General features: G+C 65.2%; 219 protein-coding genes, 2 tRNA genes, 1 other RNA gene, 1 pseudogene and 1 riboswitch (2 of these 224 running past the window's edge). Of the genes and pseudogenes, 111 read left to right on the top strand and 112 right to left on the bottom strand.

Annotation, left to right across the window (positions count from 1 at the left end):
- A protein-coding gene (locus ASC68_RS20425; protein WP_055883271.1) for a thiamine diphosphokinase crosses the window boundary here: on the bottom strand, positions 1-141 show its beginning. The gene continues 510 nt to the left of window position 1, outside the view; 141 of the gene's 651 nt are visible here — the first part of the coding sequence; the start codon lies at positions 139-141; the stop codon falls past the left edge of the window.
- A gap of 74 nt (positions 142-215) precedes the next feature.
- Positions 216-313: riboswitch (TPP riboswitch) on the top strand.
- 65 nt (positions 314-378) lie between these two features.
- Between ASC68_RS20425 and thiB the strand changes: the two genes are divergently transcribed.
- From thiB to ASC68_RS29390, 4 genes are all read left to right on the top strand, one after another.
- Positions 379-1,371, top strand: coding sequence for a thiamine ABC transporter substrate binding subunit (gene thiB / locus ASC68_RS20420; RefSeq protein WP_055883269.1), 993 nt, complete (start codon positions 379-381; stop codon positions 1,369-1,371).
- Positions 1,346-2,962, top strand: coding sequence for a hypothetical protein (locus ASC68_RS20415; protein WP_055883267.1), 1,617 nt, complete (start codon positions 1,346-1,348; stop codon positions 2,960-2,962). The genes thiB and ASC68_RS20415 overlap by 26 nt, the downstream gene beginning before the upstream one ends.
- Positions 2,949-3,581, top strand: a complete 633-nt coding sequence (locus tag ASC68_RS20410; protein WP_055883265.1) for an ATP-binding cassette domain-containing protein — start codon at positions 2,949-2,951, stop codon at positions 3,579-3,581. Before ASC68_RS20415 ends, ASC68_RS20410 begins: the two co-directional genes overlap by 14 nt.
- A 238-nt stretch (positions 3,582-3,819) precedes the next feature.
- Entirely contained in the window at positions 3,820-4,356 is a 537-nt protein-coding gene (locus ASC68_RS29390) for a sugar O-acetyltransferase (RefSeq protein WP_055883263.1), read from the top strand.
- Positions 4,357-4,655: 299 nt separating this feature from the next.
- Here ASC68_RS29390 and ASC68_RS20400 read toward each other — a convergent pair whose 3' ends face one another.
- Together ASC68_RS20400 and ASC68_RS20395 are read right to left on the bottom strand one after the other, a co-directional pair.
- Positions 4,656-6,806, bottom strand: a complete 2,151-nt coding sequence (locus ASC68_RS20400; protein WP_055883261.1) for a hypothetical protein — start codon at positions 6,804-6,806, stop codon at positions 4,656-4,658.
- A 49-nt stretch (positions 6,807-6,855) separates the two neighbouring features.
- Entirely contained in the window at positions 6,856-8,145 is a 1,290-nt protein-coding gene (locus tag ASC68_RS20395) for an adenylosuccinate synthase (protein WP_055883259.1), read from the bottom strand.
- Between the two features lie 400 nt (positions 8,146-8,545).
- On the opposite strand from ASC68_RS20395, the gene ASC68_RS20390 reads away from it, so the two are divergent.
- The 4 genes from ASC68_RS20390 (at position 8,546) to ASC68_RS20375 (ending at position 13,004) form a co-directional block, all read left to right on the top strand.
- Positions 8,546-9,919, top strand: a complete 1,374-nt coding sequence (locus ASC68_RS20390) for an FAD-binding oxidoreductase (protein WP_055883258.1) — start codon at positions 8,546-8,548, stop codon at positions 9,917-9,919.
- 153 nt (positions 9,920-10,072) lie between these two features.
- Positions 10,073-11,458 (top strand): FAD-binding oxidoreductase, encoded by a 1,386-nt coding sequence (locus ASC68_RS20385; protein ID WP_156387390.1) that lies wholly within the window; start codon positions 10,073-10,075, stop codon positions 11,456-11,458.
- A 152-nt stretch (positions 11,459-11,610) separates the two neighbouring features.
- Positions 11,611-12,555, top strand: coding sequence for a DMT family transporter (locus ASC68_RS20380; RefSeq protein WP_055883256.1), 945 nt, complete (start codon positions 11,611-11,613; stop codon positions 12,553-12,555).
- A complete protein-coding gene (locus tag ASC68_RS20375) occupies positions 12,552-13,004 on the top strand; it encodes a GNAT family N-acetyltransferase (RefSeq protein WP_055883254.1) in 453 nt (150 codons plus the stop codon). Before ASC68_RS20380 ends, ASC68_RS20375 begins: the two co-directional genes overlap by 4 nt.
- Positions 13,005-13,063: 59 nt before the next feature.
- Here the strand turns inward: ASC68_RS20375 and ASC68_RS20370 are convergent, their stop codons facing one another.
- Positions 13,064-13,870: a helix-turn-helix transcriptional regulator gene (locus tag ASC68_RS20370; RefSeq protein WP_055883252.1), complete on the bottom strand. Its 807-nt coding sequence runs from the start codon at positions 13,868-13,870 to the stop codon at positions 13,064-13,066.
- Between the two features lie 118 nt (positions 13,871-13,988).
- Here ASC68_RS20370 and ASC68_RS20365 point away from each other — a divergent pair, with 118 nt between their 5' ends.
- On the top strand, positions 13,989-14,369 hold the full coding sequence (locus ASC68_RS20365; protein ID WP_055883250.1) for a hypothetical protein: 381 nt from the start codon (positions 13,989-13,991) through the stop codon (positions 14,367-14,369).
- A gap of 113 nt (positions 14,370-14,482) precedes the next feature.
- The gene (locus tag ASC68_RS20360; protein ID WP_055883248.1) at positions 14,483-15,730 is read left to right on the top strand and encodes an epoxide hydrolase family protein; all 1,248 of its coding nucleotides are present in this window, start codon (positions 14,483-14,485) and stop codon (positions 15,728-15,730) included.
- A gap of 223 nt (positions 15,731-15,953) precedes the next feature.
- Here the strand turns inward: ASC68_RS20360 and serA are convergent, their stop codons facing one another.
- The 3 genes from serA to ASC68_RS20345 form a co-directional block, all read right to left on the bottom strand.
- A complete protein-coding gene (gene serA, locus ASC68_RS20355) occupies positions 15,954-17,540 on the bottom strand; it encodes a phosphoglycerate dehydrogenase (RefSeq protein WP_055883342.1) in 1,587 nt (528 codons plus the stop codon).
- Between the two features lie 98 nt (positions 17,541-17,638).
- Positions 17,639-18,823 (bottom strand): phosphoserine transaminase, encoded by a 1,185-nt coding sequence (locus ASC68_RS20350; protein ID WP_055883247.1) that lies wholly within the window; start codon positions 18,821-18,823, stop codon positions 17,639-17,641.
- 180 nt (positions 18,824-19,003) lie between these two features.
- On the bottom strand, positions 19,004-20,104 hold the full coding sequence (locus ASC68_RS20345) for a hypothetical protein (RefSeq protein WP_156387389.1): 1,101 nt from the start codon (positions 20,102-20,104) through the stop codon (positions 19,004-19,006).
- A gap of 368 nt (positions 20,105-20,472) precedes the next feature.
- Between ASC68_RS20345 and ASC68_RS20340 the strand changes: the two genes are divergently transcribed.
- The 3 genes from ASC68_RS20340 to ASC68_RS20330 are packed head-to-tail and all read left to right on the top strand — an operon-like array spanning position 20,473 to position 22,827.
- Entirely contained in the window at positions 20,473-21,663 is a 1,191-nt protein-coding gene (locus tag ASC68_RS20340) for a CE1758 family FMN-dependent luciferase-like monooxygenase (protein WP_055883245.1), read from the top strand.
- Between the two features lie 3 nt (positions 21,664-21,666).
- Positions 21,667-22,119 carry a MarR family transcriptional regulator gene (locus ASC68_RS20335; RefSeq protein ID WP_055883243.1) on the top strand — a complete coding sequence of 151 codons (453 nt, stop codon included), beginning with the start codon at positions 21,667-21,669 and terminating at the stop codon, positions 22,117-22,119.
- Complete coding sequence (locus ASC68_RS20330; protein WP_055883241.1) at positions 22,120-22,827, top strand: CE1759 family FMN reductase; 708 nt, start codon at positions 22,120-22,122, stop codon at positions 22,825-22,827. It begins immediately after the preceding gene.
- A 12-nt stretch (positions 22,828-22,839) separates the two neighbouring features.
- Here ASC68_RS20330 and ASC68_RS20325 read toward each other — a convergent pair whose 3' ends face one another.
- The 3 genes from ASC68_RS20325 to ASC68_RS20315 are packed head-to-tail and all read right to left on the bottom strand — an operon-like array spanning position 22,840 to position 26,907.
- Positions 22,840-23,979, bottom strand: coding sequence for an SEL1-like repeat protein (locus ASC68_RS20325; protein ID WP_055883239.1), 1,140 nt, complete (start codon positions 23,977-23,979; stop codon positions 22,840-22,842).
- A gap of 11 nt (positions 23,980-23,990) precedes the next feature.
- Positions 23,991-25,586: a CRTAC1 family protein gene (locus ASC68_RS20320; RefSeq protein WP_055883237.1), complete on the bottom strand. Its 1,596-nt coding sequence runs from the start codon at positions 25,584-25,586 to the stop codon at positions 23,991-23,993.
- 4 nt (positions 25,587-25,590) lie between these two features.
- Entirely contained in the window at positions 25,591-26,907 is a 1,317-nt protein-coding gene (locus ASC68_RS20315; protein WP_055883340.1) for a vanadium-dependent haloperoxidase, read from the bottom strand.
- A 301-nt stretch (positions 26,908-27,208) separates the two neighbouring features.
- Between ASC68_RS20315 and ASC68_RS20310 the strand changes: the two genes are divergently transcribed.
- The 7 genes and pseudogenes from ASC68_RS20310 (at position 27,209) to ASC68_RS20285 (ending at position 32,703) form a co-directional block, all read left to right on the top strand.
- The gene (locus ASC68_RS20310) at positions 27,209-28,252 is read left to right on the top strand and encodes a substrate-binding domain-containing protein (protein WP_055883235.1); all 1,044 of its coding nucleotides are present in this window, start codon (positions 27,209-27,211) and stop codon (positions 28,250-28,252) included.
- A 152-nt stretch (positions 28,253-28,404) separates the two neighbouring features.
- A pseudogene (locus ASC68_RS20305) lies at positions 28,405-29,469 on the top strand (sugar ABC transporter permease); the annotation flags it as partial.
- A 112-nt stretch (positions 29,470-29,581) separates the two neighbouring features.
- On the top strand, positions 29,582-29,791 hold the full coding sequence (locus tag ASC68_RS29440) for a hypothetical protein (RefSeq protein WP_349236245.1): 210 nt from the start codon (positions 29,582-29,584) through the stop codon (positions 29,789-29,791).
- A gap of 10 nt (positions 29,792-29,801) precedes the next feature.
- The gene (locus tag ASC68_RS20300; protein WP_055883233.1) at positions 29,802-30,611 is read left to right on the top strand and encodes an ATP-binding cassette domain-containing protein; all 810 of its coding nucleotides are present in this window, start codon (positions 29,802-29,804) and stop codon (positions 30,609-30,611) included.
- 155 nt (positions 30,612-30,766) lie between these two features.
- The gene (locus ASC68_RS20295; RefSeq protein ID WP_055883231.1) at positions 30,767-31,429 is read left to right on the top strand and encodes a GntR family transcriptional regulator; all 663 of its coding nucleotides are present in this window, start codon (positions 30,767-30,769) and stop codon (positions 31,427-31,429) included.
- 267 nt (positions 31,430-31,696) lie between these two features.
- Positions 31,697-32,278, top strand: a complete 582-nt coding sequence (locus ASC68_RS20290; RefSeq protein WP_055883229.1) for a biotin transporter BioY — start codon at positions 31,697-31,699, stop codon at positions 32,276-32,278.
- Entirely contained in the window at positions 32,278-32,703 is a 426-nt protein-coding gene (locus ASC68_RS20285) for a DUF1284 domain-containing protein (RefSeq protein ID WP_055883228.1), read from the top strand. Before ASC68_RS20290 ends, ASC68_RS20285 begins: the two co-directional genes overlap by 1 nt.
- Positions 32,704-32,954: 251 nt before the next feature.
- Here ASC68_RS20285 and ASC68_RS20280 read toward each other — a convergent pair whose 3' ends face one another.
- Complete coding sequence (locus ASC68_RS20280) at positions 32,955-33,692, bottom strand: 3-hydroxybutyrate dehydrogenase (RefSeq protein WP_055883226.1); 738 nt, start codon at positions 33,690-33,692, stop codon at positions 32,955-32,957.
- Positions 33,692-34,282 (bottom strand): LuxR C-terminal-related transcriptional regulator, encoded by a 591-nt coding sequence (locus tag ASC68_RS20275; RefSeq protein WP_055883224.1) that lies wholly within the window; start codon positions 34,280-34,282, stop codon positions 33,692-33,694. The genes ASC68_RS20280 and ASC68_RS20275 overlap by 1 nt, the downstream gene beginning before the upstream one ends.
- Positions 34,283-34,349: 67 nt before the next feature.
- Between ASC68_RS20275 and ASC68_RS20270 the strand changes: the two genes are divergently transcribed.
- Positions 34,350-36,290, top strand: coding sequence for an acetoacetate--CoA ligase (locus tag ASC68_RS20270; protein WP_282569966.1), 1,941 nt, complete (start codon positions 34,350-34,352; stop codon positions 36,288-36,290).
- Positions 36,287-37,462, top strand: a complete 1,176-nt coding sequence (locus ASC68_RS20265) for an acetyl-CoA C-acetyltransferase (protein WP_055883220.1) — start codon at positions 36,287-36,289, stop codon at positions 37,460-37,462. The genes ASC68_RS20270 and ASC68_RS20265 overlap by 4 nt, the downstream gene beginning before the upstream one ends.
- A gap of 248 nt (positions 37,463-37,710) precedes the next feature.
- Here the strand turns inward: ASC68_RS20265 and ASC68_RS20260 are convergent, their stop codons facing one another.
- Entirely contained in the window at positions 37,711-38,166 is a 456-nt protein-coding gene (locus tag ASC68_RS20260) for a MucR family transcriptional regulator (protein ID WP_244488482.1), read from the bottom strand.
- A gap of 425 nt (positions 38,167-38,591) precedes the next feature.
- Between ASC68_RS20260 and ASC68_RS20255 the strand changes: the two genes are divergently transcribed.
- The 6 genes from ASC68_RS20255 (at position 38,592) to ASC68_RS20230 (ending at position 44,128) form a co-directional block, all read left to right on the top strand.
- Complete coding sequence (locus ASC68_RS20255) at positions 38,592-40,349, top strand: BTAD domain-containing putative transcriptional regulator (protein WP_055883217.1); 1,758 nt, start codon at positions 38,592-38,594, stop codon at positions 40,347-40,349.
- 20 nt (positions 40,350-40,369) lie between these two features.
- Complete coding sequence (locus ASC68_RS20250) at positions 40,370-40,588, top strand: hypothetical protein (protein ID WP_055883214.1); 219 nt, start codon at positions 40,370-40,372, stop codon at positions 40,586-40,588.
- A gap of 90 nt (positions 40,589-40,678) precedes the next feature.
- Entirely contained in the window at positions 40,679-41,797 is a 1,119-nt protein-coding gene (locus ASC68_RS20245; RefSeq protein WP_197421317.1) for a YcaO-like family protein, read from the top strand.
- Positions 41,794-42,489 carry a TfuA-like protein gene (locus tag ASC68_RS20240; RefSeq protein ID WP_055883210.1) on the top strand — a complete coding sequence of 232 codons (696 nt, stop codon included), beginning with the start codon at positions 41,794-41,796 and terminating at the stop codon, positions 42,487-42,489. Before ASC68_RS20245 ends, ASC68_RS20240 begins: the two co-directional genes overlap by 4 nt.
- Positions 42,490-42,543: 54 nt before the next feature.
- Entirely contained in the window at positions 42,544-43,677 is a 1,134-nt protein-coding gene (locus tag ASC68_RS20235) for a hypothetical protein (RefSeq protein WP_055883208.1), read from the top strand.
- A gap of 88 nt (positions 43,678-43,765) precedes the next feature.
- Positions 43,766-44,128 carry a hypothetical protein gene (locus tag ASC68_RS20230; protein WP_055883206.1) on the top strand — a complete coding sequence of 121 codons (363 nt, stop codon included), beginning with the start codon at positions 43,766-43,768 and terminating at the stop codon, positions 44,126-44,128.
- A 22-nt stretch (positions 44,129-44,150) separates the two neighbouring features.
- Here ASC68_RS20230 and ASC68_RS20225 read toward each other — a convergent pair whose 3' ends face one another.
- Positions 44,151-44,420: a protein usg gene (locus ASC68_RS20225; RefSeq protein ID WP_055883204.1), complete on the bottom strand. Its 270-nt coding sequence runs from the start codon at positions 44,418-44,420 to the stop codon at positions 44,151-44,153.
- Positions 44,421-44,588: 168 nt separating this feature from the next.
- On the opposite strand from ASC68_RS20225, the gene ASC68_RS20220 reads away from it, so the two are divergent.
- Both ASC68_RS20220 and ASC68_RS20215 read left to right on the top strand, forming a co-directional pair.
- Positions 44,589-44,963, top strand: coding sequence for a DUF1801 domain-containing protein (locus tag ASC68_RS20220; RefSeq protein WP_055883202.1), 375 nt, complete (start codon positions 44,589-44,591; stop codon positions 44,961-44,963).
- Positions 44,964-44,996: 33 nt separating this feature from the next.
- Positions 44,997-45,221: a hypothetical protein gene (locus ASC68_RS20215; RefSeq protein ID WP_055883201.1), complete on the top strand. Its 225-nt coding sequence runs from the start codon at positions 44,997-44,999 to the stop codon at positions 45,219-45,221.
- 53 nt (positions 45,222-45,274) lie between these two features.
- Here the strand turns inward: ASC68_RS20215 and ASC68_RS20210 are convergent, their stop codons facing one another.
- The 3 genes from ASC68_RS20210 to ASC68_RS20200 all read right to left on the bottom strand — a co-directional run bounded on the left by ASC68_RS20210 (position 45,275) and on the right by ASC68_RS20200 (position 47,719).
- Complete coding sequence (locus tag ASC68_RS20210; protein WP_055883199.1) at positions 45,275-46,045, bottom strand: nuclear transport factor 2 family protein; 771 nt, start codon at positions 46,043-46,045, stop codon at positions 45,275-45,277.
- A gap of 185 nt (positions 46,046-46,230) precedes the next feature.
- A complete protein-coding gene (locus tag ASC68_RS20205) occupies positions 46,231-46,656 on the bottom strand; it encodes an Rrf2 family transcriptional regulator (protein ID WP_055883197.1) in 426 nt (141 codons plus the stop codon).
- 61 nt (positions 46,657-46,717) lie between these two features.
- Positions 46,718-47,719, bottom strand: a complete 1,002-nt coding sequence (locus tag ASC68_RS20200; protein WP_248310574.1) for an AraC family transcriptional regulator — start codon at positions 47,717-47,719, stop codon at positions 46,718-46,720.
- Positions 47,720-47,871: 152 nt separating this feature from the next.
- Between ASC68_RS20200 and ASC68_RS20195 the strand changes: the two genes are divergently transcribed.
- From ASC68_RS20195 to ASC68_RS20180, 4 genes are all read left to right on the top strand, one after another.
- Entirely contained in the window at positions 47,872-48,621 is a 750-nt protein-coding gene (locus ASC68_RS20195) for an alpha/beta hydrolase (protein WP_055883192.1), read from the top strand.
- Positions 48,622-48,733: 112 nt separating this feature from the next.
- Positions 48,734-50,794 (top strand): ATP-dependent helicase, encoded by a 2,061-nt coding sequence (locus tag ASC68_RS20190; protein WP_055883191.1) that lies wholly within the window; start codon positions 48,734-48,736, stop codon positions 50,792-50,794.
- 44 nt (positions 50,795-50,838) lie between these two features.
- Positions 50,839-51,993 carry a crosslink repair DNA glycosylase YcaQ family protein gene (locus tag ASC68_RS20185; protein ID WP_055883189.1) on the top strand — a complete coding sequence of 385 codons (1,155 nt, stop codon included), beginning with the start codon at positions 50,839-50,841 and terminating at the stop codon, positions 51,991-51,993.
- A 55-nt stretch (positions 51,994-52,048) separates the two neighbouring features.
- Entirely contained in the window at positions 52,049-52,348 is a 300-nt protein-coding gene (locus tag ASC68_RS20180) for a hypothetical protein (protein ID WP_055883186.1), read from the top strand.
- A 25-nt stretch (positions 52,349-52,373) separates the two neighbouring features.
- Here ASC68_RS20180 and ASC68_RS20175 read toward each other — a convergent pair whose 3' ends face one another.
- The gene (locus tag ASC68_RS20175; protein WP_055883184.1) at positions 52,374-53,066 is read right to left on the bottom strand and encodes a pentapeptide repeat-containing protein; all 693 of its coding nucleotides are present in this window, start codon (positions 53,064-53,066) and stop codon (positions 52,374-52,376) included.
- Between the two features lie 144 nt (positions 53,067-53,210).
- Here ASC68_RS20175 and ASC68_RS20170 point away from each other — a divergent pair, with 144 nt between their 5' ends.
- Entirely contained in the window at positions 53,211-53,657 is a 447-nt protein-coding gene (locus ASC68_RS20170; RefSeq protein ID WP_055883182.1) for a porin, read from the top strand.
- Positions 53,658-53,696: 39 nt separating this feature from the next.
- Here the strand turns inward: ASC68_RS20170 and ASC68_RS20165 are convergent, their stop codons facing one another.
- The 12 genes from ASC68_RS20165 to tolQ all read right to left on the bottom strand — a co-directional run bounded on the left by ASC68_RS20165 (position 53,697) and on the right by tolQ (position 66,654).
- On the bottom strand, positions 53,697-53,969 hold the full coding sequence (locus tag ASC68_RS20165; protein ID WP_055883180.1) for a hypothetical protein: 273 nt from the start codon (positions 53,967-53,969) through the stop codon (positions 53,697-53,699).
- Between the two features lie 105 nt (positions 53,970-54,074).
- Complete coding sequence (locus ASC68_RS20160) at positions 54,075-54,818, bottom strand: hypothetical protein (protein WP_156387387.1); 744 nt, start codon at positions 54,816-54,818, stop codon at positions 54,075-54,077.
- A 500-nt stretch (positions 54,819-55,318) separates the two neighbouring features.
- Positions 55,319-56,662 carry a phosphoglucosamine mutase gene (gene glmM / locus ASC68_RS20155; RefSeq protein ID WP_055883176.1) on the bottom strand — a complete coding sequence of 448 codons (1,344 nt, stop codon included), beginning with the start codon at positions 56,660-56,662 and terminating at the stop codon, positions 55,319-55,321.
- Between the two features lie 147 nt (positions 56,663-56,809).
- Positions 56,810-57,661 (bottom strand): class I SAM-dependent methyltransferase, encoded by an 852-nt coding sequence (locus ASC68_RS20150; protein ID WP_055883174.1) that lies wholly within the window; start codon positions 57,659-57,661, stop codon positions 56,810-56,812.
- A gap of 180 nt (positions 57,662-57,841) precedes the next feature.
- On the bottom strand, positions 57,842-59,776 hold the full coding sequence (gene ftsH / locus ASC68_RS20145; RefSeq protein WP_055883172.1) for an ATP-dependent zinc metalloprotease FtsH: 1,935 nt from the start codon (positions 59,774-59,776) through the stop codon (positions 57,842-57,844).
- 144 nt (positions 59,777-59,920) lie between these two features.
- The gene (tilS, locus tag ASC68_RS20140; RefSeq protein WP_055883170.1) at positions 59,921-60,946 is read right to left on the bottom strand and encodes a tRNA lysidine(34) synthetase TilS; all 1,026 of its coding nucleotides are present in this window, start codon (positions 60,944-60,946) and stop codon (positions 59,921-59,923) included.
- A complete protein-coding gene (ybgF, locus tag ASC68_RS20135; protein ID WP_210170543.1) occupies positions 60,931-62,004 on the bottom strand; it encodes a tol-pal system protein YbgF in 1,074 nt (357 codons plus the stop codon). The genes tilS and ybgF overlap by 16 nt, the downstream gene beginning before the upstream one ends.
- Before the next feature lie 230 nt (positions 62,005-62,234).
- Complete coding sequence (gene pal, locus ASC68_RS20130; protein ID WP_055883166.1) at positions 62,235-62,726, bottom strand: peptidoglycan-associated lipoprotein Pal; 492 nt, start codon at positions 62,724-62,726, stop codon at positions 62,235-62,237.
- 329 nt (positions 62,727-63,055) lie between these two features.
- On the bottom strand, positions 63,056-64,363 hold the full coding sequence (gene tolB, locus ASC68_RS20125) for a Tol-Pal system beta propeller repeat protein TolB (RefSeq protein ID WP_055883164.1): 1,308 nt from the start codon (positions 64,361-64,363) through the stop codon (positions 63,056-63,058).
- Positions 64,364-64,398: 35 nt separating this feature from the next.
- Positions 64,399-65,481, bottom strand: a complete 1,083-nt coding sequence (locus tag ASC68_RS20120; RefSeq protein ID WP_055883162.1) for a hypothetical protein — start codon at positions 65,479-65,481, stop codon at positions 64,399-64,401.
- Positions 65,482-65,485: 4 nt separating this feature from the next.
- Positions 65,486-65,950, bottom strand: a complete 465-nt coding sequence (gene tolR, locus ASC68_RS20115; RefSeq protein ID WP_055883160.1) for a protein TolR — start codon at positions 65,948-65,950, stop codon at positions 65,486-65,488.
- Positions 65,950-66,654 carry a protein TolQ gene (tolQ, locus tag ASC68_RS20110; RefSeq protein WP_055883337.1) on the bottom strand — a complete coding sequence of 235 codons (705 nt, stop codon included), beginning with the start codon at positions 66,652-66,654 and terminating at the stop codon, positions 65,950-65,952. Before tolQ ends, tolR begins: the two co-directional genes overlap by 1 nt.
- A gap of 327 nt (positions 66,655-66,981) precedes the next feature.
- On the opposite strand from tolQ, the gene ASC68_RS20105 reads away from it, so the two are divergent.
- Positions 66,982-67,422: a CHRD domain-containing protein gene (locus ASC68_RS20105; RefSeq protein ID WP_055883158.1), complete on the top strand. Its 441-nt coding sequence runs from the start codon at positions 66,982-66,984 to the stop codon at positions 67,420-67,422.
- Between the two features lie 52 nt (positions 67,423-67,474).
- Here the strand turns inward: ASC68_RS20105 and ASC68_RS20100 are convergent, their stop codons facing one another.
- Genes ASC68_RS20100 through ruvC form a run of 9 tightly spaced genes read right to left on the bottom strand, consistent with a single transcriptional unit; the run spans position 67,475 to position 71,961 of the window.
- Positions 67,475-67,867: a YbgC/FadM family acyl-CoA thioesterase gene (locus ASC68_RS20100; RefSeq protein ID WP_055883155.1), complete on the bottom strand. Its 393-nt coding sequence runs from the start codon at positions 67,865-67,867 to the stop codon at positions 67,475-67,477.
- Positions 67,864-68,361, bottom strand: coding sequence for an NUDIX domain-containing protein (locus ASC68_RS20095; protein WP_082528316.1), 498 nt, complete (start codon positions 68,359-68,361; stop codon positions 67,864-67,866). The genes ASC68_RS20100 and ASC68_RS20095 overlap by 4 nt, the downstream gene beginning before the upstream one ends.
- On the bottom strand, positions 68,358-68,552 hold the full coding sequence (locus ASC68_RS20090; RefSeq protein ID WP_055883151.1) for a hypothetical protein: 195 nt from the start codon (positions 68,550-68,552) through the stop codon (positions 68,358-68,360). Before ASC68_RS20090 ends, ASC68_RS20095 begins: the two co-directional genes overlap by 4 nt.
- A gap of 21 nt (positions 68,553-68,573) precedes the next feature.
- On the bottom strand, positions 68,574-69,008 hold the full coding sequence (locus ASC68_RS20085) for a VOC family protein (RefSeq protein ID WP_055883150.1): 435 nt from the start codon (positions 69,006-69,008) through the stop codon (positions 68,574-68,576).
- On the bottom strand, positions 69,005-70,045 hold the full coding sequence (ruvB, locus tag ASC68_RS20080) for a Holliday junction branch migration DNA helicase RuvB (protein WP_055883148.1): 1,041 nt from the start codon (positions 70,043-70,045) through the stop codon (positions 69,005-69,007). The genes ASC68_RS20085 and ruvB overlap by 4 nt, the downstream gene beginning before the upstream one ends.
- Entirely contained in the window at positions 70,042-70,419 is a 378-nt protein-coding gene (locus tag ASC68_RS20075; RefSeq protein WP_055883146.1) for a hypothetical protein, read from the bottom strand. The genes ruvB and ASC68_RS20075 overlap by 4 nt, the downstream gene beginning before the upstream one ends.
- Complete coding sequence (locus tag ASC68_RS20070; RefSeq protein ID WP_055883144.1) at positions 70,416-70,850, bottom strand: hypothetical protein; 435 nt, start codon at positions 70,848-70,850, stop codon at positions 70,416-70,418. Before ASC68_RS20070 ends, ASC68_RS20075 begins: the two co-directional genes overlap by 4 nt.
- Positions 70,847-71,461 carry a Holliday junction branch migration protein RuvA gene (ruvA, locus tag ASC68_RS20065; RefSeq protein WP_055883142.1) on the bottom strand — a complete coding sequence of 205 codons (615 nt, stop codon included), beginning with the start codon at positions 71,459-71,461 and terminating at the stop codon, positions 70,847-70,849. The genes ASC68_RS20070 and ruvA overlap by 4 nt, the downstream gene beginning before the upstream one ends.
- A complete protein-coding gene (gene ruvC / locus ASC68_RS20060) occupies positions 71,458-71,961 on the bottom strand; it encodes a crossover junction endodeoxyribonuclease RuvC (protein ID WP_055883141.1) in 504 nt (167 codons plus the stop codon). Before ruvC ends, ruvA begins: the two co-directional genes overlap by 4 nt.
- 168 nt (positions 71,962-72,129) lie before the next feature.
- Between ruvC and ASC68_RS20055 the strand changes: the two genes are divergently transcribed.
- Entirely contained in the window at positions 72,130-72,906 is a 777-nt protein-coding gene (locus ASC68_RS20055) for a GGDEF domain-containing protein (RefSeq protein ID WP_055883139.1), read from the top strand.
- Between the two features lie 208 nt (positions 72,907-73,114).
- Entirely contained in the window at positions 73,115-73,804 is a 690-nt protein-coding gene (locus ASC68_RS20050; protein ID WP_197421315.1) for a GGDEF domain-containing protein, read from the top strand.
- Here ASC68_RS20050 and ASC68_RS20045 read toward each other — a convergent pair.
- Together ASC68_RS20045 and ASC68_RS20040 are read right to left on the bottom strand one after the other, a co-directional pair.
- Positions 73,774-74,172: a VOC family protein gene (locus ASC68_RS20045; protein ID WP_055883136.1), complete on the bottom strand. Its 399-nt coding sequence runs from the start codon at positions 74,170-74,172 to the stop codon at positions 73,774-73,776. The two genes, ASC68_RS20050 and ASC68_RS20045, sit on opposite strands and share 31 nt — an antisense overlap.
- A gap of 383 nt (positions 74,173-74,555) precedes the next feature.
- Positions 74,556-75,305 carry a YebC/PmpR family DNA-binding transcriptional regulator gene (locus ASC68_RS20040; RefSeq protein WP_055883134.1) on the bottom strand — a complete coding sequence of 250 codons (750 nt, stop codon included), beginning with the start codon at positions 75,303-75,305 and terminating at the stop codon, positions 74,556-74,558.
- Between the two features lie 259 nt (positions 75,306-75,564).
- Between ASC68_RS20040 and ASC68_RS20035 the strand changes: the two genes are divergently transcribed.
- On the top strand, positions 75,565-76,356 hold the full coding sequence (locus ASC68_RS20035) for a hypothetical protein (protein ID WP_156387386.1): 792 nt from the start codon (positions 75,565-75,567) through the stop codon (positions 76,354-76,356).
- Here ASC68_RS20035 and ASC68_RS20030 read toward each other — a convergent pair.
- Positions 76,353-76,583, bottom strand: coding sequence for a hypothetical protein (locus ASC68_RS20030; protein ID WP_055883130.1), 231 nt, complete (start codon positions 76,581-76,583; stop codon positions 76,353-76,355). The genes ASC68_RS20035 and ASC68_RS20030 overlap by 4 nt on opposite strands.
- A gap of 450 nt (positions 76,584-77,033) precedes the next feature.
- Between ASC68_RS20030 and ASC68_RS20025 the strand changes: the two genes are divergently transcribed.
- On the top strand, positions 77,034-77,597 hold the full coding sequence (locus ASC68_RS20025) for a hypothetical protein (protein ID WP_055883128.1): 564 nt from the start codon (positions 77,034-77,036) through the stop codon (positions 77,595-77,597).
- Between the two features lie 4 nt (positions 77,598-77,601).
- On the opposite strand, the gene ASC68_RS20020 is transcribed toward ASC68_RS20025, so the two are convergent.
- From ASC68_RS20020 to ssrS, 3 genes are all read right to left on the bottom strand, one after another.
- Positions 77,602-78,417: a TIGR00282 family metallophosphoesterase gene (locus ASC68_RS20020; RefSeq protein ID WP_055883127.1), complete on the bottom strand. Its 816-nt coding sequence runs from the start codon at positions 78,415-78,417 to the stop codon at positions 77,602-77,604.
- Entirely contained in the window at positions 78,414-79,010 is a 597-nt protein-coding gene (locus tag ASC68_RS20015) for a 5-formyltetrahydrofolate cyclo-ligase (RefSeq protein ID WP_055883125.1), read from the bottom strand. Before ASC68_RS20015 ends, ASC68_RS20020 begins: the two co-directional genes overlap by 4 nt.
- 20 nt (positions 79,011-79,030) lie before the next feature.
- Positions 79,031-79,187: non-coding RNA, 6S RNA (gene ssrS, locus ASC68_RS28425), on the bottom strand.
- 94 nt (positions 79,188-79,281) lie between these two features.
- Between ssrS and ASC68_RS20010 the strand changes: the two genes are divergently transcribed.
- A complete protein-coding gene (locus ASC68_RS20010; RefSeq protein ID WP_055883124.1) occupies positions 79,282-80,979 on the top strand; it encodes a cation:proton antiporter in 1,698 nt (565 codons plus the stop codon).
- Here ASC68_RS20010 and ASC68_RS20005 read toward each other — a convergent pair.
- Together ASC68_RS20005 and ASC68_RS20000 are read right to left on the bottom strand one after the other, a co-directional pair.
- Complete coding sequence (locus tag ASC68_RS20005) at positions 80,976-81,266, bottom strand: type II toxin-antitoxin system RelE/ParE family toxin (protein WP_055883122.1); 291 nt, start codon at positions 81,264-81,266, stop codon at positions 80,976-80,978. The two genes, ASC68_RS20010 and ASC68_RS20005, sit on opposite strands and share 4 nt — an antisense overlap.
- Entirely contained in the window at positions 81,253-81,519 is a 267-nt protein-coding gene (locus tag ASC68_RS20000) for a type II toxin-antitoxin system ParD family antitoxin (RefSeq protein WP_055883120.1), read from the bottom strand. Before ASC68_RS20000 ends, ASC68_RS20005 begins: the two co-directional genes overlap by 14 nt.
- A 97-nt stretch (positions 81,520-81,616) precedes the next feature.
- Between ASC68_RS20000 and ASC68_RS19995 the strand changes: the two genes are divergently transcribed.
- Positions 81,617-82,546 carry a lytic transglycosylase domain-containing protein gene (locus ASC68_RS19995; RefSeq protein WP_055883118.1) on the top strand — a complete coding sequence of 310 codons (930 nt, stop codon included), beginning with the start codon at positions 81,617-81,619 and terminating at the stop codon, positions 82,544-82,546.
- Here ASC68_RS19995 and zapA read toward each other — a convergent pair.
- Together zapA and ASC68_RS19985 are read right to left on the bottom strand one after the other, a co-directional pair.
- A complete protein-coding gene (zapA, locus tag ASC68_RS19990) occupies positions 82,543-82,920 on the bottom strand; it encodes a cell division protein ZapA (RefSeq protein WP_055883115.1) in 378 nt (125 codons plus the stop codon). The two genes, ASC68_RS19995 and zapA, sit on opposite strands and share 4 nt — an antisense overlap.
- A 12-nt stretch (positions 82,921-82,932) precedes the next feature.
- Positions 82,933-83,226 carry a DUF4164 family protein gene (locus tag ASC68_RS19985; RefSeq protein WP_055883113.1) on the bottom strand — a complete coding sequence of 98 codons (294 nt, stop codon included), beginning with the start codon at positions 83,224-83,226 and terminating at the stop codon, positions 82,933-82,935.
- Positions 83,227-83,419: 193 nt separating this feature from the next.
- Here ASC68_RS19985 and tkt point away from each other — a divergent pair, with 193 nt between their 5' ends.
- The 12 genes from tkt to ASC68_RS19925 all read left to right on the top strand — a co-directional run bounded on the left by tkt (position 83,420) and on the right by ASC68_RS19925 (position 95,925).
- On the top strand, positions 83,420-85,399 hold the full coding sequence (tkt, locus tag ASC68_RS19980) for a transketolase (protein WP_055883111.1): 1,980 nt from the start codon (positions 83,420-83,422) through the stop codon (positions 85,397-85,399).
- 49 nt (positions 85,400-85,448) lie between these two features.
- Positions 85,449-86,456: a type I glyceraldehyde-3-phosphate dehydrogenase gene (gene gap / locus ASC68_RS19975; protein ID WP_055883109.1), complete on the top strand. Its 1,008-nt coding sequence runs from the start codon at positions 85,449-85,451 to the stop codon at positions 86,454-86,456.
- A gap of 17 nt (positions 86,457-86,473) precedes the next feature.
- Positions 86,474-87,025, top strand: coding sequence for a putative glycolipid-binding domain-containing protein (locus tag ASC68_RS19970; RefSeq protein ID WP_055883108.1), 552 nt, complete (start codon positions 86,474-86,476; stop codon positions 87,023-87,025).
- 188 nt (positions 87,026-87,213) lie between these two features.
- Positions 87,214-88,092: an outer membrane beta-barrel protein gene (locus tag ASC68_RS19965; protein ID WP_055883104.1), complete on the top strand. Its 879-nt coding sequence runs from the start codon at positions 87,214-87,216 to the stop codon at positions 88,090-88,092.
- Between the two features lie 157 nt (positions 88,093-88,249).
- Complete coding sequence (locus ASC68_RS19960) at positions 88,250-88,537, top strand: hypothetical protein (protein ID WP_055883102.1); 288 nt, start codon at positions 88,250-88,252, stop codon at positions 88,535-88,537.
- A 70-nt stretch (positions 88,538-88,607) separates the two neighbouring features.
- The gene (locus tag ASC68_RS19955; RefSeq protein WP_055883100.1) at positions 88,608-89,807 is read left to right on the top strand and encodes a phosphoglycerate kinase; all 1,200 of its coding nucleotides are present in this window, start codon (positions 88,608-88,610) and stop codon (positions 89,805-89,807) included.
- A gap of 108 nt (positions 89,808-89,915) precedes the next feature.
- Positions 89,916-90,941 carry a class I fructose-bisphosphate aldolase gene (locus ASC68_RS19950; RefSeq protein ID WP_055883098.1) on the top strand — a complete coding sequence of 342 codons (1,026 nt, stop codon included), beginning with the start codon at positions 89,916-89,918 and terminating at the stop codon, positions 90,939-90,941.
- Between the two features lie 163 nt (positions 90,942-91,104).
- Entirely contained in the window at positions 91,105-91,659 is a 555-nt protein-coding gene (locus ASC68_RS19945; protein ID WP_055883095.1) for a thiamine phosphate synthase, read from the top strand.
- On the top strand, positions 91,659-92,765 hold the full coding sequence (locus ASC68_RS19940) for a tetratricopeptide repeat protein (RefSeq protein ID WP_055883094.1): 1,107 nt from the start codon (positions 91,659-91,661) through the stop codon (positions 92,763-92,765). Before ASC68_RS19945 ends, ASC68_RS19940 begins: the two co-directional genes overlap by 1 nt.
- Positions 92,766-92,829: 64 nt before the next feature.
- Positions 92,830-93,621, top strand: a complete 792-nt coding sequence (locus tag ASC68_RS19935) for an inositol monophosphatase family protein (RefSeq protein ID WP_055883092.1) — start codon at positions 92,830-92,832, stop codon at positions 93,619-93,621.
- A gap of 283 nt (positions 93,622-93,904) precedes the next feature.
- Positions 93,905-94,900, top strand: a complete 996-nt coding sequence (locus ASC68_RS19930) for a hypothetical protein (protein ID WP_055883090.1) — start codon at positions 93,905-93,907, stop codon at positions 94,898-94,900.
- Positions 94,900-95,925, top strand: coding sequence for a peptidoglycan -binding protein (locus tag ASC68_RS19925; protein WP_055883088.1), 1,026 nt, complete (start codon positions 94,900-94,902; stop codon positions 95,923-95,925). The genes ASC68_RS19930 and ASC68_RS19925 overlap by 1 nt, the downstream gene beginning before the upstream one ends.
- Here the strand turns inward: ASC68_RS19925 and ASC68_RS19920 are convergent.
- A complete protein-coding gene (locus ASC68_RS19920; protein WP_055883086.1) occupies positions 95,909-96,769 on the bottom strand; it encodes an NAD(P)H-binding protein in 861 nt (286 codons plus the stop codon). The genes ASC68_RS19925 and ASC68_RS19920 overlap by 17 nt on opposite strands.
- Before the next feature lie 59 nt (positions 96,770-96,828).
- Here ASC68_RS19920 and ASC68_RS19915 point away from each other — a divergent pair, with 59 nt between their 5' ends.
- Positions 96,829-97,821 (top strand): AraC family transcriptional regulator, encoded by a 993-nt coding sequence (locus tag ASC68_RS19915; protein WP_055883084.1) that lies wholly within the window; start codon positions 96,829-96,831, stop codon positions 97,819-97,821.
- A gap of 239 nt (positions 97,822-98,060) precedes the next feature.
- Here the strand turns inward: ASC68_RS19915 and ASC68_RS19910 are convergent, their stop codons facing one another.
- Positions 98,061-99,905, bottom strand: a complete 1,845-nt coding sequence (locus ASC68_RS19910; RefSeq protein ID WP_248310572.1) for an ABC transporter transmembrane domain-containing protein — start codon at positions 99,903-99,905, stop codon at positions 98,061-98,063.
- 170 nt (positions 99,906-100,075) lie between these two features.
- Between ASC68_RS19910 and rpmE the strand changes: the two genes are divergently transcribed.
- A complete protein-coding gene (rpmE, locus tag ASC68_RS19905) occupies positions 100,076-100,297 on the top strand; it encodes a 50S ribosomal protein L31 (protein ID WP_055046196.1) in 222 nt (73 codons plus the stop codon).
- Positions 100,298-100,600: 303 nt separating this feature from the next.
- Here rpmE and ASC68_RS19900 read toward each other — a convergent pair whose 3' ends face one another.
- The 3 genes from ASC68_RS19900 to ASC68_RS19890 all read right to left on the bottom strand — a co-directional run bounded on the left by ASC68_RS19900 (position 100,601) and on the right by ASC68_RS19890 (position 102,065).
- Positions 100,601-101,014: a GFA family protein gene (locus ASC68_RS19900; RefSeq protein WP_055883081.1), complete on the bottom strand. Its 414-nt coding sequence runs from the start codon at positions 101,012-101,014 to the stop codon at positions 100,601-100,603.
- A gap of 43 nt (positions 101,015-101,057) precedes the next feature.
- The gene (locus ASC68_RS19895; protein WP_082528312.1) at positions 101,058-101,582 is read right to left on the bottom strand and encodes a DUF1465 family protein; all 525 of its coding nucleotides are present in this window, start codon (positions 101,580-101,582) and stop codon (positions 101,058-101,060) included.
- A gap of 297 nt (positions 101,583-101,879) precedes the next feature.
- Positions 101,880-102,065, bottom strand: a complete 186-nt coding sequence (locus ASC68_RS19890) for a DUF1192 domain-containing protein (protein WP_055883079.1) — start codon at positions 102,063-102,065, stop codon at positions 101,880-101,882.
- Positions 102,066-102,270: 205 nt separating this feature from the next.
- Between ASC68_RS19890 and ASC68_RS19885 the strand changes: the two genes are divergently transcribed.
- The 5 genes from ASC68_RS19885 to ASC68_RS19865 all read left to right on the top strand — a co-directional run bounded on the left by ASC68_RS19885 (position 102,271) and on the right by ASC68_RS19865 (position 107,378).
- Positions 102,271-103,320, top strand: a complete 1,050-nt coding sequence (locus ASC68_RS19885) for an NAD(P)H-quinone oxidoreductase (protein WP_197421313.1) — start codon at positions 102,271-102,273, stop codon at positions 103,318-103,320.
- A 96-nt stretch (positions 103,321-103,416) separates the two neighbouring features.
- Positions 103,417-104,139: a cell cycle transcriptional regulator TrcR gene (locus ASC68_RS19880; protein WP_055883077.1), complete on the top strand. Its 723-nt coding sequence runs from the start codon at positions 103,417-103,419 to the stop codon at positions 104,137-104,139.
- 23 nt (positions 104,140-104,162) lie between these two features.
- Positions 104,163-106,052 carry a monovalent cation:proton antiporter-2 (CPA2) family protein gene (locus tag ASC68_RS19875; protein WP_055883075.1) on the top strand — a complete coding sequence of 630 codons (1,890 nt, stop codon included), beginning with the start codon at positions 104,163-104,165 and terminating at the stop codon, positions 106,050-106,052.
- 37 nt (positions 106,053-106,089) lie between these two features.
- On the top strand, positions 106,090-106,860 hold the full coding sequence (locus tag ASC68_RS19870) for a sulfite exporter TauE/SafE family protein (protein ID WP_055883073.1): 771 nt from the start codon (positions 106,090-106,092) through the stop codon (positions 106,858-106,860).
- Positions 106,861-106,991: 131 nt separating this feature from the next.
- Positions 106,992-107,378 carry a VOC family protein gene (locus tag ASC68_RS19865; RefSeq protein WP_055883071.1) on the top strand — a complete coding sequence of 129 codons (387 nt, stop codon included), beginning with the start codon at positions 106,992-106,994 and terminating at the stop codon, positions 107,376-107,378.
- Positions 107,379-107,643: 265 nt separating this feature from the next.
- On the opposite strand, the gene ASC68_RS28420 is transcribed toward ASC68_RS19865, so the two are convergent.
- A complete protein-coding gene (locus ASC68_RS28420; RefSeq protein WP_069909386.1) occupies positions 107,644-107,814 on the bottom strand; it encodes a YdcH family protein in 171 nt (56 codons plus the stop codon).
- 178 nt (positions 107,815-107,992) lie between these two features.
- On the opposite strand from ASC68_RS28420, the gene ASC68_RS19860 reads away from it, so the two are divergent.
- The 6 genes from ASC68_RS19860 (at position 107,993) to ASC68_RS19835 (ending at position 112,077) form a co-directional block, all read left to right on the top strand.
- Entirely contained in the window at positions 107,993-108,208 is a 216-nt protein-coding gene (locus ASC68_RS19860; RefSeq protein WP_055883069.1) for a DUF465 domain-containing protein, read from the top strand.
- Between the two features lie 173 nt (positions 108,209-108,381).
- Positions 108,382-109,098 carry a TetR/AcrR family transcriptional regulator gene (locus tag ASC68_RS19855; protein WP_082528311.1) on the top strand — a complete coding sequence of 239 codons (717 nt, stop codon included), beginning with the start codon at positions 108,382-108,384 and terminating at the stop codon, positions 109,096-109,098.
- Positions 109,099-109,390: 292 nt separating this feature from the next.
- A complete protein-coding gene (gene purE / locus ASC68_RS19850; protein WP_055883325.1) occupies positions 109,391-109,855 on the top strand; it encodes a 5-(carboxyamino)imidazole ribonucleotide mutase in 465 nt (154 codons plus the stop codon).
- Positions 109,848-110,936 carry a 5-(carboxyamino)imidazole ribonucleotide synthase gene (locus tag ASC68_RS19845; RefSeq protein ID WP_055883066.1) on the top strand — a complete coding sequence of 363 codons (1,089 nt, stop codon included), beginning with the start codon at positions 109,848-109,850 and terminating at the stop codon, positions 110,934-110,936. Before purE ends, ASC68_RS19845 begins: the two co-directional genes overlap by 8 nt.
- 142 nt (positions 110,937-111,078) lie before the next feature.
- Entirely contained in the window at positions 111,079-111,321 is a 243-nt protein-coding gene (rpsU, locus tag ASC68_RS19840) for a 30S ribosomal protein S21 (RefSeq protein WP_055046207.1), read from the top strand.
- Positions 111,322-111,612: 291 nt separating this feature from the next.
- A complete protein-coding gene (locus ASC68_RS19835; RefSeq protein WP_055883064.1) occupies positions 111,613-112,077 on the top strand; it encodes a DUF992 domain-containing protein in 465 nt (154 codons plus the stop codon).
- 79 nt (positions 112,078-112,156) lie between these two features.
- Here the strand turns inward: ASC68_RS19835 and ASC68_RS19830 are convergent, their stop codons facing one another.
- The 11 genes from ASC68_RS19830 to ASC68_RS19780 all read right to left on the bottom strand — a co-directional run bounded on the left by ASC68_RS19830 (position 112,157) and on the right by ASC68_RS19780 (position 122,957).
- Positions 112,157-112,975 (bottom strand): alpha/beta hydrolase, encoded by an 819-nt coding sequence (locus tag ASC68_RS19830; RefSeq protein ID WP_055883061.1) that lies wholly within the window; start codon positions 112,973-112,975, stop codon positions 112,157-112,159.
- A 48-nt stretch (positions 112,976-113,023) separates the two neighbouring features.
- The gene (locus ASC68_RS19825; RefSeq protein WP_055883059.1) at positions 113,024-113,683 is read right to left on the bottom strand and encodes a DsbA family oxidoreductase; all 660 of its coding nucleotides are present in this window, start codon (positions 113,681-113,683) and stop codon (positions 113,024-113,026) included.
- Between the two features lie 252 nt (positions 113,684-113,935).
- Positions 113,936-114,340, bottom strand: a complete 405-nt coding sequence (locus tag ASC68_RS19820; protein WP_055883057.1) for a hypothetical protein — start codon at positions 114,338-114,340, stop codon at positions 113,936-113,938.
- 138 nt (positions 114,341-114,478) lie between these two features.
- Entirely contained in the window at positions 114,479-115,117 is a 639-nt protein-coding gene (locus tag ASC68_RS19815; protein WP_055883055.1) for a LysE family translocator, read from the bottom strand.
- Between the two features lie 3 nt (positions 115,118-115,120).
- Entirely contained in the window at positions 115,121-116,737 is a 1,617-nt protein-coding gene (locus tag ASC68_RS19810) for a hypothetical protein (RefSeq protein WP_055883046.1), read from the bottom strand.
- A 110-nt stretch (positions 116,738-116,847) separates the two neighbouring features.
- A complete protein-coding gene (locus ASC68_RS19805; protein ID WP_055883324.1) occupies positions 116,848-118,251 on the bottom strand; it encodes an NAD(P)(+) transhydrogenase (Re/Si-specific) subunit beta in 1,404 nt (467 codons plus the stop codon).
- Positions 118,251-118,796, bottom strand: a complete 546-nt coding sequence (locus ASC68_RS19800; RefSeq protein ID WP_055883045.1) for a hypothetical protein — start codon at positions 118,794-118,796, stop codon at positions 118,251-118,253. Before ASC68_RS19800 ends, ASC68_RS19805 begins: the two co-directional genes overlap by 1 nt.
- Positions 118,796-119,185, bottom strand: coding sequence for an NAD(P) transhydrogenase subunit alpha (locus ASC68_RS19795; protein ID WP_055883043.1), 390 nt, complete (start codon positions 119,183-119,185; stop codon positions 118,796-118,798). The genes ASC68_RS19800 and ASC68_RS19795 overlap by 1 nt, the downstream gene beginning before the upstream one ends.
- Positions 119,186-120,631 (bottom strand): Re/Si-specific NAD(P)(+) transhydrogenase subunit alpha, encoded by a 1,446-nt coding sequence (locus tag ASC68_RS19790; RefSeq protein WP_055883041.1) that lies wholly within the window; start codon positions 120,629-120,631, stop codon positions 119,186-119,188. It lies immediately after the preceding gene.
- 60 nt (positions 120,632-120,691) lie between these two features.
- Complete coding sequence (locus ASC68_RS19785; RefSeq protein ID WP_055883038.1) at positions 120,692-120,937, bottom strand: aa3-type cytochrome c oxidase subunit IV; 246 nt, start codon at positions 120,935-120,937, stop codon at positions 120,692-120,694.
- Positions 120,938-121,124: 187 nt separating this feature from the next.
- Entirely contained in the window at positions 121,125-122,957 is a 1,833-nt protein-coding gene (locus ASC68_RS19780) for a M3 family oligoendopeptidase (protein ID WP_055883036.1), read from the bottom strand.
- A 114-nt stretch (positions 122,958-123,071) separates the two neighbouring features.
- Here ASC68_RS19780 and ASC68_RS19775 point away from each other — a divergent pair, with 114 nt between their 5' ends.
- From ASC68_RS19775 to ASC68_RS19710, 14 genes are all read left to right on the top strand, one after another.
- Complete coding sequence (locus ASC68_RS19775) at positions 123,072-123,356, top strand: ribbon-helix-helix protein, CopG family (protein ID WP_055883035.1); 285 nt, start codon at positions 123,072-123,074, stop codon at positions 123,354-123,356.
- A complete protein-coding gene (locus tag ASC68_RS19770; RefSeq protein WP_082528309.1) occupies positions 123,344-123,634 on the top strand; it encodes a type II toxin-antitoxin system RelE/ParE family toxin in 291 nt (96 codons plus the stop codon). The genes ASC68_RS19775 and ASC68_RS19770 overlap by 13 nt, the downstream gene beginning before the upstream one ends.
- 125 nt (positions 123,635-123,759) lie before the next feature.
- Positions 123,760-125,244 carry a sigma-54 dependent transcriptional regulator gene (locus tag ASC68_RS19765; protein ID WP_055883032.1) on the top strand — a complete coding sequence of 495 codons (1,485 nt, stop codon included), beginning with the start codon at positions 123,760-123,762 and terminating at the stop codon, positions 125,242-125,244.
- A gap of 160 nt (positions 125,245-125,404) precedes the next feature.
- The gene (locus tag ASC68_RS19760) at positions 125,405-127,093 is read left to right on the top strand and encodes a L,D-transpeptidase family protein (protein ID WP_055883030.1); all 1,689 of its coding nucleotides are present in this window, start codon (positions 125,405-125,407) and stop codon (positions 127,091-127,093) included.
- A 323-nt stretch (positions 127,094-127,416) separates the two neighbouring features.
- Positions 127,417-129,000, top strand: a complete 1,584-nt coding sequence (locus tag ASC68_RS19755) for a DUF882 domain-containing protein (protein ID WP_248310571.1) — start codon at positions 127,417-127,419, stop codon at positions 128,998-129,000.
- 91 nt (positions 129,001-129,091) lie between these two features.
- The gene (gene dxs, locus ASC68_RS19750) at positions 129,092-131,014 is read left to right on the top strand and encodes a 1-deoxy-D-xylulose-5-phosphate synthase (RefSeq protein ID WP_055883026.1); all 1,923 of its coding nucleotides are present in this window, start codon (positions 129,092-129,094) and stop codon (positions 131,012-131,014) included.
- 218 nt (positions 131,015-131,232) lie between these two features.
- Positions 131,233-132,726, top strand: a complete 1,494-nt coding sequence (locus ASC68_RS19745; protein ID WP_055883024.1) for an ATP-binding protein — start codon at positions 131,233-131,235, stop codon at positions 132,724-132,726.
- Between the two features lie 392 nt (positions 132,727-133,118).
- Positions 133,119-134,708, top strand: coding sequence for a TIGR04028 family ABC transporter substrate-binding protein (locus ASC68_RS19740; protein WP_055883322.1), 1,590 nt, complete (start codon positions 133,119-133,121; stop codon positions 134,706-134,708).
- Between the two features lie 57 nt (positions 134,709-134,765).
- Positions 134,766-135,710, top strand: a complete 945-nt coding sequence (locus ASC68_RS19735) for an ABC transporter permease (RefSeq protein ID WP_055883022.1) — start codon at positions 134,766-134,768, stop codon at positions 135,708-135,710.
- Positions 135,707-136,579, top strand: coding sequence for an ABC transporter permease (locus ASC68_RS19730; RefSeq protein WP_055883020.1), 873 nt, complete (start codon positions 135,707-135,709; stop codon positions 136,577-136,579). Before ASC68_RS19735 ends, ASC68_RS19730 begins: the two co-directional genes overlap by 4 nt.
- Complete coding sequence (locus tag ASC68_RS19725; RefSeq protein ID WP_055883019.1) at positions 136,576-138,201, top strand: ABC transporter ATP-binding protein; 1,626 nt, start codon at positions 136,576-136,578, stop codon at positions 138,199-138,201. Before ASC68_RS19730 ends, ASC68_RS19725 begins: the two co-directional genes overlap by 4 nt.
- Positions 138,194-139,240, top strand: coding sequence for a putative FMN-dependent luciferase-like monooxygenase (locus tag ASC68_RS19720; protein ID WP_055883017.1), 1,047 nt, complete (start codon positions 138,194-138,196; stop codon positions 139,238-139,240). Before ASC68_RS19725 ends, ASC68_RS19720 begins: the two co-directional genes overlap by 8 nt.
- A gap of 37 nt (positions 139,241-139,277) precedes the next feature.
- The gene (locus ASC68_RS19715; RefSeq protein WP_055883015.1) at positions 139,278-139,928 is read left to right on the top strand and encodes a CMD domain protein; all 651 of its coding nucleotides are present in this window, start codon (positions 139,278-139,280) and stop codon (positions 139,926-139,928) included.
- Between the two features lie 8 nt (positions 139,929-139,936).
- A complete protein-coding gene (locus tag ASC68_RS19710; protein WP_055883014.1) occupies positions 139,937-140,542 on the top strand; it encodes an alkylhydroperoxidase domain protein in 606 nt (201 codons plus the stop codon).
- A 207-nt stretch (positions 140,543-140,749) separates the two neighbouring features.
- Here the strand turns inward: ASC68_RS19710 and ASC68_RS19705 are convergent, their stop codons facing one another.
- Positions 140,750-140,986, bottom strand: a complete 237-nt coding sequence (locus ASC68_RS19705; protein WP_055883012.1) for a hypothetical protein — start codon at positions 140,984-140,986, stop codon at positions 140,750-140,752.
- A 301-nt stretch (positions 140,987-141,287) separates the two neighbouring features.
- On the opposite strand from ASC68_RS19705, the gene ASC68_RS19700 reads away from it, so the two are divergent.
- Positions 141,288-143,630 carry an EAL domain-containing protein gene (locus ASC68_RS19700; RefSeq protein WP_156387384.1) on the top strand — a complete coding sequence of 781 codons (2,343 nt, stop codon included), beginning with the start codon at positions 141,288-141,290 and terminating at the stop codon, positions 143,628-143,630.
- A gap of 89 nt (positions 143,631-143,719) precedes the next feature.
- Here ASC68_RS19700 and ASC68_RS19695 read toward each other — a convergent pair whose 3' ends face one another.
- A complete protein-coding gene (locus tag ASC68_RS19695; RefSeq protein WP_055883009.1) occupies positions 143,720-143,992 on the bottom strand; it encodes a DUF2312 domain-containing protein in 273 nt (90 codons plus the stop codon).
- Positions 143,993-144,197: 205 nt separating this feature from the next.
- Here ASC68_RS19695 and ASC68_RS28415 point away from each other — a divergent pair, with 205 nt between their 5' ends.
- The 3 genes from ASC68_RS28415 to ASC68_RS19680 all read left to right on the top strand — a co-directional run bounded on the left by ASC68_RS28415 (position 144,198) and on the right by ASC68_RS19680 (position 147,758).
- Positions 144,198-144,830, top strand: a complete 633-nt coding sequence (locus tag ASC68_RS28415) for a DUF1036 domain-containing protein (RefSeq protein ID WP_244488479.1) — start codon at positions 144,198-144,200, stop codon at positions 144,828-144,830.
- The gene (gene pyk, locus ASC68_RS19685; protein ID WP_055883008.1) at positions 144,827-146,263 is read left to right on the top strand and encodes a pyruvate kinase; all 1,437 of its coding nucleotides are present in this window, start codon (positions 144,827-144,829) and stop codon (positions 146,261-146,263) included. The genes ASC68_RS28415 and pyk overlap by 4 nt, the downstream gene beginning before the upstream one ends.
- 106 nt (positions 146,264-146,369) lie before the next feature.
- Positions 146,370-147,758, top strand: a complete 1,389-nt coding sequence (locus ASC68_RS19680; protein ID WP_055883006.1) for a M20/M25/M40 family metallo-hydrolase — start codon at positions 146,370-146,372, stop codon at positions 147,756-147,758.
- Between the two features lie 308 nt (positions 147,759-148,066).
- Here ASC68_RS19680 and ykgO read toward each other — a convergent pair whose 3' ends face one another.
- The gene (gene ykgO / locus ASC68_RS19675) at positions 148,067-148,192 is read right to left on the bottom strand and encodes a type B 50S ribosomal protein L36 (protein ID WP_055046235.1); all 126 of its coding nucleotides are present in this window, start codon (positions 148,190-148,192) and stop codon (positions 148,067-148,069) included.
- 155 nt (positions 148,193-148,347) lie between these two features.
- Here ykgO and ASC68_RS19670 point away from each other — a divergent pair, with 155 nt between their 5' ends.
- Positions 148,348-148,836, top strand: a complete 489-nt coding sequence (locus ASC68_RS19670) for a response regulator (RefSeq protein ID WP_055883005.1) — start codon at positions 148,348-148,350, stop codon at positions 148,834-148,836.
- A 32-nt stretch (positions 148,837-148,868) separates the two neighbouring features.
- Here ASC68_RS19670 and ASC68_RS19665 read toward each other — a convergent pair whose 3' ends face one another.
- The 8 genes from ASC68_RS19665 to ASC68_RS19630 form a co-directional block, all read right to left on the bottom strand.
- A complete protein-coding gene (locus ASC68_RS19665) occupies positions 148,869-149,876 on the bottom strand; it encodes a dipeptide ABC transporter ATP-binding protein (protein WP_055883004.1) in 1,008 nt (335 codons plus the stop codon).
- Positions 149,876-150,859, bottom strand: a complete 984-nt coding sequence (locus ASC68_RS19660) for an ABC transporter ATP-binding protein (RefSeq protein WP_055883002.1) — start codon at positions 150,857-150,859, stop codon at positions 149,876-149,878. Before ASC68_RS19660 ends, ASC68_RS19665 begins: the two co-directional genes overlap by 1 nt.
- A 2-nt stretch (positions 150,860-150,861) precedes the next feature.
- A complete protein-coding gene (locus ASC68_RS19655; protein ID WP_082528306.1) occupies positions 150,862-151,779 on the bottom strand; it encodes an ABC transporter permease subunit in 918 nt (305 codons plus the stop codon).
- A complete protein-coding gene (locus ASC68_RS19650) occupies positions 151,779-152,702 on the bottom strand; it encodes an ABC transporter permease subunit (RefSeq protein WP_055883000.1) in 924 nt (307 codons plus the stop codon). The genes ASC68_RS19655 and ASC68_RS19650 overlap by 1 nt, the downstream gene beginning before the upstream one ends.
- A gap of 105 nt (positions 152,703-152,807) precedes the next feature.
- The gene (locus ASC68_RS19645; RefSeq protein ID WP_244488478.1) at positions 152,808-154,424 is read right to left on the bottom strand and encodes a peptide ABC transporter substrate-binding protein; all 1,617 of its coding nucleotides are present in this window, start codon (positions 154,422-154,424) and stop codon (positions 152,808-152,810) included.
- Between the two features lie 200 nt (positions 154,425-154,624).
- Positions 154,625-155,908, bottom strand: a complete 1,284-nt coding sequence (locus tag ASC68_RS19640; RefSeq protein ID WP_055882998.1) for an acetyl-CoA C-acetyltransferase — start codon at positions 155,906-155,908, stop codon at positions 154,625-154,627.
- 1 nt (position 155,909) lies between these two features.
- On the bottom strand, positions 155,910-157,880 hold the full coding sequence (locus ASC68_RS19635) for a 3-hydroxyacyl-CoA dehydrogenase NAD-binding domain-containing protein (RefSeq protein ID WP_055882996.1): 1,971 nt from the start codon (positions 157,878-157,880) through the stop codon (positions 155,910-155,912).
- 73 nt (positions 157,881-157,953) lie between these two features.
- Positions 157,954-160,440, bottom strand: a complete 2,487-nt coding sequence (locus ASC68_RS19630; protein ID WP_055882994.1) for an acyl-CoA dehydrogenase — start codon at positions 160,438-160,440, stop codon at positions 157,954-157,956.
- Positions 160,441-160,828: 388 nt separating this feature from the next.
- On the opposite strand from ASC68_RS19630, the gene ASC68_RS19625 reads away from it, so the two are divergent.
- Both ASC68_RS19625 and ASC68_RS19620 read left to right on the top strand, forming a co-directional pair.
- Positions 160,829-162,544: a long-chain fatty acid--CoA ligase gene (locus ASC68_RS19625; RefSeq protein WP_082528305.1), complete on the top strand. Its 1,716-nt coding sequence runs from the start codon at positions 160,829-160,831 to the stop codon at positions 162,542-162,544.
- Positions 162,531-162,920 carry a MerR family transcriptional regulator gene (locus ASC68_RS19620; RefSeq protein ID WP_055882993.1) on the top strand — a complete coding sequence of 130 codons (390 nt, stop codon included), beginning with the start codon at positions 162,531-162,533 and terminating at the stop codon, positions 162,918-162,920. Before ASC68_RS19625 ends, ASC68_RS19620 begins: the two co-directional genes overlap by 14 nt.
- A gap of 216 nt (positions 162,921-163,136) precedes the next feature.
- Here the strand turns inward: ASC68_RS19620 and ASC68_RS19615 are convergent, their stop codons facing one another.
- Genes ASC68_RS19615 through ASC68_RS19605 form a run of 3 tightly spaced genes read right to left on the bottom strand, consistent with a single transcriptional unit; the run spans position 163,137 to position 165,999 of the window.
- Positions 163,137-163,391 (bottom strand): UvrB/UvrC motif-containing protein, encoded by a 255-nt coding sequence (locus ASC68_RS19615; protein WP_082528304.1) that lies wholly within the window; start codon positions 163,389-163,391, stop codon positions 163,137-163,139.
- An 8-nt stretch (positions 163,392-163,399) separates the two neighbouring features.
- Complete coding sequence (locus ASC68_RS19610) at positions 163,400-164,977, bottom strand: cisplatin damage response ATP-dependent DNA ligase (RefSeq protein WP_055882991.1); 1,578 nt, start codon at positions 164,975-164,977, stop codon at positions 163,400-163,402.
- Complete coding sequence (locus ASC68_RS19605; RefSeq protein WP_055882990.1) at positions 164,974-165,999, bottom strand: ligase-associated DNA damage response exonuclease; 1,026 nt, start codon at positions 165,997-165,999, stop codon at positions 164,974-164,976. The genes ASC68_RS19610 and ASC68_RS19605 overlap by 4 nt, the downstream gene beginning before the upstream one ends.
- A 111-nt stretch (positions 166,000-166,110) precedes the next feature.
- On the opposite strand from ASC68_RS19605, the gene ASC68_RS19600 reads away from it, so the two are divergent.
- Positions 166,111-166,620 carry a cyclic nucleotide-binding domain-containing protein gene (locus ASC68_RS19600; protein ID WP_055882988.1) on the top strand — a complete coding sequence of 170 codons (510 nt, stop codon included), beginning with the start codon at positions 166,111-166,113 and terminating at the stop codon, positions 166,618-166,620.
- A 151-nt stretch (positions 166,621-166,771) separates the two neighbouring features.
- Here ASC68_RS19600 and ASC68_RS19595 read toward each other — a convergent pair whose 3' ends face one another.
- From ASC68_RS19595 to ASC68_RS19540, 12 genes are all read right to left on the bottom strand, one after another.
- Entirely contained in the window at positions 166,772-169,690 is a 2,919-nt protein-coding gene (locus tag ASC68_RS19595; RefSeq protein WP_055882986.1) for an insulinase family protein, read from the bottom strand.
- Between the two features lie 255 nt (positions 169,691-169,945).
- Positions 169,946-170,926 carry an aldo/keto reductase gene (locus ASC68_RS19590; RefSeq protein ID WP_055883311.1) on the bottom strand — a complete coding sequence of 327 codons (981 nt, stop codon included), beginning with the start codon at positions 170,924-170,926 and terminating at the stop codon, positions 169,946-169,948.
- Between the two features lie 25 nt (positions 170,927-170,951).
- Positions 170,952-172,652 (bottom strand): ABC transporter ATP-binding protein, encoded by a 1,701-nt coding sequence (locus tag ASC68_RS19585; RefSeq protein ID WP_055882984.1) that lies wholly within the window; start codon positions 172,650-172,652, stop codon positions 170,952-170,954.
- 267 nt (positions 172,653-172,919) lie between these two features.
- Positions 172,920-174,515: a peptide chain release factor 3 gene (locus ASC68_RS19580; protein ID WP_055882982.1), complete on the bottom strand. Its 1,596-nt coding sequence runs from the start codon at positions 174,513-174,515 to the stop codon at positions 172,920-172,922.
- Positions 174,516-174,628: 113 nt separating this feature from the next.
- Positions 174,629-175,246: an outer membrane protein gene (locus ASC68_RS19575; RefSeq protein WP_055882981.1), complete on the bottom strand. Its 618-nt coding sequence runs from the start codon at positions 175,244-175,246 to the stop codon at positions 174,629-174,631.
- A 190-nt stretch (positions 175,247-175,436) separates the two neighbouring features.
- Positions 175,437-176,108, bottom strand: a complete 672-nt coding sequence (locus ASC68_RS19570; RefSeq protein WP_055882979.1) for an outer membrane beta-barrel protein — start codon at positions 176,106-176,108, stop codon at positions 175,437-175,439.
- Positions 176,109-176,877: 769 nt separating this feature from the next.
- A complete protein-coding gene (locus ASC68_RS19565; protein ID WP_055882977.1) occupies positions 176,878-177,555 on the bottom strand; it encodes an outer membrane protein in 678 nt (225 codons plus the stop codon).
- Between the two features lie 306 nt (positions 177,556-177,861).
- Positions 177,862-178,530: an outer membrane protein gene (locus ASC68_RS19560; protein WP_055882975.1), complete on the bottom strand. Its 669-nt coding sequence runs from the start codon at positions 178,528-178,530 to the stop codon at positions 177,862-177,864.
- A gap of 234 nt (positions 178,531-178,764) precedes the next feature.
- Entirely contained in the window at positions 178,765-179,460 is a 696-nt protein-coding gene (locus ASC68_RS19555) for an outer membrane protein (protein WP_055882973.1), read from the bottom strand.
- A 411-nt stretch (positions 179,461-179,871) separates the two neighbouring features.
- Positions 179,872-179,946, bottom strand: a tRNA-Val gene (locus ASC68_RS19550).
- Positions 179,947-180,059: 113 nt separating this feature from the next.
- A tRNA-Val gene (locus ASC68_RS19545) sits at positions 180,060-180,134 on the bottom strand.
- Between the two features lie 191 nt (positions 180,135-180,325).
- Positions 180,326-180,688, bottom strand: a complete 363-nt coding sequence (locus ASC68_RS19540; protein WP_211200049.1) for a cell cycle two-component system response regulator CpdR — start codon at positions 180,686-180,688, stop codon at positions 180,326-180,328.
- 190 nt (positions 180,689-180,878) lie between these two features.
- Between ASC68_RS19540 and ASC68_RS19535 the strand changes: the two genes are divergently transcribed.
- Both ASC68_RS19535 and hisN read left to right on the top strand, forming a co-directional pair.
- Complete coding sequence (locus ASC68_RS19535; RefSeq protein ID WP_248310570.1) at positions 180,879-181,775, top strand: N-formylglutamate amidohydrolase; 897 nt, start codon at positions 180,879-180,881, stop codon at positions 181,773-181,775.
- A 468-nt stretch (positions 181,776-182,243) separates the two neighbouring features.
- Entirely contained in the window at positions 182,244-183,071 is an 828-nt protein-coding gene (gene hisN, locus ASC68_RS19530; RefSeq protein WP_055882969.1) for a histidinol-phosphatase, read from the top strand.
- A 142-nt stretch (positions 183,072-183,213) separates the two neighbouring features.
- Here hisN and ASC68_RS19525 read toward each other — a convergent pair whose 3' ends face one another.
- The gene (locus ASC68_RS19525; protein ID WP_055882968.1) at positions 183,214-184,188 is read right to left on the bottom strand and encodes an alpha/beta hydrolase; all 975 of its coding nucleotides are present in this window, start codon (positions 184,186-184,188) and stop codon (positions 183,214-183,216) included.
- Between the two features lie 416 nt (positions 184,189-184,604).
- On the opposite strand from ASC68_RS19525, the gene ASC68_RS19520 reads away from it, so the two are divergent.
- The 3 genes from ASC68_RS19520 (at position 184,605) to dps (ending at position 186,207) form a co-directional block, all read left to right on the top strand.
- Positions 184,605-185,060, top strand: coding sequence for an Hsp20 family protein (locus tag ASC68_RS19520; RefSeq protein WP_055882966.1), 456 nt, complete (start codon positions 184,605-184,607; stop codon positions 185,058-185,060).
- A gap of 195 nt (positions 185,061-185,255) precedes the next feature.
- Positions 185,256-185,630, top strand: a complete 375-nt coding sequence (locus ASC68_RS19515) for a DUF4087 domain-containing protein (protein ID WP_082528326.1) — start codon at positions 185,256-185,258, stop codon at positions 185,628-185,630.
- Between the two features lie 103 nt (positions 185,631-185,733).
- Positions 185,734-186,207 carry a DNA starvation/stationary phase protection protein Dps gene (gene dps, locus ASC68_RS19510; RefSeq protein ID WP_055882962.1) on the top strand — a complete coding sequence of 158 codons (474 nt, stop codon included), beginning with the start codon at positions 185,734-185,736 and terminating at the stop codon, positions 186,205-186,207.
- 312 nt (positions 186,208-186,519) lie between these two features.
- Here dps and ASC68_RS29200 read toward each other — a convergent pair whose 3' ends face one another.
- Complete coding sequence (locus ASC68_RS29200) at positions 186,520-187,539, bottom strand: cupin domain-containing protein (protein WP_248310569.1); 1,020 nt, start codon at positions 187,537-187,539, stop codon at positions 186,520-186,522.
- Between the two features lie 679 nt (positions 187,540-188,218).
- Here ASC68_RS29200 and gltB point away from each other — a divergent pair.
- A complete protein-coding gene (gene gltB / locus ASC68_RS19495) occupies positions 188,219-192,859 on the top strand; it encodes a glutamate synthase large subunit (protein WP_248310573.1) in 4,641 nt (1,546 codons plus the stop codon).
- A 5-nt stretch (positions 192,860-192,864) separates the two neighbouring features.
- Positions 192,865-194,283 (top strand): glutamate synthase subunit beta, encoded by a 1,419-nt coding sequence (locus ASC68_RS19490; protein ID WP_055882961.1) that lies wholly within the window; start codon positions 192,865-192,867, stop codon positions 194,281-194,283.
- 179 nt (positions 194,284-194,462) lie between these two features.
- Here ASC68_RS19490 and ASC68_RS19485 read toward each other — a convergent pair whose 3' ends face one another.
- Positions 194,463-194,876, bottom strand: a complete 414-nt coding sequence (locus ASC68_RS19485; RefSeq protein ID WP_055882959.1) for an organic hydroperoxide resistance protein — start codon at positions 194,874-194,876, stop codon at positions 194,463-194,465.
- A gap of 157 nt (positions 194,877-195,033) precedes the next feature.
- Between ASC68_RS19485 and ASC68_RS19480 the strand changes: the two genes are divergently transcribed.
- Entirely contained in the window at positions 195,034-195,492 is a 459-nt protein-coding gene (locus ASC68_RS19480) for a MarR family transcriptional regulator (protein ID WP_055882957.1), read from the top strand.
- Between the two features lie 13 nt (positions 195,493-195,505).
- Here the strand turns inward: ASC68_RS19480 and ASC68_RS19475 are convergent, their stop codons facing one another.
- The 4 genes from ASC68_RS19475 to galE form a co-directional block, all read right to left on the bottom strand.
- The gene (locus ASC68_RS19475) at positions 195,506-196,159 is read right to left on the bottom strand and encodes an ankyrin repeat domain-containing protein (RefSeq protein WP_055882955.1); all 654 of its coding nucleotides are present in this window, start codon (positions 196,157-196,159) and stop codon (positions 195,506-195,508) included.
- Complete coding sequence (locus tag ASC68_RS19470) at positions 196,156-197,391, bottom strand: DUF459 domain-containing protein (protein ID WP_197421309.1); 1,236 nt, start codon at positions 197,389-197,391, stop codon at positions 196,156-196,158. The genes ASC68_RS19475 and ASC68_RS19470 overlap by 4 nt, the downstream gene beginning before the upstream one ends.
- 181 nt (positions 197,392-197,572) lie before the next feature.
- Positions 197,573-198,796 (bottom strand): lytic murein transglycosylase, encoded by a 1,224-nt coding sequence (locus ASC68_RS19465; RefSeq protein ID WP_055882952.1) that lies wholly within the window; start codon positions 198,794-198,796, stop codon positions 197,573-197,575.
- Positions 198,797-198,805: 9 nt separating this feature from the next.
- Complete coding sequence (gene galE, locus ASC68_RS19460) at positions 198,806-199,792, bottom strand: UDP-glucose 4-epimerase GalE (RefSeq protein WP_055882950.1); 987 nt, start codon at positions 199,790-199,792, stop codon at positions 198,806-198,808.
- Positions 199,793-199,905: 113 nt separating this feature from the next.
- On the opposite strand from galE, the gene galU reads away from it, so the two are divergent.
- Entirely contained in the window at positions 199,906-200,775 is an 870-nt protein-coding gene (gene galU, locus ASC68_RS19455) for a UTP--glucose-1-phosphate uridylyltransferase GalU (RefSeq protein WP_055882948.1), read from the top strand.
- Positions 200,776-201,007: 232 nt separating this feature from the next.
- Here galU and ASC68_RS19450 read toward each other — a convergent pair whose 3' ends face one another.
- The 3 genes from ASC68_RS19450 to ASC68_RS19440 all read right to left on the bottom strand — a co-directional run bounded on the left by ASC68_RS19450 (position 201,008) and on the right by ASC68_RS19440 (position 203,870).
- Positions 201,008-202,285, bottom strand: a complete 1,278-nt coding sequence (locus tag ASC68_RS19450; RefSeq protein ID WP_055882946.1) for an outer membrane beta-barrel protein — start codon at positions 202,283-202,285, stop codon at positions 201,008-201,010.
- A gap of 76 nt (positions 202,286-202,361) precedes the next feature.
- Entirely contained in the window at positions 202,362-202,808 is a 447-nt protein-coding gene (locus ASC68_RS19445) for an NfeD family protein (RefSeq protein WP_055882944.1), read from the bottom strand.
- Positions 202,809-202,892: 84 nt separating this feature from the next.
- On the bottom strand, positions 202,893-203,870 hold the full coding sequence (locus ASC68_RS19440; RefSeq protein WP_055883302.1) for an SPFH domain-containing protein: 978 nt from the start codon (positions 203,868-203,870) through the stop codon (positions 202,893-202,895).
- Between the two features lie 146 nt (positions 203,871-204,016).
- Here ASC68_RS19440 and ASC68_RS19435 point away from each other — a divergent pair, with 146 nt between their 5' ends.
- Together ASC68_RS19435 and ligD are read left to right on the top strand one after the other, a co-directional pair.
- Positions 204,017-204,883 carry a Ku protein gene (locus tag ASC68_RS19435; protein WP_055882943.1) on the top strand — a complete coding sequence of 289 codons (867 nt, stop codon included), beginning with the start codon at positions 204,017-204,019 and terminating at the stop codon, positions 204,881-204,883.
- A 1-nt stretch (position 204,884) separates the two neighbouring features.
- Positions 204,885-207,479 (top strand): DNA ligase D, encoded by a 2,595-nt coding sequence (gene ligD, locus ASC68_RS19430; RefSeq protein ID WP_055882941.1) that lies wholly within the window; start codon positions 204,885-204,887, stop codon positions 207,477-207,479.
- Between the two features lie 234 nt (positions 207,480-207,713).
- On the opposite strand, the gene hemH is transcribed toward ligD, so the two are convergent.
- The 3 genes from hemH to ASC68_RS19415 all read right to left on the bottom strand — a co-directional run bounded on the left by hemH (position 207,714) and on the right by ASC68_RS19415 (position 211,550).
- Positions 207,714-208,733: a ferrochelatase gene (hemH, locus tag ASC68_RS19425; RefSeq protein WP_055882939.1), complete on the bottom strand. Its 1,020-nt coding sequence runs from the start codon at positions 208,731-208,733 to the stop codon at positions 207,714-207,716.
- Positions 208,734-208,842: 109 nt separating this feature from the next.
- Positions 208,843-210,627: a DUF1007 family protein gene (locus tag ASC68_RS19420; RefSeq protein ID WP_082528302.1), complete on the bottom strand. Its 1,785-nt coding sequence runs from the start codon at positions 210,625-210,627 to the stop codon at positions 208,843-208,845.
- 23 nt (positions 210,628-210,650) lie between these two features.
- Entirely contained in the window at positions 210,651-211,550 is a 900-nt protein-coding gene (locus ASC68_RS19415; RefSeq protein ID WP_055882936.1) for a LysR family transcriptional regulator, read from the bottom strand.
- Between the two features lie 132 nt (positions 211,551-211,682).
- Between ASC68_RS19415 and ASC68_RS19410 the strand changes: the two genes are divergently transcribed.
- On the top strand, positions 211,683-212,150 hold the full coding sequence (locus ASC68_RS19410) for a MarR family winged helix-turn-helix transcriptional regulator (protein WP_055882934.1): 468 nt from the start codon (positions 211,683-211,685) through the stop codon (positions 212,148-212,150).
- 154 nt (positions 212,151-212,304) lie between these two features.
- Here the strand turns inward: ASC68_RS19410 and modB are convergent, their stop codons facing one another.
- The 3 genes from modB to ASC68_RS19395 form a co-directional block, all read right to left on the bottom strand.
- A complete protein-coding gene (gene modB / locus ASC68_RS19405) occupies positions 212,305-212,991 on the bottom strand; it encodes a molybdate ABC transporter permease subunit (RefSeq protein ID WP_055882933.1) in 687 nt (228 codons plus the stop codon).
- A gap of 7 nt (positions 212,992-212,998) precedes the next feature.
- Positions 212,999-213,751, bottom strand: a complete 753-nt coding sequence (gene modA / locus ASC68_RS19400; protein ID WP_055882931.1) for a molybdate ABC transporter substrate-binding protein — start codon at positions 213,749-213,751, stop codon at positions 212,999-213,001.
- A gap of 67 nt (positions 213,752-213,818) precedes the next feature.
- Entirely contained in the window at positions 213,819-214,187 is a 369-nt protein-coding gene (locus ASC68_RS19395) for a LysR family transcriptional regulator (RefSeq protein WP_055882930.1), read from the bottom strand.
- A gap of 100 nt (positions 214,188-214,287) precedes the next feature.
- Between ASC68_RS19395 and ASC68_RS19390 the strand changes: the two genes are divergently transcribed.
- The gene (locus tag ASC68_RS19390) at positions 214,288-214,689 is read left to right on the top strand and encodes an META domain-containing protein (protein WP_055882928.1); all 402 of its coding nucleotides are present in this window, start codon (positions 214,288-214,290) and stop codon (positions 214,687-214,689) included.
- Positions 214,690-214,695: 6 nt separating this feature from the next.
- Here the strand turns inward: ASC68_RS19390 and eda are convergent, their stop codons facing one another.
- Entirely contained in the window at positions 214,696-215,334 is a 639-nt protein-coding gene (eda, locus tag ASC68_RS19385; protein WP_055882927.1) for a bifunctional 4-hydroxy-2-oxoglutarate aldolase/2-dehydro-3-deoxy-phosphogluconate aldolase, read from the bottom strand.
- A 136-nt stretch (positions 215,335-215,470) separates the two neighbouring features.
- On the opposite strand from eda, the gene nadA reads away from it, so the two are divergent.
- The 5 genes from nadA to ASC68_RS28410 all read left to right on the top strand — a co-directional run bounded on the left by nadA (position 215,471) and on the right by ASC68_RS28410 (position 219,476).
- Positions 215,471-216,526 carry a quinolinate synthase NadA gene (nadA, locus tag ASC68_RS19380; protein WP_244488488.1) on the top strand — a complete coding sequence of 352 codons (1,056 nt, stop codon included), beginning with the start codon at positions 215,471-215,473 and terminating at the stop codon, positions 216,524-216,526.
- A 362-nt stretch (positions 216,527-216,888) separates the two neighbouring features.
- Positions 216,889-217,257, top strand: a complete 369-nt coding sequence (locus ASC68_RS19375) for a DUF1508 domain-containing protein (protein ID WP_055882923.1) — start codon at positions 216,889-216,891, stop codon at positions 217,255-217,257.
- Between the two features lie 27 nt (positions 217,258-217,284).
- Positions 217,285-218,874 (top strand): L-aspartate oxidase, encoded by a 1,590-nt coding sequence (locus ASC68_RS19370; RefSeq protein ID WP_055882921.1) that lies wholly within the window; start codon positions 217,285-217,287, stop codon positions 218,872-218,874.
- A gap of 49 nt (positions 218,875-218,923) precedes the next feature.
- Positions 218,924-219,190, top strand: coding sequence for a type II toxin-antitoxin system ParD family antitoxin (locus ASC68_RS19365; protein ID WP_055882920.1), 267 nt, complete (start codon positions 218,924-218,926; stop codon positions 219,188-219,190).
- Complete coding sequence (locus ASC68_RS28410) at positions 219,180-219,476, top strand: type II toxin-antitoxin system RelE/ParE family toxin (protein WP_082528300.1); 297 nt, start codon at positions 219,180-219,182, stop codon at positions 219,474-219,476. Before ASC68_RS19365 ends, ASC68_RS28410 begins: the two co-directional genes overlap by 11 nt.
- 4 nt (positions 219,477-219,480) lie before the next feature.
- On the opposite strand, the gene ASC68_RS19360 is transcribed toward ASC68_RS28410, so the two are convergent.
- Positions 219,481-220,362 carry a cytochrome c gene (locus ASC68_RS19360; RefSeq protein ID WP_156387382.1) on the bottom strand — a complete coding sequence of 294 codons (882 nt, stop codon included), beginning with the start codon at positions 220,360-220,362 and terminating at the stop codon, positions 219,481-219,483.
- A 165-nt stretch (positions 220,363-220,527) separates the two neighbouring features.
- On the opposite strand from ASC68_RS19360, the gene ASC68_RS19355 reads away from it, so the two are divergent.
- From ASC68_RS19355 to ASC68_RS19345, 3 genes are read left to right on the top strand one after another with little or no spacing between them, the layout of a single operon-like run.
- Entirely contained in the window at positions 220,528-221,529 is a 1,002-nt protein-coding gene (locus tag ASC68_RS19355; protein ID WP_055882916.1) for an ATP-binding cassette domain-containing protein, read from the top strand.
- The gene (locus ASC68_RS19350) at positions 221,526-222,320 is read left to right on the top strand and encodes an ABC-2 family transporter protein (RefSeq protein ID WP_055882914.1); all 795 of its coding nucleotides are present in this window, start codon (positions 221,526-221,528) and stop codon (positions 222,318-222,320) included. The genes ASC68_RS19355 and ASC68_RS19350 overlap by 4 nt, the downstream gene beginning before the upstream one ends.
- Before the next feature lies 1 nt (position 222,321).
- A complete protein-coding gene (locus ASC68_RS19345) occupies positions 222,322-223,122 on the top strand; it encodes an ABC-2 family transporter protein (RefSeq protein ID WP_055882912.1) in 801 nt (266 codons plus the stop codon).
- Positions 223,123-223,299: 177 nt separating this feature from the next.
- On the opposite strand, the gene ASC68_RS19340 is transcribed toward ASC68_RS19345, so the two are convergent.
- On the bottom strand, positions 223,300-224,295 hold the full coding sequence (locus ASC68_RS19340; protein WP_055882910.1) for a PfkB family carbohydrate kinase: 996 nt from the start codon (positions 224,293-224,295) through the stop codon (positions 223,300-223,302).
- 60 nt (positions 224,296-224,355) lie between these two features.
- The gene (locus tag ASC68_RS19335; RefSeq protein WP_055883301.1) at positions 224,356-225,240 is read right to left on the bottom strand and encodes a helix-turn-helix domain-containing protein; all 885 of its coding nucleotides are present in this window, start codon (positions 225,238-225,240) and stop codon (positions 224,356-224,358) included.
- 107 nt (positions 225,241-225,347) lie between these two features.
- Between ASC68_RS19335 and ASC68_RS19330 the strand changes: the two genes are divergently transcribed.
- Positions 225,348-225,682, top strand: partial view of an extracellular solute-binding protein gene (locus tag ASC68_RS19330; RefSeq protein ID WP_055882908.1) — the 5' end (the start) only. Its footprint extends 937 nt past the window's final position; only the first 335 of its 1,272 coding nucleotides appear in the window; its start codon is at positions 225,348-225,350; its stop codon lies off the right edge, out of view.

Raw genomic sequence — 225,682 nt, 5'->3', positions numbered from 1 at the left:
ATCGCCGATGATCAGCTCGGGCTTGAGGCCGGCCTCGACGATCTGGTCGGCTCCGCCATCGGCTCCGACCAGATGGCCGCCCGAAGCGTAGAGCTCGCGCAGGAGGTCGAAATCGACCGTCCCGCCGCCAACGATGACCATCAGGTCGTCAAAGACCGCAACGGAAGTCTGGGGGGCACGCGCTTGCACGGAGGGAAAACTCTGTCTATCTGTCAGCTGTCTCGCTGGGGTGTTCCGGGCCTTCCGGAGCTGAGAGTTACCCATTGAACCTGAACCAGGTCATGCTGGCGGAGGAAGTTCGAGATGGCAAGGGCGCGACAGCGTCCGATCCATTGACGTCCCCTTCATTCACATGGCCGCAACCGAAGGGAACGATTTATGCGCTCGTTCGCACACTTCGCGTTGGCGGCAGTCATCTGCGCCACCGCCCTGCCTGTCCTCGCCGAGGACAAGCCGATCCTCAACATCTACACCTATGATGGCTTCGCCGCCGAATGGGGGCCCGGCCCCGGCCTCAAGGCCGGCTTCGAGCAGACCTGCAACTGCACCATCGAGTGGACGACCTCCGAGGACGCTATCTCGAACCTCCGTAAGGTGCAGCTCGAGGGCACCGCGACCAAGGCCGATGTCGTGCTCGGCCTCGATACCGCGACCTCGGGCGAAGCTCGCGCCACCGGCCTGTTTGCCCCGCACGGCCTCGCTCCTGAGGGCCTGGTGCTGCCGTGGAACGACGCCGAGTTCGTGCCCTTCGATTACGGCTATTTCGCCTTTGTCTATGACAAGCAGAAGACGCCCAACCCGCCGACCTCGTTCGAGGAGCTCATCGCGCTGCCCGCGAGCTTCAAGATCGTCATCGAGGACCCGCGCTCGTCGACACCCGGCCTCGGCAATGTGCTGTGGGTCGAGGCCGCCTATGGCGACCGCGCGCCGGAGATCTGGAAGGGCCTGAAGCCGCACGTTCTCACCATGACCCGCGGCTGGTCGGAAGCCTATGGCCTGTTCCTCGACGGCCAGGCTGACATGGTGCTGAGCTACACCACCTCACCCGCCTATCACGCCATCGCCGAAGACAAGCACAACTACGCCTATGCCCCCTTCACCGAAGGCTATGTCGCGCAGGTCGAGGTGGCCGGCGTGCTGAAGAGCTCCGATCAACCGGAGCTCGCCAAGGCCTTCCTCGCTTACCTCACGACGCCGGAAGCGCAGAAGATCATCCCCACTACCAACTGGATGTATCCGGTGATCGACCTCGGCGCCGACCTGCCCGCCGAGTTCGGCAAGCCGCCGGCAAAAGTGCTGGCGATCGACGAAGCCGCGCTTGCCGCCAATGGCCGGGCCTGGGTCGATGCTGCTCTCGCCGCGCTCCAGTAACCTGGTGCTGCCGCACCGTCCGCTCCGGCTCATCGCCGGGGCGGGCATCGCAGCGGCCATCGCCACGCTGGTGGCGCTGGTGCTGCTGGCGATCCTCGCCACCGCGGCGGGCGAACCGTCACGCCAATCGAGCGTCGACGTCTGGCACCTGGTGTCGATGACCGCCATCCAGGCCGGGCTCACCACCGTACTGTCGCTGCTCGTCGGCACGGCGCTGGCCTGGGCGCTGAACCGGCTGCGTTTCCCCGGCCGCGACCTGATCGTCGGGCTGTTCGCCTCCGCCATCGTCACCCCCGGCCTGATCGTCGCCTTCGGCCTGCTCTCGGTCTGGGGCCGCGCCGGCTGGGTCAACCAGCTCTCGCTGGCCGTAACCGGCCACCCGCTCGAGGTGCCGCTGTTCGGCCTCGGCGGCATTCTCGCTGCCCATGTCATCCTCGATGCGTCGTTCGCCGCCCGTATCCTCCTCGCCCGGCTCGATGCCATTCCGGAAAAGCGCCTGAAGACCGGCCAGAGCCTCGGACTCGGCGCCTGGCAGCGCTTTGAGGTGATTGATTGGCCGATGCTGCGCACCACGCTGCCCGGCCTCGCCGCCATCATCTTCCTCCTCGCCTTCACCAGTTTCCCCATCGTCTTGCTGCTCGGCGGCGGCCCAGCCAACCAGACGCTGGAAGTGGCGATCTACGCCGCGGTGCGCCTTGATTTCGACCTCCGCGGTGCCGTCACCCTGGCGCTGGTGCAGATCGGCATCTGCTCGGCCATCATCATCGCCGCGTCTGCCTTTGCGCCCATATCGGCCAGCACCGGCGGCTCGACCCCGCCGCGCTGGCGTGACGGGACTGCCGCGCGCATCGCGCAATGGACCGTCCTCGTCTTCGGCATCGTCGGCTTCGCGCTGCCGTTGCTCGCCATCCTCATCGACGGCATTGGGCCCGGCATCATCGAGGTGGCGAGCCGCCTCAGCTTCTGGAAGGCGCTCGGCACCAGTCTCCTGCTCGGTTCCGGCTCGGCGCTGCTCACCCTGCTCTTGGCGCTCGGCATCGGCATGGGCCGCGCCGCCTCCGGCATCCCGCTGCTCCGCGTCGGCATCGGCGCCCCGGCCTATGCCTATCTGGCGGTGCCGGCCGTAGTGCTGTCGCTCGGCGCGTTCCTGTTGGTGCGCAATGCCGGGATGCTGCCCGAGGTTGCAGCCCCGGTGGTGGTACTGCTCGCCAACGCGCTGCTCTCCCTGCCCTTCGCGCTGGCGACGCTGGCGCCGCCGCTCGATGCCATTGCCGAACGGCGCGGCCGGCTGATCCGCTCGCTGGGTCTCAGCGGCTGGCGGCAGTTCGTCGCCGTCGAGTGGCCACTGCTCGGCCGTGAAGCCGGCGTCGTGCTGGCGCTGGCTTTCTGTTTCTCGCTCGGCGATCTCGGCGTCATCGCGCTGTTCGGCACCGAGGATTTCGCCACCCTGCCGCTGCTCATGTACCGGGCGCTCGGCGCCTATCGCAGCAACGACGCCGCCGCCATCGCAGCGCTGATGCTCGTGATTACCATCGCCGCCTTCGTGCTGCTGCCAAAACTGTTTGGAAAGCTCACCGATGCTCGAAGCTGACCACCTGCGCTTCACCCACCCCGGCGCGACACGCCACTTCGACTTGAGCTTTGTGGCGAAGCCCGGTGAGGTCACCGCCGTCAGTGGCCAGTCCGGCGCCGGCAAGTCGACCTTGCTCGACCTGATCGCCGGCTTCCTCGTACCCTCGGCCGGCCGGCTGACGCTCGCTGGACAGGATCTGCTGCCATTGCCGCCCGAGCAACGGCCGATCTCCATCCTGTTCCAGTCCGAAACCCTGTTCGAGCACCTCAGCGCCTACCAGAACCTCGAACTCGGCCTGCCCCGCGGCGTGACCGGCGGGCGGCAGAAGATCGAGGCAGCGCTCAACGAGGTCGGGCTGCCGGGCGTATTGAAGCAGCGCGCCGACACCCTGTCGGGCGGCGAGAAGCAGCGCGTGGCTCTGGCCCGCACTTTGCTGCGCGACCGACCGGTGCTGCTGCTCGACGAGCCGTTCTCCGCCCTCGACGACGACACCCGCGGCACTATCCGCACGCTGGTGAAGTCGCTGACCGAACGGCAGCAGTGGATCACGCTCCTGGTCAGCCACCATGTCGACGACGTCGAAGCGCTGGCAACGCGGCGCTACCAGCTGCGCGACGGTATGCTGTTCGAGGGGTAGAGGGCTGAGGGTCGCGTGGCACCCCATTGGCCGGTGCGGGCTGCCCCCCACCCCTGTCCCCTCCCCGCAAGGGGGAGGGCGACCCTCACACCAGCATCTCAGTCTGCGTCTCCCTCCCCCTTGCGGGGAGGGATCAAGGGTGGGGGTCAGGTTGCGCCGGTAGTAGCAGCGAGTCGCTGTCCAGCCCGCGCTGAACGCGCGCTACACTAACCCTCCGATTCTCCCCGGAAGCCCCGCCATGTCCGAAGCCAATCCTGCCCGTTCCCCCGAGGGGCGGCAGATGTTCGAGAACCTCAAACGCGCCGTGCGGCTGAGCGCCCGGCTGAGCGACATCGGCTTTGATGACCTCGAGAGGCTCTGCACCGCCTTCAGCGAGCTGATCGGCAAGCCGGTGGGCGAGCGCTTCATGATCATCCCGCCCTTCTCCACCGATTGCGGCCTCAACATCACCGTCGGCAACAACGTCTTCATCAACCAGGGCTGCCACTTCATGGACCTGGGCGGCATCAGCATCGGCGACGACGTGATGATCGGGCCGAAGGTGAACCTGGTTTCCGCCGGCCATCCGACCGATCCCCAGCAGCGCCGCAACGGCATCGTCAAAAAGCCCATCACCATCGGCAACAATGTCTGGATCGGCGCCGCCGCGACGATCCTGCCGGGGGTCAGCGTCGGCGACAACGCGGTGATTGCGGCTGGGGCGGTGGTGAGCCGGGATGTGCCGGCGAGCACGATCGCCGCCGGCGTTCCCGCGCGGGTGTTGAAGCGGCTGTAGTGCTGGTGGGGCTGAGCGAACGTCCCTTCTCCCCTCAGGGGTCGCGGGACGAGGGCGTAGCCCTCGCCCGGAGGTGGCCGAAGGCCGGTTGAGGGGTGAAGCGGCGAAATGCGCACTCGCTGAGAAGCTGAACCCCTCACCCGAGTTCCGCTACGGACCTGAAGGTCCTAGCTGCACTACCCTCTCCCCTGAGGGGAGAGGGGGAAGCCCGCTGGCTGTCATCCTAGGTGAAGTCCGATCCTCAAAACAAAACGCCCGGACCTCAGGTCCGGGCGTCTCGATGATTCTCTCTCAGCCGATCAGTTCGCGGCAGCCACCGACTTCGTCCACTCGCCCACCACTTCGGTGAACATCGTCTCGGCCGCGGCGTCCTTTTCGAGCGTGATGATCGCCCGCTTGCCGGTGGCATAGATCAGCGCCAGATCCATCCACTTGCGCGAGGTGAGCAAGCTGCTGTTGGCGGTGATGTCGGCGGGCGAGGCGCTGAGCGCGAACAGGAACGAGTTGCCGACGACGCGGGCCGAAGCGCCGACCAGAGGCGTTCCCTGCACCAGCTCTTCGTTTTTCAGCAGCACGCCCGGGAGGCCCGCGATCGAGCCGCCGATAAAGCTGTCGGTCACCCGGAAGTTCACTTCCATCAGGTGGCTGGCCGGGAGACTCGCATCGGAGTTCTTGCGGATCAGCACGTCGACGGCGAGGTTGCGCGCCGGGATGTTCGCCTTGCCGATCAGCGTCGGCAAGCCCATCTCGTCGGTGCCCTTGCTCCACTCCACCGTGCCTGAGAACGGCACGGCGCCGGTGGTGCCGCTGTCGGAGGCTTCGAGCAGCAGCGACTGGCTGCCGGCGAGGCTGGCCGGATCGACCGAGGCGGCTGCCTGCGTGGCATCGGTTGCCGCCGTCTGCTGGTCGGTACCGAGGCGCTCCTCAGGTGCCGCTGGCACCAACCGGCTCAGTTCCGCCGGCGCGGCGGCAGTCTCGGTGCCGAGGCGATCGTCCGTCGCGCCCAGCTCGGCGGTCGGCGTATCGCTCTCGGCTGGTGTCGCCGTATTGCCCGGGCCGGTGGCCGGGGTGTCGGTCGTGGTTTCGGCCGGCGTCGGAGCGGTGACCGCTGCCTGCTGCGTCGCCGGAGCGCCGCGCCCGAACATCTGGTCGAGGTCGATGAAACCTTCACGCCAGGCCCAGAAGCCGGCGCCACCGGCGCCGATCAGCAGCACGGCGAAGACGATCAGGAAGATGGTGACGGCTCCGAGGCCGCGACGTTCGTCCTCGGCCCGGGCGCGCGGGAAATTCGGCTCGGTATCGCGCTGCTTCTTGCCGCGCGGCTCACGGGCATCGCGGGCAAAGGCGCTGGCTTTGGCGGCCTTGCCTTCGCGCTGCGGGCGCGCATCGGCCTTGAGGATCGACGGCGCAAAGCCGTTCTGCCGGGCCGGCGGTTCGTCGGCCTCGTCGTCGAAGGCGCTGTAGCCACCGTTGATGACCGGCTCTTCGAACTCGGTATCGCCGCGCGCTTCGCGGTCGAGCGTCGCGATGGCGCGATCGATCGCGCCCTGCGGATCGGCAGGCGGGGCCTCCACCTCGACCTCGCGCACCGCCGACATGGCGGCGGCAATCGGCGGATCGTTGAACAGCGCCACCGGCTCGGACATCTGGCGGGCAGCGGCCTGGCCGTTGCGACCCGCGGGCTCCATACGGGGCGCCGGCAGTTCGCGGCGCGGCTCCAGCACCGGGCCACGGGCGGCGCCACCGATCGGGGCGCCGAACGCGGCATTGCCGGTACGGCTCTTGGCGGCTTCGGCCCGCGCCACGATCGAGGGCAGCGGCGAGCGGCCGGTCGGCGACCTGGCCGGAATCGGCGAGCGGACCGGCGACGAGCGCTGCTGCAGCTCCTCGCCGTCGTCCTCATCTTCGTCGGACGGCAAGGGAGCGGCGAGCTGCGGCTGCTGGCGCTGCGTCGAGGGCACCAGCTTGGGTACGGGCTTGCCCATCGGCTTGGCGTCGGGGCGCACGATCGAGCGCGACCGGTCCGATCCCTCGGTCTGCTCGGCATTGGCGGCTGCGATGATCTCTTCGATCGAACCGCCCGGCGGCAGCGGCCGTGGCGGCTCCTTGCCGTTCTGCGGCACGGGCTTGGCGACAGGTTTGGCGACAGCCGCCGGGGCCTTCTTGGCCGGCGGCTCGAAATAAACCGGCGGCGGCGGCGGATTGTCTTCCTTGCCCGAACCGAGGCCGGCGATCACCGCCTCGCTGGCTTCCTGCTCGACCTGGCGGATGCAATCCTCGAGCTGCAGGCGATGTGCGGTGATGTCGCGAGCAGCCAGCGGCGGATTGATGGCGCGCAGCTGCCCGACCAGCGCGGCACGCGCCTTCTCGTAGACCGCGCGTCGCGCGGCGCCGTTATTCTCCGGCAGAGCTTCTACCGCCCTACGTAACAGCTCTTTGTAGTCCGCCATTGGCTAAGCGACATCCGTAATTTAGGGGGCCAGTTCTACCGAAAAAAACTCAATCTTGGAACGGGTCCTGAACCAGTATGGTATCCAGCCTTTCCGGGCTGGTGGAGAGCATGGCGACCGGCGCCCCGATCAGCTCTTCGATGTACCTGACGTACTTCACCGCCTGGGCCGGGAGTTCAGACCAGCTTCTCGCCCCTGCCGTTGTTTCCGACCACCCCTCGAGGGTCTCGTAAATCGGCTTAACAGCAGCTTGTGCTCCCATTGAGGCAGGCAAGTAGTCAATTTTTTGACCATTGAGCTCATAGCCCACGCACACTTTGAGCTCTTTGAGGCCGTCAAGAACATCCAGTTTCGTCAGCGCGATGCCGTTTATCCCCGAAGTTCTCACCGTCTGACGCACCAGCACCGCGTCAAACCACCCACAACGGCGCGGCCGCCCGGTGTTGACGCCGACTTCGCGGCCGACGCTCGACAGGTGCCGGCCGATCTCGTCGTCGAGTTCGCACGGGAACGGCCCCTCGCCGACGCGGGTGGTATAGGCCTTGGTGATCCCCAGCACATAGCCGATCGCCGTCGGCCCGAGGCCCGAACCGGCTGCGGCCTGGCCCGCTACCGTGTTCGACGAAGTGACGAACGGATAGGTGCCATGGTCGTTATCGAGCAGCGCCCCCTGCGCGCCTTCGAACAGGATGCGCGCCCCGGCGCGGCGCTTCTCGTCGAGCAGCCGCCACACCTGGTCGACATAGGGCAGAATCTTGCCGGCCACTTCCATCAGCTCGTCGTAGAGCGACTGTGCCGAGAGCTCTGCCATGCCCATGCCGCGGCGCAGCGCATTGTGATGCGCCAGCAGCCGCTCGATCTTGGGCATCAGCGTCTCGGGCTCGCTGAGGTCGCAGACCCGGATGGCGCGACGGCCGACCTTGTCTTCATAGGCCGGGCCGATGCCGCGGCGGGTGGTGCCGATCTTCAAACCGGAATTGCCGCTCTCGCGCACCGCGTCGAGCTCACGATGGAGGCTGAGGATCAGCGGCGCATTGTCGGCGATCTTCAGCACTTCAGGCGTGACGTCGATACCCTGGGCGCCGATCTTTTCCACCTCGGCGACGAAGTGGTGCGGATCGACCACCACGCCGTTGCCGATGACACTCAGCTTGCCGCGCACCACGCCCGAGGGCAGCAGCGCCAGCTTGTAGCTGGTGCCGTCGATGACCAGCGTATGACCGGCATTGTGACCGCCCTGGTAGCGCACCACCACATCGGCGCGCTCCGACAGCCAGTCGACGATCTTGCCCTTGCCCTCGTCACCCCATTGGCTGCCGACGACGATCACGTTTGCCATGCGCTTATTGTCCCTCAGGAAGCGGCAGCCCGGCCGGGCGTGCTGCCGGCGGACCGCAAAGATCAGTTTCGTTTCGCTGCAAGCTGACCCGTGCGGCTTCCGCTGGGGAAGTCCGAGGTAGTTGCGGATGTCCTTTAGAGCAGTCCTTCTCAGATGACAAATCCCGTCACGTCGCACCCGCTGGAGGAGATCGGAAAATGTGGTGCAGCCCAGGGTTGGTCTCTCGACCAACCCAATGCAGGCGCGGCCCGGAAAAGTCGCAGACTTTTTCCGGTCGATCTCTCAGTCGGGGAGCGCAGACAGGATTCAACGATGCGATGTCTCGCTCTAGCAATCACGGATAGTCACACCCATGTTACCGCAACCCAGCGCGCCAACCCGAGAACCTGAGGACAAGGTTATGCCCCTCTCGACTGCCGCGAATGCCTTCCGCCTGCCCGCCGGCTCTGCCGGCCGGGTGATCACAGCAACCGATTCCGACTACGACAAGCTCCGCACCGTCATGTACGGCGGCTACGATAAGCGCCCCGCGCAGCTCGTCCGCGTCGCCGATGCCGCCGACACTGCCGCCGCCATTGCCTATGCCCGCGACAACCAGCTCGAACTCGCCGTCCGCAGCGGCGGCCACAGCGGCGCCGGTCATTCGACCACCCATGGCGGCCTCGTCATCGATGTCCGCGACCTCAACGAAATCAACATCGACGCCGCCAATCGCACGGTTTGGGTCGGCGCCGGCGTTACGGCTATCGCCCTCACCGAAGCCCTGGCCCCGCACCAGCTGATCGTCGGCTTCGGCGACGCCGGCACGGTCGGCATCAGCGGCATCACGTTGGGCGGTGGCGTGGGTTATCTGGCGAGGAAGCATGGCCTCTCCATCGACTCGTTGCTGGCGGTCGAGCTCGTCACTGCCGATGGCCAGCAACTGCTCGCCGATGCCGCCAATCACCCGGAACTGTTCTGGGCGCTGCGCGGTGGCGGCGGCAATTTCGGCGTCGTCACCCGGCTGAAGTTCCAGCTGCATCCGCTCCCCGCCTTCACCGGCGGCATGCTGGTACTGCCGGCCACCGCCAAGACCATCGTCGGCTTCGTTGCCGCCGCCAAGGCGGCGCCCGAAGAACTCTCGGGCATTGCCAACGTCATGCCCGCCCCGCCCATGCCGTTCCTGCCAGCCGAGCAGCACGGCAAGATGGTGATCCTCGCCATGCTCGCCTTCGCCGGCGAGCCGGACGCAGCCGACAAGGCGCTGGCGCCATTCCGGGCGCTCGGCACCCCGCTGGCCGATTTCGTCAAGCCCGGCCCCTATGCCAGCATGTATCCGCCCGAGGATCCGGACTACCACCCGACGGCGGCGGCGCTGAACCTCCTCGTCGACCGTATCGGCACCCCCGAGGCCGAGACTATCCTCGGCTACCTCGAGGAATCCGACGCGAGCCTCAGGGTCTGCCAGATCCGCGTGCTCGGCGGCGCGCTCGGCCGCGTTGCCCCCTCGGCCACCGCCTACGCCCACCGCAAGAGCCCGATCATGATCAACGTGGCGGCGTTCTACGATGGCGAGGCCGACAAGCCGAAGAAGGAGGCCTGGGCCGCCGACTTCGCCAAGGCGTTGAACCAGGGCGACGATGGCGTCTATGTCAACTTCGTCGCCGACGAGGGCCCTGCCCGCGTCCGCGCCGCCTATCCCGGTGACACCTGGGACCGGCTCAGACAGGTGAAGCGGGCCTACGACCCGGAGAACCTGTTCCGGCTCAACCAGAACATCCCGCCGGCCGCCTGAGGCCACCATACCGGGGTGTCAGCTCGACGCCCCGGTATCCCCGCACCTCAGCACATTCCTGATCCGGCGCTGAGCGGCACATTCATTTGCCGTTCAATCTGCCGCCCCTAGAGGCCGCGCTCTCCAAACGCAACCTCAGCGAGAATTCAGGGAATGGACAAACGCTTTCCGCTCGAAGACCAGATCGACATGCTGGCCTCGAGCCTGCGCGGCCGCGTCGTAACGCGCCGTGATGCGGCTTATGACGAGGTGCGCACCGTCGCCCTCGGCAATTTCGACCGGCGCCCGGCGGCGGTGATCCGTGTCGCCAATGTCTCGGACGTGGCGGCAGTGATCAACTTCGCCCGCGCCACCGATCTCGAACTGGCGGTCCGCAGCGGCGGCCACAGCGTCGGCGGCCATAGCGGCACCGAGGGTGGCCTGGTCATTGACCTGCGCGATCTCAACGGCATCGAGATCGACGGCGAGACCAGCACCGTTTGGGCCGGCACCGGCCTCAGCTCCGGCGAAGTCACCCGCGCCGTCGAGCAGCACGGGCTGATCGTCGGCTTCGGCGATTCCGGCACGGTCGGCATTGGCGGCCTGACGCTGGGCGGCGGCATCGGCTACATGGTGCGCCAGCACGGCCTCACCATCGACTCGCTGCTGGCGGCCGAACTGGTGACGGCGGCCGGCGACATCCTCGTCGCCGACGCCGACAACCACCCGGACCTGTTCTGGGCGCTGCGCGGTGGTGGCGGCAATTTCGGCGTGGTGACGCGCCTGAAGTTCAAGCTCAACCCGCTGCCCTCCTTCGTCGGCGGCCCGCTGGTGCTGCCGGCCACGGCCGAGAACATCGCAAAATTCGCTAGCCTCGCCGATGCAGCGCCGGACGCACTGTCGACCATCGCCATGGTCATGCCGATCCCGCCGGTGCCGTTCGTCCCGGCAGAGTTCCACGGCAGGCTCGCACTGATCGGCATGATGGCCTTCTCCGGCACGCCCGACGCCGCGACCCAGGCGCTCGCCCCGTTCCGCGCCATCGCCACGCCGATCGCCGATCTCGTCGGCCCGGCGCCCTACTCCGCCATGTACGCCATGGACCCGCCTCCCGAGATGCGCCCGGCCGTCTCGTGCCGTTCGCGCTTCGTCGACCGGTTCAGCGTCGAGGCCGCGGCAAAAATGCTGGCGGCACTCGAAGCCTGTCCCAGCCCGATGAAGATGGGGCAGATCCGCGTCCTGGGCGGCGCCTATTCGCGCGTCGCCACCGACGCCACGGCCTTCGCGCATCGCCAGGGCAAGATCATGGTGGCGTTCCTCGCCATGTATGAAGGCGGCGCCGACGTCATCGCCCATTTCGACCGTTGGGCCACCGAGGCGGTCACCAGCGTCAGTGAGAAAAACGCCGTCGCCTATGTCAACTTCCTCGGCATCGAGGGTGGCGAGGGCCTCCGCGCCGCCTATCCCGGCTCGACCTGGGACCGACTGCGCCAGGTCAAGGCCAAGTACGATCCGGAAAACCTGTTCCGGCTCAACCAGAACATCCCGCCGGCGGCCTGACGGGCTGGCGCGACGCGCCAAGCCTCACGTCTTGTTTGTCGCGCTTCCGAACCGGAAAAGTCTGCAACTTTTCCTGGAAGCACTCTATGTTCGCGCCTTCTTCGGCCGCCATCTTTCGAGGTGGCGGCCGATGCACGAACCATACGGCCCCGATGACGAACTCCTCTGCCGCGACCGGCAACCGCGCGTTCCACGCCCTGATGGATCGCCCCTATCTGATCCTGATCCTCACCACGCTGTTCTGGGGCGGCAATGTCGTCGCCGGCAAGCTCGCGGTCGGCCATATCGATGCGCATTCGCTGATGATCCTGCGCTGGACCGGCGCGCTGCTGCTAGTGCTGCCCTTCGCTATCGGGCCGCTGAAGCGCGATTGGCCGGTGATCCGGGCTAAATGGTGGCTCTATCTGTTCTACGGCGCCGTGGGCTTCGCCACCTTCAACGTCCTGGTCTATGTCGCCGCCTACTACACTTCCGGGGTCAACACCTCGCTCGAGCAGGTGGCGGTCAACATCTTCGTCATCATCCTCAACTTCGCGCTGTTCCGCACCCGGGTGCGCGGCCTGCAACTCTTGGGCGTACTGGTCACGATTCTCGGCGTCGCCATCATCGCGACGCATGGCGACCTGACCCGCATCCTGACGCTGGAAGTGAACCTCGGCGATCTGCTCGTCATCCTCGCCTGTTTCGCCTACGCCATCTATTCGATCGCGCTGCGCTGGCGCCCGCCGACCCACTGGACCAGCTTCCTCGCCGCCACCTGCAGCGGCGCCATCCTTGCCTCGTTGGGCTACCAGGCGACGCTCGGTAATGGCACCGCGAACCGCGACAACCTCGCCGCCATCGATCTGCAGGGCTGGCTGATCGCCGCCTATACGGTGATCTTCCCCTCGGTGATCTCGCAGATGCTCTATGTCCGCGGTGTCGAACTGATCGGCTCCAACCGCGCCAGCCTGTTCGTCAACCTGATCCCGCTGTTCGGCACGGTCGGCTCGGTGATCGTCCTTGGCGAAGCGCTGCAGCTGTTCCACATCGTCGCCGCAATCCTCGTCGCCGCCGGCCTGGTGCTGGCGGAATATTCGGCGCGGCGCGGCACATGAGCGGGATCGAACTCCGACCGGCGACTTCTGCCGACTACGATGCTATCGCCACTATCTGGCACCTGAGCGCCGGCCTGCCGGGCGTCGGCCCGGTGCAACTACCCAGCCTCGAGCGGCTGCGGCAGCGGGTCGACGTCGAGATGGAGGCTGGCTGGAAGGTGACGGTGGCTGAGGCCGGCCCGGAGATCATCGGCTTTATCGCCATCAAGCCGGAAGCCGCCATCCTCGACCAACTGTTCATGCATCCCGAAGCGCGTGGGCTAGGTCTCGGCCGGCTGCTGCTCGATGCCGCCAAGGCGCAGATGCCTGATGGTTTCACCCTGTTCACCCGCCCCGGCAATACGCCGGCGCGCCGCTTCTACGAGAAGCACGGGCTGGTTCACCTGCGCGACGAGCTTCACCCGATTTTTGGTGATCCGATCGTCTGGTATGGGTGGAAGCAGGGGTAGACCTCTCACGCTGGTGCGTGGGGGTGAGCCACAAGCTGGATGTCGCGGCGAATTACCCCTCACCCCACCACCGCCGCCAGCAAAGCTGCCGTCTCCGCATCCGCCGGCAAGAACGCCTCGATCACCAACTCGCTGAGCGTGATCTCGGTGGGCGTGCCGAACACCGTGGTGGTGGAAATGAAGCTCGCCACGGCGTCGCCGAAGCGCATCTTCATCGGCACGAATACCCCGCCATGCTCGTCGCGCCCTTCATAGCCGGGAGCGATGCCGGAGATGTCGCGCAGCTCTTCCAGGAGCTCGGCGATGGCGGGGTCGCCGCTCGCTTCAAGCTGCGCCGCCACCCGCCGCAGGATGTCTCGGGCCCATTCGTCGTAGTTGACGATCAGCCGCCCCAACCCCTCCTGGTGCAGGCTGAGCCGTAGCACGTTGATCGGCTCCTGCAGCAGCGCCTGGTCCCTGACCTGCGCCAGGAACGGCGCCGCCGCGGCATTTGCCGACACCAGGTTCCAGCCGCGATCGACGGCGATGGCCAGGTACGGCTCATAGGCCTTGAGCACCAGATCTACCGCGGCGCGGGCCGGCGCCAGATCCGGGTGGTCGAGCCGCCGCTCCGGATAGACCGGCGCGTACCCCGCCGCGAGCAGCATCAGGTTGCGGATCCGCAACGGCACGCCGAGGCCGGAGGCGATGCGCAGCACCACCTCGCGGCTTGGGACCGAGCGTCCGCTTTCGATGAAGCTCAGGTGCTTCTGGCTAAGCTCGATCTCCAGCGCCAGCGAGAGCTGGCTGAAGCGGCGGTGCTGGCGCCAGTCGCGGATGTAGTCGCCGATGGAACGGTCGGAGGCCGTGGCTTGTGCGTGGGTCATGGCGCCGACCCTACCCCGCCGCGGCGTCGGTTCAATTACCTCTGCGTTAGTTGAGACGAGGAAGCGGGAGGTAGAAATGTGTCGCCGTCAACAAACGAACCCCGACGGAGAAACCGAAATGAACCTCATCCGCTTTGCCCTCGTTGCCGATGCCGCCGCGACCGTGGCCACCGGCGCGCTGCTTGCCATCGGCGGCAGCCTGCTCGCCGACCTCACCGGCCTGCCGGCAACCGCCACCCAGCCGCTCGGCCTGTTCCTCATCGCTTTCGCCGCCTTCGTCGGCTGGGTCGGGATACAGCGTGAGACGCCGCGCGGCGCCGCGACGCTGATCGTCCTTGTCAACGCCGCCTGGGTCGTCGGCAGCCTCATTGTGCTCTTGGCCGGCACCTTCCCGCTGACGCTCCTCGGCGTTGCCTTCGTCATCGCCCAGGCCGTCGCGGTCGCGGCGCTCGCCGCCCTGCAATGGGTCGGCCTCGGCCGGGCTCGCGCCCTCGCCTGACCTCGCACATCACGGCGGACAACCGGCGCTGCTGACAGGCTCTGTCAGCAGCGCCGGCGCATGGTTCTGGGGCCGGCAGAGACCGGCGCCGAAACAGCGAGGATGACCCGGAAATGCCCCTGACCCGTCGATCCCTCATCAAGTCCGCCATCGCCGCAGCCCTGGTGCCGGCGTTCACGGCCATCGCCCATTCCGCAGCCCGAGGAGAGACCACCATGACCACCGCCAAGCCGTTCAAACTCGCCATCGCCGACGCCGATATCGCCGACCTGCAATATCGCCTGCGCAGCGCCCGCTGGCCGGTCGAGGTTGCCCCCGACACCTGGGAGCGCGGCATCCCCGGCGGTTACCTCCGGCAGCTGGCCGAGCGCTGGGCCGCCTTCGACTGGCGCGCCCAGGAGGCTGAACTCAACCGCTACGACCAGGTGATGCTCGAGTTCGAGGGCGAGCATGTGCACGCCTTCCACATCCGTTCCAGACACGCCGACGCCATGCCGCTGGTGCTCTGCCATGGCTGGCCGAGTTCGGGCATCGAATACCTGAAGCTGGTCGAGCCGCTGACCAACCCGGCGGACGGCAAAGACGCCTTCCACCTCATCATCCCGACCGCCCCCGGTTTCGGCCTCTCCCCTGCCCCGCGCCAGCCCGGCTGGACTGCCACGAAGACCGCGGCCGCCATCGCCGAGCTGCTCAACCAGTTCGGCTATGATCGTTTCGCCGTCCACGGCACCGATATGGGCTCCGACGTCGCGGCCCAGCTCGACGTGCTGACCAACGGCCGCGCCATTGGCCTCCATCTCGGCACCGACCTCGACAGCGTCATCGCCGTCGCCTCGTTCATGGGCGGCGACCTCTCCCAGAACCCGGCGCTCACCGCCGAGCAGAAAGAGCGCGCCGGCGCCCTGTTGGCCAAGGTCGCCGATCGCAACGGCTACATCGCCATCCAGTCGACCCGGCCCAAGACGCTGGGCTATGCGCTGAACGACTCGCCGATCGGCCAGCTGGCCTGGATCGCCGAGAAGTTCAAGGCCTGGACCAACCCGAACAAGGCGACGATCGAAGCGGCGGTCGATATCGACCAGTTCCTCACCAATGTGAGCCTCTACTGGTACGGCGGCGGCGGTTCGGCTTCGGCCAATGCGCTGTGGGAAGCCTTCAAGGCCATGGGCTGGGCCCCGCCCAGCGCCACCCCGCGCGGCGTCGCGGTGTTCAACGCCAGCGACCTGGTCCGCCCCCTGTTCGACCCGCAGCAGCAGATCGGCCACTGGAGCGAGTTCACCGCGGGCGGGCACTTCCCGGCGATGGAAGAACCAGCGCTGCTGGCCGGGGATCTAAAGACGTTCTTCCGTCCGCTGCGGTAGGCATTTGACGGTCAGTTGGCCACTAACTTGCCTCCTCCACCGGCTGTCATCCCAGCGAAAGCTGGGACCCAACTCACCCCCCGCGCCAGCCGATAGATGGGTCCCAGCTTTCGCTGGGATGACACCGAGTTGGTGGGGCGAGCGGTGCAAACCACCAACGATCCACACCAAACAAAAAGGCCGGGCAATGCCCGGCCTTTCCGTCTGAACCCAACCCTGCGGCTTAGTTGAACGCCACGGCCTTGGCCTGGCGCACGCCGGGGAGCCCGGCAATTTCCTTGAGCTGCTCCGCCGTCACCTCGCCGTCGATCGACAACAGCGCAATCGCGTCGCCGCCCACCTCGGCGCGGCCGAGGTTGAAGTTGGCGATGTTGATGCCGAGGTTGCCGAGCAGCGTGCCGAGCCGGCCGATGTGGCCCGGCTTGTCCTCGTTGGTGACGTAGAGCATCGACGGGGTCAGCTCGGCATCCATGTTGATGCCCTTGACCTGGATGATGCGCGACTTGCCATTGGCAAAGATGGTGCCGGCAATGCCGCGCTCCTGCCGCTCGGTGATCACCGTGAGGCGGATATAGCCTTCATAGGCCCCCTGCTGGTCGCGGGTGATGATCTCGACATTGATGCCACGATCCTTGGCGATCTGCGGCGCCGAAACCATGTTCACCTCGGCCACCTGCGGCTTCAACACGCCGTTGATCGCCGCGGCGGTCATCGGCTTGGTGTTGAGCGCCGCGACATTGCCCTCGTACTCGAGGCGGATGCCCTTGATCGAGGTCTCGGTCAGCTGGCCGGCGAACGAGCCGAGCGCCTCGGCGAGCTTCACCCACGGGGTCAGCCGCGGCGCTTCCTCGGCGGTGATCGAGGGGAAGTTCAGCGCATTGGTGATCTCGCCGGTATTGAGATAGGCCGAGATCTGCTCGGCCACCTGCAGCGCCACGTTCTCCTGCGCTTCGGTGGTCGAAGCGCCGAGGTGCGGGGTGGCGATGAAGTTGGCGAGCTCGAACAGCGGGTTGTTCTGCGCCGGCTCCTCGACGAACACGTCGAACGCCGCGCCCGCCACCTTCCCCGATTTCAGCGCCTCATAGAGCGCCGCTTCATCGACGAGGCCGCCACGGGCGCAGTTGATGATGCGCACGCCGTCCTTCATCTTGGCGATGGCCTCGGCATTGATGATGTTGCGGGTCGCGTCGATCAGCGGCGTGTGCAGCGTGATGAAATCGGCACGCTTCAGCAGCTCGTCGAGCTCGACCTTCTCGACCCCGATGGCCTGCGCGCGCTCCGGCGTCAGGAACGGATCGAACGCCACCACCTTCATCTTGAGGCCCTGCGCCCGGTCGGCAACGATCGAGCCGATATTGCCGGCGCCGATCAGGCCGAGCGTCTTGTTGGTGACCTCGACGCCCATGAAGCGGTTCTTTTCCCACTTCGATGCCTTGGTCGAAGCGTCGGCTTCGGGGATCTGCCGGGCCAGCGACAGCATCAGCGAGATGGCGTGCTCGGCGGTGGTGATCGAGTTGCCGAACGGGGTGTTCATCACGATGATACCGGCCTTGGTGGCGGCCGGGATATCGACATTGTCGACGCCGATGCCGGCGCGGCCGATCACCTTCAGGTTCTTGGCGGCGCTGAGGATCTTGTCGGTCACCTTGGTCGCCGAGCGGATGGCGAGGCCGTCATACTGGCCGATCACCTCGAACAGCTTGTCCTTGTCCTTGCCGAGATCGGGCAGGTAGTCGACGTCGATATTGTTGTCCTTGAAGATCTGGACCGCGGTCTTCGACAGCTTGTCCGAAACGAGAACCTTGGGCATGTCGCCCTCCATGCTGTTGCGGCTCCGGGCTTGACCTCAGACCGCGTGAAACTTGGGGAAGTGAGCCGCCCCGGTGGGGCGGCTGGAAGCAATGGTGCTTAGGCGGCAGCCTGTGCCAGCGCGGCCTTTTCGGCGGCGAAGGCGTAGTCGAGCCACGGGGTCAGCGCCGCAAGGTTCGCGGTCTCGACCGTCGAGCCGGCCCAGATGCGCAGCCCCGTCGGGGCATCGCGGTAGCCGCCGATATCATAGGCGACGCCGGCCTTGTCGAGCCGCGAGACGATCGCCTTGGCGAAAGCCGCCTGCGCGTCGTCGGAGAGCGCGGTGATCGCCGGGTCCTTGATCACGAGGCAGATCGAGGTGTTCGAGCGCTCGGCCTCGTTCTTGGCGAGGAAGGCCGCCCAGTCGGACTTGGCCACCCAATCGGCCAGCACCTTGGCATTGGCATCGGCGCGCGCCTGCATGCCCTTCAGCCCGCCGACGGTCTTGCCCCACTCCATCGCATCCACCGCGTCTTCGATGCACAGCATCGACACGGTGTTGATGGTAGCGCCCTCGAAGATATCGGCCATGAGCTTGCCGCCCTTGGTCATGCGGAAAATCTTGGGCAACGGCCAGGCCGGCTTGTAGGTCTCGAGCCGCTCGACAGCGCGCGGGCTGAGGATCAGCACGCCATGCGCCGCTTCACCACCCAGCGCCTTCTGCCAGGAGAAGGTGATGACATCGAGCTTCGAAAAATCGAGGTTCTGCGCAAATGCGGCAGAGGTCGCGTCGCAGATCGTCAGGCCCTTGCGATCGGCCGGGATCCAGTCGGCGTTCGGCACCCGGACGCCCGAGGTGGTGCCGTTCCAGGTGAACACCACGTCATTGTCGAAATTGACGGTCGAGAGGTCCGGCAGCTCGCCATAGGGGGCGGTCAGGGTGCGGACGTTCTGCAGCTTCAGCTGCTTCTGCACGTCGGTGACCCAGCCCTCGCCAAACGATTCCCAGGCCAGCATATCGACGCCGCGGGCGCCGAGCATCGACCACAACGCCATCTCCACGGCGCCGGTATCGGAAGCTGGGACAATGCCGATCAGGTAGTCCGCCGGGACCTCGAGCAGCTCACGCGTCAGCGCGATGGCCTTCTCGATGCGCTGCTTGGCCGGCTTGGCGCGATGCGAGCGGCCAACCAGCGCGTTGGCGAGCACGTCCACCGTCCAGCCAGGACGTTTGGCACAGGGGCCCGACGAAAAATTGGGGTTAGCCGGTTTCACTGCCGGCGCAGTCAGGGGCAAATCAGCCATGGCGACCCTCCCAGGTCGAAAGCCTTGCGTTAGGGCAAGGTGTCCTGAGACGGGCAGATACTCCTCATGACGTAAGCGCGTCAAGCGTCCAAAAGTCGGAGACGGAGCGAATTCCGCGACGACAATACCTGTGCCGGTCACCTGCCTCGCACAACGCCACGTCGACGTGACTGGGAGCGCCTATCGCACTTCAAACAGGCGCAGAGCGTAGGTCGCCACGGCAACCAGATTCCCGCCTGGAGCGACGTCGACGACGGACCCGCCCTCGGGTGAGGATTTCGTAATCCCCGTGACGATCAATTGACCGCCTTCGATTCCGCCCACCCATAGGAGTCCTTCTTCCGTGCTGCTGAAGAACATCGGACCGTCGGCTCCCGCAACCAGATCGGCGTCGAAGTTGAACACCTGGGATCGCGATAGGTCGAGGGCGAGATTCTCCGCGTCGCTAAGGACGGGTGTTCCGGAGGACAGGTCGAACAGCCAGAGGTTCTTGTCGGCGCTGCCCACGGCGCAGTTCACCACCAGAAGCCAATTGCCCAGAACCGAGATGTTGTTGATCCCGCGCTGCGCCTTCTCGTTATAGCGAACTCGGAACAGCTCGCTGCCATCCCGAACGCTGAGCCCCACCAGATCGCCATCTTCTGACCCGGTGACGACCGTGGTGTCGTTCCAGAGCGCGAGGCCCCTAACATTATGCAGCTGCCACGGATTGGACGGTGCATTGGGCGAGGCGACATTGATGTGCCTCAGGATCGAGAAACCGCCGTCAGGACCCTGCTGCCAGTAGATGACGGCACCACTTTCATGACCAGTAACCAGCAGCTTGGCGCCGTCGACTTCGGTGATGAGCCCGCTATTGGCGGGTCCGTAAGTCGGATCGTAAGGCAGGTTGGCGACAAGCTCGAAGTCTTGCTCTGCATCGGCTGCCCCGTCTCGGCGCCACACGGCGAGACTTTCTCGACCATCGGACGATACGATCGTCGAGCCATCAACTGCTGCCACCATTTCGACGCCCTGCCCCGAAGGCAGGGCCATCGCCTGGGTAACCATGGGTCCCCACTCTCCTGCCTTGGGCGTCCGGAATAACGACAGCGTTCCGTCCCACCGTCCGACAACGAAGTGTGTGGGGTCGAACCAGTCCATGGTCTGGGCGAAGAGTACAGTGGTGCCGGCAGGCTTGATTGTCTGCGCGGGAAGGTCGTCAGCCAGGGCCGCACTTGCAGCCGCGATCAGGATTGAGAGAACGCCGACAATTCTCTTGCCGATCTTATTGCCTGACATGATTTCCCTCATCCCCAATTCTGCCGACAATATCTCAGCTCCGATCAGAGATTGCCACAATTAACTATAGTCTCCACGCCTTTCGGGAGCGTATCTTGCAGCACATAGATCAGGCGGCACCGCACACTACTTGTCACTGGTCAGAACGATGTGTTGGCCTCGCGATATCCTCGATCTACTGGCTTGGCTGCATCTAGGCGCCACAGCAGGGCCGCTCGTCAGAAGTTTGTTTGAGCGTGCCAGGATGACGGTTAGGCATGTTGCGGCTGGGCGCTTGGTTGACTACGCCGCTCCAGATCAGTTGCCCACCTTGATAGATGCATGCGCATACATATATCTTCGGCAACCGCAGCCTTAGGAGGCATGTCATGCAGTTCGGAATCTTCTCGGTCAGCGACGTCACCCGCAACCCGCTCACCGGCAACACACCCAGCGAGGCGGAGCGGATCGATGCCATCGGCCGTATCGCGCAGCGCGCCGACGAGGTCGGCCTCGACGTATTCGCCATTGGCGAGCATCACAACCCGCCCTTCTTCTCGTCCTCGCCGACGACGCTGCTCGCCCATATCGCGGCGCTGACGCAGCGCATCATCCTGTCGACCTCGGTGACGCTGGTCACCACCAACGACCCGGTGAAGATCGCCGAGGATTACGCCATGCTGCAGCACCTGGCCAAAGGCCGGGTCGACCTGATGCTGGGCCGCGGCAACACCGTGCCGGTCTATCCCTGGTTCGGCCAGGACATCCGCAACGGCGTGGCGCTGGCGCTCGAGAACTACAACCTGCTGCATCGGCTGTGGCGTGAGGATGTGGTCGATTGGCAGGGCAAGTCCCGCACGCCGCTGCAGGGCTTCACTGCCATTCCCCGGCCGCTCGACGACGTGCCGCCCTTTGTCTGGCACGGCTCGATCCGCACGCCCGAGATCGCCGAGCAGGCGGCCTATTACGGCAATGGCTATTTCGCCAACAATGTCCTCGCGCCCAACTTCCATTTCCTGCCGCTGGTCAACTTCTACCGCGAGCGCTTCGAGCACTATGGCCACGGCAGCAAGGAGCAGGCCATTGTCGGGCTGGGCGGACACGCCTTCATCGCGAAAAACTCGCAGGATGCCCATGAGCGCTTCCGGCCGTTCTTCGAGGGCAACCCGATCTATGGCTCGAGCTACAGCCTCGAGGAGTATGCGAAGAACACGCCGCTCAGCGTCGGCAGCCCGCAGGAGATCATCGACAAGACGCTGAGCTTCCGCGAGGCCTTCGGCGATTACCAACGCCAGCTCTGGGTGGTCGACGCCATGGGCCTGCCGCTCGAGGCGGCGCTGGAGCAGGTCGAGCTGCTGGGCACCGAAGTGGTGCCGGTGCTGCGCAAGGAGATGGCCGCGCGGCGTTCGCCAGGCGCCGCCGAGGCGCCGACGCACGCGAGCCTGGTCACCGCCAAATACGGTGACGCCCCGGCGCGGCAGCCGACGCCCAACCCCAACCGCGGCGACAATCTGACCGGCACCCGTCCCTACCAGGACACCGACCCGGCCCTCGCCGCCAAGCTGCCGCTGGTGGGCTGAGCCATGGCCAGCGACACCAGATTGGCGAACCAGGCCTGGGAGGCGCTGTTCCGCGCCCAGATGACCATTGCCGCCGAGCTCCACGCCGGCGATGCCTGGGGCGAGCTCGTGCCCACCGATTACGGCGTGCTCTATGCGCTTTCGACGGCGAAGACCGGCCTGAGGATGTCCGAACTCGGCAAGGATGTCCTCATCAGCCAGGCCGGCCTCTCCCGATCGGTATCGCGGCTCGAAGCGCGCGGCCTGATCGACCGTCAGGCCGACCCTGAGGATGCCCGCGCCAGCATCCTCAGCCTGTCCAAGGCCGGTGCGCACCTGCAGAAGCGCGTCGGCGCCAGGCATGGCCGCCATGTCGCCGAGGCGATGACCTGTCGCCTCAGCGATCAGCAACTCGTCCAATTGCGCGATCTCTGCGAGCATTTGCTCGCGGGGTCGCCGGCAACACCGGAGGTCTAGATGACCAAGCCGTTCCAGAGTCCCGAGCACCCCGCCCGCCTCGTCGTCATCAATGCCGGGGTCAGCGATCCGTCATCGACCCGCATGCTGGCCGATCGCATCGCGCAGCAGAGCCTCGACCGGCTGGCGGGAGCCGGCCTCGCCACCTCGCTCGCCATCATCGACCTCGCGCCGCTGGCGATCGACATCGCCAAGGCCATCGTCGCCGGCTTCCCCGGCGACAAGCTGCAGGCCGCCATCGATAGCCTGGCCGGCGCCGACGCCATCATCGCCGCCACCCCTGTCTACAAGGCCGGGATGAGCGGGCTGTTCAAATCCTTCATCGACCTCGTCGACAACGACCTGTTGATCGCCAAGCCGGTGATCCTCGCCGCAACGGCCGGCACCGCCCGCCACGCCATGGTCGCCGACGAGCAGATGCGGCCGTTGTTCGCGTTCCTCCGCGCCGTCCCCGTCCCTACCTCGATCTTTGCGGCGCCGGAGGATTGGGGCGCGCCCGACCTCGGCAAGCGCATCGATCGCGCCGCCACCGAACTCGCCCAGTTCGTGGCGTCGGGCGTCGGACGCTCCATCGTCAACGCCGCCTGGGATGGCTACCAGCATCAGTTCGCCGGCAACGCCACCGCCGCCGAACAGTCGGCGGCCGACGTGAACTTCGACACCGACCTGATGCGGCTGGCGGCCGGCGGATCGTCGTCCGGCTCCTGAGCCTGCCGATCGTCAGGGCGACGTGCTGCGCCAGCGCTGTACCCAGGCAATGGCGAGCGAACGGGCTTGGTCGATTTCGGCCGGGCTCATTCTCGCGGTCAGGGTATCAAGATCCTTCACCGCGATCGGCAGGCCGTACTGGGCGGCGAGACTGGTCCACATATAGGCCATGACATCGTCCTGGGCGACGCCATAGCCGTTCCGGTACATCGCGCCCAGCCCATATTGCCCGTAGACGTCGCCCTGGTTGGCGGCCAGCGAGTACCAGAAGACCGCCTGCTGGTCGTCCTGCGGCACCCCTTGGCCATGGTCGTAGAGCATCGCGAGGTTGGCCTGTGCCGGGGCATGGCCCTGGTCGGCGGCGAGCTTGAACCACCTGGCCGCCTCGACGTCGTCGGGAGCGACGCCGCGTCCGGTGTGGTACGAAATGCCGACATTGAACTGCGCCGGGGCATAGCCCTGCCCGGCCGCCAGCTCGAACAGCCGCACCGCCTCCGCCTCGTCGCGGTCGACCCCGTGCCCCTCGAAATACATGCTGCCCAGGTTGAACTGCGCCGCCGCGTAGCCCTGGTCGGAGGCCTGGCGCACCCAGTTGAGCGCTTCGGCAAAATCCTGCGCGACGCCGCTGCCGCGGAGGTAAAGCAGCCCCAGCGCCAGCTGGGCATAGGCATCGCCCTCAGCGGCGGCAAGGCGGAACCATCTGGCTGCTTCGACAGCGTCCTGCGGCACGCCCTCGCCACCATCCTTGAGGAGCGCACCGAGGTTGTAGCGGGCGTCGGCGCGGCCCTGCTCCGCCGCCAGCCGGTACCACTTGACCGCTTCGGCCGGGTTTCTCGCGATACCGAGGCCGGCGTCGTAGACATAGCCGAGGTTGTACTGCGCTTCGGCATCGCCCTTGGCTGCGGCGAGGCCGAGCCAGCGCATGGCTTCGACCGCATCCTGGGCGACCCCCTTGCCCGTCGCGTACATGAAGCCGACCGTCGTCTGCGCCCGTACACTGCCTGCGGCAGCGGCCGGCTTCAGTTCGCGCATCGCGGCTTCAAACTCGCCCCTCTGATAGGCGAGCATCCCCTCCGCCTCGCCTGCGACTACCCCGCCGGCGAGGAGACCGAGCAGCAGGACCGGCAGCGCGAGACGTCTGGCGAGCGACATCGTCGCCCGGCTCAGTCGTGCGGGCTGAACGGGGCAGCCGGCTTGTCGCGCTCCAGCACGTAGAAGCCGCCGGCCGCGAGGTCGGGCCATTCGCTGCGCGTTCCATCCGGCCAGACCACCGCAACGCTCGATGCGGTCGCGTCGCCAAGGCCAAAATGCACCCAGCCGAGCTGGCCGCCCGCATGGCCGCCACCCACCGTCAGTTCGCGCCGCATCGTCGTGTCGCCGCGCTTCACTTCGATCCAGCTGCCGATCGCATCGACGTTCGGAGCGGGCTGCCGCAGCGCCACCTCGATCCAGTTGCCGCCGCCGGCCGCGCCGGTATTGCGCCAGACCTGCGCCCCGGTACGGCGGTTGACCACCACCAGGTCGAGCAGCCCGTCCATATTGAAATCGACGAGGGCTGCGCCGCGGGAATTGCCGTTGTTGGAAATGCCCGCCTGGTCGCCCACCTCGACGAACTTGCCGTCGGCGCCCTGCAGCAGCAGGTTGTCCGGGTCGTGCATGGCGAAGTCCGGCATCTGGTCGACATTGCCCTTGGCGACGAACAGATCGACCAGACCGTCATTGTTGACGTCGTCGAACTGTGCGTGCCAGGCCGTGCTGGGCCTGAGGTCGTCACCGGTATAGGGGCGGTGCGCCGTCACGCCCCTGGCATAGGCGACATCCTTGTAGTCGGGTTTGGGCCCTGGCGCGGTCAGCGTCTGCAGCTTGTTGTCGGCCATGCTGGTGAGGAAGTATTCGGGGTAGCCATCGCCGTCGAGGTCGTAGCTGGCAATGCCCATGCCCCAGATGCGCAGCACCTTCCAGCCATCGGCGAGGGTCAGGAGCTTGGGCGCCTCACTGGGCAGGATGCGCCACATCTGTTCCTGGCCGCCCTCGTAATACTCGCGGTCATTGGAGACGCGCAGGCTCGGCGTCCCGGATTTATCCCAGTCGGTGAACAGCATCGACAGCGCGCAGAAGCTTGGCTTCAGCGGCAATGGCGCCGCGAACTTGCCGGCTTCGCCTGGCCGGTGCAGCCAATTGTCGGTGCACGATCCCCAGGGCGAGAGATCCTCGTTGCGGTCGATGTAATTGCCCACCGCGATGGTCGGCCAGCTCGAGCCGCGCTCGAAGGTCAGCGCCGCCGATGCGGTCCACGCGTCGCCGCCGTCAAAGCCCCACGCCTCGTTGGCCCGCTCGAACCTGCAGGCGCCCAGCCCGCGCATCACCAGGTTCTCGCCCACCCGCAGCACCAGGAGGTCAGTGACCCCGTCGCTGTCGATATCGGCCGGATAGAAGCCGCCGACGCTGTCGAGCTCGAGCCCGCTCTCCTCGGGCGCAAATGTCAGGCGGCCGCCCTGCTTGCTGGTGTTGACGTAGAGCTGGGCCTTCGACGCGCCACCCGGCAACGCGATGTCGGCATAGCTGTCGCCGTTGCAGTCGAAGGCCGCGACCCCGCCGCCGACGATGTAGAACCAGTCGCCGTCATAGCTGGTGGTGATGCCGGAGGCGGCGGTCTCGTCGACAAATTTGGGCACCGCGGGCGTCTGCGCCGCCGCGGGTTGAACAAGGCCGAAGCCGGCAAGCACCAGGGCGGCAGCGAAACTGTGCGGGGTGCGCATGGTGCTACTTCCTCGTCTTGAGCGCGATGGTGTAGGCGGCAATGCAGTGGCCCTGCACCAGCCCATCCTCGATGGCCGAGCGGAAATGGATGCCGCCATAGAGCCGCGAAATGCCGGCCTCCTCGGCCGCCTCATGGAAACTGGCGTATTTGCGCGGGTTCCTGCCGTCCGGCGAGCCGGTTTGATCCTCGAAGGCGTAGTTCTCGCCGAAAAACGCCGTCATCACCGCGTCCATGGCTCCCGACACGGTGCTGTGCCCGCTGGGATACTCGGGAAATGGCGGGGTGTTGAGGATCGGCTCCCATTTGGGATCGAGCACCTTTTTGATGTAGGTGATCGGCCGCACCAGATTGTAGGCATATTTCTGCTGCCAGCAGCCGACAAACGCGTCCGACATGGCGATGCCCATGCGGGCCAACAGGTCGACATTTTCGTCGAGCGGCAGGTCGGCGCGGTCGGCGACCTGCAACGCGATTGAGACCCAATGGCCCGGCGGGGTCATCGACAGCATCGGGTCATCGGACCAGAAACGGGCGATCGCCGCCTGTTCCGGGGTAGCGTTCTTGACCGTCTGGTAGACCTCTTCCGCCTCTTTGTAGAAGTCCGATGCGGGGTCGGCGCTGTAGGCGGGGTTGCCCTCAGTCGGGCAGGCGGCGCCATCGGGCGTGGCAAAGGTCCGGTTATTGCCCCAGTCCGGCAGCAGCGGCAGCTGCTGCTGGCGGATCAGGTTCGTCGGGGCCCACTTGCCGTCGCCCTTGGGCAGCTCATACTCGTAGGGAAAGCCCATATTGAGCACGGTGGCGCCGCCATCGCTCTGGGACCAGGCGAAGATCGCGGCCGCCATGGCCTTGCCGAAGGCTTCGCTGCGCGTCACCACATCCTCGGGCACGCCATCGACAGCCAACGCCCGCCATTTGCTCTGCGCCCGATTGATCGAGCGCTGGCCGGTCGGGCCGGTATTGCCGAAATAGAAGACGATGGCGTCCGACATGGCGGCGCTGATCACCACCGTCTCATCGTAAGGGACGCCGGCTTCACGCTGCGGCACCTCATCGAGCCCGTGCAACTGGCCGACCAGCGATACCAGCTTGTCCGAACCGCCCACGGCAGCTTCGAAGGCCGTGATCCCGAGATAGGCGAAAGACCGGCTGGCGACCGGCGGCGAATAGGTCGCCGTGTGCCGGACCAGCTCATTCATCAGCGTGTACCAGTCTCTGAGGATGGCGCCCGGCTCGGGTCGCGCATCGGCGAGCGCCCCCAGGCTCGTCGCACACCAAAACAGCACTGCCGCGCCAAGGGCGGCAATCCGGCGAGCTCGCATCATTCCCCCCAAAGTTCCACGGCCGGCGTGTTGCTCCGCTGTACCGTCCTCCTGTGGGCTCTATTTCAACTGGCAAGTGCCGCTCGGTCAATGGCTCAGCCAAAAGTCGGGATTGACGGAGATTCGCATAAATATCTGCGACCAACGGGATGCAGATTGACTTGCCGATGGGGCTGATGCAGCGTCGGTGTGCGTACCTCACAGGCAAATCGACACATAAGCTGCGGAACGACGGCGTGGTTTGTCTGGTCAGTGGACGCGCGTGCCAGAGGTTCCGCACGGAGTCTGGGAGGGCTCTGCAATGAAATTCAAGATCCTAACGCTGCTTGCCGGTGCTGTGCTGATCAGCGCCAGTTCGACCGCGGTGATGGCCGCGGGCAAGACGATTGCCGTCTCGTGGAAAACCTTCCAGGAAGAGCGCTGGAAAACTGACGAAGCAGCGATCAAGAAAGTGGTCGAGGCAGCCGGCGACACCTACCTGTCGACCGATGCGCAGGGCTCGGCGCAGAAGCAGGCCGCCGACATCGAGAGCCTGATCTCGCAGAAGCCCGATGTGATCCTCGTGGTCGCCTACGACTCCGACGCGATCCTGCCTTCGATCCAGAAGATCAGCGACGCCGGCATCAAGTCGATCGCTTACGACGTGCAGTTCGAGGATCCGAACGCGCTTTACATCACCTTCGACAATGTCGGCGTCGGCCGCATCATGGCCGAGGAAACGCTGAAGGTGAAACCGGAGGGCCGTTACGCCTTCATCAAGGGCGACAAGGGTGACCCGAACGCCACCTTCCTGTTCCAGGGCATGCAGGAAGTGCTCAAGGATGCCCTTGCCAGCGGCAAGGTGACCAATGTCTGCGAGACCTTCACCGATGGCTGGAAGCCGGACAATGCCCAGAAGAACATGGAGCAGTGCCTGACCTCCACCAATAATGGCGTCGATGCCGTGCTCTCCGAGAACGACGGCATGGCCTCGGGCGTCGTCGCAGCCCTCGATGCGCAGGGCATGGCGGGCTCGGTTCCGGTCACCGGTCAGGACGGCGACCTCGCCGCCATCAACCGCGTGGCGCTCGGCACCCAGCTGGTCTCGATCTGGAAGAACTCGATCGATCTCGGCACCACCGCAGCCAATGCGGCGATCGCACTGGCCGACGGCACCGACCCGACGGCAATTCCTGGCGTCGCCAAGTTCAGCGGCGGCAAGAACGGCGTCGAGATGAATGCCATTTTGCTCGCGCCGACCCCGATCACCAAGGACAACATCCAGGTGGCCATCGACGCCGGCCACATCACCAAGGAACAGGCCTGCGCCGGCGTGACCGCCGGCTCGGTCCCGGCCTGCAACTGATCGGCCGGACCTGATCTGATGTCTACCGGCCGCGTCGCCTGATCGGGTGGCGCGGCCTTCTCGTTCGGCGCCGGGCGAAGGGCGCTCGGCATTGACATGGCGAGGCCCGGCCTCGCTGACGGCGGCCGCAACGATCGGCTGGAGGATGGGGCATGACGGAGCAATCAAACACCAGTGGTCCCGCAGCCAGCAACGAGGGTCTGCTGACGCGGCTGATCCGTGCCGCCGAGATCGATACCCGCATGCTCGGCATGCTCGCCGCCATGCTGGTGATCTGGGTCGGCTTCGACATCATCAGTTCGATCCTGCGCCCCGGTGGCGGCGGCCTGTTCGGCGGTTCCTTCCTCACCTCGCGCAACCTCTGGATCCTCCTGGTGCAGACCTCGGTGATCGCGGTGATGACCACCGGCATGGTGCTGGTCATCGTGCTGCGCCAGATCGACCTGTCGGTCGGCTCGATGCTCAGCATCGTGGCGGTGGCGACCGGCGTGCTGCAGGTGTTCGAACTGGGGCCGACGCTTGGCGTCGGTCACCCCGCGATCTGGATCATCGCGGTGGTGTTCGCCATCGCGCTTGGCGCCGCCATCGGCGCCTTCAACGGCGTCTTGATCGCCTATGGGCAGATCCCGAGCTTCATCGTGACGCTGGGTGGGCTGATCGCCTTCAGCGGCGCCGCATTCCTCATTGCCAGCGGCGTCACCGTCGCGCCGATGGACAAGACCTTCAAGCTGATCGGCGGCAACGGTCCGGCGGCCTCGATCGGCCCGGTCTGGAGCTGGGCGCTGGCGGCCGTTGCCTGCATCGGCATCGGCCTCGCGGTTGTCGCCGGCCGGCGGCGCCGGCTGACCTTCAACTTCAAGCCCAAGCCGGTCTGGGCCGAGATCCTCAGCGTCGTGGTCGGCTGCGCCGCGGTGCTCGGCACCACCGCCGTGGTCAACTCCTACCTCTACCCACCCCGTGTCGCCGAGCGCTTCGCCCTCGACAACAAGATTCCCATTCCACCGGGCGTCGAGAACAAGGCCGGGCAAGCCATCTGCCAGGCCGCTGACAAGGTCGTCTCCTGCCTTGACGGGCTGACCTTCCAGACCGGCTACCCGATCCCGGTGCTGATCATGCTGGCGGTCGGGCTGGTAATGACCTTCGTCGCCCGCCGCACCCGCTTTGGCCGCTACATCTTCGCCACCGGCGGCAATCCCGAGGCGGCCGAGCTCGCCGGTGTCAACACCAAGCGGCTGACCGTCATGGTGTTCACCCTGATGGGGGCGCTGGTCGGCATCTCCCCGCCTCGACGCCGCAACCACGGCGCTCGGCACCCTCAACGAGCTCTATGTGATCGCCGCAGCGGTGATCGGCGGCACCTCGCTGGCTGGTGGCATCGGCACCATCTTCGGCGCCATCCTCGGCGCCCTGCTGATGCAGTCGCTGCAATCGGGCATGGCGCTGCTCAACGTCGATTCCGCCTATACCAATATCGTGGTCGGGGTTGTGCTGGTGTTCGCCGTATTCGTCGACCAGATCTATCGCCGACGCGTGAAGTGAGGAGGCAAACATGACCACCGAGACCATTGCTGCCGACTCCGCCTCGCAAGCTGCGCCGCTGGTCGAGATGAACGACATCTCGATCGCTTTCGGCGGCATCAGGGCCGTCGACCACGCTTCCATCGATCTCTATCCGGGCGAAGTGGTGGGCCTGCTCGGTCACAACGGCGCCGGCAAGTCGACGCTGATCAAGGTGCTGTCCGGCGCCTACAAACGCGATTCGGGCACCATCCGCATCGACGGCAGGGACGCCGAGATCTCCAATCCGCGCGACGCCAAGGCATTCGGCATCGAGACGATCTACCAGACCCTGGCGCTGGCCGATAACGTCGACGCCGCCGCCAACCTCTATCTGGGGCGCGAGCTGCGAACGCGCTGGGGCACCCTCGACGACATCGCCATGGAGGCCGAGTGCCGCAAGGTGATGGGCCGGCTGAACCCCAACTTTCGCCGTTTCAAGGAGCCGGTGAAGTCGCTGTCCGGCGGCCAGCGGCAGTCGGTCGCCATCGCCCGGGCGATCCATTTCAACGCCCGCATCCTCATCATGGACGAGCCCACCGCGGCGCTTGGACCGCAGGAAACCGCGCAGGTCGGCGAGCTGATCAAGCAGCTCAAGGCCCAGGGCATCGGCATCTTCCTGATCAGCCACGACATCCACGACGTGTTCGACCTCGCCGACCGCGTCACGGTGATGAAGAACGGCCGCGTGGTCGGCACCGCTCGCGTTGGCGACGTGACCAAGGACGAGGTGCTGGGCATGATCATCCTCGGCAAATGTCCGCCCGGCGCCATCCCCGGACCAGGCGCCATCAAGAGCTGAACCGATGCCGGGGTGAGGCGCTGCGAACCGGCCCCCGGGCGAGTGCCGCTTCCCATGGTGTCAATATGGGCCGGCTATCGAGCCGCCGTGCCCCAACGAAATTCCGGCTGACCAGCCGGTAGCCATCCCTCGGCCAATCAATTATCTATAAAATCATGACCACAGCCAAAGACGATCCCGTTTCCGTCCGGATCAGCCGCGCGCTGGCCGAGCGGATCATTGCCGGCGACATCCAGCCGGGCGCCCGCCTGCGGCAGGACCACATCGCCGAGGAGTTCGGCGCCAGCCACGTGCCGGTGCGCGAAGCGTTCCGGCTGCTCGAGGCGCAGGGGCTGGTGGTGAGCGAGCCGCGCCGCGGCGTGCGCGTCGCCGGCTTCAGCCTCGACGAAGTCCGCGAGGTCGCCGAGATGCGCGCGGCGCTCGAAGTGCTGGCCTTGCGCCAGGCCGGCCCGCATCTGACCAAGGCGATGCTCGCAGAGGCCGAAGCCATCAGCAAGGCCGGCGACAAGGCCAGCGACGTGCAGGCCTGGGAGGAGGCGAACCGGGCCTTTCACCGCTTGATCATTGCACCGTGCGGCATGCCGCGGCTGCTCAAGACCATCGACGATCTGCACAGCGCCAGCGCCCGCTTCCTGTTCTCGGGCTGGCGGGCCGAATGGGAGGCGCCGACCGACCGCGACCACATGGCGATCCTCGCCGCGCTGCGTGATGGACAGATCGAAACCGCGGCCACGGTGCTGGCGCGCCACATCCGCTCGAGTGGCCAGGAGCCCCGCAAACCAGCGCCACGCAAGGCGGCTGCGTTCGCTCGGAGCTAGAGCTTCGCGCCGAGGTAGCGGGGATGGTCCACCGCTGCGCCTTCCCCACCGGGTGTCATCCCTGCGAAAGCAGGGACCCAACTCTCAGCTGGCGCAAGCGGTGAGATGGATCCCTGCTTTCGCAGGGATGACATCGAGTAGGTGGAGCAAATGGTGGCCCTCCGATAATGAGATCACCCAGCCCTCTTGCAATTCCGACCCAGCTGTGGACTCCTTTAGCGATAGATAACGCAGATTATCTATAATTCTTGCAAGGAGCCGCCCCTCGTGTCCGATACCGTACCCCTGACATCAGCTTTCAGCCCGCTCGACCTCGAAAGCCGCCCGCTCGCCTGGCGTATTGGGGCAGTTTTGCTCGGCACGCTGTTCCTGACCCTCTCCTCCTATGTCGAAGTGCCGATGGGGCCGGTCCCGGTCACCATGCAGACTTTCGCCGTGATGCTGGTCGGCGCGCTCTATGGCTGGCGGCTCGGCGCTATCACCATCATCGCCTGGCTCGCCGAGGCGGCCGTTGGCCTGCCGGTGCTGTCGGGCGGCGCCGCCGGGGCGCATCACTTCGTCGGCCCGACCGCCGGCTACCTGTTCGCCTTCCCGGTGGCTGGCGCCGTGGTTGGCTGGCTCGCCGAGCGCGGCTGGAACGGCCGCCGTCCGCTGCTCGCCTTCGTCAGCATGCTGCTCGGCAACGCGCTGTGCCTCGCCATCGGTGGCGCCTGGCTTGCCGTGCTGTTCGGCGCTGACGTCGCCTGGACCAGTGGCGTTGCCCCGTTCATCGTCGGCGGCGTGCTGAAATCGGCGCTCGGCGCCGCTCTGCTGGCGCTGCTCGCCCGCGGCAAGACCCGCACCGCCTGATGACCATCCGGTTGCGCCCGCATCACCTGCTCTGCCTGCTGACCTATGTGGGCAAGGGCTACAGCGCGGCGTTCACCGCCAACTACGACGCCATCGCCGCCCGCATCGGCGATGGCGAAGACCTGCTGATCGTCGCGGGGCCGGACGACATCTGCGCCCCGCTGCTTGCTGATGCCGAACCGCATTGCCACCGCGACAGCGTCATCGAGCGCGATCGACTGGCTTTGCGCGACCTGGGCGAATTGCTCGAGACGCCGCCGCAGTTGGGCGGTTCGGTGGTGCTCGAGCCGGCTGTCCTGAAACAAATGCGCGAAGCCTTCGCCACCGGCCGCACCCGCGCCGCGTGTGTCGGCTGCGAGTGGCATGGGCTGTGTACCGGCATCGCGGCAGGTGGGTTTGCCGGGGTGGTGATCCCCACCGGCTGAGTGTGTGTCGCATCGACGGTGGTCTCGCGTCCCCTCGTCCCTCTGGGGGGAGGGCCAGGGTGAGGGGCGCCAAGCGCGCTGATGGACGGAGTTGCCAGCGCTGCGCCGACCAGCACTTCATCCGGTGTGCTTGGCGCCCCTCACCCCGCGGTGAGGCCTTAGGCCTCTCCGCCGCCCTCTCCCCAAAGGGGCGAGGGGGCGGGGGTGGCACCGCCGGCGCAAAACGACTGACGGCAGTCGCACACCCTCCCTTACCGCGCCGTCCACCCGCCATCGATCGCAATCGTCGTCCCGGTAATCGAGCGCGCCGCCTCGCTGGCGAGATACGATGCCAAGCCCGCGATCTCTTCGGCCTCGACGAAGCGCCGCGTCGGTTGCGAGGCCAGCATGATGTCGCGGACCACTGCGTCGCGGCTGAGGCCATGCACCTGCATCTGATCTTCGATCTGCTTTTCGACCAGCGGCGTGCGGACATAGCCGGGGCAGATGGCATTGGCGGTGACGCCGGCTTCCGCCACTTCCAGCGCCACACTCTTGGTGAGGCCGACCAGCCCGTGCTTGGCGGCGACATAGGCCGATTTGAACGGCGAGGCGACCAGCCCATGCGCCGAGGCGATGTTGATGATGCGGCCCCAGCCGCGCGACACCATGCCGGGCACTGCCGCCTTGATGCATTCGAACGAAGCATCGAGGCTGAGGCTGCGCACCAGATCCCAGTCGGCGCGGGCGAACTCGGCGACCGGGGCGACCTTCTGCGCACCGGCATTGTTGACCAGCACATCGAGCCGGCCGTAGCGGGCAATGACCTCGGCGATCAGGTGTTCGCCCGCCCCCGATTGCGTGAGGTCGGCACGGAAATAGTTGTCGGAGCGGCGCTCGACGATGTCGTGCTCGGCGACGCGGAACCCGTCGGCCGCGAGCCGGGCCGCGATGGCCGAGCCGATGCCTCCCAATGCGCCGGTCACCAGCGCCGTCTTCTGTTCCCCCATCACCCTTCCCTTTCGTTGAACCACGCCATCAGTTCGGCGCCGTTGCGCACCCCGATGGTCTTCATCAGCCGGGCGCGATGCGCCTCGACCGTCCGGCGCGACAGCTTGAGCTCGGCGGCGATCTCGCCGCTGGTGCGGCCCTGCGCCACCAGCATCAGGATCTGGCGCTGCCGGCCGGTGAGCACATGCTCGGTCGGCAGGATGCCGCGCTGCATCGGCTCGAAGCAGTAGATGGCTTCGGCGAACGGATCGTCCGGGGTGTTGGAGCGGCCATGCACGCGGCACCACAGCGTGCTGCCATCCTTGCGCCGCATCACCCGCTCGTCGAAATAGATGGCGCCTGCGGCGAGATGGCTGCGCCACAACTCCCCCACCCGCACGAAATCGCCGACATCCTGGTAGAGCTGGCGGAAACTGGCGCCGATCATCTCGCCGCGCTCATAGCCGAACAGCGTCGCGAACGGCGCGTTGCAGTCCTTGATGATGCGATGGGCGGCGAACACGATGGGCACCGGAATGTCGGCGAGCGAGTAGCCGAAGCCTGCCGCACCGGGGTCGAGCTTGCCAAGACTGGGAGGGAGGGGATGCATGCAGTAGAAATACGACTCCTTGTCGAGCCAGTACAGGCACTAGCGTCCCTCAAAATGGGAGGCTGAAATTCTCTGGCAGATGGATCCGGCGCGGCGGCGCGCCACCTTGCTGTGGCAGTTCGCCGAGGCGACCCACGCCAGCCATGGCTGTGCGCCCGACGATTACTGGGGGCTGCATCGCTGGTCGATCACCGAGCGCGGCGCCTTCTGGAGCGCCGTCTGGGATTTCTGCGGAGTGATCGGCGACAAGGGCGAGCGGCAGAGCATCGACGCCGAGCTGATGCCCGGCGCCCGCTTCATGCCCGACGCGACGCTCAACTTCGCCGAGAACCTGTTGCGGCTGGACGGGCCAGCCGACGCCATCATCTTCCGCGACGAAGCGGGCGCACGGCGGCGCTGGAGCTGGGATGAGCTGCGCCAGGCGGTGTCGCGCCTGCAGCAGGCCCTGCTCGGGCTCGGCATCGGCCAGGGCGACCGGGTTGCCGGCATGCTGCCCAACTTGCCCGAGACAGTGGCGATGATGCTGGCGACCGCTTCGATCGGCGCCGTGTGGTCGTCATGCTCGCCGGATTTCGGCCCGCGCGGCGTGCTCGACCGCTTCAGCCAGATTGCGCCGAAGCTGTTCGTCACGGTCGATGGCTATCACTACAACGGCAAGCTGATCGATATCGGCCCGACCATTGCCGAGGTGGCCGCAACGCTGGCGCCGGCGCAAACGGTGGTGATCGACCTGCACGGCCACGCCACCGACTGCGTCAGGCGCATTGATGGTGCGGTGACGCTGGAAACCTTCCTCGCCCCCTACGCTGCCCGGCCGGTGCGCTTCACCCGGCTGCCGTTCAGCCACCCGCTGTTCATCCTGTTCTCGTCCGGCACCACCGGCAAACCCAAATGCATCGTCCACTCCTCGGGCGGCACGCTGCTGCAGCATCTGAAGGAGCACCGGCTGCATTGCGACGTGCACCAGGGCGACCGGGTATTCTACTTCACCACCTGCGGCTGGATGATGTGGAACTGGCTGGCTTCGGCGCTGGGGTGCGGTGCAACGCTCTGCCTCTACGACGGCTCGCCGTTCCATCCCGAGCCGACGCAGCTGTTCGACTATGCCGAGGCCGAGCGCTTCACCCTGTTCGGCACCTCGGCGCGCTACCTCGATTCGGTACGCAAGCTCGCGCTGAAGCCGATCGAGACGCATGACCTTGAATCGGTGCGCGCCATCCTCTCCACCGGTTCGCCGCTGGCGGCGGACTGCTTCGATTATGTCTACGGCAGCGTGAAGCGCGACGTACACCTCGCCTCGATCTCGGGCGGCACCGACATCGTCTCGAGCTTCGTGCTCGGTGTGCCGACGCTGCCGGTGTGGCGCGGCGAGATCCAGGCGCCGGGGCTGGGTCTCGCGGTCGATGTGTTCGACGAGGACGGCCGACCGATGCCTGAGGGCAAAGGGGAGCTGGTGTGCCGCGCGCCGTTTCCGTCGATGCCGCTCGGCTTCTGGAACGATCCCGATGGTTCGCGCTACCGCGCTGCCTATTTCTCGCGTTTCGACGGCGTCTGGGCCCATGGCGACTATGCCGAACGCACCGCGCACCACGGCATCATGATCCATGGCCGCTCGGATGCGACGCTCAACCCGGGCGGCGTGCGTATCGGCACGGCGGAGATCTATGCCGTGGTCGAGGAACTGCCCGAAATCGACAGCGCGCTCTGCATCGGCCAGGAGTGGGAGAACGACACCCGCGTGGTGCTGTTCATCAAGCTGGTGCCCGGCGCAGTGCTGGACGAAGCCCTCCGGCTTAAGGTCCGGACCACCATCCGCAGCGGTGCCAGTCCGCGCCATGTGCCGGCCAAGGTGATCGCGGTGGCGGACCTGCCGCGCACCCGATCGGGTAAGCTGACCGAACTGGCCGTGCGCGACGTGGTGCATGGTCGACCCGTCCGCAATGTCGAGGGGCTCGCCAACCCCGAGGCGCTGAAGCTGTTCGAGAACCTCGCGGAGCTCACCACATGACCAACCCGGTTCACATTGTCGCGGCCCGCCGCACCCCGATCGGCCGCTTCGTCGGCGCTTTCGCCGAGCTGAGCTCCAGCGCGCTCGGCGCCGCCGCCATCCGGCAGGTGCTCGCCGACAGCGGCGTCGACCCGGCCACTGTCGACGAAACGATCATCGGCCAGGTGCTGACGGCAGGCGCCGGCATGAACCCGGCACGCCAGGCGGCGATCGGTGGCGGGTTACCGATCGGTGTGCCGGCCTTCAGCGTCAACAAGGTCTGCGGCTCAGGGCTGAAGGCAATCCACCTCGGCGCACAGGCGATCGGCGCGGGCGATGCCGAACTGGTCATTGCCGGTGGGCAGGAGAGCATGACGCAGGCGCCGCATCTCGTGGCAGGGCGCCGCGCCACCAAGCTCGGCGACATCGCCGCCACCGACAGCATCATGGTCGACGGGCTGGTCGACGCCTTCAATCACGTCGCCATGGGCGTCACCGCCGAAGGGCTGGCGCAGAAATTCGACATCTCACGCGAGGCGCAGGACAGCTTCGCCCTGGCCTCGCACCACAAAGCCGTCGCCGCCGCCGCGGCGGGCCGCTTTGACAGCGAGATCGTGCCGGTCAGTGTCACCGAGCGACGCGAGACGCGGCTCGTCGCCGCCGACGAACAGCCGCGCGCCGACACGACACTGGCGGCGCTGGCCAGGTTGAAGCCGGCCTTCGACGCCGGAGGCACAGTGACCGCCGGCAATGCTGCCAGCCTCAATGATGGCGCGGCGGCGGTACTGCTGGCCTCTGAGGCCAAGGCAGCTCAGCTCGGGCTGACCTCGCTCGGCCGGATCGTCGCCTGCGCCTCGGCGGCGCTGGAGCCGATGGAGATGGGATTGGGTGCTGCGACCGCGGCGCAGCGGGCCCTCGATAGGGCCGGCTGGCGGTCGGCCGATCTCGACCTGATCGAGCTCAACGAAGCCTTCGCCGCCCAGGCGCTGGCCGTGGTCAAGGCGATGGACTGGGAGCTCGAACAGGTCAACGTCAATGGCGGTGCCGTCGCGCTCGGCCATCCGATCGGCGCTTCAGGCTGCCGGGTGGTGGTGACGCTGCTGCACGAGATGCAGCGGCGCAACGTGCGGCGCGGCCTCGCGACACTGTGCATCGGCGGCGGCCAGGGCGTGGCGATCTGCATCGAACGCTGAGTGCTGTTGGCTGATATTTTGCTGACATGGCGCATAACGCCAACGTCACGAGCGTCGGCCTAGCATGTCAGCTGCATAGGAAATTCGGGTCCTGTGTCCTACTGCTCCCTCCCCCACCAAGCGGAGGGGGCAGTTTTTCGCCGCCAGCCCACCCTGCCGATTGCGGCCGGGTTTGCGGCAAGCTGCATCATTAGGACAAAAAACCGGCGCGGTGAGCGCCGGTTTGGTTTAGCTTGTCGCCGGTGATGTCAGGAAACGATCTTGGCCCGCCCGCGGGCGGCCGGCGATTTGGGCTTGCGGCCAAGGCCAATGGTCTTGGCCAGGCGCGAGCGCGCTTCCGAGTAAGTCGGCGCCACCATCGGATAATCCACCGGCAGGCCCCATTTCGCGCGGTATTCTTCCGGCGACATGTCGTATTCGGTCCTGAGATGACGCTTCAGCGACTTGAACTTCTTCCCGTCCTCGAGACAGATCAAGTACTCCGGCGTAATCGATTTCTTCACTGGAACTGCGGGCCTCAGCTCCACGACTGCTTCCGGTTCGGGCGCACCGCCCAGACCACTCAACGTTGCATGCACCGTTGCGATCAACTTGGGAATGTCGCTGGCGCTCAGTGCGTTATGACTCACGTAGGCGCTGACGATGTCGGCGCTCAGTTCGATCAGTTGGGAACCTCTAGCGTCCGCGTTTGCTGCTGCAGCCAAGTTCGATGTTCCTGATTCCATTCGTCCCTCGATATTGTTGCCTAGGTTTCGGGTCCTATATGCGGGACACTGCGGCCCACCCTCCGCGCCTCCTCGCAGTTATTGTGCTAGCGCATCACGCTTGGGTAGCTTACTTCAATGCGTTATCTAGCCGTTACGTGGCTACGCTTTGCCCTTTACTTCGTCAAGTAAACTTCCACCAATTTCGACGGATCAACTGAGCAATGCCGATCACTTCTATGCGTGAAACGGTCACCCTGCAGCTTTTGGGGACCCCGGTCCTCCGCTTGGCGGACGGTTCGGCAGTAAAGCTGCGCCAAAAGGCCTATGCCCTTGCAGCTGTGCTGTATCTGGACTTTTCCAACCGGGCGCGACGGTCGGCTTTGGCGGAACGGACCTGGGAAAGCAGCACTGCAGAACAGGCGATGACCAATCTGCGGCAGACCCTGCTGCATACGCGTGAACTCGAAGGTAGATACGGGTTCGACCTATTCGATGCCGACGCCACGGAAATCGAGCTCAACCGCGACGTGGTGCTCGACCTGCGCGAGATCGGCCGTGTCCGCAGCGCCGAAGATGCGCCCGAGCTCGAGCGGCTGATCGGCCTCTACCGCGGCGAGCTGCTGGCCGGCGTCATTGGCGTCGGCAACGAATTCGACCAGTGGCTGGCGCTCGAACGCACCCGCATCGAGAACCAGTTCTCCACGCAGGCGACCGAAGCGGCGTTGCGAATCGGTGGCCGGGGCGCCCATTCGGCGCTGTTCCGGCTGGCCGAGCGCCTGCCCTATTCCGACGTTGTGTGCCGCGCCACGATCGAACTGTTCCGCTCGGAGAATAACGAGAGCGGCGCGCGCGCCGCCTTCGCTGCGTTCCGCAACCGGCTGCGGCATGGCCTGGGCATGGAACCGGCGGCGGAAACCGCCGAGCTGTTCGGCCACGACGACGAAACGATTCCCGCTCAACCGCGCACCGTCGAGCGACGCCGGCCGCAGGCCGACGAGGACCGGGCGCGGGTGAGCTTTGTGCCCCGGGTGGTGCTGCTGCCGCCGTTGCAGGACTTCAAGCAGGCGAGCGTGCCCAAGCACCTGGCGCCGGCGCTGGTCGAAGATGTGACCATCGGCCTGTCGCGCCTCAAATCGCTGTCGGTGATCGCGCCGCACACCGCCTGGCAGCTCGACCCCTTCACCGCGCTGGACGAGGTACGGGCGCACCAGATCGACTACGCGGTGGAAAGCCGCATCGCCCCGCACTTTGCCGGCGACGGGCTGTCGCTCGCCATCCGCCTGGTGCGCGCCGCCGGCCGCGAGATCGTCTGGGCCGACAAATTCGCCTTCTCGGCGCTGACCGCGCCCGAGCGCTACTGGGACTTTACCAACGGAGTCGCCCGCGCCCTGGCGGAATCGATCGAAACGGCCGAGCTGCAGCGCGAGCGTACGCTGCGCGACGCCAATGCCTACTCGCATTACCTCGCCGGGCGGCAGAACCTCAGGACGTTCGATCTGCCCAAGGTCCGGCGCGGTCGCAAGTCGCTGCGCATTGCCCGCGACATCGAGCCGGAACAGGCGACGATCGAGAGCGCACTTGCCCGCTCCTATGTGGTGGAATGGGTGCTCAGGTCCGGGTCGGACAAGGCGCTGCTCGACAAGGCCAAGCTGCATGCCGAGCGTGCGGTGTCGATCGACCCCAATGACGGCACGGCATATCGGGAGCTTGGCCGCGTCGCGCTGTTCGATCGCGACCTGGATCAAGCCCTGGTCCACATGTCGACGGCAGCCGAGCTCGCGCCGAACCACGCCGATATTCTCGCCGACTTCGCCGATACCCTGGCGCACAACTCCAACCACCGCGAAGCCCAGGAAAAGATCGAAGCCGCCATGCGGCTCAACCCGATCCCTCCCGATGAGTACCTGTGGACGCTGGGCGGCATCAATTTCTTCCGCGGGCGTTTTGATGAGGCGCTGGCCAACCTGAGCCAGATGCGCAACCCGGAGCCGGCCTACCGCCTGATGGCCGCCGCTGCCGCGATGGCGGGGCAAATGGACCTCGCCCGCCGCTATCGGTTGCAAGCGCTTAGATTGCAACCGGATTTCACAACTGCTCGTTGGCTATCCCGAGTGCCGCAGCGCGATCCCTCTGATGTCGATCTGTATATAGACGCATTGCATAAGGCCGGTTTCAAGTAGGCCGACAAGGAGAAATACCAATGCGTTACGTCATTATTGGACAGAAAGACTCTGAGCAGCTGCTGGTCGTCGATACCCAGCTGATGACTGTGACCCCGGTTGACCAGGACACCGTAGTCCCGGCCAACGTTCGCTCCGCGCTGCAGTCGGGCAACACCATTGTCGACGGCATCAACGTCGCCGTGGCCGCCGGCAATCGCGCCGATGGCAGCGGCGCCTGGTTCTACACCTCCAAGTAAGTCTTGCATTTCGGAGCCCAGCTCCGCCCGGCGGCCGATACGGCTCCAGGCGGCACGCGCAATCCCGCAGCCCTGCTGCGGGATTTGTCGTTGCATTTTGCCGCGCTCGGCATCACCCGGCTGGCCCGCCAGACCGGGCTCGATCGCATCGGCATCCCCTGCTACGCCGCCATCCGCCCGCAATCGGCGACGCTTGCCACCCACCAGGGCAAAGGCGTCGACGACATTTCGGCCCAGCTCTCGGCGGTGATGGAGGCGGCCGAGTACGCCATCGCCGAAGCGCCTGCGACGCCGCAGAAGACCCTCAGCATGGCTGAAGCGCGGGCCGGGAGCTTCGAACTGCTCGAGGTAACGCACCTGCTGCCGCGCGGTGCGGCGATCGACGAAACAAAGCCGATTCGCTGGGTCGAGGGGTTTGACCTTGCGACCGGTGCGCCGGTGCTGGTGCCCTATGACGCGGTGGTGCTGGGCACGCCGCCCCGCGACCTCGTCGGCTTGTCACAATCGACCAATGGCATTGCTGCCGGGACGCGCCTCTCCGGCGCACTGCTGCATGGCCTCTGCGAAGTGATCGAGCGCGATGCGGTGTGCCTGTGGAGCTATAAGCCCGATGCCGCGGCCGAGGCCACCGCCGTCCCCCCCGCAGCATTCGGCGACCCGGCAGTGGACGCGCTGGCCGACAAGGTCGCCCGCGCCGGCTACCGGCTGCGACTGTTCGACCAGACCAACAATATCGGCGTGCCGGTCATCTATGCGGCGCTGTTTCCTGCCGATGGCGCCGACAAACATTTCGATGTCGCGACCGGCGCCAGCTGCCACCCCATCGCGGCGGTCGCCGCGCGGCGCGCCATCGTTGAGGCGGCACAGACGCGCATCACCAACATTGCCGGGGCGCGCGATGACATCGTCGAAGGCGAGTACGACGCAGAGCTCGGCCGTTCCATCGCGGTGCTGACCGAAGCAACGCCAGCCACGCGGCCGGCGCCCACGGGCCTGCCGGCCGACAGCGGCGAGGCCGCGCTGATCACTGCGCTTCAGGCCGGGCTCGCCAAGGCGGGTCTCAATCGCATCGTCGTCATCCCGCTCGGCGGCGAACAGTTTGGTATCCGGGTGGCCAAGATCTATGTGCCGGGCCTCGAAGACCGGCTGACCAATACCAACTGGCGCCCCGGTTCGCGCGCCACTGCCGCCATGCTGGGGTTCCTGTGAAAGTCCTGTTCGCCGGCCCGTCGCTCTCGGGGCAAGACTATGATCGCAGCGGGCTCGATATCCGCCCACCGGCGAGGAAGGGCGACCTCTACCGCGCCGTGCTCGATGGCGCCGATGCCATCGGGCTCATCGACGGAGTGTTCGGCTTCGTGCCCTCGGTCTGGCACAAGGAAATCCTGTTCGCTCTGCAGCAGGGGATTACCGTGCTCGGCGCCGCCTCGATCGGGGCGCTGCGAGCGGCGGAATGCGCGCCTTATGGCATGGTGCCGGTGGGACCGATCGCCCAGAGCTATGCGAACGGCGCCCGCCGAGAGGACGCCGATGTCTGCCTCGCCCATGCCCCGGCCGAACTCGACTTCCTGCCGCTCAGCGAACCGCTGGTCGACGCCGAAGCGACCATCGCGGCCATGGCCGTGACCCCGGCCGAGGCGCTCGCTCTGCGGTTAGCGGCGAACGCCATCTATTTCGCCGACCGCACCGCCGAAACGATGGTCGCCGAAGCCGGGCTCGACCCGTCGTTTGCCGGCCGGTACCGCGCCGCCCGGGTGCGCGCCAAGACCGCCGATGCACTGCTGCTGGTCGAGCAGCTCAGGGCGCTGCCTTCCGGCCGTGGCCCGATCCCGGACTGGGTGTTCGTGGCGTCCGAGCCCTGGCGCAGCTACCTGGCCGAGTTCGGACAACAGGCAGCCTAGCGCCGCTACCGCACGCGGCGCTATGCTGGCCAAAGACGGAACCGGGAGGGGCTCATGGCCATCCGCCGTGCCGGCTTTGCCTTGCTGCTCACGCTCGGGCTCTGCACCGCTGCTCAGGCGAGCGAGCCCACGCTCGGACAGGCGGAACTCGAACGGCGCGCCGAAGCCGCGGCGCGTTACCTGGTGGCGACCGAAACCGCCGAAGGGCGCTTTTTCTACGAGTTCGATTTCCTGCGCTCGCACTTCACCCCGGATGACAACATCGTCCGCCAGGCCGGCGCCGGCTTCGTCCTCAACCAGTTCTACTTCCTCTCCGGCAAACCCGGCTTCGCCGAGCCGTCGGCGCGCAGCATCGCCTACTATGAGGCCCAGTCGATCGCTGTCGGCGCTGGCCTGCTGCTATCCGAAGACGAGACGCTGGCCGGTGGGCGGGCCGGGGCCGCCGCGCTTGCCCTGCTGGCCGAGCTGTTCCATAGCCGGGCCATCGGGTCGGACTTTCGCCCCGACTTGCGCCAGGCCTGGTTGCGCGGCTTGGCGGCTCAGCAGTTGCCCGATGGCGGCATCGCACAGGTACCGGGGGAAGCCACCGCCGATTCCTACGCCACTGGCGAAACCTGGCTGGCGCTGGCGCACTACATCGACCTCGCGCCGGACGCGGCGGAGGTGGCAGCGATGCTCGAGCGGCTCGAAGCCGGCGTCATGGCCAAATACCTCGCCGTGCCCGACCGCATGTTCGCCCATTGGGGCATGATGGCCGCGGCGCAACGGCTCGCCACCACCGGCGAGGACCGCTATCGCGACTTCCTCGAGCGGTTCGCCGCCAACTATGTCGAAGCTCTCATGCCCTCTACCGACAGCGGCTCCAACACCTGCGCCGCGCTCGAGGGGGTGATCGCCGCGGCTGCCGCACTCGAGCGGCACGGCGTTCCCGACCTTGCCGCGACGCTGCGAGGCCGCATCGATACGGACCTGCCGCATAACCTCGGCCTGCAACTGACTGGCGACAGCACGCGGCTGGAGTTCGGGCCGGGCCAGTATTACGAGGATCCCAAGCTGAAAACCCTGACCGGTGCGTTTCGGAACGGCGCTTACGTGCTGCGCTCGCGCGTCGATTCGACTCAGCATTGCCTCTCGGCTCTGCTGCTCTACCGACAGTTTATCGAGGGCGCAGCCGGCTGGAAGATGTAAGTGGCATTAGTGTTTTACTGTGTTGCCGCCGCACCGGCAAAGTGATTTACTTTAACTGGGGGGCGTACTCGTACGAAGGAGACTTCGCATGCCTCCAGTCTCGACCAAGCACCACCTCGCCCGCCGTATCCGCCTCGGAACCATCGCGACACTCGCTGCCGGCGGCCTGTTGCTGCTCGCGCCGTCAGCCAGCTCGCAGACGGTGACGCCGCAAAGCGTCGATCCGCTGCAGCATTTCATCGACTGCGCCGGTGTGCTGATCACCGCACCCGACATCCACGCAGCCAACTGCCTGCCCAGCAATGTTGGCCCCGAAACCAGGGCGCTCGGCGCAGCCGGCAGCGGCGGCGGCCCCGTAGTCAAAGTCGAATGTGAAGACGATGCCATCCAGATCGACGGCGACAGCGACTGTCGGGGCGACGATACGGACGACGGCCCCAACCCCAGCTGATTGCAGCAGCGGTCGCTTCCCCCTAATGGAGCCGCGCGCCCTTGAGGGTGCGCAGCTCCACCGGGTAGATCAGCCGGGCATGCGCCACCGTCACCGAGTGCAGCGGCCCCTCGATCTTTTCCTCCCAGAAGGCCAGGAACTTTCTGAGGCTGGGGAACTGCGGGAACACGTCGTATTGCTGCCAGACGAAATCCTGCAGCAGCTCGAGATGATCGGGCACGCGATAGATGATCTGCGCGGTGGTGAGGCCGAAACCTTCCGTATCGGCGTCGAGGCAAGTCAGCGGCGACATCAGGTACCTCCGATGGGCGGGCGACCGGATGAGCATGAGGCGAAATCGCCCGCATGACAACAGCGTTGCACGAATAGTTTAACGATTTCAATATCATAGCAGCAACCACTGGGGAGTGCTGACAGCGCGATGATGGCCGTGCGAGGCTATGGTTCAGGAGGAGCGATCATGACAGCGCCGATGCCCGAAACCACTCGCAGTTTCCTCGCCGCTCTGCCCGCGGCGCAGCGGCAGGCGCTGGAACACCTGCGAGAAGTGATCATTGCAGCCGCGCCTGGGGCCGAGGAGTATATCGGCTACGGCATTCCGGCCTTTCGGCAGGATGGCGCGCTCGTGTCGTTCGGCGCCGCCAGGTCGCATTGCGCGTTCTATGTACAGAGCCCGGCAGTGATGGAGGCCCATGCGGCCGAGCTGGCCGGTCTCGATACGTCCAAGGGCACGGTGCGGTTCACGCCCGACACGCCGCTGCCGGATGCGCTGGTGGCCCGTCTGGTCAAGGCGCGGCTCGCCGAGAATGCGGCGCGCCAGGCCAGGAAGCGCTAGACTGAACCCCGCGGCGCCTTGAAGGAGGCAGTGATGGCAACACTGGTTCGACTGACCGAGGAACAGATTGAACGCCTGATCGTCGGCATGGAGGAGATGGAGGAGCGCCTCAAGGACATGCACGCAGAGCTGATCGAGATCGGCATCCCCAAGGATACGCTCACTCGCTTCGCCAAACTGCATGATCGCTATACCGAGGGCGTGGCGTTCATCCTCAGGCAGCGCGAGCTCGGCCGCTCCGAGGATCGTTCCGGCTGAACGAGCTTTGCCGCCACGACCAGGGAGGCGTAGGGCGCCGAGGCGCCCTGCGTTCAGAAGCCGAACTTGCCGTTCTGGTTCTTCCACTCGCCCTGCGGCGGAATGGTTTCGAGCGTATCCCAGTGTTCGGCGATCTTGCCGTTCTCGACCCGGAACAGGTCGTAGAAGGCGGTCGGCTTGCCGCCGAAGCTGCCCTCGCTGACCACGAGCACGAAGTTCCCCTCGCCCAGCACCTTGTGCACGGTGTCATACTTCATGGTGATGCCAGCCTTGGCCATCGCCTCGAGCGCCGCGCCGAGACCGGAGAGGCCATTGGCGATCTGCGGGTTGTGCTGGATGTAGCTGTCGCCGTCGAAGAAACCGGCGAGTTTTTCCAACCGTCCGTTGACGAGGATGTCGTCGACGAACTGCGCCACCAGCACCTTGTTGGCCTCGGTCTTGTCGATGTCAGTTGCGCTGGTCGCGCCGTCGATCATGGTGTTGCCGCTCGGATTGGCCGACGCTGGCGTCTCTTGCAGGTTGTCCCAATGCTCGACGATCTTGCCGTGCTCGAAGCGGAAGATATCGAAGCCGATCCTGGGGCCGAAGAACTCGTACTCGGTATGGGCGAAGACATAGTCGCCATCCTCGAACACCCGCACGGTGTTGACCTTGGCCGAGTTCGGCGGAAGCGCTGCCAGCAGCGCGCCGAAGCCGGCGAGCCCGTCGGCCGCCCCCAGATTGTGCTGCCTGTAGTGTTCGGGATTGATGACGGCGACCGGCCCGGCGGCGCCGGTTTCGATGGCCTTGAGCAAGTCGACGACCTGCTGCTCCTGAGTGCTCATGGCTGGCTCCTGTGCAAATAAGGGTGTGGTCGGCAGCACGGCTGCCGAGGTGATCAACGTCGCCAAAGCGATCGCTGCGACGTCCAGGTTCGTCATTTTCTGTATCCATTTCGGTTACACATAATGGTATCTAATCTGGATACATATGATTGTAAAGAGGCCCGGCCGACGGGCGTGCCTCCGCGTCAGGCGACCTTGTTGCGCTCGGCGATATCGGCGGCGAGGTCGGCGATGCTGGTTTTCGCCAGCTGCGCCTGCAGTGCCCGTTCCGCCTCCAGCATCCGCCCTTTGAGCACCGCATCGATATTGCGGCCAACCGGGCACTGCGGGTTGGGCGCGTCATGCAGGGCAAACACCTGCTGCTCCTCGTCGATCGCCCGGTAGACATCCAGAAGGCTGATCTTCTCCGCCGGGTGTGCCAGCAGCGCGCCACCGCCGGCGCCCAGTTGCGACGTGGTGAGGCCGGCCCGCTGAAGCTGCGTCAAGAGGCGCCGGATGAAGGTCGGGTTGGTGTTCACGCTTGCGGCGACGAGCTCCGAGGTCGCTGGCTCGCCGTCCTGATAGGCGAGGAAGGTCAGGATGTGCGTGGCTACGGCGAAGCGCGTGTTCATCGAGAGTATCCCATGTGTACCCAAAATAGGAACACACGGGCCGCCTGGCAACCGGTGGTTGTCACGGCGCACCGGAGAGCCCGCCGCGCGAGGCCTGCGTCGGCGGATAGCCGAACTGCGCCTTGAACGCCCGGCTGAAGGCAGCATCGGAATCGTAGCCGACCCGCCGCCCGACCTCACTGACCCGCGTCTCCGGCCCTTTCAGCATTTCGTTGGCGAGCAGCAGTCGCCAGCGCGTCTGGTAGTGCAAGGGGGCCGCCCCGATCAGCGTGGCGAAGCGTTCGGCGAAACTCGAACGCGACATGCCGGCAATGGCGGCAAGCTCGGCCACGGTCCGGCGGCGGAACGGTTCATCGTGGATGGCTTTCAGCGCCCGGCTGATCCGGATATCGGCGAGGGCGCCGAGCCAGCCGCGCTTTTCCGGCGGTGCGGTGCGCACCCAGGTGCGCATCGCGCGGATCACCAGCACGTCGATCAGCCGCGAGATCATCAGCGACGAGCCGGGATGCGGCACCCTTGCCTCGGCAAGCAGGAAATGCGCGATGCCTTCGACCCAGGCCTCCTCCTCGCTGCGCAGCGCCTTCGAGATGTGGATCAGCGAGGGGAGCACAGCGAGCATGGTCGGCATATTGTCGCCCTCGAAGCGGAACGCCCCGGTGATGAGCTGGGTCATGGCCCCATTGCCGCCGAGCCGGATGACGAGTTGCTCCCGCATCTGTGCCTCCAGCACCTCACGGATCGGCACAGGCGTCGCGCCATCGACGCCGATGCTGTGGCCGCTCCCCTGCGGCAGGACGATCAGGTCGCCGGCCTCGGCGGTGACCCGCCTGCCATCGCTGGCCCGCACCTCCATCGTGCCTTCCGACACCACATGGAAATAGGCCGAGCCGGCATCGAACTGCAGGGCCCAGGGCGCCGTGAGCTCGCTTGAGAAGATCAGCTCGCCGCGCAGCCGGATCAGCATCAGCACCTGCGAGAGCAGGTCGACGCGCGACGCCATCATGGGGAAAGCGGCTTCGGATTCCAGAGCATGAACTCCGGAGGCGCGATCATGGTTGTTCACGGCCTTCACCTCTATCTCTACGGCATCGCTTGGCGAGGAAGTTCAACAATCCTCGGCCGAAACGCAAGATCCGGTTTTAACAGCTTGGCGCCAGCCAGCGGCAAATCGACTTTGCCGATCGTCCAACCTCGCCTCAACATATGGAGATGAAAATGAAGTCCATTCTGTCCGCCGTCGTGTTCAGCGCCGCCGCCGTCGGTGCTGGTGGCGCAGCTCTCGCTCAGGAGCCCGCCAGGAATGTCGTCCTCGTCCACGGCGCCTTCGCCGACGCCTCGAGCTGGGACAAGGTCGCCGCAATTCTCTCGGCCAAGGGCTACAAGGTGACCCAGGTCGCCAACCCGCTCACCTCGCTCGCCGACGACGTCGCGGCCACCAAGGCGGCTCTCGATGCCCAGGACGGCCCGACCGTGCTGGTTGGCCATTCCTGGGGCGGCGTAGTGATCGGCGAGGCCGGCGCCGACGCCAAGGTCAAGTCGCTGGTCTACGTCTCGGCCTTCGCGCCGGACAAGGGCGAAACGCTGACCAAGCTGCTGTCGGGTGGCGCGCCGAGCGAAGGCGTCAAGGCGATCCGCCCGAACGCCGAAGGTGGCCTGATCTTCGACCCGGCGCAGTACCCTGCTTTGTTCGCCGGCGACCTGCCGGTGGCGGAAGCCGAGGCCAATGCAGCGACGCAGCTGCCCTCGAACCCGGCCAACTTCGATGCGGTGGCTGAGGTCGCCGCCTGGCACGACAAGCCGAACTTCTACGTCGTGACCGCCGAAGACCTGGTGCTGCCCCCCGATGCACAGCGCTTCTTCGCCGGCCGCATCGGCGCCACGGTCACCGAGATCAAGGCCAGCCACTCCGGCCTCATCTCCAAGGCCGAGGACGTTGCCAAGGTGATCGAAGCTGCAGCGCAGTGACGATTGAAACCAAGGAGGCGCCGGCTCAAACCGCCGGCGCCTCGATCCCGTGAATTGCGAACAAAGCAAGAATGATGCTTCCTGATCCGGACCTCCAGCCGGATCGATTCGCGTGCAGACTGCCTTAGCCCCCCACTATCTCGACAAGCTGAACCCCGAGCAGCGGCAGGCGGCGGAGCATCTGGGCGGGCCGCTGCTGGTGATCGCGGGCGCGGGATCGGGCAAGACCAACACCTTAGCCCACCGGGTGGCGCACCTGATCGTCAACGGCGCCGATCCACGCCGTATCCTGCTGATGACCTTTTCGCGCCGCGCCGCCAGCGAGATGCAGCGCCGGGTGGAGCGGCTGGTGGCGCAGGTGATGGGCGCCAAATCCGGGGTGATCACCGATGCCCTGAGCTGGGCCGGCACCTTCCACGGCATCGGCGCGCGGCTGTTGCGCGAGCACGCTGAACAGATCGGCCTGACGCCCGGCTTCTCGATCCACGATCGCGAAGACTCCGGCGACCTGATCAACATCATCCGGCACGAGATGGGGTTCTCCGAAGCCAAGAAACGCTTCCCGACCAAGGGCACCTGTCTCGCCATCTACTCGCGCGTGGTCAACGCGCAGGACGACCTCGACGCGGTGCTGAAACAGGCCTTCCCCTGGGTCGCCATGTGGGGGCCAGAGCTGCGCGAGCTGTTCGCTGCCTATGTCGAACAAAAGCAGCGCCAGCAGGTGCTCGATTACGACGACCTGCTGCTCTACTGGGCCGCGATGATGCGCGAGCCCACCATTGCCGAGGACCTCGGCGGGCGTTTCGACCACGTGCTGGTCGATGAGTACCAGGATACCAACCGGCTGCAGGCCTCAATCCTCTTGGCCCTGAAGCCCGATGGCGATGGGCTGACGGTGGTCGGCGACGACGCGCAGTCGATCTACTCGTTCCGCGCCGCGACGGTGCGCAACATCCTCGATTTCCCCGGTGCCTTTGCTCCGCCGGCCCGCATGGTGACGCTCGACCGCAACTATCGCTCCACCCAGCCGATCCTCGAGGCCGCCAACGCGGTGATCTCGGAGAGCAAGGAGCGCTTCACCAAGAACCTCTGGACCTCGAGGGTTGCGACTGAGAAGCCGCGGCTGGTGACGGTGAAGGACGAGCCGAGCCAGGCCCGCTACGTGGTCGAAAGCGTCCTCGCCTGCCGCGAGGGCGGCACGGCGCTGAAGCAGCAGGCGGTGCTGTTCCGCACCTCCTCGCACTCGGCCGAGCTCGAGATCGAGCTGACCCGCCGCAACATTCCGTTCGTGAAGTATGGCGGGCTGAAATTTCTCGACAGCGCCCACGTCAAGGACATGCTGGCGCTGCTGCGCTTCGTCGATAACCCGCGCGACCGCGTCGCCGGCTTCCGCGTGCTGCAACTGCTGCCGGGTATCGGACCGGGCGCCGCGGGCAAAGTGCTCGACCGCATGGCCGAAAGCCCGGACCCGCTGGTCGAACTGTTGAATACCGCTCCCCCGCCGCGCGGCTCCGAAGCCTGGCCGTCGCTGCTCGAAGTGGTGGAGCACCTCGGCAAGGGCGGTGGCGGCTGGCCGGCCGAACTGCTGCGGGCCCGCATGTGGTACGAGCCGCTGATGGAGGCGGTGTACGAGGATGCCGAGGTCAGGAAGGAAGATCTCTACCAGCTCGAGCAGATCGCCGCCGGCTATCCGAGCCGCGAGCGCTTCATCACCGAGCTGACGCTCGATCCGCCCGATGCCACCTCGGACCAGGCCGGCGTGCCGCTGCTCGACGAGGATTTTCTGATCCTCTCGACCATCCATTCGGCCAAAGGGCAGGAATGGAAGAACGTACATGTGCTGAACGTCGTCGACGGCGCCATCCCGTCAGACCTCGGCACCGGCTCGACCCATGAGCTGGAGGAGGAGCGGCGCCTGCTCTACGTGGCGATGACCCGGGCCCGGGACGAGCTGCACCTGATGGTGCCGCAGCGCTTCTACGTGCACCAGCAGACGCCCTATGGCGACAAGCATGTCTACGCCCAGCGCAGCCGCTTCATCACCAAAGCCATGCTGCCGCTGTTCGACGACATGTTCTGGCCGGCAGTGAAGCCGGCCGCGATCAGCGGCCTGGCGCCGGCCGCGCCGCGCATCGATGTCGGCGCGGGGCTGCTCGCGATGTGGAAGAAATGAAACCCTGACACCCGCTGGCAGGATGATGCGCTAGGCTTGTCAGCATGAAAAAGCCGCTCAACCTCACCCTGCCCCACGCCCGCCGGATCTGGCTGCATGCCCAGCGGCTCGATGAACGCGAACCGTTCGGCGCCGGCCCCGAGGCGACCCGCCAGGCGGTGGAGCAGCTGGGCTATGTGCAGATCGACACCATCAACGTCATCGAGCGCGCCCACCACCACATCCTGTTCACCCGCATCCCGAACTATCGGCGCAGCGACCTGACGCAGGCGCAATCGGTCGACAAGTCGGTGTTCGAGTACTGGACCCACGCCCTGGCCTATGTGCCGGTGCGCGATTTGCCGTTCTACATCGACGAGATGAAGCAGCATCGCAGCGAGCCGATGCGCTGGTATGCCGATGCCGACCCCAACGACCTGAAAAAGCTGCTGCGCCAGATCAAGAAAGATGGCGCCATCTCGATCCGCGACATCGATACCGACGAGCTGGTGGAAAAGGACCACCCGTGGGGCAGCCGCAAGCCAAGTAAGCGGGTGCTGCAATACGGCTTCTTTTCGGGCGAACTGACCATTTCCGAACGCATCGGCATGGTGAAGACCTACGAGTTGATATCGCGGCATTTCGGCAAGCTGCCCCAGGCGGCGACATCGAGGCAGATCGATGCCTACCTGCTCGATCGGGCGCTGACATCGCAAGGGCTGATCAGCGGCCCATCGGTGATGCACCCCAAGCTCCGCTTCACGCCCGAACTGGCCAAGCAGATCGAGACCAGGCGGCGGAAGAAAGCGCTGCTACCGGTGACCATCGGCGACGATCCGACGTTGCACTATGCAACACCCGAAGCGCTGGAAGCGCCGGAGCCCAAGGGTCCGCCGCTGGTGCACATCCTCTCGCCGTTCGACCCGCTGGCCATCCAGCGCCGCCGCACCAGCCTGTTCTTCGGCTACGACCATGTGTTCGAGGCCTATGTGCCCAAGGCCAAGCGCAAGTTCGGCTACTTCACCCTGCCGGTGCTGGCCGGCGACGAGATCGTCGCGGCGCTGGACCTGAAGACCGACCGGGCAGCCGGCAAGGTGCTGATCCAGGCCTGGCACTGGGTGGGCAAGGGCAATGCCGCCGAGCACAAGGCCATGCTCGAGGACGAGCTGGGACGGTTCGAACGGTTTCAGCTCGGAGAGGAGTTCACACCGGGTTCATAGCGATAGGCGCGCTCCTGCCTGGCGTCGAATGGCTGACGCCAACAGGAGACCAACCATGCCTGCCATGAGATTGCTCGCACTCGTCTTCGTTCTCCCCGCTCTGGTCACGCCAGCCTTCGCAATGACCGGACGACAAGCTGCCGGCGCCTGCATCGACCGCGGCCCCGCCTGCAAATCGATGCAGCACAAGGACGGCGAGTTGGTCTTCGAGGTCAACAATGGTGGCACCGTCACTGTTGTGAGGTGCCCAAGCGCCACAGCCGACTGCCACATCGTGACCCGCGTTGGCGCGAAGCCACCCCTTGGTGGCGTAGAGAAGGTACTGGGCGGCAGCGTCGCACTCAGCCCGCAGTAGCGCGGCACCATACTGGGCCGCTCACCTACCGCGCCCGCACCTTGAGCCCGGTTTGGCTGAGGATCAGTTCCGCCTGCGCCGCCGACACCACTGCGCCCTTGAAGCGGCCGGCCTGCGCCAGGATCGACAAACCGCCCAGGTCGGCGCCGCGCAGGTCGGCATCCTGGAACCGCGCTTCCTCGATATTGGCCTCGCGGATCGAACAGTTCTCAAAACTCGCCTCGCGGAAATCGCATCTGGCGAGGTCGGCGGAGCTGAGGTCGACGCCGACCAGCGTCTCCTTGCGGAAACTGAAGCCGGGGAGCTTGGCCGAGACCAGCAGCGTATTGGTGAACCGCACATCCATTGACCTGGCATCGGCCATGTCGCAGCCGGTGAGCTTGCAATCCTCGAATGATACGGACGACAGCGTCGCGCCGCGAAAGCTCGCATTGTTGAAGTCCGACGCGCGGAACGCCGCATCCTCGAGATTGGCGCCACGGAACAGCGCGAAGGCGCCGCGGCAGTTAAGGAAGCGGGCAAGCTCGAGCTCGGCCTTGCCGAAATCGGTGCGCGCGAAGCTGCAACGCTCGAACACCCAACCGGTGAGATCGAGGTCGGCGAGCTTGGCTTCATCGAGATTGCAGCCGAGGAGGCGGGTGGGATCATCGCCCTGAAGGGCGACGACGTCGGCACGAGCGAGGGTGCGGTCTTCAACGGTGACGGTGGGGGGATTCATGTCACTCGTTATAGCGATTGACACTGAGTCGGGCGACGAACCCTCAGAAAATGCACGCGAAAAGTAACCGCTTGGTTCGTTACTTCGGCTTGTACCTGCCGAGGCCCTGGCGATAATGCCCGTGTTAATTTGGGGCAAATCACTATGCGCATTCTGCTTGCCGTCGCGGCCTCCGCGGCGATTTTCTGTTCTACGCCCACCTACGCTGCCATCGAATATGTTCGGGTTTGCCCCCTGTACGGGGCGGGATGGTTCTACATCCCTGGCACCGAGACCTGCTACAACGCCAACACCGGCGAAACAAAGAAGCAAAGCCCGGATGGCACCATCAACGGCGAGAGCGAGATGCTCGAGCAGGTGCGGGACGCCAATGAAGGCGTGGCACTGAGCCTCGCTTTGCCGACCGCGACGGTCGATACGGGCAAGACCTTCGGCGCCGCCGTCAACTTCGGCACCTTCAATGGAGAAAGCGCCGTTGGGGTCGGTGGCGCCATCGTCGCGACCGACGGCCTGACTATCACCGGCGCGGTCGGTGTCGGGCTCAGTCGTGGGACGACCGGCGGTCGGGCTGGCGTCAATTTCTCCTGGTAAGCCGTCCGGTGCGGGACCTGTGCGCCTGGGGTTCGGCGTTCACACGCTCCAGTCGCGCGGGGCTACACCCAGCGTAACGAAGTCCGCGGTCGAGCCATCAGGCGCTCCAACGATCATGATGGGCACCGGGATCGCCAGGTCACTCAGGAACAATGACGCCTCTGTGGCCCCGTATGCCTCGTGCAGCGCCGGTGTTTCGCAGCGTAGCTCCCCTCGTCCGGCCGGAAAGCCCGGGGTGGTGATGAGAGTAAATTCTACCTCGGCGAGCGTTTCGCCATCCGCGTGAAGTTTGCCGATACCATTGATTTGCATAGCGAAAAGCTATGCTGCCGAACCTGACAGTTCGCTGACAGAAAGCAAGAACGGCGCCCCTTCTGGGCGCCGTTCCAGGTCGGACTGGTGTCGTCCAACGGCTGCTTAGTTGAAGCGGTAGCGGACCGTGCCGCGCAGCTCGTGGATCCAGTTGTTGTCGATCTCGTAGTAGCTGGTGGTCGTTGGATCAGTCGGGGCGTTGTTGATCTGGTTGATGTAGAGGCCGCGATAGCCCACGTCCGCCACCCAGTTGCCCATGTCGTAGCCGACGCCGACCATCACGGCCGCCGCCGCGCTCACGTTGCCGCCGGTCGGGACTGGCACGTCGGCGTTGATCGGCGAGTTGATCTCGGCATGGTTCCAGGCCACGCCGGCGCCGGCGCCGACATAGCCGAAGGCGCCGCCGGCCCCCGAAGAGTAGCTGAAATCGCCGCCGAGGCCGAAGTCGTAGTAAATGTTGGCGAGCGCAACGGTCGAGCGCAGCATCAGGGTGTAGTCACCCGGATCCGGATCGGGCGCGACTTTGGTGATCTTCAGGCCCTTGGTCTCGACCGAGTCGATCGTGCCATCAAAACGCAGACCCGTACCGGTCTCGTAACCGAAGCCCGCGCCCCAGCTGTAGCCGTAGCCGTACTCGACGATTTCATTAATCTCGGCATTTGCCGGGTGCACCACTTCCGGCGCCCAATGCCAGTTCAGCGCGGCCGAGCCGCGCAGGTAGAACGAGCCGCCGATGTCGTAATCGACTTCGGGGATCTCGGGATATTCGGGCATATCGGCCGCCATCACGGGGCCGGCGAGCAGCAGGGCGGTTCCTACCGCAGCCGCTGAGGCAAAATATCTACGCATATTGCAGGGTCCTTGTTGCCACGACGACACCAGTCGAGTGACCCCATCTTGCCTGCCTTTTCTTAAAACCCACTTAACCCTAACGGATAACCCTAATGTCGAGTGAAGGAGATGCGTTAACGAAGTCTTGCCCAGGCAGGCGGTTACTTGAGGCCGGCGCGCCCCCTGTCCCCTCCCCTCAACAGCAGGGCAATCGCATATGGAAGCGCCGGATCAGGAATGCTGCAAAACCCGGTGGCTTCCAGAACCCCCTCTCTGGCGAAAAAGGACTTAGCTGCGCTAAGCCCAAGTTTTCGCTTTCTCCCCCGCCGAGGGGGAGAGTCCCGACTGATACTGAGGCGCAAGTGGAAGGCACGGATCATCTCCCCTTGGCGGGGGAGAAAGCAAAATCTTAGGTTTAGCCGTTTGGCTAAGCCTTAGATTTTGCAAGAGAGGGGGTCCTGGAGGGCACGATGGGTCAGTCGCCTCTCTACCGCTAACCCGCCAGAATGGCTGAGCGGTTAAGCGACCTTCTTGATCGTCGCAGCGATCTCGGTGACCACGGCAAGGACCAGGCCTTCGTCGTCGCTCTCGGCCATCACCCGGATCACCGGCTCGGTGCCGGAGGGGCGGATGACCAGCCGCCCGGTGTCACCGAGGCGGGCCTGGCTTTCCTTGATCGCCTGCTGCACCAGCTTGTGCTCAAGGGGCTTGCCCTCCTTGTAGCGCACCGACTGTAAGAGCTGCGGCACCTTGTCGAAGCGCTTGCAGATTTCGGATACCGCGCGTCCCGCCTGCTTGGCCACCGCAAGCAGCTGCAGGCCGGCAATGAGACCATCGCCCGTCGTGGTGAAATCGGAGAGGATGATGTGGCCCGATTGCTCGCCGCCGACATTGAAACCCTTGGCGCGCATCGCTTCGAGCACGTAGCGGTCGCCCACCTGGGTGCGCTCGAGGCTGAGCCCGATGCCGCCCAGATACCGCTCCAGCCCGAGATTGCTCATCACCGTGGCAACCAGCCCGCCGCCCTTGAGCTCACCGCGGGCGTGCCAGGATTGCGCGATCACCGCCATGAACTGGTCGCCATCGACGATCTCGCCCTTTTCATCGACGATGATCACCCGGTCGGCGTCGCCATCGAGCGCGATGCCGATATCGGCGCGCAGCTCCTTCACCTTGGCGATCAGCGCCTCGGGGGCGGTCGAGCCGACCTTGTCGTTGATGTTGAAGCCATCGGGCTCGTTGCCGATGACGAACACTTCGGCGCCCAGTTCCCACAGCGCCGTCGGCGCCACCTTGTAGGCCGCGCCATTGGCGCAATCGAGCACGACGCGCAGGCCGCTCAGGTCGATGCCCTTGGGCATGGTGCGCTTGGCATATTCGATATAGCGGGTCTGGGCCGCTTCGTCACGATGCGCGCGGCCGATGTCGCGGCCGACGCTCAGCTGGCCCAGCATGTTGGAATCCATCAGCTGCTCGATATCGTCCTCGAGCGCGTCGGAAAGCTTGTAGCCGTCGTGCCGGAACAGTTTGATGCCGTTATCGTCGAACGGGTTGTGCGAGGCCGAGATCATCACCCCGAGGTCAGCGCGCAGCGAACGCGTCAGCATGGCGACGGCCGGCGTCGGCATCGGGCCGAGCAGATAGACGTCCATCCCGACGGCGGTGAAGCCGGCGGTCAGTGCGCTCTCGATCATATAGCCGGAGCGGCGCGTGTCCTTGCCGATGACGACGCGGTTGCGGTGGTCGCCGTTGACGAACTTGAGACCCGCCGCCATGCCGACCTTCATCGCCAGCTCGGGAGTGAGTTTTTCGCCGTTCGCCAGCCCGCGAATGCCGTCCGTGCCGAAATATCTGCGCGCCATGAGAAGCCCTCGATTGGGGGAGCGCCTATCTAGCGCCCAGCCCCCAGCATACGAAATAGATTGGTGCCGTTTCGTTAACCGGCCGATCCCGGCGGATGTAGGGCTGCGCTGCCGATTGCCGGCAGGTGTTGCCACCCCGCCGCAGATTTAGCCGGCGCGGCGCTCCAGCGTCATGAACCGGTAGGTGTTGTTGGCGAGGAACAGCTCCGGTGTGCGGCACTCGGCCCCCAGCCGCTCGCTGATGCGCTGGCGTTCTCTCTGGCTGACCAACAGGCCGTAGGCGTGCCTCGCCAGCCAATGGGTGAGGGGACGCTTATCAGCGAGCAGGCCGCCAAGCTGCGTCACCATCGGCGACAGCACATCGCGATAGAGCATCCGGTCGATCTCGATCGAAGGCGCGGCAAGCGCTGTCACGTCCTCGTTGCTGGTGATGGCGAAGCCCGAGCCTTCGACCGCGTTCAGGAACGTGCTGTAGCGGTGCCCACCACCGATTGCCCTGCCCCCTTGATAACCCGCCGAACGGAAGCAGTCGGCGATCACCACCCGGCCGTCCGGCGCCAGCAATTCGCCGAGCCTGGCGAAGGAGGCGTCAAGCGGGATGTACTGGTAGCTCTCGGCGAACAGGCAGACGTCGAAGCGCTCGCCCGGCGCGAAATCCTCGAGCCGCGACAGATGCACCGTCGCAGCGCCGTCGAGCGCTTCGCGTGCGATGCCGACCTGCACCTCGCTGGGCGTCAGCATCTCCACGGTGTAGCCGAGCGAAGCCAGCCGGCCAGCCATGGCGCCGGTGCCGCCGCCGATATCGAGAACGCTCGCCGGCGCTGGCGGCAGCAGCGCCAGGAGTTTGTCGACATAGCGCTCCTGCGCCTGCCGAACCCTGGGAAAGCTCGGTGTCTCGCCCTCCAGCCACAGCCCATAGTGCAGCCACGGCGTATCGGCGAACACCTTCAGCATGTGGGCGAACAGATCGAGGTCGGCGTGCTGGTTCGGCGTTTTCAAGCGGCGTGGCTCCTGGGGCCCATTCAGGAAGTGTGTTGCAGACTCTTTGGTTCGAACGCCTGACCAAATCAAAAGATCTGGGGCGGTTTGGGGCAGCCGGGGCAAAAACACAGCCGGCAAACGACCATAAAACAAAAGGGCCGCCCCGAAGGGCGGCCCTGCTGTGGATTTTGGGAAGCGTCAGCTGCCCGGCTGCGGCTCGGGCGCGGCGCCCGGCTCAGCGTCCGGGCGCTTCTTGCCCGACTTGCCGGCAGTCGGCACACCGGTCGACTTCACCGGCGGATCAATGTCGGACGGACGGAGCGGCGTCTTGCCCTCCATCAGGCCGCGGATCTCGTCACCGGTGAGCGTCTCGAACTCGAGCAGCGCCTGGGCGATGGTGTGGAGATCGTCGATGTTATCGCGGATCACCTTCTGCGCCGTCTGATAGCCTTCGTCGACGAAGCGCTTCACCTCGGCATCGACCACCTGCTGGGTCTCGTCCGACATGTGCGTGTTGCGCTGCATCATCGAACGGCCGAGGAACACCTCGTCCTGCGCATCGCCATAGAGCAGCGGCCCGAGCTTATCGGACATGCCCCATTCGGTCGCCATGGCACGAGCCAGGCCCGTTGCCATCTTGATATCGGCCGAAGCACCCGAGGTCACCTTCTCGTAGCCGAAGATTTCCTCTTCGGCGACGCGGCCACCCATGGCGACAGCCAGGTCGGCATAGGCCTTGCGGCGGGTCAGCGACACCTGATCACGCTCCGGCAGGCGCATCACCATGCCCAGCGCACGACCGCGCGGAATGATGGTGGCCTTATGGATCGGATCGGACGCATCCATCTTGATGGCGAGCAGCGCGTGCCCGGCTTCATGATAGGCGGTGAGCTTCTTGTCTTCCTCGGTCAGGCTGAGGGTGCGGCGCTCGGCGCCCATCATCAGCTTGTCCTTGGCATCCTCGAATTCACTCATCGTGACGAAACGCTTGTTGCGGCGAGCCGCCAACAGGGCACCCTCGTTGACGAGGTTCATCAGGTCGGCGCCGGAGAACCCGGGCGTGCCGCGGGCCAGCACCTTGAGATCCACATCGGGAGCCAGCGGCACCTTGCGCACGTGCACCTTGAGGATCTTCTCGCGACCCTGCACATCCGGGTTCGGCACCACGACCTGGCGGTCGAAGCGGCCCGGACGCAGCAGCGCCGGATCCAGCACGTCGGGACGGTTGGTCGCGGCGATGAGGATGATGCCCTCGTTCGCCTCGAAGCCGTCCATCTCGACCAGCAACTGGTTCAGCGTCTGCTCGCGCTCGTCGTTACCACCGCCGAGGCCTGCGCCACGGTGACGGCCGACGGCGTCGATTTCGTCGATGAAGATGATGCACGGGGCGTTCTTCTTGGCCTGCTCGAACATGTCGCGGACACGCGAAGCGCCCACGCCAACGAACATTTCCACGAAATCCGAACCCGAGATGGTGAAGAACGGCACATTGGCCTCGCCGGCGACGGCGCGTGCAATCAGCGTCTTACCGGTACCCGGCGGGCCGACCAGCAGCACGCCGCGCGGGATCTTGCCGCCCAGCCGCTGGAACTTGCCCGGGTCACGCAGGAACTCGACGATTTCTTCGAGGTCCTGCTTGGCCTCGTCGACACCGGCGACATCCTCGAAGGTGATCTTGCCCTGCGTCTCGGTCAACAGCTTGGCGCGGCTCTTGCCGAAGCCCATGGCGCCGCCACGGCCTCCACCCTGCATCTGCCGGATGAAGAAGAACCACACGCCGATAATGACGAGGAACGGCAGCCACGAGGTCAGCAACATGCCCCAGAACGGGCTCGACTCCGGCTGCTGCGCAGTGATCTGCACGCCGCGCTGTTCGAGCCGCGAGATGATGTCGGAGCCCTGCGGCGGCAACACCGTCTCGAACTTGGTGCCGTTGTTCAGCACGCCCGAAACCACGTCGTTGGTGATGGTCACCGACTGGACGCTGCCTGCATCGACGTCGGAGACGAACTGGCTGTAGCTCTTGTCCGTCGTCGCTATCGAGCGGGTCGACGACTGAAAGACCTGAAACAGGCCCATCAGCATGAACAGAATTACCAGCCAGATGGCGAAATTCCGGAAATTGACGTTCATCAATCCTGTCCTGAAGTCCGGCACGGGAGACGCCGGATAGTTGGGGCGAATGTAGGCCTCGCTCCTGGGCCTTACAAGGTATCGGCGGGCCGAAACTGGTGCGGCGGTTTGGCCGAAAAGTCGAGAGAGCTTGCGCTTTTCCGGTTAATTCCGTGTCACGGAGCTGTCGGACCTCACGCGGGATTGACGCGCCGCCTGCCGGCCAGCCTCCCGCGCGACGGTGATAGTCACGCCGTCGCTGCTGATAAGACAACCATGCAAACTTGTCCGCTTCAGGGCTGGCTCCATCCGCAAGCGATCGGTCAAGGCTTCAACCGGCGCGAGATCATGCGGCTTCTGTCCGCCCCCCACCCGGTCGAGCAGGTTGGCCACCACCCGGATCGCCACGGCGCGCGGCAGCTTGACCAGCATGGCGCGCGCTACGCTGCTCGATCCGGTCACCGGATCGAGGGGTGTCACCACGGCTGCCGCCATCCCGGCAAGCGCCTGGTCCGCATCGCGCATCCGGTCGGCGAAGCGCGACAGCCGGCGCGCGTCGAGCCCCAGCGCCGCCAGTTGCGGCAGCATCTGGCGCCAGCGGACCCGCTCATAGTCGGTATCAAAATTGCCGGGATCCCGCGCCGGCACCAGGTCGGACGCAGCAACCAGGTTCGCCAGATCCGCCGGATCGACGCCAAGCAGCGGCCGCACCACGATCAGCCCGCCGATCTCGGCGAGATAGTCCATGCCGCGCAGCCCCTCGATGCCGCTGCCATGCGCCAGCCGCATCAGCACCGTCTCCGCCTGATCGGCAAGGTGATGCGCGGTAACGAGAACCTCGGTGCCGTCGGCGGCCATGGCATCGGCAATCAGTCCGTAGCGCGCCGCGCGCGCCGCCTGCTGGATGCCGGTTGCCGGCTTCGGCCCGTCCCAGCAGAGGGCGCGAGCAGTAAGCCCGAGCTTGCCGGCCGCCGCGGCGACATAAGCCACCTCCCCCGCCGCTTCGGGCCGCAGCCCATGATCGACCGAGTAGACGACAAAGCGGTCATGCGCTCCATGCCGGCCGGCGAACTCGGCCGCCAGCAGCAGCAGCGCCAGGCTGTCTGGCCCGCCGGAAACAGCGAGCCCCACCCGCCGGAACTCGGCAAGCGGGGCAAAGACCGCCTCGCTGTCGATCAGCTCACCGGGCATTTCGCCTTCTGCGCTTCCTCATCGAGGCGCTGCGTGAACGCCGGGCTGAGTTGCGGGTAGCGCTGCTTCAGCGTGTAGAAGGTGCGGCACCCCACATCCACCTGGTCGGCGCCGACCAGCGCCACGCCGAGCTTCAGCATCATGTCCGGGGCGCGCTTGCTATCCTTGTGCCTGGTGTAGCCATCGGCCAGCACCTGCGCCGCATCGGTGAACTGCCCCTGCTGAATCAGGGCTTCGCCGAGCCAGTTGATCGCATCGGGCGTCTGCGGATCGTCGGGATAAAGTGCGACGAACTGCTGGAACTGGTCGGAAGCAAAGGCATAGTCGCCGCGGGTCATGGCGTCGTAACCCGCATCGTACTGCGCCTTGGCGTCGCCGCTCGAGATTTCCCCGCCGCCCCCCAACGACAGGTCGAGTGGACGCCCACCGAGCGGATCCTCTCCCGTCATGGTGCCGAGCTGGTCGATGCCACCCTTGAGCAGCGGATCGGCGGAATCGCCGAGGGCGTCCATCGGTTCGCCGTTGAGATCTGCCAGTGGCAGATCGTCCATCGGTGCGGCCGCCGCAGGCGCATCAGGCGTTGCGGCAGTGGCGGGAGCCTCCTGGGCCGGAGGCTGTTGCGCCGGAGTCTGTTGGGCGGAGGTCTGCGGCAGCGTATCGGACGGCGTCACGCCGTCAGTTGGCGCTGCCGCCTGTGGTTTTCCCCCAGCACCGCCTTCCAGCTCCTGGAAGCGGAACTCATTGTCCTCGGCCTGCTTGGCGAGCTGCGTCTGCATCTGGGTGAGCTGGAACTCCAGCCCTTCGACGCGCCCGGTGAGCGTGCGGATCAGGTCCTCGAGTTCCTGGATGCGCACCAGCAACTGGGCGCTCGACTGCTGGTTCTGCGCCACATGGATGCGCGTCTCGGTGATCGCCCTGGGCGGCAGCAGCGCATCGGCAGACAGCGGGCTGGCGGCGGCGAGCGCCGGCACGGTCAGCACCGAGGCCAGGAGGGAGGCGAGCAGGGCGGCATAGATCGCGGGTCGGGAGGCCGATCCACGAATTGGGGGCAGTTTCACCATCAAAGCTCCGTCGGGTCCGGGAGGGGTCCAGTGGGGATCACGCGGCCATCGACCGCACTACGCCGAATTAGCGCAAGATCTGGGATTAGCGCAGGATTTCGACAAAAAGAAAGCGCCGGGCCCAATTACGCGGCGCCCGGCGCTTATGCCTCCAGTCGATAGAGCTCCGGGGATTACGCGCGAGACATCGCGTGGCCGCGACCTCCGCCCCGAAGCTCGCTCAACGCCTACTGTACCACCGTCACAGCACGGCGGTTTTGTGACCAGCACGAGATATCGTTGCAAATGGCCACAGGACGTTCCTTGCCGAACGACTTGGTGGTGATGCGGCGCTGGTCGACGCCCTTCGACACCAGGTAGTTCACCACGATCGAACCGCGGCGTGCGCCCAGCGCGATATTGTACTCGCGCGTGCCGCGCTCGTCGGCATGGCCTTCGATCAGGATGCGGTAGTTCCTGTACTGGTTGAGCCACGCCGCCTGCTTGTCCAGCGTCGCGATGGCGGTCGGGGTGAGGTTCGAGGAGTCGGTCTCGAAGAACACGCGGTCACCGACGCTCACCAGGAATTCCTGCTGGCTGCCGGGGGCGCCGCCGCCGGGCCCGAGATTGCCGACACCGGTACCGCCGGCGCCATTGCGCGAACAGGCTGCCACGGCGACCACGAGAACCACCAGCGCGGCAGCACGCAGCATGGCGAGAAGGGGCGTTACTGAACGCATCCGGGTTGACTCCTAATCGGAAGGATTTGAGACGCCTTTTTTACCGTTGGTAATCTTAAGGCGGGGTTGTCGTGGTTGGTTAATTGTTGGTCATTCTGGCGCGAATGTGGCCGGAATCCGGGCTTTTCCGTGATGTTGCTGTGAAGACACGGAATGGGGAGCGGCTTTCGCCGATAGACCGGTGCGGGAAGAGTACCCACCACCCTGTCCCTCCCCCGCCAGGGGGGAGGAGACCAAAACACTGGCGCTGGTGAGAGCGTCTCCCTCCCCCTTGCGGGAGGGGACAGGGGTGGGGTTACTCTTCCCGCACCGCCTTCTCGTTCGAGAGACTAGCCCCTGAGCGGCGACCACGCCGGATCGGAAGCAAAACTCTCGGTCTTGAGGTTGAGCTCGTTCCGGCCCCAGATGTCGATCGAGTGGAGGCTCGGGCCGGCATCGCCACCCGGATCGCGGAAGAAGCCGATGACGCGGCTGTTCGGTGCCCAGGTCGGGCCTTCCTGTACCTGGCCCGACGACGACAGGATTCGCTCGCCCGAACCATCGGGCTTCATGATGCCGATGTGGAACTGCCCGCCCGACTGCCTGGTGTAGGCGATGAGATCACCGGCCGGCGACCAGACCGGGGTGGAATAGCTGCCCTCGCCATAGGAGATGCGCTGCGCCCCGCCGCCACCGGCGCCCATGATGTAGAGCTGCGGGCTGCCGCCGCGATCGCTCTCGAAGGCGATGCGCGAGCCATCCGGGGAATAGCAGGGCGAGGTATCGATCGCTGCGCCGCTGGTCAGCTGCGTCGGGTTGCCGCCGCCGACGCCCGCCGCGTAGATATTGGTGGTACCGCCATTCGACACCGAGAACACCACGGTACCGCCATCGGGCGAGAAGCGCGGCGCGAACGACATCGGTGCCCCCTCGATCAGCTTCTTGGACGCCCCGCCGAGGCCGGCGATGTAAACCTGCGGGTTGCCATCCTCGTATGAGGTGAAGGTCACCGAAGCGCCATCCGGTGACAGCCGCGGCGACAGGGTCAGCGCCTTGCCCGAGCTCAGGTACTGCACGTTGAAGCCGTCCTGGTCCATGATGGCGAGGCGCTTCACGCGATTGGCCTTGGGCCCACTCTCGGCGACGTAGAGAATACGGGTGTCGAAATAGCCGGTGCCGCCCGACAGCGAGGCATAGATGGCGTCCGACACGATGTGGGCGATGCGGCGATAGTTCTGCGCATCGGTCTTGTACGACTTGCCGACCACCTGGGCGGAAGCTTGCGTATCCCAGACCCGCACCTGCGAAGCGACCTCCGCTCCGCGCTCTACCGAGCCCATCACCAGCGCATCGACGGTGGCGGCGCGCCAGGCGGCGAAATCCGGCTCGTTGGTGACATCGCCGACCCGGACCGGCAACGAGGCGGGATCGAGCGGCACAAACAGCCCGGAGCGCTTCAGGTTGTCGCGCACGATCTGCGCGATCTCGGCGCCGAAGGCCGGGTCGGAAGAGGCGAAATCCGGAATGGCGATCGGCAGCGGCGTGAAGTTGCCGCCGGTAACGACGATCTCGACCAGTGCCTGCGACGGGGTCGCGAGCGCCAGGGCGCCGCCCACGAGGCCGAGTTTCAGCGCGTTGCGCCGGGTGATCAGGGTCATCTTACGTCTCCATCTTTCTCGGGCGTCGGGGTCACTCAGAACTCCCGCGCTGCAAACTGGGCTCGTACGTCCTGCCCGGCAGCCACGGTGAACGGGCCACAACGTTGCAGCGCACGTGACACCGCTCGGGCATAGGCATCTTCGATCTGGCTGCTCGGCGTGCTGGTCATCTGCGGGCGGCCGCTGACCATGCCGTCGGCACCGATCGAGAAGGTGAACTCAGCCCGCGCATCGGCATCCTCGGCGCCGGCTGGCAGGGTGATGCAGGCGCGAATCTGGGCGACCAGCGCACCGACCTCAGATTGGCTGAGCGTCGCCGAGCGGCCATCCTCACGACCGAGCGTCGGCTCGCCGCCCGCACCGGTAGTGCCGCCGCGCGATTCCTCGTTGTTGATGAGGTTGGCGACTTCATCGGCGAGCTTGCTGGCCTCGTCGGCCTTGGCCTGCTCGACCCGCTGCTTTTCCTCGGCGGCCTTGCGCTTCTTTTCTTCCTCGGCCTTCTTCTTGTCGGCTTCGGCCTTGGCCTTTTCGTCCGCCTGCTTCTGCTTTTCCGCCTGCTGCTGCTTCTTGAACTCGGCGCGCTTCTGGTCGAGCGAAGCGGTATGCGTCCTCGGCTTGGGGGCGCTCTCAGCCGGATCGGGCACCTCGGGGGTCGCGACCGGCGTTGGTTCGGCAGGAGTCGGCTCTGCGACAGGCTCGGGGACCGGCTCGGGCTGCGGCTCGACCACCGGACGCGGCGCGGGGGTAGGAGCGACTTCCGGCTCGGGTTCGACCACCGGCTCGGCTGCCGCCTCGGGCGCCGGCGCGGTCTGCTCGGTCGGCGCCGGAGTCGGATCCGGATTATCCATCGGGGTCGGCTGGTCTTCTTCGGTGTTGCCGGTCGGCTGCGCCAGCTCAGCCGGCTTTTCCGCCTCGACGATCGACGGCGCCTCGGTCTCGACCACCGTGCTGTCGAGCGTACCCATGCGGATATTGGCGAAATCGGTAACCGAAATCAGGTCGACCGCAATCGACTCCACCGGCTCCGGGTCCATTGGTCGCCCCATGCCGATGCCGACGACCGCGAGAACGATCAGTCCGACATGCCCGATGGTGGAAACCGTGAACCCGGTGCGCATCAGCTCACTGGTCCTGTTGCTGCGCGGCCTGTTCCGTGATGAGCCCGATCTTGGCGTAGCCGGCGCCCGACAACGCGCCCATCACCTGCATCACCGAGCCATAGTTCGCCCCGAGGTCGCCGCGCACATAGATGCGGTCCTCGGTGCCGTTGACGGCCACCGCGGCAACCTGCGCAGTCAGATCCTCGAGCGTCACCGGATTGTCGCCGAGGAAGATCGCGCCTTCGTTCGTGACCGAGACGGTGATCGGCTTCTGCTCGGTGTTGAGTTGCTTGGCCTGGGTCTGCGGCAGCTCGATCGGCACGCCGACCGTCATCAGCGGCGCCGCCACCATGAAGATGATCAACAGCACCAGCATCACGTCGACCATCGGCGTGACGTTGATCTCGCTCATCGGCTTCGAACCGCCGCCGCGCCGGCGGCCACGACGGCGGCCGCCGCCTCCGCCGCTCGATACTGCCATTGCCATCAGCGGGCACCCCGCGCTTCGAGCTGTCGGCTGAGGATGGTGGAGAACTCGTCGGCAAAGCCTTCGAGCCGGCCGATCAGCTTGTTGGCGTCACCCGAGAGCTTGTTGTAGGCGATAACCGCCGGGATGGCGGCGAGCAGGCCAAGTGCCGTGGCGAACAGCGCTTCGGCGATCGGCCCGGCGACCACGCTGAGATTGGTGCTCGATGCGGCCGAGATGGCCGTAAATGCGTTCATAATGCCCCATACCGTGCCAAAGAGGCCAATGAAGGGCGAGGCCGAGCCGACGGTGGCGAGGAAACCCAGGCGCTTTTCGAGGGTCTCGCTCTCGCGGCTGATCGCCACGTCCAGCACCTTGTCGAGACGCCCCTGCACGCCGACGAACGACGAGGCGTTCTGCTCATGGCTGCGCTTCCACTCCTTCATCGCTGCCACGAACACCGCGCCCAGCCCCATCGAGGGCTTCTCGCTCATCTGCTGGTAGAGTTCCTCGAGCGACTGGCCCGACCAGAACACCCGCTCGAAGCGGTTCATCTCGGCCTTGGCGCGCGCATACAGCATGGATTTGTCGACGATGATCGCCCAGCACCACACCGAGGCGGCGAGCAGCCCGATCATCACCGTCTTGACGACGAGGTCCGCCTGCCAGAACAGCGCCCAGATTGAGAGGTCGGCATGCGGAGCGACCGTGCCGACTGCATCCATGGCTTCCATGTAAGGGTCCTTCTCAGTCCGGCCCCGACGACCGAAACCTGATCGTCGGGTCGATGCGGTTCAAATTTGTCAAATTTAAGAGAAAAGCCCGGTTTTCCGGACCTTTGGCAGTGCTGCTGGTGCACTGCCTTACTTATGGTCAAGCAAACGTTAACAAAGCGATTCCTCGCGTTTGTGTGATCGCGGCAGATCGGCGCAGCGGGCAACGCCACAGGCGTGCCGTGCAACCCTCTGGGGTGACGCGCGTTGTCGTCTCGACTGCCCGTTCGGGGGTTCGCGGTCGTCCCACGACAATAGCAACAACCAAGGGAGATCCCCATGCATCTCGACCTGACACGCACGCTGCTCGCCGCCACGGCGGTGCTCGCATTTTCCGCCGTGCCGGCTTTCGCCGAGCAGCAGAAGTTCACTGCCGAACTCACTGCCGCCGCCGAAGTTCCGCCCACGGACTCGACGGCTACCGGCAAGGTGGAAGCCACATACGACACCGACTCCAAGGTCTTCACCTGGACCGTCACCTACGAGGGCCTCAGCGGCGACGCGACCGGCGCGCACTTCCACGGCCCAGCCGCCGAGGGCGCCAATGCCGATCCGGTTGTGCCTCTGGCCGACCCGCTGGCGAGCCCGATCAACGGCAACGCCACGCTGACCGACGAACAGGCCACCCAGCTGCAGGGCGGCTCCTGGTACTTCAATCTGCACACGGCAAAGTTCCCGGATGGCGAAATCCGCGGACAGGTAAAGCCCGCCGCGATGTAGGACGTCAGTCTGAGACGAATCCTTGGGGTCGCCGCTCTGCGGCGGCCCTTTTCTATGCCTTGAGCTGATCCAGCAGTTCGCGCGGCATCCGCGCCACCCCGCCGCTGGTCTTGATCGCCACGACCTGCACCTCGGCCCGCGTGATCTCGATACCATCCAGGCTGATTGACTGCACCAGGTTGAGCCGCGCCGCAGTGAGCGAGGCAACTTCGGTGGTCACCTCGAGCAGGTCGTCGATATGCGCTGCCGCCTTGAAGTCGATGCTCATGCTGCGCACGGCAAAGGCGATGCCGTCCTTCACCAGCTCAGAGTGATGCACGCCGCGTTCCCTGAGGAACTCGGTCCGGGCCCGCTCGAAAAAATGCAGATACGCCGCGTGGTAGACATTGCCGGAAAAGTCGGTGTCTTCGTAATAGACGCGGGCGGTGAAATGGCTGCTGGTCATAGCTCGTTCACGACGACATGGATCGGATGCGGTCCCAGCTCTGCCATGCTGCCGCGCAGTTCGACCGGGAACAACGGCATCGCAGCGAGCGTCTCGGCATCGTTGCGAACCCACCTGAATTCGAGCATTGCGCCACCATCGGCGACGCGGTGACAGACCGCATCGGTCGAAAACGGAAAGCTCGTTGGAATCTCGGCCGGGTAGTAGAAGCCCATCTCATGGATCACCCGGCCGTCATAGCGGAACAGGTCCTCCATCACGATGGCCAGCGGGCCGATTGCCGCCACGACGCCCAACTCCTCCTCGAGCTCGCGCGCCAGTGCCTCGGAACTGATCTCACCCATCTCGACGCGCCCGCCGGGCAGTGCCCAGGACTCCTCGGTGGTCGCACGATGGATCAGCACATGGCCTTCGCGGCGGATGATCGCTGCGGCGCGGAACTGGAACCGGGTCGTTTCGTGATCGAACGATATCATCCGGCGGCTAGCGGTCATCTGTCCGATCCGGCGAACTGCAGGCCACGCGCTTCGAGCTCGGTCCTGAGGATGAGGATGGCCTTGGGGCCGACACCGTGCAGCGCCAGCAATTCCCGTTCACTGCGCTCAGCAACCACTTTGAGCGTCGTAATGCCCTGGAGCTCCAGCACCTGCGTCGCGGGCCGGCCGATGCGGGGCAGCGCCGTCACGGCTCCCTCCTCGACAACAACTCAGACGACAAGATGATGCTCCCGGTCGAACGCCCAGACCTCTTCGTGGTCGATCTCGAACAGATGGCCATCAGGGTCGCGGAAATAGCCGGCGGTGCCCCACTGGGTCTTCGTCGCCGGCTTGACGATCGTACCACCCGCCCGCTCTGCCTGTGCCAGCAACCGGGCGACGTCATCGGGATGCTCGGCGCAGTAGATCAGCGCCAGGCCGGATGAAGCACCGGGATCACCCGGCAGGCCCAGAGCATCCTTGGCGAGATCGGCCTTCGAAATCAGCGCCAGCGCCATGCCGCCCAGGTCGAATTTCACGAAACCAGCGTGGCTGGTCGGCGCCCGCTGCCAGCCAAGCGCTTCGTAGAACGCTGCCGACCGAGCGACATCGGCGACGCCGAGCAGGATGATGTGGACGCGGGGCCGAAATGCCGGTTCGCTCACTCCTCGCCAGGCTCCTCGAACAGGCTGCCTTGCATGCCGATAAACCCCTGGGGGACGCTGATGCCCATATGCTGGAAGGCCAAAGCCGTCAGCATCCGGCCACGCGGCGTGCGCTGGATGAACCCCTGCTGGATCAGGTAGGGCTCGACGATCTCTTCGAGCGCATCGCGCGGCTCCGACAGCGCTGCGGCGATGGTTTCGATCCCCACCGGGCCGCCGCCGTAGAAATCGGCGATCACCTTGAGGTAGCGCCGGTCGAGCTGGTCGAGCCCGCGCGCATCCACGTCGAGCCGCAGCAGCGCCTTGTCGGCGACCGAGCGGGTGATCTCCTTGGCGCCATCGACCAGCGCGAAATCGGTGACCCGCCGGAGCAGCCGGCCGGCAATGCGCGGCGTGCCACGCGAGCGGCGGGCAACTTCCATCGCCCCGTCGGGCGCCATGCCGATGCCGAGCAGGCGGGCACCGCGCTCGACGATCTTCACCAGCTCCTCGGGGGTATAGAAATTCAGCCGGATCGGGATGCCGAAACGATCGCGCAACGGCGTAGTCAACAGCCCCGCCCGGGTGGTGGCGCCGACCAGGGTGAACCTTGCGAGGTCGATCCGCACCGAACGGGCCGCCGGGCCTTCGCCGATGATCAGGTCGAGCTGATAGTCCTCCATCGCCGGATAGAGGATTTCCTCGATCGCCGGGTTGAGTCGGTGGATTTCGTCGATGAACAGCACGTCGCGTTCTTCGAGATTGGTGAGCAGCGCCGCGAGATCGCCGGCCTTGGCGATCACCGGACCGGAGGTGGCGCGGAACCCGACGCCCAGTTCGCGGGCCACGATCTGCGCCAGCGTGGTTTTGCCGAGCCCCGGCGGGCCGACGAACAGCACGTGATCGAGCGCCGTGCCGCGTTGCTTGGCGGCCTGGATGAACACCTCGAGATTGGCCCGCGCCTCGGCCTGCCCGATGAACTCGGAAAAGCCGGACGGGCGGAGCGAAACATCGAGCGGGTCGTCGCGACCGGCCTGGGCCGAGGTGAGGTCGGTCAAAGCTTCAACATCCGCGCCGCGATGAGGCCCAGAGCCAGGAGCAGCTTAGCCTCCCGCTCGTGGTCGGTGAAGCCGCCGAAGCCGTCGACGGGGCCGGCAAACAGGTCTTCGTCACCTGCGTCAGGGTAGCTAACGGACATTCCGCCCCACCGCACCCGGATGTAGCCGCATGGCGCAGCACCTCTCGTGATCTCATACTGTTCCGGCGCATCCCTGCAGGTAAGCGTGACGGTTAGCCCTAGTTCGTTTGCGACAAGCATTATCGCGTCGGGGATCACCAGAGGGTCCACCTTCGGGAGTATTAGCTTCTCAAGATTCTCGATGGCAGAAGGCATGTTACTAACCCATAGGCGGGGGTTCAGGCTGGCGTTCATATCCTGTCTCGCGTCCCGACCCGCGAGCCGATGACCATTATCGCTATGTACTGAATGGCCAGCCAGGGAAAGGTGGTTACCAGTTCGAAGAAGCGAAGCCCGTCCCGTTTGAACGAAGGGCCTGATGGCAACCAATCGAACCAGCCCCACGAGACTGAGGCTGTCCCGATCAACACTGCGACGCTCAGCGGCAGCAGGATGAGGTGCTCCCATAGGCCAATCGGTGCCCGAACCGCCGAACGCAGAACAACAGCAAGGCACCAGAACGCGTAAAGCACCGAGCTTGGGAAGAGAAACGACAGCGCCGAAGCCGTCGGACCATGGATCACCAAATCGATGAAGTTCAGAATGGTAGGCCCCGTCGCCAGCAGCATGGCGAACAGGACGAAGATGCCAATCAGGCGGTCCCGCGGTCCTGCGCCGCCAATCACGAACTGAGCTCCCTGAGCCCCAGCCGGATCAGTTTGTCGGTCGGTACGTCGTCGCCTTCGCGACCGACCACCCGCGCCACCGCAGCCGAGGCCTGGGCGCTCGAATAGCCGAGATTGGTGAGAGCCGAGACCGCATCGGATACATTGCCGGCGGCGACGCCTTCGCCCAGCGCCGCCTGCAAGCCCAGCACGCCAGCATCGATCGCGCCTGCCGGAGCCTTGCCCTTGAGTTCGGTGACGATGCGGACCGCCAGCTTGGGGCCGACGCCGTTGGCCCGGCCGACCATAGCCTTATCCTGCAGCGCGATGGCGCTGGCGAGTTCCGATGGGGTGAGAACCGAGAGAATGGCGAGCGCCACCCGGCTGCCGACGCCCTGCACCGTCATCAGCGTGGTGAACCAGGCCTTCTCGGCTTCGGTGAAGAAGCCGTAGAGCCGGATCATGTCCTCGCGCACGATCATCTCGGTATGGACCACCGCCGCATGGCCGACCTGCGGCAGCGCCGCCAGCGTCTTGGCCGAGCAGAACACTTCGTAAACCACGCCGTTGACGTCGAGATGCGCGTAGTCGCCGCCGAAGCCGTCGACCATGCCCTTCAGTTTGCCGATCATGCAGGAACACTCAGCTTGCGGATGGCGCGATGATGGGCGTGACAGACCGCGATGGCCAGCGCGTCGGCCGCATCGGCGCCCTTGAATGTAGCCGTGGGGAGCAGGATCTTTATCATCATCTGGATCTGCGCCTTCTCGGCATGGCCGGTGCCGACCACCGATTTCTTGACCAGGTTGGCGGCATACTCGCCGACCGGCAGCCCGCGCAAAGCCGGCGTCATCAGCACCACGCCGCGCGCCTGGCCCAGTTGCAGCGCCGAACGCGCCCCGGCAGAAACGAAGGTCTCCTCCACCGCCGCCTCCTCGGGTGCATACTCGTCAAGCACCGCCGCGATGCCGCGATGCAACGCCACCAGCCGGTCGGCCAATATCCCATCCACCGGCGGCGTGATCGTGCCGCAGGCGATAAAGCTCAGCCGGTTGCCGTTGCTCTCGATGATGCCCCAGCCGCAGCGCCGCAGCCCCGGATCGATGCCGATGATTCGCACTGTTTCAGCCATTTCGAAGCTTTAGGTCAGGAGCCGGAGCCTACCAAGGGCTTTGTGAACGAAACAGAAACGCTGCACCGATTTAGCTACGATCCGGGTCAGCGAATTTGATCGGCGAATTAATCAGCATTCAAGCATTGCTCCCGTAAGCCCAAGGCATTCACTCCGGGGGACGCGGAAATGAACAAGCTTGCACTGCCGGCTTCCGAATGGCGTATCGCCTGGCAGCGCACGGCCCTGATCCTCGCTGCATCGACGGTCGGATCCTGGGTGATGTCCAATCTCGTCATGATGTCCCTCAACGAAGGGATGAACACTGTCGGCACCGTACTGGCGCTGGGCATGCCCACCGCGCTTGGCGGCCCGATCCTGCTATTCCTGCAGGTGCGCTCGGCCCAGCTGCGCGATGCCAACCGCAGGCTGGAGAAGCTCGCCTCCACCGACTGGCTGACCGACTGCCTCAACCGTCGCGCCTTCACCTCGCGGGTCAGCTCGAGCCTCGGCCAGACCGACGGCTACGGCACGCTGCTGGTCATCGATGCCGACCACTTCAAGACCGTCAACGACCGCTTCGGTCACGAGCGGGGCGACGAGGTGCTGCAGCTGATCGCCGGCGCCATCCGCGACAGCGTGCGTGACGGCGATCTCGTCGGCCGCATCGGCGGCGAGGAATTCGGCGTGTTCCTGAAGGATGCCGGACCCGACATCGCCAACGCTGCCGCCGAGCGCATTCGCGCCGCGGTGAACGCCCTGTTCGTCACCTCGGACGGCATCGCGCAACGGCTGTCGGTCAGCATTGGCGGCGCCGTATGCGCCGGCGACTCCGGCTTTTCGGAGCTGTTCCAGATCGCCGACCGTCGTCTCTATGAGGCCAAGCACGCCGGCCGCAACCGTGTCGAACTCGGCCGGAATGCCGGCGATGCCGACCTTGCGGCAATGAGCGCGGCGATCAGCTGACCGCCACAAGGAACGATGGATAGACGACGATAGATAAAATCCGATCCGGTGGCTTGAGGCGATTTCAACACGCGCCGCCTACCGTTCCGGCCCTCTGCGCAGAAGTGCTGAAGGGACGCGAGCATTGGATTTTTCACCCACCGGATGGGGCCGCGTTTTCCTCTGGACTGCACTTGGGGCGTTCGGCTGCGTCGCTGTCGCGTTGTTCGTGGACTCGTTCAACTTCCATAACCTCGGCCCCGATGACCTCCGCTGGTCGATCACGGTCGATATCCTGGTGCCGCTCGGCCTCGCCGGCCCGATCCTGTTTTTCCTGTTGAGCAAGCTGCGCGAACTCGCCATCGCCCATGAGCTGCTGCGCCGCCACGCCGCCACCGACACCCTGACGGACCTCTTGAACCGCGGCGCCTTCACCCGCGAAGTCGAAGAAGCCCTGGCCGACGCGCGCTTCGCCGAAGACGGCATGCGTGGCACGCTGCTGGTGGTCGATGCCGACAACTTCAAGGCGATCAACGACACCTATGGCCACGAGCAGGGCGACGCCGCATTGCGGCTGATCGCCAGCTCGATCCGCGCCGTGCTGCGCTCCGCCGACCTGGTCGGCCGGATCGGCGGGGAAGAATTCGCGGTGTACCTCCCCGGCACCACCCTGCTGATCGCCGAGGCGGTGGCCGAGCGCCTGCGGCAGGCGGTGTACGCGGCCGCATTCGCGCCCGAAGGCAAACCGCACCAGCTGACGGTGAGCGTCGGCGGCGCCGTGTATGATCGCCATCTGCCCTTCGCCGAACTGTTCCGGCTGGCCGATCAGCAGCTCTATGCGGCCAAGCAGAATGGACGCAACTGCATCGCAGTCACGTCCATCGCGCATTACGAAACGCTGCCGGCCGCCGCTGCCTGATCCGTTGCGGTAGTGGCGACTTCGACGAGGAAGCCGCCGGGCGCCTCGCAGTAGAATGTCGTCGTCCGGCTGCCGCCGCGGCTGAACTGCTGCACCTCACCGGGACCGTAGGCAGCGGCGACGAGTTCGGCATGCTTCAGCCGGACGTCGGCAACGCTGCCGACGAAGAAGCCGATGTGGAAGTTCTTGTGGTAGCTGGCCTCGGCCTTGCCGGTCGCCATGAAGTTGAGGACGAAGCCGCCCTCGCCTAAGAGGACGACGAAGTTGTCGTGGGCTTCGCCGACAATGGCGAAATCGAAATGCCGGGTGAAGAACTCGGCAGCCGCGCGCACATCGGCGACGGCGAAGTTGGCGTGATTGAACTGCATGGTGATGTCCTGCTGATGCGGGTGGTGGAACGGTCGAGCGACCGGCTCCGTGGCGCACGCGGCATGAGGGCATGTAGCTGGCGGTGGTGCATCGACCCATATCCCAACAAGCAGCGGGCGCCCGGGGGTCGGACGCTCGTCGGCTTGCCGTGGGTCCTTCGCCTTTTCGGGCGGGACAATCTCCCTCGCGGGAGGGCCGGACTCACCTTAACCGGCCTGCGTTTTTTCGGCGTAACGAGCCCGAACTAGTGCCCGGGCCCGAATCTGTCAAACCAAGCCGCTCTCAGGCGGCTTCGATCTCCAAGTCGAAGCCGCTCTTAGGCGGCCTCGATCTCCAAGTCGAAGTCGCTCTTAGGCGGCTTCGATCTCCAAGTCGAAGCCGCTTAGGCGGCTTCGATCTTTGCCATGTCTTCGTCGGAAATATCGAAGTTGCTGTAGACGTTCTGCACGTCGTCGTCCTCTTCGAGGATGCCGATCAGCTTGAGCAGCGTCGCGCCCTTTTCCGCATCCACCGGCACTTCGTTCTGCGGCTTGAAGATGAACTTGGCCGACTCCGCCTCGCCCAGCACCTTCTCGAGCGCCGCCGCCACTTCGTTCAGCTGTTCGAACGAGGTGTAGATCCAGTGGCCGTCTTCGTCGCTCTCGACATCGTCGGCCCCAGCCTCGATCGCCGCTTCCATCACTTTGTCTTCCGAACCGGCCTTGGCCGGATAGAAGATCTCGCCGACCCGATCGAACATGAAGCCGACCGAGTTGGTTTCACCCAGCGCGCCGCCGTTCTTGGAGAAGGTCGAGCGCACGTTCGAAGCGGTACGATTGCGGTTGTCGGTCAGCGCCTCGACGATGACAGCGACGCCGCCCGGACCATAGCCCTCGTAGCGGATCTCTTCGTAGTTCTCGGTGTCGGCGCCGCTCGCCTTCTTGATGGCGCGCTCGATATTGTCGCGCGGCATCGACTGGGCCCGGGCGTTGATGACCGCCAGGCGCAGGCGGGAATTGAACGCCGGATCGGGCATGCCGAGCTTGGCGGCGACGGTGATTTCGCGGGCGAGTTTCGAAAACACCTTCGAGCGAGCCGCGTCGGACTTGCCCTTGCGGTGCATGATGTTCTTGGCGTGTGAATGGCCGGCCATGCGGTCACCCCTGTTTTGGCATGTGTGGCAATGGTGGTGGGCGGTTATAGGGGCGGCAGCGCCGAAAATAAAGACCGTGTGACACTTGGCGAAATGGGTCGGCCGGCCGCGTGCTGGCACATCATCGTTTCCGTCAATTGAGCGGCATTTCTAAAATGAACCCGCGATAAATACGGATATCATGAGGTATTCAGCCCTGAACTGGCAAATCGTGTCCATCGACGCGGCATTGGGACCGCAAGCAGAGAGAAAATTTGAGATGGACGCGTTCAAGAGATTTTCGATCGCCGCATTGGCGACGATACTGGTTGCCGGGGCAGCCCCGGCATTTGCGCAGGACACGCGCGACACCCGGCCTCAGCAGGGCCGGCCGATCATCGAACACGGCGACGAGGGCGGCGGGAGCGTCGAGCCCGGGCAGAAACAGCGCCTGCCCAAGTCCACCGAGGGCGTCAGGTGCCTGGTCAAGGAGGGCCATGGCGGGCCGGAGATCCTTGCCGTCAACGGGACGGGACAGGTGATTCCAGCCGGTACTGTGGTGACGTTCTACATGCAGCCGGGCAACGTCCAGAAACTGTTCAAGCTCACCGATGATTGGGCGCCCGGCCAGTCGCTTGCTATCCCCGTCAAGCTGGCGGAACTGCCCGACGATGCCGAGTGTTCGCTCAAACTCAAGTCGTCGCCGGAGCCCGAGATGCCGGCGGACGATCCCGTTCCCGCCGCAGAGCCGGAGCCGGAGCCGGAGGATCAGCCTGCTGGGCAAGACTGGGTACCCCCCGAAGGTTGGGTGTCCATCCAATCGGACCAGTTCTCGTGCAAGGTCTATGACCACCAGTATGCGTGGGAGCCGACGCCCTCGATTCTCTTCTTTGCCAACACCAGCGGCGGCACACTGCCCGCGGGCACGAAGGTCATCATCACCATGCCAGACGGCAGCATCGAGGAATTCACCCTTGGATCGCCCTATCCCCCGGGTGGCGAATTCACGATCGAACTTCCCGCGGGCAGCCTCGAGAACTACGAGTGCTCGTTTGAGGTGATCCTGCCCTAGGCCGGGAACGCCGGCTCCACCTGGGCCAGCGACCCGCCCACCCTGAGGGGTGACTGCTTAGCCACGAGACCGGTCCCTGGATCGGTCTCGATCGCTATGCCGCTCAGCGTCGCCTCGCCCTCGGCCGGCGTGAACCGGCCGGTGGCGATACCAGTTAGGTGGCGGTAGAGCGGCTCGTCGACCTCGATCACCGAGTCGTGGTCGCAACGCCTGCCGGCATCGGCCATCAGCGCGGCCCACGTTTGCGCCGCTCTCCGCAGCAAGAACACTTCGTGTGAATACTTTCCGCCAAATGTCCGGAATACACAATATGAACCCGCGATAACTGCGGATATCATCACACATTCAGTCCGCAAACGCTATCCCTGTCCATCAGCGCGGCATTGGGGCCGCCAGCAGGAAGAACCTGAGATGGACGCACTTAAGAGATTTTCGCTGGCCTTGATGGCCGCGGTGGTGGTGGCCGGCGCGACACCGGCTTTCAGCCAGACACGGGATACCCGACCAACCGAACCGGATCGGCCGACGATCGAACAGGGGGAGAAGGGCGGCAGTGAGGAACGAGCCGACCGCACGCAGCCCGGCCGGTTGCCCAGGGTACGCCCGGGACGGAGTGCAAACTGGCTTGGGACGGAGACCAGATCAGTGGGGTCCTACTGACCAACGACACCGGCAAGATGATCCCGGTCGGAACTGTGATCACCGTCTATATTCAGCCCGGGAACATCCAGAAGCAGTACAAGGTGACAGCCGATTGGCACCCGGGCACTGTGGTGGACATCGCCATCGACGTTGGGAGCGTGACCTCGATCGCTGCCTGTTCCATGAAGGTGCAGCCCGATCGCAGCGGGCAGTTACCGCAGCCGGAGCCGGAAAAGCCCTGGTACATGCAGGGCGAAGTGTCCTTTTACTGCACGGTGGTCTGGCGGTGGGACCCACCCCCGGGACGACCATTCGTCTCGTTCAAGAACGATGGCGACGTCATGATCCCCGCCGGCACCACGATCACCTACATGTTGCCGCTCGGCGAAGCCGTGTCCTATGTGCTCGAAAAGGATTGGTACCCCGGGCAGTATCTGGAAGTGGCAATGCACTACTCGCTCGAGATGCAGGAGTTCTACATCATCCACGACAAGGAGCATCAGGCGTGCAGCAATGAGACGGTCGTGACCGGCGACTACGGCCCCGCTGTGGAAGAACAGGGCCCGGTGCCCGGTATCGACCCGGCCAAGGTGCCGTAATCGTTCAGAACGCCGGCTCGACCTGAGCCAGCGAACCGCCAACCCTGAGTGGCGACAGCTTCGCAACGAGACCGGTCCTTGGATCGGTCTCGATCGCTATGCCGCTCAGCGTCGCCTCGCCCTCGGCCGGAGTGAACCGGCCGGTGGCGATACCGGTGAGGAAGCGGTTGAGCGGCTCGTCGACCTCAACCCCGATCACCGAGTCGTAATCCCCGCACATGCCGGCATCGGCCATCAGCGCCGTACCGCCTTTGAGGACCCGGTGGTCGGCGGTCGGGATATGAGTGTGGGTGCCGACGACGAGGCTGACTTTGCCGTCGAGAAAATGTCCCATCGCCTGGATTTCGGACGTCGCCTCGGTGTGGAAATCGAGGATGATCGCGTCCGCCTGCTCGCCCAGCGGGCACGCCGCGACGGCGGCTTCCACCGCCCGGAACGGATCATCGACCGGGTCCATGAACACCCGGCCCTGCGCATTGATCACCAGCACGCGGTGCCCGGCGCGGCTCTCGTAAAGGTTGGCGCCCCGCCCCGGCGTGCCCGGCGCCAGGTTGATCGGCCGCAGCAGCGTCGGTTCGCGGGCGATATAGGTGAGCGTGTCGCGCTGGTCGAAGGCGTGGTCGCCCAGTGTCACCACGTCGGCACCCGCCGCCTTGATCTCGGCGAAGTGCCCTTCGGTGAGGCCGCGCCCGTGGCTGGCGTTCTCGCCGTTGATCACCACGAAATCGAACTTGTGCTTGTCGACCAACCCGGCCAGGCGGTCAGAAACGGCGTCGCGGCCGGCTTTGCCGACCACGTCGCCCAGGAACAATACTCTCACGTGACCGGCGCCTTTTTCTCGAAGTTGCGCACGCCATGTTCGGTGACGATGGCATCGAGCGGCACATCGTGCGCCTCGCGCGGGATCAGGTCCATCTCCTGCAGCGCGAAGGCGAAGCCGATCAGGCGGGGACGTTTATTGAGCGTCGCCAGCGTGCGGTCATAGTAGCCGCCGCCATAGCCGAGCCGGGTGCCATGCTTGTCGAAGCCAAGCAGCGGCATGATGATGACATCGGGTTGAGCGCGCGGCGCCTCCTCAGGCGGCGCCAGTGTGCCGAAGCCCGCTTCGTAAAGTGGCGCGCCATCTTCCCAGATGCGCAATTCGAGCGGTTGCTCGTCGCCCAGCACCACCGGCAGGCAGACCGGCTGGCCGGCATCCATCAGCCGCGCCACCACGGATTTCACATCCATCTCGTCGCGGATCGGCCAGTAGCCGGCGACCACTTCGCCCTTATCGAGCGGCACGCCCTCGAAGAAATGCTCGGCGGCCGCCTTGGCGGCATCATTGCGCAGCGACGGGTGGAAGGCCGCCCGCTTCTTGTGCGCCACCGCACGGAGCGCCGCTTTCGCCTCTTCGATCTTTGCGTCGCTCATCGGGCTTTCTGGCGAGGAATTCAGGTGCCGCCACGGCCGTGGGATACAGATCCTGGGAACCTACTTACGTAGGTGGGCGCCGTGTGTCCGAACCCACGGGTCCGAACGGTGACAGCTCCCTTAAGGATCAGTACGGCCCCAGGGAAATAAGATCCAACACGCACCGGGCAGCGAACTCAATATAGGGTGGCGACATCGTCAGCGCCATGCGCTTCTTTCCTTTTCCCCGCTCCGGCCTATATCAGGCGGACGAGGGCTCGAGGGGCGACGCATGGTTTCACAGATCCTCCTGGTGATGATCGCGGCCATTGCGGTCACCATCTTCGCCGAACGCCGCAACATCCAGGCGCCGCTGCTGCTGGCGCTGGTCGGCCTCGCCGCCTCGTTCATCCCCGGCTTGCCGCGGCTGGAGCTCGAGCCCGAGATCATCCTCACCGTGGTGCTGCCGCCTTTGCTCTATTCAGCGGCGACCGAATTCTCGTTCATCAGCTTCATCCGGCGGCTGCCCTCGATCATCAACCTGGGCGTGATCCTCGTGCTGGTGACCACCTTCGTCGTCGGCGCGGTCTCCGCCTCGATCATTCCTGGCATGACGCTGGCGGTGGCGACGGTGCTTGCTGCCGTCGTCTCGCCGCCGGATGCCGTGACCGCTGTCGCGGTCGGCCGCAAGCTCGGGCTCCCCAGCCGCATGATGACGGTGCTCAAGGGCGAAAGCCTGATCAACGACGCCGCGGCGCTGACCCTCTTCGCCTTCGCCACCGCCACGGTAACCGGCCGGCACCTCTTCATCGACAATGGCTTTCTCTACTTCGTCTATGCCGTGGTCGTCGGCATCGTCATCGGCATGGTCATTGGCGCCATCGTCCACCGCACCCGGCTACGCATGAGCAACGCGTCGCTGGTCACCGTGCTCTCGGTGCTGGTGCCGTTCGCCGCCTACCTGGTGGCCGAGGAAGTGGGCGCCTCAGGCGTCCTCGCCGTGGTCGCCGCGGGCTTCTCGCTCGGGCACAATTCCACCGAAGCCGGCTATGCTGCCCGCATCCAGGAGCGCCAGTTCTGGCGCACCGCCGATGCGCTGCTCGAGGCCTTCGTCTTCGCCTATATCGGCCTGCAGATGAAGTTCGTCATCGAGGAAGCGACGGCCACCGGCTTCAGCCTGATCGAACTGCTCGGACTGTCACTGATCGTCCTCGTCGCGGTGATCCTCGTCCGTATCGCCTGGGTGTTCGGCACCGGCTTCGTTTCGCGCTGGCAGACCCGCCGGGTGCGCGAGTCCATTGCCCGCATGCAGGCCGGCGAGGAGCCGCCGCGGCGGTTCGGCCGGCGTGACGGGCGCTTCGAGCGCCGCCGGGAAGTGCTGCGGCAGGGCGGCTACGATGTCCCCGAACCGTTCAGCTGGCAGGAAAACCTAGTGATCTCGTGGACCGGTATGCGCGGCGTGGTCACGCTCGCCGCCGCAGCCGGTATTCCGCTGACGACGCTCGCCGGCGACGCTTTCCCCGGCCGCGACGTCATCCAGTTCGTCGCCTTCGCAGTGACGATCGGTACGCTGCTGGTGCAGGGCCTGACTCTCCCCTGGCTGATCAGTGTGCTCGGCATCTCCGACCCGGCCGAAGACAAGTACCGCGCCAGCCAGCACGCCATCGCCCGCGACATCGCCGACGCCGCCGGCCGCGCCGCCATAACCACGTTCCGCGATGGCCAGACCGACCCGAAAGCCCGCGCCGCCGCCGAGCAGATGCTGCAGCGCGCCAGCGTCGAGGACGCGGCGGAGCGCCAATCGCATACCGAGCACGATTCCATGGTGCTGGAACTCGGCCGTGCCGTACTGGAAGCCCGCCGCACCGCACTGGTCGCCGCTCGCGACGAACGCAAGCTCGATGACGAGGTGCTGCGCGAGATTATGGAAGAGATCGACCTGCAACAGGCCGTGCTGGCCAACTGGGAGCCGGGTCGGTTCAGCGGCTAGAACAGCTCGGTCCAGTCGGCCGAATGATGCAGCACACGCTGCACGACAACGGTTCCATCGATCAGATCGTAGAACAGGTGGTGGGCCTCGTGGTGCCACAGCCGGATCGGCGGCCGAACTTCATCGCGCTCTCTTCCCATGAAGGGATGCTCGGCAATGAGAAGTACCGCGCCGCGCAAACTGTTGGTGTAGCTATCCGCCTGCGTCGGGCCGTAGGTCAGGACGCCGTAGAGGTAGATCTCGTCAATGTCCTGTTGCGCTGCAGGAGATATCCTAGGCGGCGGCATCGCGCGCCTTGAGAGCAGCTATCGCCTTCTTCCGGGCCTCAGCAAAAATCTCATCCACTGACTTGTCGCTGATCCCGCTGGCGCGGCCCTTGTCGATCTCGGCCTGCAGCCGCGCAATGGCAGCCGACTTCTCCTGCCGCTCCCGGATGATATCGCGCATCAGATCGCTCGCATTCGCGTACCGCCCGGTCGCAACCTGCTCCTCAACCCATTGCTTCATCTTGTCCGGCAGTGAGATGTTCATCGTGGCCATGGCGAAGCTCCTTTTGACGTCATTCTAGCAAACATTGGCAAACTTTGCCAATTACCGGCGCTTGCCGGAACCCGCCAGCACGTCCTAGTTTCCCCCGATGCGTGGCAGACATCTGATCAGCCTCGGCCTGGCATTGGCGATCGCGGCCTTGAGCTGCGCCGTCCCAGCTGTCGAAAGCGATAGCGAACCGGCCAAGCCTCGCTCCTGCTATGCCGCCGATCCCGCAGCACCATCCTGGACGGCGGTGTGCATCCGGCAGGAGCAGTTCTTTCGCGATACCTGCGGCGCGATCCAGCTGTTTGCCTGGCGCGAGCGATTGCCGGTCGGGTATTTCGCGCGGCTGATCTGGCAGGAGAGCCGCTTCGACCCGTTTGCGCTGAGCACCGCCGGAGCGCAGGGGATCGCCCAGTTCATCCCCTCGACGGCGCGCCTCCGCGGCTTGCGCAATGCGTTCGATCCGAGCGAGGCGCTGGCGAAATCGGCCGAATACCTGCGCTTTCTCACCGACAAGTTCGGCAACCTCGGGCTGGCGGCGGTCGCCTACAATGGCGGCGAGGGGCGAGCATCGGGTTATGTGAAAGGCGGCAGCTACCTGCCGGCCGAGACTCGCTTCTACGTCGAGATCGTCACCGGCCGCGATCCGGATGCCTGGCTCGCCGAAACCCCGCCTGAAGTCGACTACGCCATCGGCAAGGACGAGCCGTTCATCGATGCCTGCGTGAAAATGGCCGAGGCCGAGCGGGTGCCGAGCCTCGACCGGCAGCCGAGCGAGTGGAAGCCATGGGGCGTCCTGCTGGCGCAGAACTTTTCGCAGGGCGTCGTCATCCGCCGCTTCGAGCGGGTGCAGGCGAACTATCCCAAGGTTCTGGGCAGCGAGAAGCTGATGCTGCTGATGGCCCGCAACCCCAATTTCGGGCCACGGCTCAGGCACTACGCCATGATCGGCCGGGACAACCGTGCCGATGCCGATGCGCTGTGCGCCAAACTGCAGGCGGCCGGCGGCTCCTGCGTCGTGAGAAAAAACTAAGCGCCTGCCGCCGCGCCGGTGTCGTCGATGGCGCTTGAGATCGCCTCGATCTTGCGCGCCGCTTCGTTGAGCCGCTTGGCGAACCGCCGCTCCAGTTCCTCGGCCTCGTGGGTCAGCGCCTCGCCGACCTGGGTGAGGTTGGCGACATCCTGCTTCAGCTCGGTAATGCGGCGCTCCGCCTCGGCCAGCTCGTCGAGCACGGCAATGCCGGCCATCACCGTCAGCCGGTTGTCGCCGATCTCGCCGAACGTCCCCTTGAACTGGTCGATATGCTGATTGAAGCGGTCGGCGAGCCCAAGCAGGTGCTGCTCCTGGCCCTCTTCGCAGGCCATGCGGTACTTGCGGCCGTTGATGTCGACATTGACCTCGGGCATCTCAGCTCTCCCCTACTTCAAGCCGTCCTGGGCCAGCACTTCGCGCACCGACTCCATAGCGACGACGAGCCGCCGCGCCACTTCCGCCGAGCTGTCGTCCAGCCGCTTGGCCTTGGCGCTGACCTTGTCGAGCTCCTGCGCCAGGCGCTGCCGCTCGCCCACCAGTTTCTGCGTATCGGATTCGATCCGGCTATGCGCCCGCACCCGGCCATTAAGGCTGCGCACGCTCGCCTCGAGCCGTGCGAACGCCTTGTCCAGCCGGCTGGCGGCGGCTTCGTATCCATCCTCGGAGTGCTGCTCGGCCATCCCGACCCCCGTCGTGGAAAAAGGGCGATTCCACTTGGCACTATAGCGCAAAGCTAGCGCGGCATGGCAACGCCCCCCTCCGGGAGGCGACATTGACAGGTCAAAGGAACCTGCTAAGCGTCAACCCGCCTCGGCAGGAGGGTTCGAGGCGCCCGGATTTCCGGGCTTCTGTCCCTTAGCCGAGAGCACCCTGATGACCAACTCCGCCCAAGCCAATGAGATGGCCAATGCCATCCGTTCCCTCGCCATGGATGCGGTGGAGAAAGCCAATTCCGGTCACCCCGGCCTGCCGATGGGCGTGGCTGACATCGCCACGGTGCTGTTCACCAAGGTGATGAAGTTCGATCCGAAGAACCCCTGGTGGGCCGATCGCGATCGCTTCATTCTATCGGCCGGCCACGGCTCCATGCTGCTCTACGCATCGCTCTACCTCCTCGGCTACGAGGACATGACGATCGATCAGCTGAAGCAATTCCGCCAGCTTGGTTCCAAGACCGCTGGCCACCCGGAATACCACTTTGCCCCCGGCATCGAGACCACCACCGGTCCGCTCGGCCAGGGCATTGCCAACTCGGTCGGCTTCGCCGTTGCCGAAGCCAAGCTTGCCGCCGAGTTCGGCTCCGACCTCGTCGACCACTACACCTGGGTGATCGCCGGTGACGGCTGCCTGATGGAAGGCGTCAGCCAGGAAGCGATCTCGCTTGCCGGGCACCTGAAGCTCAACAAGCTCGTGGTGATCTGGGACAACAACAACATCACCATCGACGGCCGCGTTTCCAACGCCGACTCGACCGACCAGATCGCCCGCTTCAAGGCCTGCGGCTGGAACACCATCGAGATCGACGGCCTCGACCAGGCCCAGGTCGAAAAGGCCTTGCTCGACGCCAAGAAGTCGACGGACAAGCCGACCCTGATCGCCGCCAAGACCATTATCGGCTTCGGCGCCCCGACCAAGGCCGACTCGCACGGCGTGCACGGCTCGCCGCTCGGTGCGGCCGAACTCGCCGGCGCCAAGCAGCAGCTCGGCATCGACTACCCGGCGTTCGAAATCCCGAGCCACACGCTCAATGCCTGGCGCGCCGCCGGCACCCGCTCCGAGAACGCCCGCGGCGACTGGGAAGGCCGCCTCGCTGCGGCCAAGCCCGAGCTGCGCGCCGAGTTCGAGCGCCGCATCGTCGGTAAGCTGCCAGCGAACTGGAACGAGACCATCGAGACGTTCAAGGCCAAGCTGGTTGCCGACAAGCCAAAGGTCGCGACCCGCAAGTCGAGCCAGCTGGCGCTCGAGGTGATCAACAAGGTACTGCCCGAGACCATCGGCGGCTCGGCCGACCTCACCGGCTCGAACCTTACCAACACGCCCGAGACGCTGCCCTTCACCGCCACCGACCGCGCCGGCCGCTACATGCGCTACGGCATTCGCGAGCACGAGATGGCGGCGGCGATGAACGGCATCGCGCTGCATAAGGGCCTCATCCCCTATGGCGGCACCTTCCTGGTGTTCACCGACTATGCCCGCCCGGCCATCCGTCTCTCGGCGATCATGAGCCAGAAGGTCATCTACGTGATGACCCATGACTCGATCGGGCTGGGCGAAGACGGCCCGACCCATCAGCCGGTCGAGCATCTCTCGACGCTGCGCGCCATTCCGAACCTGCTGGTCTTCCGCCCGGCCGATGCGGTCGAAACGCTCGAATGCTGGCAGCTCGCCATCGAAGCCGAGCAGCCCTCGATCCTGGCCCTCAGCCGCCAGAACCTGCCGGCGCTGCGTACCGAAACCGTCACCGGCAATCCGTCGGCCAAGGGCGCCTATGTCATTGCCGGCGATCAGAACGCCGATGCGGTGATCTTCGCCACCGGCTCGGAAGTCACCATCGCCGTGCAGAGCCTCGAGCTGCTGAAGGCACAGGGCATTTCGGCCAAGGTCGTCTCGGTCCCCAGCCAGGAGCTGTTCTACGCCCAGTCGCAGGAATACCGCGACAGCGTCATCGGCAAACCCAAGGCCAAGGTGGCGATCGAAGCCGGCATCGAGATGAGCTGGCTGAAGCTGCTCGGCGACAAGGGCCGGTTCATCGGCATGCACTCGTTCGGCGCCAGCGCGCCGGCCGAAGCGCTGTATGAGCACTTTGGCATTACGTCGAAAGCGATAGTTGAAGCCGTCATGGCGCAGTTGTAAGAACCGCGCTCTTCTTCTCTCCTCCCTAGAAGTCCCTGAAGGAGCCATCATGGCTGTACGCGTCGCAATCAATGGCTTTGGCCGCATCGGTCGCAATATCCTGCGCTCCATCGTCGAAAGCGGTCGCAACGACATCGAGGTCGTCGCCGTCAACGATCTCGGTCCGGTCGAAACCAACGCCCACCTGCTGCGCTATGACAGCGTGCACGGCAAGTTTCCGTATGAAGTGAAGGTCGAAGGCGATGTGATCACCGCCGGCAACCAGAAGTTCAAGGTGACCGCGGTCAAGGATCCGGCGCAGCTGCCGCACAAGGAGCTGGGTGTCGAGATCGTGCTCGAGTGCACCGGCATCTTCACCAGCCGCGACAAGGCCGCCGCACACCTCACCGCCGGCGCCAAGAAGGTGATCGTTTCGGCCCCGGCCGAGAACGCCGACCTGACCGTCGTCTACGGCATCAACCACGCCCTGCTCGGCAAGGAGCACGTGGTGATCTCGAACGGCTCGTGCACCACCAATTGCCTCGCCCCGATGGCCAAGATCATGAATGACCTGGTCGGCATCGAGAAGGGCATGATGACCACGGTGCACAGCTACACCGGCGACCAGCCGACGCTCGACACCATGCACAAGGATCTCTACCGCGGCCGCGCTGCGGCGCTGAGCCAGATCCCAACCTCGACCGGCGCCGCCAAGGCGATCGGCCTCGTGCTGCCCGAGCTGAAGGGCAAGCTGGACGGTATCTCGGTCCGCGTGCCGACCCCGAACGTCTCGCTGGTCGACCTCAAGTTCCTCGCCAAGCGCAACACCACGCCGCAGGAAGTCAACGACGCGCTGATCGCCGCCGCCAACGGCCCGCTCAAGGGCATCATGACCTTCACCACCCATCCGCTGGTGTCGAGCGACCTCAACCACGATCCGCATTCGTGCACGATCCTGCTCGACCAGACCAAGGTGATTGGCGACAACTTCGTCAACATCATGGGTTGGTACGACAACGAGTGGGGCTTCTCGAACCGCATGGCCGACATCACGGCCGTGTTCGCCAAAACTCTGTGACAAACAAGACCCTCTAAGTGCCTCTCGAGCTCGACCTCCGCTGGCAGCCAGTCGGCGAGGTCGGGCTCGAGCACTGCCGTATCTGGGAAAGCCCCGACGGCATCAATGTCCGCAGCGTGCTGATCGGCGAGTTCGAAGGCTTCGCCTACGGCGCCCAGTACGACATCCAGCTCGCCCTCGACTGGACCTTCCGCTCCCTCACCCTCCGCCTCCAGGATGGCCGCGTGCTGCGGCTCAACTCGAACGGGCTGGGCGACTGGAAGGTCAACGGCCAGCGCGCCCCCGGGCTCGAAGGCTGCGTCGATATCGACGTCTCCGGCACGCCCTTCACCAACACCCTGCCGATCCGTCGCGCGAAGTTTACCGATGGCGTGCCGCAGCAATTCGCCATGGCCTGGGTGCCGCTCGACAGCCTGGAACCGTTCCGCGACGGCCAGATCTACACCCGGCTCGATCCCACCCATTACCGCTACCAGGCCGCCGATGGCAGCTTCGAGCAGGTGCTGACGGTGGACGAAGACGGGTTCGTGGTGGACTATCCGACGCTGTTCGCGCGTCTGATCCGATAATAACTGCTCAACCAGAACGATTGTAATTTCAACGATTTGTCCACGCTTGTGGCACCGCTGCACTTGTCGCCGTTACGACGCCAACGCATAAATATGGCACGTCTGATTCATTGCTAAGGCTGATCTTGGGGATCGGCTCGGACGCCAGCCTCGTGCAGCCAGCAGCTGCGACCACATCGGAGAACGATATGAAGACCCAGGTCATAGCACTTGGCGCCACGCTGTTGCTCGCGGCTCCTTTTGCCACTCCGGCCTTGGCCGACCCCACCGGCTTCATTTCGATTGGCGCCGGGCCGGCTGGCACGGAGATCGACACCGGAAGCGACACCTTCAACCTCGATGGCTATGCCCTTGAAGCGCTGCTCAGTGGCTCGATCATGCTCACCCCGGTGCTCGGCATCCAGGGCGACGTCCAGTTCACCTCGCGCACGCTCGACGACTCTGGCGACGACATCACGACGAACAGCTTTGATGGGGCACTGCACGGCTTTTACCGCGAGGCCGACAAGTTCCTCGTGGGTGGTTTCGTGCAGATCGGCCGCGACGACCTGAGCTACAACTCGGCGAGCGAAGGCACTATCGACCGCGCCTATGTCGGCGGCGAAGCCCAGGTGTACTTCGACAACCTGACACTGTACGGCCAGGCCGGCATGCAGCAGTTCGACCTCAGCAGCAACAGTCCCACGTCGATCGGCCTCAACGGCTGGTTCGCCAACGCCGAGGTGCGCTACTTCCTGACACCCAACCTGCGGATCGAAGCTCGCGCCGGCTTCAACACGCTGGATTTCGAGATCCTGTCGGCGACGTTTGACACCGTGACCATCGGCGCCGGTGTCGAATACAAGCTCGAGTCGCTCCCCATCTCGCTGTTCGCGAAATACGATTATTCGACTACCTCAGCCGAAGCACTGATGAGCGATGACGCCACGGTCGGCAATCACCGCTTCCTGGTGGGCGCTCGTTTCGCACTCGGCGAGGACTCGCTGCTCGATCGCGATCGCAGCGGTGCTCCGCTTCGCCCGGTGCAGGGCGGGAACGGTTTCCTCGAGACATTCAGCGGCTTTTGACCGCAACGCACGTCCGCTGCACCAAGGGCGCCCCACCGGGCGCCCATTCTTTTTGGCCAAGCTAACTGTCATCCACGGTTAACCTCTTCGTCGCCAAAGCGTTATGTCGGTGCGCTATTGTCCATGACCAGTTGATCCCTGATCCGGAGATCGGCCGGTGCGTGATATCGAACGGCTTCTCGTTGTCGCCAATGTCGTGGGGAGCCTCGCCCTGGGCGCCCGCCACGATGCAGCCTGGTTCCTGATCCCGCTGGCGGCCTTCGGGCTCTATGTGGTGCTGGCCGACCGGGCGCTGCGTCGCCGCATCGGGCCGCGGCACTGGCCGAGCGAGGGCTTTGCCCGCTTCACCTTCAACACCAACCTCTACTTCGCGGTGCGCCATATCGGCATCGGCGCGCTGCTGTTTGCGCTGTCGGGCACCCTCGCGGGTCTCGTCGGCCTCTGACCTCCGCTGTTGCCCTTGCTGCAATCCTTGCTATAGCAGCGGCACCTCTCCCTAGCAGCGGATGCGTCCCATGCCGGCTTTCAAGACCCTCGACGATTTCGACCTTTCGGGTAAGCGCGTGCTGGTGCGTGCCGACCTCAACGTGCCGGTCGCCGACGGCAAGGTGACGGACGCCACCCGCATCGAGCGGCTGGTGCCGACCATCCGCGAAATCATCAAGGTCGACGGCAAGGCCATCATCCTCAGCCATTTCGGCCGCCCCAAGGGCAAGGTCGACCCGGAATTCTCGCTCGAGCTGGTGGTGCCCGCCGTCGCCGACGAGACCGGCCACCCGGTGGGCTTCATCGCCACCGACTGGACCGATGTGACCAAGGCGAAGCAGGCGATCGACGAGGCCCCTCCAGGCTCGATCCTCGTGCTCGAGAACACCCGCTTCCATCCGGGCGAAGAAGACAACGATCCGGCGCTGGCCGCCCGCATGGCCGAGCTTGGCGACATCTTCGTCAACGATGCCTTCTCCGCCGCGCACCGCGCCCACGCCTCGACCGAGGCGATCGCTCACCTCTTGCCCTCGGCCGCCGGTCGCGCCATGGAGGCCGAACTGAAGGCGCTTGAGGCCGGCCTCGGCAACCCCGAACGCCCGGTGATCGCCATCGTCGGCGGCGCCAAGGTGTCGACCAAGCTCGACCTGCTGGGCAACCTGATCAAGAAGGTCGACGGGCTGGTGATCGGCGGCGCCATGGCCAACACCTTCCTCCATGCCGGGGGGCTCGGCGTCGGCAAGTCGCTGGCCGAAAAGGACCTGGCGGAAACGGCCAACGATATCCGCGACAAGGCGGAAGCGGCGCACTGCGCCATTATCCTGCCGATCGACGCCACCGTGGCCTGGCATTTCGAGGCCAACGCGCCACACCGCTTCTACGGTGTCGATTCGATGGATCCCGAGGGCATGATCCTCGACGTCGGCCCGGGCTCGATCGAGCGCATCAAAGGCGCCATCGATGAGGCTAAGACCATCGTCTGGAACGGCCCGCTCGGCGCCTTCGAGCTGCAGCCCTTCGACCACGGCACGGTCGAGATCGCGCAATATGTTGCGGCCCGCACCAAGGCCGGCAAGGTGGTTTCGGTGGCCGGCGGCGGCGACACCGTCTCCGCCCTCGCCCATGCCGGGGTGAAGGACCAGTTCACCTATGTCTCCACCGCCGGCGGCGCCTTCCTCGAATGGATGGAAGGCAAGCCCCTGCCCGGCGTCGAGGCGCTGAAGCGCTGATCCCCTCTTTCGTCTGATGACGAACGTCTAATACCTGAACGTCCAATCGAACTGCGCGGGCGGGTCTGGCATTGTGCCTCCATTGCACAAACGGAGACCCTCCCGCCCATGGCCTCGCTCAATGCAATCGCCAAAAAGCTCGTCGCCAGCGGCAAGGGCATCCTTGCCGCTGATGAATCCGAAGGCACCATCGCCAAGCGCTTTGCGCTGATCGGCCTGCCGGTGACGCTGGAAACTCGCCGCGACTATCGCGAGATGCTGTTCCGCTCCACCGACGCGATGACCCATTACATCTCGGGCGTCATCCTCACCGAGGAGACGCTGGAGCAGAAGGCCAAGGACGGCACGCCCTTCCGCGACCTGTTCGCCGCCACCGACGTGATCCCCGGCATCAAGGTCGACCGCGGCGCGCTGCCGATGCCTGGCAGCAAGGACGAAAAGATCACCGAGGGGCTCGATGGGCTGCGCCAGCGGCTCGCCCATTACGCCAAGCTCGGCGCCGGCTTCGCCAAGTGGCGCGGCGTCATCGCCATCACCTCCTACGCCCCCTCGCGCAACGGCATCCGCGCCAACGCCCACGCGCTGGCCCGCTACGCCATGTATTGCCAGGAAGCCGGCATCGTGCCGGTGGTCGAGCCCGAAGTTCTGGCCGATGGCGATCCGGGCGATCACTCGGTCCAGCGCTGCGAGGATGTCACCGGCGAGACGCTCGAGGCGGTATTCAAGGAACTGCGGCTCGCCGGCGTCGACCTCTCGGGCATGCTGCTCAAGCCCAACATGGTGACCCCCGGCCTCCGCTCGCGCGACCGTGTCAGCACTGAGGAAGTGGCGCAGCGCACCGTCGAAACGCTCCGCCGCTTCGTCCCCGCCGCCGTGCCGGGTATCGCCTTCCTCTCGGGCGGCCAGTCCGATGAAGAGGCGACGGCGCACCTGTCGGCGATGAACCAGCTTGGCGGCCTGCCCTGGGCTCTTACCTTCTCCTACGGCCGGGCGCTGCAGACGTCGGCGCTGGTGACCTGGAACGGCGAAGACCAGAACGTCAAAGCGGCGCAGCAGGCCTTCACCCACCGCGCCAAAATGAACGCCCTGGCGGCGCTCGGCCAGTACAAGCCCGAACTCGATCTCGCAGCCTGACCTCCAGAACGAACTTCCCGACGACTGGGGGCGCCTTGGCGCCCCTTTCTTTTGCAGCGAACCTGACGCTGCGAACCCCGCTTTCTTTTCGGCTCGGTAACCCTTGCCCAGTTGCGGCCAGAATCCGGCTCCACATCGGCGATGGGGCCGCTATAACACCGCCATGTCAGCCGAAATCTTCCTTATCGCACCCACCGATACTCCATCCGACCAGCTCGTTGCGGCGCTGACCGCCACGCTGGAGCGCGACGATGTCGCCGCCCTGCTGCTGCCGCGCGGCAACCTGGCTGAGAACGCCTACAAGGATCTCGCCAAGCGCATCGTGCCGCTGGCGCAGGCCAGGGGCGCCGCGGTGCTGGTCGAGGGCGAACCCGGACTGGTGCGCCTGCTCGGCGCTGACGGCCTCCACGTCCCCGGTGGCATCGAGGCCGTGCGGGAAGCGATTGCGGCGCTGAAGCCGAAACTGATCGTCGGGGCCGGCGACATCCACTCGCGCGACGACGCCATGCTGAAAGGCGAGGCGGGGGTCGACTACATCCTATTTGGGCCGCTTTCCGGTTCCATATCCGCCCCGGAGCGCGAAATGGCGCAGTGGTGGGCTGAGACCATGGAGATCCCCAGCGTGCTGTCAGACCCTGAAGCCGGCCCCGCCAACTACGATGCCGGCGATTGCGAGTTCATCGGCCTGCCGCTGACGGTGCCGGAGCCGGCAAAGTGATGCGCCGCCTGGGCTATGCACTGCTGCTTGCCGGCCTGGCGCTGCCGGCGCTGGCGCAGGCCGGCCGCACCGATTTCGAGGACCTGCGTCCCAAGGACATGCAGTTCCCCGACAATCTGGGCATGGAAGACCTGCCGATCGGGCCGGTGCCCGAGGAGTTCCTGAACCAGCCGGCTCCCGACGCCCTGACCATCAGCGATTCCATCTTCGGCGAGCGGGTCGACCCGGCCTATGGCGCCTACCAGCGCGGCTACTTCCTCACCGCGCTCGACCTGGCGCTGCCGCGTGCCGAAAAGGGCGACGCGCACGCGCAGACGCTGATTGCCGAAATCTATGCCAAGGGCCTTGGTGTACCAGAGGATTTCGCCGCCGCTGCCAGTTGGTACGGCATGGCCAGCGCGCATGGCGATGCGCTCGCCACCTTCGAGCTCGGCATGCTGTACCAGCAGGGCAGCGGCGTCGCGAAGGATCGCAAACGGGCCGCCGAACTGTTCAAGACCGCAGCCGACGCGGGCAATATGCCGGCCAAGTACAATCTGGGGCTGCTGCATGTCGAAGGCGTCTATGCCGAGCCCAGCCTCACCAAGGCCGCCGAGCTGATCGGCGAAGCCGCCAATTCCGGCATTACCGAAGCCCGCTACGACTATGCCGGCATGCTGGCGGAAGGCGCCGGTATCGCCCCCGACGCCAAGGCCGCCGCCGAGCAGTTCCGGCTTGCCGCCGAGGACGGGCTGGCCGCGGCGCAGGTCGAGTACGCCACCATTCTCTATCTCGGCAAAGGCGTGCCGGCGGATCGTGCGACAGCCGCCAGCTGGTATGCGCGCGCCGCCGATGGCGGCAACCCGGTGGCGCAGAACCGCTATGCCAAGCTGCTGGCTGCCGGCGAAGGCGTGACCGCTAATCTCGAGGACGCTGCCATGTACCGCGCCCTGGCGCGGCGACAGGGGCTGAAAGACCCGCAACTCGACAAGCTGCTGGCCACGATCAAGCCTGATCAGCTGACCCGCGCCGAGGAACGCGCCCGCTTCTGGCCGTCGCTGCCGCCGACCAAGGTCGCGGCGAACACCACCCCGACGCCTGCGCCGACCGAGACGCCCTTGAACTGAACGGCGTTCTCGGGCACATAGCGGCCCTTCCCACGTTTCCAGTTTCTCGCGCGGAGTTTCCCCCATGCGCTCGGCGCTTCTCAACGTTATGGTCCAGGCCGCTACCAAAGCCGGCCGCTCGCTCGCCAAGGATTTCGGCGAGGTCGAGAACCTGCAGGTCTCGGTAAAGGGCCCGGCCGATTTCGTCTCCAACGCCGACAAGCGCGCCGAAGAGATCGTCTTCAACGAGTTGCAGAAGGCCCGCCCGACCTACTCCTTCCTCGGCGAGGAAGGCACCGAGGTGAAGGGCAGCGACGGCCAGCACCGCTGGATCGTCGACCCGCTCGACGGCACCACCAATTTCCTCCACGGTATTCCGATGTTCGCCTGCGCCATTGCGCTCGAGCGCAACAACGAGATTGTCGCCTCGGTGATCTACAACCCGGCGATGGAAGAGCTGTTCACCGCGGAAAAGGGCGGCGGTGCCTGGCTGAATGATCGCAAGCGCCTGCGCGTCGCCAACCGCAAGCACCTCGCCGACGCCGTCGTCGTTACCGGCATCAACTCGCGTGGCCGCGCCCTCGACCTGCTGCAGTTGAAGCAACTGGCGCACGTCGTGCCCGCCGTCTCCGGCATCCGCCGCACCGGCTCGGCCTCGACCGATCTGGCCTGGCTCGCCGCCGGCCGCTTCGACGGCTACTGGGAAGCCGGCCTCGCCCCCTGGGACGTGGCGCCGGGCCTGCTGATGCTGCGCGAAGCCGGCGGCACCATGACGGATTACGCCGGCACCACCGGCTCTGTCTGGAACGGCCAGGTCATCGCCGGCAACGAGACGATCCAGAGCCAGCTGCTGAAGATCGTCAAGGCCGTCAACTGAGCCACGGCGGAAACGGCGCGCATCCGTCGGTCCAACCCACCGGCGTCATCCCCACGAAGGCGGGGACCCAGTGGGATTTCTCAACCTCGACGGGCGCTGCAGCATCCCACTAGGTTCCCGCCTTCGCGGGAATGACCCTGGTGGACGACAGGCCTCCCCGTCACCCTCCAGTCGCATTGTCGGGATTTCATGGGGTTAACCCGCATGGTGGGTTGCCGACCGTTGCGCGGATTCGCCGAAGCGCACTATTGTCAGGCCGATTTCATGAGCATGGGGCCGCGACATGTCGCAAACTTACGACCCGTATCGCCTGGCGAGCCCCGCGGTCTATCTGGTCAAGATCGTCATCTTCCTGGTGCTGGTGGCGCTGGTCGCCGCCATCCTCGCCAACCAGCTGCTGATCTTCTTCTGGGCCAATCCCTTCATCAACTCGCTGATTCTGCTGACGCTTTTCATCGGTATCATCCTGAGTTTCCGCCAGGTGATCCGGCTGTTCCCCGAAATCAACTGGGTCAACGCGCTGCAGGAAGGCCGCATGCCCGCGGTGCAGCCGCGCTTGCTGGCGCCGGTGGCAAACCTCTTGCGCGATCGGCTTGGCGAGGCGGTGATCACTCCCTCCTCGATGCGCTCGATCCTTGATTCCGTCGGCAACCGCCTCGATGAAGCCAAGGACACCTCGCGCTACCTGACCGGCCTCCTGGTTTTTCTCGGCCTGCTCGGCACCTTTTACGGCCTGCTCGAGACCGTGACCCATGTCGCCTCGACCATCCAGGCGCTCGACGCCACGGCCGGCGATACCGCGACGCTGTTCTCGAACCTCAAGGAAGGCCTCGCCGCCCCGCTCGGCGGCATGGGCACCGCTTTCTCCGCCTCGCTGCTCGGCCTTTCCGGCTCGCTGATCCTCGGCTTTCTCGACCTGCAGGCGAGCCAGGCGCAGAACGCCTTCTACACCGACCTCGAGGACTGGATGACCTCGATGACCGAGCTCGACCACCCCGTCACCCAGATGCAGGCCACCGGCCTCGGCGTCTCCGGCGATGAAATGTCGGCGATGCTGGCGCAGTTCGGCTCGACCCTGCAGAACTCCGGCTCGTCGCAGAATGCCATCCGCGCCATGGCCGAGCTGGCCCGCGGCATCGATGGGCTGGTCAAGCACATCAAGGCCGAACAGGAAGACCTGCGTGGCCACATCATCCAGCAGGGCGAGACCAACAAGAAGCTCCGCGAACTGATGGAAGCCATGCTGCGCGAGGGTGAATCCGACCGGCGGCCGAACTGATGGCGAGCTCCACCCGCTCCCGCCGCTCACAGGTCACCAATTACTGGCCGGGCTTCGTCGACGCCCTGTCGAGCCTGTTGCTCGTCATCATTTTCCTGCTCTCGCTGTTCATGCTGAGCCAGTTCTTCCTCGGCCAGGAGATCAGCGGCAAGGACACGGCGATGAGCCGGCTCAACGCCCAGATCGCCGAACTGACCGAATTGCTGCAGCTCGAGAAGGTGAACTCGAGCGACCTCGAATCGACCATCGCAACGCTCTCGGCGACACTGACCTCGGCCACCACCGAGCGCGACCAGATGGCGGCGCAACTGGCCGGCCTAGGCGCCGGCGGCGACGGCAAGGACGCTACCATCGCCCAGCTCGAGTCCGATCTCACCGCCCAGCAGGACCTGTCACGCGAGGCGGCGGCGCAGGTGGCGCTGCTCAACCAGCAGCTCGCGGCGCTCCGCACCCAGCTCGCCGCACTGGAACAGGCGCTGCAGGCCTCCGAGGCCACCGACACCGAGAACCGTACGCAGATCGCCGATCTCGGCCGCCGGCTCAACCTGGCGCTGGCGCAGCGCGTGCAGGATCTGAGCCGTTACCGCTCGGATTTCTTCGGCAAGCTGCGTCAGGTGCTGGAAGGCCGGGCCGATGTGCGCGTGGTGGGCGACCGCTTCGTCTTCCAGTCCGAGGTGCTGTTCGATGCCGGCGAGGCGGCCATCTCGCCCGAAGGCCAGACCGAACTGGCCAAGCTCGGCGCTGCCATCAAGGAGCTGCAGACGCAGATCCCAGCCGATGTGAACTGGGTACTGCGTATCGACGGGCACACCGACAAGCGGCCGATCAACACGCCCGAATTCCCCTCGAACTGGGAGCTCTCGGCAGCCCGCGCGATTTCAGTGGCGAAGTACCTGATCACCCAGGGCGTCCCGGCCAATCGGCTGGTCCCCGCCGGCTTCGGCGAGTTCTCGCCCATCGATCCCGGCGACAGCGACGAAGCCTACCGCCGCAACCGCCGCATCGAGTTCAAGCTGACCGAATAGGCCGCGCCCAGCTCGGCGCCGCTTTCGCAGCATAGTCGGCAAAGCTGCGCGCCGGCCGACCGGTGAGGCGCGGGACCGTATCGCTGATCGCCGAGCCCAATCCGTCTCGGATCGCCAGCTGGTTGCCGACGACGATCGCCGCGTAGTCCGGCGCCAACCCCGCCCCCACCAGAATGTGCGTGAACTCTTCGCCGGTGATCTTCCGGTGCGCGATGTCCCGTCCGGCGGCCTGCCCGATGATCGCTGCCGCATCGGCAAAGCTCATCGCCTCGGGCCCCGTCACATCATAGATCTTGCCGCCGTGCCCCTCGTCGAGCAGCGCGGCTGCCGCCACCGCGGCGATATCCTCGGCATCGACGAACCCGACGGCGCCGTCGCCGGTGGCGGTCGCGATCATGTCAGCCCCCAGGATGCCGGGAAGAAAGAAATCCTCGGAGAAATTCTGGTTGAAGCCCGATGGCCTGAGGATGGTCCATTCGAGCCCGGAAGCCATGACTTGCTGTTCGAGCTCATACCGTCCCGTTCCCGGTCCTTCGTTGGGAAACGCCACCCCCATCGACGTCACGGCAACGATCCGCCCAACGCCCGCCCGAGCGGCAGCGGCGAGAAACGGCCCGGTGTGCCCCGTCGGGTCCACCACAAGCTCCGGCGGCGTCAGGTAGACGGCGTCGATGCCGGCCAAGGCTGCATCATAGGTGTCGGGCTTGTCCCAATCGAAATAGGCCATACCGGCCATGCCGCGCCGGCTCGCGGCCCGAACCTTCACCCCCCGCTCCTTGAGCAACGGGACGAGACGGCGGCCGGATTTGCCGGTGGCACCGAGAACCAGAACAGAGCGTGTCATTTGCAGCTTTCCTTGACCTTGACTGCGCCATGACCTACGGCTCTCAACCGATCTCTTCGATGGGTGAAACACTCGATATCATGTTCGAACGTCTCGATTCGCGTGCCGATGTGCTGAGCGAGGTGCTGGATGCGGTGCAGCTGGGCAGCGTCCTCTCCTCACGCAACGAGTTGCGCGCGCCGTGGGCCCTGCATGCCGGACAAACCAGCCACCGGGCCGGTTTCCATGTGGTGGTCCGCGGCCACTGCTGGGCCCGCGTCGATGGCAGTGACACCCCGGTCGCCTTGGGCCCCGGCGACATCGTGCTGTTCCCGCACGGCTCCGGCCACACGCTGGGTGATACCCCACAAACGCCTGCCGTCGAGTTCGAGAGCCTGCTGGCCGGCCTCGCTCCGGGCGAGGCGATCGAATTCCCTGATGGCACTGACGGCGAAGCCACCGTGCTGCTCTGCGGCTCCTATTCCTTCTCCGCTGCAGGGACCAATCCCCTGCTGCGCGGCCTGCCCAGCCTCGTCCACCTCACCGGCAAGCAGACCCACGGGACCGGTCTTGAGGCCGCCATTTCGCTCCTCGCCGCTGAAGCGGAAAGCCGGGGCTCGGGTACGGCGATGGTCGTCGACCGGCTGGTCGACCTGATCTTCGTCTACACGCTTCGCACCTGGCTCGAAGAGCAGCGCCGCTCGCAGTCGTCCACCTGGTTCGGTGCGCTGCAGAATCCGCAGGTGGCGCCGGCATTGCGCGCCATCCACGATGATCCGGCGCACCCCTGGACCGTCGCCACGCTGGCCACCAGGGCAAAGCTGTCACGCGCCGTGTTCGCCCGCCGCTTTGCCGAGGCGGTTGGCGAAGCGCCGCTCAGCTATGTCACCCGCTGGCGGATGACGGTCGCGGCACGCCTGCTCGAGCAGGGACACCGTATCGCCGCCGTGGCGCCGCGCGTGGGCTATGAGAATGAGTTCGCCTTCGCCAAGGCCTTCAAGCGGGTCCGCAACATCGCGCCCGGCCAGTTGCGCGCCGCCAATCGCAACACGCTGCCGCGCCAAGGCGGCTGACGACTCGGCCGCATCGCGTTCAAGCTCACCGAATAGCGTCGATTGACAGCACCGGCCGCTTCGAGCATAAGCGCCGCCTTAGCTTTGGGCGAGGTCCGAAGCGTTGCGCAACAGGGACTCCCTCCATGCCTGCCTATCGATATACCAAGGGCAGGCTGGGCATGAGTGAGCCCAAGGCGCTGTAAACGCCCCGCTTGAGCTGTGGGAGTGCAAATTCTCCCCCTGCCCACCAAATCTGGTTATTCCGCCACTTCGCGCTGCAGCTCGGCGCGGAACTGCAGCTTGGCCAGTTCGGCGTATTTGCCACCTTTGCGCACCAGCTGGTCGTGCGTGCCCTGGTCGATCAGGCGACCCTTTTCCAGCACCAGGATGCGGTCGGCGTCGCGGATGGTGGCGAGGCGGTGGGCGATCACCAGCGTCGTGCGGCCAGTCATCAGACGCTCCAGCGCCAGCTGCACCAGCCGCTCGCTCTCGGCATCGAGCGCTGACGTCGCCTCGTCCAGCAACAGGATCGGCGCGTCCTTGAGCAAGGCCCGCGCGATCGCCAGCCGCTGCTTCTGGCCGCCCGACAGCATCACCCCGCGCTCACCCACGATCGAATCGTAGCCGTTGCTGAGCTCGGCGACATAGTCGTGCACCAGTGCCGCCTTGGCGGCCGCCTCGATCTCGGCGAACGTCGCTTCCGGCCGGCCGAAGCGGATGTTGTCGGCGATGGTGCCGGCAAAGATCGTCGGCTCCTGCTCGACATAGGCGAAGCGGCGGCGGAGCTGCTCGGGTTCGACGTCACGCACATCGATGCCGTCGACCAGGATGCGCCCGGCGGTGACATCGTAGAAGCGCTGCACCAGTGCGAACAGCGTCGACTTGCCGGCCCCTGAGGCGCCGACCAGCGCCACCGTCTCGCCATGTGCGATCGCGAAGCTCATGCTGGAGATCACCGCTTCGCTGTCGCGGGTCTCGTAGGCGAAGTCGACATCGTCGAAAGCGACAGTGCCCAGCGGCGGCACCGGCAGGGCCTGCGGGTTTGCCGGCGGCTTGATTGCCGGCTCGGTGTCGAGGATCTCGACCAGCCGTTCGGTGGCGCCCGAAACCGTGTGCAACAGGCCCATGATCTCGGAGAGGTTGGTCAGCGCATTGCTGGCCATCAGCGCGTAGATCATGAACTGGGCCAGCTCGCCGACAGTGACGACGCCGGTGAACACCGCGTTGGCGCCCCACCAGACCAGTACCACCAGCGCCGAAGTGGAAAGGAACAGCAGCCCACCGAGCAGTGCGGCGCGCGCGCCCACGCGGCTGACTTCAGCCTCGAACGATTCCTCGGCACGCGAGCCGTAGAGCCGTGACTGCTCCGGCTCCTGCACGAAGCTCTTGATGGTCTTGCTGGCGCCCAGCGCCTCGGTCGCCATCGCCGACATGTCGGCCAGCGCATCCTGGGTGCGACGCGACATCCGCCGCAGCCGCCGGGCGTAGAGCATCACCGGGATCAGGATCGCCGGCCCGACGATGACGATGGTGAGCGCCAGGTAGGGGCTGGTGAGGAACATCAGCGTCACCGCGCCGATCAGCGTCACCGCGCCGCGCAGCATGATCGACAGGCTGGTGCCGATGGCGCCGCGGATCGTCGCCACGTCGCCGTTGAGCCGCGAGGTGAGCTCGCCTACCCGGTGCAGGTCGAAGAACGCCGAATCGAGGGTCAACAGGTGATCGAACACCTTGCGGCGCAGGTCCGTGAGCACGCGCTCGCCGAGCACCGAAATGAAGTAGAAGCGCCCGGCGCTTGCCAGCGCCATCACCAGCGCCACGCCGATGGCGATCATGCCGTACTGGCCGACCATCGACAGGTTCTGCTCGACGAAGCCCTTGTCGATGATCTTGCCGGCCAGCGCCGGGATCACCAGCGACGACAGGGTCGAGACCAGCAGGAAACCGATGGTGAAGGTCAGGCGCCACGGATAGCGCAGCACGAACGGCATCAGCCGGCGGATCGGCTTGATGTCCCGCTGGCCGGTCTTCAGGGCCTCGCCCTTGCTGCCGAGCCTGCCGGTCGGGGCCGCTCCGGTGGTGCTGCGCGTGGTGCTTTTCAAAGTGCCCTCGATATAGGCAGGCAGCGCGCGCGCCGCAACCGAATTGCCAGCCCCGCGACAACACGCGGCTTCCCCTTGCGCTGGTGTCGGATTTTCTCTATGAACCCGGCCAATCCGTATCAATCGTTTCGTCCGGGCGCCGTGGCGCCCGTTTGATTTGAGGCAGCGCCATGAAGAACGACATCCATCCCGACTACCACATGATCACCGTGGCGATGACCAACGGCACGACCTACCAGACCCGTTCGACCTACGGCAAGGAAGGCGACACGCTGCAGCTCGACATCGACCCGACCACGCACCCGGCCTGGACTGGCGTGCAGGGCAACCTGATGGACCGCGGTGGCCGCGTCACCCGCTTCAAGGACAAGTTCAAGGGCCTCGGCTTCTAAGCCTGACGGCACCGACGACTACAAAAGCCCGGCCATTTGCGCCGGGCTTTTTGTTGCTTGGAGTAATATCAACGGCTTGGGCGGACGCCCCACCGGCGCAACTCACCACCAGGCAGTGCCTCAAACTCGATGTCATCCCTGCGAAAGCAGGGACCCGACTCGCAGCCCGCGCATCCGGATAGATGGGTTCCTGCTTTCGCAAGGATGACAGCCGGTGGGTGGGCACCACCGTAGCGTGGCGCCTTCGCGTAGATGACGCCGGTGGGGCATCACCGGACCGGTGCGATCGCCGCCAATTTGCCCTCAAACCCGGTTCGTCTCATACGCCGTGATCGACGGATCGATCTCAGCCCAATCGACGCGTGAGCGCGTCCAGGCCTGGCGGTTGGGTTTGACGACGCTGGGATCATCGAGGCTGCCGGCCTTGATGAACACCACCTCAGGGTGGAGCGGCGGCAAAGTGTAGAGCGGCGAGCCGCAATCGCCGCAGAAGCAGCGCGCCACCGGCCGGCCGCTGTCACCCTGTTTGACGAAGCTCCTGGGCATCCCCTTGCTGACGCTGAAGCCAGCGGCAGCGACCCGCACGCTGACGCCGAAGGCACTGCCCGAGACCCGGCGGCAATCCTCGCAGTGGCAATAGCCAGCGGCGCCGACCTCACCCTGGTAGGTGTAACGAACGGCGCCGCAGAGGCACCCACCCGTCAATGTCTCGGTCATTATCCCACCTCGGTCAGATCGACCGATGGTAAGGGCTGGCGCCCTATTCCTTCAACCGGCCAAACGCTGCCTTGAGACGCGCCAGCTGGTCGGCAATGCCGCCTTCGGCGCTCGGGGCATATTCCGGCACGCCGCCGCGCTCGAGCTTGTCGAACTGCTGCACCCGGTCGAACAGCCGGTCGCCCTTGGCGATGAACTCCAGGAGCCGCTGCGGCAGCTCGCCATAGCCCGGGCCGCCGCGATCGCTCGGGGTGGCGGAGAAGCGGACCTTCTCCTTTTCGGTGCGGGCGTTCTCGGCGGTGAGTTCGCCTTCGTTCACGGCGCGCTGCAGCAGCAGCCATGAGGCGAGCTGCATCAGCCTGGTGGTAAGGCGCATGCTCTCGGAAGCGTAGAGGAACGAGGCTTCGCGCGGCAGGCCGCGGCTCTCGGCGCGGCCATCGCCATCGAGATAGGAGGCGACCTCCTCGATCAGCACCATGCCCTCGCGATAGAGCATGTCGAACCCACCCGACGCGACGATGCGCGGCCCGATGGCCACCGGCTTCTGCTTCTGCCTGCTGTCGTCCACGCGTTGCTGCCCGGGTAACGGAAAATTGCGACCGGCCCCTGCTGCCGGATACCCCGTTGTGCGCCCGCCTCCCTTGCCGTTGGCTTAACGCGCCAATGGGAACCGGACAAAAGAAAAGAGCCGTCGAAACGGCTCTCGAAAGTTAACAGGGAGGCGTCAAACAGAGGGAGAAACCACTCTGCAAAATCCAGAGAACTGGATAGGATTTAAGTTAACGGCGATGTGTTAATTTGAGGTTAACGAGACTCGCTTTCTTAACCTTGCCATTCCGTCACCAGCGCGGTGCCCGGCGGCGCCTCACAGTTTGAACAGCGATTCCGCCTCTGAGCGGGTCTTGTTGCGCGCCGCGATCGCCTGCTCCAGGCGAGCGATCTCGGCCTTCAACAGACCGATCCGCTCCTCGAGCTCCTCGACCGACATCGTGTCGATCAGCATGCCGACCTCGTGTCCCCTCGGTTTTTTGACTGCGTCGTCGTCGAACATGATCTTCTCCCGGCTTGGGTTTTCCGAATTTTAGCCCTCCTGCCGGAGCGTGCAACCCTGACTCCCCCAGGGCGTCAACTCGACGTCCCCAGGGTGTCGCCTCTGACGTCCCCGGAGCGTCGACTGCGACGTCCCCCCGGGGCGTCACCTCCGACGTCCCCCGGACGATTAGCCGATTGCCAGCGTGCGCCGCATGGTCCTAGCTATGCTCATGCCGATCCCCGCCGAAATGACCGCGATCTCCATCACCCAGTTCGGTGGCCCCGAGGTACTGCAGCCGGTGCGCTTGCCGGTGCCGCAACCGGGCCCCGGCGAAGTGCTAATCCGTGTTGCGGCCGCTGGTCTCAATGCGCCCGATCTCGGCCAGCGCCGCGGCACCTACAACCCACCGCCCGATGCCTCACCCCTGCCCGGCCTCGAAGTCGGCGGTGAGATCGCGGCCATCGGCCGGGGCGTGCGCGGCTGGTCGCTCGGCGACCAGGTGGTGGCGCTGACCCATGGCGGCGGCTATGCCGAATATGTCGCGGTCCCATCCGGGCAGGTGCTGCCGGTTCCCACCGGCTGGTCGATGCTCGCTGGCGCCGCCCTGCCCGAGACCTTCTTCACCATCGAGCAGACGCTGGTGATGCGGGCAGGTGTCACCGCCGGCATGCAGGTGCTGATCCACGGCGCCGCCGGTGGTATTGGTGGGGCCGCCATCCAGATCGCCCGGCTGCACGGCGCCCACCCGATCGCCATCGTTTCGGACCCTGAGAAGGCGGCCTATGCCCGCGCGCTCGGCGCCATCGAGACCATCGACCGCTCGAACGAGGATTTCGTCGCCCGGACGCTGTCGATCACCGGCGGCAAAGGCGCCGACCGCATCGTCGATATCGTCGGCGGCGATGCGCTGGAAAAGAACATCCGCGCCGCGGCCCGCTTCGGCCATATCGTCATCGTCTCGACGCTGGCCGGTCCGAAATCCGAGATCAATGCCAGCCTGATCCTGATGAAGCAGCTGACCCTCTCGGGCTCGACCCTCAGGCCACAGAGCCGCGAGGTGAAGGCGGCGATCGCCCGGAGCCTCGCAAAATCGGCCTGGCCGGCGCTGGCCGATGGCCGCATGGTCCGCCCGCGGATCCGGGCTGTGCCGCTCGCCGAGGCTGCGCGTGGTCATGTCGAACTGGAGCAACCCGGCAATTACGGCAAGCTGATCCTCGTCACGCCATGGGGCGAGACTGCTGATGATAGCGACAATCCGATTGAATCGGCCTGAACCCGCGGGTATATAGGCGCATTATTCCCCCTCAGGATGAACCACGAGGCGGGGCGGACCGGAAGAACCCGGCCGCGCCTCAAGGAGAGATTTATCATGGCCACGCCCCTACTGATGCCCAAGGCAACCGCCGTCTGGCTGGTCGACAACACCGCGCTCTCGTTCGAGCAGATCGCCGCCTTTTGCGGGTTGCACCCGCTTGAAGTGCAGGGCGTCGCCGACGGCGACGTGGCCAGCGGCATCATGGGCGTCAACCCGTTGCAGAACGGCCAGTTGACCCGCGAGGAGATCGAGAAGGCCGAGGCCGACCCGAACTACCGCATGAAGATCTCGGACCCCAAGGTCCGCGTCGCCGCGCCCAAGCGCAAAGGTCCGCGCTACACGCCGATCTCGCGCCGCAACGAGCGCCCGAACGCCATCAAGTGGCTGCTGCGCAACCACCCCGAGATGAAGGACGCGCAGATCATGCGCCTCGTCGGCACCACCAAGTCGACCATCGACGCGGTGCGTGAGGGCACCCACTGGAACAATGCCAACATCACCCCGATGGACCCGGTGACGCTCGGTCTTGCCAGCCAGATCGACCTCGATCTGGAAGTGAGCCGTGCCTCGAAGGGCGCTGCCCCGGGCGATATCGCCGAACAGGGCACCATGCTGCTGACCGCAGAGGAAGCGCTGGCTGGCGCCCATGGCCGTGCCGGCATGGACCATGCCGAGGACGACGAGCATACCGAACGCCGCCCCGAGCGCGAGGAAGAGCTGGACGCCGACTCGGTGTTCGCCAAGCTGAAGTCGCTGAAGGGCGATTCCGAAGAGTAAGAGCTAAGGCGCGGGCAGCAGAGATGGAAATAAACCTGCTGCTCGCGATTTTCGTTCTCCTTGCCGCAACGGTGTTGCTCGTCCCGCTGTTCAAGTGGGCCGGGCTCGGCACCATCCTCGGCTACCTCGCCGCCGGTGTGCTGATCGGCCCCTATGGGCTGGCGCTGGTCTCCGACACCGACCTCATTCACCAGATTGCCGAATTCGGCATCGTCATGATGCTGTTCCTGATCGGCCTCGAGGTCGATGGCAGCGAACTCTGGCGCATGCGCAACAAGGTGTTCGGCCTCGGCCTGACCCAGATGGCGGCGACCACCGTCGTCGTCGCGATCCTGGCCCGGCTGATCGGCTTCGTCTGGGCCGATGCCGTGGTGGTGGGCCTGGCGCTGGCGATGAGTTCCACCGCCATCGCCATGCAGTCGGTCGACCAGCGCAACATCACCAAGACCGACACCGGCCGCGCCTCGCTGGCGATCCTCCTGGTGCAGGACGTGGCGGTAATCCCCATCCTCGCCATCATCCCGCTGCTCACCGCCATGGGCGGCTCGCCCATCGAGGCGATCGGCGAGAATGTGATCGAAGCAGTCGACAACCCGATCGACTGGTGGATCGCCCTGGTGGTGGTCGGCGCCTTTGCCGCGGCGCTGCTCGGCTCGCGCTTCGTCATCCGGCCGCTGATGAGCTGGCTGGCGCGCACCCGCGTGCCCGAGGCGTTTACCGCCTTCGCGCTGGCGCTGGTGATCGGCGCCGCGCTGGTCACCGAAAGCTTCGGGCTGTCGCCGGCGCTGGGCGCGTTCTTCGGCGGCGTGCTCTTGGCCGACAGCGAGTACCGGCACGAGCTCGAGAGCAACCTGCAGCCGTTCAAGGGCCTGCTGCTCGGGCTGTTCTTCATCACCGTGGGCATGTCGATCGCCTTCAGCGTGGTGATCGAGAACCCGCTGCTGGTGCTGGCGCTGGTGGTGGCGCTGATCAGCCTCAAGATGCTGGTGCTGTTCGTCCTCGCCACCTTCTTTAAGATGCACGTCGCCGAGCGGGTGCTGCTGGCGGTGCTGCTCAGCCAGGCTGGCGAGTTCGCCTTCGTCATCCTACAGTTCGCCCGTACCGCCGGGAACCTCTCGGGTCCGGAGGTCGAACTCTTGACCGTGGTGGTGGCGCTCTCGATGGCGACGACGCCGTTCCTGATCTTCCTCTACGACCGGCTCTGGGCGCCGCGCCTCAACCGCAATGGCGGCGACGAAACCGAGCTGCCGCCAGGTCCCGACGTGCCCAACCCGCATGACCGGGTGATCGTCCTCGGCTATGGCCGCTTCGGCCAGATCGTCACGCGGCTGCTGCGCGCCCAGGGCTTCGAAATGACGCTGATCGACGACGATCCGGCGCAGATCGAGCTAGTCAAGCGCTTCGGCGTCAAGGTGTTCTATGGCGATGGCGGGCGCCTCGAGATTCTGCGCGCCGCAGGCGCCGACAAGGCCAGGATGATCGTCATCGCCGTGGCCGGCGGTGAGCGCATCCTCGGCATCGCCGAGCTGATCCGCCGCAACTATCCCGACGTCATCGTCGCCGCCCGTGCCGTCGACCGCTCGCATGCCCACGACCTGATGGCGCTCGGCGTACAGGTGATCGAGCGCGAGACCTTCCGCGCCGCCATCAAGCTGGGCGAGGACGCGCTGCTGGCGCTCGGTCGCGACAAGGCGGAGGCCCACCGGGTGGCCGAGGCGTTCGAGCAGCACGACACCCGCATGCTGCACGAAAGCTACGCCGTGCGGCACGACCAGGCCGCCTATATCGGCTTTGTCCGCCGCTCCACCGAAATGCTCGATGCGGTGATGAAGGCGGATCGAGAACAACAGCCGGAACCGGGGCATTCTGCTGAAGGCGATATTGACAACAAGGCGCCGCGGGCCTCCGAGTAGCGCCTGTCTGTCTTCCCACCGGTCGCCCCCTTTCCCCATGCCCGATCTCTATTTCTGGACCGTCGCAGTCCTCGCGGTCTTCATTGTCGCCCTGAGCAAATCCGGGCTGGTAGGGAGTCTCGGGCTGGTCGGGGTGCCACTCCTCAGCCTGGTGATGCCGGCGCGCGACGCCGCGGGGATGATGCTGCTCCTGCTGCTGGTCATGGACGCCATTGCCGTCTGGACCTACCGCAAGGATGCCGACTGGCGCATCCTCAAGATCATGCTGCCCGGCGCCTTCGTGGGGACCGTTGTCGGCTGGGTGCTGTGGAGCTTTGTCTCCGACGCCGTGGTGCTGCTGTTCGTCGGTATCCTGACGCTGCTGTTCATCCTCGATGCGCTGCTGCCGCTGCGCAAGAAGCTCGAGGGGCTGCCGCCGTCAAAACCCTGGGGCATGTTCTGGGGCGGCGCGGCCGGCTTCACCAGCTTCATCAGCCACACCGGTGGGCCGCCCTTCCAGATCTATGTGCTGCCGCAGAAGCTGACGCCGGTGATCTTTTCAGGCACCACTGCCTTCTTCTTCGCCATCGTCAACACCGCCAAGCTCGTGCCGTACTTCTTCCTCGGCCAGCTCAACGTCGCCAATCTGGAACGGGCCGCGATACTCGCCCCACTCGCCATTGCCGGGGTGATCATCGGCGTCTGGCTGGTGCGGCGAATTTCAGTGAAGCGGTTTTACCAGCTTACGTATTGGTTGGTGTTCCTGCTGTCGCTGAAGCTGATCTATGATGGCGCCGTCGGGGTGTTCTTCACCAGCGCCGCTGCCTAACGCATCCCACCATTTCGGTGAGATGCTCTCAGTCTTTGACTTGGTCGCGTTTTCGAATCGGAAGGGCCTGTGATCCCCGCCTTCGCGAGACGGGCTTTTCCTGACCTCCAGGGTGCAACAAGAGCAAGAACATGAGCATCGACTATCGCCTCGACCATATCGCGCTGCTGGTTCGCGACCTCGACGAGACGGCGAAATTCCTCACCGAGGTGCTGCAGATCCGCGAAGTGCCCGACCCGATGGGCGGCACCCATATCCGCTGGTTCGAGTTCGGCAACAGCCAGCGCTTCCATATCCAGGCGGGCGACATCAGCCGCACCCATGTGGAAAAGCGCACGCACTTCGCGCTCTCCGCTCCAGATTTCGAGGCAGTGCTCAAGCATCTGCGGGCGCTGGGCACGCCGTTCTCCGACATGCAGGGCAACCCGGGCGCAGTGAACACCCGCCCCGACGGCATGCGCGCTGTGTTCGTAGAGGACCCCAACGGCTACTGGTTCGAGATCAACGATTTCAGGTGAGCGTCCACCCCGGAGCGCCGGTGGTTGTGGACCCCCACCCTTGATCCCTCCCCGCAAGGGGGAGGGAGACCCTCACACTGATATCGGGGCTGTCGTCTCCCTCCCCCTTGCGGGGAGGGATCAAGGGTGGGGGTCCACAGCCACCGGCGGCAGCGTAGCGCAGCGCAGCTGGGTGGGGTGGCCCCGCGCTCCAAACGCCGCCCATGAAAAAAGGCCGCGGCGCTTGCCGTGGCCCTCACAACTGCATGGGATTCTGTTTGTTTCCTCAGGCCTCGCTGAGCATTCGCGTCAGCTCGTCCTTGATCTCCAGTTTCTTCCGCTTCAGTGCCGCGACGTACAAGTCATCGTGGCTGGGGTGGCTCATTTCATCCTCGATCTTCCGGTCCAATTCCCGGTGACGCCGCTCGAGCGATTCGACGTGGCCTTCAGTCGTCATGACAACTCCTCTCCAGCTTTTCGACGCAGTGATCGTCACAAAAATTTCACGCGCTGTCGATGTGCAAGACTGCAACACATCGCCGCTGGTGCAAAATCAGGTGCAAATCTCCGACCGATCGGCTAACCCTTTTCGCACGGGCATTTCGCCTCGCTGAGGGACCTCGTCAACCGCTGCGATGCTGCCGCTCACCAAGGAACAAGAAGCCGCGCTGGGTCTGGAACTGGCTGCAAAACGCCAGGAACATGCCGACCTCGACGCCGCCATTCACACCCTCTCATCGTCCGGCTACTCCGACCAGATGCTGATTCAGCGCATGAAGAAGCGCAAGCTCACCCTGAAGGATCGGATCGTGCAGCTCGAGAACATCCTGCTGCCCGACATCATCGCCTGACGGCAGGGCGCCTCCGGAAGCCAAGCAGCCGCTTCCCGTCCGAGCGCCGGCATCAAAGACCTGCCTGCGTCGGCGCGCCGCGCTCCACATTCATCACGCAGCGTGCTACACAGCTGACCGACCGCTGGTCGGTCCATGATATTGACGCGTGCGACTGTCCTTGGGAGGGCGGAATGCCGTTTCCTCGAATTGTGAAGAGCGCCCCGGCGCGGCGCGACGAAATTCTTGATGCGGCGCAGCGATTGTTCGCCCGCAATGGCTATGACTCGACCTCGGTCAGTCAGATCATCGCCGACGTCGGCGTCTCGAAGGGGGCATTTTACCACCATTTCGAATCGAAAGAGGACCTGGTCGAGGCCCTCGCCTGCCGCTATGCGCGCCAGACCGCAGCGCTGACCGAAGCCGAACTCTCCGACCCAACGCTCGATGCGTTCTCCAAGCTCGCCGGTTTCCTCGGCACCATGCGCCGCCATAAGACCGAGACCGCGGCGGAACTGCGCGCCACGTTCGAACCGATGTTCCGGGCCGAGAACCTGCAGCTGTTCGAGCGCACCCAGCGCGCTGTCACCGAAGTGGTGCGGCCGATCCTGACGCGCATCATTGTCGAAGGCGTTGCCGAGCAGACCTTCGATACGCCGGATCCGGAAAGCGCCGCCGAGACCATCATGCACCTGATGACCTCGAACCGGGAGTTGATCGTCGAGCTCTACCAGACCCGCGACCGGCTGCATTTCGAGCGGCTGTCGCAGCGCCTGCTCGACAAGATGGAATATCTGGGCACCGTCATCGACCGCATCCTCGGGCTGCCGGAGGGCTCGATCGAACTGGCCGATCGCACCGCGCTCGATGCGCTGGCCTGCGCACTGGACCGGCCGCCGACCGCTGCCTGACCACAAAGGACAAGGGCTAGCCGCTTGCGCTCGGCGGGGCTCTTCCCTAAGGGTGAAAACCACGGAGCGTAGTCAGCAAAAGTTGCAGACTTTTGCGATTCGACTGCGCGACAAACGTCGCGAGCGTAGTCAGCAAAAGTTGCAGACTTTTGCGGTTCGACTGCGCGACAAACGTCGCGAGCGTAGTCAGCAAAAGTTGCAGACTTTTGCGGTTCGACTGCGCGACAAACTAGGCATGAGCCGCGCCTTCCGGGGGACCTAAGTGCCGACCTCGCCACCCGTCGCCATCATCATGGGCAGCCAGTCCGACTGGCCGAACCTGCGTCATGCCGCCGAGACGCTCGACGCGCTGAAGATCGACTACGAAGCGCGCATCATCTCGGCGCATCGCACGCCCGACCGGATGTATGAATTCGCCAGGGGCGCCAAAGCCGAGGGCTTTCAGGTGATCATCGCCTCGGCCGGCGGCGCCGCGCATCTGCCCGGCATGGTGGCCGCGCTGACCCCCCTGCCCGTGCTCGGCGTGCCGGCGCAGACCGCGGCGCTCGGCGGTGAAGATAGCCTGCTCTCGATCGTCCAGATGCCGCCCGGCATTCCGGTGGGGACCCTCGCCATCGGCCGCGCCGGCGCCATCAACGCCGCGCTGCTGGCCGCCGCTATCCTCGCGCTCTCCGACCCTGAAATCGCTTCGGCGCTCGACGATTTCCGCGCCGACCAGACCGCTTCCATCCCCGAGTTTCCATCCGACGATGTCTGACGCCACGCCGCTGCCGCAGGGCAGCACCATCGGTATCCTCGGCGGCGGCCAGCTCGGCCGCATGCTGGCGCTCGCCGCCGCCCGGCTGGGGATGAAGACCCATATCTATTGCCCGGATCCAGAAAGCCCGGCTTTCGACGTGACGCCGCTGAAAACCGTCGCCGCCTATGACGATGAAGCCGCGCTCGCCGCGTTTGCCGCCGGCGTCGACGTGGTCACCTACGAGTTCGAGAACGTCCCGGCGAAAACCGCTGCCTTCCTCGCCAATTTGAAGCCGCTGCGCCCTGGCGCCACTGCGCTGGCCGTGTCGCAGGACCGGCTGGCCGAAAAGGCCTTCCTCACCATCAACCGCATCCCGGTGGCGCCGTTCGCGGCGATCGCCGACCTCGACCGGCTCGAGGCCGAGCTCGAAGAGATCGGCACCCCTGCTGTGCTGAAGACCACCCGGCTCGGCTATGACGGCAAGGGCCAGCGCATCGTCCACAATATGGAAGACGCCGCCCTCGCCTGGGAGTTGCTGTCGCCCAGGCCGCTGGTGCTTGAAGGCTTCATCGCCTTCGAAAAGGAAATCTCGGTAGTGGTGGCGCGCAACGCGCTCGGCGAAGTCGCGGCGTTCGACCCCGCCGAAAATGTCCATCGCGACCATATCCTCAAGACCAGCACGGTGCCCGCCGACATCAGTTCAAAGACTGCGAAGAAGGCGGTCGAGATCGCGCAACAAATCGCCATCGCGCTCGACTATGTCGGCGTGCTCGGGGTCGAGTTCTTCGTGCTGCCGGGCGGTAAGCTCCTCGTCAACGAGATCGCGCCGCGGGTGCACAATTCCGGGCACTGGACCGAGGCCGTGGCCATCACCGACCAATTCGAGCAGCATATCCGCGCCGTGGTCAACTGGCCGCTGGGCGACCCGGGCCGCATGGCCGACGTGGTGATGGAGAACCTGATCGGTGACGAAATCACCGCGATTCCCGAACGGCTTGGCCCCAACATCCAGCCGCATGCCTATGGCAAAGCCGAGTCGCGCCGCGGTCGGAAAATGGGTCACATCAACCGGGTTGCGTTGAAAAAGCGCGCAAAATGAGCGATTTCGGACGCTTGCCGGTGTGGACAAGCCGTTTCGATTGGCCTATATAGCCGCCCACGAATGACCGGTTCAGCCGGTCGGCGCTCCTTTGGGGCGTGTACGTCAAACAGTTCTGACTGATTACGAAGGGCGGTTGCGCTTGCAAGTAGTTGTTCGCGATAACAATGTTGACCAGGCGCTGCGCGCACTGAAGAAGAAGCTCCAGCGCGAAGGCGTCTTCCGCGAGATGAAGCTTCGCAACTACTACGAGAAGCCGTCCGAGAAGAAGGCTCGCCAGAAGGCCGAGGCCGTGCGCCGCGCCCGCAAACTGGCTCGCAAGCGCGCCCAGCGTGAAGGCGGCCTGCCCGCCCCCGCCGCGGCAGCGCGTCCGGCACGCCCGTAAGAGGCGTTCAGATTTGGTTCAGGAACGCCGCCTCACAAGGGCGGCGTTTTTGTTACGTACCGCCAGAACTTGCTCATATTTGTGCAGTTGTGCGCAACCGGATGAGGCCTTGTGCCGTTGGCGGCAACGGATAGACTCCCGATCCACTCTGGGTCGAACTAGAGCGAGATCAGGAAAGGTTGCAGACCTTTCCGGTTCGATCTCGCGACTACTAGGACTTGGAGCAGGAGTGCGCTTCAACGAAACGCAATCCTGCTCTGATAAAACGCGTCAAACATTGAGGACTCCAACATGAAGAAGTTCATCGCCGCGGCTGCAGCTGCCGTCATGCTCATGACCGCCGGCGCCGCCCAGGCCGCCACCCAGGTCAAGGTCGGCGTACTCAGCTGCACCGTCGATCCCGGTATCGGTTTCATCATCGGCTCGTCCAAGGATATGACCTGCCGCTTCAAGCGCGACGGCTACAAGACCGAGCGCTACCAGGGCAACATCAAGAAGCTCGGCATCGACATCGGCGTCACCGGCCGCACCGAGATCGTCTGGCTGGTGTTCTCGGCCTCCAATACCAAGTACGGCAGGGGCTCGCTGGCCGGCACCTATGTCGGCGGTTCGGCTGAAGCCACGCTCGGCGTCGGCCTCGGCGGCAACTGGCTGATCGGCGGCTCGCGCAAGGGCTTCGCCCTGCAGCCGTGGTCGATCCAGGGCCAGACCGGCCTCAACTACTCGGTCGCCTTCGCGGGCCTGACCCTGTACTGAGCCGGCGCACAGCGCTGAAATTGAAACGCCGGTCCCTTGGGGCCGGCGTTTTCATTTTGGGCCGGTGCGGGCCGCGCATCTAGCGCACCCCAGCCTCAGCCCGCTGAAAGAACCCCTTCGCCCGCTCCCACAGTCCTCGCGCCCACATGTCGCTATGTCCTGCCCCGGGTTCGATCCAGAGCTCATCCTGGTTCGGCGCCAGCGCATAGACCCGCTCCCCGTGGCTGACGCCAATGGTGCGATCGGCCGTGCCGTGCGCCACATAGACCGGCTCGGTCACATCCTTGATCCATTGGTCCACCCTGAACTGGTCGGCCATCAGCAGCCCGACCGGCAGGAACCAGTAACGGTCGGCGGCAACCGAGACCGCGGAGTCGAACGGCGTCTCCAGCAGCAGCGCATCGGCCTCCCTGAGGTTCGCCACATAGGTGGCGGGCCCCGAGCCGAGCGAACGGCCCCAGAGGACGATCGGAAAACCTTTGTCGGCCACCCAGTCATAGGCCGCGAGGCCATCGGCGAGGATGTTCGCCTCGCTCACCTCGCCGGGCGAGCCGGGAAAGCCGCGATAGTCGAAGGCGAGAAAGCCATAGCCGTCGGCGACGAAGGCCGCGAAGCGCTCGTGCTCGCGTGAGAAGCTCTGGGCATTGCCGCGGAAATAGAGGATCAGCGGCTTGCCGGCAGCCGGCGGCTGGTACCAACCGGTGAGGGACGAGCCGTCGGCGCTCGGGATGCTCACCAGCTCCGCCGCGGTGAGCTTGGTCTCGCTCAGCGCCAGCAGCCGCCCGCCACGGTCGTATTGAAAGTCGCGCTGAAAGAAATACATGGCGCCCAGCACCATGGCATAGGCCAGCACCGCGACGATGCCGGCCCCGATGGCGATCCGTCCCAGCCGCTGCATCTCATGCCCTCCGTTGCCGAAAGGGCATGCCATGGCGGCGGAGCGATGTCAGCCCTGCGCGGCCTTCATCTTCTCGGGATCGAGCGCGAACGCGAAGGCCCGCTCGAACACTTCGGCCGGCTGGCAGCCGGAAACCGCGAACTTGTTGTCGAACACGAAGAATGGCACGCCCTGGATGCCCTGCTGCGCCGCGGCGACCGCCAGTTCGTGGGTAATCGCCAGCTCGCGCGGGTCGCGTACCGCGTCGAGCGCCTCGGCGTGGGTGAAGCCGTGCTGCGCGGCGATGCCGGCCAGCACTTCGTCGTCATTGATCAGCTGGTGATCCATGAAGTAGCCCCAGGCGATGGCATTGGCCAGCGCGTGCTGGGTGCCCTTGGCCTTGGCGAGGCGCACTAGCGTGTGGCCCTTACGGGTCGGGAACGAGCGCGGCTGCTGGCTGAGATCGAGGTCGATCCCGGACGTCTTCGCCTCGCCCTCGACGCGCGCCCACATCTCCTTGGGGTCACGGCCATACTTCTCGCGCAGCATGTCGGCGACCACCACGCCTTCCTCGGGCGTGTTGGGATCGAGATAGAACGGATGGTTCTCCACCTCGACCACCACGTCATCCGGCAATGCGGCGATCGCCTGGTCGAGCCGTGCCGAGCCAACGAGGCACCACGGGCAGACAGTATCGGTAAACAGGTCGATCTTGACAGTGCGCGGCACGGCGGTCCTCATTGGCTGAACCGGCCACACATGGCTGCTGAACCCCGGCGGCGCAAGAACGCACACCGAGGTAACCTGCATCCGCCAAACTGCCTATCGAACTCCCTACCCGCGGTGTCATCCCCGCGAAAGCGGGGATCTCCGTTTGCGATGGTGGCGCGGCCAAGAAAACCGAGGTTCCCGCTTTCGCGGGAATGACCCGGTGAGTACGTCCAGGGCCAGAGTTCGGGTGCGGCCCAATCGCAAAATGCTCTAGTTGAACGCCATCACCGCGCTGATGACGATGCCGGCCATGGCGAGCCGGGTGATCCAGCCCATCACCTGCGGGCTGATGGTGCCCGGTTTGGCGACGATGCCGATGATCATGGCGATCAGCACCACCACCACCAGCCCCATCTTGATGAAGAACCAGACGCTCTGCCCCTCGAAGCCGCCATAGCGGACATAGACCATGGCGATGCCGGTTAGCAGCAGCAGGCCGAAGGCGATGCGGGCGTTAATGCTGAGGCGTTTGCCGATGCCGCCGAGCAGCGGTCGGGCATCGGGCGGGGCCGCGCCGATGCGGCTGCCGATCAGCGGCGCCGCGATGGTGGTGGTAATGGCCAGCCCGAAGGCCGCCAGATGAATGATGAGAAGGATATTGAACGTGAGATCCATAACTGCCGTGCCCTTTGCTGGAAGGCAGTCTGGATACGACCTCAAGTGAAGTTGAGGTCAATAGGTGCTTTGAGGAAAGGTTGCAGACTTTCCGGTTCGAAGGCGCGACCGAATCGAGAAACTGGAGCGCTCCGCCGGTCATTGAAGCGGTGAAACGCTCCAGGTCCGATGCGTGGTGACGGCGAGCCAGATGGCGATGAGCACCAGCGTCACGCCGAAGACGATACCGGCCCGACTGCGGATCCGGTCCGACGACAGTACCGGCTGCAGCGTGCTGGCGAGCAGGACGATCCCCAGGTGAATGATCGTCGCTACTGCGACATACACTAGGGTCAGGCTGAGCAGTTGTGGGATGGCCGGCGCCGTGCCGGAGACGAAGTTCGGCAGCACCGCGATGTAGAACACCGCAGCCTTGGGATTGAGCAGGTTCGAAGCGAGGCCGCGGCCGAAATAACCCGCCAGGTTCTTCTGCACATCCTCGGGCTCGAGCGGCTTCTGCGTGTCGCGATAGCTGTCCCAGCCGAGCCAGACCAGATAGGCTACGCCACCCCAGCGCAGCGCCTCGTAGAGCCAGCGCGTCTCGCTGATCAGCGCGCCGAACCCGAGCCCGGCCACCAGCCCGAGCACCAGCAGGCCGAGCGCCACGCCAGCGGCAGCGGCGAACCCGGCGATGCGGCCCCGATCGAGGCTGAGCACCGCGAGGTACCCCATGTTCGGCCCGGGCGTGAGTTCGATGGCGAACGACGTCAGAATGAACGGCAGCAGGGTTTCCAGCATCGGCTAGCTGCGGCTCATCCCGACCGCGTCGCGCAGGTGCTGGATCTGCGGTGCCGCCGCTTCTGCCCGGACCTTGTGGGCATCGTCGGGACCGGCCGGCCCTCCCTGGCGCGCCGGCTCCGACCTGGTGTCGACCCAGTAGAGGTTGTGGCTGAAGCGACGCTTGCCGCTGTCGAGGATGGTCACGTTGATGTCCTTGATACCCGGACCGAACAACTCGGCAACCGCGCCGGAAATGACGTCGCCGCTGAGGAACCAGCTGGGATTGAACTTGTCGTAGATGTTGGTCCAGCACACGGTGGAAAACACTGCCGCATGGTGTGTTACCATCCGGCCGTTCTCCTCATAGATGAAGCCTTCCGCGTCGCCGCGCGGCTCGGGCGGCGAGATCGGCAGCACCCGCTCGTGCTTCATCCGCAGGAAGTCCTCGAGCCCCTCGGTGACGAGGAACTCGGCATTGGCGAGCGGCGAGCCGAGCGTCACGAAATCGCTGACTTTCCAGCCCGACAGGCCGGCCGGCTTGCCCTCGGGCGGAGGGTCGGCCGGCTTCTGCCGCCGCAGCGCCGAGAACGCTGCCCATTGCAGGGTCTGGTAGGTCTCGACATCGGCAGGCGTCCATTCGGCCACGGGTTTGCTGGCGAAACGCTCCACCGCCTCGATGGCGGCGACCGCGTCGGCATCCGGCGGGTTGTCCTTGGTGGGCCCGACGCTGTGCCAGAGCAGTTGCAGCAGGTCATAGGCGAGGACCGTCCCCAGCGAGTGGGCCACCACCACGATGCGGTCGTAATCGGTATCGTTGTGGAGGGCCTTGAGCAGCGCCAGGCCACGCTCCCGCAGGGCCTGGCGGCTACGCACCGTCTCGGTCTGCGCGCTCAGGTAGCTGGCGGCATCGCCGAACAGCGGCAGCAGGTCGTTGGTGAACAGGTAGAGCACCACGCCCATGATCAGGGCGGCGACGATCACCGGCGTCTGCCAGGAGATGAAGCCGACACCGACGATCAACGCGAGGAGGATGGCACCGCGCGGGATCGATTTTGCCTGCGCCGTGGCGGGAAAGAACTTCGGCACCACCAGCGTCAGCACAGCGACCGCAATGATCGCGAGCCCGAGCAGTGCATCGAGCCGATTGCGGTCCTGGAACGGCGCCAGCCAGTTCGCCTGCAGCAGTTGCGGGATTTCGAGGATGACCCAGAGCGTCATCGCGATGGCGGCGAGGCACAGCAACCAGAAAGCCAGCCACGGCCCGTACATGCGCCTGGGCACCTGCAGCGGGCTGATCCAGAACAGCCGCTCGAGCCAGCGCCAGAGGTTCCGGAGCGGCGTATCGGCCAACAGGTCAGCGTAGTAGAGCTCGAAGAAGTCGGTGCGGCGACCCTTGTCATGCGGCGGCGTGGTGATCCGCTGCATTTCATAGAGCCCGCTCTTGCTGTCGGGGACGATCCAGGTGTTGTCCTTGCTGTAGGGCGGATCCGGCGTCACATCCGGGTTGGACGCCCATAGCGCCGCCACGAAATCACGGATCGTACCCATCGGCCGCTGCTGGCCCTGGCCGTGCACGACGACGATCGCCTGCCGCTTGATCGGCTCGGCTGCAGGCCTCGACGCAGGTTTTCTTGCCATGACGGTCCCCACGGGCAGCCGGGAGATTGATCTTGCAAGTCCTGAAATGAAAAGAGCCGCCCTCGGGGCGACTCTAATTCAGTATCGGCGGCGGCGGAAGTAAGTTGTGCCTAATGCCCCAGCGCCTTGACGATATCTTCGGTGACCTTCTTGGCGTCGCCGAACAGCATCATGGTGTTGTCGCGGAAGAACAGCTCGTTCTGCACGCCCGCATAACCCGCCGCCATGCCGCGCTTGATGAACAGCACCGTGCCGGCATCTTCGACGTTCAGCACCGGCATGCCGTAAATCGGCGAGGTCTTGTCGGTCTTGGCGGCCGGGTTGGTGACATCGTTGGCGCCGATGACGAAGGCGACATCGGTCTGGGCGAACTCGGAGTTGATGTCTTCGAGCTCGAACACCTCGTCATATGGCACGTTCGCTTCGGCGAGCAGTACGTTCATATGGCCCGGCATACGGCCGGCTACCGGGTGGATGGCGTATTTCACCTCGACGCCCTCGGCCTTGAGCAGATCCGCCATTTCGCGCAACGCATGCTGGGCCTGCGCCACCGCCATGCCGTAACCGGGCACGATAATGACCTTGCCGGCGTTCTTCATCATGAAGGCCGCATCTTCGGACGAGCCCTGCTTGACCGGCCGCGTCTCCTCTTCGCCCGCGCCGGCGGCAGCGCTGTCGCCGCCGAAACCGCCCAGGATCACGGAGATGAAGCTGCGGTTCATCGCCTTACACATGATGTAGCTGAGGATGGCGCCGGACGAGCCGACCAGCGCGCCGGTGATGATCAGCGCGGTATTGCCCAGCGTGAAGCCGATGCCCGCCGCTGCCCAGCCCGAGTAGGAGTTGAGCATCGAGACGACCACCGGCATATCGGCGCCGCCGATCGGGATGATCATCAGCCCGCCCAGCACCAGCGCCACAACGGTGATGGCCCAGAACCACAAGGGATCAACGGTGACCGCAAAGGCCCAGATCAGCACCAGCAGCAAGAGGCCGAGCGCGATGTGGATGATGTGGCGGAACGGCAGGATGATCGGCTTGCCGCTCATATTGCCGTTGAGCTTGGCAAAGGCGATGACCGAACCGGTGAAGGTGAAGGCGCCGATGGCGACGCCGAGGCTCATCTCGATCAGCGCCTGCGCGTGGATATGCCCCACCGTGCCGATGCCGAAGGCCTCGGGCGCATAGAGCGCCGCAGCCGCGGCGAACACCGCCGCGAGGCCGACCAGCGAGTGGAACGCGGCGACCAGTTGCGGCATGTCGGTCATCTTGACCTTGCGCGCCAGCACCGCACCGATGCCGCCACCAATGGCGAGGCCGCCGATGATCAGCACCCAGCTCAGCCAGTCGGAAACGCCCGCCACCAAGAGCGTGGTGACGATGGCGATGCCCATGCCGACCATGCCGAAAGTATTGCCCTGCCGCGACGAGGCCGGGCTCGAGAGCCCGCGCAGCGCCAGGATGAACAGCACGCCCGAGACGAGATAGAGAACGGCGGCGAAACTGGCGTCGATCATTCCGTGACGGGCTCCATGCTGCCGGTGGGGAACTCCACGTCGACAAAGGCGGGGTAGACTTCCTTGAGGATCGCCACCTGCTGCGCATCTTCGACGCGCACCAGGTACCAGGTCTCTTCGTCGAACAGGCCAAGCGTCGACGACGTCGCCTTCACTTTGCCGCCCGCTTCGCCCAGATCCATCACCGTCTCGGTCGGGATCAGCGCATAGGGGGTGCCGTCAGCGGTTTCGAAATACTCGGCCGCTTCGAGGTCCATGGCGAAGGAAACGATTTCCACGTCCTTCATCACCTGGTCCATCTGCTGCTGCGTCGCTTCGATCAGCTGCTCGGTGGTGACGTTGAAATTGGCGGCGATCTTGTCGAGCACCTTGGGCGGCACCACGTCCATCACCTGCGACATGTCGCTGGCCTTCATCGCCGCATCGAAGCTCTCGATACGGGCGGCGAGCCCCTCGAGCTGCTCGTCGGTGAACTCGGCGGCAAACACCGGCGTGGCGAGGACGGCGAAAACCGCAATGGCGGCGAAGAGGCGCTTGAACATCAGTGTTTTCCCGTCTTGCCGGCCGGCGCTTCCTTCTTCTTGTACATCGCCAGCATGCGCTGGGTGACAAGGAAGCCACCGAAGATGTTGACGCTGGCGAGCACCAGCGCGAGGAAACCGAAGAGTTTTGATACCCAGTTGCTGTCGGCGGCGAGCGGCACGCCGACGGCGAGCAGCGCACCGACCACGATCACCGATGAGATGGCGTTGGTGACGCTCATCAGCGGCGTGTGCAGCGCCGGGGTGACGCTCCACACCACGTAGTACCCCACCGCGATGGCGAGGACGAAGATCGACAGGCGGAAGACAAACGGGTCGATGGCGCCACCGGTGGCGGCGCTGACCGCCGCAGTGATGGCATCCGCAGTGTGCGCAGCGGTCTGTTCCATTTACTTCTTCCCCTTGGCGGTCGAGGGCTTTGCAGCAGCCGGTTTGGCCGCCTTGGCGGCAGCGGGCTTGGCAGCAGCTTTCGCGGCAGCCGGCTTGGCGGCAGCCTGCTTGGGCGCAGCCGCCGCCTTGGACGCTGCAGCCTTGGCGATGGGCGCGACGACCGGCGCCGCCTTCTTCACCTTGCCGCCGATGGTCTTGGCCACGGCAGCGGCCTTTGCCGGGGCTGCCTCGGCTTTGGGAGCCGCCGCCTTTTTGGGCGCTGCGCCCTTGCTCGGCTCGGCAGCCTTTGCAGCCGCGGGCTTGGCCGCAGCCGGCGCGGCGTCGAACTTGATGTTGGGATGCACGATGGCGCCATCGCGGGTCAGCACGGTGGCCTTCACCAGCTCGTCGTCCCAGTTCACCGCCAGCACCTTCTCCTTCTTGTCGACCAGCGTTTCGAGGAAGGAGACGAGGTTACGCGAGTAGAGTTGGCTGGCCGAAGTGGCGAGCCTGCCAGCGACATTGGTGAAGCCGATGATCGTCGCGCCATTGGCCGTGGTGATGGTCTTTCCCGGCTGGGTCAGCTCGATATTGCCGCCGCGCTCGGCTGCAAGGTCGACCAGCACCGAACCCGGCGCCATCGATTCGACCATGGCTTTGCTCACCAACTTGGGCGCCGGGCGGCCGGGGATCAGCGCCGTGGTGATGACGATATCCTGCTTGGCGATGTGACCCGCGACCAGTTCGGCCTGCGCCGCCTGCTCGTCCTTGGTCAGCTCGCGCGCATAGCCGCCAGTGCCCGAGGCATCCTTCAACGCCTCGGTCATGATGAACTTGGCGCCGAGCGATTCGACCTGCTCGCCGGCAGCGGCGCGCACGTCGGTGGCGGTGACCACTGCGCCCAGGCGCTTCGCCGTAGCGATCGCCTGCAGCCCGGCAACGCCGGCGCCCATGACGAACACCTTGGCCGGGCGCACCGTACCGGCAGCGGTCATCATCATCGGCATGGCGCGATCGAACGCGCCGGCGGCATCGATCACCGCCTGGTAGCCGGCAAGGTTGGCCTGGCTCGAGAGGATATCCATCACCTGGGCGCGGGTGATGCGCGGCATGAACTCCATGGCGACGGTGGTAACGCCGGCCTTCGCCAGCGCGGCGATCTCAGCCTCGTTGCCATAGGGGTCCATCGCGCCGATCACCAGCGCGCCGGCAGCGGCACCAGAGAGGCTGGCGGCGGTCGGACGGCGCACGGTGAGCACGATATCGGCGCCCTTGATGGTCGTCGCGGCGTTGCCGACGCTGGCGCCCGCGGCGGCGTAGTCCTTGTCGGGGAAGCGGGCGAGGTCACCCGCCCCTGCCTCGATGGCAACTTCGGCGCCGAGCCCGATCAGCTTGGTGACCGTCTCGGGCGTCGCCGCGACACGCGTCTCCCCTTCGGCGCGTTCCCGCAACACTGCAATCTTCATGGAAGTCTCCAGAGCGTCAGACGCCGACCGTGTCGGTCACCGGATAGAAAAATCCCGCCGTCAGCTGCGGCGGGATCCCATCACCATCACACCGATGATGAGCACTGGAATGGCCAGCAGCAGCAACGCCCCGATGATCGGCTGATGCGCCTCGATGAAGGCGTAGAGCGACAGCGCCACGAACACCATCGACACGATGCCCCACTTCACGAAGGTGATGAAGCCGGCATAGGTCGCCTCATGCTGAGCGTAGTCCATGGCGGGCGGCAGTTCGTGCGTAGCAGCGGCGGCGGGTTTCTTGGCCATCAGGTCCTCAGTCCATTGATCGTCTTCGGGACACCGACCCTCGGACCATCACGCCGCGATAGCACGCGAACGCCGAAGATCAGACCGCCCCACTCCGCCTCTCATACTTCGCGCGGCAGTGCCGCACAAGCGCAGCGCGGCGGTTCGCCACGCTGCACCAATTGCCAAGCCGCCCGTCGCAGCAGCCTCAGGCTGGCTGCGTTGCTTCCAGCTCGTTGATCAGCCGTTCGATCATCCCCAACCCCAGCGACCAGAAGCCCGGGTCGCGGGCGTCGAGCCCGAACGGCGCCAGCAGTTCGGAGTGGTGCTTCGAGCCGCCGGCCTTCAGCAGCTCGAAATAGCGCTCCGCGAACCCGTCGCTCGATTTCTCGTACTGCGCGTAGAGCGAGTTCACCAGGCAATCGCCGAAGGCATAGGCATAGACATAGAATGGCGAGTGGATGAAGTGCGGGATATAGGCCCAGAAGATGTCGTAGCCTTCATTGAGCTTGATCGCTGGCCCAAGGCTTTCGGCGCCGACATCGAGCCAGATCTGGTTGAGATCGACGGTGGTCAGCTCGCCCTGCTTGCGCCGGGTGTGGACCTCGCGCTCGAACGTGTAGAAGGCGATCTGCCGCACCACGGTGTTGAGCATGTCCTCAACCTTGCTCGACAGCATGGCGAAGCGCTGCGTCGGATCGGTGGTTTTGGCCAGCATCGAGCGGAAGGTCAGCATCTCGCCGAACACCGAGGCGGTTTCGGCCAGCGTCAGCGGCGTCGGCGCCATCAGCGCCCCCTGCGGGCCAGCCAGCACCTGGTGCACCCCATGCCCCAGCTCATGCGCCAACGTCATCACGTCGCGTGATTTGCCGAGGTAGTTGAGCATCAGGTAGGGGTGCGCCGAGGGCACGGTCGGGTGGGCGAAGGCGCCCGGGGACTTGCCGTCTTTGGTCGGGGCGTCGATCCAGCCCTTCTCGAAGAACGGCTCGGCGATCTCGGCCAGTTTCGGCGAGAAGGTGGCGTAAGCCTCCATCACCGTATCCCTCGCGGTCGGCCAGTCATAGATGCGGTCGTCGCTGGTCGGCAGCGGGGCGTTGCGGTCCCAGGCATTGAGCTGCGTCTTGCCGAACCACTTTGCCTTCATGGCGTAATAGCGGTGGCTGAGCCGCGGATAGGCGGCGCGCACCGCGGTCTGCAGCGCATCGACCACTTCGCGCTCCACCGAGTTCTCGAGGTGGCGGCTGTCGGCGATATCCTGGAAGCCGTGCCAGCGGTCGGCGATCTCCTTGTCCTTGGCGAGCACGTTGGTGATGTGGGTGAACAGCTTCTCGTTGCCGTGCAGCGTCTTCGACAACCCGTTGAACGCCGCTTCGCGCTTCAGCTCATCCTTGTCGGAGAGGTAGTTGAGCGTCGATTCGAGGTTCAACTCCTCGCCGTCGACATTGAACTTGAGGGCGGCCATGGTCTCATCGAACAGCCGGTTCCAGGCGCCGGCGCCGGTCACCGATTTCTCGTGGAACAGCTCTTCGATCTTGTCCTCGAGCTGATAGGGCTTGGCCTTCCTCAGCTCAGTGAACCAGGGGCGATAGCGGCCGAGCTCGGCGTTGCCCTCGAGCGCCGCTTCCAGCACGGCTTCGTCGATGCGGTTGAGCTCGAGGCCGAAGAAGATCAGGCCGGTTGAGAGGTCGGTGAGCGCCTGGCTGAGATCGCCGAGGAACTTCACCTTGTCCGCATCCTGGGTGTTCCGCACATATTGCAGGAACGCGTAGGAGCCGAGCTTGCCGCTGAGATCGCCCAGCGCTTCGTAACGCTTGATCGCATCGATGAGCTTGCCCGCCTTCGTCAGCCCCTCGAGCTTGCCCTTGTAGTCGGCCTCAAAGCTCTTGGCGTCAGCCTGCGCCGCGGCGAGATCCGCCTTCAGCGCCGGCGCGTCGTTGCCGGTATAGAGATCGTCGAGGTTCCAGGTCGGCATGTTGCCGAGCTGGTTATGTCCCTTGTGGGCTGTGGCTTCTGCTGCACGTGGCAGGTTGCGGATATCCATGTCTCACCTAGGCTCGAAAATCAGGCGCGGACCTTAGCCAGCGCGCGGCACGATGGGAAGCGGTGGCACGAGTCTCGAACTCGTGGTAGTGACAGGTGTTACCTGGAGCTACCCATGGCTGGAAAATCCACGACAAGCATCAAGCTGGAAGACGACCTGCGTGATCGGCTCAATCATCTTGCGACCAGCCGGCAACGCTCGGCCCATTGGCTGATGCGCCAGGCGATCGGCGAGTTCGTCGAGCGGGAGGAGCGGCGCGAGCGCTTCAAGCGCGACGCCGAGCACGCCTGGGAAGACTACCAGTCGACCGGCCTGCACCTGACCGGCGAGGAAGTCGAGGCCTGGCTCGAGAAGCGCGCCAACGGCGAGGATGCAGAGTTGCCTGAATGGCACGAGTGAGATGGTCTCGCGAGGCCACCAAGAACCTCGTCGAGCTTGAGGCCTTTCTCGCACGCAACAGGCCACCGGCAGCGGCAAGGGCAGCCCAGATCATCCTCGAGGGGGTGCGGCAACTTCGCACCTTTCCCGCCAGCGGCCGACCGGCCGACGACACGATCGACGGCACGCGCGACCTCATCGTACCGTTCGGCGATGGCGGCTACGACATCCGCTATGTACTGATCGATGACGACGTCGTTATCAACGCCATCAGGCACACGCGGCAGGCTGGGTTCTAAGCCGGCCATAGCGAATCCTTCACGCTTAATCGCCTCTTAACCCACCCCTCACATGCTGCTCCAAAACGGCACAGCGCGATTCGCCGCGGCGGCGAAGCGTGCAACTACAAAGTCCTTGGAGGACCATGACGCGCGTTCTGATAGTCGATGACGACCTGGTGCAGCTCAGGCTCACCTCCGAGGTCGCCAACCGGGCCGGGTTCTCTGCCGTTACGGCCACCAGCGGCAGACAGGCCCTCGAACTGCTCCACGCCGATCCCGGCATCGGCGCCATGGTCCTCGATCTGGTGATGCCCGATCTCGACGGCATGGCGGTGATGGAAGCGATGCGCCGCGATGGCCTGGCGACCCCGGTGATCGTCCAGACCGGCCACTCCTCGCTCGATACCGTCGTCACCGCCATGCGCCAGGGTGCCGCCGATTTCTTCGTCAAGCCGGTCGCTCCGGAGCGGCTGATCATGTCGCTCAGGAACGCACTGAAGCTCGGCGAGCTCGAGACCATGGTGCGCACCGATCGCAGCCGGCTCAGCGGCACCATGAGCCTCACCGATATCGTCACCCGTGCGCCGAGCATGGATCGCGTGCTGTCGCTCTCCGCCAAGGCGGCGAAATCCACCATCCCGGTGTTGATCGAAGGCGAGACCGGCGTCGGCAAGGAACTCGTCGCCCGGGTGATCCAGGGCTCGGGTGATCGAGCCGGCAAACCCTTCGTCACCGTCAATTGCGGAGCGATCCCCGCCAACCTGATCGAATCGACGCTGTTCGGACATCGGAAAGGCGCCTTCACCGGTGCGGTCGCCGACCACCCCGGCAAGTTCCTCGAGGCACATGGCGGCACCATCTTCCTCGATGAGGTCGGCGAGTTGCCGATGGAGACGCAGGTCAAGCTGCTGCGGGTGATCCAGGACGGCGAGATCGAGCCGGCCGGCGCCGACAAGCCGGTGCGGGTCAATGTGCGGCTCATCTCGGCAACCAACCGGCGGCTGCTCAACCTGACCAAGGCCGGGGCCTTCCGCGAGGACCTCTATTACCGGCTCAATGTCTTCCCGCTCTATGTGCCGCCGCTGCGCGACCGGATGGAAGACCTGCCGGTGCTGGTGAACCACTTCGTCGCGCGTCTCGCCGCCGAAGCCGGCAAGCGCATCGTTGGGGTTTCCGAACCGGCCCTCAAGCTGCTGCGCGACTATGACTGGCCGGGCAACGTCCGACAGTTGGAGAATGCGGTCTACCGCGCCGTGGTGCTCAGCGACGCCGCCTATCTCGAAACCGCCGACTTCCCGCAGATCGTCGCCCTGAGCGCCGGCCGCGCTGAAGCGTTGCGGTTGACCTCGGCGGCGCCTGGTCCTTCAGGCCCGGTTCACATCGATGAGGCTATCGCCTCTCTACGCGAGGTTGTGGACAAGACAGCGGTCAGCGACCGCTTCATGGCCCAGAGTGGCGAAGTCGCCGCCCTCGCCGATGTTGAGCGCGAACTGATCGTGTTCGCGTTGCGCCACTATGGCTACCGCATGTCGCGAGTGGCGCGGGCGCTCGGCATCGGCAGGTCGACGCTCTATCGCAAGCTCCGCGAGTACGGCCTGGACGAGGGTTTGGAGAGCGACGCCGCCTAGGCTAGTTGCACCAAGTCCACAGACCGAACTCACAAAATCGCGAGGAATTGTCAGCGTTAAGATTTGTGGGCTAAGCAAAATGCATATCTGGGGCAAAAGTGCCGAATCCTCCCCGTCACGCCGCCCCTTGCCAGCCCTCGAGCCGGGCACGGAGTACTTAATGACTATGCTGAAGGCCTTGTTGTTGGCTGGCACGGTGGCGCTCGCATCGCCATTTGCGATCTTCACGCAAGCAGCCTCTGCCCAGGAAACCGTCACGGTCGCCGGCATCGAAACCACGCGCATCGTGATCGCGCCGCCCAAGACCGAGCTGGCGCGGATCATCAAGGCCGGCCTCTCCACCGCCTATGCCGCGGCCGAGAAGGGCACCCGGACCTATCAGCAGACCCAGAAGCTCTATTTCTTCTATGGCGCCCGCCACTTCGAGCCGCTGTGGCTGAGCAAGGCGGATGATGGGTCGATTGCGTTCTCGCCCAATGCCGAGAAGATCATCCAGGTCTTCAAGGACTCCGAGCTCGAAGGCTTCCGTCCGTCCGACTACCTGACCGCCGACCTCGACGTTGCCGCCGCCGGCACCGATCCGATGAAGCTCGCTGCGCTCGAGACCGCCTTCTCCACAGCGGCGATCCGCTACGCGCAGGATGCCTTTGGCGGCCGCATCTCGCCGCTCGACGTCAACAAGACCTGGACCATCGCGCCCAAGCGCATCAACGAAGCCGAAATGCTGGTTAAGCTCGCCGACAGCAGCGAGCCGGACAAGCTGCTCCTGGCGTTGTCGCCGACCCAGCCGGAGTTCCGCGGGCTGAAGGCGGCGCTGGCCAAGTTCTACGACGGCGCCGTGATGGATGCGGCGATCACCATTCCCGAGGGCAAGCTGCTCAAGCCCGGCATGCAGGACGAGCGCGTCACGCTGCTGCGCCAGCGCCTCGATGTGCCCGAGCCCGATATCCCGGAGACGGCCGGCGCCGCGGTGACCGTCGACATCAATTATGACGAGCCGCTGGTCGCAGCAGTGCAGGCCTTCCAGGAGAGCCTCGGCCTCAATGGTGACGGCGTCATCGGGCCGGCGACCATCGCCGCGCTGAATGGCGGCTCGGCCACCACCAAGGAAGATATCGTCGCCAACATGGAGCGCTGGCGCTGGGAGCCGAACGACTACGGCGACTTCCAGGTGACGGTGAACATCCCCGAATTCCGCCTCTGGATCATGAACAAGGACGAGGTCCACTACACCACCCGCGTGGTGGTGGGCACGCCCAAGAACCAGACGGCGGTGTTCAACGACGAGATCGAGCATATCGTCGTCAACCCGTACTGGAACGTGCCGTCCTCGATCGCCACCAACGAGATCAAGCCGCATCTGATCGCCAATCCGGGCTATCTCGCCAGCCAGAACATGGAAATGCTGTCGGGCGGCAAGGTGGTCAACGCCTCGGCCATCGACTGGACGCAGACCAACATCAACCGCTTCCACATCCGGCAGAAGCCGGGCGCCGGCAATGCGCTGGGGCGGGTGAAGTTCCTGTTCCCCAACCAGCACGACATCTACCTGCACGATACGCCATCCAAGTCGTTGTTCTCGCGCTCGTTCCGCGCCTACAGCCACGGCTGCGTGCGCGTCGAGAACCCGATGGATTTCGCCGACGCGCTGTTGGCGCTCGAGCCCGAGATGAACGCCGGAACGCTGGAAGCGGCATTCGGCGACAAGGAGCGCTGGTTCAACCTCAAGACCAAGATCCCGGTTCACATCTCCTACTTCACCCTGCGCGTCGATGCCGACGGCACCATCCGCTCCTATGGCGACGTGTACGGCATGAACCAGCGGTTGAAAGAACTGCTGGCCGAATAGCAATCCGAGCGTTTCGGGACTAGAAACGAGGGCCGGTGCCACGGGGCGCCGGCCCTTCTGCTATGAAGTCGTGGCGGGTTGGCCGGCCAAGCGTTTACGACTGCTTAGGAATTCGGCCTTGGTTCAGCCGGATTTTCTGCCTAGAAACCCGCATGGTAGCCGCCTCACTTGGGTTACCAGGCGTTAGCGTTAATGTATTCTCATCGAACTGGCGCTAGGCTCAGTCGTCTATTGGGTTGCAACGGGTCGTTCGGGGCGTGTCGGGAAAACTGTTGGGGATATGGCGGGCTCTACCGCGGCTGTTTTTTGCCGCGACGATGGCGTTGACCGTCGTTCTGCCGCCGAGCGTCGTGCCGGTGAGCGCTGCCAATGGCGGCGGCGACCGGACGCTGTACCTGCACCACACCCATACCGGCCAGACCGGCAGCTTCACCTTCAAGCGCAACGGCCAGTATGACCAGAAGGTCTTGCGCGAGCTCAACATTTTCCTCGCCGACTGGCGCACCAAAGAACCCACGAAGATGGACCCAGCCCTCTTCGACCTGCTTTGGGAAGTGTACCAGGAAGTCGGCGGCCGCCAGCCCTACAACATCGTTTCGTCCTACCGTTCGCCCAAGACCAACAAGATGCTGGCATCCAGGTCGTCAGGCGTCGCCGACAACAGCCAGCACATGCGCGGCAAGGCGATGGACGTGTTCATCCCCGGGGTGAACCTCTCCAAGCTCCGCGAAACCGCGATGAAGCACCAGGTCGGCGGCGTCGGCTTCTACCCCACCTCGGGCAGCCCATTCGTCCACATGGATACCGGCAATGTCCGTGCCTGGCCGCGCATGACCCGCGCCCAGCTGAAAAAGGTCTTCCCCGACGGCAAGACCCTGCATCTGCCCACCGACGGCAAGCCGCTCTCCAACGAAGGGCGCGCCTATGCGCAGGCCCAGTGGTCCAAGTGCCGCACCGTGCCGTGCGATGGCGACGCCATCTTCGAGAGCGCCCCGGCCATCATGCTGGCCGACAATGCCGGTGAAGCAGCGCCGATCCCGGCGCTCCGTCCGCGCACCCTTGGCGGCGGCGCCACCATCATGCTGGCGTCTGCCGAAGAGCCGGCGCAGCGCGTCGTGCCGACCTTCGATGTGGTGGCGCCGGTGCCGGTATTCCGCCGCTCCGAAGACGGCATTAACGTTGCCGCCCTGCCGCCCGGCATCGACACCAAGGCCTTCGAAGCCGTCGGCGCGCCGATCCCGGCAACCAAATCCGCCCGCATCCAGCTCGCCACCCGCGCGCCGCTCGGCGGCGAAAGCGGCCAGACCGCCGTCGCGGCGCTCGCCGCGATCGACCAGCCGCTGCCCAAGCCGCGCGTCCTGATGTCGCCCAAGGTCGACGAGATGGTCACCGCCTATGTTGCGACCAGCCCCGATCCGGGCGCCGAACAGGCGCTGAAGATGATCATCGAGCGCGAGAACGCCGTGGTGCCGGAACTGCCGACCCGGGATCAGCTGCTGGGTTCGGGCAATGTCCAGACCGCCTCGCTCGGCGGCCCCGAGACCTTCTCGACGCTGAAGGGCATGTTCGACATGACCTTCAACTCGCTGACCGGCAATGCGGCTTCTGAGCCGATGCAGCAGGCCCTCGCCGACCTGGCGCTGAGCCGCCAGCCGAACCAGAGCATTGAGCTGCGCGCCATGGACCTGGTGGCGCCCGAGATCGACCATGTCAACGACACCCTGGTGCAGCCGGTGCCGATGACCACCGCGTTCTGGGCCGAGATGACCGAAGCCGAGGGTTACCTCGAAAAGGGTACCGAACTCGGCCCGCTCACCGGCCGCGTCGCCTTCCTTCCCGACAACGCCGCAATTCCCGCCTATGACCGTTTCGTGACGGATGGTTTGCAGCTCGTCGCAGAACGCTAAAAGGCCGCGCCCGCTGGGCGTTGCAATGCCGAACCCAAGCCTCTAAGTCTCTCAATGAGAGACCGGCCCGTTCCGGCGAAGGATCGGTATTTTGGACACGTCGCAGACCCCGCTGCTCGATCGCGTATCGGCACCAGCCGACCTGAAATCCCTGTCGCGCGATGAGCTGCGCCAAGTCGCCGATGAGCTCCGCGCCGAAGTGATCGATGCCGTGTCGGTGACTGGCGGGCACCTGGGCGCCGGGCTCGGTGTGGTCGAGCTGACCGTCGCCATCCACGCCACCTTCGATACCCCCCATGACCGCCTGATCTGGGACGTCGGGCACCAGGCCTACCCGCACAAGGTGCTGACCGGCCGCCGCGACCGCATCCGCACGCTGCGCCAGAAGGACGGCCTCAGTGGCTTCACTCGCCGCGCCGAGAGCCAATACGATCCGTTCGGCGCCGGCCATTCCTCCACCTCGATTTCCGCCGGTCTCGGCATGGCGGTGGCCTCCGAGCTGAAGGGCGAGAAGCGCAACGTCATCGCGGTGATCGGCGATGGCGCCATGTCGGCCGGCATGGCCTATGAGGCGATGAACAATGCCGGCGCCATGGACGCCCGGCTGATCGTCATCCTCAACGACAACGACATGTCGATCGCCCCGCCCACCGGGGCGATGCGCTCCTACCTCGCCAAGCTGGTTTCCGGCCCGTTCTATCGTGGCTTCCGCGACACCGCCAAGTCGATCACCGAGAAGATGCCCAAGCTCATCCACGAGACGGCGCGCAAGACCGAGGAGTTCGCTCGTTCGTTCTTCACCGGCGGCACGCTGTTCGAGGAACTCGGCTTCTTCTATGTCGGCCCGATCGACGGCCATAACCTCAATGACCTGCTCGACGTGCTGCAGAACGTGCGCGATGCCGAGTCCGGCCCGATCCTCATCCATGTGGTGACCAAGAAGGGCAAGGGTTACGGCCCGGCCGAGAACTCCGCCGACAAATATCACGGCGTCAACAAGTTCAACGTCATCACCGGCGCGCAGACCAAGCCGCAGTCGAACGCCCCGTCCTATACCTCGGTGTTCGCGCAGAGCCTGATCGAGGAGGCAAAGGCCGACGACCGCGTCGTCGCCGTGACCGCCGCCATGCCCAACGGCACCGGCCTCGACAAGTTCGCCGAGCTGTTCCCCAGCCGCATCTTCGATGTCGGCATTGCCGAGCAGCACGCCGTGACCTTCGCCGCCGGCATGGCGACCGAGGGGCTGAAGCCGTTCTGCGCCATCTACTCGACCTTCCTGCAGCGCGCCTATGACCAGGTGATCCACGATGTGGCGGTGCAGGGCCTGCCGGTCCGCTTCGCCATCGATCGCGCCGGTTATGTCGGCGCCGACGGCCCGACCCATGCCGGCAACTATGACGCCGCCTATCTCGGCGCCATCCCCGGCATGGTGGTGATGGCCGCCGGCGACGAGGCCGAGCTGCGCCACATGGTGGCGACCGCCGCCGCCTATGACGAGGGCCCGATCGCCTTCCGCTACCCGCGTGGCGATGGCCTCGGTGTCGAGTTGCCGCCGCGCGGCACGGTGCTCGAGATCGGCAAGGGCCGGATCCTCCGCGAAGGCAAGTCGGTGGCGCTGGTCAATTTCGGCACCCGGCTAGGCGAAGTCATCGCCGCGGGCGAGAAGCTCATGGCCTACGGGCTGAACCCGACCATTGCCGACATGCGGTTCCTGAAGCCTCTCGACGAGACCCTGCTCGCTCGCTTGGCCAAGGAGCACGAGGTCCTGATCACCATCGAGGAAGGCGGCATCGGCGGCTTCGGCAGCCACGTCGCGACCTTCCTCGCCAGCCACGGCCTGCTCGACGGCAAGCTGAAATTCCGGCCGCTGATGATCCCCGACGTCTTCACCGAACAGGCCGGGGTCAACGATATGTACGCCGCAGCCGGGCTCGACCGCGCCGGCATCGTCGCGACGACCCTCACCACGCTGGGCATCGACACGGCAGCCGTGCCGCGGACCACGAAGGCTTAGGCACAGCACGTCCGCCCCACCGGCCGCGGCGAACGCCGGGACCCAGTGCACCGGCTGGTCCACACGCAACGACCCATCCGACCTTGCCGTGAAGGACCGGCGCGTTCCGTGCTGACCCAACCGTCCGAGCAGTGGGTCCCGACTTTCGTCGGGATGACGGCCGGGGATTTGATGAGCATCGAGCCCTAGCACCCCCAAGAATCAGCTAACCACATCCCATGCAGGTCGCGATCGACATGGGTGTGGCGCAGGGTGGCGCCGAGGCTAAGCTCGATCTCGAGGAACTGTTGGCCACGCGCCTCCTGGTGCAGGGCAATTCCGGCTCCGGCAAATCCCACCTGCTGCGTCGCCTGCTCGAACAGAGCGCCCCCTGGGTGCAGCAATGCATCGTCGATCCCGAGGGCGACTTCGTTACCCTCGCCGACAAATACGGGCACCTGGTGGTCGACGCCTCGCGTTCGGAGAGCGAACTCACCACCATCGCTGCTCGCGTCCGCCAGCACCGCGTCTCGGTGGTGCTGAGCCTCGAAGGGCTGGATGTCGAGCAGCAGATGCGCTGCGCCGCCGCCTTCCTCGGAGGCCTGTTCGATGCCGATCGCGATTACTGGTACCCGATGCTGGTGGTGGTCGATGAAGCACAGCTCTTCGCCCCCGCCATCGCCGGCGAAGTCTCCGACGAAGCGCGCAAGCTATCGCTCGGCGCGATGACCAACCTGATGTGCCGCGGCCGCAAGCGTGGGCTTGCCGGGGTGATCGCCACGCAGCGGCTGGCCAAGCTCGCCAAGAACGTCGCCGCCGAAGCCTCGAACTTCCTGATGGGCCGCACCTTCCTCGATATCGACATGGCCCGCGCCGCCGACCTCCTCGGCATGGAGCGCCGGCAGGCCGAGATGTTCCGTGACCTGAACCGTGGCCATTTCATCGCCCTCGGGCCTGCCATGTCGCGCCGCCCGCTGCCGATGGTGATCGGTGCGGTGGAAACCTCGGCCCGCTCGTCGAGCCCCAAGCTGATGCCGATGCCGGATGCGTCGATCGACGCCAGGGACCTGATCTTCGCACCGGTTCCGGAAGCCGTGCGCCCGGTCCGCCGGCCGCCACCGCCGCCACCGCCCTCGACCAACGACCTGCTCGCCCAGCTGGTGCGCACCCAGGTACCGCAGCAGCCGCGTGCCGACGAGCCCCCGGTCGATATTGCCGAGCGCGACCGCGCCATCGACGACGTGGTCCGCGAACTGCTCGAGGATCGCGACGCGGCCTATCGCTCGGTCGCCGTGCTGTACCAGGATTTCCTCGTCCGCTGCCGCATCCGGCGCGTCCCCGGCGAAGCGCTGGCGCTGCCGGCCTTCCGGAGGAAGCTTGCCGTGGTTCGGGCCGGCGTTGCCGAAGAGACCGCGCAGTCCGAGACCTGGCAGACCGCGCTGTCGCTCTCCACCCAGCTCGCCGATGACGTACAGGGCGTCTTCCTGGTGCTGGCCCGCGCTGCGCTCGAGGGGCTGCCCTGCCCTTCCGATGCCGCGCTGGCCCGCGCCTATGGCACTCATTCCACCGGCCGCGCCCGACGCCTCCTCGCCTATTTCGAGGAACGCGGCCTCCTGGTGGTGCGCATGGACCTGCGCAACCAACGCATCGTCGCCTTCCCCGATCTCGGCACCGAAACCGCCCCGGGCAGCCCGGATGCGCCCGACTACGACGATCGGGCTGCGGCCGAGTAGTCGGCTGGGTTGCTTCGCTGGTGTGTTGAACGGCAGTTGCGGTGCGGGCTGACCCCCACCCCTGTCCCCTCCCCCTAAGAAAGGGGAGGGAGACCCTCACACCGATATCGAGGCAGTCGTCTCCTCCCCATGTTTAGGGGGAGGGGACAGGGGTGGGGGTCAGCCTGCACCAGCGCCAGCGGCCCTTTTCTCTGCTGCCCGCAAACCGTGTGATTCAAATCTCACCGGCTTTCGCCTATTTAGTCTATCATTCCCATAGGGATTATTGAGTGAAACGCCGATCGGGCTACGATCTGGGCATCTTCCGGGCATGCACCGGAACGCCAGTTTCGCACCGAAAGGATCGCATCGTGATATCAATCAAGCGCCGCACGCTCGGAGCGCTCGCCGCTCTGCTGCTCGCCGGCACCATCGTCGGCCCCAGCTTTGGCCAGGATACCCCGGTTCAGGGCGGCACCCTGATCTACCTCGAGCAGCAGGCCCACACCAACCTCTATCCCCCGGCGGGCGGCTTCTACCCGAACGGCGGTGTGCTCAACCAGATCACCGACAAGCTGACCTACCAGAACCCCCAGACGCTCGAGATCGAGCCGTGGCTGGCCGAGTCGTGGCAGGTCAACGACACCGCCACCGAGTACACTTTCAAGCTCCGCCCCGGCATCACCTTCTCTGACGGCACGCCGCTCGATGCCAAGACCGTGGCGCTTAACTACGACACCTTCGGCCTCGGCAATAAGGACCTGAAGTACCCGGTCTCGGAAGTCATCAACAACTACGACCACGCCGAGGTCATCGACGACCTGACCATCAAGTTCCACTTCAACAAGCCCTCGCCGGGCTTCCTGCAGGGCACCGCGGTGATCGGCTCGGGCATCGTTGCCGCCTCGACGCTGGCCCTGCCCTATGACGAACTGGGCGACGCCACCAAGATCATCGGCACCGGCCCCTTCGTGGTCGAGAGCGAGACGCTCGGCAAAGAGCTCAACCTCAAGGTGCGCGAGGACTACAACTGGGGCCCGGTGAAGTTCACCCACCAGGGCCGCGCCTATCTCGACGGCATCAAGTACATCATCACCCCCGAGGACAGCGTGCGCATCGGCGCGTTGCTCGCCGGCCAGGCCGACGCGATCCGCCAGATCCAGGCCTATGACGAGCCACAGGTGATCGACGCCGGCTTCCCGATCTACGCGCCGGGCACCCGCGGCCTCAACAACGCCATCAGCTTCCGTCCGGACAATCCGCTGGTCGCCGACCTGAAGGTCCGCCAGGCCCTGCTCAACGCCACCAACCGCAAGGAGATAGTCGACACCCTGTTCTCGGCGAACTACCCGCTCGCGACGTCGGTGCTCTCCTCGCAGGCCGCCGGCTATGTCGATCTCTCCGACAAGCTCGTCTACGACCAGGACAAGGCCAAAGCTCTGTTCGCCGAAGCCGGCTGGATCCCAGGCGCCGATGGCATCCTCGAAAAGGATGGCCAGAAGCTCGACCTGACGGTCTATGTTTCGCTGCCCCAGCCGCAGAACGAAGGCGTGCTGCAGCTGCTCGCCCAGCAGTGGGCCCAGGTCGGCGTCAAGCTCAACGTGCTCGCCGGTGACGCCGGCAGCCGTACCCTCGACCTGCTCGATCCGCTGAAGACCCCGGTGAACGTCACCATGGTTGGCCGCGCCGATCCGGACGTGATCAAGTCGGCCTATTACCCGAAGAACCGCGACTGGCTGCTGCAGAAGGGCGGCTCGTCCGACAAGACCAACTTCGTCGACGACAAGCTGAACGCGCTGCTCGAAGGCCTTGCCGCCGAGACCGATCGCGAGAAGCGCCTGGCCATCGCCGGCGACATTCAGCGTCACGTGCTCGATGAGGCCTACACCATCCCGTTCTTCGAGGAGCCGCAGGCTTTCGCCACCGCGCCCTACGTGAACGGGCTGGAGTTCGAGGCGGTTGGCCGCCCGAGCTTCTACAACACCTGGGTCGCTGCCCACTGACCTGATCCCGGCCCGGGCGCCGAGCCCGGGCCTCTCCTCTCTTTCTGGAGCGCCGCCATGTCGCGCTACATCATCGGCCGGATCGGACAGACCCTGCTCGTCCTGTGGATCGCCTTCACCGCCTCGTTCCTCTTACTGCAGGCGCTGCCCGGTGATGCGATCCTGATCAAGTTCCAGAACCCTGAACTGGGCCTCGGCCCGGAACAGATCGCCGCGCTCCGCGACGCCTATGGCGTCGATAGCCCGCTCTGGCAGCAATACCTGCAGGCTCTGGGCAATTTCCTCACCGGCAATTTCGGCTATTCCGTCGTCGGCAGCGTGCCGGTGGCGCATGAACTCCTGACCAACCTGCCGGCAACCGCGCGGCTCGCCAGCCTCGGCTTTACCCTCGCGGTGCTCATCGCGCTGGGCCTCGCCTTCCTTGCGACGCTCGCGCCCTTTGCCTGGCTCAGGACCGCCATCCAGTCGATCCCGTCGCTGTTCGTGTCGCTGCCGGTGTTCTGGCTCGGCATCATGCTGATCCAGATCTTCTCGTTCCGGCTCAAATGGATCTCGGTGATCAACCCCGGCGAGTTCGAAGGGCTGATCCTGCCGGTGATAACCCTCGCCATCCCGATCTCGGCGCCACTGGCGCAGATCCTCATCCGCAATATCGACGAGGTCTCGACCCAGCCCTTCGTCGCCGTGGCTCGCGCCAAAGGCGCCTCGCCCAGCTGGGTGCTGTGGCGCCATGTGGTGAAGAACGCCCTGCTGCCCACTCTGACCATTGCCGGCATCCTGTTCGGCGAACTGCTGGCCGGCGCGGTGATCACCGAGACGGTGTTCGGCCTCAACGGCATTGGCGGACTGACCGAGCGCTCGGTGCGCTTCCAGGATACCTCGGTGATCCAGGCGATCGTCGTGTTCTCCGCCCTCTGCTTCGTCGCGGTGAACCTCGCCGTCGACCTGCTCTACCCGGTTTTCGATCCCCGCCTCCGCCGCCTGAAGGGTGCCCCAGCATGACCAGCATCGGATCCACCGACATCCTCGTCAGTAAGCCGCGCAACGCCTCGGGTAACCCGCTGCTGCAGCGGTTGCGCGGCGTCTCGCCCAGCCTGGTGCTGGCCTGGGCCGTCATCGCCCTTGTAGTGCTGTTCGCCGTCGCGCCGTCGCTGTTCACCAGCTTCAACCCGGTGCAGGGCATACCGGCGGAAAAACTCAAGGCGCCGAGCCTCATCCACATCCTCGGGACCGACGCGCTGGGCCGCGATCTGTTCGCTCGCATCGTCTATGGCGCGGTGCACTCGCTGACCGGCGCCTTCGTCGCCGTGCTGGTCGGCCTTGTCGTCGGCACCACGCTCGGGCTGTTCGCCGGCGCGGTCGGCGGGCTGGTCGAGGAGGCGGTGATGCGCGTCGTCGACGTGCTGCTGTCGATCCCCGGCCTGTTGCTGATGCTCTCGATCATTATCCTCCTCGGTTTCGGCACCGTGAATGCCGCCATCGCCGTGGGCATCACCTCGGTCGCCGGCTTCGCCCGCCTGTCGCGCTCCGAAGTGGTGCGGGTGCGGCGCTCCGAATATGTCGAGGCCGCGTTCGGCAGCGGCGGCACCTTTCTTTCGGTGCTGTGGCGACATGTGCTGCCCAACTCGCTGACCTCGGTGCTGGCGCTCGCCGCATTGCAGTTCGGCGGCGCCATCCTCGCCATCTCGACGTTGGGCTTCCTCGGCTATGGCGCGCCGCCGCCGACGCCGGAATGGGGCCTCCTCATCGCCGAGGGACGCAACTACATCTCGACCGCCTGGTGGCTGACCACCGCCCCAGGCCTCGTCGTGGTACTGGTGGTGCTGTCGGCCAATCGCATCAGCCAGGCGCTGGGAAAGGTCGGACGATGAGCACTCCCCTCCTCTCGGTCGAGAACCTTTCGGTCGCCTACCAGGAAGCCGATCGCTATGCCCGCGTGACGCACGACGTGAGCTTCACTGTCGAGCCGGGCGAGGTCGTGGCGCTGGTCGGCGAATCCGGCTCGGGCAAGACCACCACCGCCCAGGCAGTAATCGGGCTCTTGCCCGAGAACGGCCGCATCGAGCATGGCGCCATCCGGCTCAACGGCGAGGATATCGCCCACTGGACCGGCAAGCGCTTCGACGCCATCCGCGGCCGCCAGATCAGCCTGATTCCGCAGGACCCCACCAGTTCGCTGAACCCGGTGAAGACCGTTGGTGCGCAGGTCGGCGAAATCCTCCGCATCCATGGCGAGCGCGACAGCAAGGCGATCGCCGCGCGGGCGATTGAACTCCTGGCCCGCGTCGGGCTGTCCGACCCCGAGCTCCGGGCCCGGCAATATCCGCACGAACTCTCCGGCGGCATGAAGCAGCGCGTGCTGATCGCCATCGCCATTGCGCTGAAGCCGCAGCTGATCATTGCCGACGAGCCGACCAGCGCGCTCGACGTCACCGTGCAGCGCCGCATCCTCGACCTGATCGACGAGTTGCGCCGCGACACCGGCACCGCCGTGCTGCTGGTCACCCACGATCTCGGGGTCGCCGCCGACCGGGCCGACCGCATCGTCGTGCTGCAGGGCGGCCGCATCCAGGAAGCCGGCGCGGCGCGCCAGCTGCTGGCGGCGCCGCAAAGCGCCTATGCCCGGCAGCTGCTCGCCGATGCGCCGTCGCTGTCGGCTGGTACCAGAGCTGCGAGGTCTCCTTACCCAGCGGCTGTCATCCCTGCGAGTGAGGATGCGATCCTGGTCGAAAACCTCGTCCACGACTTCCAGATCGATGGCAGGAAGAGCTTCCGGGCGGTCGACGACATCTCCTTCGCAGTGCGCCGTGGCACCACCCACGCCATTGTCGGCGAGTCCGGCTCGGGCAAGACCACCACAGTGCGCGACCTCGTCGGCTTCGGTCGCCCGACTTCCGGGCGGATCAGCATTGCCGGCACCGATATCGCCTCGCTGAAAGGCGATGCGCTGCGCCAGTTCCGCCAGAAGATCCAGCTGGTCTACCAGAACCCCTTCTCCTCGCTCGATCCGCGCCAGACGGTGTTTTCGATCGTCGAGGAACCCTTGCGCAATTTCGGCCGCCTCGATGCTGCGGCGCGAGCCGACAAGGTCAACGTGCTGCTGGAACGGGTCGGGCTGCCCGAAGCTTTGCGCCAGCGCCGGCCGCGCGCCCTCTCGGGCGGACAGCGGCAGCGTGTCGCCATCGCCCGAGCCCTGGTGCTCGACCCCGAGGTGGTGGTGCTCGACGAGGCGGTGTCGGCCCTCGACGTAACGGTGCAGGCGCAGATCCTGAAGCTGCTCGACGAGCTGCAGCGCGAGCGCGGCCTCACCTACCTCTTCGTCTCGCACGACCTCGCCGTGGTGCGGCAGATCTCCGACACCGTGTCGGTGCTGCAGAACGGCAGGCAGGTGGAAACCGGGCCGGTCGCCGAGGTCTTCCGCAACCCGCAAAGCCCCTACACGCGCGAACTGATCGACGCCATTCCCGGCCAACGGAGCCCCGCCAATGTCTGATCCAACACTCCCCAAGCGCCTCGGCTTCTTCACCCGGCTGCTCGACGACACCAGCGCGGGCGAGCGTTACCACAATGCCGCGACACAGATCGTCCACGCCGAGGCCAACGGCTTCGACAGCGCCTGGGTGGCGCAGCACCATTTCCACCGCGATGAGGGCGGGCTGCCCTCCCCACTGGTGTTCCTCTCCTATGTGGCGTCGCGCACCACCCGCATCCGGCTCGGCACCGGCATCATCACCCTGCCGCTCGAAAATGCCATCCGCGCCGCCGAGGATGCCGCAGTGCTCGACCTGTTGTCGGGCGGCCGGCTCGAGCTCGGCACCGGTTCGGGCGGCACCCCGGATTCGTTCACTGCCTTCGGCTATGACGTGAAGGACAAGGCCGCCATCTATGAGCGGCACCTCGCGACCTTCCGCACCGCGCTGTCGGGCTCGCCGATCGTCGGCGACGTCAAGCTCTACCCGGCGGCGCCGCACCTGCTCGAGCGCTTCTGGCAGGCGACCTTCTCGGTGGCTGGCGGTATCCGGGCCGGCAAGGCCGGCGACGGGCTGATGCTGTCGCGTACCCAGCCGCGTCCAGCCGAGAATCCCAAGGCAACGCTGCCCGACCTGCAGCACCCGATCATCGATGGCTATTTCTCGCACCTGCCGCGCGAGATCGCGCCGCGTATCGTCGCCTCGCGCACCCTGTTCGTCGCCGACAACCGCGAGGAAGCCCGCCGCTACGCCGCTTTTGGCCTGAAGAAGGCCGCCATCGGCCTCGCCAAGGGCGGCCACCGCTTCGAAAGCGACGATCTCGATGATCTGATTGCCGCCACCGACACGCATGTGGGGACCGTCGCCGACGTGCTGGAGAGCCTCCACCGCGACACCACGCTGCCGCGGGTCACCGACATCGTCTTCCAGGTGCATTCGGTCGATCCGCCGCACGAGCTGGTGCTCCGCTCGATCGAACTGATCGCCGAAAAGGTCGCCCCTTCCCTCGGCTGGTCCAAGGCCGACAAGCCGCATTCGCCACGCCTGAGCGTGGTCCGCTGACCAAACCAAAGACCAAGCTCTCGAAAGGAACATCTCTATGAGCGACAAGAGCAAGGACGTCATCGACCAGTTGGTGGGCGTGCTCCCCGGCAGCGCACTGGATGCGGTGCGCAATGGGCGCCCGACCGCCCGCGACAACGCGCAGAAGAGTTTTGAGGCGCTGTTCGCGCCGGCCGAACCGGGCACCGTTTTGCTCGAAGAGCGGTTCGCAGTCGCCTACTTCGTCGCCGCACTGCACAAGGACGAAGCGATCGCCGCATTCTACAAGGAGCAGCTGGGTCACCACGACCGCAACGGCCTGATCGGCGCCATCAGCGCTGAAATCCGTCGTGGCGAGACGGTTGGCCCCTATGGCCACTATCCCGCTGGTCCCCTCAGCGCCGAAGACAAGCCGGGCCTCGAATACCAGCCTGACGCGGCAAATCGCCAGGTGCTCGGGCGGCTCGGCGCGGCGCTGACCCACGCTCACTTCCTCGTTTTCCGGCCGCGCGAAGCGAGCCCGGACAAGCTGCAAAAGCTGCTCGATGCCGGCTGGTCGACCACCGATATCGTGACACTGAGCCAGCTGGTGGCGTTCCTCGCCTTCCAGATCCGCGTGGTGATCGGGCTCAGGGCCCTCGCCGCTTCGCAGCAGGCCGCGAGCGTTGCCTACGCCACCACCCCGATCAGCCCCGTCGCTGCAGCCTAAGGCCCGAAATGACCGATAAAGCCATCACCTACGACCTCGCCGACCGCCCGGTGGTCTTCACCCAGGAGCAGATCGGCTGGGCCCCGTGGCTGCAGCCGCTCGATGAGTCCGAGCTCACCGACCGGCACTGGGAGGGACTGACCGAGGCGTCGCGCGCCAAATCGCCCTATTTCATGCTGCTGGCCCGCGACCCGGATATCCTCGGCGCCCGCACCCGCACCGACAAGGATATTTTCTACAACCCGGATGCCGGCCTGCCCCGCGCCGAGCGCGAGCTCGCGGCCGCGGCAACCTCGCGCTCCAATGGCTGCATCTTCTGCGCCTCGGTGCATGCCCGTTTCGCCTCGACCTATTCGAAGCGCGGCGAGGATGTGCAGCGGCTGCTCGATGGTGGCGTGGAGGTCGATCTCGGCGACCGCTGGAATACCCTGGTCGCCGCCTCCGTCGCCCTGACCGAGACGCCCTCGGCCTTTCGCAGCGAGCAGATCGCCGACCTCAAGGAGGCCGGCCTCGACGACCTGGCGATCGCCGACCTGATCCAGAGCGCCGCGTTCTTCAACTGGGCCAACCGGCTGATGCTGTCGCTGGGCGAACCGACCCCGGCGGCTGGGTAGGCCTCAACGGCGGCGCGGGCTGACCCCCACCCCTGTCCCCTCCCCCTTCTTAGGGCAGGGCTATCGCATATGACGGCGCTGGGCACCTCTTGCCTTCTCCCCTTGTGGGAGAAGGCCATCCAACTACTGTCAGAGCCCCATATGCGATAGCCCTGCTTCTTAGGGGGAGGGGACAGGGGTGGGGGTCGGCCAACCACCGGTTGTGGGCTACTCGCCTTCGGCCGGAGCGCCCTGCTCTGCTGGCTCGTCGCCCGCCGGCGCGGCCGCCGGTTGCGGAGCGCTCGCCTGATGCTCCTCACCAAGCCGGCGCTCGATCGCGTCTTTGGCCCCTTTGGCGAATTCCTCGCTCGAATACGGACCCCACTCGACCTGCTGTCCGTCGAGATAGGCGTAGAAATACCATCGGCCGTCGCGCTTCTCCGGCCCAAACGTGCGCTGCGTCATAACTGCTCCTGAAAGCCCCGCAGCAAAACTTGCCGGCCGGCTTCTCGTTCCATCGCCACTGCAGGCTTTTCAGGTGCAGTTGCGGACTTTTCCGGTTGGAAAGCGAGACGAATCAAGGGCCTGGGGGCGTCTCAGCCCCGCCTGCTGCCGTCCGGCCAAACACCTACGCAGTTATACCTGCAGTGCTCCAGACGGCTGATTCACCCATGCGACAAACCGATGGCGGTTCGGAGGAGCGGGTAATCGTCTGTTCACTCGCGATGCGAACTATCGCCGGCATCGAAGTATCCGGGGGCGCCTGTTGCAGGCCGTCGTCAACACACTACTGAACAACCATGACATGGCGCTGGTCGTCGTGGCGGCGTTGTTATGCGCGCTCTCGTCGTTCGCCGGAATATCGCTGCTGCACCACGCCCGGCGGACCGCCGGCGGGATGCAGCTGGTGTGGCTGGGCGTCGCGGCGGTTTCCGTCGGCTTCGGCATCTGGGCCACCCACTTCGTCGCCATGCTGGCGTTTCACCCCGGCGTTGCGGTCGGCTACGACCTGCCGACGACATTGGCCTCGCTGTCGCTGGCCATCGCCATTGTCGGCGGCGGACTGTGGTTTGCCGCCGTCGGCACGTCAGCCGGCGACTCTGTCCTCGCCGGCGCGGTGGTCGGGCTCGGCATTTCCGCCATGCACTATACCGGCATGGCGGCGGTAATCGTCGGCGGCGGCATCCTCTGGGACGGCAATCTCGTCGCGTTTTCAATCCTGACCGGCATGGCGCTGGGCGCTGCAGCGCTGTGGCTGGCGCGCGCCTCGACGCTGCGCGGCCGCGTCGGCGCGCCGGTTCTGCTCACCCTCGCCATCTGCGCCATGCATTTCACCGCCATGGGCGCCGCCGGCTTCGCCGACTGCTATTCGATCGTCGCCGAGGGCACCCCGACCTGGCTCTGGCTGGTGCTGTCGCTCGCCTCGACCGTCATCCTGGGCCTCGCCATGGGCGGCACCCTGCTCGACCTCAGGGACCGGCGTCACAGCGCTGAAAGCGTGCGGATGCGCGAACTGGCGGACGCCGCGGTCGAAGGCATCGTCATTGTGCGGCAAGGCACGATCAGCGCCACCAATCGCAGTTTCAGGCAATTGGTGGGCTCCGAGGCCGATGCCAGCGGTCGGCCGCTGCTCGATTTTCTCGACGCCACTGCTTGCGAGGCGCTCGATCGCACTGCCAACGCCACCATCGACGCCGCGCTGAAAGTCGCCGGCGGCGATGTCCCGGTCGAGGCGGTGGCGCATGAGATCGAATTTCAGGGCGTGCGGCAGCGGGCCATCGCCATCCGCGATGTGTCGGTCCGCAAGCAGGCCGAAGACCACATCCGCTTCCTCGCCCACCACGATGCGCTGACCGGGCTGCCCAACCGGGTGAGCTTCGGCCGGCGGCTGAACGAAACCATCGACCGGGCCCGCAGTGACGGCCAGAGCTGCAGCGTGCTGTGCCTCGACCTCGACAAGTTCAAGGAAGTAAACGACCTCTACGGCCACGCGGCCGGTGATGCGCTGTTGCGCCGGGTCGGGTTGATCCTGCAGCGCGAGGTGACGGAGATCGGCTATCCGGCGCGACTGAGCGGCGACGAGTTCGCCGTGGTCCTCAACGCCACCGAGAGCCTCGATGCCGCCAACCGCGTAGCGCAGCGTTTACTGCAGGCGTTTGCCCACGATGTCGCCGAGACCGCAGACGACGCCGTGATCTCCGCTTCGATCGGCATCGCCTCCTTCCCCGGCGACGCCGAGAGCGCCGAGCAGCTGATGTCGGCCGCCGACATGGCGCTTTACCGGGCCAAGCAGGAGGGGCGCGGCGGCTATCGGCTGTTCGAAGCGGCGATGAACGACGAACTGCGGGACCGCCGGCTGGTCGCCAATGACCTGGCGGATGCTGCCGACGCGGGACAGCTCGACCTCGCATACCAGCCGCAGGTTGATCTCGCATCCGGCGACGTCACCGGGTTCGAGGCGCTGCTCCGCTGGCATCATCCGCAGCGCGGTGACGTATCACCCGGCGTCTTTGTGCCCATTGCCGAGGAGAACGGGCTGATCCTTGGGATCGGCGAATGGGTGCTGCGGACCGCCTGCGCGGAGGCGGCCGGCTGGCGGGTACCGCTCGGCATCTCGGTGAACGTTTCGGCAGCGCAGATCCACAATCCGGCCTTCGCCCGGCTGATCCACGAAGTGCTGATCGAAACCGGCCTCTCTCCGGCGCGGCTGGAGATCGAGGTAACCGAAACCGCGCTGGTGCGCGACCTGGTGCGGGCGGTGACGACGCTGCGGCAGGTACGGGCGCTCGGGGTGCGCGTCGCCATCGACGATTTCGGCACCGGCCACTCGTCGCTGACCCACCTCAGCGCGTTCCCGTTCTCGCGCATCAAGCTCGACCAGTCGTTCGTCAGGACCTTCGACCGCAACCCGCAATCGGCAGCAATCGTCCACGCCGTCGTCGAGCTCGGGCGCTATCTCGGCACCCCGGTGGTCGCCGAAGGCGTCGAGCGGCAGGAAGAGCTGGCCTTCCTTCGGGCGGAAGGCTGCGCCACTGCACAGGGCTTTCTGTTCGGCCACCCCGCGCCAATCGCTACTTACGTCGGCCTGCAGACCCGCAAGGCCAGCTAGGGCGCTTCCGCAAAACAAAGGCCGCCCGATGGGCGGCCCTCGTTCCGTCTCGTGCGGCGGCGCTTACTCGTCGTCGCCCAGCGCGACGCTTACTCGTCGTCGCTCGGCGCGGCCGCCATGCCCAGCGCGGTGAGGTAGAGCTCGAGCAGCGCTTCCTGCTCCATGCGCTCGGCATGGTCCTGCTTGCGGATCGACACGATCTTGCGCAGCACCTTGGTGTCGAAGCCGTTGCCCTTGGCTTCGGCATAGACTTCCTTGATGTCACCGGCGATTGCGGCCTTCTCTTCCTCGAGCCGCTCGATGCGTTCGATGAAGGCCTTGATCTGGTCCTGGGCGACGCTATCGGGGGAGACGGTTGCCATAGTCGAATTCCTCTTCGTTTCGGCCCCCGTTCAACCCGTTCGTCGACGCTCGTTCAAGCCCATTCGACATCAATCCACATCGCGTGGTGATGAGGTTCGTAATTCCGACAAAAGCCGCGTTTACCGGTTGACAGCGAGCGGAGCGCTGAGCACAAACACCTCGCGCGCTGCAAACGATTTCAGGCAATCCAACCCGGACGGTCCATTGCGCTACATCCTGGCCATCGCTGGTGTGCTCGCCGCCGCGTTCGTAGCCATCACCATCTGGATTTTCCTGCCGCGTGCCGACGCGCCGCTCAGTGCTGCTTCGGCGCAAGCGCAGCAGGCCCAGTCTGCAACCGCGGCTGACCAGAACGCCGAAACCGGCGAAGGCAGCTTCCGCGTCTGCAACGAGACCGGCAACAAGGTCTCCGTCGCCTTCGGCTACCGCGCCGAGAAGGGCTGGCAATCGGAAGGCTGGTGGGTGGCCGAACCCGATAACTGCGTCACCATCTATCGCGGCAACCTCGAAGCCCGCCGCTACTACTATGTGTATGCCGCCGACGATGTCAGCGGCGGCGCCTGGGACGGCAGCGTGTTCATGTGCACCCGCGACGAGACCTTCACCATCTTCGGTGTTGAGGATTGCCTGGCGCGCGGCTACGAACGCACCGGCTTCTTCGAAGTCGATACCAACAATCGCAGCGACTGGACGTTGCAGCTGACCGATGGCGAGGTCGTGAGCGGCGACACCGACGCCTCCGGCGAAACCGTTCCACTCGAGGGCGACCTGCCTACCGACGGCGGCGACCAGCCGGCCGACGACACTCCTACTGATGAAGGTGCAGATTCCGAATGAAACGCTTGAGACGCGTGAAGATCGTCGCCACCCTGGGCCCCGCGTCCAATGACGAAGCCACGATCGAGAAGCTGGCGCGTGCCGGTGCGGACGTCTTCCGCATCAACATGAGCCACGCCAGCCATGAGCTGCTGAAGCAGACCGTCGGCTATATCCGCAATGTCGAGGCGCGGCTGCACCACCCGATCGGTATCCTGGTCGACCTGCAGGGCCCGAAGCTGCGTGTCGGCCGTTTCGCCGAAGGCGCGGTGCAACTGGTCGCCGGTGGCAAATTCACCCTCGACAGCTCGGAAGCTCCAGGCACTGCCGAGCGCGTGTTCCTGCCGCACCCGGAAATCCTCGAGTCCGTCTCGGTGGGCGATCGCCTGCTGCTCGATGACGGCAAGCTCCAGCTCCGCGCCACCAAAGTCGGCGGCGGGCAGGTCGAGACCGAGGTGATTTATGGCGGCAAGCTGAGCGACAAGAAGGGCGTGAGCCTGCCCGATACGCTGTTGCCGATGGGCGCGCTGACCGAGAAGGACCACGCCGACCTGTTGAAGGGCCTCGAGGCGGAAGCCGACTGGATCGCCGTCAGCTTCGTGCAGCGGCCCGAAGACATCATCGATATCAGGAAGATCGTCCAGGGCCGCGCCGGCGTCATGGCCAAGATCGAGAAGCCGCAGGCGGTGGAACGGCTCGAGGAGATCATCAAGCTCTGCGACGCCTTCATGGTGGCGCGCGGCGATCTCGGCGTGGAAATGCCGCTCGAGCAGGTCCCGGGCCTGCAGAAGCGCATGATCCGTATCGCCCGCCGCTACGGCAAGCCCGTGGTGGTGGCGACCCAGATGCTGGAATCGATGATCACCTCGCCGGTGCCGACCCGCGCCGAAGTCTCGGACGTGTCGATTGCCGTGTTCGAAGGCGCTGACGCCGTCATGCTCTCGGCCGAAAGCGCCTCGGGCCAGTACCCGGTCGAAGCCGTGGCGATGATGAACAAGGTTGCCGTGGCGGTCGAAGGCGATCCGAACTATCGCGGCATCATCCGCGCCCAGGCCGCCGAGCCCGAGGCGACTGCTGCCGATGCCATCTCAGCGGCGACCCGTCAGGTGGCCGAGACGCTCGATCTGGCGGCCATCGTCACCTACACCTCGTCCGGCTCGACCGCCATCCGCGCGGCCCGCGAGCGGCCTTCAAAGCCGATCCTGGCGCTGTCGCCGAACCTCCGCACAGTCCGCCGCCTCTCGGTGGTGTGGGGCATCCACTGCGTGGAATCGCCCGATGCGGTGAACCTCGAGGACATGGTCGATCGCGCCTGCGTCATCGCCTACAACGAGGGCCTCGCCCGCCCCGGCGACCGCATCGCCATCACCGCCGGCATCCCGCTTGGAACGCCCGGGGCGACCAACATGCTGCGCATTGCCTTCGTCCGCCAGGATGGCGCCGGATCCTCTTGATCCTGTCTGCCCAGGCTGTACCTTCTCGATCCCTCCCCCCTAGGAGACGCGATAGCGTCCCCTACCCTGGGGGAGGGATTTTCGCTTTCAGTAATGGATTGCCCTGATGTCCACCGCCCTCGACGCCGCCCTTGCCCATGCCGACGCCCATCTCGACGACAGCGTCGCGCGGCTGCAGACGCTGGTGGCCATCAAGTCGATTTCCACCGACCCGGCCTATACCGGCGAGGTGCATAAAGCCGCGAACTGGCTGGCGGCCGATCTCGACGCGCTGGGCTTTGATGCTTCGGTGCGCCCGACCCCGGGACACCCGATGGTGGTGGCGCATGATCAGTCAGCTGACGGACCGCACGTGCTGTTCTATGCCCACTACGATGTGCAGCCGGTCGATCCGCTGAACCTCTGGGCCACCGACCCGTTCACCGCGACGCTGACGAAGGGCGAGGACGGCGAGACCCGCATCGTCGGGCGCGGCACCTCCGACGACAAGGGGCAGCTCCTGACCTTCGTCGAGGCCTGCCGCGCCTGGAAGGCGGTCAACGGCCCGCTGCCGATCAAGGTGACGCTGTTCTTCGAGGGCGAGGAAGAGTCGGGCGGTAAGAGCCTGCCGGGCTTCCTCGAGGCCAACAAGGCCGAGCTCGGTGGCGCCGATATCGCACTGGTCTGCGACACCGACCTGTGGAACCGCGACACCCCGGCCATCGTCACCTCGCTGCGCGGCCTGGTTGGCGAAGAGGTGGTGATCACCTGCGCCAGCCATGACCTCCATTCCGGCATGTACGGCAATGCCGCCCGCAACCCGATCCAGGTGCTGGCCGACATCATCGCCTCGCTGCGCAATCCCGATGGCAGCGTGGCGCTGGAGGGCTTTTACGATGATGTCGCCGAACTGCCGCCCGAGATCGCGGCGCAGTGGAAGCGCCTGCCCTACGACGAGGCAGCCTTCATGCGCGGCGCCGGGCTGACCACGCCGGCTGGCGAACAGGGGCGCTCGGTGCTCGAGCAGACCCGCGCCCGCCCGACCTGCGAGATCAACGGCATCACCGGCGGCTATACCGGCGACGGCTTCAAGACGGTGATCCCGGCCAAGGCCAGCGCCAAGATCTCGTTCCGGCTGGTGTCCGGCATGGATCCGAAGAAAATCCGCGCGGCGTTCCGCAAGCACGTCACCGACCGGCTACCGCCCGACGCCACTGCGAGCTTCCATGAGCATGGCGGCGCACCGGCCGTGTCGGTGCCGACCGACGGCCCGTTCGTCGCCAAGGCCGCGGCGGCGCTGAAGGATGAGTGGGGCAATGAGGCAGCTTTGATCGGCTCAGGTGGCTCGATCCCCGTAGCCGGCGAATTCAAGAAGACCCTCGGGCTCGATACGCTGCTGATCGGCTTCGCGCTCGACGACGACCGCATCCACTCGCCCAACGAGAAGTACAACCTCACGAGCTTCCACAAGGGCATTCGCTCGTGGCTGAGGATCATCGCGGGGTTCGCGGAGTAGGCGTTAGACCGACCGCTGACTGATAGAGACGGCCCCCTCCCGGCCTCCCCCATAAAGGGGGAGGTGAAGAGTCGAGGCTCTGTCTTCGATCGTGCCAAAAACACCGGCAGGGCACCTCCCCCTTTATGGGGGACTTCGAACCGTCCCGCAGGGCAAATCGCTCCAGTGGAGCGATTTGAGGCGAGAAGGCCATGAGAGCTACGCTCGAATGGCAAAGGAGGGGGCCGTCTGCTGCAGTCTTGCACCCCAAACAGCAAAAAGCCCGCTTTCGCGGGCCTTTCAAACTACGTGCAGTCGTGAGCAGCAGCTCAGCCCTGGCGGGCCTTGTAGCGCTTGTCCACCTTGTTGATGATGTACACGCGGCCGCGGCGGCGCACGAGCTTGTTGGCGCGATGGCGACCCATCAGAGCCTTGAGCGAATTGGTGACTTTCATGCCGAACCTCGGAACTGAAATAAAAACAGGCGCCGCGCGCCCTCGAATTGGGGCCGTGATTAAGGGCAAAAACCCTTGCTGTCAACGCCCTTCCGCCGGTTTTCCGGGCTATGGCGGTTAACCGGGCGGCAAGGCGCCAGTGCGACACTCGCCGAATGCAGAAACCCAGCTTTTCCAAGCTCGATGTGCTCGTGGTCGATCCCTCGCCGCACATGGGAGCGCTGATCGGCCAGATGCTGCGCCACCTCAAGGTGCGCCGCATCGATGAGGTGCAAAGCTCCGACGGCGCAGCCATGCTGCTGCAGACCCACCGCTTCGGCGCCATCATGATGAACGACGTGCTGGCGCCGATGAGTGGCGTCGCCGTGGTGAAGGCGCTGCGCGCCGCGTCCGAGGGGCTGAACCGCGACACCCCGGTGATCATGATGTCGGCCGCTCCCGATGCCGCCGAGATCGCCACCGCGCGCGATGCCGGCGTCACCGAGTTCCTGCGCAAGCCATTCGCCACCCAGCACATCGAAACTCGGCTGGTCGCCATCCTCGCGGCGCCCCGCGCCTTCATCGAAGCCAAGGCCTTTGTCGGCCCGGACCGCCGGCGCAAGCGCGCCGACCACAAGGGCGGCGAGCGCCGTTCGAGAGGCTAGGTTCCTGCCCTTCTCCCCTGAGGGGCAGTAGCTCAACCGCCTGGCTTGAGGTCGAGCTCCTGCCAGCGGATGCAGGCGACGCGTCGCCCATTGGCGAGCGTTTCGAGCGGCGGCCTGACCTGGGCGCAACGTTCCTCCGCATAGCGGCATCGCGTCCGGAACGTGCAGCCCGAGGGCTGGTTGATCGGCGACGGAATTTCGCCCACCAGCCCCTCGATGGTGCGTTGTCGCGCCCGTTTCGGATCGGGGATCGGCACCGCCGTCAGCAGCGCCCTGGTATAGGGGTGCTTGGGATCGTCATAGAGGTCGTCGCCATCGGCGAGTTCGACGATGCGGCCGAGATAGAGCACGAGAATGCGGTCGGAAACGTGCCGCACCACGCTCAGATTGTGCGAGATGAAGATCAGCGTCAGCCCGAACTCATCTTTGAGATCGCTGAGCAGATTGAGAATTTGGGCCTGGATCGAGACATCGAGCGCCGACACCGGTTCGTCGCAGACGATCAGCTTGGGCTCGCTGATCAACGCCCGGGCGATGCCGATGCGCTGCGCCTGCCCGCCCGAGAACTCGTGCGGGTAGCGGTTGATCATTTCCGGCAGGAGGCCGACCGCCTCCATGGTCCGCAGCACCCGCTCGCGCCGGCCCTTGGCGTCGATCTCGGGCATCAGCGTCCTGAGCGGATCGGCAATGATCTCGCCCACGGTCATCCGCGGGTTGAGCGAGGCCAGCGGATCCTGGAAGATGATCTGCAAGTCGCGACGCTTCTGCCGCATCTGTTCGGCCGGCAGCTTGGTGATGTCCTGCCCCAGCCACAACACGCGCCCCTCGTCGGGGGCCAGCAGCTGCAGGATGCAGCGCCCGAGGGTTGATTTGCCGCAACCGCTTTCCCCCACGATACCAAGCGTTTCGCCCCGCTTCACGGTGAAGCTGATGTCCTGCAGGGCGCGCAGCTGGAAGGGCTTGGCGAACAGGCCGGCGGAGATGGAGAAGTTCTTCGAGAGGTTCTCGATCTTCAGCAAGTCTTCGGTACGATCAAGCATTATGCGACCGCCTCATACTTGAGTTCGCCCTGGTACCAGCAGGCCTTTTCGCGCACGTCCTCCACCGGCAGCAGCGGCGGTCGTTCTTCGAAGCAGCGCTCGAAGCGGAAAGCGCAGCGTGGGTGGAAGGCGCAGCCTTTGGGCAGGTGCTCGAGGCTGGGCGGCAGACCCTGGATCGGGTCGAGGCGCTTGGCGCGCTTGGCCACATGCGGCGTCGAGTGCAGCAGCCCCAGCGTATAGGGATGGCGCGGGTCGTAGAACAGCGTGTCGGTCGGTCCCTTCTCGATGCAGCGGCCGCCATACATCACCATCATCCGATCGGCGACGCCGGCGACCACGCCCAGATCATGGGTGATCAGCACCAGCGCGGTGCCGAAATCATTAGTGAGGTTCTTGAACAGGTCGAGCATCTGCGCCTGCACGGTCACGTCGAGCGCGGTGGTCGGCTCGTCCGCGATCAGCACCTTGGGTTTGCAGAGCAGCGCCATGGCGATCATCACACGCTGCCGCATGCCGCCCGAGAGCTCGTGCGGATAGGCATTGGCCCGCTTCACCGGTTCGGGGATGCCGACCCGCTCCAGCATCTCGATCACGGCGCGGTTGGCCTTCTCGGCGGTGTAGCCCTGATGGCGCACCAGCACCTCGGCCAGCTGCGTCTTGACCTTGAGCGTCGGGTTCAGCGAGGTCATCGGATCCTGGAAGATCATCGCGATGTCCTTGCCGCGATAACGGTCCAGCCGGTCGGGTGACATGCCGATGAGGTTCACATCGCCGAGCATGGCGCGGCCTGAGGCTTTGCCGTTGCGGGCGAGCAGCCCCATGATGGAGAGGAAGGCCTGGCTCTTGCCGGAGCCGCTCTCACCCACCACGGCGAGCGTTTCACCCTCGGCGAGGGTGAAATCGAGGTCGGAAACTGCCTTCACCTCGGATTGGTGCAGCGCGAAAGTTACGTCGAGATTGTCGACGACAAGCACATCGGCCATGTCTATCGGTCCTTGGGGTCGAGTGCGTCACGCAGGCCGTCGCCCAGGTAGGACAGGCAGAGCAGCGTGACGACGAGGATGGCGGCGGGCGTGAACAGCATCCAGGGCAGCGACTCGGCAACCGGCGCGCCGAACGAGATCAGCGTGCCGAGCGAGGTCTGCGGTTCCTGTACGCCGAGGCCGAGATAGCTCAGGAAGCTCTCGGTGATGATGATCTCGGGAATGGTGAGCGTCGCATAGATCACCACCGGACCGGTGAGGTTGGGCACGATGTGGCGGAAGATGATGGTGAAGGGCCCTGCTCCACCGGCCTTCGCCGCCTCGATGAACTCGCGCTGCTTGATCGACAGCGTCTGCCCGCGCACGATACGCGCCATGGTCAGCCACTCGAGGCAACCGATGCCCACGAACAGCAGCACCGGCGAGCGCCCGAAGATCACCACCAGGATGATGACGAACAGGATGTAGGGCAGCGCGTACATGATATCGACGAAGCGCATCATGATGGCGTCGACCTTGCCGCCGAAATAGCCGGCAATGGCGCCATAGAGGATGCCGATCGCCACCGACACGAAGGTAGCGACGGCCGCCACCAGCAGCGACATCTGCGTGCCCTGCAGGGTGCGGGCCAGCATGTCGCGGCCGTTCTGGTCGGTGCCGAAATAGTGGCCCTTGGCCCAGTCCGGCGGCTTGCGGATGCCGGCCCAGTCGATCTTGTCATAGGCCCAGGGCAGGAAGTACGGCCCGATCAGTGCGAACAGCACGATGGCGATCAGGACGAAGATCGAGACCAGGGCGGCCTTGTTGTTGAACAGGCGCCTCAGCGCATCCTGGGTCAGCGAGCGCCCCTTGGGCGCCTCGGCCGCCAGTGCGTTGGCGTAGGCGGTCAGCGCCGCGTCCTTGCCAGTAATCCCGGCCATCAGCGGTACCTCACCTTGGGATCCAGCCAGGCGTAGAGGATGTCGACGAGCAGGTTCAGCGCCAGGATGATGAAAACGTAGAGAATGGTGGTGCCGAGCACGAGCCCGTAATCACGGTTCAGCGCGGCGGTAATGAAGTACTTGCCGATCCCCGGCAGCGAAAACACCTGCTCCACCACCAGCGAACCGGTGAGGAGGTAGGAGAGGCCGGGCCCCAGATAGGAGACCACCGGCAGCAGCGCCGGCTTCAGCGCGTGCCGAGCCAGGATCAGCCTGGTGCCGAGGCCCTTGGACCTGGCAGTGCGCACATAATTGGTGCCCAGCACCTCGATCATCGAGCCACGCACCAGTCGGGCGACGCGCCCGCCATGCGGCAGCGCCAGGATGAAGACGGGCAGCACCAGGTGGATCAGTGAGCCGGGCTGGTAGCCACCCACCGGCAGCCACTTCAGGTACACCCCGAAGAACAGCTGCACCAGGTTCGCCATCAGGAAGTTCGGGATGATGATGCCGACCAGCACAATGGCGACCAGGAGGTAATCGGGCCACTTGTTCTGGTTCACCGCGGCGACCGCACCGGCGATCATGCCGCCGATGGTGCCGACGATGAAGGCGGAAAAGCCGAGCGTCAGGGTGAAGGGCAGCCCGATACCGATGAGGCGCGAGACGTTGAAATCCTTCATCACCATCGAGGGGCCGAAATCGCCGCGCAGCACCCCGCCGATATAGCCGAAGAACTGCATGATCAGCGGTTCGTCGAGATGGTAGTAAGCGCGCAGGTTCTTCAGCTGATCGGGTGGCAGCGCGCGTTCACCATCGAAGGGACCGCCGGGCGCCAGCCGCAAAATGAAGAAGCAGACCGTAATCGTGATGAGCACGATCGGAATAGCCGTAAGCACGCGCCTGAGCGCATAACCGAACATGTTGTGTGTGACCTTTCCCGCCAGCCCGCGGGGCAACGCCGTAAGCCGGCGGCAAAATGCAATCTGGGACCGCGGGGGTCAGCCCCGCGGTCCCTGTTGAGCCGGTTATTCCGACTTAGTCATCCAGCGGACACGGTGAATGTCCTTGGCGTTGTCTTCGAAGCCCGTAACCTTGGGCGAGACGACGTTCTTGGACACGTACCAGTAGATCGGGATGGCCGCAAAGGCGTCCATGGCGATCTTTTCGGCTTCGTGCATCTGGCCGGCGCGCTTGACCAGGTCCAGCTCGCTGGAGGCTGCGGTCATCAGCTCATCGAACTTGGCGTCCGAATAGCGGCCGTAGTTGTTGCCCCAGTTGATGGTGCCGTCGCTGCCCTTGGTGCCGGTCTTCAGCAGGTCAAGGGTGTTGGACGGATCATCATAGTCGAGCAGCCAGCCGGCGCGGCCGACATTGTAGTCACCGGCGCGCAGCGCATCGTAGTGCACGGCGGTTTCGGCGTTGAACAGTTCGACTTCGACGCCGATCTGCTTCCACATGTCGGAGATGGCCACGGCGATGCGCTGGTGGTTCTCATTGGTGTTGTAGCGCAGCTGCAGCTTCAGCGGCTTCTCCGGCGAGTAACCGGCCTCAGCCATCAGCTTCTTGGCTTCCTCGACGCGCTGGTCATAGGGCATCTCGGCCCAATCCGGCGCATAGGGGGTGCCTTCGTAGTTGCCGGTGCCCGGCGGGACCCAGCCATAGGCCGGCAGTTCGCCGGTGCCCAGCACGTCCGGACCGATCACATCACGCAGCACCGAGATCGAGAGGGCCTTGCGGATGTTGATGTTGTCCAGCGGCGGCTTTTCCTGGTTCAGCACGTAGTAGTAGATGCCCAGGAACGGCGCCACGTGGGCCTGGCCCGGGTAGTTGTCCTGCAGGAACTTGTACTGGTCGGCGGGAAAGTCGGTGAGGATATCGAGCTCGCCGGCGCGATAGCGGTTCAGCGCCGCGGTCAGGTCCTCGGTGTTGTCCCAGCGGATCTCGTCGATCTTCAGGGTGTCCTTGCCGTAATAGCTGTCGGACTTGACGCCACGCAGGTACGAACCCGGCACCCACTCGACGATCTTGTAGGGGCCGTTGCCGACGATGTTCTCCGGCTGCGTCCACTGGTCGCCGAACTTCTCGATGATATCCTTGCGGATCGGGAAGGCAGTGTAGTGCGTGAGCGCGTCGAGGAAGAACGGCGTCGCCGCTTCGAGCGTGATCTCGAGGGTCTTGTCGTCGACGGCCTTCACACCGAGCTGGCTGAAATCGGTGATCTCACCGGCCGCGATCTTGGACGAGTTCTTGATCGGGTACTGTAGATACGCGTACTCGGACGCGGTCTTGGGGTCGAACAGGCGCTGGAAGGCGTCGACCCAGTTCTGCGCCGTCACCGGCACGGCATCGGACCACACGGCATCGCCGCGGATCTTGAAAGTGTAGACGAGGCCATCGTCGGAGATGGTCCACGATTCCGCCTGGCCGGCGACTGCCTTGGCCTGGGCGTCCTCGGTCACGAGGCCTTCGAGATACTCGGAAACGATACGATTCTCCCAGTCGCCCGAAACCTTGTGCGGGTCGAGCGAGCCGGGCTCGCCGCCATTGCCCAGGTTGAGCGTCACGGCGAGAGCCGCGCTCGACATCATCAGCGCTAACGCGCCGGCGGTCGTCACCGCTTTGAGGACCTGTGTTATTTTCATTCTTGTCCCATCTCCATGAAAGACATTTCCTGACGGGCACGGCGATTAGCATGCCATGCCTCTTTTTGTGCCGACTGGTCGGAACCGCCGGATTGGGTACGGACCCTATGGCATCAGGTTTTCGCTGACAAGCGGGACATTGACGTAAGCGTCAAGTGTTACACGAGCCGTGGGAAACTATACTTGGCTGTGGATAGTTCTCATGCCGCGCGCTCGACCAGCGCCGTCACGCCCATGCCGCCGGCCGTGCAGACCGAGATCAGGGCGCGCTGCTTTTCGGTGCTGTTGAGCAGCTTGGCGGTGAGGCCGAGGATGCGGGCGCCGGTGGCGGCGAACGGGTGGCCATAGGCGAGGCTCGAGCCCTTCTGGTTGATCTTCTCCGGGTCGATCTCGCCCAGCGGAGTTTCGCGGCCAAGGACGTTCCGGTTGTAGTCGGGGTCGCGCCAGGCCTTGAGCGTCGCCAGCACCTGCGCGGCAAACGCCTCATGGATTTCGAACAGGTCGATATCATCGAACGTCAGGTTGGAGCGGCGCAGCATTTCCGACGCGGCAATGGTCGGCGCCATCAGCAGGCCCTCGCCGTGGGCGAAATCGTTGGCCGCCACCTGGCCGAGCGTAAGGTAAGCGAGCACCGGCAGGCCACGCGCTTTGGCCCACTCCTCGCTGGCCAGCAGCACCGAAGCGGCGCCATCGGTCAGCGGCGTGGAGTTGGCGGCGGTGAGCGTCCCCTTGCCCGAGCTCTTGTCGAAGGCCGGCTTCATCGTCGCCATCTTCTCGAGGCTGGTATCGGCGCGGACATTATTGTCCTTCAGCACGCCGGCGAACGGCACGATCAGGTCATCGTGGAAACCCTCGTCATAGGCGCGGGCGGCGTTCTGATGGCTCTTGAGCGCCAGCGCGTCCTGCTCCTCGCGGGTGATCCCCCATTGCCGGGCCATCAGCTCGCAATGCTGGCCCATCGACAACCCGGTACGCGGCTCCTGCGTCGAAGGCGCGATCGGCGTCAGCTCGCCGAGATTGAAGCCTCTGAACACCTTGAACTTCTCGCCGGTGGTGCGGGCCCGGCTGAGCTCGATCATCCGGTGCTGGAACTTGTCGCCGAACACCACCGGGCTATCCGAAACCGTGTCGGAGCCGGCGGCGATGGCGCTGTCGATCTCGCCCGTGGCGATCTTGGCGCCGAGGCTGAGCGCTGCCTGCAGCGAGGTACCGCAGGCGATCTGCACATTGGTGCCGGGGGTGCGGGGGGAGAGGCCCGCATCGAGGCTCGCCTCACGGGCGAGGTTGAAGTCGCGGCTGTGGCTCAGCACGGCGCCAGCCATGACTTCGCCGATCGCCTCGCCCTTCAAGTTGTACTTGTCGACGAGCCCGCCCAGCGCCGCGCCGAGCATCGAGAGGTTCCCCTCCTCGGCATAGCCGGTATAGGCGCGTGCGAAGGGAATGCGGGCCGAGCCCACGATGGCGACTTTACGCAGTTCGGCCATCTCAGGCTCTCCCGTCTTTGCGGGCCTGCATCGGCCCTCCGAGGAACGGCGCAAAACCGGTCCCATAGATGACGCCGATATCGGCGAGGTCGGCCGAGGCGACGACGCCCTCGGCCACGGCAATCTCGGTGGCATCGACCAGCGGTTGCACCAGCTCGCGCCCGAGCCCGGCAAGGTCCGGGTGCGGTGGCGCCTCGCCCTTCACCGCCTTGCCGTTGGTCCAGGTATAGAACCCCTGCCCGGTCTTGCGGCCCAGCTTGTTCTCGGCGACCAGCCGGGCGAAATCGCTGGCCGGAGACACCGGACTGCCCAGTTCCTCGGCGACGAACTTGCCGACATCGAGCCCGACTGTGTCCATCAGCTCGATCGGGCCCATCGGCATGCCGAAGGCCACGGCCGCAGCGTCGATCTGCTCCTTGCTGGCCCCACCCTCGACCCGCTGCACGGCGGCGAGCATGTAGGGCATCAGCACCCGGTTGACGAGGAAGCCGCGCGCCGATTTCACCACCACCGGCGATTTGCCGATGGCGAGCGCGAAGCTGGCGCCGCGGGCGATGTCGTCATCGGAGTTGAAGCTCGAGCGGATCACCTCGACCAGCGGCAGCTGCGCCACCGGGTTGAAGAAATGCAGCCCGATCAACCGGCTCGGATTGGTCAGCCCTTCGGCGATGCGTTCGAGCTCGATCGAGGATGTGTTGGTGGCAAGGATCGCTCCGGGCTTGGCCTTGAGCTCGGCGTCGATGAACACCTTGTGTTTGATCTCGAGCTTTTCGACCACCGCCTCGATGATCACATCGGCCCGGGCGATACCCTTGCCGGTCACATCGGCCTCGAGCCGGGCGACAGCATTATCGATCTCGGTCTTCGAACGAAGCCGCTTGCTGAACAGCTTCTTCGCCCGCTCGAGCGCCGGCTTGATGCGCTCCATGTCGAGATCCTGCAGCGTCACGCCCATGCCGCGCAGCGCACACCACGCGGCGATGTCGCCGCCCATGACGCCGGCGCCAACCACGTGGACCCGCCGGAACACCGGCTTGTCCTTGCCGCGCACACCCTGCTTCTTCAGGCTCTCGGAGAGGAAGAACACCCGGCGGAGGTTCTTCGAGGTCGGCGTATCCATCAGCGGCACGAAACGGGCGATCTCGCCCTGCTTCATGGCCCGCCAGTCATTGCCGTGCTCTTCGAACAGGTCGATCAGCGCATAGGGCGCCGGGAAATGCGCCGGGTTGGCTTTCTTGTTTGCCTCTTCGCGCATCTTGTTGGCGATATAGCCGCGCACCGGCCCGAACGCGGCGGCCCGCTTGGCAAGCGGCGCCTCGCTGCTCTTTTTGTTCTGCAGTATCGCCTTGCGGGCTTCCCAGCGCAGCGTGTCGCGGTGGCGGACCAGCTTGTCGACCAGCCCCATGCGCCGGGCCTGCCCGGCGCGCAGCAGCTTGCCAGTGAGCATGATCTGCATCGCATCGACCGGTCCGGCCTGCCGGATCGAGCGCCCGGCCCCGCCAAAGCCGGGGAAGAGGCCGAGATTGACCTCGGGGAAGCCGATCCGCGTCTTGTCGTCGTTGACAGCGATCCGGTAGCGGCAGGCCAGCGCCAGCTCGAGCCCGCCGCCGAGGCAGAAGCCGTGGATGCCGGCGACCACCGGTACTTTCAGGGCTTCGATGCGGTCGAACAGGGCATGCGTGCGCACCAGCGCCGCGTTAAGGACGCCCGGATCGGACATGTCGTCGAACTCGGTGACGTCTGCGCCGGCGATGAAGCCGGAGTCCTTGCCGGATAACAGCACCACGCCCTTCAGCTCGCCACTGTTCACCAACTCTTCGATCGCCGAGACGATGGGGACCAACTCTGCCAAGGCCTCCCGGCTCAGCATGTTCACCGGCGAGTCCGGCGTGTTGATGGTGAGCCAGCCGATGCCCTCGAAATCGAGCTCGAAGCTCCAGGCACGACTTGACGGCATTTGCGGATGGGCCATTTCCGGCTCCTCGTTCTCTAGAGCGCTTTCGAACCGGAAAAGTCTGCGACTTTTCCCGAAACGCTCGGGGTCTCTACTCGGCGGCGGCGTCGATGGCGGCCGGCTCGCGGCGCAACTGCTTGGAGCCGAGTTCATCGAAATCGAAATCGTCGACCTTGATCACCCGGTCGGTCGCCTGGTCGGCGAGCCTGAGCGTTGCGGCCTCGGCTTCGGTCAGGACACCCGCCTCCACCGCATCGCTGATCGCGTCGCGATCGAGCCGGCGCTCGACCACGCCCTTTTTGATCGCCCGCACGAACTTGGTTTCGATCTCGGCGGCGCCGGTGACCTTGAGCAGCGCGTCTTCAAGGACGCCGGTCGGGTCCTTGGGGTCCATCGAGACATAAGTTCCTTTGGTCAACCGGTCGCGGAAAGCGCCGGGCACCATCACCGAGCGCGCCAGCCGATAGGTCTCGCGGTCGGAGGCGGGCTTGGCGTGGCGACCGAGGGGGAACACCAGAACCCGCATCAGGTTCCTGAGCGCGAAGTTCGGGAAGTTGGCGAACACCGCGGCAAAGCTCTGCTCCAGCGAATAGCAGAGGTCGCGAGCGACCGCCTCGACCACCGGCCGGTCTTCGGCGAGCCGCCCGTCATCCTCATAGCGGCGGAGCACCGAGGAGAGCAGGTATAGGTCGGAGAGGATATCGGCCATGCGGCCCGAGAGGCGCTGTTTGCGCTTCAAGTCACCGCCGAGAAACGCCACGGTCCAGTCGCCGCAGAGCGCAAAGCTCTGGCTGTAGCGGCTGAGCTGCTTGTACCAGCGCGCCATCTCGTGATCGACCGGGGTCGAGGCGAAGGCGCCGAAGCTGACGGCATGGAGGAAGCTGCCCACCATGTTGCGCAGCATGAAGCTGACGTGGCCGGCGAAGGCGGTGTCGAAGGCGGCGATGCCGGCCTTCCTGTCCTTGTTCTGCGCCGCCGAGATTTCGGCATAGAGGTATGGGTGCGCCCTGAGCGCCCCCTGGGCGAAGGTGATCAGCGTGCGGGTCAGGATGTTGGCGCCTTCGACGGTGATCGCCACCGGCGTCGTCATGTAGCCCGAGAACAGGTAGTTGGTCGGGCCATCCTGCACGGCGCGGCCGCCATGGATGTCCATGGCGTCGTTGAAGGCAAGCCGCATCGCTTCGGTGGTGCGGTACTTGAGCAGCGCCGACAGCACCGAGGGGCGCTGGCCCTCGTCAACCATCGAGGCGGTGAGGCCGCGCGACGCTTCGTAGGTATAGGCGAAGCGCACCATGCGGCTCAGCGGCTCGGCGACGCCCTCCATCAGGCCCACCGGGATGCCGAACTGCCGGCGGATCCGGGCATAGGCCGAGGTGACGCGCAGCGCGTGCTTGATCGAGACGGTGCCGATGGCCGGCAGCGAGATGGCGCGGCCGGTGGCGAGGCACTCCATCAGCATGCGCCAGCCCTGCCCAGCATATTCGGTACCGCCGATCAGGAAATCCATCGGGATGAAGACGTTGCGGCCCTGGGTCGGGCCGTTCATGAAAGCGGAGCGTGCCGGATAATGCCGGCGGCCGATCTTGACGCCTTTGTGCTTGGCGGGGACCAGCGCCAGCGTGATGCCGATATTGTCGACTTCACCGAGCAGGTGGTCGGGGTCATGGAGATGAAAGGCGAGGCCGAGCAGCGTCGCGACCGGCGCCAGCGTGATGTAGCGCTTGTCCCAGCTGAGCTTCACCCCGAGCGTTTTCTTGCCCTCATACATGTCGTAGCAGACGACGCCGACATCGCGCATGCCCGCCGCGTCGGAGCCCGCATGCGGGCCGGTGAGCGCGAAGCACGGCACTTCCTGCCCCTTCGCGAGGCGGGTGAGGTACTTCTTCTTCTGTTCCTCGGTGCCGTATTTCTCGAGCAGTTCGCCCGGCCCCAGCGAGTTGGGCACCATCACGGTGATCCCTGCAGCGATCGAGCGCGAGGCGATCTTACTGACCACCTGGCTCTGCGCCTGCGCCGAAAAGCCGAGGCCGCCATGTTCGCGGCCGATCAGCATGCCGAGAAAGCCCTGTTCCTTGAGATAGGTCCAGACCGCCGGGGACATGTCGGCGCGGTTGTTGCGCGTGTCCCAGTCGTCGATCATGGCGCAGACTTTTTCGCACGGCCCATCGAGGAAGGCTTGTTCTTCGGTCGATAGGGTGGGCTTTCGCACCCCGAGCAGCTTGCTCCAGTCCGGCCGGCCCGAGAACAGCTCGGCGTCCCAGCCGACGGTGCCGGCATCGAGTGCCTCCTGCTCGGTACGGCTGACGCGCGGCAGGATGGATTTGACGAGGCCGTAGGCCGGGCCGGAGAGCACCGCCTTGCGGATGGGCACGAGGGACAACAGACCGAGGATCGCCGCCGGCAGCAGGGCGAAGACCCAGCCCAGCACGTCCGTCATCAACCAGAGACCATTATCGGTCGAGATGCGGGTCAGCGCCCCGATCAGCAGCGTCGCCACCACCCATTGCCAAAGCGGCGCACGGCGCATTGCCAGCACCGCGAAAAGGGCAATCGACAGGATCAGCAGAGCCCAGACCATGCACGTCTCTCCTCGACCTAGGCGCTTTCAGGAAAAGTTGCAGACTTTTCCGGTTCGAAAGCGTGAAAAGTCAAACACCTGGAGCACTTCGGGAAGTGCTCTAAGTCGTGGCGCATCGTCGATAAGCGAGATGAGCCCCCGCTCAACAACGCACCCGGTCCGATTCTTGTTGCCGATTGTACCGCCCGGGCAGGCGCCATCACCATAAAATAGCAACGGGTGACGTATACGTCAACCAATGGACCTTAGGTGTATGGCGCAACAGCCATCACGTTTCCCTGCCCGCCTCAACTGGATTGCTCGTCGAGCTACGTCGTTGGTTTGACGCTAACGTCAATTGGTGGGATATTTCCCAATAACGGGCGCCAAAAGCCTGAGGAGGAAGAAGATGGCCAACACCAAGGCGGGCGCCACGCGCCCGTGGACCGAGCACTATCCCCCGGGCATTTCCTGGGATGTGCCGATCGACACCACCCCGGTGCACGAGACGATTCTCGCCACCTGCGCCCGCACCCCGGATGCCGATGCGCTGGATTTCCTCGGCAAGAAAACCCGCTTCGGCGAGCTCGCTCGTCTGATCAACGCTTTTGCCGGCGCGCTGCAGAGCGAACTGGGGGTCAAGAAGGGCACCCGCGTCGCGCTGCTCTTGCCCAACACGCCGTTCTACGTCATCGCCTATTACGCCGTGCTGCGGATCGGCGGCATCGTGGTCAACTGCAACCCGCTCTATACGGTCAAGGAACTGAGCCACATCGTCGGCAATTCCGGCGCCGAACTGATGGTAACGCTCGACCTGAAGCTCTTGTTCGACAAGGCCGAGGAGCTGGTCGACGCCGGCCACGTCAAAAAACTCATCGTCTGCCATTTCCCCGATGCCCTGCCGGGCGTGAAGAAGCTGCTCTACAGCCTCGCCAAGGCCAGGGACATGAGCAAGCCGGACAAGAGCCGGATCGCCGCCAAGGTGGTGCATTTCGACAAGCTCATCGACCGCAAGCTGAGCCCGTCGCCGGTGCCGATCGATGCGGCAAAGGACGTGGCGGTGCAGCAATATACCGGTGGCACCACCGGGCTGCCCAAGGGCGCCATGCTCAGTCATGCCAACATTGCGGCCAATCTCAGCCAGATCGACCATTGGGCGCTGGGCTTGTTCAGGGCGCCATCGCGCACCGTCGCGGTGCTGCCGTTCTTCCACATCTTCTCGATGACCGCCTGCCTCAACACGCCGCTGGCGGCGGGTGGCCAGGTGGTGATGCTGCCACGCTTCGAGCTCAAGGCCTTTCTCGACCTGATGAGCCGCACCGGCGCCAACATTCTGGTGGCCGTGCCGACGCTGGTGCAGGCGCTCTCCAAAGCCGGCGACAAGGCCAAGCCGCACTTGGTCTCGGTCGAGGTGACCGTTTCGGGCGGCGCGCCGCTGTCGGACGAAGTGCGCCACAACTGGAGCAAGGTGTCGAACTCCCTGCTCGCCGAAGGTTACGGGCTGACCGAAGCCTCGCCGGTGGTGTGCTGCGCGGCGCTCCGCGTGCCGTCCAAGCCCCTGTCGATCGGTCAGCCGCTGCCCGGCACCGACATCCGTTTCGTCAACATCGAAACCGGCGAGACGGTGCCGCTGGGTGAGCGCGGCGAGCTGCAGGTGAAGGGCCCGCAGGTGATGCTCGGCTATTACAACAACCCCGAGGCGACCAAAGATGCCTTCATGGACGGGTGGCTGCGCACCGGCGACGTCGGCTATGTCGACAGCGATGGCTACGTCTTCCTCGTCGACCGTATCAAGGACCTGATCATCTGCTCCGGCTTCAACGTCTATCCGCGCACTATCGAAGAAGCGATGCTGCACCACCCGGCGGTGGACGAGGTCAACGTCATCGGCGTGCCCGACGAGTATCGCGGCGAAGCACCGGTCGCCTTCGTCAAGCTGAAGCCGGACCAGCAGGCCACCGAAGCCGAACTCAAGAAATTCCTTGCCGAAACGCTCAACAAGATCGAGATGCCCAAGGAAATCATCTTCAAGGACCAGTTGCCCAAGACGCTGATCGGCAAGCTGAGCAAGAAGGAGCTGCGCGAGGAATACGCCCAGCGCAAGAACAAGCATGAACCGGCCTGAATCCGAAAACCGCGATCTGTTCGCCATCGCCGACCTCAGCCAGGAGTTCGGCATCTCGACCCGCGCCATCCGCTTCTACGAGGCCAAGGGTCTGCTCAACCCCGAACGGGTCGGCGGCACCCGTGTGTTCCGCCGCCGCGACCGCGCCCGGCTGATCCTGATCCTGCGCGGCAAGCGGCTGGGATTCTCGCTGCGCGACATCTCGGACTATCTGAGCCTTTACGACGCGCAATCGCAGACCGCCCAGACCAAGCTCCTGGTCGCCAAGGTGGACGAGCGGCTGCATCTGCTCGAGCGGCAGAAGGCCGATCTCGAGACGACGATCGGCGAACTCAGGGAGATCCGCAAGCTGGCAGGGGAGCGGGTCGGGGCTTAGGTTGTTAGAGGATTGAGTTGCACCGGCGAAGCTGGTGGACTTGATCCTTGCCTACCCACCGGCTGTCATCCCAGCGAAAACTGGGACCCAACTCGCCACCTGTGCCAGCGGATAGATGGGTCCCAGCTTTCGCTGGGATGACATCGTGGGTGGGGTGATCGCAGCGCGTCGGCTCGGCCACCGCGCACGTAAGCCCCCAAGGGAGAGGTGAAGAATCTACCGCTTCCGCGGCTTCACATTGGTCATCAGGTCCGGCTTTTTCGGCCGCTTCCAGCCTTTGGGTGGCTCGACCACCGGGACTTGCGTGCCCAAGCCCATTTCGCCCGGTGGCGGCTGGCGCACCGCGCCGCCCTTCAGCGCCGCAATCTCGTCGCGCAGCCGCGCCGCCTTCTCGAAATCCTCGCGGGTAACGGCGGCGAGCATTTCGCCTTCGAGCGCGATGATCTTTCTTTCGATGGCGGCGAGCGACATGTCCGGCCTCAGCTGGCGGTCAAGAAAATCTGCATTTCGTCGAGCGTTGCGGCCTCGCTGGCCGGTTTGTCCCACCTTATCCGGTTGATGCGGGGGAAGCGAAGCGCGATGCCGGATTTGTGCCGGCCCGATTGCTGCGCGCTGTCGAACGCCACCTCGAACACCAGCTCCTTCGACACCTCGCGCACCGGTCCGAAGCTCGCGACGGTGTTGTTGCGCACCCACTTGTCGAGCTGTTTCAGCTCCTCGTCGGTAAAGCCGAAATAGGCTTTGCCGATCGGCACGATCTCGTTGCCCTTCCAAACGCCGAACGTGTAGTCCGAATAGAATGACGAGCGCTTGCCGTGGCCGCGCTGTGCGTACATCAGGATGGCGTCGACCACGTTCGGGTCGCGCTTCCACTTGTACCAAAAACCCTTGGGCCGGCCCGGCAGGTAGGGCGCGCTTCTCAGCTTCACCATGACCCCTTCATGCCCCTGTTCCGCCGCGCCACGGCGACGGATCTCGGCGAGGTCGTCCCAGTCGCGATAAGTGAGCACCGGCGAGAGGTCGAGGCGGGTCTGCGGGTACGTCTCGAACCACGTCTCGAGGTGCTGGCGCCGCTCGGTCCAGGGCAGCGCCCGAATATCCTCGTTGCCGTCGAACAGCATGTCGTAGACCCGGATGAAACCCGGGTAATCGGCGAGGTGCTTGGCCGTCGCCACCTTGCGATTGAGCCGCTGCTGCAGGTCGTTGAACGGCAGCGGCTCGAAACCCGGGCCGACCAGCAGCTCCCCATCGAGCACGGCGTCGCCGAAGACGCTCTCGGTCACGTCGGGGAAGGCGGCGGCGATATCGTCGCCGGTACGCGAGAACAGCGACACCCTGCCCTTCGACGCAATCAGCTGCACCCGGATCCCGTCCCATTTCCACTCGGCGACGAAGTCGGCCGGATCGAGCTTTTCGAGATCCTTGCCCTCATCGATCGGGTTTGAAAGCATCAGCGGGTGGAAGCGCGCCGTGTGATCGATATCGGGCCGCTCGGCCTTGCCGCTCAGCCAGTCGAACAGGTCGGTGTAGGGCACGGTGAGGCCGTTCCACACCTCCTCGATCTCCTGCAGGTCCTTGCCGCTCATCTCGGCCAATGCGGTCTTGGCCAACCGTGCATTGACGCCAATGCGCAGCGCGCCGGTGGCGAACTTCACCAGCGCCCAGCGCTCGTTGATGGAAGCGCGGGTAAGCAGCGAACCGATCAGCCGCGGCAGTTCGGACTTGCTGGTCATATTGAACAGTTCGACCAGGTCCGAGAGCGAGGGCAGCGGCTCGGTCCCGCCATGATGCGGCCAGATCAGCGCGATGGTTTCGCCGAGATCGCCGACATAATCGTAGCTGAGCGCGAACAGATGCGGGTCGACCTCGGCGAGCACGACATCGCGCAGGATCGCCGGTTTGACGTTCTTGAAGCTCAGCGCGCCGGTGAGGATGGCAAGCGCGAAACCGCGGTCTGGGTCCGGCGTCTCGGCAAAATACTGGGTCAGCGCCTCGAGCTTGCGGTTGCGCGACGGGGTGAGCGCCAGAAGCTCCATCAGTTGAGCAAAGCGCCTCACTCTTCGAGCTCTCCCTGCGCGTCCGGTTCGCCCTCTTCGCCCTCCTCGAACGCCTGGATGTTGAGCGGCTCGGCCTCGAGCCCCTGCTGCCGGCAATGATAGACCAGCGCATCCTCGCGCCCATGCGTGACCCAGACCTTGCCGGCTTTGGTTTCGGCAATGGTCTGGCGCAGCTCGTTCCAGTCGGCATGGTCGGAGATCACCAGCGGCAGCTCGACCCCGGATTGCCGGGCCCGTTGCTTGACGCTCATCCAGCCCGAGGCGACGGCCAGCACCGGATCGGGCAATCGCCGGCTCCAGCGATCCTTGATGGCGGAGGGCGGCGCGATGACGATCTGCCCGGCGAGCTCGGCCTTACTGGTGCCGAGCGTCGGCTTCAGTTCGCCGAGCGGGATACCGCGGGCGATGTAGAGTTCGCAGAGCCGGATCATCGCCCCGTGCAGGTAGATTGGCGCGTCGCAGCCGGCGTCGCGCAGCAGCGCGATGACCCGCTGCGCCTTGCCCAGCGCGTAGCAGCCGATGACATGAGCTCGATCCGGAAAGGCAGCGGCAGAGCGCAGCAGCCGGCCGATCTCATCCAGCGGATCGGGGTGCTGGAACACCGGCAGGCCGAACGTCGCCTCGGTGACCAGCAGGTCGCACTCGGCCAGCTCGAACGGCTGCGCCGTCCGATCCGGCAGCCGCTTATAGTCGCCGGTGACGACGATGCGCTGGCCCTGGTGCTCCATCAGCACCTGCGCCGAGCCGAGGATGTGGCCGGCCGGCTTCAGCGTGATGGTGACGTCGTCGACCTGCAACGGCGTATCGAACTCGAGTGGCTGGAACTGGCCAGCCGAGTCTTCGCCATAGCGGGCTTTCATGATGGCGATAGTGTCGGGCGTCGCCAGCACCGCCCCATGCCCCGAGCGGGCGTGATCGGCATGGCCATGGGTAACGATCGCCCGGGCCCGGGGCACCGGGGGATCGATATAGGCGTCGATGGGGCGGACGTAGAGGTCGCGATCGAGGAACGGGGAAGCCATTGGACTAAAGTACTTCCTCCAATCCGGAACGACGCAGGAAAATCAACGGCGGAACCCTATCCCGGTTGCATTTCACCGAATAGGCTGCGCTGACAATCAACGGAGCCGATAATGGAGAGCCTGCTCGAACTGGCCGCAGCCCAGCCGACGCGCGCATTGGCGCCGGGCGAAATACTGATCGCGCAGGGCCGTGAGGGCGGTGATCTATTTGTGCTCGAAAGCGGACAACTGCTGGTCGAACGCGACGGCGTTACCATCGCCAGCATCTCGTCGCCGAACTCGGTGGTCGGTGAGATGTCGGTGGTGCTCGGTACGCCCAACAGCGCGACGGTGCGGGCCGACGGCAACGCCACCGTCCGCGTCATCATGGATGCCCGCAAGTACCTCGAGCAGGACCAGGCGATGACCTTCCGCCTCGCCTGGCTGATGGCGAGCCGGCTCGATGCCACCTCCGCCTACCTTGTGGAGCTGAGCCGGCAGCATAGCGGCAAGGCCGAGCAGAACATGCTCGGCAAGATCCTCTCCGCCCTGCACCTGCAGGCCGACGACAACACCTACAGGACTATCGCCCGCACCGACATGTTCGGCACCGACGACACCGGCGGGGCGTACAAGGACTGAAGGCCTCGTAGAGGCCGCGATGTCACCAACCCACAGATGTCATCCCAGCGAAAGCTGGGACCCATTCTTCCGCTGGCGCGGGCTGCGAGTTGGGTCCCAGCTTCCGCTGGGATCACATCGAGGGTGGGAGCGAATCTTCCTCCCAAACGAACTACAGAACCTTCGTCACCTTGAGGAAATTCCCGCGCTCGTCGTTGGCCGCCTTGATCGCCTTCTCCGACCCGAGCACCACCACCTGGCCGCTGCGGGCAACCTGATCCAGCGCCTCGCCAAGCGCCTTGAAGTCTCGGCTGGAGGCGCCGAGGATTTCCTCGCGGCGCTTCTGGCGGGCGTCTTCACTGTCGCCGGTGAGTTCCCAGACCAGCGCGGTGAAGCCTTTGGCGTCGGGCAGCCGGTAGGTGTCGACTGAGCCGATGACGCCGATCACCGAGCGCACCAGATCCTGCTCCCCTACCCCGCCTTTGAGGAAGGTCGAGGCCTTGTCGTAGACATCGATGGTGTCGACGAGGTTCGGATCGCGATACGAAGTGAAGGCGAAGGTGCCGGCGAATGGATCGAGCCCGGACGACCCGCCATAGGCGCCGCCCTGCACCCGCACCTTGTCCCACAGATATGTGGTGTTGAGGTGCTTGATGGCGACTGCGGTGCCGCCGGTGGGCTCGAACCCGAGCGCCTTGAGGTTGGCGCCCTTGGCCACGTAATTGACCTGGCCGGGGAAGGTCAGGCCTTCCGATTGCGGACCGGCGACGAACCCCCAACCTTCAGTCGAGGGGCCAGCACCAGCCGGCAAAGCCGCGATGAACGTCGCCAGTTCCGGCTTCAGCGCCGCGATGGCAAAACTGTCGGCGGTGACGTTGACGATCATCCCGGTACGGCCGATCAGCAGCGTACGGATCTCCTCGAGCGCCGCCTGCACCGCCGGCCAGTTGCCGTCGATCTGTGCCGCCAGATCCTTGAGGAAGAAATAGTGGCTGACGCCGCCGAGCTTCTCGTTGAGCCAGTCGGCCTCGCTGAACCCGGCGCGCACCCGCATCGACACGATGCCGTTGCCCATGCCGGCCAGCGAGCTTTCGAAGCCAGCCTTCGACTCCAGCACCATCTGGCGGATGCGCTCGCGGTTGTCGAGCCGCGCGTCGGTCAGCACGTCGCGCATGATCGACAGCATGTCGCCGACATGATCCGGCGTCGCCTTGCCGCGGACGAACATCCAGGCCGCGGTGCCCACCCCGTCGCGACGGGTCGAGTTCCAGCGGCTGGCGCCGACGCCGCCGGTGGTGCGACCGATGCGCTGGGTCAGAGAGACGAAATCTTCGCTGCCGGTGCCGGTCTGGGTCAGCGCCCGGGTGAACAGCGGCAGGTAGGGCAACAGCCGCCCCGGCAGCGCCGTGAGGTTGAAGCCGAGATCGAGATAGACCACGCCATTGGTCGGCAGGTCGTGGCTGAACAGCGTGACGCCTTCGAGCTCTTCCTTGGCGATCGGGATCGCCTTGTTGGCGCGCGGCAGGTCCTCGAGTGTCAGCGTCGGGATCCTGGCCAGCGCCTCCGGCGCATCGACCTCGTTCTGCAATTCCTTGAGGTGGCGGGTCTGCTCGGCCACCTCAGCGATGCCGGCGGCATCGAGCGACTGCTGCGCCCTGTCGAGCCGCGCCCGCTCCTCGGCGGCTTCCGCTGCCGCCTTGTTGGGGTCGGCGGTGAGCAGCACGGTGGAGCGGTGCTTGTTGTCGAGGATGTGGGTCTTGATCAGCCGTTCGAACACCGGCTCGCCGGCGGCGAGCCTGGCCTTGATCGCGGCGAGCGGCACCTCGAAGCTCAGCGGCTCCAGCGGGTCGCCGCCATAGAGCCAGGTGCCCATGGCGCGGAACATCAGCGCGATGCCGCGCGGGAACGAGCCGGTATTGTTCTCCCTGAGCCCGAACTCGGTGGTGTTCATGGCCGCTTCGATGGTCTTGGGGTCGATCCCCTCGGCGCTGAGCTGCTCGAGCGTCGAGATGATCAGCTGCTCGACCTTATCGCCGGCATCGTCCTCGATGCCCTTGAGCCCGAAGGTGAAATAGGGTTGGCGGATACCATCGGCGAGGCCCGAGCCGGTCAGGCCTTCGCCGAGCCCGGAATCGATCATCGCCTTCCGCAGCGGCGCGGCGGAGGTGCCGACCAGCACGGACTCGAGCACGTTGAGCGACAGTGCCAGTTCAGGGTCGGTGATCTCGTCGAGCATCCAGTTGACCGACACCATGGCGGTCTTCTTGCCGGCCTCGGCTTCGCTCGCGGCATAGGTCTCGTGCAGCGACCGCGGCGCGCTCCAGCGTGGCTGGATAGCGATTTCGGCCTTGGGGTCGATGCGCTCGAACTGGCTGAAATACTCCTCGAGGATGGCGAGGCGCTGCGCCGGATCGTCATCGCCGTAGAATACGACGCGCGAGTTGGACGGGTGATAGTACTTCGAATGGAAGTTCTTGAAATGTTCGTAGGTGAGGTCGGGGATGGCCTTCGGGTCGCCACCCGAATTCACCCCGTAGGTGGTGTCGGGGTAAAGCGACAGCTGGCTGACCTTACCCAGCACCGCGGCAGCGGAGGAATAGGCGCCCTTCATCTCGTTGAACACCACACCCTTGTAGACCATCGGCCCCTGGGTGGAATCGAGCTCGTAGTGCCAGCCTTCCTGCCGGAACGTGTCCTCGCTGATCAGCGGGAAATACACCGCGTCGAGATAGACATCGACCAGGTTGTAGAAATCCTTGAGGTTCTGCGACGCCACCGGATAGGCGGTCTTGTCGGAGAAGGTCATGGCGTTGAGGAAGGTGTGGAGCGAGCCCTTCAGCAGCTCCACGAACGGCTTCTTCACTGGGTACTTGCGGGAACCGCACAGCACCGAATGCTCGAGAATATGTGCGACGCCGGTCGAATCCTCCGGCGGGGTCTTCAGCGTCACGCCGAACACCTTGTTCTCATCGTCATTGATGAGGCTCAGCACCTCCGCCCCGGTCCGCTTGTGCCGATAGAGCTTGGCCAGCGAACTGATCTCCCCGATCTGCTGCTCGCGGACGAGTTCGAAGGCGGGATGTTCGGACATGGGGGTACTCAAGGTGGTGGGAGGGTGCGGCTAACTTAGGCAGCGGCGGCACTGGATGGAAGGGGGGCTAGGCGGATGGGGAGGTGGGAGGCTCGCGCAGACACCGGTGTGGGCTGCCCCCACCCCTGTCCCCTCCCCGCAAGGGGGAGGGTGACCAAAACACTGAGGCCGGTGTAGGCGTCTCCCTCCCCCTTGCGGGGAGGGGACAGGGGTGGGGGTCCACAGCCACCGGCACAGCCCCCCTGGCAACGCGTCCTAGATCCGCCCACGGATCTCCGGTCGCACCTTGTCCTGGTACCAGCCCGCCAGTTCCTCGGCCAAGGCCGGTTCCACCGGCTCGCGCTTGGTCGCGTCGACATTGGCGCGCAACTGGTCCGGCCGCGTCACGCCGGCGATGATCGTCGATACTGCCGGCTGGTCGAGGATCCAGCGTAGCGCGAACTGGCTGAGCGGGATGCCCGAAGGCACCATCTGCTTGAGCTGTTCGGCAAAGCCGACACCCTTGTCGAACGGCAGGCCGGAAAAGGTCTCGCCGACGTTGAACTTCTCGCCGTTGGCGTTGAAGTTGCGGTGGTCGCTATCGGCGAACTTGGTGTCCTTGTTCCACTTGCCCGAGAGCAGGCCCGAGGCGAGCGGCAGCCGGACGATGATGCCGACATTGCGCTTGGTGGCAGTCGGGAACACCTCGGTGATGTAGTCCTGCCGGAACAGGTTGAAGATGATCTGCAGCGTCGTGCAGCCATCCGACTTCATCGCCAGCAGCGCCTCCTCGACATTCTCGACGCTGGCGCCCCAGTTCCGCATCATCCCGGCATCGCGCAGGTCATCCATGATGGTGAAGACTTCGCCGTCGCGCAGCACGTCGGTGGGGATGGTGTGAAGCTGCGCCAGGTCGAGCGTCTCGACGCCGAGCCGCTTCAGGGAGCCGGCTAGGCTCTCCTTGATGTTCTTCTTGTTGTAGCCGGTCTTGTTGGGGAAGATCTCGCCGTTGCGCCCGAGCTTGGTGGCAACGAACACGCCCTTCTTGTCCTTGAACTCGCCGATCCGCCGCTCCGACTGCCCGCCGCCATAGACGTCGGCGGTATCCCAGAAATTCACCTCGACATTGCGCGCCGTCTTCAGGATTTCAGCCGCCGTCTCGTCGTTGAGCGAACCGAAGCTCTCGCCCAACTGCCAGGTGCCAAGCCCGATCTCCGAAACTTCGTAACCGGTCTTGCCGAGTTTGCGCCTATCCATGAAATCCACTCCCTGTTCACGTGCCTCAGATAGCCGGGCCGGCGACGCCCTGCAAAGCGCTTTCGGCTCTCGGCTTCCTCGCTTTTAGGCGAATGAGAGTGTCGGTCTCTGCTATCACCGCCTTGCGGTGGGTGATGGCGATGATGGTGGTGTCGGCGCTGAGCGTGCGCAGCTCCGCCATGATCCCCGCCTCGGTCGCCTCGTCGAGGGCGGAGCTGGCCTCGTCGAGAAACAGGAACTCCGGGCTGTCGTAGAGCGCGCGGGCGATGGCGATGCGCTGCCGCTCGCCACCCGAGAGCTTCAGCCCGCGCTCGCCCACAGTGGTTTCGAAGCCTTCCGGCAGGCCGGTGATGAACTTGTGGATCGAGGCCAGCCGAGTGGCGCGTTCGAGCCGCGCAGCATCGCGCTCGCGGCCCAGGACGATGTTGGCCGCGAGCGTATCGTTGAGCAGCATCACCTCCTGCGGCACGACACCGATCGCCGCATACCAGCTGGCGCGGCCGACGGTGCTGAGATCAGTGCCGTCGACCGTGATCGTCCCCTGCTCCGGCTCCAGCGCTTTCAGCGCCAGCTTGAATAGCGTCGACTTGCCGGCCCCGGTCGGGCCGGTGATAAAGGTCAGCCGTCCGCGCTCGGCGACAAAACTCACATCCTCAACCACCGGCGTCTCGCCATAGCGATGGCCGACATGGGCGAACTCCAGCCGGCCCGACCCGACCGCCAGGCGGCCTGCAGCGTCCTGGTCCTCCGGCTCGGCCCACATCCGGGCGAACGGCAGGAAGCCGGAATAAGCGCGCACGATATCGTCGATGGCCGAGCCGATCATCTCGAACGGTTGGTTGAGCTGGATCATCAGGGTATTGATCAGCACGATATCGCCGACGCTGAGCTGGCCGGCCTCGTAACGCGGAATGAGCAGCAGGAAGGTCACCGCCAGCTGCACGGCCAGCGCCGCGCCGAAGCCGAAGGCATAGCTCAGGTGCCTGACGGTCCATTGCCGCCAGGCGCCGCGCACTTCGCCGGCCTTCTTCGCGAAATTGTCGCTGATCCACTTGTCGCCGTTGAAATAGCGCAGCGTTTCCATGGCGTTGATGGCGTTGCCGACAAAGGCCGCATTCTCCTGGTCGGCCTCGATGGCTTTATCGAGAAACGGCCGCGTCCAGCGATTGGCGAAATAGGTGAAGGTGATGAAGGCCGCGCCATAAACGAGGACAATGGCGACGATCTCGAGGTTGATCACCGCGCCCAAGACGCCAACGCCGAGCACGATGCCGAGCAGCGCCGGCAGGAAGACGATGATCCCCAGTTGCACGAAGATGAACAGTGAGCGCTCGCCCTCGGAGCGCGCCTTCTGGATTTCCACCGGATTGTGCTCGATGAAGAACGCCACCTGCTTGTTGAGGATGCGTTCGAAGAAGCTGGTGCCGACGATGAAGTTGAGCCCCTGCGCCACCCCCCAGGCCATGTATTGCGTCGCCTGCGACACCGCGCTCGAAGCACCGCGCAGGATCGCATAGACGACGAACGCCATGACGATGCCCGCGGGCACCAGGTTGGAGTTCAGCTGGTCGATCAGCCGGGAAAACAGGTATGGCGTTGCCACCTGGCCGAGCGCCGCGAGCAGCACCATCAGCGCGATGCCGCCCAGCGCCAACCGGGATTCGCGCCAGAACCGGCCGTAGATGGCGCGAACCGGCGCCGCTATCAGTGCCCACTCGCCCGCCATCAGCCCCTCCCCACTCGCCCGGCGGAGATAGGGCTCGATCATGGAGATCACAAGACGGTGGAATGGTTTGGCTGGAGCCTACGAGGGATGATGGAGGGCACGGGGTTTCCCAACACACCAGGTGTCATCCCAGCGAAAGCTGGGACCCATCCATCAGCTGGCGCAGGGGGCGAGTTGGGTCCCAGCTTTCGCTGGGATGACAGCCGGTGGGTGGGGTCTAGGATCGGGCCCAACCACCGGCCGGTGCAGACCTATCGGCAGACGCGCCTAATGCCGTTCCTTCGTGGTCAGGAACTGCACCTTCGGGTAATCCCGCTCGGCGCGGCCGAGCCACCAGGTGGATTGGGCGAGATAGACCGGGTCGCCATACTTGTCCTCGGCCATCTCCAGCTTGTTGGTGGAGATGAACCGCGCCAGCTCGGCCTTGTCCTCGGAGACGATCCAGCGCGCCAGCTCGAAATTGATCGACTCGAAGCTGATCGGCACGTTGTATTCGGAGTTGATGCGGCTCTGCAGCACTTCGAGCTGCAGCTGCCCCACCACGCCGACGATGTAATCGGCGCCCACCATGCGGCGGAAGATCTGCGCCACGCCCTCTTCGGCGAGATCGCTCAGCGCCTTGGCCAGTTGCTTGGCCTTCATCGGATCAGTGAGACGGACGCGACGGATGATTTCCGGCGCGAAGTTCGGGATGCCCGTTACCTTGATGTTGGCGCCCTCGGTGAGGGTGTCGCCAACGCTGAGCGCGCCATGGTTGGGGATGCCGACGATATCGCCGGCCACCGCTTCCTCGGCCAGTTCGCGATCGTGGCCGAAGAAAAACATCGGGTTCGATACCGCCATGTCCTTGCCGGTGCGCACGTTCTTCAGCCGCATGCCGCGCTTGAACGTGCCCGAGCTCAGTCGCACGAAGGCAATACGGTCGCGGTGGTTGGCATCCATGTTCGCCTGCACCTTGAACACGAAGCCGGAAACCTTGGGGTCGTCAGGCTCGATCGGCTTGGGTTCGGCCGGCTGCGGCCGCGGCTCGGGCGCCCAGGCGCCAAGCGCCGCCAGCATCTCGGGCACCGAAACCGACTTCAGCGCCGAACCGAAGATCACCGGCGTCAGGTGGCCGGCGAGGTAGATCTCATGATCGAAGGCCGGAAAGCCGGCGCGTGCCAGCTCGAGATTCTCAAGGCTGGCCATGATCACCGGATCCGTGGTGAACTCGTTGTCGCGCGCCAGCTCCTCGACATTGGTGAAGGTCTTCCAGACCTCGCCATTCGGCCGCTTCACCACGCCAGCCGTGAGATCGACAATGCCCTTGAAGTCGACGCCACCACCCAGCGGCCAGACCACCGGCGAGACGTCGAGCGCCAGGGTCGAGGCGATCTCGTCGAGAATCTCCACCGGATCCTTGCCTTCGCGGTCGACCTTGTTGGCAAAGGTGATGATCGGGATGTCGCGCAGCCGGCAGACCTCGAACAGCTTCAGCGTCTGCGCTTCGATGCCCTTGGCGACGTCGATCACCATGATGGCGGCGTCGACCGCGGTCAGCGTGCGGTAGGTATCCTCGGAGAAGTCTGAGTGACCGGGCGTATCGAGCAGATTGAAGGTCAGCCCCAGGTGCTCGAAGGTCATCACCGACGAGGTGATCGAGATGCCGCGCTGCCGCTCGATCTCCATCCAGTCCGACCGGGTGGCGCGCTGGTTGGCGCGGTGCCGCACCTGCCCCGCCTGCTGGATGGCGCCCGACGAGGCCAGCAGCTTTTCGGTCAGCGTAGTCTTGCCAGCGTCCGGGTGCGAGATGATCGCAAAAGTCCGGCGCGACTGGTAGGGCAGCAGTTTTGCGGCAGGCGCCGTGGCGGTCAGGGCGTTCATCTACGGGGCTCGAAATGCGGAAGGCCGCTACATAGTCGTGTTGCGCGCCGAATGCAAAAACAGAACGGCCGCCCCAAGGGACGGCCGTTCGTCATTCAGTCGATCAGCGAGGCTTAGAACTTGAAGTTCAGGCCAACGGTCACGGCGTGCGAGGTCAGGCTGAACTCGTCGCCCGGGAAGTATTCGGCGTTGCCGTAGTCCGAGTAGCGGTACAGCAGGTCGACCGAGATGTTGTCCGCAACAGCGAACTCGACACCGGCACCAACGGTCCAACCGACGTGGGTCTCGTTCGCGTCGGCGATCTCGCCGCCCGCTACCGCCAGACCGGCGGTCAGGTACGGCAGGAACGAGCCCGCATCGAAGCCGAGACGACCACGCAGCGAAGCGGTCCAGTCGACGGAGAACGGGGCGTTGTCCTGGTTCTCGGCGTTGGTCCAGGCAACGTCGCCCACCACGCCGAGCACGATGCCGTCGGCAACAGTGAAGTTTGCGCCGAGGTTCACGCCGGCGAGCCAGCCGCTGACGTCCCACTCGTCGGTGTCGCCGACTTCGCCGAAGGTGCCGCCGAGGCCGCCGACAAACGCACCGACATAGAGGCCGTCCCAGTTGCCGCTGGCAACTTCGACCACGCCAGCTGCGGGCTCGTCGATGATCAGGTCAGCCGCCTGGGCGCCCGACACGAGAGCAAGACCGGCAACGCCGGAAAGCAGAGCAATTACAAAGCGATTCATCTGAGTCTCCTAGAAGTCTGGAGGCGGATACCTCCAAATCTCGATCAAGGCGATAGGAATAGGAGCTCGTCCCCACGGAAGACGCGCGGGTGTCACCTTGCCGCCACACATGCGGCATCGGAACCTATTGGCGGAAAACGAAAAAGGGCCGCACGAGGCGGCCCTTTCCCTCAGAATGTGGTAGTTCGGCTTAGAACTTGAAGTTGACACCGGCAGTGACGGCGTGGGTGCTGAGGTCGAGCTCGGCATTGTCGGCTGGCAGATCGTACTCGGCGGTGCCGTAGTCACTGTAGCGATACTGCAGGTCCAGCGAGATCTGATCGGCGACCGCAACCTCTACACCTGCGCCGGCGGTCCACCCGAAGTGTACCTGGGTGCTATCGACGCCGTTGTCGCTGCCGGTGGCACCCGCAAAGGCGAGACCGGCGGTCAGGTACGGCATGAACGCACCGCCGTCGAAGCCGGCCTTGCCGCGGAAGGAGCCGGTCCAGTTGACGTCGAAATCGACACCGTTGCCCGACTCGTAGCCGCCGATGCCAGCCCAGGCGATGTCGCCGGCAGCGCCGAGGATGAAGCCCTGCGCCACGGTGAAATTGGCGCCGAGAGTGGCGCCGACGGTCCAGCCGGAGAGATCGAGTTCGTCGTCGACCAGGAAGAGCACGTCGGCAGCGTCCTGCGTTGCGGTGCCGAAGCCGTAGCCGACGAAGCCGCCGACATAAGCACCATCCCAGCCGCCGCCGCCGCCCATGTCGACAAAGCCCGGCATCGACGGCTGCTGGACCAAGAGATCAGCAGCCGAGGCAGCCGAAGCCATGGACAGCACGGCTACGCCCGCCAGCAGAGAGAGAGAAAAACGGTTCATGATGTGCCTCCAAGGTACACGAAGGGGAACGGATTACGTACCCGCATGAATCGAATCCAAGTTGCAAACAATTCCTTTACGCCGCGGTAACCGTCAGGACTTGGTTAACGAAGGGTTTGGGGCCAGCGCGTTACTGGGCCATGACCAAGTATAGAATCGAACGCGCGACTAGATCGTGGTCAGTGGAGCCGGGGCACGAGCCTGAGTCGCCGCGCGGGGGCTCGGACGGGCAGACAGCAGCCCAAAAAGAAAGGGCCGCCCGCAGGCGACCCTTTCCGATTTCGCGGCTTTCGAAGCAGTCATTGCCCCCTGAAGGGGCGAGGTGCCTTCGATTAGGCCAGAGGCTGCTCCGAGCTAACGGAGACTCCAGGACCCTTCGAAACCGACGATTTCTGATGATACACTTGGACCACCTCCTTTTGCTGGTTGAACATGACCGCGAAGGTGGGACCGATTTACGGATCTGACAAGGGCAAATGCGCAACAGATGTGAATGAACGGTGACAACTCGCGTCGCGCAGCTGTCGTTTGGCCTTGAGAACTGAAGCAGCCCTTTCGGCGTCCGCTCGCCGCGATCACAGCTGCACGCCCATGTCGGACCTGGATGGCCCGCGACAGGTCGGCAAGGACACGCTCCGCGGGCCGTTGAGCGGCGTTCTCCGGTACGTGCTGGCACGCGCATGTGGGGCGTCCATAAATGCATCAACCCCGCCACGGCTGCGCCGGGCGGGGTCGATTGAGTACGGATCGGCTTGCGCCGAAGCGGAAATCAGAACTTGAAGTTCACGCCCGCCGAGATGGTGTGGGCGGTGAGGCCCAGGTCGGTGTCGCCCGCATCGAGGGTGTAGGTCTGCGAGCCGTAGTCGCTGTAGCGATACAGCAGGTCGATCGAGATGTTGTCGGCAACCGCAAATTCGACGCCCGCACCAACGGTCCAGCCGATGTGAGTCGCATCGTCTTCGACGCCGGGCACGACGGTGTTATCGGTGGCAGTGGCGCCGGCGAAGGCCACACCGGCCGTCAGGTACGGCAGGAAGGCGCCGCCATCAAAGCCGAGACGACCGCGGATGCTGCCGAGCCAGTTCACGTCGTAGGCGATACCATCAACGGTATTCTCGCCGCCAAGATCCGACCAGGCGACGTCGGCAACGATACCGGCGACGATGGCTTCGGAGACGGTGAAATTGGCGCCGACCGCGACGCCGAGCTGCCAACCGGTCAGGTCGTACTCGGTATCGGGAGCAACGAAGTACCCATCGTCGTCATTGACGGTACCCCAGCCGTAGCCGGCAAAGGCGCCGACATACACGCCGTCCCAGTTGCCACCGACGTCGATGACACCGACCGGGGGAGCGGGTTCGCTGATGATGAGATCGGCCGCCTGGACCGAGGAGATGAAGCTCAGAGCGGCAACGCCGGCGAGCAGGGAAACGGCAAAACGATTCATGGGTGGCCTCCAGAAAAGCAACGCCTATAAGATACGCACGTCCTGGGGAAAGAAAACCCGACTCCGCCAGCAACGCACAGCTTAGCCGTAAAGTGTCACCCCCAAGACACAGGTATGGCCTGGGTTCTTAATAACGTTGTAAATCTCTATTTTGACACAATTGCGCCGCGCATGAGGCAGCGCGAGACAATGCTGCGCGATACCGCACCAGGAAACGTCGCATCATCGCAAAATCAAACCCCGCCGCGGCTTGCGCCGGGCGGGGTCGATTTAGATAACCGTTCGGCTCGAGGCCGAAGGCGGAAATCAGAAGCGGAAGTTCACGCCGGCGGTGACCGCATGCGAGGTCAGGCCGAACGACTCGGTCGGCGCAGCGCCGAGCTCGTAGTCCTTCGAACCGTAGTCGGTGTAGCGGTACTGCAGGTCGAGCGACACGTTGTCGGCAACGGCGAACTCGACACCAGCACCAACGGTCCAACCGATGTGGGTCTGGGTGTCTTCGAGAGCGCCGTCGGTCACCGTGGCGTTGGCAAAAGCCACACCGGCGGTCACATACGGCAGGAAGGCGCCACCATCGAAGCCGAGACGGCCGCGGATAGAACCTGCCCAGTCGACGTTGTACGAACTGTCCGCATCGACGTCGCCATTGAGGTCCGTCCAGGCGATGTCGCCAACGATACCGGCAACGATGGCTTCCGAAACGGTGAAGTTGGCGCCGGCGTTAACACCCAGCTGCCAGCCCGTCAGATCGGTCTCGGCGTCGACACCGTTGAGGAAGTAGTTTTCCTCGTCGGTGACGGTGCCCCAGCCGGCGCCGGCGAAAGCACCGATGAAGACGCCGTCCCAGTTGCCGGTGGTCGACACGATGCCGACCGCCGGGGCGGGCTCATCGATGATCAGGTCAGCAGCGAAGGCCGAGGACATCACGGAGACGCCAGCCACACCGGCCAGCAGAGCGATTGCAAAACGATTCATTTAGTCAACTCCTAGAGAGAGGGCCCTCACGTAGCCCCTGTCGCGGGCAAAAGCGACCTCACGTGCTAACAAACTGTTCACGCGCTGCGCCTCCAGAAGAGAGTCGTGCCATTCGCGCCACACCTGTTTCCGGCATGGCGATTTCAAGGCACAACTGAGGAATTTTCGGGGAAAAAGAGACCCCGCCGCGGCTCGCGCCGGGCGGGGTCCTGAACTTTCAGCAGTCAGACTGGCTTAGAAGTTCCAGTGCAGACCGGCCTGGATGGTGTGCGTGCTGAGGTCGATCTCAGGATCGGTACCGGCCGAGAAGTCATAGGTCTGCGCGCCGTAATCGCTATAGCGGTAGAGCAGATCGATCGACAGCTCTTCGCTAACGGCAAACTCGACACCAGCGCCGACGGTCCAGCCAACGTGTGTCGCGTCGGCCTCGATACCACCGAATAGTGGCGAGAAGCGTTCAGCATGGGCGACCGCGAGACCGGCCGTGAGGTAGGGCAGGAAGGCGCCACCGTCGAAGCCAAGACGGCCACGCAGCGAACCCGTCCAGTCGATCGTGTGAGTGGTGCCATCAAAAGCGCCGCCTTCGATTTCACCGCCGATGTCCGCCCACGCGATGTCGCCGACGACACCGATCACGATACCCGAACCAACGGTGGCGTTGAAACCCGCATCAACACCGAGCAGCCAGCCGCTCAGGTCGATATCGTTGCCGCCAACCGGCACGGGGCCGACGCCACCAGCTGCGGTGTGGTCGGCAGTGCCCCAGCCCGCGCCGATGAAACCACCGATAAATGCGCCGTCCCAGCTCCCGCTGACGTCGACGACACCGACTTCAGCCGGTTCTTCAATGATCAGATCCGCGGCGTAGGCCGAGGACATCAGACCAGCAGCGGCCACAGTGGCCAGCAGGATAGTGGTGATGTGCTTCATGATTGCCCTCCAAAAGGTCGAGGCTACCCTCACATGAAATATGGCAGGAATCGAGCCCCCTCATGGAGACAATTGCCACATTGAAGCAACTGTGTTGCAGCGCTGCATCAACTGACGATGTGTAGCACATCAGGATTTCTGCAAGACAAAACATAGTGTTAGCAGCACCGTATGCCGACATCTGCGTAGTGGCTCACGCCGCCGTGATGGGCCCAGGAATTTTGTGGCAAAGCCAAGACAACTGCATTTCGGACGGCGACGACTCTATCCGGTGAGCCGAATCTGTTCATGCAATGGCGATCAACAGATGAGCGTCCGCCACCGACTGATTCCGCGCCTTGAACGTCCTCGGCGAGACCCCCGAAAAGCAAAACCCCCGGCAGCCGATCGGCGCCAGGGGCTTCAATTGGATGGTGGGTGTGACAGGGATTGAACCTGTGACCCCCGCCGTGTGAAGGCGATGCTCTCCCGCTGAGCTACACACCCATCCGTTCGGGTCGTGACCTCAGGTCTGTTAAGACCGTCGTCCGTCGCGACCAAACTGCGGCGCCGATTTCATCGGCATATTCAAGGACTTCGGGAGTCCTTCAAGCGAGGGATGGTGGGTGTAACAGGGATTGAACCTGTGACCCCTACCATGTCAAGGTAGTGCTCTCCCGCTGAGCTATACACCCATCACATCGCTTGTCACGTCGGGCACCGCCCGTCGTTGCGAGCGCGGTAGACCATAAAACCCGCTTGCGGGTCAAGCGTGAATTCCGGGCTGGGGAAACCGCCCGCAAAGTACCCCCGAGACCCCCGCTGCGCGGCACTAGCGGACGACGGGTACCGGGCAATGCCCCCGCCGGGAGGCCTCGCCGCGGGATCAGGCCGCCAGCAGCCGCTCGACCTCGTGCACCAGATCCTTGAGGTGGAAGGGCTTCGACAGCACCGACGCATCCTTGGGGGCTTCCGAGTCGGGGTTGAGCGCCACGGCGGCAAAACCGGTGATGAACATCACCTTGAGATCCGGATCGAGCTCGGTGGCGCGGCGCGCCAGTTCGATCCCGTCCATCTCCGGCATCACGATGTCGCTCAAGAGCAGCGAGAACGGCTCTTCGCGCAGTCGCTCGTACGCCGACCTGCCGTTGTCGAACGAGACCACCTCATAGCCGGCGGTCTTCAACGCGCGGGTGAGGAACTGGCGCATGTCGTTATCGTCTTCGGCGAGCAGAATGCGCTTCATCATGTCCTCTTGGCGCCCCATCGACGGCGTTCTGCCGCGGAACTCTAATGGGTGATGTTTAATGCAAGTTTTCTCGATCGAGAACCCATACGCGGCAAGTGTGAACATGCTGCCTTCGGACTTATGGACATTCGGCAACGCGCGCGGCAAAGTACGGCAATAAGGCAGCGCTGCGGCGCTGAAGGGAGACCCGGTGCAGTCCGACTATTGGGACAGGCCAGCATTCGAAACCATCCGGCCCCGCCGGGTGATGGCGCCACTGGTGTTCAATTCCGCACATTCCGGCCGCGATTACCCCGAGCGCTTCCTTGCGATGACCCGGCTCGACCACCTGTCGATCCGCCAGTCTGAGGATGCCTTTGTCGACGAGTTGTTCCAGCGGGCGCCGCACCTGGGTGCGCCGCTGATCCGGGCGCATTTTCCGCGCGCCTATCTCGATGTGAATCGCGAGCCGTGGGAACTCGACCCCACCATGTTCGTCGAGCCGCTCTCCGAACGCTTCAACACCACCAGCCCGCGTGTCGCCGCCGGGCTCGGCACGCTGGCGCGCGTCGTGGCCGAGAACAAGCCGATCTATAAGGAGCGGCTGACGCTCGACGACGCGCGCATGCGCATCGAGGGCATCTACCAGCCTTACCACGCCACCATGCAGCGGCTGCTGACCGAGGCCTATGGCGCCTTCGGCGTGGCAGTGCTGATCGACTGCCACTCGATGCCGCGGCTGTCGCGCAGCGGCGACCGGCTCGGCCCCGACGTGGTGCTGGGCGATCGCTACGGCACCACCTGCGCCCCGATTCTCGCCGACCTGGCCGAGATGGTGTTTGCCGGCGCCGGGCTGCGGGTGGCGCGCAACCGCCCCTATGCCGGCGGTTTCTGTACCCGCACCTATGGCCGGCCGCAGCACGGCGTGCATGCCCTGCAGATCGAGCTCAGCCGCCACCTCTATATGAACGAGGTGACGCTCGAGAAAAACGCCGGCTTCGGCGCCATGCGGCAACTGGTGGATCGGCTGGTCGCAACGCTGGTGGGGCTCGATTTCGCCATGCTCTCGCCACCTACCCCGGCGCAGGAGAAATACGCGGCGGAGTGAAGGGTGGGCAACGTGGATGCCCCATCCCGATGTCATCCCAGCGAAAGCTGGAATTCATCTCCGCGGTAAGGGCTTCGCCCTCGTCCGCCAGGCTGGCGCAAGCGGCGCGTTAGGTCCCAGCTTTCGCTGGGATGACATCGAGTTTTTGGTACGGCTGGTGCATGGCCCCGAACGTTCGAAGCAAAAAATCGGGCCGCCGGAGCGGCCCAGTCAAGGGAGGAAACGATGACGGCCAGAGTGCGTTGCCTAAGTCGAGGCAAGAGGCTCAAGAGCCGCCCATCCATCATGCAGTTACTGGCGTGAACTGATTTGCCCCCCTCCACAAGGCGGCCGGAAGTCTTCAACAGATAAACTTGCGCCGTTGTTGCAAAAATGAATCACGATCGTCACAAACTATTCGCGCATGTCGACTGAGATCGGCGGCTAGAACACTGGACCAACTCACAAAATCGCGCCGGGAAGGCTGACATGGAAGATACATCTCTTGGCGCGGACCGTCTCGGCGGCCTTACCGCCGACCTGGTGCGCCGCACCTTGCTCGATGCCGCCGAAATCGCCGCAAGCATCACCTTGCCCCGCTTCCGTCAAGGCATCGCCGTGGACAACAAGTGGGCCGTAGGGTTCGATCCGGTCACGGAGGCCGACCGCGAGGCCGAACGCGTCATCCGCGAGTTGATCGGCGCGCGTTTTCCAGACCACGCCATCGTTGGCGAAGAATGGGACGACAAGCCCGGCTCAGCTCCCTTTTCGTGGATCATCGACCCGATTGACGGCACCCGCGCCTTCATCACCGGAGTACCCGTATGGGGTACGCTGGTCGGGCTCACCTTAAAAGGACGTGCGGTCGCCGGCCTGATGGCGCAGCCGTTCACCGGCGAAATCTACCTGAGCCTGCCCGGCGAGGCTGGCTACTATCGCGGTGATCAGCATCTGCCGCTTAGAACCAGCACGGTGACCGAACTGTCGAAAGCCAAGCTGACCACCACCTCGCCCGACCTCTTCCTGCGTCCGGGACGGGACCTTACGCGGCAATGGGACGCCATCAGCTCACAGGTGCTGACCACCCGCTACGGGCTCGATTGCTATGGCTACGCTCTGATGTCGGCCGGCCACATCGATCTGGTGGTCGAGGCCGGGTTGAAGAATGTCGATATCTGCCCACTGATCCCGCTGATCGAGAATGCCGGCGGCGTCATCACCACCTGGGACGGCGGCCCGGCCGAACAAGGCGGCAACTGCGTCGCCGCGGCGACGCCTGAGCTGCACGCAGCGGCCATGGCAGCGCTCAGGGGGTAATGGGCCTTCTAGCTAACCCCAACCACGGTTGTCATCCCTGCGAAAGCAGGGACCCAACTCACGTCCTGCGCCAGGCGTTGGATGGGTCCCAGCTTTCGCTGGGATGACATCGAGTGGGGGAGTGGGCAGTGGCCACCAGACGTCAGGCGCTCTGTTCCGTAATAAACGCGTCGAACGCCGCGAACACCTGGGCGCGGATGGCGTCGTTCTCGACGAACATCTCGTGCCGGGCGCCGGGGATCACCACGTGGCGGCCAGTGCGCATCCTCAAACCCAGCGTCTCGATGGCCGCGGTCGAGACGATCTCGTCGCGGGCCGCCGCCAGCATCAGCACCGGGATGCGGACGGCGCCGGGGAACTGGTCGGTCGCGGCGCCGGCCATCGCCTCGAAAGCGGAGGCGGCCCAGCGGAAGGTCGGGGCGCCGAGCTCCAGTTCCGGACGGGCCTTCAGCACCTCCACCGAGCGGTTGAAGCGCGCAAGATCGGAGGTCAGCGGGTTGCCGGCAAAGCTCTGTTCGGTCTGCGCCTTGTCGCCACGCCGACCGATCGGCAGTCGGGCCAGCCCGAGATTTGAGAGCGTGCCGCAAAGCCGCGCCATGCCGGCCATGCTGAGCGGCTGGCGATCGAGCCCCACCATCGGCGCCGACACAAAGATCCGCTCGAACATCATGCGGTCTCGGATACCGGCATAGAGCGAGGCGAGCCCACCCATCGAATGGCCGACGAGGTAATAGGGCGCGGGGCAATCGGGCAACAGGATCGAGCCATGGAAGGCCTTGAGGTCTTCCCAGTAGTCGTCGAAGCGCCTGACATAGCCGAGCCGCTTGTTGCCGATCAGCCGCTGGCTGCCACCCTGCCCGCGCCAATCGAAGGTGGCGACGGCGAAACCGCGCGACTGGAAGTCGGCGATGGTCTCGAAATATTTCTCGATGAACTCGGTGCGCCCCTGGACCAGGCAGATCGTGCCCTTGGCCGCGCCCTGCCCCTTGGGGAAGGTGGCATAGCGCAGCTGTACCTTGTCGGGCGTAGTGAAGTAGCCGACCCGCGCGCCCTCCGGCACCGGGTTGGACGGCACCACCGCAAGGGTTGGCCCATTGGGGTCGACGATGGCGTTCATGCGCTGCTCCGGACGATAACCCTGTGCATACTGGATTCCCGGGCCGGCGGGAATGATGGGTGATACCCAAGCCCGGAAAACCGAAAAGCCAGCGCCTCGGTTGAGACACTGGCTTTCCTGTGATGGCCGCCTTGCGGGGGGCGGGTGAAGGCGGCTCATTCGGTGTGCCCTGCAGCAGACAGTAAGCACAGTCCCGCTTATAGGAGCCGCTGCCTGAACCGCCTTTGATCGCCACATTCATCTTCGGTTCATCGACCTTGAACCGGGGTCTTGAACCCTGGCCGATGCTCCCTAAATCAATGCTGTCCGCCGGGAACTCCCGGGGATCGGGAACCCGGGAATGCCTGCTTGCCCAATTGGGGAGCGCGCATGGGACACCCGAACACAAGCCACGTTGCTCAAAGGAGAATGTGATCATGGCTAGCTACGATTTTTCCCCCTTCTACCGTTCGACCGTCGGTTTCGACCGCGTCTTCAATCGTCTCGATGCCCTCGTGGGTCAGGAGGCGAAATCCTATCCTCCCTACAATATCGAGAAGACCGGCGAGAACGCCTACCGCATCTCGATTGCTGTCGCCGGCTTTGCCGATGGCGACATCGCCATTGAGAGCAAGGAGAACAACTTGGTCGTAAAGGGCGCCAAGGCCCAGGAGAGCGAGGACAAGTCTCGCGAGTTCCTGCACCGCGGCATTGCCGAGCGCGCTTTCGAGTTGCGCTTCCAGCTCGCCGACTACGTTGAAGTCGCCGGCGCCAACCTCGAGAACGGTCTGCTCCATATCGAGCTGAAGCGCGAAATTCCGGAGAGCAAGAAGGCTCGCCAGATTCCGATCAGCGCCTCGACCAAGACCATCGAGGACCAGACGGTCAACTAATCCGGTCTGATCCGGTCACGAACGACTTGGCACAACCAGGCGGTCTGTTCGCCAGGTGAATGGAAATGAGGGCGTGGTTCGTGAAGAACTGCGCCCTTGTTGTTTGTACAATACATACTTTTGCCAGCAACGAGGCCTTGCCCGCGGGCAACAGAACTGATGGTGTTCGGCCTCATCTTCTCGAGGAGCGTCACCATGCATCGCTTGGCCATCATCGTTGCTGTGTCCTTGATTGCTGCCTCACCAGCTCTCGCCGCCGAAACTCGCTGCGGCTGGTACATGAACCCCACGCCGGGCAACCTCTGGCTGATGGACAAGGACGCCACCTGGACCATTACCTCGCAGGCAGAGGCGACCGGCCCCGATGCCGAGGGCGTCGAGAACACCCCGGATTTCGATGACAAGCAGTTCGTCGAGACCAACAACCCGGGCAGCGGCTACGGCTATGGTTGCGCCTGCATGAGCGTCACCGTCGACAAGGCCGAGGAGCGCATCACCCGGGTCTTCTCGGGCGAGATCAAGCCACTCAGCGTCTGCAAGGCCGACAAATCACTGCCCAGCCCCGACTGATGGCGCGCGCTTCGTTCAAGACATCCACGCTGGCTTTGAGGAACCTCCGACGCACCCACGCCGTTCTCACGGCGTCCCTGCAACGCGTCACAGGTTCCCCAAGATGAAATCCCCCGAAATCGGCCTCAAGTCCAACACCAAGGCCGAAATGATCGACCTGTTGAATGCCCGCCTCGCCGACGCCATCGATCTGGCGCTGGTCACCAAGCAGGCGCACTGGAACCTCAAAGGCCCCACCTTCATCGCCGTACATGAGCTGCTCGACCAGTTGCGCGACGACGTCGATGAGCATGTCGACATCATCGCCGAGCGCGTCGCCCAGCTCGACGGCATCGCCCTGGGCACGCTGCAGACAGTGGGCAAAGCCAGCAAGCTCGCCCCCTACCCCACCGATATCAGGAAGGTCCCCGACCACGTCGCCGCCCTGGTCGAGCGCTACGCCGCGCTGAGCAAATCCACCCGCGAGGGGATCGATGCGGCGGACGAAGCCGGTGACGCGGATACCGCTGATATCTTCACCGCCTTCTCGCGCAGCCTCGACAAGAACCTGTGGTTTCTGAAGAGCCATCTGGAGTAGGCAACGGGGCCCGTTGCTGATCTTTCGGCATCCCACGCGCAGATCTCTCGGCCATCTCCCCCCTTGCGGGGGAGAATGGAATTTCTTGGGCTTAGCTACTTGGCTAAGCCTTAGAAATTCCAAGAGAGGGGATTTTGGCGGGCACGGTGGCTCCCCACGCCCCCTCTCTTGCGAAAACTAAGGACTTAGCTGCGCTAAGCCCAAGTTTTCGCTTTCTCCCCCGCCAAGGGGGAGAGTCCCGACTGATGCTCCGATGCATATGCTGGCCACCGACTACCTCTCTTCCTTTGCGCGAAGAGCCAGCGAGCACACTCATCCCCGCCGCGTCCCTGCCCGCGCCATCCCGTCATGCGGCCCCAGTTCCCGCTTCGGCGCGTCGAGCCACGCCCGTCCCACTTTTGCGAACTCCTCCATCCGCTCGGGGTTCAGCGGGTAGTTCAGCTGATTGCCCTCACGGGCATGCTCGCCGACCACTAGCAGGTGCACGTCGGCGTCGCTGTTGTTGAGGAACGAGTGGGCGATGCCGGTGCCGGCGGGAAATACCGCCGCATCGCCTTCGCTGAGCTCGTGCAAATGCCCGTCGATCCACACATCGGGACGGCCCTTGAGCACCAGCACGAACTCGTCCTCGCGGCTTTCGGCATGCGGACGCGAGGTGCGGTTGCCGGGCGCGACGATGTCGTAATTGATGCCGATGCGCTTCATTCCCAGCGCCGCCCCCATCCGGCTGCTCTGGCCGCCATGGTTGGTGTGCTTGGGGTTGGGGAACGGCGCGAGGCCCTTGCTGTAATGCGCGATAAACCCCGGACGACGCGGACGAGCTGCGCCATCGTCGCGGCTGCCGGCCCGCGCCTTGCCGTCATGCGGCCCGAGCAGCCGTTTCGGCGCATCGAGCCAGGCGCCGTTCCAGCTGCTGAATTCGGCCATGCGCTCGGGGTTGAGCGGATAGTAGAGCTGGTTGCCCGGCAGTTCGTGCTCGCCGAGGATGATCAGCTGCATGTCCTCGTCGCTGTTATTAAGGAAGCTGTGGGCGATTCCAGTACCGCCGGGAAACGCCACGGCGTCGCCGGCCTCGAGCGGATGGAGCTTGCCGTCGATCCACACGTCGGGTTTGCCGCCGAGGACGAAGACGAACTCCTCCTCTTGGCTTTCGGCATGCGGAAACGACGAACGGCTGCCGGGCGGCGCCACTTCGTAGTTGATGCCGATATGGGTGAGGCCATGCAGCCCCCCGAGCGGATAGCCGAATCCCCCCATGTCGGCAAAGCCGCCATGGTCGAGCGGCCTGAGGCCATCCCGGATGTTGACGATGAACGATGGTCTCGGTGGCATTTGTGGCTCGGAGCGATTTCGCGAGGTGAAACATGTACATCCCGACAGCTGGATGTCGATGGGGCCGCTCCGGCCCAGGTGTACCGCCGAGTTCTCATCCGTTCGATTTCCTATAGCTGCAGCAGGGCCAAAACGCTGGGAATGCGGCTTCCTCAGGCGGCACATGGCCGCCAACTCCTACTGTTTTCCTATTCCCTCCCTGCGATCTCCTACGCCGGCTCAGTCACAACACGGCAAAAAAGTGTCCTCAGGCGCTTGCTCGTAGTTTGGAATTATGCAAATGTAGCCTCGATAGGACAGCACGTCTGTCCAATTTAGTGAGCGGCCGGTCTCCCCGGATGCGTTTCACACGCCGATCCGGCTGGACCGCTTGTCGATAGCGGAAACGGAGGGGTGGGGCCTTATCGAGCCCGTACGAGCGGCCATTTGGATGCAGAGCCGCTCCCCACTAAAGGATTGCGCACTCGGATTCGAGCCGTACACTGAGGTACGACTGGGGGCCGAAGGCGCGTCGAAAGGAACTTGAACACCAGGGCACTCGCCTTGGTCTCGAAGACGACTGCAAAAACAGAGGACTTTGCAAATGGCTGAACCACGGAACGGATCGATGTCACATCCCGTCACGGAAACCGCCATTCGCAAAAATGGCGGCTATCGAACAGATCTGCCTGCAGGCGTGATGCGGCCGCAGGCCGAGGGTCTTTATGATCCCTCGCGCGAGGTCGATGCCTGCGGCGTGGGCTTCATCGTCAACATGAAGAACCAGCCCAGCCAGAAGATCGTCCAGAACGGTCTCGCCATCCTCGAGAACCTCGAGCACCGCGGTGCCGTGGGCGCCGACCCGCTGATGGGCGACGGCGCCGGCATCATGGTGCAGATCCCACACAAGTTCTTTTTGAAGGAGAGCGCCCGGCTTGGCTTCCACCTGCCTGAGCAGGGCAAGTACGCCGTCGGCTTCATCTTCATGCCGCAGGACGCTGATCTGCGCCTGAAGATGGAACGCGTCGTCAGCAAGGTGATCGAGGACGAGGGCCAGACGGTCATCGGCTGGCGCGACGTGCCGTCCGACAACTCGTCGCTTTCGAAGGACCCCGAGATCGTCGCCACCGAGCCCTGCCACCGGCAGGTGATCATCGGTCGTGGCGACGCCATTGCCGATGAAGAGGCGTTCGAGCGCAAGCTCTACGTCATCCGCAAGGTGATGTCGGCCAAGATCTTCTCGGCCTTTGAAGGCAAGCCGAACGATTTCTACATCGTGTCGATGAGCTGCCGCACCCTGGTCTATAAGGGCATGTTCCTCGCCGCCCAGCTCGGCGCCTACTATCAGGATCTGCACGATCCCGACTTCGAGTCGGCGCTGGCGCTGGTGCATCAGCGTTTCTCCACCAACACCTTCCCGTCCTGGCGGCTGGCGCACCCCTACCGGTTCGTCTGCCACAACGGCGAAATCAACACCGTGCGCGGCAACGTCAACTGGATGGCGGCCCGCCAGGCTTCGGTGTCGTCGCCGCTGTTCGGCGCCGATATCCAGAAGCTCTGGCCGATTTCCTATCCCGGCCAGTCGGACACCGCCTGCTTCGACAACGCGCTCGAGTTCCTGATCCGCGGCGGCTACTCGCTGCCGCACGCAGCCATGATGCTGATCCCCGAAGCCTGGGCCGGCAACCCGCTGATGGATGAGGACCGCCGCGCCTTCTACGAGTATCACGCTGCGCTGATGGAGCCGTGGGACGGCCCCGCCGCCATGTGCTTCTCGGATGGCATCCATATCGGCGCGACGCTCGACCGCAACGGCCTGCGCCCGGCCCGCTATCTCGTCACCGAAGACGACGAAGTGGTGATGAGCTCGGAAGCCGGCGTGCTGCCGATCCCGGCTGCGAAGATCAAGAAGAAGTGGCGCCTGCAGCCGGGCAAGATGCTGCTGATCGACCTGAAGCAGGGCCGTATCGTCTCCGACGAGGAGATCAAGGCCGAGCTCGCCAACGCACACCCCTATAAGCAGTGGCTCGGGCGCACCCAGATCGTGCTCGAGGAACTGCCGGCGGTGCATTTCGAGCCCAAGACCTCGGATGTGCCGCTGCTCGATCGCCAGCAGGCCTTCGGCTACACCCAGGAAGATCTGAAGATGATCCTGCCGCCAATGGCCGCCACCGGCCAGGAAGCTGTGGGATCGATGGGCACCGACACCCCGATCTCGGCGCTCTCGAACAAGTCCAAGCTCCTCTACTCCTACTTCAAGCAGAACTTCGCGCAGGTGACCAACCCGCCGATCGACTCGATCCGCGAAGAGCTGGTGATGAGCCTCGTCTCGTTCATCGGGCCGCGGCCGAACGTGCTCGACCTCACCGGCGGCAACAGCCGGCAGCGGCTCGAAGTGCGCCAGCCGATCCTCACCAACGAGGATCTGGAAAAGATCCGCGCCATCGGCGGCATGGAAGACAACCCGTTCCGTTCCAAGACGCTCGACATCACCTATCCGGTGTCGGAAGGCGCAGAGGGGATGAAGCGGGCGCTCGATCAGCTGTTCTCGGATGCTGAGATGGCCGTCCACTCGGGCGACAACATCATCATCCTCTCCGATCGCTCGATGAACCGCGAGCGGGTGGCGATCCCGGCGCTGCTGGCCACCGCCGGCATCCATCACCACCTGATCCGCAAGGGTTTGCGCACCTCGGTGGGCCTCGTGGTCGAAACCGGCGAAGCGCGCGAAATCCACCATTTCTGCGCTCTCGCGGGCTATGGCGCCGAGGCGATCAACCCCTACCTGGCGTTCGAGACGCTGGCCGCCATGCAGGGCGATCTGCCGGGCGAGCTGGACGCGGACGAGATCATCTACCGCTACATCAAGGCGATCGGTAAGGGCATCCTCAAGGTCACTGCCAAGATGGGCATCTCGACCTACCAGTCCTATTGCGGCGCGCAGATCTTCGATGCGGTGGGCCTCACGACCGATTTCGTCTCGACCTACTTCACCGGCACCGCCACCACCATCGAGGGTGCAGGCCTCAAGGAGATCGCCGAGGAAACCGTGCTGCGGCACCAGGATGCCTTCGGCAATTCGCCGGTACTTGAGGACGTGCTCGACGTCGGCGGCGACTATGCCTTCCGCCAGCGCGGCGAGGCGCATGTCTGGCGCTCGGAGACGGTCGCCAGCCTGCAGCATGCCGCCCGTGGCAATGCCCGCGACAAGTACCGTGAGTTCTCGAAGCTCGTGAACGAGGTCGAGGACAAGTACGTCACCATCCGTTCGCTGTTCCGCATCAGGAAGGCGGACGAGGAGGGCCGGGCGCCCGTCGAACTCGACCAGGTCGAGCCGGCGGTCGAGATCGTCAAGCGCTTCTCGACCGGCGCCATGAGCTATGGCTCGATCTCGCTCGAAGCCCACACCACGCTCGCCATCGCCATGAACCGGATCGGCGGCAAGTCGAACACCGGTGAAGGCGGCGAGGAAGTCGATCGCTTCAAGCCGATGCCGAACGGCGACAGCAAGCGCTCGGCCATCAAGCAGGTGGCCTCGGGCCGCTTCGGCGTGACCACGGAATACCTGGTCAACTCCGACATGATGCAGATCAAGATGGCCCAGGGCGCCAAGCCCGGCGAAGGCGGCCAGCTGCCCGGCGACAAGGTGAACGAGACCATCGCCAAGGTCCGGCACTCGACTCCGGGCGTCGGCCTGATCTCGCCGCCGCCGCACCACGACATCTATTCGATCGAGGATCTGGCGCAGCTGATCTTCGATTTGAAGAACGTCAACCCGACCGGCCAGGTCTCGGTGAAGCTCGTCTCGGAAGTCGGCGTCGGCACGGTTGCCGCCGGCGTCGCCAAGGCGCGCGCCGACCATGTCACCATCTCCGGCTACGAGGGTGGCACCGGCGCTTCGCCGTTGACCTCGCTGAAGCATGCCGGCTCGCCGTGGGAAATCGGCCTCGCCGAGACCCAGCAGACGCTGGTCCGCAATCGGCTGCGCAGCCGCATCGCGGTACAGGTCGATGGCGGCGTGCGCACCGGCCGTGACGTGGTGATCGGCGCCCTGCTCGGCGCCGACGAGTTCGGTCTCGCCACCGCGCCGCTGATCGCGGCCGGCTGCGTGATGATGCGCAAGTGCCACCTCAACACCTGCCCGGTTGGCGTCGCCACCCAGGATCCGGTGCTGCGCGCCCGCTTCACCGGCAAGCCCGAGCACGTCATCAACTACCTGTTCTTCGTTGCCGAGGAAGTGCGCGAGCTGATGGCCGAGATGGGCTACACCCGGTTCGAGGAAATGGTCGGGCAGATGCAGATGCTCGACAAGACCGAGGCCATCGACCACTGGAAGGCCAAGGGGCTCGATTTTTCGAAACTCTTCCACAAGCCGTTCGCCCCGGAAGGCGTGGGGATCACCCACACCGAAAGCCAGAACCATCCGATCGACAAGGTTCTCGACCGTCGCCTGATCGCCGCGGCGCAGCCCGCGCTCGACCACGGCACCCCGGTCAAGATCGTCGAGACGATCACCAGCGTCGATCGCTCGGCGGGCGCCATGCTCGGCGGTGCGGTGGCCAAGCGCTATGGCCATGCCGGCCTCGCCGAAGATACCATCGCGGTGTCGCTGACCGGCACGGCCGGCCAGGCCTTCGGCGCCTGGGCGGCGCGCGGCATCTCCATCGATCTGGTGGGCGAGGCCAACGACTATGTGGGCAAGGGCCTTTCCGGCGCGCGCCTCGTGGTCCGGCCACCGGAAGAACGCGGCTACGTGCCCGAGGACTCGATCATCATCGGCAACACCGCGCTTTACGGCGCCATTACCGGTGAGTGCTACTTCCGCGGTGTGGCCGGCGAGCGCTTCGCCGTCCGCAACTCCGGCGCCATCGCCGTTGTCGAAGGCACCGGCGACCACGGCTGTGAGTACATGACCGGCGGCGTGGTGGTGGTGCTGGGCCGGACCGGCCGCAACTTCGCGGCGGGCATGTCCGGCGGCGTGGCCTATGTCCTCGACGAGGACGAGAGCTTCGAGAGCCGCTGCAACATGTCGATGGTCGAGCTCGAGCCGGTCGTCGAAGAGGAACGCCTCAATGGCCGCGACTTCGGCCACCACGGCGACCTCGAGACCATGGGCGTGGTCGAGATCCTGCACGACCTGCAGCGTCGCGATGCCGAACGGCTCTATCAGCTGATCGCGCGGCACAAGAGCTTCACCGGCTCGTCGCGCGCCAACCACATCCTTTCCAACTGGGACGAGTACCTGCCCAAGTTCAGGAAGGTCATGCCGATCGAGTACCGCAAGGCGCTCCAGCGGATGGAAAAGGCCCGTGAGGCCGCTCAACAGGTCGCGGCGGAGTAAGAACAATGGGCAAGATCACTGGCTTCCTCGAAATCGATCGCGTCGACCGGGATTACCTCCCGGTCGCCGAGCGGCTGAAGAACTACAACGAGTTCACCCTCCCGCTGGGCGACAAGGGCACCCGTGACCAGGCGGCGCGCTGCATGGATTGCGGCATTCCGTACTGCCACAACGGCTGCCCGGTGAATAACCAGATCCCGGATTGGAACGACCTCGTCTACAAGGGCGAGTGGCTGAAGGCGCTGAAGAACCTTCACTCCACCAACAACTTCCCCGAGTTCACCGGCCGCATCTGCCCTGCCCCGTGCGAGGCGAGCTGCACGCTGAACATCCCGGACACCCCGGTTAACATCAAGTCGATCGAGTGCGCCATTGTCGACAAGGGCTGGGAAGAGGGCTGGATCAAGCCGCAGATCAATCCGAACAAGACCGGCAAGAAGGTTGCGGTGATCGGTTCGGGCCCGGCCGGCATGTCCGCGGCCCAGCAGCTGGCTCGGGCCGGCCATGATGTGCATCTCTATGAGAAGGCCCAGCAGATCGGCGGCCTGATGCGCTATGGCATCCCGAACTTCAAGCTCGACAAGACGCAGATCGATCGCCGCGTCGAGCAGATGGTGGCCGAAGGCGTAACGCTCCATACCGGCGTCAATGTCGGCAAGGATATCACCGCCGATGAGCTCGCCGGCCGGTACGACGCCATCGCCATGTCGGGCGGCGCCGAGAAGCCGCGCGACCTGCCGATCCCCGGTCGTGAGTTCGACGGCATCCATTTCGCCATGGATTTCCTCGGCCAGCAGAACCGCAGGGTCACCGGCGAGCCGCTGAACAACGTCACCCCGATCCTCGCCGGCGGCAAGCATGTCGTCGTCATCGGCGGTGGCGATACCGGGTCCGACTGCATCGGCACCTCGAACCGTCAGGGCGCCGCTTCGGTGACCCAGATCGAGATCATGCCCATGCCTCCCGAAAAGGAGAACAAGGCGCTGGTCTGGCCGAACTATCCGGTGAAGTTCCGCATCTCCTCGTCGCAGGAAGAAGGCGTCACCCGTGACTTCGCCGTGGCGACCATCCGCTTCGACGGCGAGAACGGCAAGGTGACCGGCCTGCAATGCGCCCGCGCCGACGAGAAGTTCCAGCCGATCCCCGGCACCGAGTTCGTGCTGAAGGCCGACCTCGTGCTGCTCGCCATGGGCTTCCTCGGCCCGGTGCAGGAAGGCCTGGTGCAGGGCGCCGGTGTTGCCACCGACAAGCGCTCGAACGTCATGGCCGACACGCTGAAGTACCAGACAAGCCGCGAAAAATTCTTCGCCTGCGGCGACATGCGCCGCGGCCAGTCGCTGGTCGTCTGGGCCATCCGCGAAGGCCGTCAGTGCGCCCGCTCGATCGACGAGTGGCTGATGGGCAAGACCGATCTGCCGCGATAAGGCGATCCGCAGGAACGAATGAGGGGGCGCCTAGTGCGCCCCTTCTGCTTTTTGGTGCGTGGGGCTCCCCCCTCCCACCACGCTTTCGCGTGGTCCCCCTCCCCCGCAGGCGGGAGAGGGGGACCAGCCGAAAGGCTGGTGGGAGGGGGGTGCCCCACGCACCAGCCGCTCGAAAGACCTCAGACCACGTTGATCTCGACCGGAATATTCCCGCGCGTCGCCTTGGAGTAGGGGCAGGTCTGGTGCGCCGCGGCGACCAGCTGTTCGGCGAGCTCGCGCTCGAGGCCCGGCAGGCTGACATTGAGCCGGGCCCTCAGGCCGTACTGCTCGCCTTCCATCACCAGGTCGACTTCCGCATCCACCGTGCGCTCGGCCGGCAGCGCCACCTTGAGCTTGCTGGCCACCGCGCCGATCGCGCCGAGAAAGCACGCCGACCAGCCGGCAGCGAACAACTGCTCGGGATTGGTGCCGCTGCCGAAGCCCGGCGGCGACAGCGCCACGTCGAGCGCGCCGTCCGAGCTGCGCGCCGTGCCGGCACGGCCCCCGCTGGTATGGGTGCGGCCGGTATAGAGGGTCTTTTCAATCTGGTTCATTGCTCTTCCGTTCGTTTCACATCGGGGCTTGGCAGGCCGCGCCAACACCACCATTTAGTTATCGCGATAATCATTACGGCGCGACTTGTGTCACAGCTCATGCAGCCGTACAAGCAAAAAGTTATCGCGATAATGATTTTGCGAACGGAGCTCTCCGATGGCCGAACCGCAGCGTGACCAGGAAGCGGGCCTCGCCGACTTCATGTGCTTTGCCGTCTACTCGGCCAACCTCGCCTACTCGCGGGTCTATAAGCCCGTGCTGGAGGAACTCGGGCTCACCTACCCGCAATACATCGCCATCGTCGCCCTATGGGAACAGGACGAGCAGACCGTCAAAGGGCTGAGCGACAAGCTGTTCCTCGAGCCGAGCACGGTGACCCCGATGCTCAAGCGGCTCGAGGTGATGGGTTACGTCACGCGGACGCGTGGCACTGAGGATGAGCGGATGGTCTTCGTGCGGCTCACAGAAACCGGCCGGCAATTGCGCGAGAAGGCCCGCGAGCTGTCGAAGATCACCTACAAGGCGGCCGGGCTGAACAGGGACGAGTTCCGCATCCTGCAGCGCGGCATCACCAACCTTCGCACCAACCTGATAGCCGCGGCTGGCGAGGCGTGAGCGTTCTGAAGCGCTACTTCGCGCCCGCCGCCTCGAGCAACCCGGCGATCTCGGCATAGCCACGCGCCCTCGCATGGGCCAGCGGCGTCACCCCATCTCCGTCGGCGAGGTTCACATCGGCGCCGCCCTTGATCAGGTCGGCGACGATCTCCTGGTAGGTCGACCCACCATCGGTGAGGATCACCGCCTCGAGCAGCGCCGTCCAGCCGAGCCCGTTGACATGGTTGGGGTCGACTCCTGCCGCGAGCAGCAACCGCACATTCTCGGGATGTCCCTTCTCGGCCGCCGGAATCAGCGCCGTGCCGCCGAAGCGGTTGGTATCCTTGAGGTTGGCGCCGGCCGCCAGCAGCAGCTTCAGGATCTCGGTCCGCCCCTCGGCGCCGGCATAGAGGTACGGCGTGTCCTTGCTGTCGTCCTTGGCGTTGACGTCGGCGCCCGTTTCGATCAGGACCCGCGCCGCCTCGAGCGCATTGGCGTGGGTCGCGACCAGCAGCGCCGTGCGGCCGCCGCTGTCGCGCACGTCCACTGTTTGCCCGGCCGCCAGCAATTGGATGAGAACTGCGGCATCATTGTCGCGCGCGGCGGCGAGGAAAGCCTGGTCATCGGCCATGGCGGGAACGGCTCCTGCGATAAGGGCAAGGCCGGCAAGAACGGCGCGGCGCTTCATTTCGGGTTCGGGTTCTCGACCTTGCCGACACCGAACGCATCGGCGCGTCCGACCGGCGCCTCGATCATCTGCGTCAGATCGAACCCGACGGTCGCCGCATCGGCCATGTCGGCCGTCACCAGGTCGGCAGCGCGCCGCGGCGTATTGGTGAGCGAGATCACCGCGCCTGCCACTTCGAGCAGCTTCATCTGCCCCAGCCCCTGATAGGGCGGGCGCATCATCAGCTGCGCGTCGGTGCCGAGCAGCGGATCGGCGACTTCGATCCCCACCGTGCCGCCGCCGCGATAGTAGTTCTTGAGGCTCTGGCTCAGGTAGAAGGCCAGCTTGTCGGCGCCGGCGGCGGAGAAGTGGATGCCGTCTTCCTTGCGCATGCGCACCTGGTTACCGTTGAGGTCGGGCCCACGCGCCGTGTAGCCACCCTCTTCGGTGGCGAACTTCTCATAGATATCGAGAAACTCGGCGCCCCCGCTGAACGCCGCGAGGCGCTGGATCTCATTGACCTGGATCATCGCCTTGCCGAACTTCGGCGCTTCCATCGGCGGCAGCCCGATCCAGATCGTCGGCTTGTTGGCGGCGCGCAGCGCCTTCACCACATTGGTGACGCGGGCCGAATACTCGGTGGTCCATTCCGGCGTCAGCGAGCCATAGACCTCGCCATTGAGGCGCATCTTCTGCCGGTCGTTGATGCCGATGATGACGACCGCGATGTCGAAGCCGTTGCCGGTAATCTGCTCACCGATGGTCTTGGGCCAGTCGAAGAAATCCGGCCTGACGAAGCTCGACGAGCCGACGCCCTGCGTCAGGATCGAGATGTTCGGGTCCTCGGCATAGAAGCGCTCCAATGCCTTGCCGACATCGGTCGCCATCGAGTCGCCGAACACGGCAAGCCGGGTCGCGCCGAGCGCCTTCTCGATCTTGGGCTTTTCCGGCGGCGGCAGCGCCGCCTTCTTCTGCTTTTTCACCACCGGCTTTTCGACCACCGGGGCTTCTTCCTGCTGCTGCTCGTCATCGCCGAACAGCAGGTCCATCAGCGTCCGCCGCTTCTTGCGCGGCGCCGGCTGTTCTCGCTGCGCCACGAGAATGCGCCCGTCATCGAGCTGCTGGGTGATCGCCGGCACGACGAACTCGGCCTCGCGCGCCTGCGCGAACATCGGCAGCATGTCGGTAAGCACCAGCGCCGCCACCACGGCGCCAACGACCCAGAGCACGAACCGGTTGGGTTTCTTCTGCATGGCAGCCATTTAGCTGACGAACGGCGGTGAATTGAAGACCGCTCGCGATAAATCTACCGGGGAGTGCTCTGCTTCCCTAACAGCGGGCATCGCTTGCCATGTCCCGAGAGAGCGACCAACCCTCCGCCCCCACCGGCGTCATCGAGTTTGATGAAGCTGCGGTGGTTGGCCGAGAACGCAGTTATTGCCCAGCAGCAGCGGCAGCAGCCACCAGCTCTTCATAGCTGTGCAGCGTGATGAACCCGTCCGCCACCTCGCCCTTCGAGGCCTGGAACTTGGCATAGGCAGCCTGGCTGACCGGCCCGATGCGCCCGTCGACCTTGCCCTCATAGAGCCCGAGCTTGATCAGCGCTTCCTGGATCCCCCGGCGCTGCTCGAGATTGGGGAATTGCGTGTCCCGCGGCCAGGCGGTGACGTACTCGCCACGGCCCTGCAGCCGGTCCTCGAGATGCGAAATCGCCATCGCGTAGCTGTCGGAGAAATTGTAGCCCTTGAGGATCAGGTAGTTGTTCGTCATCAGGAATTTCGGCCCCTTCGCCCCGGTCGGAGCGTAGAGGAATACCGGGATCGAGCTATCGTTGAAGCTGGCGCCACCGACCCGCTTTACCCCGAGCTCGGCAAAGAACGAGATGGGCCGCAACTGGTCGCGCGTCGCCAGCAGGTAGTCGAACCCGGCCGGCACGTCGACCTCGTAGCCCCAGTCGAGGCCCGGCTTGTACCCCAGGCCTATGATGTACACAGCGGACGTCGCCAGCGCATCGGCCAGCGAGTTGTGCAGGTCGACCGCGCCGTCGCCATCGCCATCCGTGCCGTACTTGATGACGTTGCTCGGGTTGACTTGCAGATGCCCGATGGCGCCGGCCCAGCTGCCGACCAGCTTGGTGGCGTCGAGCGGCCCGCGTTGCACCAAGAGCAGCGCCGCAATCAGGTCCGCCGTGTCGCCTTCGAGCCGAACGCGTCGCTGATGCACCAGCGTTGCGAGGGAAGGGATGATCGGCCGGATGTACTGGGGATCGCCAAGCACCCGGCCGTAATTGGTCTCGATGCCCCAGATCGAGGCCAGCAGATAAGGATCAACGCCATATTTCTCGCCAGTCGCCGTCAGCAGCGCCTGGTTTTGCGCGATCGCTTCCTTGCCCTTGTCGAGGCGCCACTCGGTGACGCGCTTTTCGATGTAGTCCCACAGCGGCGTGGTGAACTCGGGCTGCGCCGTCACCAGCGCCGGCACATTCGCATCGGGCTTCAGCCCGTACATCGCCTTAGCGTAGGTCTCATGGGTGACACCCGCCGCCACCGCCGTCGCTTCAAAATTCTTGATGAAGGACTCAAAGCTCTCGACCGGTTGAGCGAAGGCCGGCGAGATGAGACCAAGGAACGCGACGACGAAGGCGAGGTGACGTTGCATGGCGAATCGCTACCTGTTTCGTGTGGCTAAATAGCGCTCCCAGTTCAGCGCCGCGTCAACGATCTCGGTGAGGTCGTCATGCGCCGGCTTCCAGCCCAGCACCTGCCGCACCTTGTCGGCCTTGGCGACGATCGAGGCCGGATCGCCGGCGCGGCGGGGCTCTTCGACCACCTTGAAGTCGACGCCCGACACCGCTTTGACCGTGCGCACCACGTCGCGCACCGAAAAGCCGCGGCCATAGCCGCAGTTCATGGTGACCGAGGCGCCGCCCTTGCGCAGGTATTCGAGCAGCAGCGCGTGCGCCTCGCAGAGGTCGCTGACATGGATGTAGTCACGCACCCCGGTGCCGTCGGGGGTCGGGAAGTCGGTGCCGAAGATCCCCATGCTCGGCCGCTGGCCCAGCGCCGCCTGCGCGGCGACCTTGATCAGGTGCGTGGCGGTCGGTGAGGATTGCCCGCTGCGCTTTTTGGGGTCGGCGCCCGCGACGTTGAAGTAGCGCAGCACCCCGTAGGTCAAGGGGTGCGCTGCCGCCACATCGGCCAGCATCAACTCGGTCATCAGCTTGGAGCGGCCATAGGGCGATTCCGGCATCAGCTGGCTGGTCTCGGCCACCGGCTCGAGCCCGGCACTGCCGTAAACCGCCGCGGTCGAGGAGAAGATGAAGTGCTTCACCCCGCCCTTCACCGCCGCCTCGATCAGGTTGCGCGAGGTCGCGGTGTTGTTGGCGTAGTATTTCAGGGGATCGCTGACCGATTCCGGCACCACGATCGAGCCGGCGAAATGCACGATCTCGGTGATGCCATGCTCGGCGATGAGTTTGCCGACCAGTTCCATGTCACCGGCATTGCCCTGAACGAACGTCGCCCGGTGGTCGATGGCCCAGTCGAAGCCGGTGGTGAGGTTGTCGAGCACCACCACCGCCTGCCCGGCATCGGCAAGCCGCAGCACCATGTGACTGCCGATATAGCCGGCGCCGCCTGTGATCAGAACCGTCATGGTCCCCAACCCTCAAACCAGAAATTAATGGCGTGGACGCTAATTTGCGAGGTGCTAAGAAACGCCTTATAGCCCGCCTATTGCCTTCTCTCCCGCCTTTTCAGGAGTCCTCCTTGCCCAATCGCGTGCGCACCGCCGTGTTCCCGGTTGCGGGTCTCGGCACCCGTTTCCTGCCCGCCACCAAGGCGATGCCCAAGGAAATGCTGACCGTGGTCGATCGCCCGCTGATCCAGTACGCGGTGGATGAAGCGCGCGAGGCGGGGATCGAGCACTTCGTGTTCGTCACCGGCCGCAACAAGGGCGTCATCGAGGATCACTTCGACCGGCAGTACGAACTCGAGCACACGCTCGAGATCCGCGGCAAGACCGAGGCGCTGAGCGAGCTGCAGCAGGACCTGCCCTCGGCCGGCCAGACCAGCTTCACCCGCCAGCAGGAGCCGCTGGGGCTCGGCCACGCCGTCTGGTGCGCCCGCGAGCTGGTGGGCGACCAGCCCTTCGCGCTGCTGCTGCCCGACATGGTGTTCAAGGGCGTCCCCGGCGTGCTCCGGCAGATGATGGACGCCTACGAGACGAGCGGCGGCAACGTCATCGCCGTCGAGGAAGTGCCGATGGAAGATGTCTCGTCCTATGGTGTCGTGGCGCGTGGCGCCGGCCCGGACGAAGGCTTCCGCATCACCGGCATGGTGGAAAAGCCGAAGCGGGAGGACGCGCCCTCCAACCTGATCATTTCCGGCCGCTATATCCTCCAGCCGCAGATCTTCTCCCTGATCGCCGACCAGGAGCGCGGTGCCGGCGGCGAGATCCAGCTCACCGACGCCATGCAGACGCTGATGACCCAGCAGCACTTCAGCGGCGTCAAGTACAAGGGCCAGTCCTTCGACTGCGGCTCAAAGCTCGGTTTCCTCACCGCCAACGTGGTGTTCGCACTCGACCGGCCCGACCTCTCCGAGGCGTTCCGCAAGCAGATCCGGCATCTGATTTAGAGTATCTCACCAACGGCGAGATGGCCCTCCTCATCACCTCCCCCACCGGGGTGTGCCCCACTCACCGGGTCATTCCCGCGAAAGCGGGAACCTCTGTTTTGGTGCCTGCCGCACGATCGCAAGCGGAGGTCCCCGCTTTCGCGGGGATGACACCGAGTTCTGGGGGACTTGCACAGCCTCGGTTCGCACACCGAGTGTCGGGGCAAATAGTGCAACAATATCGCGCAGCACTCTACCGGTGGAACTTTACCCCCACCGTCACCTGATGCTCGTCGGTGGCCGGCGCCGGGGTCTTCTCAGTCCTGAGGAAACTGTAATCGGCCGTAAGGTCGGTGTGCTCGTTGAGCAGGTAATCTGCCCCGACGCCAAAGCCCCAGTTGTACTCGTCGTTGTCGATGCCCTGGTAATGCGCTTCGCTCCACTGCGCATCGGCGCGCAACTTCAGCCACGGGTTGACCAGGTAGTCGAGCTGACCGGTGGCGGCGTAGGTGAGCTTCGCCGTGGCGCCCGACGTGGTGCCCGGCTGCGAGATCGTCGTGGTGAAGGCGCCGGTCAGCGTCAGCGTCTCGTCCGGCCGAAACACCGCCTTGGCGTCATACAGTACGGCCGAGAAATCGCTGAGCGAGCCATCGGTGAGATCGGTGTAGCCGAAGCCCAGTGAGCCCTCGAGCTCCAGCCTCTCGTTGAATTTGGCGCTGAGCCCGCCGCGACCGGCATAGGTGACGTTGTCGAGCTTCACCAGGAGGCTCGGCGAGGGCGCGTCATAGGCGAGGTAATCCGCTTCCACGTCGACAAAGGCGACAAGGCCGGGCGTCAGCTCGTAGCCAAGCCGGGCGCCGGCGCCATAGGCCGTGGTGTTCTGGAAGCTGTTGTCGGCGGTCGAGTTGTCGTCATAGACGGTCTCGCCATAGACCTCGCGGCCGGCGCTGCCACGCACCGCCAGGTTGAACGCCCCGAGGTCACGTGCCGCGCTGACCTCGCCATCGCCGGACACGACGACCGGCGCGGAAGCGACGTTATCGGCATAGTCCGGGCCGTTTGCATCGTCCTGCGACACCTTGAGGTTGCCCCGCCCGGCGAGCGTCGTCAGCGCGTCAAGCTTGTACTCACCCCCGGCCGTGCCGGTGATCGAGCCGATGCGGGCGCTGCCGTCGACCTCGTAGCCGAGCTCGCCGCTCAGCCCGACATCGTAGCCGCCGCGGATGGTCTCATGCTTCAACGTCACGCTCGGTAGCGCGATCAGCTCATAGGTGGGGCCGTCGCCGGTTCCCTCATCCTTGATGCCGCCGCGAAGGCCGAGGCTCCAGTCGAGCTCGAACGGTTCGTTCCCCCATTCATAGGGCGGCGTCGCGACGCAGTTGGCGCAGTCGATCGCCGGGTTACCCGTGAGATCGGCATTATTGGTCGCCGAGCCGTCGCCGAGCGGCGTGAACTCGCCCGCAGCAGCGGGAATCGCGAGCAGCGCCAGCGCTGCAGCGCTGACGGCAAAGCCGGCTTTCCTCGTTCGCATCTGCTGCACTGCCTCGGGCGATAATGGTCAACGAACCCTTGCAGCTTATGGTTAAGGAAACCTTGTCCGGGCGGTCCTAAACAGCCTCGACCCTGAGCAGGGCCCCATCCGCCTCGATGATCCGGACGCGCGAGCCGGCCGCAAGATCGGGGCCTTGCACGCGCCACACGGTGTCATCGAGCGCGATCCGGCCGATGCCGTCACGGATCGGCTCGTCGAGCACCGCTTCCTGGCCGATGAAGCGGTTGGCGCGCTGGTTGAGGAACGGCCGGTCGGACGCCACACCCGGGCCGCGGAACTTCAGCCACAGCCCGATACTGGCCAGCGCCAGGGCGCCGAAGATGACGAACTGCAGCGGCCAGAAAATGCTGACGAACAGCGCCAGCACCCCGGTGACCAGCGCCGCACCGCCGAGCCAGACCAGCACCCCACCCGGCACCACCAGTTCGAGCGCCAGGAGGATCAGCCCGGCCACCACCCAGGACCACGCCCCGTGGGTAGCAATGAAGTCGATGACCTGCATGTCTGCCTCCTCCGCTGGAGCGCTTTCAGGAAAAGTTGCAGACTTTTCCGGTTCGAAAGCGCGACAAAACAAACCCAGTGCCGGTTAAGTGGTGGACGGTGGACGGCCGCCGACCGGCCGGGTGGCCGGCTTTTCGGCGCCGAAGGTTTCCTTGGCGATCTCGGCGATGCCGCCGAGGGCACCGATGACGCTGGCCGCCTCGACCGGCAGCATCAGGATCTTCTGGTTGGGCGACTTGGCGAGGCTTTCGAGCGCCTTGATGTAGTTGTTGGCGACGAAATAATTGATCGCCTGCACACTGCCCGAGGCAATGGCGTTGGACACCACTTCGGTGGCCTTGGCCTCGGCTTCGGCGGAACGCTCGCGCGCTTCCGCATCACGGAATGCCGCTTCGCGCCGGCCCTCGGCTTCCAGCACCTGGCTCTGCTTCTGGCCTTCGGCCTGCAGGATCGAGGCCTGCCGCTTGCCCTCAGCTTCGAGGATGAGCGCGCGCTTCTCGCGCTCGGCCTTCATCTGCCGGCCCATCGACTCAACCAGGTCCTTGGGCGGATCGATATCCTTGATCTCGATGCGGGTGATCTTGAGCCCCCACGGCTGCACCGCGGCATCCACCACTTTGAGCAGGCGCTGGTTGATCTCGTCGCGGTTCGAAAGCAGCTGGTCGAGATCCATCGAACCCATCACCGTACGGATGTTGGTCATGGTCAGGTTCTGCACCGCCAGCTCGAGCTGCGCCACCTCGTAGGCCGCGGCCGCGGCATCGAAGATCTGATAGAAATTGACGCCGTTGACGGTGACCGTGGCGTTGTCGCGGGTGATCACTTCCTGGTGCGGCACGTCGACCACCTGCTCCATCATGTTCATCTTGCGGCCGACGCCGTCGACGAACGGAATGATCAGGCTCAACCCGGGTTTCAGGGTGCGGATGTAGCGGCCGAACCGCTCCACGGTGAAGTTGTAGCCCTGCGGCACCACCTTGGCGCCCGCGAACAGCACCAGCACCGCCAGTACGCCAAGCGCAATAAGTGTCAGGCTCAACCCGTCGAGTTCCAGAAAGTCCATCGTCTCGTCCCCTTCCATGCCCGACCCGTTGGCAAACATGTATGTGCCCGCCGGAGTCCGCGCAATGTCGAGCCCCCGAATCCGGTGGGAACACTCGGGTAGCAAATCCCGTTGAACCACAAAGCAATCGTTCGCGAGTTGACCCCATGCCTGCCACCCGTCCGATCTGGAAAGGCCAGTTGCGCCTCTCCCTCGTCTCGATCCCGGTCGAGATGTTCACCGCGACGAAGTCCGGCGCCAAACCGAGCTTCCGTCAGATCCACGAGCCGACCGGCAAGCCGATCCACTACGAGAAGGTCGTCGACGGCGTCGGTCCGGTGGAAAAGGACGAGATCCGCAAGGGCTTCGAGTACAACAAGGGCGACTATGTGCTGCTCACCGACGACGAGATCGACGCGGTGAAGCTCGAGACGCGCAAGACCCTCGAGCTGGTGCAGTTCGTCGACGAGGACGAGATCCCGCCGATGTATTTCGATACGCCCTACTATCTGACCCCGGCCGACGAACTCGCCGAAGACGCCTTTCGCGTGGTGCGGGATGCGTTGCGCAAGGCCAAGAAAGTGGGGATCGGACAGCTGGCGCTACGCGGCAAGGAGTACCTCGTTTCGATCAAGCCCTGCGGCAAGGGCATCCTGCTCGAGACGCTGCACTACGAGGATGAGCTGAAGAAGTCCGACAGCTTCTTTTCCGATATCCCCGCCAAATCCACCGACGACGACCTGCTCGATGTGGCGACGGCGCTGATCGAAAAGACGACCGAGAAGTTCGACCCCAAGGCCTTCAAGGATCACTATCAAGCGGCGCTGCGTGAGCTGATCCAGCGCAAGCTGAAATCGAAGGGCCGCAGGATCACCACCGAGGTCGAGGAACCCTCGCGCAGCCCGCGCGGCGACAACGTCGTCGACCTGATGGCGGCGCTGAAAAAGAGCCTCGAGGGCGGCAAGGCCAAGCCGGCTGCGACAGCGGCGCGCAAGGCTCCGGCCAAGTCGGCGCCGCGCAAGAAGGCGAGCTGAGATGGCCACCACCCCGAACGAGCAGCTCAAGGACTATCGGGCGAAGCGCGACTTCGCCAAAACCGCTGAACCTTCGGGGACGAAGGCCAAGCGTGCCAGGAAAGGCAATCCGCTGCGCTTCGTGGTGCAGAAGCACGACGCGACGCGGCTCCACTATGATTTCCGCCTCGAGCTCGACGGCGTGCTGAAGAGCTGGGCTATCACCAAGGGCCCCTCCACCAACCCGGCCGACAAGCGGCTGGCGGTGCGGGTCGAGGATCACCCGCTCGACTATGGCGACTTCGAGGGCACCATCCCCGAGGGCGAGTATGGCGGCGGCACAGTGATGCTGTGGGACGAAGGTACCTGGGAACCATCAGGCGATCCGCACGAGGGGCTCGACGGCGGTGACCTGAAGTTCACCCTCAAGGGCAAGCGGATGAAGGGCGAGTGGGTGCTGGTCCACATGAGGGGTCGCGACAACCAGACCAGGAACGGCACGCGCGAGAACTGGCTGCTGATCAAGCACCGCGACGATTATTCGAGCGACACCGATGGGCTGACCGAGAAGTTCACCACCAGCGTCGAGACCGGCCGCGACCTCCCCGGCATCGCCAAGGGCAACAAGCCGCGCAAGAAACCAACGAACAAGGCGGCGAAGGCCGAGGCCGAACCCTCCGCCAAGGTGTGGACCGGTGGCAAAGCGGTGGCGCTGCCGGATTTTCGCGAGCCGCAGTTGGCGACGCTGGTCGAGGAGGTTCCCAGCGGCGACGACTGGCTGTTCGAGATGAAATATGACGGCTACCGCTGCATCGCCGCGGTTGCCGGGCCGGAAGTGCGGCTCTTCACCCGCAACGGCAATGACTGGACCCGGCAGTTCCAGCGCCTCGTTGCACCGCTGTCGAAGCTCACCAAAGGCGCGGCCCTGCTCGACGGCGAAATCTGCGCGTTCAAGGACGGCCGCTCCGATTTCTCGACGCTCAAGGACGCGTTGTCGAGCGGTGGCCCGCTGGTCTATTTCGTCTTCGACCTGCTCGAACAGGATGGCGAGAACCTCGAAAAACTGCCGCTGCTGGAACGCAAGGAGCGGTTGCGGAAGCTCCTTGGGAAAACCAGGGGTGATGCGGAGGTCCAATATTCCGAGCATGTGCGCGGCCACGGCGCCCAGGTACTGAAGGCGATGTGCGAGGCGCACCAGGAGGGGGTGATCGCCAAGCTCGCCGACGCACCCTACCGGCATGAACGCAGCCGCAGCTGGCTGAAGATCAAGTGCACCAACCGGCAGGAATTCGTCATCGGCGGCTGGCGCCCCTCCGACAAACACAAGGGTTTTGCCTCGCTGCTGCTCGGCACCTGGGAAGGCGGCAAGCTGGTCTATCGCGGTCGCGTCGGCACCGGCTTCACCCAAAAGAGCTCGGCCGAACTGCAGGCCGAACTGGACCAGCGGGCGCGCAAAACCCCGCCATTCGAAACCGTGCCGCGCGACATCGTACGGCGCGCCCGCTGGGTCGAGCCGGAACTGGTCGGCGAGGTCGACTTCACCGAGTTCACCCCCGATGGCGTGCTGCGCCACCCCTCCTTTGTCGGCCTCAGGCAGGACAAGCCGGCGCGACAGGTGAAACTGGAAACCAAGCCGCCCAAGCCCGTGGCGACAAAGCGGAAATCAGCGGCTAAGCTCAAAGCCATGAAGCTCACCGACGACATGGGAATAGCCGTGGCCGAGCGGCTCGGCGTCCGGCTCACCAGCCCCGACCGCGAGGCGCTGCCCGATGGCGGCGTCACCAAGGGCCAGCTCGTCGCCTATTACGATGCCGTCGCCGAGCGCATGCTGCCCCATATCGAAAAGCGCGCGCTCAGCCTGGTGCGGGTGCCGCGCGGCAGCAAACCGTTCTTTCAGAAGCACGATACCGGCGGCTTCCCCGATACGATGAAGCGCGTCGCCATCGAGCTCAAGGAGAGCGACAAGGAGGATCATTTCTACGTCGTCGATCTCGCCGGCATCCTTGCCGGCGTGCAGATGTCGACGCTCGAGTTCCACATCTGGGGCAGCCATATCGATACGCTGGAAAGGCCCGACCGCATCATCTTCGATATCGACCCCGACGAAGGGCTCGACTTCAAGGTCACCCGCGAGGCGGCGCTCCATATCCGCGACGTGCTCGCTGAATGGGGACTCGAGAGCTTCCCGATGGTCACCGGGGGCAAAGGCATCCACGTCATCGCACCACTCAAGCCGGTGACCGAGTGGCCACTGGTCAAACTGTTCTGCCGCACCTTCGCGCAGAAGCTCGAGGACAACGAACCCGATAGCTTCACCGCCAATATCCGCAAGGTCGAACGCAAGGGCCGGATGTTCGTCGATTACCTGCGCAACGAGCGCGGCGCCACGGCGATTGCGCCGTTCTCGACCCGGGCTCGCCCGGGAGCGCCCTGCGCGGTGCCGGTCGGCTGGGACGAACTGGAAACGATCAAGGCCGCCAACCTGTTCCAGATCGACGCCGCCGCGGCGAAAGCGCAGGAGCCAGACCCGTGGGTCGGCTATTTCGAGCTGACCCAATCGATCACCAAGGGTATGGTGGAGGCGGTGGCGGGACCGTTGAAGGATCTGAAGCTCTGACTTCGGGACGCTGACTGCTCCCTCGCCGCCTTAGAGGCTCTGCAAGTCCCCCAAACTCGGTGTCATCCCCGCGAAAGCGGGGACCTCCGTTTGCGATCGTGCGGCAGGCACCAAAACAGAGGTTCCCGCTTTCGCGGGAATGACCCGGTGGGTGGGGCGCGGCCCTGCCTTATCGCATATGAACCTTCGCTGGGATGACATCGAGTTCCCGGACGAAACTGAGGCCAACCTACCCTACACCCAGCCAGCCAGTTCCTTGCGGATCACGCTTTCCAGCATCGTCATCCCCAGCTCGCTGTCATTGAGGCAGGGGATATAGGCATAGCGCTCGCCGCCGGCATGTTCGAACTGCTCGCGGCCGGTGATGGCGATCTCTTCCAGCGTCTCGATGCAATCGACCGAGAAGGCCGGGGCGACGACCGCGACCCGCTTCACGCCCTCTGCCGGCAGCGCCATCAGCGTGGCGTCGGTATAGGGCTCGAGCCACTTGGTCGGGCCGAACCGGCTCTGGAAGGTGACCTTGAGCTTGTCCTCGGACCAGCCCAGGTGCTCGCGCACCAGCCGTGTCGTCTTGAGGCACTGGCAGTGGTAGGGGTCGCCCGCCTCGAAATACTGCACCGGCATGCCGTGATACGAGGTGAGGATCACGTCAGGGGTGAAATCCAGCGCCGCGACCCCGTCGGCGATGCTCTGCGCCAGCGCCTCGATATAGGCCGGCTCATCGAAATAGGCCGGGAGCGTGCGCACCGCCGGCTGCCAGCGCAGCGTCTTCAGCGCATCGAACGCCTTGTCGTTGGCCGTCGCCGTCGTCGTTGCCGAATATTGCGGATAGAGCGGCGCCAGCAGGATCTTCTGGCACCCCGCCGCCTGCAGCGCTTCGATGCCCGATTTGGTGGATGGGTTGCCGTAGCGCATGGCGAAATCGACGATGATGTTCTTGCCCAGCCGCTCCTGCAGCTTGGTCGCCTGCTTGCGGGTGATGACGCGCAGCGGGCTCTCGTTGGCGTCCTTGTCCCAGATCCGGGCATAGTTCGCGCCGCTCTTCTGCGGCCGGGTACTGAGCACCACGCCTTGCAGGATCGGCTGCCATAGCCATTGCGGGGACTCGATCACCCGCGGGTCGGAGAGGAATTCGCTGAGGTAGCGGCGCACCGACCAGTAGTCGGTGCCATCGGGCGTGCCCAGGTTGAGCAGCAGTACCCCCACTTTCGGTGTCGCGATCGCGGGGTGTCCGGCAGGAAGTCCGGTTGCCATGGGCTGGCCTGTAGTTTGGAAACGGTCTGTTGGCGCGCAACATAATCAGCAGCGCCCCGAACACAAGTGCAAGGGTGTCGCGGCGAGGCGGGTTTGTCGCGCGATCGTGCTAGAAACTGGCGAGCAGCAGCACCGCGCCAAAAGCAAACACCACCAGCGCCCCGCCGAGCTCCGCCCACCAGACAAGGCGGCTGCCGAGCTTGCCTTCGCTGCCCAGATAGCGGGTGGCAAAGCCCTTCGCCCCGACCGCCAGCACCGCCAGCGCCGAGACGGTGATCGCCGTGCCGAGCCCCATCAGGAACACTGCGGCAATGCCGGCAAGCAGGATGCCCTGGCTCAGCGCGAAAACCAGCACCACCAGCGCTCCCGAACAGGGCCTGAGCCCAACCCCGAGCACCACGCCGAGCTGTTCGCGCCAGTCGCCGCCGGTCTGCTCGGCGGTCACCACGTGATGATGGCCGTGTTCATGATCATGATCATGATCATGATCGTGCTCGCCGTGGTCGTGCCCATAATGCGCGTCACCCGGCAGCCGGCCATAGGCGTCGAGCGCCGGGCCACCCGCCGGCTGCAGGCCGGTGCGAAAATTGAAGCTCTGCCCCCGCTCCAAGTCTTGTTTGCGAACATTGAGCAGCGCGTGTCTCGGCGCTTCGTCGGCATGCAGGTGCTGGTGCGCCTTGGCCGTCAGGTCCGGCCCGTGATCGTGCGAATGCCCACCCCAGCCGAACAGTTTTCGCGCGATCAGCCACAGGCCAAGCAGCGCCACGAGGCCGTAAGACGCCTTCTCGATCCAGCCGACTGCCGTGCCCATGGCGACACTCGACAGCCCGAGGATCGCCGCGGCGACGCCGACGAACACCACCGCCACCAGAGACTGCATCATCGCCGCGGCAAAGCTCAGTCCGATGCCGCGGCGCACCTGCCGCTCGTTGGCCAGCATATAGGAGCCGATCACCACCTTGCCGTGCCCCGGCCCGGCCGCATGGAACACGCCATAGAGAAAGCTCAGCCCGCCCAGCACCCAGAAGGCCGTGTAGTCGGTCTTGAGTTTGCCGAGCGCCGCGGTCAGCGCCTGGTAGAAATCCGACTGCATCTGCGCGACCCAGCCGAGGAAACCGGTCTTGGGCAGCACGAACCCCGGCTCCGGCGGCGGGCCGCCGAACGGCAGCGCGGGCTTCGCCTCCGCCACCTGCGTCACGGCCTCGAGCGCCGTCGTCGCAGCGGCCGGCGCCGCGGCGTTCGAACAGTCGACGACGATAGCGCCCTGCGAGCCGCGCACTGCCGCCTCGAGTTCAGGCGGCAGCTTGGTCACATCGGATGGCAGATCGAACAGCCGCGCCTGCAGATCCGGCGATAACTCCCGCGGCGGCTCCAGGTGCACCGCGCAGCCGGCCGGAGCGTTTTCGAGCGTGATGTCGGCGGGACTGTGGAAGGTGATGGCCACATAGTATTCGGGGTCGGCGACAGCAATCTCGAGCTTGTGCTTGATTCGGTACGGCCCCTGCGGCTCGATGCCGAAACTCAGCGTCGAGCGGTTATCCGCGAACACGAACTTGGCGTCGTCCATCGAGGCGAAGGGCAATGATGACGCGGTCTCGCCGGCCGAGGTGTAAAAATTGTATTCCGCGAGACCCTTGATGTTCTCGTCGGCCAGCTCCTGCATCTCCGCGGACGAGGTGATGCCGTCATTATTGGTATCGAGCCCCTGGATCTGCCAGACCGAGAAGGCTTCGTCGAAGGTCCAGGCGTTCCTGATCTCGGTGAGTTCGCCCGCATCGTTGAAGACGATCGTCGCCTTGGCATCGATGAAGATATGCGGGTGGGCCTGGGCGGCGCCGATAAGACCGAGTGTGGCGGCCGCAGCCAGCGCCAGCTTGCGCAACAAACCCGTCATCGACGCCCCGTGCCCTGTTTTGCCTACTTCACCGGATTGTCGGCGAACCAGGCGACCAGATGGTCGATCAGGGCGCGAACCTTGCCGGCAAGATGCCGCCGATGCGGATAGACCGCTTGCAGGCTCGGACCCTCGGGCATCCTGTCCTCGAGCACGCGAACCAGCCGCCCTTCGGCGATCAGCGGGTCAGCGAGGTAGGTCGGCAATACGGCGAACCCAAGGCCGGCGAGCGCCGCCTGCATGGCGGCCACCGGAGAATTTACCCGGGCCGGACCGGAGACATGCACCGAGACCGGCGTGCCGTTCTCGATGAAGCGCCACGAACTGTGCGAGGGCATGTTGGTATCGAGCACGCATGGCATGTTGCGCAGCGCCTCGCCCGAGGTCGGCGTGCCGACCCGCTTGACGAGGCTCGGCGCGGCACAGATCACGTGCCGCATATCGGAGATCTTGCGGGCGATCAGCGAGGAATCGGCCAGCGTCGAGATGCGCAGCGCCACATCGACGCTTTCCTCCACCAGGTCGACATAGCGATCCTCGAGGCGCAGATCGACCGACATCAGCGGGTTCCTGGCGATGAAGGCGAAGATCGCCGGCGCCAGTGTCGTTTCACCGAGGTTGCGCGGCGCCGATACCCGCACCAGCCCGCGCGGTTCGGCCGTCTGGTCCGAGATCGTCGCATCGAGGTCGTCGAGCTGCTGCAAGAGCTGGCTCGCCTCGCGATAATAGGCTTCGCCGGCTTCGGTGAGGCTGAGCTTGCGCGTGGTCCGGTTCATCAGCCGCACCCCGAGATAATCCTCGAGGTCGGTGACATATTTCGACAGCAGCGCCTTGGAGCGCCCGTGTTGCCGCGCCGCGGACGAGAAGCCGCCGGCATCGAACACCTGCACGAAGGCCCTGATGCGGGCGAGGTCCTGGCTCATGCGTTCCTGACCTGAACTGTGTAGACTGGCGGTGCTTCTGCCGAACACCACCTCAGCCACGCATAAGTCATCCGCAAAGCCTGAACAATGCCGCCACTTGGTCTCTCTGAGATTAACGATAGGATGGGTCCCATGTCGCTCGATCCCGTCCTGAAGTCTATCTATCCACCCATGACCAAACCCGAAGCCCGTTCAACGCTTTACCGGCTGATCGAAGCCGGCCAGCTGGCCCACAAGGCGCTGCTGGTGCCACTGCTGGATCGCGGGCTGGAGGCCGGCGACGACGCCGTGATCTTCGTGCTGCATGCCGAGCTCGGGGCGAGCGAGGCCGCCCTCGCCGAGCATCTCGGGCTCGAGCCCGAAGCGCTGCAGCCCCGGCTGCAGCGGCTGATCGAGCGGGACATCGTGGCACGCCAGGCCATCGGCCCGGACCTCACCGAGGGCTTGGCCCTCACCGAACGCGGCGCCCGCATCCGCGAAGTGCTGGCCGCCAACTGGGAACAGCTCGAAGAAGCGCTGTTCGCCGACCTCGACACCAAGAAGCGCAAGGGCCTGACCAAGGCGCTGAAGCGTTTCGTGGAGTTGTTGCGGCTGGCTTGAGGCGCTGACATCTGAGCGTGTGGCCACCCCCACCCTCATTCCCTCCCCACAAGGGGGAGGGAGGCGATAGCTGCGCGGGCTCAGTTCTTGCGTCTCCCTCCCCCTTGTGGGGAGGGAATGAGGGTGGGGGTGGCCACAGCCGCGGTGTCAGCCCTCACCCCACCACCCGCCCAACCCGCCGATCGATCAGCATCACCGCCGTGATCACCACGAACGCGAACAACACCATGCCGCCGGCGAGGATATGGGCTTTGTCCCACTCCAGCCGCTCGACGAAATCGTAGATCGCCATCGACACCAGCTTGGTCTTGCCGGGGATATTGCCGCCGATCATCAGCACCACGCCGAACTCGCCGACCGTGTGCGCGAAGGTCAGGATGGCGCCGGTGAGATAGCCGGTGCGCGACAGCGGGATCACCACCCTGGAGAATGTCGTCCACCGCCCTGCCCCGAGTGTCGCCGCCGCTTCCAGCGGTTCCTCGCCCAGCGCCTCAAACGCAGTGCGCAGCGGCTGCACCATGAAGGGCAGCGAATAGAGCACCGAGGCGATGACCAGTCCCTCGAACGAGAAAGCCAGCGTCCGCGCCCCCCAGAGCGGCGCCAAGAGGCCGCCCGGGCCGTTCGGCCCGAACGCCAGCAACAGGTAGAAGCCGAGCACTGTCGGCGGCAGCACCAGTGGTAGCGACACCAGTGCGGCGATCGGCGCCTGCAGCGGCGAGCGCGTGCGGCACAGCCACCAGGCGATCGGCGTGCCGACCAGCAGCAGGATCAGGGTGACGATGAGCGCCAGCGTCAGCGTCAGCCCAACCGGCTGCACGATCTCACTGGCATCAAGCATCATGAAAACCTCATTGACCCGAGCCGACCTCGTAGCCGTATTTCTCGATGATGGCGCGCGCTTCGTCGCCCTTCAAGAATTCGAGAAAGGCGGCTGCGGCTGGATCCGACTCGCCCGGCTTCAGCAGCACGGCATCCTGGAGGATCGGCGAATAATCCTCGGCCGGCACCCGCCAGACTTGCGAAGCCGGCTTGTCGATCACCTGGCTCAGGGCGACGAAGCCGAGCTCCGCATTGGCTGAATCGATGAACTGCAGCGCCTGGCTGATATTCTCGCCGGTGACGATCTTGGGCGTCACGGCTTCGGTCAGCCCGAGCTTGTCCAGCGTTTCCATCGCCGCGGCGCCATAGGGCGCGGTCTTGGGGTCGGCGACCGACAGATGCTGGAACCCGTTGGCAGTAAGCACCGCCGCGCCGTCGGTGAGATCGAGGGAGGGCGAGTAGAGCACGACCTTGCCCACCGCATAGGTGAACACCGTGCCATCGACCGCAAAACCTTCCTTCACCGCCTGCGCTGGCCGCTTGTTATCGGCGGAAAGAAACACCTCGAACGGCGCACCCTGGCTGATCTGGGTGTAGAGCGCCCCGGTGGCGCCAAAGCTGAAGCTCACCGTGTCGCCGGTCTTCGCCGTGAACGCCGCGCCCAACTCCTCGGCCGGCTTGGTGAAGTTGGCGGCAACGGCCGCGCTGACATCGGCGGCAAAGGCCTGCGCGCTCGTCAGCGCCAGCAGGCTGGCGCCAAGCAGAAGGGTGGTCCGACGCATAGGATCCTCGATATATCCGAATGGGAATATCGATGGTTGTGCCAACGCCAGATGCAGGCAGCAAGCGTTATTTTCTCTCGGACATATCGCCGTGCAGCGCGCCGAGCGCCTCGACATCCCGCGCGATCGCCTTGCGCGTCGCCTCCTGCATGCCGCGATAGCGCTCCAGCACCTCGCGCCCCGCAGCGGTGAGCGACGCCCCCTGCATACTGCCGCCGCGCGACGCCTCGACCAGCGGCGCTCCGAACCCCTCGTTCAGCACCTGCACCAGCCCCCAGGCCCGCTTGTACGACATCCCCATCCGCTTGGCGGCCTCGGAGATCGAGCCGGTCTCGGCGATCAGCTCCATCAGGTCTGCACGGCCGGGGCCGATATAGAAGTTGTCCGACAGCGTGATCCTGAGGTGGGACAGGCCGATCGTCTTGTTGCCGTGCATCGCTCCTCCGGGGCGCCATCGGCCCACCCATAGCAGTTCAGATCACGGCTTTGCCACAATGGCAGAGGGGTATGGCCCCTCGCTTCGCTGGAGGTTGAAAATGTCGCTCCGCTCCTTGCCGCTGGTCTGTCTCCTCGCCATCGCAACGGCCAGCCCAGCTTTCGCCGGCGGCTCGCTGCTCTATGGCAACTGGGCGCTTGAGGAACTGCGCGACGGCGTCGTCACGCCCGGTGTGCGCACCACGCTGCAAGTCGAGCCGGACGGGCGCGCCTCCGGCAGCGGCGGCTGCAACAGCTTCGGCGGCGGCGTCACCATCAACGACAACGCGCTGCAGTTTACCGACATCGCCTGGACCGAGATGGCGTGCGAACCGGCAACCATGGCGCAGGAGGCGAGCTTCTTCGCCGTCCTCGCGGCCACCGTCAAATTTCACGCCGAGCCCGGCGTGCTGGTTCTCATCGATAGTGCCGGCAGCAAACTGGCGACGCTGCGGGCGCTTTGAGCAGAGTTAGTTCTGCTTCAACGCCGCCGCTTCGCGCGCCAGCGTCTCGATCCGCTTCCAGTCCTTGTTGGCAATGGCATCGGCCGGCATGATCCACGAGCCGCCGACGCAGATCACGTTGGGCAGCGCCAGGTATTCTTTGGCTTTTGCCATGTCGATGCCGCCGGTCGGGCAGAAGGTGATGTCAGCGAGCGGGCTGGCATAGGCTTTCAGCACCTTCACCCCACCCAGCGCCTCGGCCGGGAAGAACTTAAGGAACGAGTAACCATGTTCCGACGCGGTCATCGCCTCGGTCGGCGTGCCGATGCCGGGCAACAGCGGGATCTTGTGCTCCTCGGCCGCTTCGAGCAGCCGCGGCGAGGCGCCGGGCGACACCATGAACTGGCAGCCGGCATCGACCGAGTGGCCCATCTGTAGCGGCGAGCGCACCGTGCCCGAACCGACGACAGCGCCCGCCACCTTGGCCATCTCCTCGATGATCTGCAGCGCGTGCGGGGTCCGGAGCGTCACTTCCAGCACCGGCAGGCCACCCGCCACCAGTGCCTCGGCCAGCGGCCGCGCCGCGGACACATCGTCCAGGACGATCACCGGAATCACCGGCGCAAGCGAGAGAGTCTGGCGAAGGGCGGCGGCGTCTTGCGGCATGGCGATCCTCGAGGGCTGTCGTTCGGCGAGAGCGTTAGGCACTTGCCGCATGCCGATCAAGCCAAATCGCGACATTGAAATGGCGAGCAATCGACCTTAAGTCTGCCGCGTCTGGAGGGACGGTCCGGTGCAGCTTATCAACGCTCTCACCCCGCTGGAGGAGGCTCGCGCCATCCTCGCGGAGAGTTTCGATCTCAAGTTCACCAAGGCGGTCGAACGCGTCACATCGCGCGTCTACGAGCGGGTGAAAGACCGTATTCCTGAGATCGAATGGCCCTTCTATGCGCCGCTGATCCTGCAGATCAACCGGCTGAAGAAGGAGAAGGATGCGGTCATCCTCGCCCATAACTACCAGTCGCCGCAGATCTATCACGGCGTCGCCGATATCGTCGGCGACAGCCTGCAGCTCGCCATTGAGGCCACCAAGGTCAAGCAGTCGATCATCGTGCAGTGCGGTGTGCACTTCATGGCCGAGACGTCGAAGCTGCTGAACCCCAAAAAGACCGTGCTGATCCCCGACAGCCGAGCCGGCTGCTCGCTCGCTTCCTCGATCACCCCCGAGGATGTCATCGCCATGCGCGCCCAGTATCCGGGCGTGCCGGTCATCACCTACGTCAACACCTCCGCTGCGGTGAAGGCGGTGACCGATGTCTGCTGCACCTCGTCGAACGCCGCCGACATCGTCAATGGCGTCGCCGGCGACACGGTGATCATGATTCCCGACCAGTACCTGGCCCGCAACACCGCCAAGAAGACGCAGAAGAAGGTCATCACCTGGGCCGGCTCGTGCGAGGTGCACGAAACCTTCACCGCCGCCGACATCGCCGAGCTGCGCCATGCTTACCCGACGGCCAAGATCATCGCCCACCCCGAGTGCCCGCCCGAGGTGATCGACGCGGTGGATTTCGCCGGCTCGACCGCCGCGATGATCGACTACGTCAAGACCCAGAAGCCGCCGCGCGTGGTAATGGTCACCGAGTGTTCGATGTCCGACAACGTGGCGTCGGAAGCGACCGGCGTCGATTTCCTGCGCGGCTGCAACATCTGCCCGCACATGAAGCGCATCAACCTCGAGAACGTCTTGTGGTCGCTCCACACCATGACCGAGGAAGTCACCGTCGCCGACGAACTGCTCGAACCCGCCCGCGCCGCCGTGCAGCGGATGATCGATTTTTCCAAGAAACGTGATTGATCCCGGCGCAAACTAGCCGACTGCGCACTAGCCAAGCGCCGGTGTGGGCTGCCCCCACCCCTGTCCCCTCCCCCTAGGGGCGCGATAGCGCCCCGGAATGGGCAGGGAGACCCTCTCACCAATGCCGAGGCTATCGTCTCCCTCCCCTTTTTTAGGGGGAGGGGACAGGGGTGGGGGTCCACAGCCACCAGCCTTCGGACTTTCGTCTATAGAAAGCTCCGCTCAATAACCCACGCGAGAGTCCCAAGCTCAATCAAATCAAGCGCGTGCCTGACGTTGAGGGTTGCGCGACTCCCGCACCGCGCTAGATTTGCCGGATCGGGCCACGACTTCCCGGCCCGCAACCGAGGGGTAAAAGCGTCGTGCCACATTCCTTCAAGATCACCTCCGCCAAGGGCGGCCAGTTCGTCGCCAAATACGTCTACAACGCCGAGACCATCTTCTGGTCCGAGAACTATGCGGGCAAGGACAGCGCCAAGAACGCCATTGCTTCGCTGAAGAAGAACGCCCCGTCGGCCTCCGTTGTGGATACGGCCAAGGGCGAAACCGGCAAGGGCTACCGCTTTGAGCTCGCAGCCTCCAAGGATGGCCAGACCTTCGTCCGCTTCGTCGCCGCGAACGGCGAGACCATGGTCCGGACCGAAACCTACAAGTCGAAGTCGAGCGCCAAAAACGCCATAGAATCGCTTAAGAAGCGCGCTGCAGAAACCCCTGTGGTCGACGAGGCCTGATCCGGGCGTTTCGCCCGGGGGAGACCGATGACCTTTACTGACAACGTCCTCAACGCCGACGGTGCCCTCATCGTCGGCGCTGGTTTGGCTGGCTTGTTCTGCGCGCTGAAGCTCGCTCCCCGCCCCGTCACCGTCATTTCCCCCGTGCCGCTCGGCAACGGCGCCTCGTCGGCCTGGGCACAGGGCGGCGTTGCCGCCGCGGTCGGTCCGGGCGACACCTCGCATGCCCATGCGGTCGACACCGAGATCGCCGGCGCCGGCATCGTCGATGAGGACGAAGCGGAATCGGTCACCGCCGAAGCCGCGGCGCGCATCGAAGACCTCGCCCGCTGGGGCACCCCGTTCGACCGCGACGAGCTCGGCCACTATGTGCTGAGCAAGGAAGCTGCCCACTCGCGCAACCGTGTGGTGCGTGTCGAAGGCGACCGCGCCGGCTACGCCATCATGCAGGCGATCATCGCCGAGGTGCGCAAGACCCCCTCGATCCGCATCGTCGAGGGTTTGACCGTCGTCGATCTCGCCCGCGCCGACGGCCGCATCATCGGCGTCTATGCGCGCAAGCTCGGTGATCGCTATGCCGAGCCGGTGCTGATCCGGGCGCGCGCCACCGTACTCGCCGCCGGCGGGCTGGGCGGGCTCTATGCCGTCACCACCAACCCCTCCGGGGTGCGCGGCCATGCCATGGGCATGGCGGCCCGGGCCGGGGCGCTGATCGCCGACCCCGAGTTTGTGCAGTTCCACCCCACCGCCATCGCTACCGGCGCCGACCCTGCCCCGCTCGCCACCGAGGCGCTGCGCGGCGAAGGCGCCATCCTCGTCAACGACCTCGGCGAGCGCTTCATGCCGGCGATCCATCCCGATGCCGAACTGGCGCCGCGCGATATCGTCGCCCGCGCCAATTACCGTCAGATCAAGGCCGGCCGGAAGGTGTTCCTCGATACCCGCGAGGCGATCGGCGCGCGCATCCTCACCGCCTTCCCCACCGTCGCCAAATACTGCACCGATTTCGGCATCGACCCGGTGACCCAGCTGATCCCGGTCACTCCGGCGGCGCACTACCACATGGGCGGGGTCAAGGTCGAAGCCAATGGCCGCTCCTCGCTGCCCGGCCTCTGGGCCGCCGGTGAGTGCTCGTCGACGGGCCTGCATGGCGCCAACCGCCTTGCCTCGAACTCGCTGCTCGAGGCCGTGGTCTATGGCGCCCGCATCGCCGCCGATATCTCCGGCCTCGAGCCGCTGCGCAGCCCGCTTGCCCCCTTCCCCGGCATCGGCTGGGACCCGGTCGAGGGCGAGGCGGTGGAGGAACGCCTGCGCAACCACGTGTCGGTGAAGGAATTGCGCCGCACCATGACCGACCTGGTCGGGGTCGAGCGCAACGCCACGGACCTTCGCACCGCGTTGCGCCGCATCGCCGAGATCGAGGCCACAGCGCAGGGCGTCACCCGCTCGTTCCTCAACATGACCACCTCGGCGACGCTGGTCGCCGCCGGTGCGTTGCAGCGCGAGGAAAGCCGCGGCGGCCACTTCCGCACCGATTTCCCCGAACCACGTCCCGAATGGGAGCACCATACCGAGATGACCCTCGAAGACGCCCTCGCCATCCGTGCCGGAGCCTGATGGCAAAACTATCATAAAGTGATAGTCTGCTCCCTGAAGGAGACCAGCCATGCCATCCAGCTACACCCTCGGGGAACACTACGAGAAGTTCGTCCGCGAGCTCGTCGAAAGCGGCCGCTACAACAGCGCCAGCGAAGTGCTGCGTGACGGATTGCGGCTGCTTGAAGACGCAGAGGTCCTGCGGAGCGTAAGGACGGAAGAGCTGAAAAAGCTGATCCAGGAAGGTTTGGACAGCGGCGATGCCGGGCCGCTCGACATGGAGGAAATCATCGCCGAGGCGAAGCGGCTGAAGGCGAGCCGCCAAGATGCCGCTTAGTGTCCGTCACACCAATGCTGCGCGTCGCGACCTGAGAAGTATCTGGTCCTTTATTGCTTCAGACAATCCGACCGCGGCCGACGGTCAGATGCGACGCATTGCCGAGTCGGTCCGGCACCTTGCGAGCACGCCACAAATGGGACGTGCACGCGACGACCTTGCACCAAGACTGCGAAGCTTTCCTATCGGGCGCTATCTCGTGTTCTTCGATTTCGACGCGACGACGCTGCGAGTGGTGCGGGTCATCGACTCTGCTCGCCACATCTCATCGGAGACGTTCGACTAGCCCCCTACTCCTCCCCCAGCAGATACGCCCCCACCGCCTCGCGGTCCGCCTCGGTCCAGAACGAGGTGCCGTCGGCGATCACCTCGCCCATGGCGCTGCCCAGCACGTTGAACTCGGGGGTGAAGCCGTCGCTCAGCGCGCTGGCGATCGAGGCGACGTCATAGCCTTCGGTCTTCAACCGCTCGGCCGTCAGGGCCGGCGCCCTGCCGCCGGTGCCGCCGGCCGGGTTGCCGGTCAGTTCCTTGCCCTTCTCCACCGCACCGAGGAGGTTCCGCGGCGAATGGCACATCACGCAGTGCCCCGGCCCCTCGACCAGGTAGCGCCCGCGATTCCAGCGCTCAGAATGGCTGGCATCGGCCTCGTAGCGGCGCGGCGTAAAGAACAGGTTCTTCCAGCCGGCCACCAGCGGTCGCATATCGAACGGGAAGGCCACCTCGTGCGGCTTGGCCGACGTGCGGACCGGCGGCACCTGCTGCAGCGCCGCGTAGAGATCGGCGACATCCTGGTCGCTCATCAGCGTGTAGTTCTCATAGGGAAACGCCGGATAGAGATGCCCGGCTGGCCCTTCGCCATCGCTGATTGCTTTCGAAAACTGCGCCAGCGTCCAGCCGCCGATGCCCGCCTTGGGGTCCGAGGTGATGTTGGGCGCATAGAACGTGCCGAACGGCGTTACCAGCCCAGGGCCGCCACCGAGTTCGGCGATGCCGTTCTTCTTGTCGGTGTGACAGGTGATGCAGTCGCCGAGCCGCAGCAAATACTGCCCGCGTGTCACGTCGCCGGTGAGCGCCAAGTCGCGCGCCGCGCCCTGCACCGGCTTCAGCATGTAGACGGCGATCCCGGCCCCCAGCAGCACTGCTACCAGGAGCATCCAAACCCAGTGACGCATTTGGGCCTTCCTCACTGCTCGTGAACTCGACGACACGATGGAGATCAGCCCCACGCAGCTCCGGCGGCAATTGATCAGCGCCGCCAATCAACCGCAACTGACGAGCCTGTGAGGCCCAGGGAATCAGCTACCCTCGCTCCGGGCCGCGAGGGGGCGGCCTCCACCATGGCTCAAATCATCGAGGCACGAGCCGTTTCCAAGCGGTTCCGGCAGCATCGCCGGTTCCCCGGCTTCTTCGGCGCGCTGAAGACGCTGGTTACCGCCGAATACACCGAGGTCGAAGCGGTCACCGACGTGAGCTTCGCCATCGCCGCCGGCGAGGCGGTCGGCTATCTCGGCCCGAACGGCGCCGGCAAATCGACGATGATCAAGATGATGACCGGCATCCTCGTGCCGTCGGCCGGTGACGTCACCGTGCTCGGACGCGTGCCGCACCGCGAACGCCAGGCCAATGCGCGCGAAATCGGCGTCGTCTTCGGCCAGCGCAGCCAGCTCTGGTGGGATCTGCCGGTGCGCGACTCGTTCGAGTTGCATCGCGAGATCTATGGCATCGCCCGCCCACGCTTCGACGAGAACCTCAAATCCCTGAGCCGCCTGCTCGATCTCGAACCCTTCCTCGAGCGCGCCGTCCGGCAACTGAGCCTCGGCCAGCGCATGCGCGCCGAGATCGTCATGGCGCTGCTGCATGATCCGAAGATTCTGTTCCTCGACGAGCCGACCATCGGCCTCGACGTCGTCGCCAAGGATGCGGTGCGCAAGTTCCTGTCGCGCGTCAACCGCGAGCGCGGCACCACCATCATCCTCACCACGCACGACCTGCAGGATATCGAGGAGATCTGCCCGCGCCTGATCATGGTCGACCACAGCCGCCTGATCTTCGACGGCGAAACGGCGAAGCTGCGCACCGCCCTCGGCTCGGCCCGCCGGCTGATGCTGGAGTTCGCCGCCGATCCCGGCCCGCTCGAGCTGAAGAGTGCGCGCCTCACCTCCGACGACGGCCTGCGCAAGCACTATCTGCTCGATCGCGACGACGTCTCGCTGGTGCACGTGCTCGATGAGCTCGGCGATACCACGACGCTGAAGGATATTGCGCTCGAGGAGCCCAATATCGAGGAGGTAATCCGCACCTTCTACCAGCGCCGCAACGCCGAGTTACCGTTGCGATGAGCGTCTATTTCGCCTTCGCCCGCAGCGCCTTTCTGACCCAGCTCGCTTACCGCAACGAGGTCTGGGCCAACATGATCGGCAAGCTGGTGCAGGTTTTCGCCCGCGTCGCCATCTGGGTTGCCATCTATGGCGGCAGCGCCAGCATTGCCGGCGTCAGCCTCGAGCAGATGGTGACCTATGCCCTGCTCGGCGGCGCGGTCACCGGCGCCATCCGCTACGAATCGATCGTCAGCGGCATCGGCCAGGCGCTGCGCACCGGCGACGTCGCCGTGTGGCTGCTGAAACCCGCCAGCTTCCCGCTCTATGTGCTCGCCACCGAACTCGGCCGCGCCGCCTTCCGCTTCGTCATCCTCGTCGTGCCCACCGTCGCGGTTGTCGCCGCCGTCTACGGCATGCTGCCGCCGGCGAGCCCGTTCCATGGCGTGATGTTCGTCGCCTTTGGCCTCCTCGCCTACACCATCATCGCGCTGCTCTCGGCGCTGTTCGGCCTTGTCGCCTTCTGGCTCCTCACCTCGTTCTCGCTCGAATGGATGATGCAGGCGATCCTCAACCTGCTGTCCGGCCAGCTGATCCCATTCTGGTTCTTCCCTGCCCCCCTCGCCGTCATCGCGGCGCACCTGCCCTTCGCCTGGATCGTCTACTACCCCTCGGCGGTGTGGCTCGGGCGGCTCGACGTCACGGCGACCCTTGCCTATTTCGGCCTTGGCCTCGGCTGGGCGGCGCTGCTGGCGGGCGGCGTGGCGCTGCTCTGGCGCAAGGCCTCCACCCGCATCGTCGTACAGGGAGGCTGAGATGCTGCGCACCCTCCGCATCCTGCCGCGCCTCGCGCTGATGTACCTCCGCTCCCAGATGGAATATCGCGGCGCCTTCTGGATCGATCGCATCGCCCAGATCATCACCTATGCCAGCTCGTTCGCGGTGATCTGGATCCTCGCCGACCGCTTCGGCACCATTGCCGGCTGGAACTGGTCGGAGCTGGCGCTGCTGTTCTCGTTCCACCTGCTCGGCTACTCGCTCGGCGCCTGCATGAGCTTCACCCAGATGCGCCAGCTCGAGGAGGCAGTGCGGCTCGGCACCCTCGATACACTGCTCACCAAACCGGTCAGCCCCTGGGCCTATATGGTGTTTTCCGGCCTCAACCCCGGCTATACCGGCCACGCCCTGCTCGGCATCGGCATGATGGGCTGGGCCCTCAGCATCGTCGCCGTGCCCTGGTCGATCGGCTGGGTCGCCTACTTCGCCGGTGCGCTGATCAGCGCCGCCATGGTCACCGGCGCGACGCTCACCATGATCGGCGCCACGGCGCTGATCTGGACCCGCTCCAACCACCTCTATTCGCTGTTCTTCGGCTTCTGGGAGCTGTCGCGCTACCCGATCAACATCTTCCCCACTGCCATCCAGGCGACGATGCTGAGCTTGGTGCCGCTCGGCTTCATGGCCGCCGTGCCGGTCGCGGTACTGCTCGGCAAGCCCGTGCCGATCCTCGGCGATTGGGCCGGCCCGGCAGCGCTGCTGGCAGGACCGTTCTTCGTCGCGCTCGCCATGCGGCAGTGGCGCTACGCGCTTAATCGCTACCAGGGCGCCGGCGGCTGAGCGCTGCTGCACCGCCGCGCGGTTGAGCCAAGCTTGACCTACCCACCGGCGTCATCCCCGCGAAGGCGGGGACCCGGTGGGATCTCTCAGCTCCAGCAGGTGCCGCAGCATCCCACTAGGTTCCCGCCTGCGCGGGAATGACGTCCCTGTGAGTTGAACCATGGCGCGTGGCGGCGGCTAACCCTTTGCCAGCACCGCGTCGACTTCGCCGCGGGTCGGCGGGTGGCAGCCGACGAACTGGCAGTTGAGCCCTGCCGCCACCGCGCCGAAGCGCAGCATCGTCGCGAGCGCCGCATCATCCATGGCGCCAGGCTTGCCCGGCTTGAGGTTGCCCTGCTCGTTGAGCAGCGTCAGTACCGCCGCCATCAGCGTGTCGCCGGCCCCCACCGTGTCGCCGAACGGCACGGCGGGGTAAACGCCCTGCTTCGCCGAGCCCGATTTAGTGAAGGCTCGGCTGCCCTCGTCGCCGAAGGTGACGATCACCAGCTCGCAATTGGCTCGGCCAAGGAAATCGGCCACGTACTTGCTCACCAGCGCCTCGACCTCGGCGGCCGTCAGCTCGGTGGCGCGCACTGCGCGGCTCTGTTCCAGCGAAGCCAGGTCCTCGATCGACACCTTCACCAGGTTGACGATGTCGAGGAAACTCGAGAGCCGCGCCTTGTAGCCGGCAAAATCCGGCACCAGCGATGGCCGCACATTGGGGTCCATGGTCAGCGTCGCGCCCCGCCGCGCCGCTTCCCTGGCCACATCCAGCCAGATCGCTGCATCCTCGGGTTCGATCGGGCAGAAGCCGCCGACCTGGAACGCCTCGAGTTTGGCGGGCAGCGCCGCGATCAGCCCCTCGCGGGTGAAGGCGCGATCGGCGTTGCGATAGAAACCGTATTGCGCGCTTTTCTTGGCATCGAACGTCACCACCGCCAGCGTCGTGTAGGCCTCCACCCGCTCGGCGAGCAGCGGCTTCACCCCGGCTTCCGCCAGTGGCGCCAGGAGGTAGGTACCGAGGCCATCGGTGCTGATCGGACAGAGGAAGCCGGTATCGTTGCCGAGCTTCGAAAGCGCGATGGCGCAGTTATAGGGCGAGCCGCCCTGGTGCGCCACGAGCCGGATCACCCCATCGGCCCCGACCGGCTCCGAGATCAGGTCGATCAGGCTTTCGCCACCCACTACGAACATTGAGCATCCCCGCGCTGGAAGTTTCGCATCGTTACAATGCCGATGCGCAAAAGTTCAAGCTCAGGAGGCGAGCGCTCCGGGGATGAAGGCGTCGCGCCGGAAATCCGACGGGGACATGCCGGCGATCTTGCGGAACGACTTGTTGAAGGCGCTGAGTGAGCCGAACCCCGATTCCATCGCGACGCGCAGCACATTGGCGTCGTCGCGCAGCAGCAGCGCCTGCGCGTAGCTGAGCCGCAACAGGCTGACGTACTCGTTGAGCGTCATGCCGGTCGAGCGCTTGAAGATGCTCATGGCGTATTTCGGGTGGAGGTTCGCCGCCCGCGCGATATCGACGGAGTCGATCTCGTGCAGGAAATTCTCGGCGATGTAGTCACACATCTTGCCGACATTGCGCGACGACTGCACTTCGGCGGTTTCGACCGCGTGGCCGGCTGCCTTGCTGTCACCCACCAGCTCGTACGGTTCGAACCGCACCCGCTCGAGCCGCAGCAACAGCTCGTCCACCGCGTGCTGTGCCTTCACCACATCGCCCGAGCGGGCATAGCGGTTCCAGCGCGCGAAATTGTGCGCATCGGAATCATCGGGCGTGCAGCTCAGCAGGGTCGTCCCCTGCATCAGCCGGTGCGGCACATCCTCGGGCAGCCGCAGCCGGAAGAAATGCATCAGCGGCAGATGCGCCCCGGCATAGATTGCGTCGTCGGAGAGATCATCCATCTGGTGCGGCAGCCCGCCCCAGAACAGCACCATCTGCCCGGCGCTCAGGGTCAGGTCGTGGGTGTGCATGCGGTAGTGCACGGTGCCGGCGACGATGAAATTGACTTCGACCTGTGCGTGCCAGTGCGGCTTCAGCATCACCAGCGGGTGGTTATGGAAGGTCGACAGGATCGTCGGATGGGCTTCGACGCTGCCTGCATGCGGCTGGTAGACCGCACGCTCATGCACCTTACTTTCCGCCAAGTCGAGTTTCCCTTTGTCGCGGACATGCGCCTTTGGTCGCATATTCTAACCACGCTTGCCCAAGGTGAGCCAAATGAAAACGGGAGGATTACATGGATCGCATCCATTCGCGGTGGCGCAGCACGCTCGGCCTGGCGTTCGGCGTCAGCCTACTGTCCATCGCCGCTGTTTCGGCAGCCGAAGTCACTGTCTGGTGCTGGGACCCCAACTTCAACGGCGCGACCATGAAGGAAGCCGCCGCCCGCTACACCGCGGCGCACCCGGACGTGACCTTCAACATCGTCGATTTTGCCAAGGCCGACCTCGAACAGAAGCTGCAGGCGCAGCTCGCTTCGGGCGCCACCGACGGCCTGCCTGATATCGTGCTGATCGAAGATTACGGCGCGCAGAAATACCTGCAGTCGTTCCCCGGCGCCTTCGAGCCGCT

The organism is Devosia sp. Root105 (assembly GCF_001424865.1).
In the GTDB taxonomy this organism is placed as follows: domain Bacteria; phylum Pseudomonadota; class Alphaproteobacteria; order Rhizobiales; family Devosiaceae; genus Devosia_A.
The sequence above is the reverse complement of the archived record's forward strand: the minus strand, read 5'-3'. Positions and strand labels throughout refer to the sequence as shown.

Coding starts and splice junctions, on each gene's coding strand:
- ruvC (WP_055883141.1), bottom strand. CDS start 71,961: ATGGCTGAAACAGTGCGAATCATCGGCATCGATCCGGGGCTGCGGCGC.
- ykgO (WP_055046235.1), bottom strand. CDS start 148,192: ATGAAAGTCACCAATTCGCTCAAGGCTCTGATGGGTCGCCATCGCGCC.
- ASC68_RS29390 (WP_055883263.1), top strand. CDS start 3,820: ATGTCCGAAGCCAATCCTGCCCGTTCCCCCGAGGGGCGGCAGATGTTC.
- ligD (WP_055882941.1), top strand. CDS start 204,885: ATGGCCACCACCCCGAACGAGCAGCTCAAGGACTATCGGGCGAAGCGC.
- ASC68_RS19465 (WP_055882952.1), bottom strand. CDS start 198,796: ATGCAACGTCACCTCGCCTTCGTCGTCGCGTTCCTTGGTCTCATCTCG.
- rpmE (WP_055046196.1), top strand. CDS start 100,076: ATGAAGAACGACATCCATCCCGACTACCACATGATCACCGTGGCGATG.
- ASC68_RS19745 (WP_055883024.1), top strand. CDS start 131,233: ATGCAGGTCGCGATCGACATGGGTGTGGCGCAGGGTGGCGCCGAGGCT.
- pyk (WP_055883008.1), top strand. CDS start 144,827: ATGAAACGCTTGAGACGCGTGAAGATCGTCGCCACCCTGGGCCCCGCG.
- ASC68_RS19485 (WP_055882959.1), bottom strand. CDS start 194,876: ATGAACCAGATTGAAAAGACCCTCTATACCGGCCGCACCCATACCAGC.
- ASC68_RS19715 (WP_055883015.1), top strand. CDS start 139,278: ATGAGCGACAAGAGCAAGGACGTCATCGACCAGTTGGTGGGCGTGCTC.
- ASC68_RS20400 (WP_055883261.1), bottom strand. CDS start 6,806: ATGGCGGACTACAAAGAGCTGTTACGTAGGGCGGTAGAAGCTCTGCCG.
- ASC68_RS19775 (WP_055883035.1), top strand. CDS start 123,072: ATGGCTGGAAAATCCACGACAAGCATCAAGCTGGAAGACGACCTGCGT.
- ASC68_RS19900 (WP_055883081.1), bottom strand. CDS start 101,014: ATGACCGAGACATTGACGGGTGGGTGCCTCTGCGGCGCCGTTCGTTAC.
- ASC68_RS19795 (WP_055883043.1), bottom strand. CDS start 119,185: ATGGAACAGACCGCTGCGCACACTGCGGATGCCATCACTGCGGCGGTC.
- ASC68_RS20170 (WP_055883182.1), top strand. CDS start 53,211: ATGCGCATTCTGCTTGCCGTCGCGGCCTCCGCGGCGATTTTCTGTTCT.
- ASC68_RS20075 (WP_055883146.1), bottom strand. CDS start 70,419: ATGAACGCCAGCCTGAACCCCCGCCTATGGGTTAGTAACATGCCTTCT.
- ASC68_RS20365 (WP_055883250.1), top strand. CDS start 13,989: ATGAACCTCATCCGCTTTGCCCTCGTTGCCGATGCCGCCGCGACCGTG.
- ASC68_RS19670 (WP_055883005.1), top strand. CDS start 148,348: ATGCAGAAACCCAGCTTTTCCAAGCTCGATGTGCTCGTGGTCGATCCC.
- ASC68_RS20035 (WP_156387386.1), top strand. CDS start 75,565: ATGGACGCGTTCAAGAGATTTTCGATCGCCGCATTGGCGACGATACTG.
- ASC68_RS20315 (WP_055883340.1), bottom strand. CDS start 26,907: ATGCGAGCTCGCCGGATTGCCGCCCTTGGCGCGGCAGTGCTGTTTTGG.
- ASC68_RS19770 (WP_082528309.1), top strand. CDS start 123,344: ATGGCACGAGTGAGATGGTCTCGCGAGGCCACCAAGAACCTCGTCGAG.
- ASC68_RS19760 (WP_055883030.1), top strand. CDS start 125,405: ATGACTATGCTGAAGGCCTTGTTGTTGGCTGGCACGGTGGCGCTCGCA.
- ASC68_RS19730 (WP_055883020.1), top strand. CDS start 135,707: ATGACCAGCATCGGATCCACCGACATCCTCGTCAGTAAGCCGCGCAAC.
- ASC68_RS20325 (WP_055883239.1), bottom strand. CDS start 23,979: ATGTCGCTCGCCAGACGTCTCGCGCTGCCGGTCCTGCTGCTCGGTCTC.
- ASC68_RS19695 (WP_055883009.1), bottom strand. CDS start 143,992: ATGGCAACCGTCTCCCCCGATAGCGTCGCCCAGGACCAGATCAAGGCC.
- ASC68_RS19360 (WP_156387382.1), bottom strand. CDS start 220,362: ATGCGTCACTGGGTTTGGATGCTCCTGGTAGCAGTGCTGCTGGGGGCC.
- ASC68_RS20235 (WP_055883208.1), top strand. CDS start 42,544: ATGGCCATCCGCCGTGCCGGCTTTGCCTTGCTGCTCACGCTCGGGCTC.
- zapA (WP_055883115.1), bottom strand. CDS start 82,920: ATGCCCGAGGTCAATGTCGACATCAACGGCCGCAAGTACCGCATGGCC.
- ASC68_RS20100 (WP_055883155.1), bottom strand. CDS start 67,867: ATGACCAGCAGCCATTTCACCGCCCGCGTCTATTACGAAGACACCGAC.
- ASC68_RS19725 (WP_055883019.1), top strand. CDS start 136,576: ATGAGCACTCCCCTCCTCTCGGTCGAGAACCTTTCGGTCGCCTACCAG.
- ASC68_RS19625 (WP_082528305.1), top strand. CDS start 160,829: ATGGCCAACACCAAGGCGGGCGCCACGCGCCCGTGGACCGAGCACTAT.
- ASC68_RS20275 (WP_055883224.1), bottom strand. CDS start 34,282: ATGCATCCCCTCCCTCCCAGTCTTGGCAAGCTCGACCCCGGTGCGGCA.
- ASC68_RS20165 (WP_055883180.1), bottom strand. CDS start 53,969: ATGCAAATCAATGGTATCGGCAAACTTCACGCGGATGGCGAAACGCTC.
- ASC68_RS20055 (WP_055883139.1), top strand. CDS start 72,130: ATGAACAAGCTTGCACTGCCGGCTTCCGAATGGCGTATCGCCTGGCAG.
- ASC68_RS20230 (WP_055883206.1), top strand. CDS start 43,766: ATGCCTCCAGTCTCGACCAAGCACCACCTCGCCCGCCGTATCCGCCTC.
- ASC68_RS19580 (WP_055882982.1), bottom strand. CDS start 174,515: ATGAACGCCCTGACCGCCACGGCGCCTGCCGCAAAACTGCTGCCCTAC.
- tilS (WP_055883170.1), bottom strand. CDS start 60,946: ATGCCCGGTGAGCTGATCGACAGCGAGGCGGTCTTTGCCCCGCTTGCC.
- ASC68_RS19440 (WP_055883302.1), bottom strand. CDS start 203,870: ATGGACTTTCTGGAACTCGACGGGTTGAGCCTGACACTTATTGCGCTT.
- ASC68_RS19935 (WP_055883092.1), top strand. CDS start 92,830: ATGCGCTCGGCGCTTCTCAACGTTATGGTCCAGGCCGCTACCAAAGCC.
- ASC68_RS19490 (WP_055882961.1), top strand. CDS start 192,865: ATGGGCAAGATCACTGGCTTCCTCGAAATCGATCGCGTCGACCGGGAT.
- ASC68_RS19480 (WP_055882957.1), top strand. CDS start 195,034: ATGGCCGAACCGCAGCGTGACCAGGAAGCGGGCCTCGCCGACTTCATG.
- ASC68_RS19865 (WP_055883071.1), top strand. CDS start 106,992: ATGAGCATCGACTATCGCCTCGACCATATCGCGCTGCTGGTTCGCGAC.
- ASC68_RS19475 (WP_055882955.1), bottom strand. CDS start 196,159: ATGAAGCGCCGCGCCGTTCTTGCCGGCCTTGCCCTTATCGCAGGAGCC.
- ASC68_RS19995 (WP_055883118.1), top strand. CDS start 81,617: ATGCGTGGCAGACATCTGATCAGCCTCGGCCTGGCATTGGCGATCGCG.
- eda (WP_055882927.1), bottom strand. CDS start 215,334: ATGCCGCAAGACGCCGCCGCCCTTCGCCAGACTCTCTCGCTTGCGCCG.
- ASC68_RS19930 (WP_055883090.1), top strand. CDS start 93,905: ATGTCGCAAACTTACGACCCGTATCGCCTGGCGAGCCCCGCGGTCTAT.
- ASC68_RS19650 (WP_055883000.1), bottom strand. CDS start 152,702: ATGTTCGGTTATGCGCTCAGGCGCGTGCTTACGGCTATTCCGATCGTG.
- ASC68_RS20250 (WP_055883214.1), top strand. CDS start 40,370: ATGCGTTACGTCATTATTGGACAGAAAGACTCTGAGCAGCTGCTGGTC.
- ASC68_RS19660 (WP_055883002.1), bottom strand. CDS start 150,859: ATGGCCGATGTGCTTGTCGTCGACAATCTCGACGTAACTTTCGCGCTG.
- ASC68_RS19595 (WP_055882986.1), bottom strand. CDS start 169,690: ATGTCCGAACATCCCGCCTTCGAACTCGTCCGCGAGCAGCAGATCGGG.
- ASC68_RS19720 (WP_055883017.1), top strand. CDS start 138,194: ATGTCTGATCCAACACTCCCCAAGCGCCTCGGCTTCTTCACCCGGCTG.
- ASC68_RS19410 (WP_055882934.1), top strand. CDS start 211,683: ATGTCGCTCGATCCCGTCCTGAAGTCTATCTATCCACCCATGACCAAA.
- ASC68_RS19655 (WP_082528306.1), bottom strand. CDS start 151,779: ATGGCCGGGATTACTGGCAAGGACGCGGCGCTGACCGCCTACGCCAAC.
- ASC68_RS19785 (WP_055883038.1), bottom strand. CDS start 120,937: ATGGCCAAGAAACCCGCCGCCGCTGCTACGCACGAACTGCCGCCCGCC.
- ASC68_RS19645 (WP_244488478.1), bottom strand. CDS start 154,424: ATGAAAATAACACAGGTCCTCAAAGCGGTGACGACCGCCGGCGCGTTA.
- ASC68_RS19555 (WP_055882973.1), bottom strand. CDS start 179,460: ATGAAGCACATCACCACTATCCTGCTGGCCACTGTGGCCGCTGCTGGT.
- ASC68_RS20370 (WP_055883252.1), bottom strand. CDS start 13,870: ATGACCCACGCACAAGCCACGGCCTCCGACCGTTCCATCGGCGACTAC.
- ASC68_RS19890 (WP_055883079.1), bottom strand. CDS start 102,065: ATGTTCGACGACGACGCAGTCAAAAAACCGAGGGGACACGAGGTCGGC.
- ASC68_RS20220 (WP_055883202.1), top strand. CDS start 44,589: ATGACAGCGCCGATGCCCGAAACCACTCGCAGTTTCCTCGCCGCTCTG.
- ASC68_RS19620 (WP_055882993.1), top strand. CDS start 162,531: ATGAACCGGCCTGAATCCGAAAACCGCGATCTGTTCGCCATCGCCGAC.
- ASC68_RS19395 (WP_055882930.1), bottom strand. CDS start 214,187: ATGCACGGCAACAAGACGATCGGCCTGTCCCACCTCAGGATCACGCTG.
- ASC68_RS20005 (WP_055883122.1), bottom strand. CDS start 81,266: ATGCCGCCGCCTAGGATATCTCCTGCAGCGCAACAGGACATTGACGAG.
- ASC68_RS20180 (WP_055883186.1), top strand. CDS start 52,049: ATGCCTGCCATGAGATTGCTCGCACTCGTCTTCGTTCTCCCCGCTCTG.
- ASC68_RS19350 (WP_055882914.1), top strand. CDS start 221,526: ATGAGCGTCTATTTCGCCTTCGCCCGCAGCGCCTTTCTGACCCAGCTC.
- ASC68_RS20345 (WP_156387389.1), bottom strand. CDS start 20,104: ATGTCAGGCAATAAGATCGGCAAGAGAATTGTCGGCGTTCTCTCAATC.
- ASC68_RS20390 (WP_055883258.1), top strand. CDS start 8,546: ATGCCCCTCTCGACTGCCGCGAATGCCTTCCGCCTGCCCGCCGGCTCT.
- serA (WP_055883342.1), bottom strand. CDS start 17,540: ATGCCCAAGGTTCTCGTTTCGGACAAGCTGTCGAAGACCGCGGTCCAG.
- ASC68_RS20040 (WP_055883134.1), bottom strand. CDS start 75,305: ATGGCCGGCCATTCACACGCCAAGAACATCATGCACCGCAAGGGCAAG.
- ASC68_RS19955 (WP_055883100.1), top strand. CDS start 88,608: ATGCCGGCTTTCAAGACCCTCGACGATTTCGACCTTTCGGGTAAGCGC.
- ASC68_RS19860 (WP_055883069.1), top strand. CDS start 107,993: ATGCTGCCGCTCACCAAGGAACAAGAAGCCGCGCTGGGTCTGGAACTG.
- galE (WP_055882950.1), bottom strand. CDS start 199,792: ATGACGGTTCTGATCACAGGCGGCGCCGGCTATATCGGCAGTCACATG.
- ftsH (WP_055883172.1), bottom strand. CDS start 59,776: ATGAACGTCAATTTCCGGAATTTCGCCATCTGGCTGGTAATTCTGTTC.
- ASC68_RS20185 (WP_055883189.1), top strand. CDS start 50,839: ATGAAAAAGCCGCTCAACCTCACCCTGCCCCACGCCCGCCGGATCTGG.
- ASC68_RS19340 (WP_055882910.1), bottom strand. CDS start 224,295: ATGTTCGTAGTGGGTGGCGAAAGCCTGATCGACCTGATCTCGGAGCCG.
- ASC68_RS29200 (WP_248310569.1), bottom strand. CDS start 187,539: ATGCCACCGAGACCATCGTTCATCGTCAACATCCGGGATGGCCTCAGG.
- ASC68_RS20030 (WP_055883130.1), bottom strand. CDS start 76,583: ATGGCCGATGCCGGCAGGCGTTGCGACCACGACTCGGTGATCGAGGTC.
- ASC68_RS20120 (WP_055883162.1), bottom strand. CDS start 65,481: ATGCGCACCGGGTTCACGGTTTCCACCATCGGGCATGTCGGACTGATC.
- ASC68_RS19885 (WP_197421313.1), top strand. CDS start 102,271: ATGCTCATGCCGATCCCCGCCGAAATGACCGCGATCTCCATCACCCAG.
- ASC68_RS19560 (WP_055882975.1), bottom strand. CDS start 178,530: ATGAATCGTTTTGCAATCGCTCTGCTGGCCGGTGTGGCTGGCGTCTCC.
- ASC68_RS19800 (WP_055883045.1), bottom strand. CDS start 118,796: ATGTTCAAGCGCCTCTTCGCCGCCATTGCGGTTTTCGCCGTCCTCGCC.
- gap (WP_055883109.1), top strand. CDS start 85,449: ATGGCTGTACGCGTCGCAATCAATGGCTTTGGCCGCATCGGTCGCAAT.
- ASC68_RS19585 (WP_055882984.1), bottom strand. CDS start 172,652: ATGGCGGGCGAGTGGGCACTGATAGCGGCGCCGGTTCGCGCCATCTAC.
- ASC68_RS19820 (WP_055883057.1), bottom strand. CDS start 114,340: ATGGATCTCACGTTCAATATCCTTCTCATCATTCATCTGGCGGCCTTC.
- purE (WP_055883325.1), top strand. CDS start 109,391: ATGGGCAGCCAGTCCGACTGGCCGAACCTGCGTCATGCCGCCGAGACG.
- ASC68_RS19765 (WP_055883032.1), top strand. CDS start 123,760: ATGACGCGCGTTCTGATAGTCGATGACGACCTGGTGCAGCTCAGGCTC.
- ASC68_RS19600 (WP_055882988.1), top strand. CDS start 166,111: ATGGAGAGCCTGCTCGAACTGGCCGCAGCCCAGCCGACGCGCGCATTG.
- ASC68_RS19630 (WP_055882994.1), bottom strand. CDS start 160,440: ATGGTCTGGGCTCTGCTGATCCTGTCGATTGCCCTTTTCGCGGTGCTG.
- ASC68_RS20045 (WP_055883136.1), bottom strand. CDS start 74,172: ATGCAGTTCAATCACGCCAACTTCGCCGTCGCCGATGTGCGCGCGGCT.
- ASC68_RS28410 (WP_082528300.1), top strand. CDS start 219,180: ATGCCGCTTAGTGTCCGTCACACCAATGCTGCGCGTCGCGACCTGAGA.
- ASC68_RS19390 (WP_055882928.1), top strand. CDS start 214,288: ATGTCGCTCCGCTCCTTGCCGCTGGTCTGTCTCCTCGCCATCGCAACG.
- ASC68_RS20300 (WP_055883233.1), top strand. CDS start 29,802: ATGACCACCGAGACCATTGCTGCCGACTCCGCCTCGCAAGCTGCGCCG.
- ASC68_RS20380 (WP_055883256.1), top strand. CDS start 11,611: ATGACGAACTCCTCTGCCGCGACCGGCAACCGCGCGTTCCACGCCCTG.
- ASC68_RS19965 (WP_055883104.1), top strand. CDS start 87,214: ATGAAGACCCAGGTCATAGCACTTGGCGCCACGCTGTTGCTCGCGGCT.
- dps (WP_055882962.1), top strand. CDS start 185,734: ATGAAATCCCCCGAAATCGGCCTCAAGTCCAACACCAAGGCCGAAATG.
- ruvA (WP_055883142.1), bottom strand. CDS start 71,461: ATGATCGGCAAACTGAAGGGCATGGTCGACGGCTTCGGCGGCGACTAC.
- ASC68_RS19355 (WP_055882916.1), top strand. CDS start 220,528: ATGGCTCAAATCATCGAGGCACGAGCCGTTTCCAAGCGGTTCCGGCAG.
- ASC68_RS19570 (WP_055882979.1), bottom strand. CDS start 176,108: ATGAACCGTTTTTCTCTCTCTCTGCTGGCGGGCGTAGCCGTGCTGTCC.
- ASC68_RS19420 (WP_082528302.1), bottom strand. CDS start 210,627: ATGACGGGTTTGTTGCGCAAGCTGGCGCTGGCTGCGGCCGCCACACTC.
- ASC68_RS20415 (WP_055883267.1), top strand. CDS start 1,346: ATGCTGCTCTCGCCGCGCTCCAGTAACCTGGTGCTGCCGCACCGTCCG.
- ASC68_RS19605 (WP_055882990.1), bottom strand. CDS start 165,999: ATGGCTTCCCCGTTCCTCGATCGCGACCTCTACGTCCGCCCCATCGAC.
- ASC68_RS19855 (WP_082528311.1), top strand. CDS start 108,382: ATGCCGTTTCCTCGAATTGTGAAGAGCGCCCCGGCGCGGCGCGACGAA.
- ASC68_RS20350 (WP_055883247.1), bottom strand. CDS start 18,823: ATGGCTGATTTGCCCCTGACTGCGCCGGCAGTGAAACCGGCTAACCCC.
- ASC68_RS19705 (WP_055883012.1), bottom strand. CDS start 140,986: ATGACGCAGCGCACGTTTGGGCCGGAGAAGCGCGACGGCCGATGGTAT.
- tkt (WP_055883111.1), top strand. CDS start 83,420: ATGACCAACTCCGCCCAAGCCAATGAGATGGCCAATGCCATCCGTTCC.
- ASC68_RS19810 (WP_055883046.1), bottom strand. CDS start 116,737: ATGGCAAGAAAACCTGCGTCGAGGCCTGCAGCCGAGCCGATCAAGCGG.
- ASC68_RS20015 (WP_055883125.1), bottom strand. CDS start 79,010: ATGAGCGACGCAAAGATCGAAGAGGCGAAAGCGGCGCTCCGTGCGGTG.
- modA (WP_055882931.1), bottom strand. CDS start 213,751: ATGCGTCGGACCACCCTTCTGCTTGGCGCCAGCCTGCTGGCGCTGACG.
- tolR (WP_055883160.1), bottom strand. CDS start 65,950: ATGGCAATGGCAGTATCGAGCGGCGGAGGCGGCGGCCGCCGTCGTGGC.
- ASC68_RS19365 (WP_055882920.1), top strand. CDS start 218,924: ATGCCATCCAGCTACACCCTCGGGGAACACTACGAGAAGTTCGTCCGC.
- ASC68_RS19880 (WP_055883077.1), top strand. CDS start 103,417: ATGGCCACGCCCCTACTGATGCCCAAGGCAACCGCCGTCTGGCTGGTC.
- ASC68_RS20375 (WP_055883254.1), top strand. CDS start 12,552: ATGAGCGGGATCGAACTCCGACCGGCGACTTCTGCCGACTACGATGCT.
- ASC68_RS20310 (WP_055883235.1), top strand. CDS start 27,209: ATGAAATTCAAGATCCTAACGCTGCTTGCCGGTGCTGTGCTGATCAGC.
- ASC68_RS20360 (WP_055883248.1), top strand. CDS start 14,483: ATGCCCCTGACCCGTCGATCCCTCATCAAGTCCGCCATCGCCGCAGCC.
- ASC68_RS19590 (WP_055883311.1), bottom strand. CDS start 170,926: ATGGATAGGCGCAAACTCGGCAAGACCGGTTACGAAGTTTCGGAGATC.
- ASC68_RS20385 (WP_156387390.1), top strand. CDS start 10,073: ATGGACAAACGCTTTCCGCTCGAAGACCAGATCGACATGCTGGCCTCG.
- ASC68_RS19710 (WP_055883014.1), top strand. CDS start 139,937: ATGACCGATAAAGCCATCACCTACGACCTCGCCGACCGCCCGGTGGTC.
- ASC68_RS20025 (WP_055883128.1), top strand. CDS start 77,034: ATGATCCCGGTCGGAACTGTGATCACCGTCTATATTCAGCCCGGGAAC.
- ASC68_RS19830 (WP_055883061.1), bottom strand. CDS start 112,975: ATGCAGCGGCTGGGACGGATCGCCATCGGGGCCGGCATCGTCGCGGTG.
- ASC68_RS19920 (WP_055883086.1), bottom strand. CDS start 96,769: ATGACACGCTCTGTTCTGGTTCTCGGTGCCACCGGCAAATCCGGCCGC.
- ASC68_RS19845 (WP_055883066.1), top strand. CDS start 109,848: ATGTCTGACGCCACGCCGCTGCCGCAGGGCAGCACCATCGGTATCCTC.
- gltB (WP_248310573.1), top strand. CDS start 188,219: ATGCGGCCGCAGGCCGAGGGTCTTTATGATCCCTCGCGCGAGGTCGAT.
- hisN (WP_055882969.1), top strand. CDS start 182,244: ATGGAAGATACATCTCTTGGCGCGGACCGTCTCGGCGGCCTTACCGCC.
- ASC68_RS20320 (WP_055883237.1), bottom strand. CDS start 25,586: ATGCGCACCCCGCACAGTTTCGCTGCCGCCCTGGTGCTTGCCGGCTTC.
- ASC68_RS19950 (WP_055883098.1), top strand. CDS start 89,916: ATGGCCTCGCTCAATGCAATCGCCAAAAAGCTCGTCGCCAGCGGCAAG.
- ASC68_RS19525 (WP_055882968.1), bottom strand. CDS start 184,188: ATGAACGCCATCGTCGACCCCAATGGGCCAACCCTTGCGGTGGTGCCG.
- ASC68_RS19875 (WP_055883075.1), top strand. CDS start 104,163: ATGGAAATAAACCTGCTGCTCGCGATTTTCGTTCTCCTTGCCGCAACG.
- ASC68_RS19345 (WP_055882912.1), top strand. CDS start 222,322: ATGCTGCGCACCCTCCGCATCCTGCCGCGCCTCGCGCTGATGTACCTC.
- ASC68_RS19370 (WP_055882921.1), top strand. CDS start 217,285: ATGACCTTTACTGACAACGTCCTCAACGCCGACGGTGCCCTCATCGTC.
- ASC68_RS19575 (WP_055882981.1), bottom strand. CDS start 175,246: ATGAATCGCTTTGTAATTGCTCTGCTTTCCGGCGTTGCCGGTCTTGCT.
- hemH (WP_055882939.1), bottom strand. CDS start 208,733: ATGGCAACCGGACTTCCTGCCGGACACCCCGCGATCGCGACACCGAAA.
- tolQ (WP_055883337.1), bottom strand. CDS start 66,654: ATGGATGCAGTCGGCACGGTCGCTCCGCATGCCGACCTCTCAATCTGG.
- ASC68_RS19450 (WP_055882946.1), bottom strand. CDS start 202,285: ATGCGAACGAGGAAAGCCGGCTTTGCCGTCAGCGCTGCAGCGCTGGCG.
- ASC68_RS19415 (WP_055882936.1), bottom strand. CDS start 211,550: ATGAGCCAGGACCTCGCCCGCATCAGGGCCTTCGTGCAGGTGTTCGAT.
- ASC68_RS19815 (WP_055883055.1), bottom strand. CDS start 115,117: ATGCTGGAAACCCTGCTGCCGTTCATTCTGACGTCGTTCGCCATCGAA.
- ASC68_RS20195 (WP_055883192.1), top strand. CDS start 47,872: ATGAAGTCCATTCTGTCCGCCGTCGTGTTCAGCGCCGCCGCCGTCGGT.
- ASC68_RS19735 (WP_055883022.1), top strand. CDS start 134,766: ATGTCGCGCTACATCATCGGCCGGATCGGACAGACCCTGCTCGTCCTG.
- modB (WP_055882933.1), bottom strand. CDS start 212,991: ATGATGCTTGATGCCAGTGAGATCGTGCAGCCGGTTGGGCTGACGCTG.
- tolB (WP_055883164.1), bottom strand. CDS start 64,363: ATGACCCTGATCACCCGGCGCAACGCGCTGAAACTCGGCCTCGTGGGC.
- ASC68_RS19515 (WP_082528326.1), top strand. CDS start 185,256: ATGCATCGCTTGGCCATCATCGTTGCTGTGTCCTTGATTGCTGCCTCA.
- ASC68_RS20105 (WP_055883158.1), top strand. CDS start 66,982: ATGCATCTCGACCTGACACGCACGCTGCTCGCCGCCACGGCGGTGCTC.
- ASC68_RS19945 (WP_055883095.1), top strand. CDS start 91,105: ATGTCAGCCGAAATCTTCCTTATCGCACCCACCGATACTCCATCCGAC.
- ASC68_RS20280 (WP_055883226.1), bottom strand. CDS start 33,692: ATGGGGGAACAGAAGACGGCGCTGGTGACCGGCGCATTGGGAGGCATC.
- ASC68_RS20330 (WP_055883241.1), top strand. CDS start 22,120: ATGACCAAGCCGTTCCAGAGTCCCGAGCACCCCGCCCGCCTCGTCGTC.
- ASC68_RS19985 (WP_055883113.1), bottom strand. CDS start 83,226: ATGGCCGAGCAGCACTCCGAGGATGGATACGAAGCCGCCGCCAGCCGG.
- ASC68_RS20095 (WP_082528316.1), bottom strand. CDS start 68,361: ATGACCGCTAGCCGCCGGATGATATCGTTCGATCACGAAACGACCCGG.
- ASC68_RS20285 (WP_055883228.1), top strand. CDS start 32,278: ATGACCATCCGGTTGCGCCCGCATCACCTGCTCTGCCTGCTGACCTAT.
- ASC68_RS19835 (WP_055883064.1), top strand. CDS start 111,613: ATGAAGAAGTTCATCGCCGCGGCTGCAGCTGCCGTCATGCTCATGACC.
- ASC68_RS19640 (WP_055882998.1), bottom strand. CDS start 155,908: ATGGCCGAACTGCGTAAAGTCGCCATCGTGGGCTCGGCCCGCATTCCC.
- ASC68_RS28420 (WP_069909386.1), bottom strand. CDS start 107,814: ATGACGACTGAAGGCCACGTCGAATCGCTCGAGCGGCGTCACCGGGAA.
- ASC68_RS20000 (WP_055883120.1), bottom strand. CDS start 81,519: ATGGCCACGATGAACATCTCACTGCCGGACAAGATGAAGCAATGGGTT.
- ASC68_RS19790 (WP_055883041.1), bottom strand. CDS start 120,631: ATGAAGATTGCAGTGTTGCGGGAACGCGCCGAAGGGGAGACGCGTGTC.
- ASC68_RS19780 (WP_055883036.1), bottom strand. CDS start 122,957: ATGGATATCCGCAACCTGCCACGTGCAGCAGAAGCCACAGCCCACAAG.
- ASC68_RS19870 (WP_055883073.1), top strand. CDS start 106,090: ATGCCCGATCTCTATTTCTGGACCGTCGCAGTCCTCGCGGTCTTCATT.
- ASC68_RS20205 (WP_055883197.1), bottom strand. CDS start 46,656: ATGAACACGCGCTTCGCCGTAGCCACGCACATCCTGACCTTCCTCGCC.
- ASC68_RS20410 (WP_055883265.1), top strand. CDS start 2,949: ATGCTCGAAGCTGACCACCTGCGCTTCACCCACCCCGGCGCGACACGC.
- ASC68_RS19915 (WP_055883084.1), top strand. CDS start 96,829: ATGGGTGAAACACTCGATATCATGTTCGAACGTCTCGATTCGCGTGCC.
- ASC68_RS20010 (WP_055883124.1), top strand. CDS start 79,282: ATGGTTTCACAGATCCTCCTGGTGATGATCGCGGCCATTGCGGTCACC.
- ASC68_RS19565 (WP_055882977.1), bottom strand. CDS start 177,555: ATGAATCGTTTTGCCGTTTCCCTGCTCGCCGGCGTTGCCGCTCTGAGC.
- ASC68_RS20160 (WP_156387387.1), bottom strand. CDS start 54,818: ATGCGTAGATATTTTGCCTCAGCGGCTGCGGTAGGAACCGCCCTGCTG.
- glmM (WP_055883176.1), bottom strand. CDS start 56,662: ATGGCGCGCAGATATTTCGGCACGGACGGCATTCGCGGGCTGGCGAAC.
- ASC68_RS20215 (WP_055883201.1), top strand. CDS start 44,997: ATGGCAACACTGGTTCGACTGACCGAGGAACAGATTGAACGCCTGATC.
- ASC68_RS19925 (WP_055883088.1), top strand. CDS start 94,900: ATGGCGAGCTCCACCCGCTCCCGCCGCTCACAGGTCACCAATTACTGG.
- ASC68_RS19445 (WP_055882944.1), bottom strand. CDS start 202,808: ATGCAGGTCATCGACTTCATTGCTACCCACGGGGCGTGGTCCTGGGTG.
- ASC68_RS20295 (WP_055883231.1), top strand. CDS start 30,767: ATGACCACAGCCAAAGACGATCCCGTTTCCGTCCGGATCAGCCGCGCG.
- ASC68_RS20210 (WP_055883199.1), bottom strand. CDS start 46,045: ATGAGCACTCAGGAGCAGCAGGTCGTCGACTTGCTCAAGGCCATCGAA.
- thiB (WP_055883269.1), top strand. CDS start 379: ATGCGCTCGTTCGCACACTTCGCGTTGGCGGCAGTCATCTGCGCCACC.
- ASC68_RS20340 (WP_055883245.1), top strand. CDS start 20,473: ATGCAGTTCGGAATCTTCTCGGTCAGCGACGTCACCCGCAACCCGCTC.
- ASC68_RS20225 (WP_055883204.1), bottom strand. CDS start 44,420: ATGTCGCCGCTGACTTGCCTCGACGCCGATACGGAAGGTTTCGGCCTC.
- ASC68_RS20335 (WP_055883243.1), top strand. CDS start 21,667: ATGGCCAGCGACACCAGATTGGCGAACCAGGCCTGGGAGGCGCTGTTC.
- ASC68_RS19470 (WP_197421309.1), bottom strand. CDS start 197,391: ATGCAGAAGAAACCCAACCGGTTCGTGCTCTGGGTCGTTGGCGCCGTG.
- ASC68_RS20255 (WP_055883217.1), top strand. CDS start 38,592: ATGACCAATCTGCGGCAGACCCTGCTGCATACGCGTGAACTCGAAGGT.
- ASC68_RS20395 (WP_055883259.1), bottom strand. CDS start 8,145: ATGGCAAACGTGATCGTCGTCGGCAGCCAATGGGGTGACGAGGGCAAG.
- ASC68_RS19665 (WP_055883004.1), bottom strand. CDS start 149,876: ATGCTTGATCGTACCGAAGACTTGCTGAAGATCGAGAACCTCTCGAAG.
- ASC68_RS19940 (WP_055883094.1), top strand. CDS start 91,659: ATGCGCCGCCTGGGCTATGCACTGCTGCTTGCCGGCCTGGCGCTGCCG.
- ASC68_RS19635 (WP_055882996.1), bottom strand. CDS start 157,880: ATGGCCCATCCGCAAATGCCGTCAAGTCGTGCCTGGAGCTTCGAGCTC.
- ASC68_RS20265 (WP_055883220.1), top strand. CDS start 36,287: ATGACCAACCCGGTTCACATTGTCGCGGCCCGCCGCACCCCGATCGGC.
- ASC68_RS20175 (WP_055883184.1), bottom strand. CDS start 53,066: ATGAATCCCCCCACCGTCACCGTTGAAGACCGCACCCTCGCTCGTGCC.
- ASC68_RS19680 (WP_055883006.1), top strand. CDS start 146,370: ATGTCCACCGCCCTCGACGCCGCCCTTGCCCATGCCGACGCCCATCTC.
- pal (WP_055883166.1), bottom strand. CDS start 62,726: ATGCGTTCAGTAACGCCCCTTCTCGCCATGCTGCGTGCTGCCGCGCTG.
- ASC68_RS19520 (WP_055882966.1), top strand. CDS start 184,605: ATGGCTAGCTACGATTTTTCCCCCTTCTACCGTTCGACCGTCGGTTTC.
- ASC68_RS19435 (WP_055882943.1), top strand. CDS start 204,017: ATGCCTGCCACCCGTCCGATCTGGAAAGGCCAGTTGCGCCTCTCCCTC.
- ASC68_RS19615 (WP_082528304.1), bottom strand. CDS start 163,391: ATGTCGCTCGCCGCCATCGAAAGAAAGATCATCGCGCTCGAAGGCGAA.
- ASC68_RS19540 (WP_211200049.1), bottom strand. CDS start 180,688: ATGATGAAGCGCATTCTGCTCGCCGAAGACGATAACGACATGCGCCAG.